General features: G+C 72.1%; 188 protein-coding genes, 1 tRNA gene and 2 pseudogenes (1 of these 191 running past the window's edge). 115 read left to right on the forward strand and 76 right to left on the reverse strand.

The features are described 5' to 3' along the window. The 3 genes from ABD223_RS04315 to ABD223_RS04325 all read left to right on the forward strand — a co-directional run. On the forward strand, positions 1-1,939 hold the 3' portion of the coding sequence (locus ABD223_RS04315; RefSeq protein ID WP_344034508.1) for a PhoX family protein. The gene continues 59 nt to the left of window position 1, outside the view; only the last 1,939 of its 1,998 coding nucleotides appear in the window; its start codon lies beyond the left edge, outside the window; it ends in the stop codon at positions 1,937-1,939. Positions 1,940-2,145: 206 nt separating this feature from the next. Continuing rightward, entirely contained in the window at positions 2,146-4,161 is a 2,016-nt protein-coding gene (locus ABD223_RS04320; protein WP_380647359.1) for a PhoX family protein, read from the forward strand. Positions 4,162-4,349: 188 nt separating this feature from the next. Beyond that, the gene (locus ABD223_RS04325) at positions 4,350-5,036 is read left to right on the forward strand and encodes an SDR family oxidoreductase (protein ID WP_344034510.1); all 687 of its coding nucleotides are present in this window, start codon (positions 4,350-4,352) and stop codon (positions 5,034-5,036) included. On the opposite strand, the gene ABD223_RS04330 is transcribed toward ABD223_RS04325, so the two are convergent. Both ABD223_RS04330 and ABD223_RS04335 read right to left on the reverse strand, forming a co-directional pair. After that, entirely contained in the window at positions 5,011-5,610 is a 600-nt protein-coding gene (locus tag ABD223_RS04330) for a hypothetical protein (RefSeq protein ID WP_344034511.1), read from the reverse strand. The two genes, ABD223_RS04325 and ABD223_RS04330, sit on opposite strands and share 26 nt — an antisense overlap. Before the next feature lie 62 nt (positions 5,611-5,672). Further along, positions 5,673-6,974, reverse strand: a complete 1,302-nt coding sequence (locus tag ABD223_RS04335) for an amidohydrolase family protein (protein ID WP_344034512.1) — start codon at positions 6,972-6,974, stop codon at positions 5,673-5,675. Positions 6,975-7,116: 142 nt separating this feature from the next. Here ABD223_RS04335 and ABD223_RS04340 point away from each other — a divergent pair, with 142 nt between their 5' ends. Next, positions 7,117-8,298 (forward strand): hypothetical protein, encoded by a 1,182-nt coding sequence (locus ABD223_RS04340; RefSeq protein ID WP_344034513.1) that lies wholly within the window; start codon positions 7,117-7,119, stop codon positions 8,296-8,298. Positions 8,299-8,308: 10 nt separating this feature from the next. On the opposite strand, the gene ABD223_RS04345 is transcribed toward ABD223_RS04340, so the two are convergent. The 4 genes and pseudogenes from ABD223_RS04345 to ABD223_RS04360 all read right to left on the reverse strand — a co-directional run bounded on the left by ABD223_RS04345 (position 8,309) and on the right by ABD223_RS04360 (position 11,568). Next, positions 8,309-9,472: a sensor histidine kinase gene (locus tag ABD223_RS04345; protein WP_344034514.1), complete on the reverse strand. Its 1,164-nt coding sequence runs from the start codon at positions 9,470-9,472 to the stop codon at positions 8,309-8,311. A gap of 567 nt (positions 9,473-10,039) precedes the next feature. Beyond that, positions 10,040-10,360, reverse strand: a pseudogene (locus tag ABD223_RS04350) (nitric oxide synthase oxygenase); the annotation flags it as partial. Then, positions 10,252-10,893, reverse strand: a complete 642-nt coding sequence (gene trmB / locus ABD223_RS04355; RefSeq protein WP_344034736.1) for a tRNA (guanosine(46)-N7)-methyltransferase TrmB — start codon at positions 10,891-10,893, stop codon at positions 10,252-10,254. The gene trmB and the pseudogene ABD223_RS04350, both read right to left, overlap by 109 nt. Positions 10,894-10,986: 93 nt before the next feature. Next, positions 10,987-11,568, reverse strand: coding sequence for a hypothetical protein (locus tag ABD223_RS04360; RefSeq protein WP_344034515.1), 582 nt, complete (start codon positions 11,566-11,568; stop codon positions 10,987-10,989). Positions 11,569-11,798: 230 nt separating this feature from the next. Between ABD223_RS04360 and ABD223_RS04365 the strand changes: the two genes are divergently transcribed. Then, positions 11,799-13,028, forward strand: a complete 1,230-nt coding sequence (locus ABD223_RS04365; protein WP_344034516.1) for a S8 family serine peptidase — start codon at positions 11,799-11,801, stop codon at positions 13,026-13,028. A 30-nt stretch (positions 13,029-13,058) separates the two neighbouring features. Here ABD223_RS04365 and ABD223_RS04370 read toward each other — a convergent pair whose 3' ends face one another. The 4 genes from ABD223_RS04370 to ABD223_RS04385 form a co-directional block, all read right to left on the reverse strand. Further along, the gene (locus tag ABD223_RS04370; protein ID WP_344034517.1) at positions 13,059-13,961 is read right to left on the reverse strand and encodes an ABC transporter ATP-binding protein; all 903 of its coding nucleotides are present in this window, start codon (positions 13,959-13,961) and stop codon (positions 13,059-13,061) included. A 136-nt stretch (positions 13,962-14,097) separates the two neighbouring features. Continuing rightward, positions 14,098-14,859: a hypothetical protein gene (locus ABD223_RS04375; protein WP_344034518.1), complete on the reverse strand. Its 762-nt coding sequence runs from the start codon at positions 14,857-14,859 to the stop codon at positions 14,098-14,100. Positions 14,860-14,866: 7 nt separating this feature from the next. Further along, positions 14,867-15,787, reverse strand: coding sequence for an ATP-binding cassette domain-containing protein (locus tag ABD223_RS04380; RefSeq protein WP_344034519.1), 921 nt, complete (start codon positions 15,785-15,787; stop codon positions 14,867-14,869). 310 nt (positions 15,788-16,097) lie between these two features. Continuing rightward, entirely contained in the window at positions 16,098-16,889 is a 792-nt protein-coding gene (locus ABD223_RS04385) for an HAD family hydrolase (RefSeq protein WP_344034520.1), read from the reverse strand. 50 nt (positions 16,890-16,939) lie between these two features. Here ABD223_RS04385 and ABD223_RS04390 point away from each other — a divergent pair, with 50 nt between their 5' ends. Continuing rightward, on the forward strand, positions 16,940-17,509 hold the full coding sequence (locus tag ABD223_RS04390; protein WP_344034521.1) for a TetR/AcrR family transcriptional regulator: 570 nt from the start codon (positions 16,940-16,942) through the stop codon (positions 17,507-17,509). Continuing rightward, on the forward strand, positions 17,509-18,420 hold the full coding sequence (locus tag ABD223_RS04395; RefSeq protein WP_344034737.1) for an SDR family oxidoreductase: 912 nt from the start codon (positions 17,509-17,511) through the stop codon (positions 18,418-18,420). Before ABD223_RS04390 ends, ABD223_RS04395 begins: the two co-directional genes overlap by 1 nt. A 52-nt stretch (positions 18,421-18,472) precedes the next feature. Here ABD223_RS04395 and ABD223_RS04400 read toward each other — a convergent pair whose 3' ends face one another. The 3 genes from ABD223_RS04400 to ABD223_RS04410 form a co-directional block, all read right to left on the reverse strand. Next, the gene (locus tag ABD223_RS04400) at positions 18,473-19,129 is read right to left on the reverse strand and encodes a response regulator (protein WP_344034522.1); all 657 of its coding nucleotides are present in this window, start codon (positions 19,127-19,129) and stop codon (positions 18,473-18,475) included. A 9-nt stretch (positions 19,130-19,138) separates the two neighbouring features. Further along, positions 19,139-20,302: a sensor histidine kinase gene (locus ABD223_RS04405; protein WP_344034738.1), complete on the reverse strand. Its 1,164-nt coding sequence runs from the start codon at positions 20,300-20,302 to the stop codon at positions 19,139-19,141. Between the two features lie 121 nt (positions 20,303-20,423). Further along, a complete protein-coding gene (locus ABD223_RS04410) occupies positions 20,424-20,969 on the reverse strand; it encodes a hypothetical protein (protein ID WP_344034523.1) in 546 nt (181 codons plus the stop codon). An 86-nt stretch (positions 20,970-21,055) separates the two neighbouring features. Here ABD223_RS04410 and ABD223_RS04415 point away from each other — a divergent pair, with 86 nt between their 5' ends. The 7 genes from ABD223_RS04415 to ABD223_RS04445 all read left to right on the forward strand — a co-directional run bounded on the left by ABD223_RS04415 (position 21,056) and on the right by ABD223_RS04445 (position 28,989). Continuing rightward, positions 21,056-22,588 (forward strand): dynamin family protein, encoded by a 1,533-nt coding sequence (locus ABD223_RS04415; protein ID WP_344034524.1) that lies wholly within the window; start codon positions 21,056-21,058, stop codon positions 22,586-22,588. A 5-nt stretch (positions 22,589-22,593) separates the two neighbouring features. Next, a complete protein-coding gene (gene grpE / locus ABD223_RS04420; RefSeq protein ID WP_380647431.1) occupies positions 22,594-22,968 on the forward strand; it encodes a nucleotide exchange factor GrpE in 375 nt (124 codons plus the stop codon). Then, on the forward strand, positions 22,965-24,782 hold the full coding sequence (locus tag ABD223_RS04425; RefSeq protein WP_344034526.1) for a dynamin family protein: 1,818 nt from the start codon (positions 22,965-22,967) through the stop codon (positions 24,780-24,782). Before grpE (ABD223_RS04420) ends, ABD223_RS04425 begins: the two co-directional genes overlap by 4 nt. A 139-nt stretch (positions 24,783-24,921) precedes the next feature. Then, positions 24,922-25,599, forward strand: a complete 678-nt coding sequence (locus ABD223_RS04430) for a hypothetical protein (RefSeq protein ID WP_344034527.1) — start codon at positions 24,922-24,924, stop codon at positions 25,597-25,599. Positions 25,600-25,685: 86 nt separating this feature from the next. Next, complete coding sequence (locus ABD223_RS04435) at positions 25,686-26,156, forward strand: GNAT family N-acetyltransferase (protein ID WP_344034528.1); 471 nt, start codon at positions 25,686-25,688, stop codon at positions 26,154-26,156. A gap of 445 nt (positions 26,157-26,601) precedes the next feature. Next, complete coding sequence (locus tag ABD223_RS04440; protein ID WP_344034529.1) at positions 26,602-28,413, forward strand: phosphoenolpyruvate carboxykinase (GTP); 1,812 nt, start codon at positions 26,602-26,604, stop codon at positions 28,411-28,413. A 123-nt stretch (positions 28,414-28,536) separates the two neighbouring features. Further along, positions 28,537-28,989 (forward strand): hypothetical protein, encoded by a 453-nt coding sequence (locus ABD223_RS04445; RefSeq protein WP_344034530.1) that lies wholly within the window; start codon positions 28,537-28,539, stop codon positions 28,987-28,989. 89 nt (positions 28,990-29,078) lie between these two features. On the opposite strand, the gene ABD223_RS04450 is transcribed toward ABD223_RS04445, so the two are convergent. From ABD223_RS04450 to ABD223_RS04460, 3 genes are all read right to left on the reverse strand, one after another. Next, entirely contained in the window at positions 29,079-29,909 is an 831-nt protein-coding gene (locus tag ABD223_RS04450) for a septum formation family protein (RefSeq protein WP_344034531.1), read from the reverse strand. Between the two features lie 4 nt (positions 29,910-29,913). Continuing rightward, positions 29,914-31,182, reverse strand: coding sequence for a hypothetical protein (locus tag ABD223_RS04455; RefSeq protein ID WP_344034532.1), 1,269 nt, complete (start codon positions 31,180-31,182; stop codon positions 29,914-29,916). A gap of 183 nt (positions 31,183-31,365) precedes the next feature. After that, positions 31,366-32,139 carry a LamB/YcsF family protein gene (locus ABD223_RS04460; RefSeq protein ID WP_344034533.1) on the reverse strand — a complete coding sequence of 258 codons (774 nt, stop codon included), beginning with the start codon at positions 32,137-32,139 and terminating at the stop codon, positions 31,366-31,368. Positions 32,140-32,233: 94 nt separating this feature from the next. On the opposite strand from ABD223_RS04460, the gene ABD223_RS04465 reads away from it, so the two are divergent. The 3 genes from ABD223_RS04465 to mctP all read left to right on the forward strand — a co-directional run bounded on the left by ABD223_RS04465 (position 32,234) and on the right by mctP (position 34,954). Beyond that, the gene (locus ABD223_RS04465) at positions 32,234-32,932 is read left to right on the forward strand and encodes a GntR family transcriptional regulator (RefSeq protein WP_344034534.1); all 699 of its coding nucleotides are present in this window, start codon (positions 32,234-32,236) and stop codon (positions 32,930-32,932) included. A 120-nt stretch (positions 32,933-33,052) separates the two neighbouring features. After that, positions 33,053-33,319 (forward strand): DUF3311 domain-containing protein, encoded by a 267-nt coding sequence (locus ABD223_RS04470; RefSeq protein WP_344034535.1) that lies wholly within the window; start codon positions 33,053-33,055, stop codon positions 33,317-33,319. Then, a complete protein-coding gene (mctP, locus tag ABD223_RS04475; RefSeq protein WP_344034536.1) occupies positions 33,320-34,954 on the forward strand; it encodes a monocarboxylate uptake permease MctP in 1,635 nt (544 codons plus the stop codon). 223 nt (positions 34,955-35,177) lie between these two features. On the opposite strand, the gene ABD223_RS04480 is transcribed toward mctP, so the two are convergent. The 7 genes from ABD223_RS04480 to ABD223_RS04510 all read right to left on the reverse strand — a co-directional run bounded on the left by ABD223_RS04480 (position 35,178) and on the right by ABD223_RS04510 (position 45,647). Further along, positions 35,178-36,083, reverse strand: coding sequence for an ROK family protein (locus tag ABD223_RS04480; RefSeq protein ID WP_344034537.1), 906 nt, complete (start codon positions 36,081-36,083; stop codon positions 35,178-35,180). Between the two features lie 445 nt (positions 36,084-36,528). Further along, positions 36,529-38,703 (reverse strand): hypothetical protein, encoded by a 2,175-nt coding sequence (locus ABD223_RS04485; RefSeq protein ID WP_344034538.1) that lies wholly within the window; start codon positions 38,701-38,703, stop codon positions 36,529-36,531. 39 nt (positions 38,704-38,742) lie between these two features. Further along, the gene (locus tag ABD223_RS04490; protein WP_344034539.1) at positions 38,743-39,510 is read right to left on the reverse strand and encodes an amino acid ABC transporter ATP-binding protein; all 768 of its coding nucleotides are present in this window, start codon (positions 39,508-39,510) and stop codon (positions 38,743-38,745) included. 2 nt (positions 39,511-39,512) lie between these two features. Further along, on the reverse strand, positions 39,513-40,325 hold the full coding sequence (locus ABD223_RS04495) for an amino acid ABC transporter permease (RefSeq protein ID WP_344034540.1): 813 nt from the start codon (positions 40,323-40,325) through the stop codon (positions 39,513-39,515). A gap of 74 nt (positions 40,326-40,399) precedes the next feature. Continuing rightward, a complete protein-coding gene (locus ABD223_RS04500; RefSeq protein ID WP_344034541.1) occupies positions 40,400-41,218 on the reverse strand; it encodes a transporter substrate-binding domain-containing protein in 819 nt (272 codons plus the stop codon). Between the two features lie 156 nt (positions 41,219-41,374). Next, on the reverse strand, positions 41,375-44,056 hold the full coding sequence (locus ABD223_RS04505; protein WP_344034542.1) for an MGH1-like glycoside hydrolase domain-containing protein: 2,682 nt from the start codon (positions 44,054-44,056) through the stop codon (positions 41,375-41,377). Positions 44,057-44,234: 178 nt separating this feature from the next. Beyond that, complete coding sequence (locus ABD223_RS04510) at positions 44,235-45,647, reverse strand: M20/M25/M40 family metallo-hydrolase (RefSeq protein ID WP_344034544.1); 1,413 nt, start codon at positions 45,645-45,647, stop codon at positions 44,235-44,237. Between the two features lie 432 nt (positions 45,648-46,079). Between ABD223_RS04510 and pdhA the strand changes: the two genes are divergently transcribed. From pdhA to ABD223_RS04525, 3 genes are read left to right on the forward strand one after another with little or no spacing between them, the layout of a single operon-like run. Continuing rightward, entirely contained in the window at positions 46,080-47,273 is a 1,194-nt protein-coding gene (gene pdhA / locus ABD223_RS04515; RefSeq protein WP_344034545.1) for a pyruvate dehydrogenase (acetyl-transferring) E1 component subunit alpha, read from the forward strand. Next, entirely contained in the window at positions 47,273-48,304 is a 1,032-nt protein-coding gene (locus ABD223_RS04520) for an alpha-ketoacid dehydrogenase subunit beta (protein WP_344034546.1), read from the forward strand. Before pdhA ends, ABD223_RS04520 begins: the two co-directional genes overlap by 1 nt. A gap of 11 nt (positions 48,305-48,315) precedes the next feature. Next, positions 48,316-49,698: a dihydrolipoamide acetyltransferase family protein gene (locus tag ABD223_RS04525; RefSeq protein ID WP_344034547.1), complete on the forward strand. Its 1,383-nt coding sequence runs from the start codon at positions 48,316-48,318 to the stop codon at positions 49,696-49,698. On the opposite strand, the gene ABD223_RS04530 is transcribed toward ABD223_RS04525, so the two are convergent. Then, positions 49,692-51,071: a pentapeptide repeat-containing protein gene (locus tag ABD223_RS04530; RefSeq protein ID WP_344034548.1), complete on the reverse strand. Its 1,380-nt coding sequence runs from the start codon at positions 51,069-51,071 to the stop codon at positions 49,692-49,694. The two genes, ABD223_RS04525 and ABD223_RS04530, sit on opposite strands and share 7 nt — an antisense overlap. Positions 51,072-51,144: 73 nt before the next feature. Between ABD223_RS04530 and ABD223_RS04535 the strand changes: the two genes are divergently transcribed. Then, positions 51,145-52,047, forward strand: a complete 903-nt coding sequence (locus ABD223_RS04535) for a helix-turn-helix domain-containing protein (protein ID WP_344034549.1) — start codon at positions 51,145-51,147, stop codon at positions 52,045-52,047. A gap of 1,381 nt (positions 52,048-53,428) precedes the next feature. Here ABD223_RS04535 and ABD223_RS04540 read toward each other — a convergent pair. Further along, positions 53,429-54,184 (reverse strand): HAD family hydrolase, encoded by a 756-nt coding sequence (locus ABD223_RS04540; protein ID WP_344034551.1) that lies wholly within the window; start codon positions 54,182-54,184, stop codon positions 53,429-53,431. Beyond that, positions 54,181-55,023 carry a GntR family transcriptional regulator gene (locus ABD223_RS04545; RefSeq protein WP_344034552.1) on the reverse strand — a complete coding sequence of 281 codons (843 nt, stop codon included), beginning with the start codon at positions 55,021-55,023 and terminating at the stop codon, positions 54,181-54,183. The genes ABD223_RS04540 and ABD223_RS04545 overlap by 4 nt, the downstream gene beginning before the upstream one ends. A 198-nt stretch (positions 55,024-55,221) precedes the next feature. Between ABD223_RS04545 and ABD223_RS04550 the strand changes: the two genes are divergently transcribed. The 7 genes and pseudogenes from ABD223_RS04550 (at position 55,222) to ABD223_RS04580 (ending at position 62,022) form a co-directional block, all read left to right on the forward strand. Beyond that, on the forward strand, positions 55,222-55,686 hold the full coding sequence (locus ABD223_RS04550; protein ID WP_344034553.1) for a hypothetical protein: 465 nt from the start codon (positions 55,222-55,224) through the stop codon (positions 55,684-55,686). A 275-nt stretch (positions 55,687-55,961) separates the two neighbouring features. Then, the gene (locus ABD223_RS04555) at positions 55,962-56,216 is read left to right on the forward strand and encodes a transcriptional regulator (protein WP_344034554.1); all 255 of its coding nucleotides are present in this window, start codon (positions 55,962-55,964) and stop codon (positions 56,214-56,216) included. Positions 56,217-56,308: 92 nt separating this feature from the next. Further along, complete coding sequence (locus ABD223_RS04560; protein WP_344034555.1) at positions 56,309-57,154, forward strand: helix-turn-helix domain-containing protein; 846 nt, start codon at positions 56,309-56,311, stop codon at positions 57,152-57,154. 312 nt (positions 57,155-57,466) lie between these two features. Then, a complete protein-coding gene (locus ABD223_RS04565) occupies positions 57,467-58,936 on the forward strand; it encodes an FtsK/SpoIIIE domain-containing protein (RefSeq protein ID WP_380647375.1) in 1,470 nt (489 codons plus the stop codon). Positions 58,937-59,034: 98 nt separating this feature from the next. Then, positions 59,035-60,544, forward strand: a pseudogene (locus ABD223_RS04570) (replication initiator). A 19-nt stretch (positions 60,545-60,563) separates the two neighbouring features. Then, positions 60,564-60,758 (forward strand): helix-turn-helix transcriptional regulator, encoded by a 195-nt coding sequence (locus tag ABD223_RS04575; protein ID WP_344034557.1) that lies wholly within the window; start codon positions 60,564-60,566, stop codon positions 60,756-60,758. Between the two features lie 37 nt (positions 60,759-60,795). Continuing rightward, complete coding sequence (locus ABD223_RS04580; protein ID WP_344034558.1) at positions 60,796-62,022, forward strand: tyrosine-type recombinase/integrase; 1,227 nt, start codon at positions 60,796-60,798, stop codon at positions 62,020-62,022. 20 nt (positions 62,023-62,042) lie between these two features. On the opposite strand, the gene ABD223_RS04585 is transcribed toward ABD223_RS04580, so the two are convergent. After that, on the reverse strand, positions 62,043-63,257 hold the full coding sequence (locus ABD223_RS04585; RefSeq protein ID WP_344034559.1) for an acyl-CoA dehydrogenase family protein: 1,215 nt from the start codon (positions 63,255-63,257) through the stop codon (positions 62,043-62,045). Positions 63,258-63,264: 7 nt separating this feature from the next. Beyond that, the gene (locus tag ABD223_RS04590; protein ID WP_344034560.1) at positions 63,265-63,906 is read right to left on the reverse strand and encodes an SCP2 sterol-binding domain-containing protein; all 642 of its coding nucleotides are present in this window, start codon (positions 63,904-63,906) and stop codon (positions 63,265-63,267) included. Between the two features lie 100 nt (positions 63,907-64,006). Here ABD223_RS04590 and ABD223_RS04595 point away from each other — a divergent pair, with 100 nt between their 5' ends. Further along, a complete protein-coding gene (locus ABD223_RS04595; protein WP_344034561.1) occupies positions 64,007-64,681 on the forward strand; it encodes a TetR/AcrR family transcriptional regulator in 675 nt (224 codons plus the stop codon). Here ABD223_RS04595 and ABD223_RS04600 read toward each other — a convergent pair. Further along, positions 64,678-65,604: an alpha/beta hydrolase gene (locus tag ABD223_RS04600; RefSeq protein ID WP_344034562.1), complete on the reverse strand. Its 927-nt coding sequence runs from the start codon at positions 65,602-65,604 to the stop codon at positions 64,678-64,680. The two genes, ABD223_RS04595 and ABD223_RS04600, sit on opposite strands and share 4 nt — an antisense overlap. A 137-nt stretch (positions 65,605-65,741) precedes the next feature. Here ABD223_RS04600 and ABD223_RS04605 point away from each other — a divergent pair, with 137 nt between their 5' ends. Next, complete coding sequence (locus tag ABD223_RS04605; protein WP_344034563.1) at positions 65,742-66,173, forward strand: MarR family winged helix-turn-helix transcriptional regulator; 432 nt, start codon at positions 65,742-65,744, stop codon at positions 66,171-66,173. Here the strand turns inward: ABD223_RS04605 and ABD223_RS04610 are convergent. Together ABD223_RS04610 and ABD223_RS04615 are read right to left on the reverse strand one after the other, a co-directional pair. Beyond that, positions 66,163-66,972 carry a MaoC/PaaZ C-terminal domain-containing protein gene (locus tag ABD223_RS04610; RefSeq protein WP_344034564.1) on the reverse strand — a complete coding sequence of 270 codons (810 nt, stop codon included), beginning with the start codon at positions 66,970-66,972 and terminating at the stop codon, positions 66,163-66,165. The two genes, ABD223_RS04605 and ABD223_RS04610, sit on opposite strands and share 11 nt — an antisense overlap. Then, positions 66,972-68,300, reverse strand: coding sequence for a 3-oxoacyl-ACP reductase (locus ABD223_RS04615; protein ID WP_344034565.1), 1,329 nt, complete (start codon positions 68,298-68,300; stop codon positions 66,972-66,974). Before ABD223_RS04615 ends, ABD223_RS04610 begins: the two co-directional genes overlap by 1 nt. 88 nt (positions 68,301-68,388) lie before the next feature. On the opposite strand from ABD223_RS04615, the gene ABD223_RS04620 reads away from it, so the two are divergent. Both ABD223_RS04620 and ABD223_RS04625 read left to right on the forward strand, forming a co-directional pair. Next, on the forward strand, positions 68,389-69,657 hold the full coding sequence (locus tag ABD223_RS04620) for an acetyl-CoA C-acetyltransferase (protein ID WP_344034566.1): 1,269 nt from the start codon (positions 68,389-68,391) through the stop codon (positions 69,655-69,657). A 64-nt stretch (positions 69,658-69,721) separates the two neighbouring features. After that, on the forward strand, positions 69,722-70,825 hold the full coding sequence (locus ABD223_RS04625; RefSeq protein WP_344034567.1) for an OmpA family protein: 1,104 nt from the start codon (positions 69,722-69,724) through the stop codon (positions 70,823-70,825). A 187-nt stretch (positions 70,826-71,012) separates the two neighbouring features. Here the strand turns inward: ABD223_RS04625 and ABD223_RS04630 are convergent, their stop codons facing one another. Further along, the gene (locus ABD223_RS04630) at positions 71,013-71,636 is read right to left on the reverse strand and encodes an SIMPL domain-containing protein (RefSeq protein WP_344034568.1); all 624 of its coding nucleotides are present in this window, start codon (positions 71,634-71,636) and stop codon (positions 71,013-71,015) included. Positions 71,637-71,929: 293 nt separating this feature from the next. Here ABD223_RS04630 and ABD223_RS04635 point away from each other — a divergent pair, with 293 nt between their 5' ends. Then, on the forward strand, positions 71,930-72,076 hold the full coding sequence (locus ABD223_RS04635; RefSeq protein ID WP_344034569.1) for a hypothetical protein: 147 nt from the start codon (positions 71,930-71,932) through the stop codon (positions 72,074-72,076). A 428-nt stretch (positions 72,077-72,504) separates the two neighbouring features. Beyond that, a complete protein-coding gene (locus ABD223_RS04640) occupies positions 72,505-72,876 on the forward strand; it encodes a PIN domain-containing protein (RefSeq protein WP_344034570.1) in 372 nt (123 codons plus the stop codon). A 202-nt stretch (positions 72,877-73,078) separates the two neighbouring features. On the opposite strand, the gene ABD223_RS04645 is transcribed toward ABD223_RS04640, so the two are convergent. Then, positions 73,079-74,284: a Shedu anti-phage system protein SduA domain-containing protein gene (locus tag ABD223_RS04645; protein ID WP_344034571.1), complete on the reverse strand. Its 1,206-nt coding sequence runs from the start codon at positions 74,282-74,284 to the stop codon at positions 73,079-73,081. A gap of 98 nt (positions 74,285-74,382) precedes the next feature. On the opposite strand from ABD223_RS04645, the gene ABD223_RS04650 reads away from it, so the two are divergent. From ABD223_RS04650 to ABD223_RS04665, 4 genes are all read left to right on the forward strand, one after another. Continuing rightward, the gene (locus ABD223_RS04650) at positions 74,383-76,248 is read left to right on the forward strand and encodes an NHL domain-containing thioredoxin family protein (protein ID WP_344034572.1); all 1,866 of its coding nucleotides are present in this window, start codon (positions 74,383-74,385) and stop codon (positions 76,246-76,248) included. A gap of 9 nt (positions 76,249-76,257) precedes the next feature. Beyond that, complete coding sequence (locus ABD223_RS04655; protein WP_344034573.1) at positions 76,258-76,581, forward strand: GroES family chaperonin; 324 nt, start codon at positions 76,258-76,260, stop codon at positions 76,579-76,581. Positions 76,582-77,370: 789 nt separating this feature from the next. Continuing rightward, entirely contained in the window at positions 77,371-79,092 is a 1,722-nt protein-coding gene (locus ABD223_RS04660; protein ID WP_380647433.1) for a VanW family protein, read from the forward strand. Positions 79,093-79,207: 115 nt separating this feature from the next. After that, positions 79,208-79,954, forward strand: coding sequence for a DUF1206 domain-containing protein (locus ABD223_RS04665; RefSeq protein ID WP_344034575.1), 747 nt, complete (start codon positions 79,208-79,210; stop codon positions 79,952-79,954). 127 nt (positions 79,955-80,081) lie between these two features. Here ABD223_RS04665 and ABD223_RS04670 read toward each other — a convergent pair whose 3' ends face one another. From ABD223_RS04670 to ABD223_RS04680, 3 genes are all read right to left on the reverse strand, one after another. Beyond that, the gene (locus ABD223_RS04670; protein WP_344034576.1) at positions 80,082-80,540 is read right to left on the reverse strand and encodes a hypothetical protein; all 459 of its coding nucleotides are present in this window, start codon (positions 80,538-80,540) and stop codon (positions 80,082-80,084) included. Between the two features lie 393 nt (positions 80,541-80,933). Next, on the reverse strand, positions 80,934-82,772 hold the full coding sequence (locus ABD223_RS04675; protein WP_344034577.1) for an acyl-CoA dehydrogenase: 1,839 nt from the start codon (positions 82,770-82,772) through the stop codon (positions 80,934-80,936). Between the two features lie 267 nt (positions 82,773-83,039). Next, the gene (locus tag ABD223_RS04680; RefSeq protein ID WP_344034578.1) at positions 83,040-83,681 is read right to left on the reverse strand and encodes a response regulator transcription factor; all 642 of its coding nucleotides are present in this window, start codon (positions 83,679-83,681) and stop codon (positions 83,040-83,042) included. Between the two features lie 300 nt (positions 83,682-83,981). Here ABD223_RS04680 and ABD223_RS04685 point away from each other — a divergent pair, with 300 nt between their 5' ends. The 4 genes from ABD223_RS04685 to ABD223_RS04700 all read left to right on the forward strand — a co-directional run bounded on the left by ABD223_RS04685 (position 83,982) and on the right by ABD223_RS04700 (position 87,387). Continuing rightward, positions 83,982-85,496 carry a sodium:solute symporter family protein gene (locus ABD223_RS04685; protein WP_344034579.1) on the forward strand — a complete coding sequence of 505 codons (1,515 nt, stop codon included), beginning with the start codon at positions 83,982-83,984 and terminating at the stop codon, positions 85,494-85,496. A 95-nt stretch (positions 85,497-85,591) separates the two neighbouring features. After that, positions 85,592-86,044, forward strand: coding sequence for a MarR family winged helix-turn-helix transcriptional regulator (locus ABD223_RS04690; RefSeq protein WP_344034580.1), 453 nt, complete (start codon positions 85,592-85,594; stop codon positions 86,042-86,044). Continuing rightward, complete coding sequence (locus ABD223_RS04695; protein ID WP_344034581.1) at positions 86,041-86,430, forward strand: DUF5313 family protein; 390 nt, start codon at positions 86,041-86,043, stop codon at positions 86,428-86,430. The genes ABD223_RS04690 and ABD223_RS04695 overlap by 4 nt, the downstream gene beginning before the upstream one ends. 21 nt (positions 86,431-86,451) lie before the next feature. Next, positions 86,452-87,387 (forward strand): phosphotransferase enzyme family protein, encoded by a 936-nt coding sequence (locus tag ABD223_RS04700; protein WP_344034582.1) that lies wholly within the window; start codon positions 86,452-86,454, stop codon positions 87,385-87,387. Here the strand turns inward: ABD223_RS04700 and ABD223_RS04705 are convergent. Continuing rightward, positions 87,384-87,794 (reverse strand): hypothetical protein, encoded by a 411-nt coding sequence (locus ABD223_RS04705; protein WP_344034583.1) that lies wholly within the window; start codon positions 87,792-87,794, stop codon positions 87,384-87,386. The genes ABD223_RS04700 and ABD223_RS04705 overlap by 4 nt on opposite strands. A gap of 495 nt (positions 87,795-88,289) precedes the next feature. Then, on the reverse strand, positions 88,290-88,865 hold the full coding sequence (locus ABD223_RS04710; RefSeq protein ID WP_344034584.1) for a Uma2 family endonuclease: 576 nt from the start codon (positions 88,863-88,865) through the stop codon (positions 88,290-88,292). Between the two features lie 627 nt (positions 88,866-89,492). On the opposite strand from ABD223_RS04710, the gene ABD223_RS04715 reads away from it, so the two are divergent. The 6 genes from ABD223_RS04715 to ABD223_RS04740 all read left to right on the forward strand — a co-directional run bounded on the left by ABD223_RS04715 (position 89,493) and on the right by ABD223_RS04740 (position 94,597). Beyond that, positions 89,493-90,182 carry a toll/interleukin-1 receptor domain-containing protein gene (locus tag ABD223_RS04715; RefSeq protein WP_344034585.1) on the forward strand — a complete coding sequence of 230 codons (690 nt, stop codon included), beginning with the start codon at positions 89,493-89,495 and terminating at the stop codon, positions 90,180-90,182. Positions 90,183-90,431: 249 nt separating this feature from the next. After that, the gene (locus ABD223_RS04720; protein ID WP_344034586.1) at positions 90,432-91,370 is read left to right on the forward strand and encodes a tetratricopeptide repeat protein; all 939 of its coding nucleotides are present in this window, start codon (positions 90,432-90,434) and stop codon (positions 91,368-91,370) included. A 638-nt stretch (positions 91,371-92,008) separates the two neighbouring features. After that, entirely contained in the window at positions 92,009-92,629 is a 621-nt protein-coding gene (locus tag ABD223_RS04725; protein ID WP_344034587.1) for a hypothetical protein, read from the forward strand. 521 nt (positions 92,630-93,150) lie between these two features. Continuing rightward, positions 93,151-93,798: an HAD family hydrolase gene (locus tag ABD223_RS04730; protein ID WP_344034588.1), complete on the forward strand. Its 648-nt coding sequence runs from the start codon at positions 93,151-93,153 to the stop codon at positions 93,796-93,798. A 143-nt stretch (positions 93,799-93,941) separates the two neighbouring features. Then, positions 93,942-94,241, forward strand: coding sequence for a hypothetical protein (locus ABD223_RS04735; protein WP_344034590.1), 300 nt, complete (start codon positions 93,942-93,944; stop codon positions 94,239-94,241). Continuing rightward, entirely contained in the window at positions 94,238-94,597 is a 360-nt protein-coding gene (locus ABD223_RS04740; protein WP_344034591.1) for a hypothetical protein, read from the forward strand. The genes ABD223_RS04735 and ABD223_RS04740 overlap by 4 nt, the downstream gene beginning before the upstream one ends. A 140-nt stretch (positions 94,598-94,737) precedes the next feature. On the opposite strand, the gene ABD223_RS04745 is transcribed toward ABD223_RS04740, so the two are convergent. The 4 genes from ABD223_RS04745 to ABD223_RS04760 all read right to left on the reverse strand — a co-directional run bounded on the left by ABD223_RS04745 (position 94,738) and on the right by ABD223_RS04760 (position 98,026). Then, complete coding sequence (locus tag ABD223_RS04745; RefSeq protein WP_344034592.1) at positions 94,738-96,273, reverse strand: helix-turn-helix domain-containing protein; 1,536 nt, start codon at positions 96,271-96,273, stop codon at positions 94,738-94,740. 486 nt (positions 96,274-96,759) lie between these two features. Then, positions 96,760-97,335 (reverse strand): VapC50 family PIN domain-containing toxin, encoded by a 576-nt coding sequence (locus tag ABD223_RS04750; RefSeq protein ID WP_344034593.1) that lies wholly within the window; start codon positions 97,333-97,335, stop codon positions 96,760-96,762. Then, positions 97,335-97,793 carry a helix-turn-helix domain-containing protein gene (locus ABD223_RS04755; protein WP_344034594.1) on the reverse strand — a complete coding sequence of 153 codons (459 nt, stop codon included), beginning with the start codon at positions 97,791-97,793 and terminating at the stop codon, positions 97,335-97,337. Before ABD223_RS04755 ends, ABD223_RS04750 begins: the two co-directional genes overlap by 1 nt. A 162-nt stretch (positions 97,794-97,955) precedes the next feature. Beyond that, positions 97,956-98,026, reverse strand: a tRNA-Gly gene (locus tag ABD223_RS04760). 107 nt (positions 98,027-98,133) lie between these two features. Here ABD223_RS04760 and dcd point away from each other — a divergent pair. After that, positions 98,134-98,715: a dCTP deaminase gene (gene dcd, locus ABD223_RS04765; RefSeq protein ID WP_344034595.1), complete on the forward strand. Its 582-nt coding sequence runs from the start codon at positions 98,134-98,136 to the stop codon at positions 98,713-98,715. Here the strand turns inward: dcd and ABD223_RS04770 are convergent. Then, positions 98,712-99,695, reverse strand: coding sequence for a cation diffusion facilitator family transporter (locus ABD223_RS04770; RefSeq protein ID WP_344034596.1), 984 nt, complete (start codon positions 99,693-99,695; stop codon positions 98,712-98,714). The two genes, dcd and ABD223_RS04770, sit on opposite strands and share 4 nt — an antisense overlap. A gap of 126 nt (positions 99,696-99,821) precedes the next feature. On the opposite strand from ABD223_RS04770, the gene ABD223_RS04775 reads away from it, so the two are divergent. After that, on the forward strand, positions 99,822-101,108 hold the full coding sequence (locus ABD223_RS04775) for an LPXTG cell wall anchor domain-containing protein (RefSeq protein WP_344034597.1): 1,287 nt from the start codon (positions 99,822-99,824) through the stop codon (positions 101,106-101,108). A 37-nt stretch (positions 101,109-101,145) separates the two neighbouring features. After that, positions 101,146-101,529, forward strand: coding sequence for a phage holin family protein (locus ABD223_RS04780; RefSeq protein WP_344034598.1), 384 nt, complete (start codon positions 101,146-101,148; stop codon positions 101,527-101,529). 79 nt (positions 101,530-101,608) lie between these two features. On the opposite strand, the gene ABD223_RS04785 is transcribed toward ABD223_RS04780, so the two are convergent. After that, positions 101,609-103,888: a (Fe-S)-binding protein gene (locus ABD223_RS04785; protein ID WP_344034599.1), complete on the reverse strand. Its 2,280-nt coding sequence runs from the start codon at positions 103,886-103,888 to the stop codon at positions 101,609-101,611. Between the two features lie 144 nt (positions 103,889-104,032). Here ABD223_RS04785 and ABD223_RS04790 point away from each other — a divergent pair, with 144 nt between their 5' ends. From ABD223_RS04790 to ABD223_RS04825, 8 genes are all read left to right on the forward strand, one after another. After that, positions 104,033-104,368, forward strand: a complete 336-nt coding sequence (locus ABD223_RS04790; protein ID WP_344034600.1) for a DMT family transporter — start codon at positions 104,033-104,035, stop codon at positions 104,366-104,368. A gap of 73 nt (positions 104,369-104,441) precedes the next feature. After that, positions 104,442-104,975: a TetR/AcrR family transcriptional regulator gene (locus ABD223_RS04795; RefSeq protein WP_344034739.1), complete on the forward strand. Its 534-nt coding sequence runs from the start codon at positions 104,442-104,444 to the stop codon at positions 104,973-104,975. A gap of 23 nt (positions 104,976-104,998) precedes the next feature. Next, positions 104,999-105,568 carry a hypothetical protein gene (locus ABD223_RS04800; protein WP_344034601.1) on the forward strand — a complete coding sequence of 190 codons (570 nt, stop codon included), beginning with the start codon at positions 104,999-105,001 and terminating at the stop codon, positions 105,566-105,568. Positions 105,569-105,906: 338 nt separating this feature from the next. Then, a complete protein-coding gene (locus ABD223_RS04805) occupies positions 105,907-106,695 on the forward strand; it encodes a DUF4097 family beta strand repeat-containing protein (protein WP_344034602.1) in 789 nt (262 codons plus the stop codon). A 326-nt stretch (positions 106,696-107,021) separates the two neighbouring features. Next, positions 107,022-108,881 carry a molecular chaperone DnaK gene (gene dnaK / locus ABD223_RS04810; protein ID WP_344034603.1) on the forward strand — a complete coding sequence of 620 codons (1,860 nt, stop codon included), beginning with the start codon at positions 107,022-107,024 and terminating at the stop codon, positions 108,879-108,881. After that, the gene (gene grpE, locus ABD223_RS04815) at positions 108,878-109,558 is read left to right on the forward strand and encodes a nucleotide exchange factor GrpE (protein ID WP_344034604.1); all 681 of its coding nucleotides are present in this window, start codon (positions 108,878-108,880) and stop codon (positions 109,556-109,558) included. The genes dnaK and grpE (ABD223_RS04815) overlap by 4 nt, the downstream gene beginning before the upstream one ends. Before the next feature lie 20 nt (positions 109,559-109,578). Beyond that, complete coding sequence (dnaJ, locus tag ABD223_RS04820) at positions 109,579-110,739, forward strand: molecular chaperone DnaJ (protein ID WP_344034605.1); 1,161 nt, start codon at positions 109,579-109,581, stop codon at positions 110,737-110,739. Positions 110,740-110,741: 2 nt separating this feature from the next. Beyond that, positions 110,742-111,170, forward strand: coding sequence for a heat shock protein transcriptional repressor HspR (locus ABD223_RS04825; RefSeq protein WP_344034606.1), 429 nt, complete (start codon positions 110,742-110,744; stop codon positions 111,168-111,170). A 341-nt stretch (positions 111,171-111,511) separates the two neighbouring features. Here the strand turns inward: ABD223_RS04825 and ABD223_RS04830 are convergent, their stop codons facing one another. Then, complete coding sequence (locus ABD223_RS04830; protein WP_344034607.1) at positions 111,512-112,615, reverse strand: FAD-binding oxidoreductase; 1,104 nt, start codon at positions 112,613-112,615, stop codon at positions 111,512-111,514. Between the two features lie 835 nt (positions 112,616-113,450). After that, positions 113,451-113,867 carry a VOC family protein gene (locus ABD223_RS04835; RefSeq protein ID WP_344034608.1) on the reverse strand — a complete coding sequence of 139 codons (417 nt, stop codon included), beginning with the start codon at positions 113,865-113,867 and terminating at the stop codon, positions 113,451-113,453. 182 nt (positions 113,868-114,049) lie between these two features. Between ABD223_RS04835 and clpB the strand changes: the two genes are divergently transcribed. The 6 genes from clpB (at position 114,050) to ABD223_RS04865 (ending at position 120,358) form a co-directional block, all read left to right on the forward strand. Further along, positions 114,050-116,632, forward strand: coding sequence for an ATP-dependent chaperone ClpB (gene clpB, locus ABD223_RS04840; RefSeq protein ID WP_344034610.1), 2,583 nt, complete (start codon positions 114,050-114,052; stop codon positions 116,630-116,632). Positions 116,633-117,155: 523 nt separating this feature from the next. Continuing rightward, positions 117,156-117,851 (forward strand): type III secretion system chaperone family protein, encoded by a 696-nt coding sequence (locus ABD223_RS04845; protein WP_344034611.1) that lies wholly within the window; start codon positions 117,156-117,158, stop codon positions 117,849-117,851. Next, the gene (locus ABD223_RS04850; protein ID WP_344034612.1) at positions 117,848-118,627 is read left to right on the forward strand and encodes an SDR family NAD(P)-dependent oxidoreductase; all 780 of its coding nucleotides are present in this window, start codon (positions 117,848-117,850) and stop codon (positions 118,625-118,627) included. The genes ABD223_RS04845 and ABD223_RS04850 overlap by 4 nt, the downstream gene beginning before the upstream one ends. Before the next feature lie 68 nt (positions 118,628-118,695). Then, the gene (locus ABD223_RS04855) at positions 118,696-119,049 is read left to right on the forward strand and encodes a hypothetical protein (protein ID WP_344034613.1); all 354 of its coding nucleotides are present in this window, start codon (positions 118,696-118,698) and stop codon (positions 119,047-119,049) included. Then, positions 119,046-119,936, forward strand: a complete 891-nt coding sequence (locus ABD223_RS04860) for a WXG100 family type VII secretion target (protein WP_344034614.1) — start codon at positions 119,046-119,048, stop codon at positions 119,934-119,936. Before ABD223_RS04855 ends, ABD223_RS04860 begins: the two co-directional genes overlap by 4 nt. Next, positions 119,933-120,358, forward strand: a complete 426-nt coding sequence (locus ABD223_RS04865) for a hypothetical protein (RefSeq protein ID WP_344034615.1) — start codon at positions 119,933-119,935, stop codon at positions 120,356-120,358. Before ABD223_RS04860 ends, ABD223_RS04865 begins: the two co-directional genes overlap by 4 nt. A 57-nt stretch (positions 120,359-120,415) precedes the next feature. Here ABD223_RS04865 and ABD223_RS04870 read toward each other — a convergent pair whose 3' ends face one another. Further along, positions 120,416-120,985 (reverse strand): hypothetical protein, encoded by a 570-nt coding sequence (locus ABD223_RS04870; protein WP_344034616.1) that lies wholly within the window; start codon positions 120,983-120,985, stop codon positions 120,416-120,418. 78 nt (positions 120,986-121,063) lie between these two features. On the opposite strand from ABD223_RS04870, the gene pyrE reads away from it, so the two are divergent. From pyrE to ABD223_RS04895, 5 genes are all read left to right on the forward strand, one after another. Beyond that, positions 121,064-121,618 carry an orotate phosphoribosyltransferase gene (gene pyrE, locus ABD223_RS04875; RefSeq protein WP_344034740.1) on the forward strand — a complete coding sequence of 185 codons (555 nt, stop codon included), beginning with the start codon at positions 121,064-121,066 and terminating at the stop codon, positions 121,616-121,618. A gap of 1 nt (position 121,619) precedes the next feature. Continuing rightward, positions 121,620-122,309 (forward strand): hypothetical protein, encoded by a 690-nt coding sequence (locus tag ABD223_RS04880; RefSeq protein WP_344034617.1) that lies wholly within the window; start codon positions 121,620-121,622, stop codon positions 122,307-122,309. A gap of 73 nt (positions 122,310-122,382) precedes the next feature. Further along, a complete protein-coding gene (locus ABD223_RS04885; RefSeq protein WP_344034618.1) occupies positions 122,383-122,769 on the forward strand; it encodes a DUF2784 domain-containing protein in 387 nt (128 codons plus the stop codon). 11 nt (positions 122,770-122,780) lie between these two features. After that, the gene (locus tag ABD223_RS04890) at positions 122,781-123,569 is read left to right on the forward strand and encodes a TrmH family RNA methyltransferase (protein WP_344034619.1); all 789 of its coding nucleotides are present in this window, start codon (positions 122,781-122,783) and stop codon (positions 123,567-123,569) included. A 58-nt stretch (positions 123,570-123,627) separates the two neighbouring features. Then, entirely contained in the window at positions 123,628-124,743 is a 1,116-nt protein-coding gene (locus ABD223_RS04895) for a glycoside hydrolase family 76 protein (protein WP_344034620.1), read from the forward strand. A 93-nt stretch (positions 124,744-124,836) separates the two neighbouring features. Here ABD223_RS04895 and ABD223_RS04900 read toward each other — a convergent pair whose 3' ends face one another. After that, complete coding sequence (locus ABD223_RS04900) at positions 124,837-125,796, reverse strand: LacI family DNA-binding transcriptional regulator (protein WP_344034621.1); 960 nt, start codon at positions 125,794-125,796, stop codon at positions 124,837-124,839. A 76-nt stretch (positions 125,797-125,872) separates the two neighbouring features. Here ABD223_RS04900 and ABD223_RS04905 point away from each other — a divergent pair, with 76 nt between their 5' ends. Both ABD223_RS04905 and ABD223_RS04910 read left to right on the forward strand, forming a co-directional pair. Next, positions 125,873-126,727, forward strand: a complete 855-nt coding sequence (locus ABD223_RS04905) for a PfkB family carbohydrate kinase (protein ID WP_344034741.1) — start codon at positions 125,873-125,875, stop codon at positions 126,725-126,727. Beyond that, a complete protein-coding gene (locus ABD223_RS04910; protein ID WP_344034622.1) occupies positions 126,709-127,344 on the forward strand; it encodes a nucleoside/nucleotide kinase family protein in 636 nt (211 codons plus the stop codon). Before ABD223_RS04905 ends, ABD223_RS04910 begins: the two co-directional genes overlap by 19 nt. A gap of 28 nt (positions 127,345-127,372) precedes the next feature. On the opposite strand, the gene ABD223_RS04915 is transcribed toward ABD223_RS04910, so the two are convergent. After that, on the reverse strand, positions 127,373-128,038 hold the full coding sequence (locus tag ABD223_RS04915; RefSeq protein WP_344034623.1) for a DedA family protein: 666 nt from the start codon (positions 128,036-128,038) through the stop codon (positions 127,373-127,375). A gap of 184 nt (positions 128,039-128,222) precedes the next feature. On the opposite strand from ABD223_RS04915, the gene ABD223_RS04920 reads away from it, so the two are divergent. After that, complete coding sequence (locus tag ABD223_RS04920) at positions 128,223-129,599, forward strand: FAD-binding oxidoreductase (RefSeq protein ID WP_344034624.1); 1,377 nt, start codon at positions 128,223-128,225, stop codon at positions 129,597-129,599. Between the two features lie 66 nt (positions 129,600-129,665). Here the strand turns inward: ABD223_RS04920 and ABD223_RS04925 are convergent, their stop codons facing one another. From ABD223_RS04925 to ABD223_RS04945, 5 genes are all read right to left on the reverse strand, one after another. Continuing rightward, the gene (locus tag ABD223_RS04925) at positions 129,666-130,424 is read right to left on the reverse strand and encodes a DedA family protein (RefSeq protein ID WP_344034625.1); all 759 of its coding nucleotides are present in this window, start codon (positions 130,422-130,424) and stop codon (positions 129,666-129,668) included. Between the two features lie 118 nt (positions 130,425-130,542). Beyond that, positions 130,543-130,788 (reverse strand): hypothetical protein, encoded by a 246-nt coding sequence (locus ABD223_RS04930; RefSeq protein WP_344034626.1) that lies wholly within the window; start codon positions 130,786-130,788, stop codon positions 130,543-130,545. Positions 130,789-130,792: 4 nt separating this feature from the next. Then, entirely contained in the window at positions 130,793-131,950 is a 1,158-nt protein-coding gene (gene nagA, locus ABD223_RS04935; RefSeq protein WP_344034627.1) for an N-acetylglucosamine-6-phosphate deacetylase, read from the reverse strand. After that, positions 131,947-132,882, reverse strand: coding sequence for an ROK family protein (locus ABD223_RS04940; protein ID WP_344034628.1), 936 nt, complete (start codon positions 132,880-132,882; stop codon positions 131,947-131,949). Before ABD223_RS04940 ends, nagA begins: the two co-directional genes overlap by 4 nt. 544 nt (positions 132,883-133,426) lie before the next feature. Then, positions 133,427-134,005, reverse strand: coding sequence for a SigE family RNA polymerase sigma factor (locus ABD223_RS04945; protein WP_344034629.1), 579 nt, complete (start codon positions 134,003-134,005; stop codon positions 133,427-133,429). A gap of 64 nt (positions 134,006-134,069) precedes the next feature. On the opposite strand from ABD223_RS04945, the gene ABD223_RS04950 reads away from it, so the two are divergent. Beyond that, positions 134,070-134,351, forward strand: coding sequence for a YciI family protein (locus ABD223_RS04950; protein ID WP_344034630.1), 282 nt, complete (start codon positions 134,070-134,072; stop codon positions 134,349-134,351). Here the strand turns inward: ABD223_RS04950 and ABD223_RS04955 are convergent. Together ABD223_RS04955 and ABD223_RS04960 are read right to left on the reverse strand one after the other, a co-directional pair. Beyond that, positions 134,348-135,208, reverse strand: a complete 861-nt coding sequence (locus tag ABD223_RS04955; RefSeq protein WP_344034631.1) for an SDR family oxidoreductase — start codon at positions 135,206-135,208, stop codon at positions 134,348-134,350. The genes ABD223_RS04950 and ABD223_RS04955 overlap by 4 nt on opposite strands. Before the next feature lie 65 nt (positions 135,209-135,273). Further along, positions 135,274-136,197, reverse strand: coding sequence for an aldo/keto reductase (locus ABD223_RS04960; RefSeq protein WP_344034632.1), 924 nt, complete (start codon positions 136,195-136,197; stop codon positions 135,274-135,276). A gap of 92 nt (positions 136,198-136,289) precedes the next feature. On the opposite strand from ABD223_RS04960, the gene ABD223_RS04965 reads away from it, so the two are divergent. After that, positions 136,290-137,111 (forward strand): LLM class F420-dependent oxidoreductase, encoded by an 822-nt coding sequence (locus ABD223_RS04965; RefSeq protein WP_344034633.1) that lies wholly within the window; start codon positions 136,290-136,292, stop codon positions 137,109-137,111. Here ABD223_RS04965 and ABD223_RS04970 read toward each other — a convergent pair. Next, the gene (locus ABD223_RS04970; protein ID WP_344034634.1) at positions 137,108-137,392 is read right to left on the reverse strand and encodes a DUF427 domain-containing protein; all 285 of its coding nucleotides are present in this window, start codon (positions 137,390-137,392) and stop codon (positions 137,108-137,110) included. The two genes, ABD223_RS04965 and ABD223_RS04970, sit on opposite strands and share 4 nt — an antisense overlap. A 93-nt stretch (positions 137,393-137,485) precedes the next feature. Between ABD223_RS04970 and fbaA the strand changes: the two genes are divergently transcribed. Continuing rightward, positions 137,486-138,520 (forward strand): class II fructose-bisphosphate aldolase, encoded by a 1,035-nt coding sequence (gene fbaA / locus ABD223_RS04975; protein WP_344034635.1) that lies wholly within the window; start codon positions 137,486-137,488, stop codon positions 138,518-138,520. Between the two features lie 54 nt (positions 138,521-138,574). Here fbaA and ABD223_RS04980 read toward each other — a convergent pair whose 3' ends face one another. Both ABD223_RS04980 and ABD223_RS04985 read right to left on the reverse strand, forming a co-directional pair. Next, a complete protein-coding gene (locus tag ABD223_RS04980) occupies positions 138,575-139,741 on the reverse strand; it encodes a serine hydrolase domain-containing protein (RefSeq protein ID WP_344034636.1) in 1,167 nt (388 codons plus the stop codon). Positions 139,742-139,809: 68 nt separating this feature from the next. Beyond that, the gene (locus ABD223_RS04985; RefSeq protein ID WP_344034637.1) at positions 139,810-140,928 is read right to left on the reverse strand and encodes a hypothetical protein; all 1,119 of its coding nucleotides are present in this window, start codon (positions 140,926-140,928) and stop codon (positions 139,810-139,812) included. Between the two features lie 293 nt (positions 140,929-141,221). Between ABD223_RS04985 and ABD223_RS04990 the strand changes: the two genes are divergently transcribed. Beyond that, positions 141,222-141,632 carry a DUF3151 domain-containing protein gene (locus ABD223_RS04990; protein ID WP_344034638.1) on the forward strand — a complete coding sequence of 137 codons (411 nt, stop codon included), beginning with the start codon at positions 141,222-141,224 and terminating at the stop codon, positions 141,630-141,632. 5 nt (positions 141,633-141,637) lie between these two features. Continuing rightward, positions 141,638-142,750: an FUSC family protein gene (locus tag ABD223_RS04995; RefSeq protein ID WP_344034639.1), complete on the forward strand. Its 1,113-nt coding sequence runs from the start codon at positions 141,638-141,640 to the stop codon at positions 142,748-142,750. Here the strand turns inward: ABD223_RS04995 and ABD223_RS05000 are convergent. From ABD223_RS05000 to ABD223_RS05010, 3 genes are all read right to left on the reverse strand, one after another. After that, positions 142,731-142,979: a hypothetical protein gene (locus ABD223_RS05000; protein ID WP_344034640.1), complete on the reverse strand. Its 249-nt coding sequence runs from the start codon at positions 142,977-142,979 to the stop codon at positions 142,731-142,733. The genes ABD223_RS04995 and ABD223_RS05000 overlap by 20 nt on opposite strands. A 6-nt stretch (positions 142,980-142,985) precedes the next feature. Then, complete coding sequence (locus tag ABD223_RS05005) at positions 142,986-143,627, reverse strand: HNH endonuclease family protein (protein WP_344034641.1); 642 nt, start codon at positions 143,625-143,627, stop codon at positions 142,986-142,988. 109 nt (positions 143,628-143,736) lie between these two features. Further along, positions 143,737-144,414 carry a diacylglycerol kinase catalytic domain-containing protein gene (locus ABD223_RS05010; RefSeq protein ID WP_380647405.1) on the reverse strand — a complete coding sequence of 226 codons (678 nt, stop codon included), beginning with the start codon at positions 144,412-144,414 and terminating at the stop codon, positions 143,737-143,739. A 69-nt stretch (positions 144,415-144,483) separates the two neighbouring features. Between ABD223_RS05010 and ABD223_RS05015 the strand changes: the two genes are divergently transcribed. The 5 genes from ABD223_RS05015 (at position 144,484) to ABD223_RS05035 (ending at position 149,565) form a co-directional block, all read left to right on the forward strand. Further along, entirely contained in the window at positions 144,484-145,776 is a 1,293-nt protein-coding gene (locus ABD223_RS05015) for an adenylosuccinate synthase (RefSeq protein WP_344034643.1), read from the forward strand. 154 nt (positions 145,777-145,930) lie between these two features. Beyond that, positions 145,931-146,755, forward strand: coding sequence for an ABC transporter permease (locus ABD223_RS05020; protein WP_344034644.1), 825 nt, complete (start codon positions 145,931-145,933; stop codon positions 146,753-146,755). Beyond that, positions 146,740-147,471, forward strand: coding sequence for an ABC transporter ATP-binding protein (locus ABD223_RS05025; RefSeq protein WP_344034645.1), 732 nt, complete (start codon positions 146,740-146,742; stop codon positions 147,469-147,471). Before ABD223_RS05020 ends, ABD223_RS05025 begins: the two co-directional genes overlap by 16 nt. Next, positions 147,455-148,411: an ABC transporter substrate-binding protein gene (locus ABD223_RS05030; protein WP_344034646.1), complete on the forward strand. Its 957-nt coding sequence runs from the start codon at positions 147,455-147,457 to the stop codon at positions 148,409-148,411. Before ABD223_RS05025 ends, ABD223_RS05030 begins: the two co-directional genes overlap by 17 nt. Next, on the forward strand, positions 148,408-149,565 hold the full coding sequence (locus ABD223_RS05035; protein ID WP_344034647.1) for an LLM class flavin-dependent oxidoreductase: 1,158 nt from the start codon (positions 148,408-148,410) through the stop codon (positions 149,563-149,565). Before ABD223_RS05030 ends, ABD223_RS05035 begins: the two co-directional genes overlap by 4 nt. A 90-nt stretch (positions 149,566-149,655) precedes the next feature. Here ABD223_RS05035 and ABD223_RS05040 read toward each other — a convergent pair whose 3' ends face one another. Both ABD223_RS05040 and ABD223_RS05045 read right to left on the reverse strand, forming a co-directional pair. Further along, entirely contained in the window at positions 149,656-150,762 is a 1,107-nt protein-coding gene (locus ABD223_RS05040) for a glycerophosphodiester phosphodiesterase (RefSeq protein ID WP_344034648.1), read from the reverse strand. Between the two features lie 105 nt (positions 150,763-150,867). After that, on the reverse strand, positions 150,868-152,421 hold the full coding sequence (locus tag ABD223_RS05045) for a Na+/H+ antiporter (protein WP_344034649.1): 1,554 nt from the start codon (positions 152,419-152,421) through the stop codon (positions 150,868-150,870). A 28-nt stretch (positions 152,422-152,449) separates the two neighbouring features. Between ABD223_RS05045 and ABD223_RS05050 the strand changes: the two genes are divergently transcribed. The 12 genes from ABD223_RS05050 to ABD223_RS05105 all read left to right on the forward strand — a co-directional run bounded on the left by ABD223_RS05050 (position 152,450) and on the right by ABD223_RS05105 (position 164,085). After that, complete coding sequence (locus tag ABD223_RS05050; protein WP_344034650.1) at positions 152,450-152,710, forward strand: UBP-type zinc finger domain-containing protein; 261 nt, start codon at positions 152,450-152,452, stop codon at positions 152,708-152,710. A 100-nt stretch (positions 152,711-152,810) separates the two neighbouring features. After that, complete coding sequence (locus ABD223_RS05055; RefSeq protein ID WP_344034651.1) at positions 152,811-154,805, forward strand: TRAP transporter permease; 1,995 nt, start codon at positions 152,811-152,813, stop codon at positions 154,803-154,805. After that, positions 154,798-155,790: a TAXI family TRAP transporter solute-binding subunit gene (locus ABD223_RS05060; RefSeq protein WP_344034652.1), complete on the forward strand. Its 993-nt coding sequence runs from the start codon at positions 154,798-154,800 to the stop codon at positions 155,788-155,790. Before ABD223_RS05055 ends, ABD223_RS05060 begins: the two co-directional genes overlap by 8 nt. A 28-nt stretch (positions 155,791-155,818) precedes the next feature. Beyond that, a complete protein-coding gene (gene purD / locus ABD223_RS05065) occupies positions 155,819-157,075 on the forward strand; it encodes a phosphoribosylamine--glycine ligase (RefSeq protein ID WP_344034653.1) in 1,257 nt (418 codons plus the stop codon). Positions 157,076-157,547: 472 nt separating this feature from the next. Next, positions 157,548-158,000 (forward strand): hypothetical protein, encoded by a 453-nt coding sequence (locus ABD223_RS05070; RefSeq protein ID WP_344034654.1) that lies wholly within the window; start codon positions 157,548-157,550, stop codon positions 157,998-158,000. A 13-nt stretch (positions 158,001-158,013) separates the two neighbouring features. Further along, positions 158,014-158,592, forward strand: a complete 579-nt coding sequence (locus tag ABD223_RS05075) for a DUF3558 domain-containing protein (protein ID WP_344034655.1) — start codon at positions 158,014-158,016, stop codon at positions 158,590-158,592. A gap of 9 nt (positions 158,593-158,601) precedes the next feature. Beyond that, the gene (locus tag ABD223_RS05080) at positions 158,602-159,912 is read left to right on the forward strand and encodes a PPE domain-containing protein (RefSeq protein ID WP_344034656.1); all 1,311 of its coding nucleotides are present in this window, start codon (positions 158,602-158,604) and stop codon (positions 159,910-159,912) included. Between the two features lies 1 nt (position 159,913). Beyond that, the gene (locus ABD223_RS05085) at positions 159,914-160,678 is read left to right on the forward strand and encodes an ESX secretion-associated protein EspG (protein WP_344034657.1); all 765 of its coding nucleotides are present in this window, start codon (positions 159,914-159,916) and stop codon (positions 160,676-160,678) included. A 298-nt stretch (positions 160,679-160,976) separates the two neighbouring features. Further along, complete coding sequence (locus tag ABD223_RS05090; protein ID WP_344034658.1) at positions 160,977-161,531, forward strand: ESX secretion-associated protein EspG; 555 nt, start codon at positions 160,977-160,979, stop codon at positions 161,529-161,531. Positions 161,532-161,893: 362 nt separating this feature from the next. Then, positions 161,894-163,051: a pyridoxal phosphate-dependent aminotransferase gene (locus ABD223_RS05095; protein WP_344034659.1), complete on the forward strand. Its 1,158-nt coding sequence runs from the start codon at positions 161,894-161,896 to the stop codon at positions 163,049-163,051. 78 nt (positions 163,052-163,129) lie between these two features. Beyond that, positions 163,130-163,309 (forward strand): hypothetical protein, encoded by a 180-nt coding sequence (locus ABD223_RS05100; protein ID WP_344034660.1) that lies wholly within the window; start codon positions 163,130-163,132, stop codon positions 163,307-163,309. Between the two features lie 32 nt (positions 163,310-163,341). Further along, on the forward strand, positions 163,342-164,085 hold the full coding sequence (locus tag ABD223_RS05105) for a potassium channel family protein (RefSeq protein WP_344034661.1): 744 nt from the start codon (positions 163,342-163,344) through the stop codon (positions 164,083-164,085). On the opposite strand, the gene ABD223_RS05110 is transcribed toward ABD223_RS05105, so the two are convergent. After that, on the reverse strand, positions 164,062-164,637 hold the full coding sequence (locus ABD223_RS05110) for an HAD family hydrolase (RefSeq protein WP_344034662.1): 576 nt from the start codon (positions 164,635-164,637) through the stop codon (positions 164,062-164,064). The two genes, ABD223_RS05105 and ABD223_RS05110, sit on opposite strands and share 24 nt — an antisense overlap. Then, complete coding sequence (locus ABD223_RS05115) at positions 164,637-165,656, reverse strand: threonine aldolase family protein (RefSeq protein ID WP_344034664.1); 1,020 nt, start codon at positions 165,654-165,656, stop codon at positions 164,637-164,639. Before ABD223_RS05115 ends, ABD223_RS05110 begins: the two co-directional genes overlap by 1 nt. Positions 165,657-165,808: 152 nt before the next feature. Here ABD223_RS05115 and ABD223_RS05120 point away from each other — a divergent pair, with 152 nt between their 5' ends. The 7 genes from ABD223_RS05120 (at position 165,809) to purB (ending at position 171,032) form a co-directional block, all read left to right on the forward strand. Beyond that, positions 165,809-166,327, forward strand: coding sequence for a SigE family RNA polymerase sigma factor (locus ABD223_RS05120; protein ID WP_344034665.1), 519 nt, complete (start codon positions 165,809-165,811; stop codon positions 166,325-166,327). 17 nt (positions 166,328-166,344) lie between these two features. Continuing rightward, the gene (locus ABD223_RS05125; protein WP_344034666.1) at positions 166,345-167,091 is read left to right on the forward strand and encodes a hypothetical protein; all 747 of its coding nucleotides are present in this window, start codon (positions 166,345-166,347) and stop codon (positions 167,089-167,091) included. A 68-nt stretch (positions 167,092-167,159) separates the two neighbouring features. After that, a complete protein-coding gene (locus ABD223_RS05130; protein WP_344034667.1) occupies positions 167,160-167,483 on the forward strand; it encodes a DMT family transporter in 324 nt (107 codons plus the stop codon). A gap of 13 nt (positions 167,484-167,496) precedes the next feature. After that, a complete protein-coding gene (locus ABD223_RS05135; RefSeq protein ID WP_344034668.1) occupies positions 167,497-168,081 on the forward strand; it encodes a TetR/AcrR family transcriptional regulator in 585 nt (194 codons plus the stop codon). Positions 168,082-168,127: 46 nt separating this feature from the next. After that, entirely contained in the window at positions 168,128-168,658 is a 531-nt protein-coding gene (locus ABD223_RS05140) for an RNA polymerase sigma factor (protein WP_344034669.1), read from the forward strand. Then, positions 168,655-169,452 (forward strand): hypothetical protein, encoded by a 798-nt coding sequence (locus ABD223_RS05145; protein WP_344034670.1) that lies wholly within the window; start codon positions 168,655-168,657, stop codon positions 169,450-169,452. Before ABD223_RS05140 ends, ABD223_RS05145 begins: the two co-directional genes overlap by 4 nt. Before the next feature lie 146 nt (positions 169,453-169,598). After that, positions 169,599-171,032, forward strand: coding sequence for an adenylosuccinate lyase (gene purB, locus ABD223_RS05150; protein WP_344034671.1), 1,434 nt, complete (start codon positions 169,599-169,601; stop codon positions 171,030-171,032). A gap of 70 nt (positions 171,033-171,102) precedes the next feature. Here the strand turns inward: purB and ABD223_RS05155 are convergent, their stop codons facing one another. The 4 genes from ABD223_RS05155 to ABD223_RS05170 all read right to left on the reverse strand — a co-directional run bounded on the left by ABD223_RS05155 (position 171,103) and on the right by ABD223_RS05170 (position 174,144). Continuing rightward, on the reverse strand, positions 171,103-171,549 hold the full coding sequence (locus tag ABD223_RS05155; RefSeq protein WP_344034672.1) for a hypothetical protein: 447 nt from the start codon (positions 171,547-171,549) through the stop codon (positions 171,103-171,105). Between the two features lie 80 nt (positions 171,550-171,629). After that, entirely contained in the window at positions 171,630-172,367 is a 738-nt protein-coding gene (locus ABD223_RS05160) for an amino acid ABC transporter ATP-binding protein (protein WP_344034673.1), read from the reverse strand. Between the two features lie 98 nt (positions 172,368-172,465). Beyond that, entirely contained in the window at positions 172,466-173,296 is an 831-nt protein-coding gene (locus tag ABD223_RS05165) for an amino acid ABC transporter permease (RefSeq protein ID WP_344034674.1), read from the reverse strand. Further along, positions 173,293-174,144: an ABC transporter substrate-binding protein gene (locus ABD223_RS05170; protein ID WP_344034675.1), complete on the reverse strand. Its 852-nt coding sequence runs from the start codon at positions 174,142-174,144 to the stop codon at positions 173,293-173,295. The genes ABD223_RS05165 and ABD223_RS05170 overlap by 4 nt, the downstream gene beginning before the upstream one ends. 62 nt (positions 174,145-174,206) lie before the next feature. Between ABD223_RS05170 and ABD223_RS05175 the strand changes: the two genes are divergently transcribed. Together ABD223_RS05175 and ABD223_RS05180 are read left to right on the forward strand one after the other, a co-directional pair. Further along, positions 174,207-175,097, forward strand: a complete 891-nt coding sequence (locus tag ABD223_RS05175) for a phosphoribosylaminoimidazolesuccinocarboxamide synthase (RefSeq protein WP_344034676.1) — start codon at positions 174,207-174,209, stop codon at positions 175,095-175,097. A gap of 107 nt (positions 175,098-175,204) precedes the next feature. After that, the gene (locus ABD223_RS05180; RefSeq protein ID WP_344034677.1) at positions 175,205-175,915 is read left to right on the forward strand and encodes a DUF2334 domain-containing protein; all 711 of its coding nucleotides are present in this window, start codon (positions 175,205-175,207) and stop codon (positions 175,913-175,915) included. Here the strand turns inward: ABD223_RS05180 and ABD223_RS05185 are convergent. Continuing rightward, positions 175,837-176,451 carry an MBL fold metallo-hydrolase gene (locus tag ABD223_RS05185; RefSeq protein WP_344034678.1) on the reverse strand — a complete coding sequence of 205 codons (615 nt, stop codon included), beginning with the start codon at positions 176,449-176,451 and terminating at the stop codon, positions 175,837-175,839. The two genes, ABD223_RS05180 and ABD223_RS05185, sit on opposite strands and share 79 nt — an antisense overlap. A 37-nt stretch (positions 176,452-176,488) precedes the next feature. Further along, complete coding sequence (locus tag ABD223_RS05190) at positions 176,489-177,460, reverse strand: NAD-dependent epimerase/dehydratase family protein (RefSeq protein WP_344034680.1); 972 nt, start codon at positions 177,458-177,460, stop codon at positions 176,489-176,491. Positions 177,461-177,560: 100 nt separating this feature from the next. Here ABD223_RS05190 and ABD223_RS05195 point away from each other — a divergent pair, with 100 nt between their 5' ends. From ABD223_RS05195 to purL, 4 genes are all read left to right on the forward strand, one after another. Beyond that, the gene (locus tag ABD223_RS05195; RefSeq protein ID WP_344034681.1) at positions 177,561-178,088 is read left to right on the forward strand and encodes a hypothetical protein; all 528 of its coding nucleotides are present in this window, start codon (positions 177,561-177,563) and stop codon (positions 178,086-178,088) included. Positions 178,089-178,316: 228 nt separating this feature from the next. Beyond that, the gene (gene purS, locus ABD223_RS05200) at positions 178,317-178,556 is read left to right on the forward strand and encodes a phosphoribosylformylglycinamidine synthase subunit PurS (RefSeq protein WP_306743917.1); all 240 of its coding nucleotides are present in this window, start codon (positions 178,317-178,319) and stop codon (positions 178,554-178,556) included. Next, positions 178,553-179,224, forward strand: coding sequence for a phosphoribosylformylglycinamidine synthase subunit PurQ (gene purQ / locus ABD223_RS05205; protein ID WP_344034682.1), 672 nt, complete (start codon positions 178,553-178,555; stop codon positions 179,222-179,224). The genes purS and purQ overlap by 4 nt, the downstream gene beginning before the upstream one ends. Then, the gene (purL, locus tag ABD223_RS05210; protein WP_344034683.1) at positions 179,224-181,503 is read left to right on the forward strand and encodes a phosphoribosylformylglycinamidine synthase subunit PurL; all 2,280 of its coding nucleotides are present in this window, start codon (positions 179,224-179,226) and stop codon (positions 181,501-181,503) included. Before purQ ends, purL begins: the two co-directional genes overlap by 1 nt. 56 nt (positions 181,504-181,559) lie before the next feature. Here the strand turns inward: purL and ABD223_RS05215 are convergent, their stop codons facing one another. Together ABD223_RS05215 and ABD223_RS05220 are read right to left on the reverse strand one after the other, a co-directional pair. Continuing rightward, on the reverse strand, positions 181,560-182,348 hold the full coding sequence (locus ABD223_RS05215) for a lysozyme (RefSeq protein ID WP_344034684.1): 789 nt from the start codon (positions 182,346-182,348) through the stop codon (positions 181,560-181,562). 205 nt (positions 182,349-182,553) lie between these two features. Beyond that, positions 182,554-183,399 carry an aldo/keto reductase gene (locus ABD223_RS05220; protein ID WP_344034685.1) on the reverse strand — a complete coding sequence of 282 codons (846 nt, stop codon included), beginning with the start codon at positions 183,397-183,399 and terminating at the stop codon, positions 182,554-182,556. 107 nt (positions 183,400-183,506) lie between these two features. On the opposite strand from ABD223_RS05220, the gene ABD223_RS05225 reads away from it, so the two are divergent. Beyond that, positions 183,507-184,388, forward strand: a complete 882-nt coding sequence (locus ABD223_RS05225) for a LysR family transcriptional regulator (RefSeq protein ID WP_344034686.1) — start codon at positions 183,507-183,509, stop codon at positions 184,386-184,388. Here the strand turns inward: ABD223_RS05225 and ABD223_RS05230 are convergent. Continuing rightward, positions 184,335-185,306, reverse strand: a complete 972-nt coding sequence (locus ABD223_RS05230; RefSeq protein WP_344034687.1) for a pentapeptide repeat-containing protein — start codon at positions 185,304-185,306, stop codon at positions 184,335-184,337. The two genes, ABD223_RS05225 and ABD223_RS05230, sit on opposite strands and share 54 nt — an antisense overlap. Continuing rightward, positions 185,306-186,430, reverse strand: a complete 1,125-nt coding sequence (locus tag ABD223_RS05235; RefSeq protein WP_344034688.1) for a pentapeptide repeat-containing protein — start codon at positions 186,428-186,430, stop codon at positions 185,306-185,308. The genes ABD223_RS05230 and ABD223_RS05235 overlap by 1 nt, the downstream gene beginning before the upstream one ends. Positions 186,431-186,575: 145 nt before the next feature. On the opposite strand from ABD223_RS05235, the gene ABD223_RS05240 reads away from it, so the two are divergent. The 6 genes from ABD223_RS05240 to ABD223_RS05265 all read left to right on the forward strand — a co-directional run. Further along, on the forward strand, positions 186,576-187,397 hold the full coding sequence (locus tag ABD223_RS05240) for an SAM-dependent methyltransferase (RefSeq protein ID WP_344034689.1): 822 nt from the start codon (positions 186,576-186,578) through the stop codon (positions 187,395-187,397). A 154-nt stretch (positions 187,398-187,551) separates the two neighbouring features. Then, complete coding sequence (locus ABD223_RS05245) at positions 187,552-189,714, forward strand: putative bifunctional diguanylate cyclase/phosphodiesterase (protein WP_425563919.1); 2,163 nt, start codon at positions 187,552-187,554, stop codon at positions 189,712-189,714. Positions 189,715-189,769: 55 nt separating this feature from the next. Continuing rightward, the gene (locus tag ABD223_RS05250) at positions 189,770-191,683 is read left to right on the forward strand and encodes a glycoside hydrolase family 15 protein (RefSeq protein WP_344034691.1); all 1,914 of its coding nucleotides are present in this window, start codon (positions 189,770-189,772) and stop codon (positions 191,681-191,683) included. A 57-nt stretch (positions 191,684-191,740) separates the two neighbouring features. Beyond that, positions 191,741-192,334 (forward strand): DUF3558 domain-containing protein, encoded by a 594-nt coding sequence (locus ABD223_RS05255; RefSeq protein ID WP_344034692.1) that lies wholly within the window; start codon positions 191,741-191,743, stop codon positions 192,332-192,334. A 106-nt stretch (positions 192,335-192,440) separates the two neighbouring features. Next, the gene (locus tag ABD223_RS05260; RefSeq protein WP_344034693.1) at positions 192,441-192,827 is read left to right on the forward strand and encodes a transcriptional regulator; all 387 of its coding nucleotides are present in this window, start codon (positions 192,441-192,443) and stop codon (positions 192,825-192,827) included. Between the two features lie 35 nt (positions 192,828-192,862). After that, positions 192,863-194,026: PPE domain-containing protein (locus ABD223_RS05265; RefSeq protein WP_344034694.1), on the forward strand; the 1,164-nt coding region annotated here is incomplete at its 3' end.

The raw sequence follows: 194,026 nt of genomic DNA on the forward strand, positions 1-194,026 counted from the left end.
CTACCGCTGCGGTGACGCGTGCTTCCACGAGATCCCCAACACCTCGGCCAACCCCTTCTTCGGGGACGTGGTCAGCCGCCGCGCCGCCCTCCGGGCCGGTGTCGTCGTCGCGGCGGCCGGTGTCGTCGGAGCCGGGGCGGCGGCTTGCGGCACCACCCCCGAGCAGCGACCGACCGGCCTGGACTTCGCCCCCGTCGCGCCCAACGAGCTGGACGAGGTCGTCGTCCCGGAGGGCTACCGGCAGGCCGTCGTCATCCGGTGGGGCGACCCCCTGTTCCCGGACGCCCCCGAGTTCGACTTCGACCGGCAGGCCGCCGCCGCGCAGGCCCGCCAGTTCGGCTTCAACTGCGACTTCGCCGCCCTGCTGCCGCTCGACGCGACCGGCCGCGAGCAGCTGCTGGTGACCAACCACGAGTACACCAGCGAGCAGTTCATGTTCCGCGGCTACGACGAGGAGGACCCCACGCGCGAGCAGGTCGAGGTCGCCTGGGCCGCGCACGGCCTGTCCGTGCTCCTGGTCGAGCAGGACGGCGACGGCCGCCTCACCCCGCGCTTCTCCGACCGCAACCGCCGGATCACCGCCACCACCCCGTTCCGGCTCACCGGCCCGGCCGCGGGCTCCGACCTGCTCAAGACCTCCGCCGACCCGACCGGCACGCTCGTCCTCGGCACCCTCAACAACTGCGCGGGCGGCGTCACCCCGTGGGGCACGATCCTGTCCGGCGAGGAGAACTTCCACCAGTACTTCGCCAACGCCGAGCGGCTGGGCGACCCCCGCCTGGCCCGCTACGGCCTCACCGGCGCCGCCACCGACCGCAAGTGGGAGCGGTTCGACCGGCGCTTCGACCTCGCCCGCGAGCCCAACGAGGCCAACCGGTTCGGCTACGTCGTGGAACTCGACCCCCACGACCCGGGCTCGACGCCGGTCAAGCACACCGCGCTGGGCCGCTTCAAGCACGAGTGCGCCAACGTCCGCGTGACCCGCGACGGCCGCGTGGTCGCCTACTCCGGCGACGACGAGCGCTTCGAGTACATCTACAAGTTCATCTCCGACCGGAAGCTCCGCAGGGGCGACAGCCGGTCCGCGCGCCGGCACAACACGACCCTGCTCGACGAGGGCACCCTGTACGTGGCCCGCTTCAGCGGCGACAGCCCGGCGGGCGAGGTCGGCGGCTCCGGCGCGACCCCGTCCGACGGCCGCTTCGACGGCTCCGGCGAGTGGGTGCCGCTGGCGTCCGGCGACCGGTCCTTCGTCCCCGGCATGACCGCCGAGGAGGTGTGCGTCTTCACCCGGCTCGCCGCGGACGCGGTCGGCGCGACCAAGATGGACCGCCCCGAGGACATCCAGACCCACCCGCACACCGGCGTCGTCTACTGCGCGCTGAGCAACAACGTCGACCGCGGCGAGGACGGCGAGGAGGGCGCCACCGAGCCCAACCCGCGCGTGGCGAACAAGCACGGCCAGGTCCTGGAGCTGACCGACCGCGGCGGCGACCCGCTGTCGCTCGCGTTCTCCTGGAACCTCATGCTCGTGTGCGGCGACCCGGCGTCCCCGGACACGTACTTCGCGGGCTACGACAAGTCGCGCGTGTCCCCGATCTCCAGCCCCGACAACGTGGCGTTCGACCGGCACGGCAACCTGTGGATCTCCAGCGACTCCGACGGGGCGCTCAACGGCTACAACGACGGCCTGTACGCGGTGCCGGTGTCCGGGGGCGAGCGCGGCCACCTCAAGGCGTTCCTCACCGTGCCGCGCGGCGCGGAGACGTGCGGGCCGGTGATCGGCGAGCGCGTGGTCACGGTGTGCGTGCAGCACCCCGGCGAGGTCGACGGCGCCTCGGCCGACGCCCCGGCGTCGCACTGGCCGGACGGCGGCGACTCCCCACCGCGCCCGTCGGTGGTCGCCGTGTGGCGGCCGGGGCATCGAATCGGGGAGTGACACGTGCTGTGACCAGCCGATTCCGATCGGTGGTACCGCCAGGTGTTCGTCCTGCGTTCACCTCGAAGTCCGCTGGATGAGGAGTTGCGCTCCTACGGTCGGCCAGTTCCCACTGAGCGATCTCGGAGGTCCGCGTGTCCTCATCCACCGATCGGGGTCGGCGCCTGCTGCCCCTGCTGCCCAACCACCCCTTGGGTAGGTCGGCGGTGACTTGCAAGTTCCGCTGCGGCGACGCGTGCGCCCACGAGGCGCCCAACACCTCCGACAACGCCTACTTCGGTGACGTCGTCGGCGAGGTCGTGCGCCGCCGCGGCCTGCTCAAGGCGGGCGCCGTGCTGGCCGTCGCGGGCGCGGGCGCGGGCCTGGTCGGCACGGGCACGGCCGCCGCCGCGCCGCACCGGGACGTCGACATCGACGTCGACCTGGGCGGCGGCCGCCGCAAGGACGGCCTGAACTTCACCGCCGTCACGCCCAACACCGAGGACCGCGTCGTCGTCCCCGAAGGCTACGAGCAGTCGGTCGTGATCCGCTGGGGCGACCCGGTGCTGCCCGGCGCGCCGAAGTTCGACTTCGACAACCAGACCGCCGCCGCGCAGGCCAGGCAGTTCGGCTACAACAACGACTTCTGCGGCCTGGTCCCCCTCGGCTGGGGCGACCGCTGGCTCATGGTCAGCAACCACGAGTACTCCACCGAGGAGTTCATGTTCAAGGGGTGGAAGGCGGACGCCACCACCCGTGAGCAGGTCGAGATCGCCTGGGCCGCGCACGGCATGTCGGTCGTGCTCGTCGAGCGCGACCGCCGCAGCGGCCGGCTCGTGGCCAAGGTGGACCGCCAGTACAACCGGCGCATCACGGTCAAGTCCGAGTTCAAGCTCACCGGCCCGGCCGCGGGCTCGGACCTGCTCAAGACCTCCGCCGACAGGACCGGCGCCAAGGTGTTCGGCACGCTGAACAACTGCGCGGGCGGCGTGACCCCGTGGGGCACGATCCTGTCCGGCGAGGAGAACTTCAACCAGTACTTCGCCAACGCGGGCGCCGTCACCGACCCGGTGGCCAAGCAGCGCCTGTCCCGCTACGGCCTGTCCGGCGGCGCCTCCCAGCGCCGCTGGGAGAAGTTCGACAAGCGCTTCGACGTGACCCAGGAGCCCAACGAGGTCAACCGCTTCGGCTGGGTCGTCGAGATCGACCCGCTCGACCCCGACTCGACGCCGGTCAAGCACACCGCGCTCGGCCGCTTCAAGCACGAGGGCGCGAACGTGATCATCGCCCGCGACGGCCGCGTGGTCGCGTACATGGGCGACGACGAGCGCTTCGACTACATGTACAAGTTCGTCTCCGACGAGCGGTACAAGCCGGGCAGCAGCAGGCACGCCCGCGAGCACAACAAGAAGCTGCTCGACAAGGGCACGCTCTACGTGGCGAAGTTCAAGGGCGACAGCCCGGCCGCCGAGTTCGACGGCTCCGGCAAGGTGCCGTCCGACGGCGAGTTCGACGGCACCGGCGAGTGGATCCCGCTGGCCTCGGGCAACCGCTCGTTCGTGCCCGGCTTCACCGCCGAGGAGGTCTACGTCTTCACGCGCCTCGCCGCGGACGCGGTCGGCCCGACCAAGATGGACCGCCCCGAGGACGTCGAGCCGAACCCGCGCAACCGCCGCGTCTACGCCGCGCTCACCAACAACACCGACCGCGGCAAGGCGGGCAAGGAGGGCGCCACCGAGCCCAACCCGCGCGTGGGCAACCGGCACGGCCACGTGCTGGAGCTGGAGGAGCGCCGCGGCGACAACACCGCGACCGAGTTCTCCTGGAAGCTGCTGCTGGTGTGCGGCGACCCGAACGCCGCCGACACCTACTTCGGCGGCTACGACAAGTCGCAGGTCTCGCCGATCTCGTGCCCGGACAACGTGGCGTTCGACTCGCGCGGCAACCTGTGGATCTCCACCGACGGCAACGCCCTCGGCTCCAACGACGGCCTGTTCGCCGTCCCGGTGGAGGGCCGCTACCGGGGCCGGGTCAAGCAGTTCCTGACCGTGCCCCGCGGCGCGGAGACCTGCGGCCCGGTCGTCGAGGACGACTTCGTCCTCGTCTCGGTGCAGCACCCGGGCGAGGTCGACGGCGCCTCGGCCGACACCCCGCTGTCCCACTGGCCGGACGGCGGCGCGTCCCAGCCGCGCCCGGCGGTCGTCGCCGCCTGGAAGAAGGACAAGGGCCGCATCTGCGGCTGACCCCGGGAGGGGGGCTCGCGCCACCGCGAGCCCGAGCCCCCCACCCACCCCGCGTGTCCTCCGGTGGGGCATCGCGTGTCGTCCACTCCGGCACCGCGTGTCGTCCGGTGGGGCATCGCGTGTCGTCCACTCCGGCACCGCGTGTCCTCCGGTGGGGCACCGCGAAACCGCCGGTTAAGGTCCGGGGCATGAGTCGACCCGTTGCCCTGGTCACCGGTGCGTCGCGCGGTATCGGCGCGGCGACCGCGCGTGCCCTCGCACCCACGCACGACCTCCTCCTCGGCGGCCGGGACGCCTCCGCGCTCGCCGAGCTGGCCGGGTCGCTGGGTTCGGCCGCCCCCTGGCCGGTCGAACTCACCGACACCGACGCGCTCGCCGCCGCCGTGTCCGCGCTGGACCGCCTCGACGTCCTGGTGCACAGCGCCGGCATCGCCGAGCTGGGCGCCCTCGCCGAGGCCGACGCCGGCACGTGGCGCCGCACCTTCGACGTCAACGTGGTCGCCGTCGCCGAGCTGACGCGTCTCGCGCTACCCCTCCTGCGCGCGAGCCGCGGCCACGTCGTGCTGATCAACTCCGGTGCGGGCCTGCGCGCCAACCCCGGCTGGGGCGTCTACGCCGCGAGCAAGTTCGCCCTCCGCGCCTTCGCCGACGCCCTGCGCGCCGAGGAGGAGGACCTCCGCGTCACCTCCGTCCACCCCGGGCGCGTCGACACCGACATGCAGCGCGGCGTCCGCGCCCAGGAGTCCGGCGACTACCAGCCGCACCTGTACCTGGACGCGGACTCCGTCGCCCGTGCCGTCGCGGGCGCCGTCAACGCGACCGACGACGCCCACGTCACCGAGATCGTGCTCAGGCCGAGGACCGGGCGAAGCTGAACGCGCCGTCGACGGCGAAGCGGGCCAGCACCCGGTCCGACAGCTGCTCGCCCCTGGTCGACACGTACACGACCTCGCCGTTCGGGCGGAAGCTGTACGCGGTCCGCATCGACCAGGCGGGCAGCTCGGTGAACACCACCAGGCCGCCGTCCCGCTGCCGCACCGCGCCCGTGCACTCCGACCAGGAGCACAGCTGCGCGGGCGACGAGGAGGAGTGGCCGGGCGCGTGCGCCTGGAGGAAGAACCCGGCCTCCCCGCGCGGCGTGGTGAACCGGACGTTGTTGTTCACGTACTGCTGCCCGTCGAACAGCCCCTGCGCCTCGTGCCCCCACTCGCCGGTCGCCACGTCCGAGCCGCGCACGACCCGCGTGACCAGCTCGACCTCGCGCGCCGCGAACCCGCTCGTCCGCACGGCCAGCTGCGCGGCCGTCTCCCACACCGGCGTGACGTCGGCGGGCGGCCAGGCGTAGTCCTGGACCACCTGCTCCCACGACGCCGGCGCGGCGACCGCCGTGCCCGTGAACCCGACCAGCGCGGCCAGTGCGAACACGGCGGTCATCATCCTGCGAACCATCTTCGAGCCCCCTCCGTGGTGGATCTCCACAGTGATGACGCGCCGAGGCCGCCTTTTGTTGCTCACCGCAGCCGGGCGGCCACTTCCCGCACCCCGGCCTGCGCCTCGCGCCGGTCGACCCGGGTCGTCTCGCCGTCGGCCACGACCCGCTCGCCCGCGACCCACACGTCCTTGACCCGCCGCGTCCCGGACGCCCACACGAGGTTCGCCAGCACCTGCTCGTCCGGCGCGTCCAGGCCGGTGGCGAACGCCGGGTCGTCCACGTCCACGTGCACCACGTCCGCCCACCGGCCGGGCTCCAGCGCGCCCAGGTCGTCCCGGCCCAGCGCCTCCGCGCCGCCCCGCGTGGCCAGCAGCAGCGCGTCCGCCGCCCGCATCGCGGTCGCGTCCAGGGCCGTCACCCGCGCCAGCAGCGCCGCCAGCCGGGCCTCCTCGAACAGGTCCAGGTCGTCGTTGGACGCGGGCCCGTCCGTGCCGAGCCCGACCTTCACCCCCGCGTCGACGTACGACCTGATCGGCGCGATCCCGGACGCCAGCTTCGTGTTCGACCCGGGGCAGTGCGCCACGCCGACGCCGTGCTCCGCGTAGATCGCCACGTCCTCGGGCGACAGGTGCACCGAGTGCGCGGACAGCACCCGACCGCCGAGCACGCCCGCCTGCTCCAGCAGCCGGGGCACGGAGCCGTGCGACTCGCGCTGCGCCAGGTCCTCCTCCGCCGACTCGGCGACGTGCACCTGCACCAGCGCCCCCCGGTCCCGCGCCAGGCCGGCCACCTCGCCCAGCGCCTCCGGCGACAGGATGTACGCCGAGTGCGGCCCGTAGCTCAGCTCGACCCGCTCGTGCGGGCCGAACCGCAGCCCGTCCGCGTCGATCCACCGGGTGATCTCCTCGGTCATCGGCCGCCACGGCATGCCCGGCAGGTCCATGATCGCCGCGCCGAACAGCACCCGGGACCCGGCCGCGAGCACCGCGTCGGCCAGCTGCTCGCCGTGGAAGTACATCTCCGCGCTGGTGGTGACGCCGTTGCGCAGCATCTCCACCGCGCCGAGCAGCATCCCGGCCCGGATGTCCGACGGCACCATCTTCGCCTCGGCCGGCCACATCGCCTCGCGCAGCCAGCGCAGCAGCGGCAGGTCGCCGCCGAGCCCGCGCAGCACCACCATCGGGCTGTGCGCGTGGGCGTTGACCAGGCCGGGCAGCAGGATCCCGCTCAACTCGCGGACCTCGCCGTCGAACGCGGGCGCGTCGGCGGCCGGGCCGACGTGCGCGACCCGGCCGTCGACGACGTCGACCACGGCGTCGCGCAGGACGGAGCAGGAGGGATCGCAGGGCAGGACCACCGGGGCGTGCAGGCGCAGCGACATGGACCCGATCTTGCCCCACCCGACCGGGTGTCACCCGGCCTGATAACCCGAAAAGCTGGTTTGGGCCGCTCAACGGGTGCGGGCCACCGGTCCGGTCGTAGCCTGCCGAACGGATGGCGGCGCTGGTCCGGGAGGAGCGACGGTGGCTGGTGGCAGTGGGAACCGACGAGGTCAGCGGGCGGTGGCGGTGCTGCGGTCCGAAGCCGATTTCACCGATCCGGGACTGTCCCGCGACCGCCGCCTCCTCGCGCTGCACCTGCTGGTGCACCTCGTGGACGAGCACGGGCGGATGAGCGACGCGTACCGGCGGGTGCTCAAGCGCGCGGCGGACGACCCGGGGCACTGGGCCCACGGCCGGTCCCCGGGCGCGGTGCGGGCCGAGGTGGCGCGCTGGATCGGCGTGGGCGCCCGGCAGGACTGCCGGCCGCCGTGGGACCGGGTCGCCGACCTGGTCGAGGCCGTGGTGGAGCCGGGGGACGTGCCGGAGGTGCTGGCGACCGCCCGCTACCTGCACCGCCGGGCCACGGGGGAGCGCGGGCCCGCGGGCGAGCCGCTGAAGTGCCCGGACTGGGTGACGGCCGACCACGTCACCACGACGCTGATCGGCGGCCCCGAGTGGGCCCGGCGGCACCGCCTGGTCGAGGTGTCGAAGCCCGAGGTGTCCGAGCCCGAGGTGTCCAAGCCCGAGGCGCCCGGGCCCGAGGCGTCCGAGGCGTCCGAGGCACCCGCGCCCGGTGCGGTGGAGTCGCGGGCGGTCGAGCCCGAGGCGCTCGCGACCCGGACCCAGGTCCTGTCCCGCCCGGCCCCGGCCCCTGACCTCCCGGAACCCGACGACCGGCAGCCCGCCACGAGCCTGCCCGAGCCCCGCGCCGCCGAAACCCCCACCCCGGAAACCCCCACCCCTGGAACCCCCACCCCGGGGACCCTCACCTCTGGAACCCTCACCCCGGAAACCCTCACCAAGGCCCTCACCGAAGCCCTCACCTCCGAGGAGCTCACCGAGGCCCTCACCCCCGACGCGGACCCGACGCGCCCCGACCAGGAGCAGCGGGCCTACGAGCTGCTGTGGTCGGTGGTCCGGGTCCACCGGGAGACGGAGGAACGCCACCTGGCGCGCATCGCCGCCCTGGAGGAGGAGGTGCTCGCCCTGCGCGCCGAGAACGCCCGCCTGACCGGCGACGTCACCTCGTGGCTGGGCTCCTACCGCCCGGACATCCCGTCCCAGCGCCGGCGCGACGTCGCGAGCCGCCACCTGGCGCTGGAGGACCCGGCGCAGGCGTTCACCTACCCGCTGCCCGCGGAACTGCCCGACCCGCGCGCCTGAGGGCGGCGGCTCACCCGCCGACCGGCAGGGAGGCCCGCACCTCCCAGCCGCCGCCCGCGCGCGGGCCCGCCTCGAACTCGCCGCCCAGCAGCTCGACCCGCTCCCGCATCCCGACCAGCCCGTAGCCGCCGGACCCGCCGACCGGCGCGGTCCTGCGCTCCCGCCCGTCGTCGGCCACGACCACGCGCACCTGCCCGTCCACCACCGCCACCGACACGTCCACCCGCGACACGCCCCCGGCGTGCTTGCGGGTGTTGGTCAGCGACTCCTGCACCAGCCGCAGCACCGAGCGGCCCAGCGACGGCGGCACGGCCACCGGCAGGTCGACGTGCAGCCGCACGGGCTGGCCGGACCCCTCCACCACGCCGCGCACGTCGTCGGCCAGGTCGCCGGCCACGGCCGGCGCGGGCGCCTCCACCTCGGCCCCGCGCAGCGTCCCGACCAGCCGGCGCATCGCGGTCAACGCCTCGTTGCCGCTGTGCACGATGATCGGCAGCACCTCGCCGGCGGCGGCGGGCACGGCCTGCGCCGCCTGCGCGTGCACCACGATCCCGGTCACGTAGTGCGCCACCACGTCGTGCAGCTCGCGGGCCAGCGCCATCCGCTCGGCGTGCTGCGCCGCGACCACCTCGGCCCGCACGGCGGTGGCCCGCTCGCGGTCGCGGGCCCGGAAGTACAGCCCGGTGCCGACGGACAGCACCAGCAGCACCCCGCCGCCGATGGCGTGCTGCCACACCGGGGGCTCGTACCCGGGCCACTGCTCCGCCCAGTAGTCCGGCCGCACCCACAGCGTCGCCGCGGACACCGCGACCAGCAACGCCACCGCGACCGCGGCCCGCACGGGGGACGCCTGCCGCACCACGATGGCGGTGGTCGCCATGGCCGCGGCGGTCTCGGAGATCACCAGCCCGCTGACCACGGGCACGGCCGGCGCGGCGTCGGCCACCAGCAGCACCACCGAGCTCGCCGCCAGCGCGGTCGCGGCGGCCAGCGCGGCGTCGAACGGCCGCCGGGGCGCGAGCACGGCCAGCGCGCACACCACGACCGACCCGGGCACCTGCCACCAGGTGCTCGGCTCGCCGAGCACCTCGCTCCCCAGGAAGAAGAGCAGGGCGCAGGCGAGGGGCCACTGGCGGCGGAGCAGCGCGCGCCACCCGAGGTCAGTGCTCTCCACGACGAGTCACCGTAGGACCTCCGGGCTGATGTCGCGTCCTACTCCGGTCGGGCGGACCATCGGTCGTGAGGCTGACCCGAACGCCCGCGGATGCACACCAGTGGCCGATGCCGGATGACGAAACCCGGGGCGACCCTGGAGTCAGTCGGGGAACGGAGGACGCGATGTTCGGAGTGGTGGCCACTTGGGCGGGCGCCGTGGCGGGCCTGCTGGTGCTGGTGTTGATGGCGTTGTCGGGCGTGTTGATCGACTCGCAGCGGTAGGCCGGGCCCCGTCACGCCCCCGCGCGGCGTCGCGGCAGCTCGGCGAGGCGCCCGGGGAACCGGGGCCGGGTCGTCTCGACGGGGTGGTCCGGGAAGCGCGCGGGGCCGACGGGGCGGTCGCGGCCACGACAGGCGGTGCAGCGCCTCGGCGTGGTGGTCGGTGACGGTGACCCGCGCGAGGTCGAACGAGTGCGGCACGGCGAACAGCCGCGCGCCCTCGTGCGCGGTCTCCACCGCCGGCGGCAGCACCCGGGGCGAAGACGGTGATCAGCGGGCGGATCTCGCCGCCGTTGGCGGCCAGGCGCAGGTGCTCGACGCACTCGGCGGCCACGGCGGCGGCGTTGCGGAGTCCGCGCAGGTCGCGGACCTTGAGCCGGCGCCACGGCACGCCGCTGGTGCACCAGCCGCTGTCGCGCAGGGCGATCCGCGCGCCGTAGGCCGGCTCCTCACCATCGAGTGACAAAACGACCCGGAGTCCACCCACCGTCAAGGGAAGGGCGGACCTTGATGCCACGGTCAGGTGAGTTCGACCCGTTCGAACATCAGGTCGTGACTGATCCGGTCCTCCTCGACGGCCCGCTGCTCGAACTTGGTGACCGGTCGCCACTCCGGCCGCGGCGCCCACCCGTCGAACCGGTTGCGCAGCAGCGGCTCGGCCGAGCACACCTCCAGCATCTGCTCGGCGTACTGCTCCCAGTCGGTGGCCAGGTGCAGCGTGCCGCCGGGTGCCAGGCGCGTGGCCACGAGGCGCACGAAGTCGGGCTGGACCAGCCGCCGCTTGTGGTGCTTCTTCTTGGGCCACGGGTCGGGGAAGAAGATCCGCACCCCGGCGAGCGAGCCGGGTTCGACGTGGTCGGTGAGCAGGTCGACGGCGTCGCCGCGCAGCACGCGCAGGTTCTCCACGCCGAGGGCCTCGGCGCGCAGCATCAGCTGCGCCAGGCCGGGCTTGTAGACCTCGACGGCCACGTAGTTGAGCTCAGGGGCGGCGGCGACCAGTCGGGAGGTCGTCTCGCCCATCCCGGAACCGATCTCCAGCAGCACCGGCGCCGCGCGGTCGAACCACTCGTCGAACCGCACGGGACCGGCCGGGAGCGCTTTGACCTCGCGGCCCCAACGCTCCCAGTGGCGGTCCCATGCGCGCTGCTGCCCCACCGTCATCCGCTCCCCGCGCTGCACGTAGCTCACGATGGTTCGGTGGTGGGGCGGTCGCTGGTGGCTGGACGTCACGGACGTACAGCCTATGGCGGTGCGTCAGGCGATGTTCTCCAGGTCCTCGATCTGCTCGCGCAGCTCGCCCGGGGTGAACTCGATGGGTTGGCGCTGACCGGGGCCCCGGTGCGCGGGCAGCAGGTCGACGAAACCGGGGTGCCGGTCGGTGAACTGCACGGTGGTCGGTTCGGCGGGGCCGTAGACGCCGCTCTCGGACGGCACGAACTCCCAGTAGCCGACCTCGCCCTCGGATGCCCAGGGCACGAACACCCAGCCCGGCCGGTCGGCCAGGAGCCGGGTCACCTCGTCCTCGACGGCGAACGCCGCCGCGCGCGAGGCGATCTTGCCGCGGTCGAGGGCCCGCAACCACCAGGGTGCCGGGGCTTGGGGTCCGACCGCGCGGAACAGCGTGAGCACCTGCTGCTCGTCGGCCCGGTGGATCCAGGCTCGACGGCTCTCCGCGGGTGAGTCGGCGATGCCGACGGCTCCCGCGGACTCGATGGCGTGCGACCATTCCAGCGCCATCATCGGTTCGACGCGAAGGGCGTGGTCGCGCTGCCGTGGCAACTTCTTCGACCCGGTGGCCGAGGAGTCGGCGTTCAGGTCCGGATCAAGCACCGTCACGGGTTCACCTCCGGGGGGTTCCTTGACGGGGGTCACGAATTCGCGTGCGGGCTGGACACCCACCTCACGATTCGTTGCTTTCCATCTGACCGGGTTCAGATGATTTTGTCATGGGGCTGTGCCGGAGTTCACGACGTTTTAACGAACGTCTTACTCCAGTTGCTCCAACCTGGAACTGTGAAACATGACCGACATGGAATATTTGTGACGTGAACCACAGGGGGAATTCCATGTTGGGGAGAGCGGTTCTGGGCGTGGCGGCGTCGGTCGCGCTCGTGCTGACCGCACCCGGGACCGGTGGCGCGACCGGACCCGGACCGGGGGCGCGGGCGCAGACGATCCGCGAGCAGCAGTGGCACCTGGAGGCCTTGCGGGTGCCGGCGGCGCACGCCACCACGCGCGGCGAGGGCGTGGTGGTCGCGGTCGTGGACTCCGGCGTGGACGCCACGCGGCCCGACCTCGCCGACGCGCTGCTGCCGGGCGCCGGGTTCGGCTCCGCGAGCGGCACCGACGGCACGCGGGACGGCGACGGGCACGGCACCGCGATGGCGGCGCTGATCGGCGGCCGGGGCGTCGACGGCGGCGTGCTCGGCGTCGCGCCGGCCGCGCGGATCCTGCCGATCTCGGTCGGCGCGGACGGCGAGAAGTTCACCACCACGTCCGTCGCCGAGGGCGTGACCTGGGCCGTCGACCAGGGCGCCGACGTGGTCAACCTGTCCCTGACCTCGGCCGCCACCCTCACGCCCGACCTGCTGCGCGCGGTGAACCACGCGTTCGACCACGACGTCGTGGTGGTCGCCGGCACGGGCAACGACGGCCAGGAGCACGTGGGCGCGCCCGCCAACATCAAGGGCGTCGTCGCGGTGTCCGGCACCGTCCGCGGCAACGGCCCGTGGCCGCAGTCGAACACCGGCCCGGAGACCGTGCTCGCCGCGCCCGCGGAGGACATCGTCACCGCCATCACGCTGAACGCCTCCGCGACCGGGTTCGCCCAGGTCGACGGCACCAGCGCGGCCACGGCCCTGGTCTCCGGGGTCGCGGCGCTGGTCCGCGCCCGGCACCCGGACCTGGACGCGGGCAACGTGGTCAACCGCCTGATCGCCACGGCCACGGACCTCCAGGCGCCGGGCCGCGACGGCGCGACGGGCTTCGGCCTGGTCGACCCGGTGGCCGCGCTGACCGCCGAGGTGCCCCGGGTGGACCGCAACCCCCTGGCGCCGCCACCGCCGCCGCCGGCGACCACCGCCTCGCAGCCGCCCGTCCAGGCGCTGCCGCCGGCCGTCCCGGACGACGGCGACCGCCTCGCGCTGATCGCCGGCGGGCTCGGCGCGGCCGCCGTCCTGGTGGCCGCGATCGCCCTCCTCCTGGCGCGCCGGAACAGAATCCGCCGCGCCCCGGTCCCGGCCGTCACCGAAATCCCGCCGCCGGACGACGACTTCTGGCGCGGCGACCGCTGGTGAGAAAAGGCCGCCGCTATTCCGCGGTTCAGCCTATTGGGTGGCGTGGTATTCCACGGATTCCTTCGTCAGCTGCATGAACGCCTGTTCGAGCGAGCCCAGCTGAGGGCTCAGCTCGTGCAGGGTCACGCCGTTCGCCGCGGCCAACTCGCCGATGGCCGACGATTCCACCCCGTGCACGACCAGCGCGCCGTCCTCCGCGGTGTCCACGCGCCCTTGGCCCTCCAGCAGGGCGCGGAGCCGTTCGGGCTGGGGCGAGCGGACGCGGACCGCGCCCTCGGTGGCCTCCTGGATGAACTGCTCGGTGCCGGTCTGCGCGATGAGCCTGCCGCGCCCGATCACCACCAGGTCCTGCGCCGTCTGGGCCATCTCGGACAGCAGGTGGCTGGACACGAACACGGTGCGGCCCTCGTCGGCGAGCCGGTGCATGAACTGCCGGATCCAGAGGATGCCCTCGGGGTCGAGGCCGTTGACCGGCTCGTCGAACAGCAGCACCTCCGGGTCGCCGAGCAGCGTGCCCGCGATGCCCAGCCGCTGGGACATGCCCAGCGAGAAGGTGCCCGCGCGGCGTTCGGCGACCTCGGTGAGGCCGACCAGGTCGAGCACCTCGTCGACGCGACCGGCCGGGAGGTCGTTCGACCTGGCCAGCCACCTCAGGTGGGAGCGCGCGGAGCGGTTCGGGTGCACCCACTTGGCGTCCAGCAGGGCGCCGACGGTCCGCAGCGGGTGGCGCAGCGCCCGGTAGTCCTGCCCGTTCACGGTGACGCGACCCCTGGTGGGTCGGTCCAGGCCGATGACCATGCGCATGGTGGTGGACTTGCCCGCGCCGTTCGGGCCGAGGAAGCCGGTGACCCGGCCCGGTGCGACGCTGAACGACAGGTCGTCCACCGCCACCGTCTTGCCGTAGCGCTTGGTGAGGCCGGTCGCTTCGATCATGACTTCTCCCGTCCGATCGTGGAACGCCGAGAACGAGCTCGGGCCACCTCCTCCCCGAAGGTGACCCGAGCTCCCCCTTCCCTAACCCCCGATCACCCGCGCGGCCGGCCCCCGCGGCGCGACCGCGCGGTCCCCCTCACGCGTCCCGCCGCTTCACCACCACGAGCGAGATCACGTACACCGCCACCGCGATGGCGGCGAAGTAGCCGAGCGACCCCCACGGGCTCAGGTCGCCGATGGTGGGCGGGCCCGCGCCCTCCGGCAGGGCGCTCAGGTCCGGGTCGCCCATGACGAACTTGTTGGCCACGGTGAACGGCATCCACTTCTGGATGTCGTCGCCGATGTTCGGGATGAACCCGACCACGCTCTCCAGCACCAGCGCGAACACCAGGATGATCGACACCGCGCCCGCGGTCTGCCGCACCAGCGCGCCCACGCCCAGCGCGAGCAGCGCGCCCGCCCCGTAGACCAGGCCGACGCCCGCGACGTGCCGCCAGTCGTTGGCCGTGTTCAGCGCGAGCTGGGAGGTGTCGTCGGCCAGCAGCCAGCTCAGGCCCCACGACCCGAACGCGGAGGCCTCGCCGACGAGGGCGGACAGCAGCACCACGACGGCGGCCTTGGCGACCATCGGCGAGGTGCGGTCGGGCACCGCCTGGAACGTCGACTTGATCGTGCCGAAGCGGTACTCGGTGGTGACCGCCAGCGCCGCCATCACCATGATCACGTACAGGCCGAACGAGTGCGTGAACACCGTGGCGATCACCGGGATGGGCGAGTCGCCCCAGTTCGCCGCGATGACCGCGGTGATGCCCGCGGTCAGGCCGAGGGCGAGGAGCATGCACCACCACGGCGAGCGGGTGGAGAAGAGCTTGATCCGTTCAACGGCGAGCAGAGTCATCGCGCGGTCACTTCCCGGTCTCGACGAGTTCGGCGTGGTACTCGACGGAATCGCCGGTGAGCTGCATGAAGGCCTGCTCCAGCGAACCGCGTTGCGGGCTCAGCTCGTGCAGCACCACGCCGCTCGCCGCCGCGATGTCCCCGATCTGGTCACTGCTGGCGCCCGACACGGTGAGCGCGCCGTCCTCGCCGTCGCGGACGGTGAAGCCCTTGTCCACGAGCATGGCGCCCAGCTTGTCGGAGTGCGGGCTGCGCACCCGCACGGTGTTCTCGGTGGCCTCCTGGATGAAGTGCTCGGTGCTGGTCTGCGAGATCAGCTTGCCGCGCCCGATGACCACCAGGTCCTGGGCGGTGAGCGCCATCTCCGACAGGAGGTGGCTCGACACCAGCACGGTCCGCCCCTCGGCGGCCAGGCCCTGCATGAACCGCCGGATCCAGAGGATGCCCTCGGGGTCGAGGCCGTTGACCGGCTCGTCGAACAGCAGCACCTTCGGGTCGCCCAGCAGGGCGCCCGCGATGCCCAGCCGCTGCGACATGCCCAGCGAGAAACCACCGGCCCGGCGCTTGGCGACCTTGGTCAGGCCGACCAGGTCGATCACCTCGTCCACGCGGCGGCTCGGCAGGCCGTTGGACTTGGCCAGCCACTCCAGGTGCGCCCTGGCGGAGCGGTTCGGGTGCACCCACTTGGCGTCCAGCAGCGCGCCGACGGTCCGCAGCGGGCGGTCGAGGCTCGTGTACGGCTTGCCGTCGATGAGCACCCTGCCCGCGCTCGGCCGGTCGAGGCCGAGGATCATGCGCATGGTGGTGGACTTGCCGGCGCCGTTCGGGCCGAGGAAGCCGGTGACCCTCCCGGGGGCGACGGTGAACGACAGGTCGTCCACCGCCACCGTCTTGCCGTAGCGCTTGGTGAGGCCGATCGCCTCGATCATGGTTTCTCCCCTGGACCGCAATCCCCCGGTGTTCGGTCACACCATCCCCCGCCGGTGGAGGTCGGCACATCGGTCTGTAGTTGACTCGTGGGTGCGACTTCAGTCTTATCGTCTTCCCTACCTCGGTCGCAGTAATCCGTGATCACCCTGAGTCGCCCCCGAGGGTCCCCGTCCCTCCCCTCAGGGTTACGAAACCGTCGCGAGTCGAACGTCCAGGCCCACCGTGTCGTACGTCCAGGACCCCCGAGTTCAACGCTCGCGACCCCGGGTCCGCCGCTCGCGACCCCGGGTCCGCCGCTCGCGACCCCGGTCAGGCCGCGAAGTACCGGTCCAGCACGGCCGCCGCACCGTCCTCCAGCACGGTCGTCGTCACCGCGTCCGCCGCCTCCCGCACGGTGACCGGCGCCTGCCCCATCGCCACGCCGTGGGCCGCCCACCGCAGCATCTCCACGTCGTTGTCCCCGTCGCCGATGGCCAGGGTGTCCGCGGACGGCACGCCCAGCGCGGCCCTCAGCTCCTCCAGCGCCGCGCCCTTGGTCACGCCGGGCGGCGTCAGGGTCAGCCACGGCTCCGTGTGGTCCACCGACCACGTCACCCCCGGCAGCTCCACGTCCAGCAGCCGCAGCCGCAGCTCCTCCGGCGTCCGCCCCACCCATCGCACGACCAGCCGCGACGTCGGCTCCGCCACCAGCTCCCCGAACGAGACCTCCCGCACCTCGCCCCACAGGTCGCCGTCGGGGAACCGCCCGAGCGACAGGTTCCCCACCCCGGTCAGCTCGGCCGCGAACACCGCGTCCGGCAGCAGCTCCCGCAACCGCGCCACGCTCGGCCCCGGGTCGAACGCCACCTTCCGCACCACCGCCCGCGCCGCCACGTCCCACCACACCGCGCCGTTGGAGCAGATCGCCGTCCCGCCCAGGCCCAGGTCCTCGGCGACGGGCCGGGCGCCGATGAGGCTGCGGCCGGTGGAGAGCACCACGTGGGCGCCGTGGTCGACGGCCCTCCGGATCGCCGCGCGGACCGCGGGGGCCACCTCCTCGCGACCCACGGGGGTGATCGTGCCGTCGATGTCCAGGGCGATGAGGCGCGGTGTCCAGGTCACGTCGGCACCCTAGCCGGCACGCCATTAATGAACCGTGGTTCAATAACTCCGTGCCCCGACCCAGGACGATCACGGACGAGCGCCTGCTCGCGGCGACCGCGCAGGTCATCGGCCGCCGCGGACCGGGCTTCACCCTCGCCGAGGTCGCCGCGGAGGCCGGGGTCTCGGTCGGCACGGTGGCGCAGCGCTTCGGCTCCAAGAACGGCCTGCTCCAGGCCCTGACCAGGCAGACCTCCGCGGAGCAGGTGGCGCGGATGCGCGCCGCGGCCGACGTGCCGGACCCGGTCGAGGGCCTGCGCGCCGCGCTGCTCACGTGGTTGGCGGGCATGACCGACCCGGACGAGGCGCACAACCACCTCGCCCAGCTCGGCGTGGACCTGATCGACCCGGAGCTGCGGGCGCTGCTCGCCGACCTGTACGAGGCGACCGGGCGGACCGTGCTGGAGCTGACCCGCCGGGCCGACCTGCCGCGCGCGCCGTCGCCGGAACGCGCGGCGCGGGTGCTCACCGCCCTGCTCTACGGGGTGTCGATGGACTGGTCGGTCCGGCCGCGCGGCGCGCTGGCCGACCGGCTGGTGGAGGACTTGGACGCAGTGCTGGACTCGTGGAAGGGGAGATGATGGTCGATCTGAGGGGGAAGGTCGCGGCGGTCACGGGCGCGACGCGCGGCGCGGGCCGGGCGATCGCGGTCGAGCTGGGCGCGGCGGGCGCGACGGTGTTCGTCGGCGGCCGGTCGACGCGCGAGCGGAAGTCGCCGATCGGTCGCGACGAGACGATCGAGGAGACGGCCGAGCTGGTCACGGCGGCCGGTGGGCGCGGCATCGCGGTGCGGTGCGACTTCACCGTCCCCGAGGACGTGGACGCGTTCCGCGCGCGCGTCGAGGCCGAGGGCGACGGCCGGCTGCACGTCCTGGTGGACGACGTGTGGGGCGGCGAGGCGGACACCGAGTTCGCCGTGTTCTGGGAGCAGGACCTGGACAAGCAGCTGCGGCTGTGGCGCAACAGCGTGCAGGCGCACCTGGTCACCCTGCACCGCCTGCTGCCGCTGCTGGTCCGCGAGCCGGGCGGCCTGCTGGTCGAGGTCACCGACGGCGACAACGACGAGTTCTACTCCGGTTCCCTGGCCTACGACTCGGTGAAGGTGGCGATCCGCCGCTTCGGCACCGTGCTGGGCAAGGAGCTGGAACCCCTCGGCGGCACGTCGGTCGCCGTCACGCCCGGGTTCCTGCGGTCGGAGCAGATGCTGGAGCACTTCGGCGTGACCGAGGAGAACTGGCGCGACGCGATCGCCGAGGAGCCGCACTACGCGATGGCGGAGTCGCCGCGCTACCTGGGCCGGGGCGTGGCCGCGCTCGCGGCCGACCCCGACCGGCACCGCCACAACGGCAAGGCGCTCGCCTCGTGGACCCTCATGCGCGAGTACGGCTTCACCGACCTGGACGGCTCGAAGCCGGACTGGGGCCGCTGGTACGAGGAGGTGTTCAAGGCGGGCGTCGACCCGACGACGGTGGACGCCTCGAAGTACCGCTGAGCGGCGCCGCTGATCAGGAGCGCCGCTGAGCAGGTGCGCCCGGCCCGGCGGCTCACACGTCGCCGGGCCGGACCAGCCCCGTCTCGTACGCCAGCACCACGGCCTGCACGCGGTCCCGCAGCTCCAGCTTCGCCAGGATGCGCCCCACGTGCGTCTTCACCGTCGCCTCGGACAGGAACAGCTTCCGCGCGATCTCGGTGTTCGACAGGCCCTTGGCGATCAGCACCAGCACCTCGCGCTCGCGCTCGGTCAGCACCTCCAGCACCGACGCGTCGCGCAGCTCGCCACCGCCGTCGCCGAGGAACCGGCTCAGCAGCCGCTTGGTCACCGACGGCGACACCACCGCGTCGCCGCTGGCCACCGCGCGCAGCGCCGACAGCAGGTCGCCCGGCGGCGTGTCCTTGAGCAGGAACCCGGACGCGCCGTTGCGCAGCGCCGACAGGGCGTACTCGTCCAGGTCGAACGTGGTCATCACGAGCACCTTCGCGGTGCCCGCCTCCGCGATCCGCTTGGTCGCCTCCACCCCGTCGAGCACGGGCATCCGGACGTCCATCAGCACCACGTCCGGCTGGAGCGAGGCCGCCAGGTGCACGGCGTCCAAGCCGTCGCCGGCCTCGCCGACCACCTCGATGTCGTCTTGGGCGCCGAGCACCATCCGGAAACCCATCCGCATGAGCTCCTGGTCGTCGACGAGCAGTACCCGGATCACCGAACCACCCTATGACGGCGTCAGGGGGAGCACGGCCCGGACCCGCCACCCGCCGCCGGGGTTGGGGCCCGACTCCAGCGTGCCGCCCAGCACGCCGGCTCGCTCGCGCATGCCGATCAGGCCGTTGCCGCCGGACACCGCGACCAGGTCGTGGGGCGTGCCGAACCCGTCGTCGGCCACCTCGACGGTCAGCCGCTCATCCGCCCGCGACACGCGGACGACCGCCGACGCGCCGGCCCCGGCGTGCTTGAGCGTGTTGGTCAGCGCCTCCTGCACGATCCGGTAGAGGCCCAGCCCGAGGCCCGCGGGCAGCGCGCCCAGGTCGTCCGCGACCTCCAGGCGCACCGGCAGCCCGGCCGCCCGGCAGTTCTCGACCAGCTCGCCCAGGTCGCCGGCGCCCGGCTGCGGCGACCACTGCGTGCCGGACCCGTCCTCCGACCGCAGCACGCCCAGCAGCCGCCGCAGCTCGGTCAGCGCCTGCCGCCCGGTGTCGGCGATGGTCCGCACCGCCGCCTCGGCCAGCTCGGGGTCGGCGCGGATCGCGTACCCCGCGCCGTCGGCCTGCACCACCATCACGCTCACCGCGTGCGCCACCACGTCGTGCAGCTCGCGCGCGATCCGCGACCGCTCCTCGCCGACCGCGATGCGGGCCTGCTGGTCGCGCTCGGTCTCCAGCAGCCGCAGCCGCTGCTCCAGCTCGGAGAGGTAGGCGCGCCGGGCGCCGACGAACTCGCCCAGGGCCCAGCTGAACCCGAACACGACCGCGATCACGAACAGCACGAAGACGGTCTCGACGCCCGCGTCGAGCCGCCAGAACGCCCAGACGAGCGTGCCGAGGGCCAGCCAGGCCGCGTACAGCAGCCCCTGCCGCCGCCCCGCGTACGCCACGACCGTGTAGAGCGCCACGGCCAGCGCGAAGTCCGAGGCCCGCACCGGCACGCCGGTGTCGAGGTCACCGTGGGTGAGCAGCTGGAGCACGCCGCCGGCCAGGATCACGTAGGCCGAGCCCAGCGGGTGCTTGCGGCGGAACACCACCGGCACGACCATCAGCAGGCCGACCAGGAGCATGGTGCCCGGCGACATGAAGTCCGAGGCGGCGATGATCGTGCCCAGGTCCATGACGAACAGCAACCCGGCGATCAGGGAGTCCCCGAACGCCGGGTGCGCTCGCATCCACAGGCTCAGCCGCCGCACGCGACCAGGTTAGGCAGCGGGGCGCCCGCCGCGCGTCGCGCCACGGGCTGACGCGGACTAGTCCTCCGGTCGGACGACCGGAGGACCAGGCGCGCGAGGACTAGCGGATCGTCTTGACCTGCGTCGGGTCCACCTGCTGCTCGGCGGTCGGCGCGGGCTGCTCCACCCGGGGCTGCGGGGCGGCCGGGGTCGCCGTCGGCGCGGTGGCCGCGGGCGACGTGGTGGTCGGGTGGGCCAGCGGCTCCGCCCGGTCCTGCACCGGCACGCGGTGCTGCTGCTCGAACTGGCGGTGGTCCTCGGCCATCTCGTCCGCCAGCTGCTGCTGGATCTGCCGGTCGCGGATGCGACCGAGGACGACCATGGTCACCGCGTGCACCAGCGCCAGCACCAGCAGCATGATCCCCAGCTTCGCCACCACGTCCTTGACCGGGTCGCCGGTGCTGATCGAGATCATCGACACGAGCGCCAGCAGGCCCAGGACCACCAGGTGGAAGAGCACGGTCGCGAGGCGGGTCATGGACCTGGCCGCCTCCGGGTCGCCGTACGCGCGGTTCATGTAGCCCTTGCCGCTGCGGTAGATGAGCTGGCCGTCGATGAGCACCAGCACCACGCCGAGCAGCAGGAACGCAGCGTAACCCTGTTCCATGACGTGACCTCCCTCGTCATCGCCGGAAATACCCCCGAACCGCCGTTCACAAACTGGACGTCACCCGCACGTGGCACGATTCGGGCGTGACGACCCAGGCCCAGCCGCTCGCCGGACCGCTCTCGGCGGCGGTGGCGAACCTGTGCGCCGGGTTGCGCCCGCAGGTGTCGCCGGCGACGGCCGCCGGTTTCGGCGAGGTGCTGCGCCGGTTGTCCGCCCCGCTCCAGGTCGCGGTGGCCGGCCGCATCAAGTCGGGCAAGTCGACGCTGGTCAACGCGCTCATCGGCCGCCGGGTCGCGCCGACCGACGTGGGCGAGTGCACGCGCCTGGTCACCCGCTTCCAGTACGGCACCGTGGACCGGGTCGAGGTGGTGTTCACCGACGGCCGCAAGCAGGTGCTGCCGTTCGGGTCGGACGGGTCGATCCCGCGCGACCTCGGCGTGGACGTCGAGCGCGTCTCCCACGTGGAGGCGTACCTGACCAACGCGGTGCTGCGGGACCTCACCGTGATCGACACCCCCGGCCTCGGCTCGCTGGACGCCGCGTCGGTGGCCCGCACCGAGGCGCTGCTCGGCGGGGGCGCCGACACCGGCGAGCTGGACGCGGTGTCGCGCAACGCGGTCGCGGGCGCGGAGGCCGTGCTGTACGTGGTCACGCAGGGCGTGCGGGCCGACGACCAGCAGGCGCTGGCCGCGTTCACCGCCGCCACCGCGGGCCGCGAGGCGGGGCCGGTGAACGCGATCGCCGTGCTCAACAAGGCCGACACGATCGCCGCGGAGACCGTGTCGGGCTCGGCCGGCGACACGTGGCGGGCGGCCGTGCTGCTCGCCGAGCGCCAGGCGCTCACCCTCAAGCCGCGGGTCGCGGACGTGCTGCCGGTGATCGGCCTGGTCGCCGAGTCCACCGAGACCGGCGGTTTCACCTCGGCCGACGCGGACGCGCTGCGCGGGCTGGCCGGGCTGGACGAGGCCACCCGCGAGACCATGCTGATCTCGGCTGACCTGTTCACCTCCTGGGAGTGCGGCGTCCCGGTCGGCGTGCGCGCCCGCCTGCTGGAGAAGCTGGACCTCTACGGCATCCGCAAGGCCCTGGAGGTCCTGGACGCGGAGCCGGGCATCACGGCGGGCGCGCTGCGGCGCGAGCTGCTCGACGCCTCCGGCCTGGACGGGGTGCGCGCCAAGCTCAACGCGGTGTTCCGGGCGCGCGCCGACGGCATCAAGGCCGCCGCCGCGCTGGCGTCGGTGACCGCGCTGGCCGCCGCGTCGGGCGACCCGAACGAGCGGCAGCGCGTGCACAACGCCATCGAGGTGCTGCTGGCCAAGCCCGAGGCGCACCAGCTGCGGCTGCTGGAGGCGTTGACGCTGGTCTCCTCCGGGGCCGTGGCGATGCCCGACGACCTGCTGGAGGAGGTGCTGAGGTTCGGCAGCTCGCGGGACGTGTCCGAGCAGCTGGGCCTGCCCGGCAGGCCGCCGCACGAGCTGATCGCCCACGCGCTGGAGCGGGCGGGCTGGTGGCGGTCCTTCGCGTCGTTCGGCGCCACGCCCGCGCAGAGCCGCGTGGCGCACGTGGTGCACCGGGCGTACTTCCTGATCTGGCAACAACTGCGGGGGCGGCGGTGACGGGATTGGAACCGGGTGGCGGAACGGAACCGGGCGCGGCGGCGTCCGATGCCGGTGTGAACAGCACCATCGCCGACGAGCTGCTGGACCAGGCGTTGGCCGAGCGGCGCGCGTTGGTGCGGCTCTGCCTGTACGCGCTGGACCGGGCCCGCAGCTCCGGCATCGTCGAGCGGATCGAGGAGGGCCTGGCCGGGATCGGCGTGACGGCGCTGCGCCCGGACGGCGAGCGCTTCGACCCGACCCGGCACGAGGCGGGCGGCACCGTGCCGACGGAGGACGCGTCGCTGGACGGCGTGGTCGCCGAGACCGAGGTGGTCGGCTTCGTCGACCGGGGCCGCACGCTGCGCGCGCCGGTCGTCACCGTCTACACGGCCCGATGACGGGCCTGCCGCAGACCGTCCGGCAGACCAGGGAGAAGCTGACCGCCCTGATCCGCTCGCTGGACCCCGCCGCCGCGTCGTTCGTGGAGACCCGACGCGGCGGGCCCGCGTCGGTGGTCGTCGTCGGCGAGACGAACCGCGGGAAGAGCTCCCTGGTCAACGCCCTGCTGGCGACGCCGGGCCTGTCGCCGGTGGACGCGGAGGTGGCGACCGCGGCGTACCTGGTGTTCCGGCACGGCGCGGAGTGGTCGGCCCGCGCCTGCTACGCGGGGTCGATGTCGCCGGTGCCGTTCGACCGGGAGGAGCTGCCGCGCTGGGTGTCCGCCGCGCACGACCTGCCCGAGGGGATGCTGCCGCCGCGGCACGTCGAGGTGGAGGCGCCGATCCCGCTGCTGGAGCGGCTGTCCGTGGTCGACACCCCCGGTGTCGGCGGCCTGGACGCCGCGCACGGCGAGCTGGCCGCCGAGGCCGCCGCGGACGCGACCGCGCTGCTGTTCGTGGTCGACGCCTCGGCCCCGTTCACGCGGGGCGAGCTGGACTTCCTGCGCGCGCTCGGGCAGCGGGTGGAGACCGTGGTGTTCGCGCTGGCCAAGGTCGACCAGTACCGGGGCTGGCAGCAGGTGCTGGAGGCGGACCGGGCGCTGCTGGCCGAGCACGCGCCGAGGTTCCGCGACGCGCGCTTCCACCCGGTGTCGTCGCGCCTGTTCGAGCTGGCCGCGGGCGCGCCGAACCCGGACGCGGCGGCCATGCTGCGGGAGCGCTCGGGCATCGGCGCGTTGCAGGAGGCCCTCCAGGAGCTGGTGGTCGGCCGGGCGGCGATGCTCGGCGAGGCCAACGGGTTGCGCGCGCTGGCCACCGTGCTGGACGAGCTGGTCGCCCGCACCGAGGCCGACAAGCGGGCCCTGTCGTCCGGCGAGGAGGAGGCCGAGGCGCTGCGGGCCCGGCGCGACGAGCTGAACTCGCAGCGCCGCTCGTCGACGCGCAGCTGGCAGGTGCGGTTGCGCGGCGAGGTGCAGCGGGCCCGCGTCGAGGGCGCGCACGAGGTGAGCCGGCAGGTCCGGGACGTGCAGACGTGGTTCCGCACGGCGATCGACTCGGCGTCGCGCGAGCAGCTCGCCGCGCTGCCGCAGCAGGTGGACGCGGCGCTCCAGGTGGTGTCCGGGCGGATCAGCGCGGGCCTGGGCGCGCGGCTGGCGCGGGTGGCGGACGCGGCGCTGGCGGACCTGTTCTCGCCCGACGAGCTGGCCGTGATCCGGGGTCAGTTCGCGCGGGGCGTGACGCCGCCGGTGGTGCTGCGCCCGCCGGAGAAGCGCGTGCCGACCGCCGAGGACAAGCTGCTGGTGTTCATGGGCGTGTCCGGCGGGCTGGGCGCGGGCAGGCTGGCGACGCTGCCGCTGGCCGGGCTGGGCGTGGCGGCGCTGAACCCGGTCGTGCTGCCGGTGACGATCGCGCTGGGCCTGGGCGCGGGCTGGTGGATGGCGCGCACGCGCAAGCACTCGGCCGACAAGCAGCACCTCAAGCAGTGGCTGTCCGACGCCATCGCCGACGCGCGGTCCACCCTGGACCAGCTGGTGGCCGAGCAGCTGATCGAGGCGGAGCAGCAGCTGTCGCTGGCGCTGGACGACGCGCTGGGCAGGCGGGTCGACGCGATCGAGGCCGAGCTGCGCGAGGTCGACAAGGCGCTGCGGATGAGCGCGGGCGAGCGGACGCGGGCGTTGCAGTCGGTGACGAAGCGGCTGGCGGAGCTGACGGCGGGGCGCGTGAAGGTCGACGAGCTGCTGGCGCGGATCAGGGCGGTGCGCGACCGCGCCTGACCGGGCCTGACCCGTGCCTGACCCGGGTCTGACCCGGGCCGCCCGGCGCGTCCGGCTCGCGCGGCGGAGCTTCCGGGCGGAACCGAACGGGCATAACGTGAGTCATATCCGGCACACGTACGCGGGAGGGTGGGGCACGGTGTACATCGACGAGACGGGCACGACCGACGGCGAGCTGAAGGTCACGGTCGGCGACGAGGAGTACACCGCCGAGGCGAATTACGACCTCGACCAGGACGGGGTCGAGGAGAGCGCCGTGGTCGAGACCGACGACGGCGGTCACCTGGCGTTCACCGACACCGACGGCGACGGCGAAGCGGACCTGATGACCAGCTTCGACGCCGAGGGCGAGGTCACCGCGCAGGCCGAGTTCGACGAGGACTCCGGCGACTGGGTGGCCGTGGACCCGGACGACGAGCGCGACCAGCGGACCAACACCAACGCCGGCCGGTCGATCGTGGTGGACGTCGAGGACGGCGCGGACCAGGACGTCGGCCCGGCCACCGAGGACACCGACGGCGACGGCCGCGCGGACACCGCCGTCGTCACCGACGAGGAGGGCGACACCTGGCTGTTCACCGACTCCGACGGTGACGGCCGGGCGGACCTGGCCACCGAGATCACCGGGGACGGCGAGGTCACGGTCTCGCGGCACACGGACGAGGACGAGTGGACCGAGGTCGAGCACGGCCGCATCGGCGAGGACGGCAAGTACTCGCCCGACAGCGACGGCGCGTGGGGCGGGGAGGGCAAGGTGACGGTGTCGGGCGTGGTGCGCATCGACTCCGTGACCGGGCAGTGGATCAGCCCGAACTGAACGGCCGCACCGGTTCCGCGCCGGGCTCACCGGTCGCGCCGGAAACCGGCGTGCGGGCCCGGCCGCCCGGCCGCGATGATGTCCCCATGGTCATCCGCCCGCTGACTGCCGACGACGTCGCCACCGTGGTCGAGTTCTCGCTCCGCGCCTGGGCGCCGGTGTTCGAGTCGTTCCGCGCCGCCCTGGGCGGGCCGGTCTACGCGGCCCTGTTCCCGGACTGGAGGACCACCCAGGCCAAGGCCGTCGAGGACGTCTGCCGGGACGGCGCGACGACCGTGTGGGTGGCCGACCGGGGGCACCGGGCCGTGGGTTTCGTCGCGGTCCGGCCGGAGGGCGGCGAGATCCACATGCTGGCGGTCGACCCGGAGCACCAGCGGCGGGGCATCGGCGGCGCCCTCACCGACCACGCCGTCGAGCGGCTCCGCGAGACCGGCGCCACCCTCGTGGTCGTCGGCACCGGCGGCGACCCCGGCCACGCGCCCGCCCGCCGCACCTACGAGAAGGCGGGTTTCACCGCGTTCCCGCAGGTCCAGTACTACAAGGTGCTGGACCGCTGATCCCGTTCAGGGGCCCCTCCGCGCCCCGGCCAGCCGCTCGTGAACCGTTCCACCCACATTTCTGGAACGGTCGAGAAATCCGGTCATTTCGTCAAGTCCACGTCGGGGAAAATTCTCGTATCTGAACTGGGAGCGGTTCCAGGGCGTAACGTGGTGGTGACGTCGCCGTGTGGTGATCAACGCATCGCCGCGCCCTTGCATTCTGCCAACTAAAGCCCAGGTCACACGAGGTTTTAAGGTGATCGGGTGCTGAATCGATTCCAGGATCGGTTTTGTGAGGCAGCCGACAGGTCAGATGCGCGTTACCGGTGATTAACCCGGCTAACCTCCGTCCATCCCCTTAAACGGCACGCCCTCCACCGGGCGGGCGGAGCCATTCCCGGAGACGTCCCACCGGACATCGACGTCCACCGTGGGCTGGCGCTCAGCTAGGAGACGAGACGAGATGACGGCAGTGATTATCCCCGGTCTCGACCAGGCACCCACCGACCACGCGCGCCTGCTGTCCTGGGTGCAGGAGGTCGCCGAGCTCACCTGTCCCGACCAGGTCGTCTGGGCGGACGGCTCCCAGGACGAGTGGGACCGCCTCACTGCCAAGCTCGTGGACGCGGGCACCTTCGTGCCACTGAGGAAGAAACCCAACTCGTTCTGGGCGGCCAGCGACCCCACCGACGTGGCCCGCGTCGAGGAGCGCACGTTCATCTGCTCGGTCGACCCGCGGGACGCGGGCCCCACGAACAACTGGATGGACCCCGCCGAGATGAAGGGGGTCATGACCGGGCTGTACCGCGGCTCGATGCGCGGTCGCACGATGTACGTGATCCCGTTCTGCATGGGCCCACTCGACGCGGAGAAGCCGATGCTGGGCGTGGAGATCACCGACTCCGAGTACGTCGTCGTCTCCATGCACATCATGACCCGCATGGGCACGAAGGCCCTGAACCGATTTGGCGGGGACGCCGACTTCGTGAAGGCGCTGCACTCGATCGGCGCGCCCCTGGAGCCGGGCCAGGACGACGTGCCGTGGCCGTGCAACGAGACCAAGTACATCACCCAGTTCCCCGAAGAGCGGATGATCTGGTCCTACGGCTCGGGTTACGGCGGCAACGCGCTGCTGGGCAAGAAGTGCTACTCGCTGCGCATCGCCTCGGTGATGGCGCGCGACGAGGGCTGGCTGGCCGAGCACATGCTGATCCTCAAGCTCACCTCGCCGGAGCGGAAGACCTACTACGTCGCGGCCGCGTTCCCCAGCGCCTGCGGCAAGACCAACCTCGCGATGCTGGAGCCGACCATCCCGGGCTGGAAGGTCGAGACCCTGGGCGACGACATCGCCTGGATGCGGTTCGGCGAGGACGGCCGGCTGTACGCGGTGAACCCGGAGAACGGCTTCTTCGGCGTCGCGCCCGGCACCGACTACCACACCAACCCCAACGCGATGCGCACCATCGAGAAGGGGAACTCGCTGTTCACCAACGTCGCGCTGACCGACGACGGCGACGTGTGGTGGGAGGGCATGGGCGAGCCGCCCGCGCACCTCACCTCGTGGAAGAAGCAGGACTGGACGCCCGGCGGCGACGAGCTGTCCTCGCACCCGAACTCGCGCTACTGCACCCCGATCGCCCAGTGCGACATCAAGGCGCCCGAGTGGGAGGACCCGAAGGGCGTGCCGATCTCGGCGATCTTCTTCGGCGGCCGGCGCGCCACCACGATCCCGCTGGTCACCGAGTCCCGCGACTGGCAGCACGGCGTGTTCATGGGCGCCACCCTGTCCAGCGAGACGACCGCGGCGGCCACCGGCGAGGTCGGCGTGGTGCGCCGCGACCCGATGGCGATGCTGCCGTTCATCGGCTACCACGCGGGCGACTACTTCCAGCACTGGATCGACACCGGCAAGTCGGCCGACGCGGACAAGCTGCCGAAGATCTTCTACGTCAACTGGTTCCGCCGGGGCGAGGACGGGCGGTTCCTGTGGCCGGGCTTCGGCGAGAACTCGCGCGTGCTGAAGTGGGCCGTCGAGCGGATCGAGGGCCGGGCCGCCGCCGTCGAGACCCCGATCGGCCACGTGCCGACCGCGGACGCGCTCGACCTGGGCGGCCTCGACGCGTCGCGCGAGGACGTCGAGGCGGCGCTGGAGGTCGACGCCGAGGAGTGGCGCGCCGAGCTCCCGATGATCGAGGAGTGGTTCGCCAAGATCGGCGAGAAGGTGCCGACCTCGCTGCGCGACGAGCTGGAGGCGCTGAAGCTCCGGCTCGGCTGATCCCCCGAACCACCGCGGTGAAGTGCTCCCGCGGCTGAGGGACCCGGTGGCCAACGACGCCCACCGGGTCTCTTTTTCGTTGCCACGGGTGAGTTCTGACCCGCTCGGGCGTACCAAGGAGGGGTGACGCAGCGGGACGACTTCCTCGGTGGGCTGCACTACGACGTGCCACGTGAGGCGCGCGTCGGACCCGATCCGGGCATCGTGCGCCATTACGCGGTTGAAACGGGAGAGAAGCGGGTAAGGGCGTGGTGGCACCTCTCCGGGGCGGTGCTCGGGGCGTTGGCGGCCGTCGCCGCGGCGTTCGCTTGGGGCTACGGGATCGACCAGTTCGACGAGGTGCGGGCGCGCGGTCTGGTGGCGCTGGGTCTCGCGGGACTGCTGGTGGGTCTGGTGTGCCTGGGGAAGCTGTCCCCAGCCGCTCCCCTGGCGGCGGGGATCACCGCGATCACCTGTTCGGTGGTGTACGAACTCGGGCTCGTCACCCTCTTGCCGGTGCTCAGGACCGTGTGCGACAGCGGGGCGCCGGTGTTCGCGGGCGTCCTGCTGATCGTGTGCGCGTGCCACCGGAGGTAGTTGTCCACAGGTTGTGGACAGAACTGTGCACAGCCTGTGGGTGGTGTGCACAACTCGCCGGGTGCGCGCCTCGGCCTGTGGACAACCGGTCAGGCCGGCAGCGGGTTGCGGCCCAGGCCCCACAGGCGGCCGGTGAACGGGCGGGTCGCCTCGGCGAAGCAGATCACCGACGTGTGGCCCTCCGACCAGGCGAGGCTGCCGAACGAGCGCCACGACGCGAACACGTCCTCGCGCGGCGCGCCCACGTAGGCGGTGACCGCTCGCGCACAGTGGTCGGCCGCCTTCTGCCTGACCTGGTCGAGTGACGGCGCGGGATCCTGGGGTTCGCCGATGTCGAGCACGCCGGGCACGGCCTCGGCGCGGTGCGGCCGGTCGCAGCCGGTGAGCCCGGCGTCCTCGTCCACGCCCGGCGAGCCGGTCGCGCACAGCTGGAGGGCGCCGAAGCCCGCGGCCGCCAGGACGCCCTTGAGCACGCCGGTGCGCCGCACCGGCGTGCCGTCCGGCGCGACCTCGACCACCGCGCACACCAGCCAGCGGTCGCCGCGGGCCCACCCGTCGCGGCTCGGCCAGAACGCCCGCGCCCGGAGCCGGGTGGCGTCGTGGTCGGCGCTGCCGACGTGCTCCGCCAGCGCGGTCCGGCACGGCGGCACGGCGGCGCGGCGCAGGTCGCGGTCCTCCGGGTAGGCCGCGCCGAGGTCCGGCAGCCCCCCGACCGCGGTCACCTCGGCCTCGTGCGGCGAGGCGCAGTCGAGCACCTCGACACCGGTGTCGGTGCACCGGCCCACCTGCGGCAGCTCCTGCGGCGAGGGCGTGAGCGAGGGCCGGACGACCTCGGCGTCCGGCGTGCCCGGGACGTGGGCGGTGCAGGAGGCGAGCGACAGCACGGCCACCACCGCGACCGCCGCCCGCCGTCCCCTCACCCGGTCAGGTTACTGACACCAGTGCGACCACCTGATCGGCGATGGCCCGGCGCTCCTGCTCGAACGCCGCGTCGGTGAGCGCGGCCGGGTCCACCGGCTGGCGCAGCTCGGGCGTGTGCAGGTGCCCGCCCGCGACACCGGTGGCGCCCAGCCCGACGCGTAACCGGTTCGCCCGGTACATCGACTCGTTGGACAGGTAGTCGCCGCCGCTGCCCGCCGCCGCGGCCGCGCCCGGGGTCGGCTCGTCCTCGCGGCAGTCGACCGGCCCCTCGCCGGGCGGGAAGCCGGGCTGCCACTCGCAGAAGGACCGGTTGAACAGCACCGGGAACGGCGCGGTGCCCGCGTTGAGCAGGCGGTCCACCGGCAGGGTCGTCTCGATGAACTCGTGCGCGGGCTGCGGCCACCCGGCGGCGTCCGGCACCGGGCCGAACGCGCCGACGTCGTTGTTGTCCCAGAACCCGCCGCGCCAGCGCCCGGCCCACCGCTCGACGTCGAACCGGGCGGGCCGGCCCTGGCTGACCGTCACGAACGCGTGCGGCGCCTGCTCCGCCGCGGTGCCGAAGAACCGCTCCACCACGCCCTGGTCGAACGCGCCCCACAGCACCGGCAGCACCGCGGCCTGGAACACGACCCGGCCCCGCGGCGTGTCGACGACCCGCCCGTCGAGCTGGAGCGCCGCCGCGCCGGCCGGGTTGCTGCGCCGCACGGACGTGCCGGACAGCTGGAACGGGTCGAACCCGGTCACCGCGACCCGCCTGACCCCGGCCCCGAACCGGGCGTCGGTGACGCCCCGCGACGCCCGGTCGAACCGGTCGACCAGCCCCGCGCGCTCGACGGGGGTGAGCGCGAAGGACGGCTGCCACTGCCGCAGCGCCTTGGTGGCCTGGAGGCGCGCCCAGTACAGGGGCCGGTCGTCGTAGGCGTCCCAGGCCTGCGCCGACCGGGCCCGCTGCACGGCCGCCCGCCACAGGCCCGTGCCGCCGCCGTTGGCGAGCTGCTGCGCGGCGGTGCGGCTGGTGGTCGCGCAGAGCTGCGCGGTGAAGCGGTCGACGTCGTCGTCGAACCCGCCGAGCCGGACCAGCTCGGGCCCGACCGCGGGGCCGGTGGGCGTGAGCCGGTCCTCCAGCCGCTGCTCCTCCACCGTGGTGGGCGCGTTCGGGTCGAAGCACGGCGCGGGCTGCGCGTGGGCGACGGGGGAGAGGACCGTGGACAGCACGAGGAGCACGGACAGGCCTGCGGCCGGCGGGATCACCGAGCGGAGTTTTCTGATCACCCCTCGATGCTCGCGACTCGCCGCGCGCCGAGGAACCTCCGATCGGCTCCGGAAATTCGGGCACCGGGGAATTCGGTGGGTCTCGGGCGACCACCAGGTATCAGGCGCCACCAGGTCTCAAGCGACCACCAGGTCAGGTGGCCGCCAGGTCAAGCGACCACCAGGTCAGGTGGCTGCCAGGTATCAGGCGGCCGCCGGCTCCAGCCCGCCCGCGAACGGCCGCAACGCCACCCCCGCGCCGGTCAGCGCCTCGCGCACGGCCCGCGCGACGCCCACCGCGCCCGGCGTGTCGCCGTGCACGCAGATCGAGTCGGCCCGGATCCGCAGCAGCCGGCCGTCCACCGCGCGCACCTGCCCGTCCACGGCGAGCGCGACGCACCGCGCCGCGACCTCGTGCGGGTCGTGCAGCACCGCGCCGGGCAGCCGCCGGTCCAGCAGCGTGCCGCGCGGCGAGTACGCGCGGTCGGCGAACGCCTCGTGGCGCACCGGCAGCCCCGCCACCTCGGCCCGCTTCAGCCACACCGCGCCGGGCATCCCGAGCACGGGCAGCGCCGGGTCGTACGCGCGCACCGCGTCCACCACCGCGTCGGCCTGCGCCTCGTGCTCGACCAGCGCGTTGTAGAGGGCGCCGTGCGGCTTGACATAGGCCACGCGCGTGCCGGCGGCGCGGGCGCACGCGTCCAGGCCTCCCAGTTGGTAGAGCACCTCGGCGGTGAGCGTGGCGGCGTCCACGTCGACGAACCGCCTGCCGAAGCCGTTCAGGTCGCGGTAGCCCACGTGCGCGCCGACGGCCACCCCGCGCGCCGCCGCCAGCTCGCAGGTCCGCCGCATGGTCTCCGGGTCGCCCGCGTGGAAGCCGCACGCCACGTTCGCGCTGGTCACGATGTCGATGAGGGCCCGGTCGTCACCCAGCGACCAGCGGCCGAAACCCTCTCCCAGGTCCGCGTTGAGGTCCACGGCAGGCTCCTCTCGTAGTATCGCCCAGTGTGCAGATTGTTGAACAATCCTGCAATGCTCCGGTGGAGTTGTTCAACCAGTAGGCTTGACAGCCATGACGAGCGTCGAGTCCGACGACTGGCTCAGCACCCTGGCCAGGGAGCGGGCCGACCTCGACCGGTCCACCACCGCCGACCGGGTCGCGGACAAGCTGCGCGACAGCGTCCTCGCCGGCGACATCAAACCCGGCAGGCAGCTCAACGAGAAAGCGCTCGGCGAAGCCCTCCGGGTCTCCCGCAACACGCTGCGCGAGGCGTTCCGCCTGCTCACCCACGAACGCCTGCTCGTGCACGAGTACAGCAAGGGCGTGTTCGTGCGCGTCCCCGAGGTGGCCGACATCCGCGACCTCTACGCCGCCCGCCGCATCATCGAGTGCGGCGCCGTCCGCTGCTGGGACCGCGCCCCCGAAGCCATCCGGCAGGCCGTCCGCGACGCCGTCGCCCTCGGCGTCGGGCAGCGCGAGCGCGACGACTGGCCCGGCGTCGGCACCGCGAACGTCAAGTTCCACCAGGCCGTCACCGCCCTGGCCGGCAGCTCCCGCCTCGACGAGGAGATGCGCCGCCTGCTCGCCGAGCTGCGCCTCGCGTTCGTGGTCATGGGCGACTCGCGCATGTTCTACGAGGACTACCTGACCCTCAACGAGGAGATGATCTCCCACCTCGACGCCGGCCGCGTCGAGGAGGCCGAGCAGGCGATGCTCCGGTACCTCGACCGCGCCGAGGAGCACCTGGCGACCGGACTGCGCGACCGGTGAAAGATGGTCACGATCCAGCTACGTCACCCGTAGATAACCCACACGACATGGTGACTGCGATCCCCCTCTCGGCCTAGCATCGCGCGACACCGTGTCACCAGGGCCGTTCGGAGGGCGAACATGCCGTCTGCTCGAAAATCCAGTCTCCGCTGGAGCAACTGGAACCTGCTCCTGCTCATCCCGCTGCTCATGCTCGTCACGCCGTGGTTCAACTCCGATGAGCCGAGGCTGTTCGGGCTGCCGTTCTTCTACTGGTACCAGTTCGCCTGGGTCCCGGTCGGTGTCCTCTGCGTGGGCCTGGTCTACGTGAAGACGAAGGACGAACCGGTGGTCAAGGGCAAGCCGGACCTGCTCGGCGTGGACGACCTGGACGAGGGGGCGAAGTAGATGCAGTGGACCGAGTTGGTGGTCTTCACCGCCTTGTTCCTGCTGGTCACCGTGCTCGGCTTCATGGCCGCGCGGTGGCAGGCGGGCGACACGCTGGACCACCTCGACGAGTGGGGCCTCGGCGGTCGCAAGTTCGGCTCCTGGATCACCTGGTTCCTGGTCGGCGGCGACCTGTACACCGCTTACACGTTCGTGGCCGTCCCCGCCCTGGTCTTCGGCTCCGGGGCCCTGGGCTTCTACGCCCTGCCTTACACGGTCGTGTTGTACCCGATCGTGTTCCTGCCGCTGGTGCGCATGTGGTCCGTGTCCCGCGTGCACGGCTACGTCACCCCGGCCGACTTCGTCCGGGGCCGCTACGGCTCGCACTGGCTGGCGCTGCTCATCGCCGTCACCGGCATCGTCGCGACCATGCCGTACATCGCGCTCCAGCTCGTCGGCCTGGAGGCCGTGCTGCGCACGATGGGCCTCAACGGCTCCGGCATCCTCGGCCACCTGCCGCTGTTCATCGCGTTCGTGATCCTCGCGCTCTACACCTACCAGTCGGGCCTCCGGGCCCCCGCGCTGATCGCGTTCGTCAAGGACACGCTCATCTACATCGTCATCCTGGTCGCGGTGATCTACCTGCCCACCCAGTTCGGCGGGTGGGGCGCCATCGCCGACGCCGCGCAGGCCAAGTTCGACGCGTCCGAGGCCGCGAGCGACGGCGTGCTGCTCAACGCCAACAACCAGCTCCAGTACGCGACCCTCGCGCTGGGGTCGGCGCTGGCGCTGTTCCTGTACCCGCACTCGCTGACCGGCATCCTCGCGTCGCGCGGGCGCAACGTGATCAAGCGGAACATGGTCGCGCTGCCCGCCTACTCGCTGCTCCTCGGCCTGCTCGCGCTGCTCGGCTTCGTCGCCATCAGCGCCGGCGTCAAGCCCATCACCAACCAGGCCACCGGACGCCCCGACACCAACACGATCGTGCCGGTGCTGTTCGACATGGAGTTCCCGGACTGGTTCGCCGGCATCGCGTTCGCGGCGATCGCCATCGGCGCCCTGGTGCCCGCCGCGATCATGTCCATCGCGGCGGCGAACCTGTGGACGCGCAACATCTACAAGGAGTACCTGAAGAAGGACGCGTCGCCCGCGCAGGAGGCCAAGCAGGCCAAGCTGGCGTCGCTGGTGGTGAAGTTCGGCGCGGTCGCGTTCATCGTGTTCGTCGACCCGCAGTTCTCCATCGACCTCCAGCTCATCGGCGGCGTGATGATCCTCCAGACGCTGCCCGCCGTGGCGATCGCGCTGTACACGCGGTGGTTCCACCTGTGGGGCCTCATCGCCGGCTGGATCGCCGGCATGGGCTACGGCATGTGGCTGCTCTACAACATCGGCAACCCCGCGATCGGCAAGGCGCACTTCGCCGGCTCGGCGCTGCCGCTGGGCAAGCTGTCGCTGTTCGGCTGGCACCCGTTCGGCGGGTCGACGGTGCAGATCTACGTCGGCGCGGTGGCCGTCGTGGCGAACCTGCTGGTCGCCGTGGTGGTCACGCTGATCGCCAGGAAGTTCCGCGCGTTCAACGGCACGGACGAGACCCAAGCCGACGACTACCACGTGGACGAGGACAGCGACCGCGTGAAGCCCGTGGCCGCGCACTGACCCACGGCCCGGTTCCCGGCCCCGGCGCGACCACCGCGCCGGGGCCGGCGCGCGTCCGGGTTCGGGGCGCGGGTCCGGGCTCGGACTCGGGCTCGGGCTCGGGCGTGGACGCGGGTCCGGGTTCGGGCTCGGGCGTGGACGCGGGTCCGGGTTCGGGCGTGGACGCGGGTCCGGGTTCGGGTCTTTCGGGCCGGCGCGCTCCGGGGCCCGCCGGCCGGCGCGCTCAGCCCCCGAGCACCAGCGCCGCCGCCCCCACCAACCCGGCCTGACCACCCAACTCGGCCCGCTCGACCCGCAACCCGTCCAGGTAGGACAGCCCGCAGTGCTCGGCAACGGCCCGGCGGACCGGCTCGAACAGCAGCTCCCCGGCCTGGGCCACCCCACCCCCGACCACCGCGAGGTCGAGGTCGACCACCGCCGCCGCAGCCGCGATCGCCATCCCCACAGCTCTCCCGGCCCGCTCGAACGCGGCCCGGGGGATCTCCTCACCGGCCCCAGCCGCCGCCGCGAGCAGCGCCGCATCCGCGTCGTCAGGCGCCAACCACCCCTGCCGCCGGGCCCACTCCACCATCCGAGGCCCACCCGCGACCGTCTCCGCGCACCCGCGCCCGCCACACGTGCACGCCTCACCGCCCGGCTCGACCACCACGTGCCCGATGTGCCCGGCGTTCCCCGTGCGCCCACCGAACGGCCGCCCACCCAGCACCAGCCCACCACCGACCCCGGTGCTCACCACCAGGCCGATCATGAACCGGCTGCCGCGACCCGCGCCGAGCCAGTGCTCGCCGAGCGCCATGCACGGCCCGTCACCCGCCAACTCCACCGGCACGCCCGGCACCAGGTCGGCCACGCGGTCGCGCAGCGGGAAGCCGCGCCACGCCGGGACGTTGATCGGGCTGACCGTCCCGGCCACCACGTCCACCGGTCCCGCGCAGGCGATACCCACACCCGCCACGCCCTCACCGCGCAGCACCTGCTCGGCCACATCCGCCACAGCGGCCCACGTCCGCTCGGCGCTCGCGCGCGGCGTGCCGACGCGCGCCGCGCGCAGCACCGCGCCGCTCCGGTCGACGAGCGCGCCGGCGACCTTGGTGCCGCCGACGTCCAGGGCCAGCACCAGGTCCGTCACGCGGAGCACCCTAGGCGACGGTGCGCGGCTCAGGCCTGTACGGGTTCGGGGTCACGCGTGACGGGCATCGGGGTGGGCCTGGCCGCCGAGGGGGGGCATCGGGGTGGGCCTGGCCGCCGAGGGGGCATCGGGGCCGGGTCGCCGAGGGGACATCAGGGGTGGGCCGCCGAGAGGGCTCCGAGGGGTGGGCCGTGTGGGTCGTGGAGGTCGTGCGGTCCGTGCAAGTCCGTGCAGTCCGTCCGGGGCGTGCAGTTCGTGTGGTTCGGGAGTGCGGGGGGTGGTCGGGGTTCCTTCATGTTCAACCGAGTCGCCAACCCCCTGTTTCCGTACATCTCTCACCCCATCGAGCGACCCCCGGCATCACCGGCACCCGAGACCACGAGGCCCCGACACCCGACACCCGACACCCGACACCCGACACCCACAGCAGACCACAGCACGCGCCTCACCGCTTCAACACCCGAGTGAACCCCGCCGCCACCGTGGTGGCCAGCACCCACCCCAGCGCGATCAACCCCGACGCGATCCACTGCGACGCCCCCGACGTCTGCCACCGGTTCTTGTTGCCGAAGTCCACGATGGGCACCACCAGGTCGATGGTGAACAGCCACGCGTTCCACGGCAGGTGGTCCTGCTCGTTGATCTCGTCCAACCGCGGCCCGGCCTCGAACCACGCGCTGCCCAGCAGCCACGCCACCACCAGCCACCCCACCGCCCGCGCCGGCCGGTACCCGTACCCCACCATCGCCCGCTGCAACCAGCTCCACACCAGCACCAGCGGCCGGAGCCAGCCGCGTCCCTCGGCCACCGCGCGGTACCTCAGCCGCTGCTTCTCCTCCAGCACCGCCGACGCGTGCTCGTCGTTCCCGCTCGCCCTCAGCATCTCCGCGAACTGGTCGTACGGCCCCGGCCGGTACGTGCGCCGCATCGCCTGGCGCAGCCACCGCAGCCGCCGGGCGACCTCCTCGTCGTCGCGCAGGTCGATGGGGTGCCGCAGCGAGTCGTACCGGAACTCCTCCAGGTCGATCCGCCCGGTCGCGCCCCAGAAGTTCTCGTTGTCCTCCAACGACGTGCAGCGCACCTGCCGCAGCGTCACGTCACCGCGCGGCGGGGTGATCGGCGTGACCACCAGCTCCTGCACCTGCATGCCGAGCACGTTCAGGGCGTGCGAGTCGAGCTTGTCGCCGAGCACCGCGCCCGCGAACGTCGCCATCCGCCCGACCTGCGCCCGCCGCGCCCGCACGCCGCCGTGCGCCACGAACTCCTTCTCGCCCCGCGCGCAGATCAGGTCGCGGCCGATCACCGCGCCGCCGACGTCCAGGGACGGCTTGCCGGCCGGTTGGTGCCGGTACCGGCCGGGGCGCGTGAGGCGGCTGCCGCGCAGGTCCAGGTTGGCGCCGATGGTGACGCCGCGCAGCTCCAGCCCGCCGGTGACCTCGACCTCGCGCGCGGTGAGGTTGCTGCCGATGCGCGACCGGTTGCCCAGCACCGCGTCGGCCCGGGGGTTGTCCAGCACCGACCCGTCCAGGATCAGGCTGCCCTTGGCCTGGAGGTCCACCATCCGCAGCTGGCCGCGCACCCTCGCCTGCCGGCCGATGACGTCCCCGCCGACCTGCGCGCCGTCCAGGTGCAGCGCGCGCCCGTACCCGGTGGGTTCGGCGACGTCGGTCCGCAGCGCCCGCCCGTAGCCGGTGGGGTCGGCGAGGTCCGGTCCGCCCGCGTCGAACCCGCCGCCGGACAGCGACAGCGTGCCGCCGAGCGCGGCGTTGACCATGCGCACCGTGCCCGTGCTGCTGAACCCCCGGTCCAGCTGCACGTCGCCGTCCACGGTGAGGCGGTCGAACACCAGGGTGGCGTTGGGGTCGGAGTGCGGGTCGAGGGCGTCGTCGTCGGCCCGCCCGTCGCTGACCACCGCGCCGCGCAGCGTCAGCGCCGAGGAGACCCGCGCGCCCGCGAGCAGCACCGTGCCGCGGCACCGGCACTCGGTCATGAGCAGGTTCCCGCCGACGTGCAGGCCGGTGCCGTTGAACGAGTGCCCGAGCGGGTTGTCCAGCGTCCCGCCGCCGAGGTTGCAGTAGCCGCCGACGCGCCCGCCCGCCATGCGCAGCTCGCCGGAGACCCGCACGCGCTGCGCCAGCAGCCCGCCCGCGAGCTTCAGCCGGTCGGCGTGGAACGCGATGCCTTCGGGGACGCGCAACGTGGCGTCCCGCAGCGACAGCGACCCGGCGACGTCCGCGTCCACCAGGTCGACCAGGCCCTCGACGGTGCTGCCGGCGAGCGAGAACTCGTTGGCGCAGGACAGGTTGCGCCCCATCAGGCCGGGGAGCCGACAGCCCGCGAACTCGATGCCCGCGAGCTTGCCCTGCCGCAGGTCGGGCGGCTCCTCGAACCGGCACCGCACGAACTCCAGCAGGTACGGGAACTCCACGGCCCGCAGGTCGAGCTGCCCGGTGAGGAACCGGTCGGCCACCCGCACCACGGGCGGCATGCCGGTCCGCCTGCGCGGCAGCCGCCACGCGCCCTCCTGCTCGCCGACCCCGCGCAGCACCTCGGCCGCCGCGAGGCGGGAGGAGCGCGGCGGGTCGGGGTCGTGCACGTCCAGCCGCGCCCCCTCGCCCATGTGATCGACAATGCGGGTTGGGGAGGCGCCCGCGCAAGGTCAGCCGGCGGCGGGCCCCTGGTGGGTCGGGTTGAGCACGCGCGCCAGGAACGACCGGGTCCGCTCGTGCTGCGGCGAACCGATGACCTGCTCGGCGGGGCCCTCCTCGACGACGTACCCGCCGTCCATGAACAGCACGCGGTCGGCGACCTCGCGGGCGAACTGCATCTCGTGCGTCACCACGAGCATGGTCATGCCCTCGTCCGCGAGCTGCCGCATCACGCCGAGCACGTCGCCGACCAGCTCGGGGTCGAGCGCCGAGGTCGGCTCGTCGAACAGCATCACGTCCGGGTCCATCGACAGCGCCCGCGCGATCGCCACGCGTTGCTGCTGGCCGCCGGACAGCTGCGCCGGCATGGCGTCGGCCTTCTCCGACAGCCCGACGCGCGCGAGGTTGCGCAGCGCGATCCCCTCGGCCTGCTTCGCGTCCCGCTTGAGCACCTTGCGCTGCGCCACGGTCAGGTTGTTCAGCACGTTGAGGTGCGAGAACAGGTTGAAGCCCTGGAACACCATGCCGATGCGGGTGCGCGCGGCGTCGATGTCCACGTCCGGGTCGGTCAGCTCGACGCCGTCGACCACGATCCTGCCCGCGCTGGGTTCCTCCAGCAGGTTCACGCAGCGCAGCAGCGTGGACTTGCCCGAGCCGGAGGGCCCGATGACGCACACCACCTCGCCGCGCCCGACCCGCGCGTCGATGCCCTTGAGCACCTCCAGCGAGCCGAAGGACTTCTTCAGCCCGGTGATCTCCACCGCGATCTCGGAGCCCATGCTCACACCTCCGTCGATTCCGGCGCCTTGACCTTCTTGCCGCCCGTGCGCCGCTCCAGGTGCCGCGACAGGTGGCCCAGCGGCAGGGTGATGATCAGGTAGCACAGGCCCGCGACGAGGATGGGCGTCAGCGTCGGGTTCTGGCTCAGCGTCTCGCGGCCGAACTTCGTCAGCTCGTACTCCGCCCTGGTCAGGCCGACGACGCTGATCAGCGACGAGTCCTTGGTGAGCAGGATCAGCTCGTTGGTCAGCGGCGGCAGGACGATGCGGAACGCCTGCGGGATCACCACGGTGACGGTGGTCCGGAACGGGGACATGCCGAGCGACCTGGCCGCCTCGACCTGGCCCTTGGGCACGGCCTGGATGCCGGCCCGGATCGTCTCGGCGATGTAGGCGCCGCCCGCGAGGCCCAGCGCCACGCCCGCCTTGGACGCGGTGTCGAAGGCGATGCCGAACGCCAGCGGCACCGCGGTGTCGATGGCGATGAACACCAGCAGCGCGGGCACGCCGCGGAAGAACTCGATGTAGATGGTCGCGAGCCAGCGGTAGGGCGCCACCGACGACAGCTTCATCAGCGCCAGCACCAGGCCGAGCGCGAGGGCGATGGCGAAGCCGAACGCCGTGTAGAGCAGCGTGTTCTTGAACGCCACCGTCAGGATGCTCGGGAACATCTCGCGGGCGGTGTCGACGTCGAAGAACGACCGGCGCAGCTCCGCCCAGTCGGCGATGAACGCCAGCACGAGCGCGACCACGATCAACAGCACGTACTGCGCGCGGCGGGAGAGGGTCGCCCTCCGCCGCTTGGACATGGCCATCGGGACCTAACCTCCGAGGAGTGGGACAAAGCGAGGGGCCGGTGCCTCTCAGCACCGGCCCCGGGGTCAGCCGGTCACTTCGATTCCGGCTTCTTGCCGAACCACTTCTCGTAGATCCGGTCGTACTCGCCGCTCTCCTTGGCCTTCTTCAGCACGTCGTTGACCTTGGCCTGGAGGGCGGTGTTGCCCTTCTTCATGCCGATCCCGTACTGCTCACCGGTGTCGAACTCGGTGGTGACCTCGGTGTCGGGGAACTCCTTGGCGTAGTCGTAGAGCACGCCGTTGTCGTTGATCGCGGCGTCGACCGCGCCGGTGCGCACGGCGGTCGTCAGCAGCGGCAGGTCCTCGTACTCGACGACCTCGTAGCCGTTGGCCTCGGCGTTCGCCCGGCCGTACTCCTCGCCGGTGGTGTCCTGCTGGATGCCGAGGCGCTTGCCCTTCAGCGTCGTCAGGTCCTTGATGCCCGAGTCCTTCTTGACCAGCAGCGCCTGGCTGGCGTCGAAGTACGGGTCGGAGAAGTCGATCGCCTCCTGCCGCGCCTCGTTGATCGTCATGCCGGCGGCGGCGAGGTCGCAGTCGTTGGTGCTGAACGCCGAGCCCGAGGTGATGTTGTCGAACGGGGTGTCGAAGATCTCCTGCGTGACGCCGAGGTCCTTGGCCACCAGGTTCACCAGGTCCACGTCGAAGCCGACGGTCTCGCCGCCCTCGGTGTACTGGAACGGCTTGTAGGACAGGTGGGTGCAGGTGGTCAGCTTGCCTTCCTTGACCAGGCTGATGGTCGAGCCGTCCCCCTGCGAGCCGGTGTCCACTCTGGTGGCGCACGCCGTCATCGTCGCCGCCAAGGCGAGCACGGGGAACAGGGCAAGCGCGGCGTGCCGGGTACGACGGGCCACGGCGTCACTCCTCGTAACTGTGTCGGTAGAGTGTTCGGCATACTGCCACTTGGGTGACACCAGCGACAGCACGCGCGTGTTACAGACCTTCGGTTTCAGGCTTTCCTGTGTCACAAGCCCCGTCGAGCAGCAAGTTCTTCGGCTGTTTGGGTTAGGTCACACAATTGGTGCACCCGCTGCGCCCGTGTGGCGACGATCCGTCAGCAGGCTCGCGACCAGCGCGGTCCACCCGGTCTGGTGCGTCGCGCCCAGTCCCTCGCCGGTGTCGCCGTCGAAGTACTCGCTGAAGGTGACGTGGTCCCGCCACAGCGGCGAGTCGGTCGACTCGACCCGCTTGCCGTCCGCGGGCCGCCGGCCGTCGTGGTCGGGCAGGAACAGCGACACCAGCCGCCTGACCAGCTCGTCCGCCGCCCGGCCCGCGGTGGTGAAGCGGGTCGAGCGGGTGGGAAGTTCCACGTGGAACCTTCCGCCGTGGAACTCCTCGATCGTGCGCAGGGCCTCGACGAGCAGCGCGTTCGTCGGGAACCACACCGGGCCGCGCCAGTTCGAGTTGCCGCCGAACATCGGCGTGCGCGACTCGCCCGGCTCGTAGCCGATGCGGTGCTCCTGGTCGGCGACCTGCACCTCCAGGCCCTCGCGGTGCGCGGCGGACAGGCTGCGGATGCCGTGCGGCGACAGGAACTCGTTCTCGTCGAACATCCGGGTCAGCACGCGCCGCAGCTTGCGCTCGTCCAGCAGGCTCAGCAGCGCCCGCCCGTCGTGGCGGGTCACGAACTGGCGCAGCTCGGGGCGGCGCGCCAGGCAGTGCTCCAGGCGGCGCACGAACCCCGGCAGCTCCTCGAACACCCACGGCTCCAGCACCGCGCACGCCAGCACCGGGATCAGGCCCACCATCGACCGCACCCGCACCGGCTTGGACTCCACGGTCCCGTCCGGCAGCCGCCGCGACACCACGTCGTAGCAGAAGCCGTCCGTCTCGTCCCAGATGCCGCGCCGGCCCGAGCCGAACTGGGTGGACGCCTCGGCGATGCTCATGAAGTGCTCCACGAACTTCGTGGCCACGTCCTCGTACGACTCGTCGTGCCGCGCCAGCTCCAGGGCCATCTCCATCAGGTGGAGGCTGTAGGCCGCCATCCACGAGGTGGCGTCGGACTGCTCCAGCCGCCACTGGCCGAGCATCGGCTCGGACCGGTTCACCGGGCCGATGTTGTCCATGCCGAGGAAGCCGCCCTCGAACAGGTAGCTGCCGTCGGCGTCCTTGCGGTTGACCCACCAGGAGAAGTTCAGCAGCAGCTTGTGGAACACCTTGGCCAGGAACCGCCGGTCCTTGACCTCCTCGGACCGGTACACCTGGAGCGCCGCCCACGCGTGCACCGGCGGGTTGACGTCGCCGAACTCCCACTCGTAGGCCGGGAGCTGCCCGTTCGGGTGCATCAGCCACTCGCGGCACAGCAGGAGCAGCTGCTCCTTGGCGAACGCCGGGTCGACCCGCGCCAGCGGCACGGTGTGGAACGCGAGGTCCCACGCCGCGAACCAGGGGTACTCCCACTCGTCCGGCATGGAGATCACGTCGGCCGCGTCGAAGTGCCGCCAGTGCGCGTTGCGGGCGTGCGGGTTGCGCCGCGACTGGGGCGCGGCGGGCTGCGCCGGGTCGCCGTCCAGCCACTCGGCGGCGCGGAAGCGGTAGTGCTGCTTGGTCCACATCAGGCCCGCCAGCGCGCGCCGCACCACCGCGGCCCGCTTGGGGTCGAGGTCGGTGCGATGGAACTCGTCGGCCTCCTGCTCGCGCTGGTCCAGCGTGTCCTGGAAGCTCGGGCCGAACGCGTCGAGGTGGCCGTCGTCCCGGACCAGCCGCAGCCGCACGGTCACCGACTCGCCGGGCTCGACCGGGTCGAACGAGTACCAGGCGGCGACCTTCGTGCCCGGCTCGCTCGCGTCGTCCGGGCCGATGACCTGGCACGCCCGGCTGTCGCGGCCCACCACGTACCGGTCGATGCCGTCCTTGGTGAACGGGGTGGGGTTGGCCGGCGTGCCGAACAGCTCCACCTCGTTGGTCTCGTTGTCCGTGACCAGCAGCGTCGGCGTGCCCTCGACGTGCAGCGTGTAGCGGCCCAGCGCGCCGTGCTCGGCGGTGATCCGGCGCCAGCCGTCGGTGGTGCGCGCCACCAGGGACGGCTTGCGGTCGTCCCGGCCCCACGACCACGTGTTGCGGAACCAGAACTGCGGCAGCAGGTGCAGCGGCGCCGGGTCCGGGCCGTGGTTGGTGGCGGTCAGCTCGACGCAGATGTCGGTCGGGCCCGCCTTCGCGTAGGTGACCGCGACGTCGAAGAACCGGTTCTCGTCGAGCACGCCGGTGTCGGACAGCTCGGGCTCGCGCTCGTTGCGGCTCGCCAGCCGGGCGCTCTCACGCAGCTCGGCGTAGGGGAACTCGACCTGCGGGTAGCGGTAGACGACCCGCATCCAGGAGTGCGTCGGCGTGCCGTCGGTCACCCACCAGTGCTCCTTGGCGTCCTCGCCGTGGTTGCCCTCGTTGTTGGTCAGGCCGAAGTACCGCTCCTTGAGGATGGGGTCCCGGCCGTTCCAGAGCGCGACGGCCAGGTTGAGGAACCCGTGCACGTCGCAGATGCCCGCGATGCCGTCCTCGCCCCAGCGGTAGGCGCGGGAGCGGGCGTGGTCGAACGGGAAGGACGTCCACGCGTCGCCGCCCGCCGAGTAGTCCTCGCGGACCGTGCCCCACTGGCGTCCCGCGAGGTAGGGGCCCCAGAAGCGCCACGGTGCGGTGGGCGAGTCGGACCCCGCCAGTCGCTCCCGTTCCGCCTGCCGGTTGTGCTCGTTCACAGGGCCAGTGTGCGGCATCGGTTCAGTAAAGCGGTTACCGGTGAGTTAGGTCATTGCCGTGAGAGGTGTCGCGAACACCGTTTTGGTCACGTTCCGTGTCGGCGGTGAGGCCGATCGGGCAAGTCGGTCCCCGCGGCGGGATCGCCGCGGGGACCGGCCGGGGCCCGGTGTCCGGGCGCTAGCGCCGGGCGTGCGCGTCCAGCACCACGGACACGGCCTCGGTGATCCGCGCCGCCTGCGCCAGGTGCAGCCACTCGTCCGGCACGTGGCAGTTCGAGTCCGGCCCGACCGCGCCCGTGACCAGGAACTGCGCCTCCGGGTACGCCTCGTGCAGCAGCCCCATGAACGGGATGGACCCGCCCAGCGACACGGTCCGCCAGGGCGCGTCGAACACCTCCTCGCCGACCAGGTCCAGCGCCTCCCGCAGCCACGGCGCGAGGTCGGGCGCGTTCCAGCCGTCCGCGTGCTCCACGCGCGACAGCTCGACGGTCGCCCCGTAGGGCACGTCGGTGGTCAGCGCCCGCTCGACCGCGCGCAGCGCCGCGCCCGAGTCGGCGGTCGGCGGCAGGCGGAAGCTCAGCACCAGGGTGGTGAACGGCCGCAGCACGTTGCCCGCGTCGTCCGGCGCGGGCAGGCCCGCCGCGCCGGTCACCGACAGCGTCGGCCGCCACCCGGCGTTCAGCGCCAGCTCGACCTCGTCGTCGGTCACCGGGCGCGTCCCGCCCGCCCACGGCACCGGCCCGACGAGCATCCCGGGCGCGCTGGCCACGGCCTCGCGCACCTCGGCCACCCGGTTGCCCGGGACGTCCACGTGCGTCTCGCGCACCAGCACCTCGCCGGTCGCGGAGTCCTCCAGCCGGTCCAGCAGCTGCCGGGCGATGCGGAACGACGACGGCACGATGCCGCTCGACATGCCCGAGTGCAGCCCGCTGTCCAGCACCCGCACGGTCATCGTGACCTGCGCCAACCCGCGCAGCGACGTGGTCAGCCACATGCGGTCGTAGTCGTTGCCGCCGGAGTCGAGGCACACCACCAGCGACACCTCGCCCAGCCGGGGCCGCAGGTGGTCCAGGTAGGCGGGCAGGTCCGGGCTGCCGGACTCCTCGCCGGTCTCCAGCAGCACCACGCACCGCGCGTGCGAGCCGCCCGAGCGCCGCACGCCCTCGATCGCGGCGATCGCGGCGTAGCCGGAGTAGCCGTCGTCGGCCGCGCCGCGCCCGTAGAGGCGGCCGTCGCGCACCACCGGCGTCCACGGCCCGAGGCCTTCGGACCAGCCGCCCACCGGGGGCTGCTTGTCCAGGTGCCCGTACATCAGCACGGTGTCGCCGCGGTCGGCGGTGCCGGGCACGTCCACCAGCAGCAGCGGGGTGCGCCCGTCGAGCCGGACGACCTCGACGCCGGCGCCGGGCAGGTCGCGGGCGTCGAGCCAGGCGCGCACGTGCTCGATCGCGGCGGCCAGGTGGCCGTGCGACTCCCACGCGGGGTCGAAGGCGGGTGAGATCGCGGGCACCGCGACCAGGTCGGACAGGCTGGGGAGGATGTCGTCCTCCCAGAGTTCGCGAACGGCACGGGTCAACGCTGAACGGTCCACGCCGCGATCCTGTCACGCCCGGCGGCCGTTTCGGTTGGTGGAAACACCCAGTGCCCCCGATGGTCGGTAGTCCACCCGTCCCCCGGACGGCGACATGGGTGTTCCGGCTGCCGAGCCGGCTCCGCCGTTGCGCCCGACGCGGGTTAACAAACGGTAACCAGGACAACGCCGTCCGTTGATCGGACGCGCTGGTCGGACGGCCGAAGATAGGCCTTCCTATCGTTACCGCACGTCAGGAGCTTGGGGATCCCGTAACGAAGTGGGATGGGGCTCACCAAGTCAGGTGAGGCCATGTCAGGATGTGGATGAGAACACCGTCAGCGCCGACGGTTGCCCAACCCCCACACCCAGGGGGCGACGGCGACTGGCGGTGCCGCCGCGCACGGTCGCCACAAGCGGCCGGGCGGCCTCGTAGACGAGGAGACAAGGCGCATGTCGTCCCCCGAAGAATGGACGCACCCCGGGCCGGACGTGCCGCCCGCCACCGGTGCGACACCGACCGCGGAACAGGTGATCGCCGGCTTGCGAGCGACAGACGAGGGCGGCGCCGACCTGGTGCAGCTGCTCACGCCGGAGGGCGAGCGGGTCGAGCACCCCGACTTCGACATCGACGTGACCGCCGAGGAGCTGCGCGGCCTGTACCGGGACATGGTGCTGGTCCGCCGCGTCGACCGCGAGGCGAACGCGCTCCAGCGCAAGGGCCAGCTCGGCATCTGGGTGCCGCTGCTCGGCCAGGAGGCCGCCCAGATCGGCTCGGGCCGCGCCCTGCGCCCCTCCGACATGGCGTTCCCCAGCTACCGCGAGCACGGCGTGGCGTGGTGCCGCGGCATCAAGCCGACCGACCTGCTCGGCATCTTCCGGGGCACCGACCACGGCACGTGGGACCCGGTGGAGCACCGGTTCCACCCCTACACCATCGTCATCGGCAACCAGGTCCTCAACGCCGCCGGCTACGCCATGGGCCAGAAGTTCGACGGCGCCGTCGGCGACTCCGACGGCGAGGCCACCATCTGCTACTTCGGCGACGGCGCCACCAGCCAGGGCGACGTGCACGAGGGCTTCGTGTGGGCCGCGGTCTACGACGCGCCGCTGGTGTTCTTCTGCCAGAACAACCAGTGGGCCATCTCCGAGCCGACCGAGCGCCAGTCCCGCCTCCCGCTCTACCAGCGGGCCCGCGGCTACGGCTTCCCCGGCATCCGCGTCGACGGCAACGACGTGCTGGCCACCCTCGCGGTCACCCGCTGGGCGCTGGAGGAGTGCCGGCAGGGCAACGGCCCCGTGCTGATCGAGGCGTTCACCTACCGGATGGACGCCCACACCACGTCCGACGACCCGTCGCGCTACCGGCTGTCCGACGAGCTGGAGCTGTGGAAGCTCAAGGACCCGATCGAGCGGGTCAAGGTGCACCTGGTCAAGCAGCAGTGGGCCGACCAGGCGTTCTTCGACTCGATCGAGCGCGAGGCCGACGAGGTCGCGGTCGAACTGCGCGACTACTGCGTCAGCCTGCCCGACCCACCTGCCGGGCGGATCTTCAGCCAGGTCTACGCCGAGGGCAACCCCGTCCTCGAAGCGCAGCGCGACGAGTTCCTGGCGTACCACGCCGGGTTCGCGGGAGGTGACCACTGATGGCCGCTCCGACCATGGACCGCCGTGCCGCCGACAACAACGGCGCGCCCGTGGCGGTGCAGACCCTGACCATCGCCAAGGCCCTGAACAACGGCCTGCGCGCGTCGATGGAGGCCGACCCCAAGGTCATCGTGATGGGCGAGGACGTCGGCAAGCTCGGCGGCGTCTTCCGCATCACCGACGGGCTCCAGAAGGACTTCGGCGAGCAGCGCGTGCTGGACACGCCGCTGGCCGAGTCGGGCATCATCGGCACCGCGGTCGGCCTGGCCATCCGCGGCTACCGGCCGGTGTGCGAGATCCAGTTCGACGGCTTCGTCTTCCCCGGCTTCGACCAGATCGTCAGCCAGGTCGCCAAGCTGCACTTCCGCACCCAGGGCCGCATCAAGCTGCCCATGGTCATCCGCATCCCGTTCGGCGGCGGCATCGGCGCGGTCGAGCACCACTCCGAGTCGCCCGAGTCGTACTTCGCGCACACCGCCGGCCTGAAGGTCGTGGCGTGCTCGAACCCGGCCGACGCGTACTGGATGATCCAGCAGGCCATCGACTGCGACGACCCGGTGCTGTTCTTCGAGCCCAAGCGCCGCTACTACGAGAAGGGCCAGGTCGACACGACCGCCTCGCCCGGTCCGCTGTTCGCCTCCCGCACCCTGCGCACCGGCTCCGACGTCACCCTGGTGACGTACGGCCCGATGGTGCGCACCTCCCTGGACGCCGCCGCGGCGGCCGAGGAGGAGGGCAAGTCGCTGGAGGTCATCGACCTGCGCACGCTGTCGCCGCTGGACCTGGCGCCGGTGTACGAGTCGGTGCGGCGCACCGGCCGGCTGGTCGTGGTGACCGAGGCGCCGTCCGAGTCGTCCATCTCGTCGGAGCTGGCGGCCAAGGTGCAGCAGGAGTGCTTCTACTCGCTCCAGGCCCCGGTGCTGCGCGTGACCGGGTTCGACACGCCCTACCCGCCGTCGAAGCTGGAGGAGGAGTTCCTCCCCGACCTCGACCGGGTGCTGCACACCGTCGACCGCTCTCTGGCCTGGTAAGGGGATCAGCTGTGCCGCAGTTCAAGCAGTTCCCCCTGCCCGACACGGCCGAGGGGCTGACCGAGGCCGAGATCCTCACCTGGCACGTCCGGCCGGGCGACGAGGTCAAGGTCAACCAGGTCATCTGCGAGATCGAGACCGCCAAGGCCGCCGTCGAGCTGCCGTGCCCGTGGGACGGCGTGGTGACCGAGCTGCTGGCCGAGGTGGGCCAGACGGTCGAGGTCGGCTCGCCGATCATCACCATCGACCTGGACCCGGCGGGCGCCGTCGCGCCCGCCGTGCCGGCCGAGTCGAACGGCAAGATCGGCGAGGAGACGGCGGACGGCCGGATCGCCACGCTGGTCGGCTACGGGCCCAAGTCGGGCGCCGCCCAGCGCCGCCGGCGCAAGGGCGCCACCGCGGTGGCGCCTCCCGCGGTGGCGCCTCCCGCGGTCCGGCAGCCGGTCGCCCCGGTCGCCCCCGTGCCACCTCCGGCGCCCGCACCGGCCCCGGTCGTCGCCCCTGCTCCAGCCGCCACTCCCACCCGCGGCGGCTACGTGCCGCTGGCCAAGCCGCCGGTGCGGAAGCTGGCCAAGGACCTGGGCGTCGACCTGCACGCGCTGTCCGGCTCGGGTCCGGGCGGCGTGATCACGCGGGAGGACGTCGAGCGGTTCGTCGAGCCGGCCCCGGCCGCCGCGCCCGCCCCGGCCGCCGGTCCGCGCGAGCGGCGCGTGCCGATCAAGGGCGTCCGCAGGGCCACGGCCCAGGCGATGGTGGACAGCGCGTTCACCGCGCCGCATGTCACGGAGTTCCTGACCGTCGACGTGACGCCGATGATGGAGCTGAGGGCGCGCCTGAAGAACGCGCCGGAGTTCCGGGACGTCAAGCTCACGCCGCTGGCGTTCGCCGCGAAGGCCGTGGTCCTGGCGGCCCGCCGCACCCCCGACGTCAACGCGACGTGGGACGAGGCGGCGCAGGAGATCGTCTACAAGGACTACGTCCACCTCGGCATCGCCGCCGCCACCCCGCGCGGCCTGGTGGTGCCGAAGGTGCGCGACGCCGACCGGCTGTCGTTGCGCGAGCTGGCGATCTCCCTGGAGGACCTCGCCACCACGGCGCGCGACGGCAAGACCGCGCCCGCCGACATGGTGGGCGGCACCATCACCATCACCAACGTCGGCGTCTTCGGCGTCGACACCGGCACGCCGATCATCAACCCGGGCGAGGTGGCGATCCTGGCCTTCGGCGCGATCCGCGACATGCCGTGGGTGGTGGACGGCCAGGTCGTGCCGCGCAAGGTGTGCCAGCTGGCGCTCAGCTTCGACCACCGCGTGGTCGACGGCCAGCAGGGCTCGCGGTTCCTCGCCGACGTCGGCGCGCTGCTCGCCGACCCCGGCGTGGCGATGACCTACTGAGCGGGCTCGGCGCCGGGGTCCTCGCGGTCCCCGGCGCCGAGCAGCGCCCGCAGCTCCGCCGCGAAGGCCGCGGGCCCGGCGCCCTCGTCGCGCAGGGCGACCACGCGCCCGCCGGTCGGCGAGCCCTCCAGGCGGCAGTCGGCGAACCGCGCCTCGCGCACGTCGACGACCGCGTTGACCAGCCGGCACGACTCCAGGTCGATCGCCGTGCGCTCCGCGTCGACCTCGCTCAACCGCAGCTCGCCCTCCCAGCCGCGCCGCCTGCCCAGGGTCGCGCGGGCGAAGGACAGGGCGCCGTCGCGCAGGTGGGCCTGCCGGAAGGACAGGGCGCCCGCCGACAGCTCGACCGACCCGAAGTCGAACGCGGTGCCGTCCACCGAGATCCGATCGAGGGCCACCACGGCCTCGGAGAGCCGGGCGAAGGTGAAGTCGACCGACCCGCCCGCGAACGTCGCCCCGGTGAAGTCCAGGGTGGCCCGCGCCACCGACGCGGAGCTGAACGTGGTCCGGTGCGCGGTGAACTCGGCGCCCCGGAAACTCGTCCGGCCGAAGAACTCGGCGCCCTCGAAGCTCGTCCGGGCGCCCCCGAAGCGGGCGTTGTCGAAGATGAACGCGCCCTTGAACACGCGGTTGGCCATGTCGAGGTCGACCAGCCGCGCGTTGCGCAGGTCCACCGTCACCGGCGCGCCGCCCGCCGGCCACTCGTGCTCCAGCAGGGTGGTGAGGACGACCTGGCGCACCTCGGCCTCGTTCGGGTCGTCCTCGGGCACGGGGGTGCGCAGGTAGGCGCACAGGACGTCCACGCACACCTGGCGCCGCGCCGGCCAGTCGTCCGCGAGGTTGACCATGGCGTGCACCCCGGCCAGGCGCACCGCGAACCGCTCGTGCCCCAGCTGCTCGGCGGCGGCGCCGTAGCGCTCGTTGTGGAACTTCGTCCGCTCCCTCTCCTCCTGCCGGGTCGCGATGACGTGCGCGGCCTCCGACACCTGCTGCTTGCGGTAGGCGACGGCCAGCGCCACGACCGCGCCCAGCCCGCCCACCACGGCCAGGCCGATCTTGAGCAGCTCCAGCAGCTCGGCGGTGGTGAAGCTGTCGCTCGACGGCAACCGGGGCGTGCCGAGCAGCACGAACAGCCCGAACCCGGTGGCGCCGGCCAGCACCACGGCGGCGACCAGCCACCGGGCCACCGACCACGCCATCCGGCCGCGCGCACCGGTCAGCGACCTGTCCTCGCGGGCCGGGCGCGGCGCCGGCGGACCGCCGCGGGTCCACCGCAGGTGCGCGGTGCGCAGCGAGCGGCGCACCACGAGCAACGCCAGCAGCGCGAGGAGCGCGGGCCAGTAGGGGCGGAGGACGTCGAGGGCTTCGCGCACGAACCGCGATCGTGCCGGATCATCCGGTTAATCGCTTGAAGTTCCAGCGACTGGAGAGTTCAGGGTGGTCCCCGTGACGCACTACTCGATCGGCGACCTGGCGCGGATGACCGGCCTGTCCACGCGGACGATCCGGTTCTACTCCGACTCCGGCCTCATCCCCGTGGCGGGGAGGACGGCCGGCGGCTTCCGCACCTACGACGTCGACGGGTTGGCGCGGCTCAAGCTCGTCCGCACGCTGCGCGACCTGGGCGTGGACCTGCCCACCGCGCAGCGGGTGCTGGCGAGCGAGGTGTCCGTGGCCGAGGTGGCCCGGACGCACGCGGAAGCCATCGACGCGCAGATGCGCACGCTCCGGCTGCGCCGGGCCGTGCTGCGGGTCGTGGCGCGGAACGGGGAGGTGGAGATGGTGCACGAGTTGGCGCGGCTGTCGGAGGAGGAGCGGCAGGCGATCCTGGACGACTTCTTCGAGGAGGTGTTCGGCGGCCTGGACCTGGAGCCGGGCTTCGAGCAGGGCATGAGGTCCGTCCGGATCGAGCTGCCCGACGACCCGACGCCCGAGCAGCTGGAGGCGTGGATCGAACTGGCGAACCTGGTGCGGGACCCGGACTTCCGCGCCTCGATCCGCCGCATGTCGGTCCGCCACCAGGAGCTGAGGGCGGAGGGCGCGGACATGTCCGCCCCGGCGCCGGAGCAGCGCGAGGCGTTCCAGTACGCGATCGACCAGGCGCGCGAGGCGCTGGCCGCGGGCGCCGCCCCGCGTTCCGCCGAGGGCGCCGAGGTCGTGCGCCGCGTGAACGAGCGGTGGTCCACCGTCCTGGACGTCCCGATCGGCCCGGAGCTCTCGCGGCGGCTGGAGGAGTTCGGCGACCCGAGGGCCGAGCGGTACTGGGCGCTGATCGCGAAGATCAACGGCTGGCCGGCCGTGCCGGACACGAGCGCCGAGCGGGACTGGCTGGTCGAGGCGATGAGGTAGGTCCGCCCGGTGCGGAAGCGGCGGCGGGGTCTCCCGCGTCCTTGAGAGACCCCGCCACTCAGGCTCCCGGACGGCCTGGCGGCGGCCCGGGAGGGATCGACTACTTGATCTGCACCCCGGAAATGGCCCATGCCACCACCAAACGCTGGATCTCCGACGTCCCCTCGAAGATGGTGAAGATCTTGCGGTGGGGTGGGGCTGACCTGGGCACATGGCGTGGAATGGCTAGCTGACCTGCGCATACGTGGTCGACGTTTGTCGTCGTTGACCATCGCTCTCCAACGTCTCACGGCCTGGAGACGGCCTGGAAGTTGATCAAGGTGCTGAGGGCACCACATCGGTACGCGGTCACCAACGGTGACAACACTCGTGCCGGTGTGGTGCCCTCCGCTGTATCGGGCCAGCCCTCGTTGGCCGCTGGCGCGGAGCGTCGGCGGGCGTCGATCGCCGTGCCCAGCAAGTCTGGGGCGACCCACCGCGCGATCGGCCCGAGCGATGGACGCTGGTAGCTCGTGGCATAACTCGCCGTCGTCGGTGGCGCGCTGCCTCGCACAGCTCAGGCCGCGCCGCCCGGCCGCCGGGCGTGAGCGAAGCGGGAGCCCGGCGAGCCGGGATGGATGCGGCCCCAATGCCAGCGCGACAGGCCCCGCGCGCGCCGCCGACGGCGGCGCGCCTTGATCCCATAGAGCAGCGTTCGGCAGCTCCGGTATGACTCCGTACCTTGTTCCGCCACTCGGTGGCTGACGAGACGCTCGTGTCAACCTGGGGTCGTCAGCAGGCTGCTGTCAATCTCAGGTTGACATGTGCCAACTAAGTTGACACCCTCAGTCAGGCAACGTCAGGCACTGCCAGGCAGATCGACTGGCTTGTCGCATGGAGAAGGCCGAGCCAGCTCGCGAAACTAGCTCGGCCTCCGCCTGTCACAGACCTCGGATCAACTGCCAAGTGACGTACGCGGTCTGTGCAGCAGCAGCGAAGAGCCTGGCTCCGATGAGAGCCGGGCTTTCGTTGTTGGTCCTCTTACGTGAGCGCTTCTTCTTCGCTGCCTTGGATCGGTAGCGCATCTAACCCCCTTGCAGTACGAGGCCCGTAGCCTCAGAACTGGTCCTTCCAGCCCCCGGGGGCCTGGAACGACGAGGTAGCCGCTGCCGATCTGAAGTGATTACACCCCTATCGGTGAGAGAGTGGCAACTAGGAGGCAATGACTGCAGCGCGTTGCCGTGTGGTGTCCACAGGCTGTCCCCAGGTGCTAGTTGACGGCCACGACCTGCATGTGCAGAGGTCGGCTTTGTTGAGTCTCTGCAGCGCTACGGTCAAAACGTCGACTTAAACCCCTGTCCTTGACATTGGTGGACAGAAGTGCTAGTAGCCTAATGGATCATCAACTTGAATCGGGGTTATCCCCGGCTCGGCGTGTCGCTGCTATGATATTAATCACCCCTTCGATGCACTGTTGCAGGCTCTGAATGATCATATCGGGCCTTACTTCACGAAGAGCTTCGATCTTGTGTGGCTTATTGGCGAAGCCGATCACCTTGGCCTCTGCGGCTCGTGCACCAACGACATCACTTGGTGAGTCGCCCAGAAGGGTGCAAGCGTCCACCCGAGCGTTGAGTTTGCTTGCTGCGGACCGGATGAGGTGAGGGCTGGGCTTCAGAAGACAGGGGTTGGGCTCTGTCCGGGCCGACACGTACTGCACATGACTTGCAAGGCCATGTCGCTGCAGGTACATCTGTACTGCAGATGCTGAGTTGTTGCTAACGATCGCGAGTGGACGGCCTGTGGCGTGCCATCTGCTCATGAGCTCGTGTGAGTGGCTCGTGGGATCTGCTGTAGTGACGGCTTCGACCTCGTATGCCCGTAGCGCTGCTTCGACACGACGTGCTGTGTCGAGCCCTAGCACTGATGAGTAGTGGAAGACGGCGAAGGGGTCCTCAGTTTTCTCGACTTCGACGGGCAGGTCGGTGTGTCCTCCATCCGCCAGAACTTCGCGAAGCTTCATCGCGATGAAGTGAGCTGGGGTGCCGGCGAAGACCGAGCACACAGGACCATCGAAGTCAAGTAGTAGGGCCTCGGTGTGGGTCAAGATCCGGCGCAGAACCTCGGGGTCGTCTGTGTGCACTTCGCTGGCGATCACCGCTTGCACTCCGACGCGATCGAGCTCCATAGGCTGTCGAACCATGTGCGAGCCTGCTCGACATACTGGCTGCCGGTGCTGGTGTCGTCGTCGGTTGTGCTGTGGTGGAAGAGGATGGCGTCTTTGCCCATGAGGTCGTAGATGGCTTGGGGTTGGCTGTCAAGGGTGAGGACGTGTTCGCGGACTGGGTAGAAGCCGAAGAAGGCTTCGTTGTTGTTGATCAGGTAGAGCTTGAAGAGTGGGGCGGCTCGGTGGACTCGGACTTCGGCGGTGGCTTCCTTGACCAGGCCGAGGGCTGCCAGCTCGGTGACGTTGTCGACGATGGCCAGGGTGTGGCGGCGCATGATGTCGGCGGCGCGTTCGCGGAAGGCCGGGCTGTCTGCCTGGTCCTCGACGGTGCAGGGGACCGGCCACGGGACGGTGGGGTCGGGGACGAGGATGCGGACGTGGATCGTCTCGGGGGTGAGGCGGCCGATGCGGATCTTGTCCAGAGGTTCCTGGATGACGCCGTGCAAGGTCTCGCCGGAGAAGCCCGAGAAGTCGATGGTGACGTGGTCGGCTTCGAAGGCTCGTTCGATGTGAGGACGTAGTCCTACCGGGCGTTCGGTGCGTTCTCGGACGAAGACGCCGCTACCCTGCCTGGAGATGATCAGGCCCTCGTCGCGCAGTTCTCGTAGGGCGTTCTGCACGGTCATCGGTGCCACGTCGTACTTCTTGGCCAGCTCGGCCCGTGAGGGGAGCTTGTCCCCAGCCTTGAAGACCTTGGTCAGGATGGCGGCTCGTAGTGCGTTTGCCACCTGCATGTACGGCGGTCGTGGGTCATCCGGGTCCAGTGCCATCGGTTGCTACTCCATCGCGCCGTAGGTGCCTCGTCGTAGGTCTACCGCGACATGTTAGGACCACCTGTCTAGCTCACCTAGGGAGCTAGCTCACCCAACTGGGTGACATCGGCTTGACCTGTCTAGCCAAGCTGGCTTACCTTCTCAACTTGTCTAGCTCGTATAGACGAGCTGGCTTGGTGATGGAGGTGGCTGGATATGGCGATTCCGTACGGGACGCGGTTCGAGGCGTCGTTTGACCAGGTCTTCCCCATGGGGGCGCTGATGGTCGGGGAGGTCGCGCCGGACATGGAGTACATGAGCGCTGACGACAAGGCGCGGGGTAGGCAGGCCAAGCAGAAGGTGGACGAGCGGACCGGTAAGCGTCAGTGGAAGGTCGTGGTGACCGACCCGTCCGCGGAGAAGGAGCGGGACGCGTCGGTGACGGTGACGGTCTTGGCGGACGTGCAGCCGGTGCCGCCGTCGGCTGTGGCGGTGATGCCCGGGGTCGAGGTGCGGCCGTTGGCGTTCGAGGGGCTGACGGTTGAGCCGCGGGTGATGGGGGATCGGTACAAGTACCTCGGGTTCACCATCCGGGCTGCCGGGATCGTGTCGCCGCAGGGTGGGGCGGCCTCCGGTCGGCGTGCGGGTGAGAGGCCCCAGGGCGAGCAGAAGGCGGCCTGAGTGGCGTGGCCGTCTCATGAGGCGGTCGCTCGGTGGAACCTCGCGTACGCGAAGCAGACCGAGGCCCTGTTCGCGGCGTCCACTGTGGATGATCCAGGAGCGGTGCTTCGGTTGGCTGACGGTTACCTGGCGGTGGCATGGGCCTGGCGGGTCTTGGCCGCTGATCTGGGCACACCGTTGTGGGCTCGTCATGCCTGCGCTGTCGCTGTTGAGGACTTCGATCGGCGGGCGCGGATCGAGTACGCGCGAGTCGGTTCTGCCGGGGACGGTGTCGGATGAACCAGGGGAGCGGTTACTCCGTTCGGCTTCGGTCCGAGGCGTTCGACAAGGCTGTGCGGCTTGCGGCTTTTCCGTCCGACTACGCGCTCGCGCGGGCGATGAAGGTCAACCGTTCCACGGTGACGCGCGTGAGGGCTGGTGACCTTCAACCGGGACCGGCGTTCATCGGTGGCGCGCTGAAGGCGTTGGAGCCCATGGCGTTCCACGACCTGTTCGAGGTTGTCCAGCCCTCTTGTGGCGAGGGCATCTAATTCGTTGGCGTTCGGGCCGTGGCGGAGCTGTGCCCGAAATGACTTGGAGAATTGCTATGGGCAATGGTGGTAATTCGCGGCCGGAACCGACTGTGCGAAGCAGGACGCTGGGTGCCGAACTGAGGAACCTGCGGCATTCCACGGGCTTGCAGTTCGGCGCTCTGGTGGAGGCGCTGGGCGTTTCGCCGGGGTGGTTGTCGAAATTGGAGACCGGGAGTCGGCGGACCAGTGCGCTCAACGTCGCCCGGTTGCTCGGGTTCTACCGGGTCGACACGGAAACGTTCAACTACGTCATGAATCTGTGTCATGACCTGGATGCCGGGAACCTGATCTGGAGTCACGGCTTGGGCGGGGTCGATGAGGTGCCCGTGCTGCTCAGGCACGAGAAGGCGGCTCGGGAGATCTTCTGTTACGACGTGGTGGGCATCCCGGCGCTCGCTCAGTCCGAGGACCACATGCGCGCGGTCTTCGGTCGGAGCGCCTACTTGGACGCTGACGGTGTTGAGCGGTGCGTGACAGCGCGGAAGGTGCGTCAGGAGGTGCTGACTTCCTCCAGGCCGTTGAAGTGCACGTTCATCGTTCGAGAGCTGACCCTGCGCCATCTCGGTAGTGACCGCGAGGCGGTGTGGGGCCAGTTGATGCACCTGTTCTGGCTCGGTCACACCGGGAAGGTGAACGTCCGGGTCATCGGACGCGATGTGCCGTCCGGTTACTGGGACCAGTTCTCGTTCACGCTGATGCGTTCGTTCGAATTTCGGCCGGTGGTGCACATCGACGTCACGCCGTGCAGCCTGTTCCTGGACGACCCGCAGGAAACCGACGTGTACGCGGAATCGGCCCGGTTGCTGATGGGGAACGCGATGGGCGCGGAGGAGTCTCAAGCGTTCATCGGACACCTGGCCGGCAAGGTGGGCGCATCGGCGGAGTTGCGCCACTGAAACAGTTCGTCGCCGGTTGGCGTGAGTCGCGGGAAACAGTCCGGAAGTCTTGGCGGGCCTCGTCTGTTTCTCCGCGACTCACGTGACCGGTTCTGCTCGTACTTCTGCCCAAGGAGTTCCGGTCATGTCGAGGGTATCTGTCGTCAGGGGAAGCGCGTCAAGCCACGCGGTTGCCCCATCGGTGTGGAAGCTCCCCAACGGTCGCCCCTGCGGTCAATGCCGCCGTTTCGGCGTCTACGCGCCCAACCAGCTCGTTTGCTGCACGTGCTTGGGCTGGCTGCCGTTGATTTTCGTCCCGGCGGGGCGTGCACGATGAACAGCGGTGGGAAGTGGGTAGACCCGGCTCCGTTCGAGGGCGCTCGGCCTCGGGTGCCGTGGTGGGTGTTGGTGCCGGGCAAGGCGAAGTGGCTAGCTGCTCTGGTGGCGCTGGTGTGGGCCGTCGTCATTGGTGGCGTGCGCCTGGTGCTCGTCGTCGTGCGGTACCCGGTCGCCACGCTCGTCCCGGCATCGGCGGCCTGGTGCTGGTGGCACTTCGGGCTCTCGCCGCTGGTGCTGGCGCTGTTGTCGCTGGTGGCGGCACTGCTGTTGTGGTTCGGGTACGACCGGGCGTCGTTTCTGCGGTGGTGCTGGTTCCGACTGGTCACCGAGTGGCGGCGGGCGACCGTGTACGTGCCCCGATGGCGGTCGGTGATGCGGCTGGCAGACCTGGCCAAGCGGGAACGGTGGCGCGAGTACCGGCCTCGGCTGCGGCGAGTGCGGTCGGAGGGGTGGCGGGACCGGGTTCGGGTGCGGATGATTCCGGCCCAGTCCCCGGACGCGTGGGAGCTGCGGCGGGACGGGCTGGCGCATTCGTTCGGCGCGCGTTCGTGCCGGGTGCGGGTGCTGCGGCCTCGGGTTCTCGAACTGGACTTCGTGCACGCTGACCCGCTGGTACGGCCGGTGCCGGTGCCCGCGTTGGGCTCGGCTGAGCTGGACCTCAAGCGGGTGGTCGTCGGGCGGACCGAGACGGGAAAGCCGTGGCGGCTGCGGCTGCTCGGGTCTCAGCTCCTGGTGGTCGGTGTGCCCGGTGCCGGTAAGGGCTCGGTGTTGTGGTCGCTGGTGTGGCAGCTCGCGCCAGCGGTCCGGGCGGGCCTGGTGCGGCTGATCGGGATCGACCCCAAGGGCGGGATGGAGCTGGGCCAGTGCCCCGACGCCTTTGACCGGCTGGTCTTCAGCAACGGCGCTGACGCGGTCGAGCTGCTGGAGGAGATCGCCGCTGAGGTGAAAGAGCGCGCCTCGCGCTACCGGGGCATTCGGCGGCTGTGGGCTCGGGACACCGGGGAGCCGTTGACCGTGCTCGTGGTGGACGAGCTGGCGGACGTGATCGCCTACCAGCCGGATCGGCAGCTCCGGGAACGGGCGGCGCGGGCGGTGCAGACGATCGCCTCACAGGGTCGTGCACCCGGGTACGTGCTCGTCGGCCTGGTCCAGGACCCGCGCAAGGAGGTCGTCGGCTTCCGGCACCTGTTCACCACGCGGGTGGCGCTGAGGCTGGACGAACCGCAACAGGTGGACATGGTCCTGGGGGACGGCGTCCGGCAGCGTGGCGCGGCGGCGCACGAGATCGCGGAGGACACGCCTGGGGTCGCCTGGGTGAAGCAGGACGGGCAGCGGGAGCCGGATCGGGCTCGGGCCTTCCACGTCACCGACAACGACCTTGCCGTGCTGCGGGACTACTTCCGGCCCGCTGAGGTGCGGCCGTTCCCGACCACGCCCGGCGGTGCTGAGGAGGTGGCGGCATGAGCGGCGGGACGCGGGCTGAGCGGATGCGGCAGCCGATGGCGCTGGACGTGGCCAAGGCTGCCGCCGAGCAACACGGCGTGTGCGTGCGGCCGTTCACGATGGAAGTCGAGGACCGGTCCAGCTTCGAAGTCCGGTACGTGGCGGTGCCGTGTGGGTCGACGGTGGAGAGCGTCTGTGGGCCGTGCGCTCGTAAGGCGAAGGCGTTGCGGATGGTCCAGTGCCGTGAGGGCTGGCACCTGGTCGAGGAACCCGACTTCACCCCCGATCCGCCCACGAAGGATCAGTAAGGAGTTGTTGACCTTCCGGGCCGATCTGGTCAAGGCGTACCGGGAGGCGGTCGCGGTCGGTGAGGCAGGTCATGCGGATGAGCTGAGGGAGGAGATCCACTCGGTTGATGCGGAGTTGCGGCAGCTCGGTGTCCGCGGCCGTTTCCCCTCCCCCGACGCACCCGGCAACAAGAGGCCGGTGAAGCGGTCGACCAAGCGCCGCCAGGATGCCCCGGAGTTGCCTCGGCGGCGGGTGGAGAAGCGCACGGTCGGGCGGGAGTACGCGGGCGGCTTTCGGCCCTCGATGTTCGTCACGCTGACCCTGGACAGCTACGGACGGGTGCGCGACGACGGCACCCCGGTCGATCCGGACACCTATGACTACCGGCGAGCTGCGCGGGATGCGGTGCACTTCGCCTCCCTGGTCGACAGGTGGTGGCAGAACCTCCGGCGGGTCGTGGGGTGGGAGGTGCAGTACTTCGCCACCGTCGAACCCCAGCGACGGGCAGCGCCGCACCTGCACGCCGCGATCCGCGGTTCGATCCCGCACGAGACCATCCGGCTCGTCACCGCGGCGACCTACCACCAGGTGTGGTGGCCCAACCACGACCAGCGCGTCTACGGGGACGGGCACCTGCCGGTCTGGGACGCGCGGGTCGAAGCGTTCGTCGACCCCGACACTCGACAGCCGTTGACGGCCTGGGCCGACGCGGTCGAGACCGTGGACGAGCCGGCGCACGTGGTGACCTTCGGCCGTCAGGTCCACTCCAAAGGCATCCTCGGCGGCTCACAGGAAGCCGGACGGCACATCGGCTACCTGACCAAGTACCTCACCAAAGCCATCGGTGAGGTAGTCGAGCAGCGCACCGAGCGGCAACGGCGGCACGCGGACCGCCTGGCGGACGAACTGGCCCTCACCCCCTGCTCGGACCGCTGCCCGGTCTGGCTGCTCTACGGTGTCCAACCACGCGGCGCGAACTCCCGCACCACCCCCGGCCACTGCAAAGGCCGCGCCCACCGCCGGACCACGCTCGGCCTGCCCGGCCGCCGCGTCCTGGTCTCCCGCAAGTGGTCGGGAAAGACCCTGGCCGACCACCGGGCGGACCGGAAGCGCTTCGTCCTGGAGGCGCTCAAAGCGGTCGGCATCGAGAAGCCCGAGCCGGACACCTCTCAACTCATCTGGCACAAGGTCCGCCCCGGCGACCCCAACGTGCCACCACGCGCACACCAACTCATGCACGCCATAGCCCAGCGCGTGACCTGGAAAGCCGAGTACGACCGCGCCCTCCTGGCGGCCACCGGCTCACCCCCGGATCTTTCGGCAGTTCCACAAGCGGCCTGAGACGGGGAGGGGGACGGCAATGAGCGGGAACGAGTTCGACCGGCTGTGGAGCGTTGACGACCTCTCCGCCTACCTCGGCGTACCGGTCCACACCATCCGTGGCTGGCGCACCAAGAACTACGGGCCACCGGCCCGCAAGATCGGCAAGCACCTCCGGTGGGACCCGGCCGAAGTCCGCGACTGGTTCAACAGCCTCGACCAGCACGCGGCCTGAAGAACCCCGGCAATTCAACACACAGGAGAGGACTGTCATGGGTCACGTCCAAGACCGCTGGTGGAAGGAGGTCAAGGACCCGGTGACGGAGCAGGTCACCAGGGTCAAGACCTCCCTGTACGGCCTCGGCCTCCGGTACAAGGTGCGCTACCTCGACCCCAACGGCGTCGAGCGGTCCAGGAGCTTCCCGGACCGGCAGAAGAAGAAGGCCGAGGACTTCCTCATCGAAATGGAGTCCGACAAGCGCGAGGGGAAGTACATCGACCCCAACGCGGGCAAGATCCTGTTCAAGGAGCAGGCCGAGAGTTGGCTCAAGGGCTACTCGGCGGACGCGGGCACCCGGCAGACGATCAGGAGCCGGCTCCGGAGCCAGGTCTACCCGTACTTCGGTCACCACCAGGTCGGCGCGATCACGCCCCAACTCATCCGCGACTGGTTGGGCGAGATGCACGAGAAGGGCCTCGGCCCGACCTACCAGGCGGTGCTGTTCGAGACGCTGTCGTCGATCATGAACTCGGCCGTCGACGACAAGCGCATCCACGCCAACCCCTGCAAGGTCAGGAGCATCAAGCGGCCCCAGCGGTCGCCGCGCAAGGTCGTCCCCTGGCCCGCGTCACGCCTGCACAAGCTCCGGATGGCGCTGGACGCGCGCTTCAAGATCGTGGCCCAGCTCGGCGCGGGGTGCGGTCTGCGGCAAGGGGAGATCCTGGCGTTCTCGCCGGACGACATCGACCGGGAAGCCCTGGTGATCAACGTCCAGCGCCAGGTCAGGCTGATCGACCGCACGTTGGTGTTCTCGCTGCCCAAGCGGAACAAGGAGCGCCAGGTGCCGCTGTCCGAGACCGTCCTGGCGACGATCGACGCCTACGTGGAGCTGTTCCCGCCCACACCCGTGACCCTGCCGTGGGACGACCCCAAGGGCGACCCCGTCACGGTGAACCTGCTCATGACCCGCGAGGACGGCAGGCCGCACAACGGCGACCTGTTCAACAAGCTCGTCTGGGTGCCCGCCTTCAAGCGGGCGGGCCTGACCTACGCCAAGCGCCAGGACGGGATGCACGCCATGCGGCACCTGTACGCCTCGGTCCTCCTGGCCCAGGGCGTCTCCATCAAGGAGCTGGCGGAGTACCTGGGCCACGCGGACCCGGGCTTCACGCTCCGTACTTACACGCACCTGCTGCCGTCCAGTCACCAGCGCGCCCGGAAAGCGGTGGACGGGGTCTTCCGCGTCCCGAAGACCCCGTCCCGCTCCCAGACGGCCTGACGACGGCCTGGGGTGATCAACTAGCGAATCGTCATGCCCGAGATGGCCCGTGACACGACCAAACGCTGGATTTCGCTGGTCCCCTCGAAGATGGTGAAGATCTTCGCGTCCCGGTGCATCCGCTCCACCGGGTGCTCCCGCGTGTACCCCGCCCCGCCCAGGATGTGGATCGCCCGCTCCGTCGCCCACACCGAGACCTCGCCGGCCTTCAGCTTGGACATCGACCCCTCGCCCGCCGTGAACGGCACGTTGTTGCGCCCCATCCACGCCGCCCGCCACACCAGCAGCCGCGCGGCGTCGATCTCCATCCTCATGTTCGCCAGGTCGAAGGCGATCGACTGGTTCTCGATGATCTTCCGCCCGAACGCCTCGCGGTCCTTCGCGTACTCCAGCGCGTACTCGTAGGCCGCCCGCGCCACGCCGACCGCCATCGCGCCGACCGTGGGCCGCGTGGTCTCGAACGTCGCCATCGCCGCCTGGCCGCCGGCCTTCTGGCCCTCGCGCGCCCGCGCCAGCCTCGCGTCCAGCCGCTCCTTGCCGCCCAGCAGGCAGCGGCCCGGGACGCGGACGTCGTCGAGGAACACGTCCGCCGTGTGGGAGGCGCGCATCCCGTGCTTCTTGATCTTGCCCGGCGAGGACAGGCCCGGCGTGCCGGGCGGGATGACGAAACCGGCCTGCCCGCGCGCGCCCAGCGACGGGTCCACCACGGCGGTGACCACGTGGACGTTGGCGATGCCGCCGTTGGTCGCCCACGCCTTCTGGCCGTTGATCACCCACTCGTCCGTCTTCTCGTCGTGCACCGCCCGCGTCCGGTAGCCCGCCACGTCGGAGCCCGCCTGCGGCTCGGACGCGCAGAACGCGGCCAGCTTCGGCTCGTCCTCCGTGCCGAAGCACTCGGGCACCCACTCGGCCAGCTGCTCGGGCTCGCCGGACGCGAAGATGCCCGCCGCCGCGAGGCCCGTGCCCATCAGCGCCAGGGCGATCCCGGCGTCACCCCAGAACAGCTCCTCGGTGGCGATCGGCAGCGACAGCCCGATCGGGTCGGCGAACCACGTGGCCAGCGACTCGAACCCGTACAGGCCGATCTTGGCGGCCTCCTGGATCACCGGCCACGGCGTCTCCTCGCGCTCGTCCCACTCGGAGGCCGCCGGTCGGATCACGTCCTTGGCGAAGCCGTGCACCCAGTCGCGCAGGTCGACCTGGTCCTCGTTCAGCTCAAGCGAAAAACCGCCCATGGTCCCCTCACGCCTTCGGGATGGTGAACAGGCTCATGAAGCCGGCCGCGAAGCCCAGGTCGCCCTTGACCTTCAGCTTGCCGGTCATGAACAGCACCGGCGCCGACGCGTTGCCGGTCGCGAGCTTCAGGAACTCCACCGGTCCCAACGTCACCGAGGCCCTGGGGTCACGGGTCGCGGACTTGTTGATCGCGCACGTGGCGTTCTCGATGATCACCTCGTACAGGTCCTCGGGGGAGGCGCCGGTGAGGTGGAAGTGCACCACGGCCCGCGTGGCGCCGGCCCGGTCGCCGCGGAAGTGGACCTCCATGCGCCGGAAGACCTCGTCGAGCACGCGCGTGCGCAGGCCGGGCCGGGACGTGACCGCCTCGACCTGCTCCTTGGACGCGCGGGCGATGATGCGGGCGAAGTTCTGGGCGTCCATCTTCGCCAGGTCCAGGTTCGCGCCGCCGTCGGCCAGCGCGCCGAGCGCGTCGAGCAGGTCGGCGAACTCGTCGCGTCCCAGCTTCCTGGGGTCGATGCCCCGCGCGATGACGTCGATGTCGACGTCGACGAGCGCCGGGTCGCCCGGGTCGACCTGCTTGAGCGTTGAGATCAGCTCCCGGGGGCTGAGCTTCGCGATCGCCTCGGTGGAGAGGTCGATGGTCATGAGTGGCTCCTCCGCTACCTACTAAGCGGTAAGCCTACTGGCGAGTAGGTAAGGGGGCAAGCACTTCGGAGTAACCTTGCCGCAGTCTTCAGGGGGTGTGATGCACGCTGAGCAACCGGTACGCACCGGCCGGGCGAAGAGGCTCCCGCGCGCGGTGCGCGAACGGCAGATCATGGATGCTGCCGTCGACGTCTTCTCGCGCCTGGGTTTCCACGCCGCGTCCATGGACGAGATCTCCGAGGTCGCGGGCATCTCCAAGCCCATGCTCTACGCGTACCTGGGCTCGAAGGAAGAGCTGTTCGCCACGTGCATCCGCCGCGAGGCCACCCGCATGATGGAGGCCATCGCCAACGGCGTCGAGGCCGAGGCGCCGCCGGACGTGCAGCTGTGGAGCGGGCTGCGCGCCTTCTTCGGCTTCGTCGCCGAGAACCGCGCGAGCTGGCAGGTCCTGCACCGGCAGGCGTCCTCGCAGGGCGGGCCGTTCGCCGAGGAGCTGGCCGACATGCGCGGGCGGGCGATCAGCCTGGTGGCCGCGCTGCTGGTGCACTCCGCCGACTTCGCGAACGTGCCGCGGGCGGGCGACAAGGAGGCCGAGTCGCTGGCCGCGGCGCTCGTGGGCGCGGGCGAGTCGCTGGCCGACTGGTGGCTCGACAACCCCGATGAGCCGGCCGGCGTCGTCGCCGCCCGGCTCATGAACCTGGTCTGGATGGGCTTCGGGGACCTGGTGGCGGGCGACGTGTGGCACCCGCCGTCGCGGAGGACGTCGGCCGGTTAGGCCAGGGCGTTCCTCAGCACGGCGATCGCCTGCGCGATGGCTGCTTCGGCGGCGTGGGTCTCGCGCAGGGCGTTGAGCATCACGAAGTCGTGGATCACGCCCTGGTAGCGGACCGCGGTCACCGGCACGCCGGCCTCGCGCAGCTTGTTCGCGTAGGCCTCGCCCTCGTCGCGCAGCACGTCGGCCTCGGCGGTGATCACCAGCGCCGGCGGCAGGTCGCGCAGCTCCTCGGTGGTGGCCCGCAGCGGCGAAGCGGTGATCCGCGCCCGCTCCTCCTCCGAGGTCGTGTACTGGTCCCAGAACCACTGCATCGCGTCGCGCCGCAGGAAGTAGCCCTCGGCGAACTCGTGGTACGACGGCGTGTCGAAGGCCGCGTCGGTCACCGGGTAGAACAGCACCTGCTGCGCGAAGCGCACGTCGCCGCGCTCCTTGGCCAGCAGGGTCAGCGCGATCGACATGTTCCCGCCGACCGAGTCGCCCGCCACCGCGAGCCGCGAGCCGTCGAGGCCCTTCGCGGCGCCCTCGGTGGTGACCCACCGGGCCACGGCGTAGCTCTCCTCGACCGCGGTCGGGTACTTGGCCTCCGGCGAGAGGCTGTAGTCGGGGAACACGACGGCCGCGCCCGTGCCGACGGCCAGCTCGCGGACCAGGCGGTCGTGCGTGTGGGAGTTGCCGAACACCCAACCCGCGCCGTGGACGTAGAGGACCACCGGCAGCGGGCCGGTCGCGCCGCGCGGGCGCACGATCCGGACGGGCACCTCGCCGACGGTCACCTGCTCCTCGTCGACCTCGGGCTTGGGCACCTCGCCCGACTGCACCTCGTCCACGGCCTTGCGGCCGTCGACCGGGCCCAGGTCGAACAGGTACGGCGGGTTCGCGGTCGCGGTGGCGAACGCGGCGGCCGCGGGCTCCAGGACGGTCATGTCCGGCTCCTTCTGCTTCGCTCCCGGCTTCGTCCCGGGCTGACGTCCAGAACCATAGTCCCCAATTAGATCGTGCACAATCTAAATGGGCACGGGTGTATCGTGGGCTCGCTCACAGGGGATTCGAGGAGGACGCCGTGCGGGACTTCAGCCTGGAGCTGGACGACCAGCTCTGCTTCGCGCTCTACGCCGCCTCGCGGGCCGTCACCGCGCGGTACCGGCCGCTGCTGGACGACCTGGGCCTGACCTACCCGCAGTACCTGGTGATGCTGGTGCTGTGGGAGCGCGGCTCGGTGCCGGTCAAGGACCTCGGCGCCGCGCTCCAGCTCGACTACGGCACGCTCTCGCCGCTGCTCAAGCGCCTGGAGGCCAACGGCCTGGTGCGGCGCGAACGCCGCGCCGACGACGAGCGGTCGGTGCGCGTCGTGCTCACCGGGCCGGGCGAGGAGCTGCGCGGGCGCGCGAAGGACGTGCCGCCCGCGATGGGCGCGACCATGGACCTCGACCCCGGGCAGACCGACCGGCTCCGCGACCTGCTGCGCACCCTGGTGGCCAACGTCAGCCGCTGATCACCCCCTCCAGGTGCGGCCGGTCCGACCACAGCGCGAACCGCCGGCCGTCACCGGTCGGCGTGGTCGAGAAGCCCACCCGGCCGGGCAGCTCGACCGGGGCCCTGAACCGCACGTCCACCTCGACCGCGTCCGGCAGCCGCCCCTCGAACGCCGCCACGCACCGGGCCTTCGACCACATCCCGTGCGCGATGGCCCGGCGGAAGCCGAACGCCCTGGCGGTGAGCGCGTGCAGGTGGATGGGGTTGCGGTCGCCCGACACGTCGGCGTAGCGCCGCCCGGCGTCGGCCGGCACCCGCCACACCGCCGTGGGCTCCGGCGCGGTGGCGCGGTCGCCGCCGGCGCGCTCGCCCGAGGGGGAGCCGCCGCCGCGCCGCAGGTAGGTCGACACGTCGACCCACACCTCCTCGCCGTCCACGGACGCCGTGGTCACCACGTCGAACTGCCGCCCGCGCTCGTGCGGCCGCAGGTCCGCCAGCTCCACGTGCAGCGACAGCGGCTCGCCCACCAGCAGCGGCCGCGTCCGCGTGATCCGGTTAGCGACGTGCACCAGGCCGGGCAGCGGGAACGGGAACCCGGGCCCGGTCATCAACCGGACCTGGAGCGGGAACGCGAGCACGTGCGGGTAGGTGACCGGCAGCTCGTCGCGCACGCCGAACCCGCACACCCGGTTGTAGCGGGCCAGGTGCCCCGGGTCGACGACCACCTCGGCGTCCAGCGAGGCGTCGGGCAGCTCGGAGCCGCGCCGGGCGAACCCGGTCAGCGCCGCCTTCGCGTACAGCAGGGTCAGGTTCGCCATCACGCCCCCAGCAGGCTCTGCCCGCACACCCGCACGACGTTGCCGTTCACGCCGGACGAAGCGGGGTGCGCGAACCAGGCGATCGCCTCGGCCACGTCGACCGGCAGGCCGCCCTGGGACAGGCTGTTCATGCGCCGCCCCGCCTCGCGGATGACCAGCGGCACCGCGGCGGTCATCTTCGTCTCGATGAACCCGGGCGCGACCGCGTTGACCGTGGCGCGGCCCGCGACCTCGGCGGAGAGGGCGTCGACCATGCCGATCACGCCCGCCTTGGTGGTGGCGTAGTTGGTCTGGCCGACGTTGCCCGCGATGCCGGCGATGGACGACACGCCGATGACCCGGCCGTCGGGCCGCAGGGCGTCCGCGGCGAGCAGCGCCTCGTTCACCCGCACCTGCGACGCGAGGTTGACCGCGACCACCGCGTCCCAGCGGGCGGCGTCCATCCGGCCGAGCGTCTTGTCCCGGGTGATGCCCGCGTTGTGCACGACGACGTCCACGCCGCCGTGCCGCAGGTCGAGGTGCTCGACGAGCCGGGCCGGCGCGTCGGCCGCGGTGACGTCGAGCTGGAGCGACGACCCGCCGACCCGGTTGGCGACCTTCGACAGCTCCTCGCCCTGCGCGGGCACGTCCAGGCACACCACGTGCGCCCCGTCGCGCCCCAGCACCTCGGCGATCGCCGCGCCGATGCCGCGCGCCGCGCCGGTGACCAGCGCGACCTTGCCCGCCAGCGGCCGCTCCCAGTCCTCCGGCGCGCCGACCCGCGCCGGTCCGACCCGGATCACCTGGCCGGACACGTACGCCGACCGCCCGGACAGCAGGAACCGCAGGGTCGACTCGACCGCGTCCTCGGCGCCGGGCGCCACCAGCACGAGCTGCGCGGTGCCGCCGCGCTTGAGCTCCTTGCCGACCGACCGGGTGAACCCCTCCAGGGCGCGCTGCGCGATCCGCGACCCGGTCGACCCGGTCGACGCGGGCGGCGCGCCCAGGACGACCACCCGACCGGACGGGCCGAGCGACCTGATCACCGGGTGGAAGAACTCGTGCAGCTCGCGCAGCCGCTCGACCGAGTCGATGCCGGAGGCGTCGAACACGAGCGCGGCGGGCCGGCCGGCGTCGGTGCCCACCTCGGCAGCCACCTCGGCGCCCATCGACCCCAGCGCGGCGCGGACGGGTTCGACGAGCCGCCCGCCGCCGCCGAGCAGCACGGGACCGTCGAGCGGGGGTTGGCCGGGGACGTGGCGGCGCAGCGGGTGCGGGCGGGGCAGGCCCAGCCTGCCCACGACGAACCGCCCGAACCCGGAGTTGGCGAACGACTGGTACCGATCCATGCGGACATCACACCCCCTACTCGCTGGTAAGTCTACTGGTCAGTAGGTAGGATTTGCCCGGCACCAGCCCACACACCCGGAGGACGACATGGCGCGCGTAGCGATCCTCGGCGGCAACCGCACCCCCTTCGCCCGCTCCAACGGCCCCTACGCCGCGGCGTCCAACCAGGACCTGCTGACCGCCGCCCTCGACGGGCTGGTCAGCCGCTTCGGCCTGCGGGGCGAGCGGCTCGGCGAGGTCGTCGCGGGCGCGGTGCTCAAGCACAGCCGCGACTTCAACCTGGTCCGCGAGGCCGTGCTGGGCAGCGGGCTGTCGGCCGACACGCCGGCCCACGACGTGCAGCAGGCGTGCGGCACCGGCCTCCAGGCGGTCGTCGCGGTCGCCAACAAGATCGCGCTCGGGCAGATCGAGGTCGGCGTCGCGGGCGGCGTGGACACCACCAGCGACGCGCCGATCGCGGTGAACGAGGACCTGCGCGCGACGCTGCTGGAGTTCAACCGGGCGCGCACCGCGGGCGCCCGCCTCAAGGCCGCCCTCAAGCTGCGCCCGAGGCACGTCGTGCCCGAGGTCCCCCGCAACGGCGAGCCCCGCACCGGCCTGTCCATGGGCGAGCACGCCGCCATCACCGCGCGCGAATGGGGCATCACCCGGGAGGAGCAGGACGAGCTGGCCGCGGCCAGCCACCGCAACCTCGCCGCCGCCTACGACCGCGGGTTCTTCGACGACCTGGTCACCCCGTTCCTGGGCCTGACCCGCGACCAGAACCTGCGGCCGGGCTCCAGCGCGGAGAAGCTGGCCGGGCTCAAGCCGGTGTTCGGCCGCGGCGAGGGCGCCACGATGACCGCGGGCAACTCCACGCCGCTCACCGACGGCGCGTCCGCGGTGCTGCTGGCCTCCGAGGAGTGGGCCGCGGCCCGCCGCCTGCCCGTCCTGGCCTACCTGACGTTCAGCGAGACCGCCGCCGTCGACTACGTGCACGGCGGGGAAGGCCTGCTCATGGCCCCCGCCTACGCCGTGCCGCGGATGCTCGACCGCGCCGGGCTCACCCTCCGGGACTTCGACTTCTACGAGGTCCACGAGGCGTTCGCGTCCCAGGTGCTGGCCACGCTCAAGGCGTGGGAGGACGCGGACTTCTGCAAGGGGAAGCTCGGCCTGGACGCGCCGCTGGGCGCGATCGACCGGTCGAAGCTCAACGTCAACGGCTCGTCGCTGGCCGCGGGTCACCCGTTCGCCGCGACCGGTGGGCGGATCGTGGCCACGCTGGCCAAGCTCCTGGCCGAGCGCGGCAGCGGCCGAGGCCTCGTCTCGATCTGCGCGGCGGGTGGTCAGGGCGTTACGGCGATCGTGGAGCGATAACCCTCGCGTTACGCCAAAAGAGTGGTCCAGGTAACAGACAGCGTTCCTCGTTCGCTGGAGAGGCATGGACCACTCACGGCTCTTCGCCGCAGTCGTGCTCGTGGCGGCAACCTGCGCTGCCTGCGGGGAGGGCTCCCGCGACTCCACGACCGTCCGCATCGGCGTGACCGCGTCGGCCAACGAGCCGCGGGTCGAGCTGACCAGGACCGTCGCCGAGAGGCTGACGACCGAGTTCGAGGACGGGCAGACCCGCCTCGTCGTCTACCGCGACGGCGAGGCGGCGGGCGCCGCGCACTCCGACGAGGTCGTCTCCGCCGACTCCGACGACGGGCTCGACGCGACCGGCCGCGTGGCGCGGCTCAACGGGCAACTGGCCCAGATCGGCGCGACGGGCTCCGACCTGGACCCGCTGGCCGTGCTGGCCGACATGGCCGCCGCGGAGGGCCCGGCCCTGCTCGTGCTGCACAGCAGCGGCCTCCAGACCACCGACCCGCTCGACCTGACCAGGCTCGGCCTCGACCTCGACGTGGACGCGCTGGTCCGGGCCGTGCCGGACGACGCGCTGCCCGACCTCGCGGGCAAGGAGGTCGTGTTCTCCGGCCTCGGCCAGGTCGACGGCGCGCAGCAGCCGCTGCCGCCGGGCGCGCAGGAGGCGCTGGTGAGGTTGTGGCTGGGCATCTGCGAGCGGTTCGGCGCGGCGAGCTGCACCCACGACCCCGCCCGGGTGCCCGCGGGCGGCCCGGTGGCGCGGACCGATGTGCCCGCCGTCGTCATCGGGGAGGTCCAGCACCAGGACGCGCTGGTGCACATGCCCACGTCGGTGCTGTTCGAGCCGGGCGGGACCGAGCTGGCGCCGGGTGCGCGCGACGTGCTGCGGGAGGTGGCCGAGAAGTTCGACGGCCGCACCACCGCGCGGGTCATCGTCCGCACCGCCAGCGCGGAGTCGGCCGAGGCCGCGCTCGACCTGACCAAGCGCCGCGGCGAGCGCGTGGCGGCCGAGCTGGTGGACCTCGGGGTGAGCCGGGCGGCGCTGACCGAGGTCGTCGGGGCGGGGTTCGGCGCGCCGCTGGCCGTCGACCTGGACTCCTCGGGCGACCTGATCCCCGAGGCGGCGGCGCGCAACCGGTCCGTGGTGGTGGAGCTGGCGCAGCCGGGCACCAGCGGCTAGTCCGGGCCCGGCGCTCGGTTCGGCGGCCGGCCCGGGACCTGGAGGTTGGTCCGGAGCCTGGAGGTTGGTCCGGAGCCTGGAGGTTGGTCCGGGACCGACGGCCGGTCCGGAGCCCGTGAGCCCTGGCCCCGGGTCCCGCGAGTCCCGGGTTCTTCGGGTTCGGGGTTCCGGGTCCGCGAGCCCCGGGTCAGTCGAGCAGCGACCAGGTGGCGGTGCAGCGGACCACGACGGTGATCTGCTGCGCCTCCAGGTTCAGCCGGCCCATCTCGGGCCCGACGCCGGGCGAGCCGCCGCCGTAGGCGGCCATCGTGCGCGACGAGTCGGCCGCCCACGTCTCGGCGTCGCCGTCGGCGAGCCGGTGCAGCGGTCCCAGCCTCGCGCCCAGGGCCCCGGCGTAGCCCTCGGCGCGGCGTCGCGCGTCCGCCACGGCCTCGCGCTGCGCCGCGCGGACGGCCTCGGAGTCGTCCGCGAGCTGCCAGTTCGGGCCGCCCAGCCAGCCCGGTTCGGCGGTCACCAGCGCGGCGAGCAGTTCGTCGAGCCGGGTGAGGTCGTCGACGCGCACCACGTAGTTCTGCGCGGCGCGGCTGCCGGAGCGGCGCTTGCCGTCCCAGTTGTCGTGCACGTGGAGCTGCCGCGAGCGGACCTCGACGCCCGGCCCGGCCAGCACCGCCTCCACGCCGGCGACCCGCGCGGTCAGCGCGTCGACCGCCTCGCCGCGGGTCGAGCCCGCCGTCTCGAAGCCCACCTGCACCTCTGCGCGGTCGGCGGTCCGCTCGACCTTGCCGACGCCCTTGGTCACCACTTCGGCCACGGGGCCACGCTACCGGTGATGCCGTTCGCCCACGCTGCGTCGCCTGACCACGGGGCCGACCGATGGGGCGGAGGTGGTGGGTCGACCACCCGAGCCGGCGGGGAGCGGGAGTTGGTGACACCGCATCCGGTCTAAGAGGTGTCCTTCGCGGGAATCTTCGGAGTCAACGCGGTGGACGCCGATGATTCATCGGCATGTGTGGCACCTCACCGGATAATCGGGTGCTTTGCGACCTCGCAGGGTGCATACTTGAGGCACACCACCAAGAGATGTCTGAGAGGGATGAACCCCCGATGAACTTCACTGCGAAGCTCCGCGCTCGTCGTGTCGACGCTCGCAACCGCAAGGCCGTCGCCCGGGCGATCGACATGGCGCCCACGCCGTCGATGCGCCACGAGCTGATGGCGATCGCCCAGGCCCAGGTTTCCGGCCTCCGCTGACGCGGGACCCGGCACTCCCGCCGGTCCGCGCGACGGCAGCCCGATCGACACCGGGCACACGCCCCGCCGCTCGCGCGCTGGCGAAGGGGAACGACGAAGCCCTGCCGCACCTCCCGCGCGGCAGGGCTTCGCCCACCTCAAAACGTGATCTGCGCCACACCCTTTGGTGGATGTAACGGTCCACGATCGTGTCTCGATGTTCCTGATGACCCCGCGGTGCTGTCGGACCCCCGACCTGGCAGCACCGCGGGGTTTCCCGTGTGCCGGCTACCGGACCGTGGCCGAGCCGTTCCAGGTGTCGTCCGTTCTGCGGGCGCGCCTCATCATCACTGCTTCCCCCTGTGCGTTCTGGCTTGTCCCCCATGGACAACTCCATCGTGCCACCGGGGTGCGACAGTTTCTTGAGTGTTTGCTGAGAGCATGAGCCGGTGAGGCTCCCGCTGCTGGTCGTGGACGCGGCCAACGTCGTCGGCTCCGTCCCGGACGGCTGGTGGCGCGACCGGGCCGCCGCCACCACCCGCCTGAGGGACGGCCTCCTGGGCGTCGCGGAGCCGGGACTCCCCGCCTTCCCCGGCCCGCTGGAGATCGTCCTCGTGGTCGAGGGCAAGGCCCGCGGCGTCGAACCGGTCCCGGGCGTCCGGGTGGTCGCCGCCGGCGGGTCGGGCGACGACGCGATCGTGGACGTGGTCCGCGCCGAGGGGGTGGACCGGCCCTGCGCCGTGGTCACCGCGGATCGCGCGCTGCGCGAGCGGGTGGCGGCGCTGGGGGCGGAGGTGCTGGGGCCGCGCTCGGTCCGGTGAGCGGCATCGACGACCCGCCGCGTCCCGGTCCAGCGCCCGGCCTGCTCGTCGGACTCGCGCTGCTCCCGCGCAAGCTCGTGCCGCTCGACTTCCGGACCTTCTGCTGCCAGTAGGCCGACTTTTCCACGTGCCGGACACTCCGCACTCCTCGGCCGAAGCGTGCCGACCACCCCGGTCACGTCGACCGCCGACTCCGCCCGCGTCACCGGTCCTGGTCATCACCTCCCGTACCCTCGCTCGGCTTGGTGACCGGGCTGATGTCCAGCGCACGCCTGGCTCTGTCGATCAGTTGCTTATAGGTGACGATCTCGATCCGCGAGCGGTCGGCGTTGTGGCTCCGCAGTACCTCGTCGACCTGCTGTTCGGTGAAGTCGACGTCGTACATTGGGTGTCCGATGACCACTGTGCCGCTCGCGCGCCTCGCCTCGATGCCGTGGCGTTCCAGAATCCCCGTCCGGTCCTCATCGAATGCCCGAAGGTAGTTCGCAACCTGTGCGGCGGCACGGTTCACGTCATCGGAAGTGATCGGAACGCCTCGGTGCAGTTTCACCGACCGGACGTTCGCCTTCTTCAGTTCAACGATGTGCAACACCCCATCCGGTCGCAGCAATGCCAAGTCGACCTCAGTTCTCGGCGTCAAGCGCCTGACGCTGGAGACACCGACGTACTCGCCGCCGAACAGCCAGGATGCGCGCTCCATCAGTCGCTGAAATCCGCTCTCCTTGGTGAACGGGTTTTCGACCGCAGCCTGCAACTCGTCCAGCTGTCCGTGCCTGATCTGGAGTTGGGCCGCTGCGATCAAGAGGTCGGCGCCGGGTGCCGCCAACAGCGCGTCGACCTGTGGGTTGACGCCCTCATCGATGTGGAACTCGACCCGGTCGACCATGACATCGATCAGCCAGGCGGCGATTTCCGACCTGACCCGGAATGCGCCGTAGTGTCCAGCCCGCCTGGCTCGTACGAACCGCAGGGCACGACCACCTTCACGTTCATAGTAGGCCCGGATGTCGGCTGCGGTAGCGTTCGGATCGTTGATAAGAAGTTGCTCGATCTCCTGTCCGATGAAAGCTCTCAAAGCGCTCAACGAAGTCTGCATACTGTGAACGTCAGACAACTGTCCGGAGCTGCTGTAGAGGTCGTGCTTGGCGCTCAGATCGGTTTCCAATAGTCGACCGGTCATGTAGGCGATGGCATCCTGTGCGCCCTCTTCGCTCGCCGAGTCCCCGGACTGATGTGCTTCGCGCGCGATGAACTCCAGTAGTTCGACCAGGCGCTTTCCGCCCTTGTAGGGACTCTGTGCGCCCATCAGATCGAGCGCATCCATGAAGTGCTGGGCGATCTCCGGGGAGGCCAGTTCGTGCAGGGATAAGAGCAGGGACTTGAGCGTGTAGTCCGACCTGAGCGCCATAGTCGGATGATCCTGGTGCGGTGGTCAAGCGCCTTCACAGGGGCCGAGAGGTTCGAATATCGACTGCCTCTCACATGTTGGGCGTCGGAACACCGGACATGAACATCGTGTTGACTCCGCACGTGACGACCGCTCCACGCCGCCGTGCCCGCGTCCGCGCCCCCGAACTCGTCGGACGCGAGTGGCTCAACACCGGTGACCGCGAACTCAAGCTCGCCGACCTGCGCGGCAAGCTCGTGCTGCTCGACTTCTGGACCTTCTGCTGCATCAACTGCCTGCACGTCCTGGACGAGCTGCGCCCGCTGGAGGCCGAGTTCGCCGACGTCCTGGTCACCATCGGCGTGCACTCGCCCAAGTTCGCCCACGAGGCCGAGCGCGCCGCCGTCGCCGCGGCCGTCGAGCGGTACGCCGTCGAGCACCCCGTGCTCAACGACCCCGAGCTCACCACGTGGCAGAACTACGCGGTCAAGGCGTGGCCCACCCTCGTCCTGGTCGACCCCGAGGGCTACGTCGTCCACGTCGCCGCCGGCGAGGGCCACCTCGACGCGCTGCGCCAGGTCGTCTCCGAGGTCGTCGCCGAGCACGAGGCCAAGGGCACCCTCCACCGCGGCGACGGCCCGTACGTCGCACCGCCGCCCGCGGCCACCGAGCTGCGCTTCCCGGCCAAGGCCGTGCTCACCCCGCGCGGCACCCTGCTGGTCAGCGACTCCGCCCACCACCGCCTGGTCGAGCTGGACAGCGACGGCGAGACCGTCCTGCGCCGCTTCGGCACGGGCGAGCGCGGCCGCCGGGACGGCCTCGAACCCACCTTCTCCGAGCCGGCCGGCATCGCGCTGCTGCCCGCCGGGGTCGCCGCCCGGGTCGGCTACCACGCCGTCGTCGCGGACACGGTCAACCACCTGCTGCGCGGCCTGGACCTCGACACCGGCGAGGTCACCACCGTCGCCGGCACCGGCGAGCAGTGGCGCGACGGGGAGACCGACGGCCCCGCCGACGGGATCGCGCTGACCAGCCCGTGGGACGTCGCCTGGTGGGAGCCCGCGGGCGGGGTCGCGATCGCGCTGGCGGGCAACCACACGCTCGGGCTGTTCAAGCCGCTGGAGAACCGCCTCGAACGCCTCGCCGGCACCACCGTCGAGGGCCTGCACGACGGCCCGGCCCCGGAAGCCTTCTTCGCCCAGACCTCGGGCCTGGCCGCGGACGGCGACCGGCTGTGGCTGGTCGACTCCGAGACCTCCGCCCTGCGGTGGCTGGACGCGGACCGCACCGTGCACACCGCGGTGGGCAGGGGCCTGTTCGCCTTCGGCCACCGCGACGGCCCCGCCGACCAGGCCCTGCTCCAGCACCCGCTGGGCGTGGCGGTCCTGCCCGGCGGCCAGGTCGTCGTCGCCGACACCTACAACGGGGCCCTCCGCCGCTACGACCCGACCACCGGCGAGGTGTCCACCCTGGCCTCGGACATCGCCGAGCCGTCCGACGCGGTCCTGGTCGACGGCGAGCTGGTCGTCGTGGCCTCCGCCGCCCACCGCCTGGAGCGCCCGGTGGCCCCCGGCGCCCGGCTGGTCAGCGTCAGCGGCGACGCGCACGAGGTCCGCCGCCCGCCGTCCGTGGTCGCGCCCGGCCGGCTGGAGCTGGCCGTCGTGTTCACCCCGCCCGCCGGCCAGAAGCTGGACGACCGGTACGGCCCGTCCACCCGCCTGGAGGTCACCAGCTCCCCTCCCGGGCTGCTGGAGGGCGGCGCGGGCGTCGGCACGGACCTGGTGCGCGAGCTGCGCGTCGCCGAGGGCTTCACCGAGGGCGTGCTGCACGTCGTCGCGCAGGCCGCGAGCTGCACGGACGACCCGGCGGTCGAGCACCCGGTGTGCAAGCTGGCCCGCCAGGACTGGGGCGTGCCGATCCGGGTCGAAAAGGACGGACCGGACCGCCTACCCCTCATGATGGGTGGCCTCGACGAGGCCATCTAGACTCTGCGGGTGGCCGATGTCAAGCTCGAGATCCAGATGCTGCACGACCGCGTGATGGTGCGGATCTCACCGGAGGACGGCGAGCGCCGCAGCAGCGGTGGCATCGTGATCCCCGCGACCGCCCAGATGGCCAAGCGCTTGGCCTGGGGCGATGTGATGGGCGTCGGCACCAACGTGCGGCACGTCAAGGTCGGCGACCGCGTGCTGTTCAACGCGGAGGACCAGTTCGAGGTCGAGGTGCAGGGCCAGACCTACCTCGTGATGAGGGAGCGGGACGTCCACGCCACGGCCGCCGAGCGGACGACGGACCAGGGGACGGGGCTTTACCTGTGATCCCCCCGACCGTGATCGTCGCGTGACGGCGGTCGGGTAAGCAGTCCCAGGACCTTGCGAGAGGCAAGAGGGGGAGCGGTGCCGGAGAACCAGCGACCGGAGTACGACGCTGAGCGGACCAAGGCGATGGAGCCGGTCCGCCCGTCGGGCACCGCTTCGGAGCGCACGACGCAGATCGCCGCGTCGTCCGTCCAGGAGGCCGCGTGGCCCCAGGCCGAGTGGCCGCAGGACGAGCCGGACGCGGAGGCGAGCGCGGCCGCGGCCGCCGGGTCCGACCCCGCCGCGACCGTCCGGAACGTCACGCCGCCCGGACCGCCGGCCAACGGCGCCGCCCAGGGCGGGCCGCAGGCCGGACCGCCGACCGGACCGCGGGCCACCAACGGCAAGACCGGTGGTCCCGGCGCCGAGGCCACGCAGGTGATGCAGCCGGCGGGCGACGTGACGCGCGCCCTGTCGGGTGAGCAGAACCGCCCCGCCGAGCAGACCCGCGTGACCGAGCAGAACCGCGTCGCCGACGCCACGCGCGTCGCCCCGGCCGACGCGACCCAGGCCATCCCCGCCGACGCCACGCGCGCCATCCCCGCCGACCAGGCCCGCGCCGACCAGGCCCGCACCGTGCCCGCCGCCGAGGCGACCCGCGCCATGGCGCCGCCCCCCGCCGAGCAGACCCGGGCCATCCACACCCCGCCCGGCGGCTTCGCCCGCGGCCCGTCGCCGTCCGAGGCCACCACGGTGTTCAGCACCCCGGTGTCCGTGCCGGAGCCCGAGGCCACCGTGCACGGCCCGGTCATGGTGGACGAGGACGCCGAGGCCGACGAGGTCGACGCCCGCCGCAGGAGCAGGCGCAAGGTCGGCCTGGTCGCCGCGGCCGCGCTCGGCGTGCTGGTCGTCCTCTACGGCCTGGACATCCTCGTCTCCGGCGGCAACGTGCCGCGCGGCGTGACCGTCGCGGGCGTGGACGTCGGCGGCCTGGGCCACGCCGAGGCCGAGGAGAAGCTGCGCGCCGAGCTGGGCCCGCGCCTGGCCGCGCCGGTCAAGGCCCGCGCCGGCGACGTGGACGCCGAGCTCGACCCGGTGGCCGCGGGCCTGGAGCTGGACTGGGCCGCCACGCTGGACCGCGCGGGCAGCCAGCCGCTGTCCCCGATCACGCGCGTCACCTCGTTCTTCACGTCCCACGAGGTCGGCTTCGCCACCCGCAGCGACGAGGCCAAGCTGACCGCCGCGGTCGAGGGCCTGCGCGGCACGACCGACCGCGAGCCCGCCGAGGGCGCCATCCGCTTCGAGGGCGCGACCCCGGTGGCCGTGGAGCCGAAGCAGGGCCAGGAGCTCGACGCGCCGGGCTCGGTGGACGCGCTGCTGGCCGGCTGGGCGGACGGCGGCACGGTCGAGCTGCCGGTGGCCACCACCCCGGTCAAGACCACCGCCGAGGGCGTCGAGCGGGCGCTCGCCGAGGTCGCGAAGCCCGCCACGTCCGCGCCGGTGATCATCAAGGGCGAGGGCAAGGACGCGACGCTCACGCCCGAGCAGCTGGCCACCGTGCTGGTGTTCGAGCCCGCCGACGACGGCGGGCTGACCGCGAAGGTCGACAACAACAAGGTCGTCGAGCACGCCGGTCCCCAGCTGAAGGAGACCGAGAAGGAGGGCAAGGACGCCGAGATCGTGTTCGAGGGCGGCCGGCCGACCGTGAAGGAGTCGGTGGACGGCCTCGGCGTCGACTGGGAGAAGTCCCTGCCCCCGATGCTCGACGTGCTCAAGCGCGAAGACGAGCGCGTGCTCAAGGCGGAGTACAAGCACACGCCCGCGAAGGTGACCACCGAGCAGGCCAACAAGATGGGCATCAAGGAGATCATCGGCGAGTTCCAGACCAGTGGCTTCGCGGCCGACTCGGGCACGAACATCCGCGTGGTGGCGCAGAAGGTCAACGGCGCGATCGTGAAGCCGGGCGAGACCTTCAGCCTCAACGGCTTCACCGGCCCGCGCGGCCGGGCCCAGGGCTACGTCGACGCGGGCATCATCGAGAACGGCATCCCCGGCCGCGCGGTCGGCGGCGGCATCTCGCAGTTCGCCACGACGCTCTACAACGCCGCGTACTACGCGGGCATGAAGGACGCGGGCCACAAGGAGCACAGCTACTGGATCTCGCGGTACCCGGCGGGTCGCGAGGCCACGGTGTTCATGGACGCCGCGGGCAACAGCCTGATCGACATCAAGTTCGCGAACCCGGACCAGACCGGGGTGGCGATCCAGACGATCTGGACGCCGTCGACGATCAAGATCGTGCTGTGGGGCACCAAGAACTACGACGTGACCGGGTCGACCAGCGAGCGGTTCAACTTCACCGAGCCGCAGGAGCGCAAGGTGACGACCAAGCCGTGCAGCCCGAGCACCGGCGCGCAGGGCTTCTCGGTGACCGACACCCGGACCATCACCGACCGCCGCACGGGCCAGAGCCGCAACGAGTCGCGCACCGTCCGGTACGACCCGTCCCACAAGATCATCTGCGAGGGTTGACGCCGCGCCGGATCCGTGATTCGCGGTAGCCACGACTGGGTATCACCCGATCGTGGCTACCAGCGCGAGTGAGGTGCGGAGACATCCCGCGGTGCAGGTCCTAGGACGTGCCGGGATGGTGTGCTATGGGGTCGTCCACGTCCTCTTGGCGGCGTTGACGGCGCAGGTCGTGCTCGGCGACAGCGGTGAGCGGACCGACCAGAAGGGCGCCGTCGCCGAGATCGCCAAGACCTCGTTCGGCCCGGTCCTGCTCTGGGTGCTCGCGATCGGCCTGCTCGCGTTCGCGCTGTGGCAGGCCACCATGGCGATCTCCGGCTACACCTGGGACACCGAGAAGCGGAAGCGGATCTACCACCGGTTCGGCTCGGCGGGCCGCGCCATCACCGCCGTGGCGATCGCGATCGCCGCGATCAACTACGCCACCGGCTCGTCCCAGAGCAGCTCCACCGAGCAGTCCCAGACCTGGACCGCGCGACTGCTGGCCGTGCCGTTCGGCCAGGTGCTGGTCGGCGTGGTGGCGCTGGCGATCATCGTGCTGGGCGCGCTGATCATCCGCAAGGGCGTGAAGAGGTCCTTCGAGAAGGACCTCGACATGTCGCAGCTGCCGCCGGGCAGCCGCCAGTGGGTCGAGCGCGTGGGCCGCATCGGCTGGATCGGCAAGGGCCTGGCGTACGCGCTGATCGGCGTCCTCGTCGGCCTGGCCGCGATCAACGCCGACCCGTCGCAGTCGGGCGGCATGGACAAGGCGCTGCACACGCTGGCCGCCCAGCCGTACGGCATCTTCGTGCTGGCCGTCATCGCCCTGGGCTTCCTCGGCTTCGGCGTCTACTGCTTCGCCGCCGCCAAGGCCCACAAGGGCTGACGTCCGCGCGTGGAGGGCGACCCCCGCCGGGGGTCGCCCTCCACGCGGTGGGCGCCGGCGAGCGGGTCAACCGTCACCGACGTCCCAGCGAGACCGGCCCGGCCGGCCGATCGCGCATCCCGCCCGGTCAGCCACCCCGGGCCGGGCGGAGGATCGGCTCGATCCCGGCAAGCGCGTCGATCAGCAGGCCCGCGCCACGGCGCACCTGCTCGTCGGAGCCCCGGGCCAGCTCCTCGCACACCCGCACGGCCGCGTCCCGCTCACCCGAGAACACCGTGAACACGTCGAGCACCGCCGTGTGGATCCAGTCGAGGTGGTCGGGGCGGTCAGGGCCGACGGCCGCCAGCGCCGAGGCGACCACCGCGAGCCCGGACGGGTCCTGACGCCGGAGCAGGGCTTCCGCCGTCACCCGGGTGACGAAGGTGTCGCCGCCGTCGAGCACGAGTCGCAGCAACGGCTCCCGGGCCTCGGGCATCTCGGCGAAGCCGGCCAGGCCCCGGCCCGCGTCCGCCCTGTCCCGGTGGTCAGGGCTTCGCGCGAGCTCGACCAGCGCCTCGACCACGGCGTGCCTCGCCTCGTTGCTCATGGAGCCAGTCTTCCGCGACCGGGGCCGAAGTGCCCAGGGGGTCTTCCCGGGGCCGCGACACGTCGGAACTCGCCGGGACTCCCCGTGCCACTGCGGGGCACGCGACGGGCGGAATCGGCTCCCGGCCCACGACAACACCGCTTCGGTTGATCGGGTGTGTTCGTGCTCGCGGGGCGTGCCGCAGGTGCCTGGTTCGAGTTCGCGCGGCTCAGAGGACTGCTGACACCCGCGCCGGCCCGCGGATCGGGTCCCGCGCGGCCGTGTCGCCGGGAGGCGCCAACCACCCGCTCGTCCGGCGGTCGCCAGGGACACCCCCGCCCACAGCAAAAGCAGGGGTCCCCGCCAAGGGAACCCCTGCTTTCATTCTGCCCCGGAGGTCTGACGATTCCAGGATCAGAAGGCGGCTTCGTCCACGTCCATCAGGGAGTTGTCGGTGGTCTCGGCGATCTTGCGGCGCGCGGTCAGCTCCGGCAGCACGTTCCTGGCGAAGAACGACGCCACCGCGACCTTGCCCTCGTAGAACGCCTTGTCCCGGGCCGACGGCGTGCCGGCCAGCTTGGTCAGCGCGACCTCGGCCTGCCGCAGCAGCAGCCAGCCGACCAGCACGTCACCCGCGGTCATGAGCAGGCGGACGGTGTTCTGGCCGACCTTGTAGAGGTTGCGCACGTCCTCCTGCGAGCTGGTCAGGAACCCGACCATCGCGCCCAGCAGGCCCTGGAGGTCCTCCAGCGCCTGCTTGAGCAGCGCGCGCTCCTCCTTGAGCCGGCCGTTGCCGCCCTCGTTGTCCAGGAACTTCTGGATCTCGCCGTTGAGGAAGCCCAGGGCCTGGCCCTTGTCGCGGATGATCTTGCGGAAGAAGAAGTCCAGCGACTGGATGGCCGTGGTGCCCTCGTACAGCGAGTCGATCTTGGAGTCCCGGATGTACTGCTCGATCGGGTACTCCTGGAGGAAGCCGGAGCCGCCGAGCGTCTGGAGCGACTGCGCCAGCTGCTCGTAGGCCCGCTCCGAGCCGACGCCCTTGACGATCGGCAGCAGCAGGTCGTTGACCTTCTCCGCCAGCTCCGCGTCGGGGCCGCCCAGGTCGACCTTGTCCTGCTGCGTCGCGGTGTAGAGGTAGACCGCGCGCAGGCCCTCGGCGTACGCCTTCTGGAGCATCAGGCTGCGGCGCACGTCCGGGTGGTTGGTGATGGTGACGCGCGGCGCGGTCTTGTCGGTCATCCGGGTCAGGTCGGCGCTCTGCACCCGCTCCTTGGCGTAGGCCAGGGCGTTGAGGTAGCCGGTCGACAGGGTGCCGATGGCCTTGGTGCCGACCATCATGCGGGCGTACTCGATGACCTGGAACATCTGCGCGATGCCGTTGTGCACCTCGCCCAGCAGCCAGCCCTTGGCCGGGACGCCGTGCTGGCCGAAGGTCAGCTCGCACGTGGTGGAGACCTTCAGGCCCATCTTGTGCTCGACGTTGGTGACGAAGGCGCCGTTGCGCTCACCGGTCGACTCGCCGGTCTCGGGGTCGAAGTGCCACTTCGGGACCAGGAACAGCGACAGGCCCTTGGTGCCGGGCTTGGCCTCGATGCCGGGGCCCTCAGGGCGGGCCAGCACCATGTGCACGATGTTCTCGGTCATGTCCTGGTCGGCCGAGGTGATGAACCGCTTCACGCCGTCGAGGTGCCAGGTGCCGTCCTCCTGCCGGACGGCCTTGGTGCGGCCGGCGCCCACGTCGGAACCGGCGTCCGGCTCGGTCAGCACCATGGTGGCGCCCCAGCCGCGCTCGATCATCAGCTCGGCCCAGCGCTGCTGCTGAGCGGTGCCGTTGCGGTGCACGATCGAGGCGAAGCTCGGGCCGGCGAGGTACATGAAGACCGCCGGGTTCGAGCCGAGGATCAGCTCGGCCGCCGCCCACCGCACCGACGGCGGGGTGCCGTAGCCGCCCAGCTCGTCCGGCAGGAACAGGCGGTACCACTCGCCGTCCCAGAGCGCCTTGTAGGACTTCTTGAAGGAGTCCGGCAGCGTGGCCGAGTGCGTCTTCGGGTCGAAGACGGGCGGGTTGCGGTCGGCGTCGGCGAAGGACTCCGCCAGCGGGCCGACCGCCAGGTTGTTGAGCTCGGCAAGCACGCCGCGCGCGGTGTCCTCGTCGGACTGCTCGAACGGCCCCGTGCCGAGGTGGTCCTGCACGTTGAAGACCTCGAACAGGTTGAATTCGAGGTCCCGGACGTTGCTCTTGTAGTGACCCATCTCGTCGCTCACTCCATGCTGGTCGGGGCGGTCCCCTACTGACCGGTAACAACAGGGTATTACCTGTCAGTAACCCCGGCAAGGCCGCTCGACGCGTTGTGGTGAACGGAACGGGTGGTCCACGGTCGCCGGATCCACCCGTCCGCGCACGTGACGGGTCCCGGAGGGCGGCACGCGGGCCGCGACGACCGGGGGCGGGCGGTTCGGCGTCGCCCCGCCCGGTGGGACGTCGCCCGGTGGGACGTCGCCGGTGGTCGAGGCGACCGGTCAGGTGCGCGCCTGCGAGCCGCCCGTCAGCAGTCCCGCCTGGTAGGCCAGCGACACCGCGTGCGTCCGGTCCCGCGCCCGCAGCTTGCGCAGGATGTTCTTCACGTGCGTCCGCACCGTCTCCACCGACACGTACAGCTCGCCGGCCACCGCCTGGTTCTCCAGCCCGTCCGCGATCAGCTGGAGCACCTCGTACTCCCGCCGCGACAGGGAACGCCGCGAGCCGGCCTCCGCGGTGGGCGTGAAACCGGCCGCCAGGGGCGCCAGGGTCGGGTCCAGGTACACCCGGTCGGTGTAGGAGCGCACGATCGCCTGCACCACCTCGCCGACCTCGCCGGCCCGCGGCACCAGGCCGCGCACGCCCGCGGCCAGGGCGACCCGCACGTACTTCGCCGTCCGGTGCGGCTCGCGCACCAGCGAGACCACCGCCAGCGCCGGGTCGTTGCCGGTCAGCAGGGTCGCCAGCTGCCCCTGCGGGTCCAGCACCGAGTCGATCAGCAGCACGTCCGGCCGCAGGCGCTCGTGCAGCCGCACGGCCGAGTTCGGCTGCCCGGTGGAGCCGAGCCAGTGCAGCCCCGGTGTCCGCCGCACCACCGCCGCCAGCCCTTCCCGGAGCAGGGGGACGGGGTCGACGAGCGCCACGCCGGGCACGGGGGCGCGACGTTCACCGCCGGCCGTCGGGGGGCGCGCGTTGACACCGGTTCTCATGCCCATGCGACAACGACGCCGACCAGCCATGACGTGGTTTCCTCGAAAAACTTTCCGTAGCTCTTGGTCACGTACGTGAACAAGGATCACAAGTGTGACTCAATGACCGCTGATGACCTTCCGCGTTGCGCAACAGCCTCGTAAGACCTACGTCACACACCCATGTGGGACGCCGCGCACCGCCGCCCGTAGTTCCGCGCAGCCACCCTTGGGCCGAGCACTAGTGGAGGCCGCATGGACACCCTCGACTGGGTAGTCGTCGGTGGGTACTTCTTCGTGATGGTGGCGATCGGCTACTGGTCACGGGGGCGGGTCAAGAACATCGCCGACTTCTTCACCGCGGGCGGACGGATGCCGTGGTGGCTGTCCGGCATCTCGCACCACATGTCCGGCTACAGCGCCGTCATGTTCGTCGCGTTCGCCGCCGAGGCGTACCGGCTGGGCCTGACCGTCTACATCTGGTGGGCGCTGACGATCGGCCTGGGCGTCGGCATCGGCGCGTTCCTCTGGGCGGGCGCCTGGAACCGGCTGCGGTCCAAGCACGGCGTGAAGTCGCCGCTGGAATACCTGGCCCGCCGCTACAACGTGCCGACGCAGCAGATCATGGCGTGGTCGGGCGCGGCGCTGAAGGTGGTGGACATCGCCGCCAAGTGGGTCGCGGTGGCGCTGCTGCTCCAGGGCTTCGCGGGCGTGCCGATCTGGATCGGCATCGCCCTCACCGGCGTCGTGACCATGGTCTACTCGGTCCTCGGCGGCCTGTGGGCCGACGCGCTGACCGACTTCGGCCAGTTCGTCATCCAGGGCCTGGCGGGCATCGTCATGTTCGTCGCGGTCGCCTCGCACTTCGGCGGCATCGACTTCATGTGGACGATGTGGGACCAGCTGCCCGAGTCGCACTCCGACCCGCTGTCCGGCCAGTACACGCTGATCTTCTTCATGGCGCTGTTCCTGATCAAGACGCTGGAGTACAACGGCGGCATGTGGAACCTGGCGCAGCGCTACATGGCCGCGCCGTCCGGCGCCGCCGCCAAGCGGTCCGCGCTGCTGTCCAGCCTGCTGTGGCTGGTCTGGCCGCTGGTGCTGTTCTTCCCGATGTGGGCCGCGCCGCTGATCGTGCCGGGCATGGAGGGCAACGCCGAGCAGGCCTACGTCGAGATGGGCAAGGCCATGCTGCCCGCGGGCATGGTGGGCCTGGTGCTGGCGGGCTTCTTCTCGCACACCATGGCGATGGTGTCGTCGGACGCCAACGTGATCTCCGCGGTGATCACCCGCGACATGCTGCCGAGGCTGTGGAAGGGCGTGACGCGGCTGGGCGAGGACGCGCAGCTGAAGCTGGCGCGGATCACCACGTTCGCGTTCATCGGGCTGAGCATGACGATCGCGCTGACCGCGGACACCAAGGGCTTCGTGCTCAAGGTGGTGATCGCCCTGGTGGCGGCCACGATGGGCCCGATCGCCATCCCGCTGATGCTCGGCCTGTTGCCGTGGTTCCGCAAGGTCGGCCCGACCGCGGCGATCTCCTCGACGGTGGGCGGCCTGGCCACCTGGGCGGTGCTGTACGTGCTCCAGCAGAACAAGGTCGAGTTCGTCACCCAGTCGGTGATCGTGTCCTGGCCGCTGCTGGTGTCGCTGGTGCTGTACCTGGTGATCGGCCTGCTGATCAAGCCGGAGCCGTCGGCCGAGCGCGACGCGCTGATCGACTCGCTGCGCTCCGACGACGAGGACGAGCGGGTGCCCGCGCGCACCTGACGACCTCGGGCCCCCTCCCGTCGCGCGACCGCGCGGCGGGAGGGGTGTCCCGGCTCACGCGGGGGACGAGGGCCGCCCGGGTAGTGTGTGTACTAATGGTTAGCGCACAAAGCTTCGACGACCCGCTGGACCTGGACCGCCAGGTCTGCTTCGCCCTGGCCGTGGCCTCCCGGAACGTGATCGCGCTCTACCGGCCGCTGCTGGAGCCGATGGGGCTCACCCACCCGCAGTACCTGGTGATGCTCGCGCTGTGGGGCGAGGAGCCGCTGTCGGTCAAGGAGCTGAGCCGGAAGCTCGCCCTGGAGCCCGCGACCCTGTCGCCGCTGCTCAAGCGCCTGGAGGCGGTCGGCTACGTGACCCGCTCGCGGGACGCCGCCGACGAGCGGCAGCTGGCCGTGGCGCTGACCGGCGCCGGGGCGGAGCTGCGCGAGCGGGCGTTGGAGATCCCTCCCGCGATCGTGGACCGGCTGGGCATGTCGCTGGAGGAGCTCCAGCACCTGCACGCCGTCCTGACGCGGGTCATCGCGGCCTCGGAGCGGAGTCGATGAAACCCTCGTTCGTGATGCGCTCCTGGTACCTGCTGGGCGGCCGACTGCCGCAGCGCCACCGCGAGTGGGTGTTCCACCAGGCGACCAGGCCGTCGTGGCTGGCGTGGTTCACCGCCCGCGTGTTCCTCCAGGTCCTGCCCCTGACCGCGGTCATCGCCCTGGCGCTCGTGCTCGGCCTGGGCGCGCCGTGGCCGCTGGCGATCGCGTGCGGCTCGCTGGGCCTCGTGGTCGGCGTGTACTTCGGCGTGTCCTACGCGATCGAGAGCACCGACCACCGGATGACGAAGTACGGCTACCCGCGCGGCGCGGCCGCCGCGGTGCGCAACGAGCGGAAGAAGCGGGACCAGGAGCGGTACGAGCGCGTGTGGCGCTCGCCCGGCGCCTGACTTTGACCTAGCTTCGACGCCGTGGATGCGGTGGCGGCGGCGTTCGGCCTGGGTGGCGCGACCTCGTGGGAGCCGGTGTCGGGCGGGCGCGCGCACCTGGTGTGGCGGTTGCGCACGGAGCGCGGCGAGTGGGCGGTGAAGCGGCTCAACCGGTCGCGCGAGGACTGGTGGCTGCGCGACTACCTGGTGGCGGCCGAGGTGCAGCTGGCGGCGTGGGAACGCGGCCTGCCCATGCCCCGGCCCGTGCACCCGCTGGAGCCCGCCGCACCGCTGCTCGCCGACGTCGACGGGCACAGCTACCTGGTGCACGAGTGGTGCGAGGGCCGGCCGCCGACCGGTGACGTCACCGAGTGGGTCGGCCGCACGATGGGCGCCCTGCACGACCTGCCCGCCGGCGGGACCGCCACGTGGGACCCGCACCCGGTGGCGGAGTGGCTGACGTGGCTGGACGAGGCGCCGGGCCCGTTCACCGACGAGGTCCGCGCCTACCTGCCGGACATCGCCGAGGCCATCGGGCTGGGCGGGGACGCGACCGGCCTGACGCCGGTGAGCAGCCACCGGGACTTCAAGCCGGACAACGTGCTGGAGACCGCCGGCGGACCGCTGCTGCTCGACTGGGACGGCGCGGGACCCGAGTGGGCGGAGTGGGAGCTGACCCGCGCGGCGGTGCGCTTCAGCGGCCGGGGCGAGGACCGCGCGGCGTTCCAACGGGTGATCTCCGCGTACGAGGCGGTCACGGGCAGGCGTCCGCCGGCGTCCCCGACGTCCTTCGCGGGCCTGCTGAAGGTGTACCTGGGCGGCGCGGCGTGGATGGTGTGGCGAGCCCTGGGACACCGCCCCGTGACGGCGGCCGAGCGCGCCGCCGCCGGCCCGCACGCGCTGGAGCTGCTGGCCGACCTGCGGGCGGCGCTGGGCCGCCTGGACGAGTGGGCGGGCTGGCTGGCCAGGTCGACCTAGGCGGTCACGTCGAGCCGACCGGCCCGGTCGTGCGGCACGACCACGACCTGGTGCTCGTCCTCATAGACGACCCGACCGGGATCGGTGGACCGCACGGCCCCACAGGCGACGCCGTGCGCGGCGAGGACCTCCAGGTAGCCGTCGACGCGCTCGACCAGGTGCGCGGCGGCGTCGGCCTTGAACCAGGCCACCGCGCCGGGGTTGACCGCCGGGTCGAAGACGGTCGGGTCGACGTGCGAGGGCGTGGTGTAGGCGGCGTCGTACCAGGCGTTGTTGACACGCCGGAACCGCTCCTGCTCCTCGGTGAGCACACCGTCCCGGGCGAGCCGGTTGATCAGCCAGAACACACCGGGGAAGAAACCGTCCTCATGGCGGTCGGCGCCCTGGAAGCGCACGTAGGTCGTCACCGCGCCGATCCTGCCGCACGGGCCGGCGACGACATTGGTCCTGGTGGCTGCCCCTCCGCTGGAGGTCCACGTGGAGGTGCGGCGGTGGACGCGAACTCCCCGCCGAACACGTGGTCCGCCTTTTCGCAACGGCGACCGACCGGGACTCCGCCTGCGCGGCGGATCAGGGGCCGGCCGAGCAGGTGGTGGCGGCACTGGACGGTTGAGCGGCGGGAGGTTCGGCCTGTTTCGACCAGGGGCACCCCGTTCGGCCGATCACCGGGACCGGTCAACAGTCCTCAGAGCCCGATCACGGCGAAGGCCCGGGTCGGGTGAGGGGAATCGAACCCGCCTCTACGGCTCGGGAACCCGATCGCTCAGTGCTGCTCCGGGCCACGACCTGCGGTGGCGTTCGGTCCTGGATGACCGGGGTCGCCCGTCATCGACCGGCGCTTGTCGCACGGCAGTTGCACGGAGCCGACCGCCCGAGGGCTCGTAGTGCCGGAACGAGCCTGATCACGACCGGGGGCGGCGGGAGCCGGCCAGGTCGGCGGGGTCGAACGTGACGGTGCCACCGCCGGGGACGTCAACGGTTCCGGCAGTGCCCGCTTGGAGCGTCACGGCCTTTACGTACACGCCCTGGTCCAACCGGTAGCAGTAGATGACCGGCCCGTCCTCGCGACCGACCTCCACCCGCCAGAAGGCAGGCACCCCGGCCGCGGCGAACGCGGCGGGCTTCTCCAACCGGTCGCGGCGAGCGGTGGACGGGCTGACCACCTCGACCGCGAGCGCGACCAGCTCGACCTCGACGGCGGTGGTCTCCACCAGTTCCGTGCACACCACCACGTCGGGGATGTAGCCCAGCCCGGGGGCCACGCGCACACCGACCGCCGTCACGGCTTCCATGCCGCCGTCGGCGACGGCGTCGTCCAGGAGCCGACAGAGCCGGTCCGCGACGCGTTGGTGCGCGACAGCCGGGGCGGCGCTCACCACGAACCGCCCGTCGACCAGTTCGACGCGGTGGCCCTCCGCAGGCTCAAGGCGCTCCCAATCTGCCAACGTGTAGCCGTCCAAGCGGCGTGCACTGGTCATGGTGTGGCCTCCGAGGCGCTGCTGCCGGTGAGCCCGTCCCGCGCACAGGAGGAAGATCCGTCGACCTGGGCAACGAGCCTACCGAGTGCCTTCCCGTGCACCCTGAGGTGCTCGCGTCCCGGGTCAGGTGCGGATCACCCCCGCTCGCGCGGGGTGGACCTCAGACAACGATACGGCAGAGGAGGAGGCTCCCCCACGTGTACGGGGAAGCGGGTGACACCTGATCACGGCGAAGGCCCGGGTCAGGTGACCCGGGCCTTCGCCGTTCCGAGCGGGTGACGGGAATCGAACCCGCCTCTACAGCTTGGGAACCCGATCTGCCTGTCCTGGCAGGTGCAGTGACCAGCGGCAGGAATCTGGCATAGGTGCCCGTCGCTGACCTGTGTCGACCATGGCTTATCGCACGCTAGTTGCACGGCGGCCCGTCCTGTGAAGATCCTTGCGCAGGATCTGCCAGTCGATCCGGCATGACTCTCTGACCTGCATGTTCGTAAGAGGTTCGCGCATTTCGCGTCAGCGCGTTCCGTGCATGTTCCGCCGTTCGAGTCTCTGGGCGTGGCTTGTCCGGTAACCGGGTGTTGGGCGGGCACGATGTATCCGGGTACTCGGTGCGAGGGGTGGTGTCCGGTGACGGACGGGTGGGACTTCTTCGTCTCTTACACGCAGGACGATCGGCCGTGGGCCGAGTGGGTCGCGTGGGAGTTGGAGGAGGCCGGCCACCGGGTGCTGATCCAGGCGTGGGACATCGTGCCGGGCAGCAACTGGGTCGCTTCGATGCAGGAGGGTGTACAGAAGGCGGAGCGCACGATCGCGGTGCTGTCGGCGGCTTACGCGTCGTCGGCCTACGGGGCGGCGGAGTGGCAGGCCGCGTGGCGCGATGCCCCGTTGGGTGAGAACCGCAAGCTGCTGGTGCTGCGGGTGGAGGACTGCGACCGGCCGGGTCTGCTGGGGTCGGTGGTGTCGGAAGACCTGTTCGGCCTGTCGCCGGATGATGCCCGTGATCGGCTGTTGCGGGTGGTGAAGGGCGCGGTGGAGGGTCGTTTGAAGCCAGCTTCGGCTCCGCGGTTCCCGGGGCGGCGGCGGGGGGTGGTGCGGGAGCCGCGGTTCCCGGGTTCCTTACCCGGGGTGTGGAACGTGCCTGCGCGCAATCCGAACTTCACCGGGCGTGCGGGGTCGTTGGAGCGGTTGCGGGAGGCGATGCGGTCGTCGGGGACGGTGGCGGTGCACTCGCTGCGGGGCTTGGGCGGGGTGGGCAAGTCGCAGTTGGCCATCAAGTACGTGCACCGGTTCGCCGGTGACTTCGACGTGGTGTGGTGAATTCCGGCCGAACAACCCTCCCCGATCCCCGACCACCTGGCAGATCTGGGTGCGGCGCTCGACCTGGACGGGGACGGCGATCCCGCGGCGAGGGTCCTGTCGGAGCTGCGGGGGCGTCGGCGGTGGTTGGTGGTCTTCGACAATGCCGAGGACGTCGATACCCTGCGGCCCTACCTGCCGTAGGGGGACGGGCGGGTGTTGGTGACGACCCGGCGCCACGGGTTCCGAGCGCTGGGCGAGGTGCTGGACGTGGACGTGCTCGACCGGGCGGAGAGCGTGGCGCTGCTGCGGCGTCGTGTGCCCTCGATGACCGACGACGAGGCCGACCGGCTGACCGAGCGGCTTGGGGACCTGCCTCTGGCGCTGGAACAGGCCTCGGCCTACCTGGAGGCCACCGAACTCCCCGCCACCACATACCTGGACCTGCTGCGCACCCGCACCGCCGAGATGATCGGCCGGGGCCGGGTCGCCGGCCGCAACGACACCCTGGCGACCCTGTGGGACCTCTCGCTGACCGCCCTGGCCAAGCAGAACCCCGCGGCGGTGCACCTGCTGGACCTGCTGGCCTGGATGGCCCCCGAACCCGTCCCCCTGGACCTGTTCACCACCCACCCTGACCTCCTGCCGGAACCATTGGCCCAGGCTGTGGCGGACCCGGTCGGCTTCGCCGAGACGGTCGGGGCACTGGCCGAATGGTTCCTGGCCCGGCGCACCGGCGACGAAATCACCATCGCCCACCGACTGATCCAACAGTCACTGCGCGCCCGCACCACGGCAGTATCGACACCGGACCACACGTCTCCGGCCTCGACGGTCCAGGAACTGCTCGCGGCAGACCTACCTGGCGACATCACGACCGCTCCGGGGAACTGGCCGCGGTGGCGGGCTCTGCTGCCCCATGTCCTGACCGTGTACGAGGACATCACCACAAACCCGTCCACCACCACGAATTACAGTGCGTGGCTGCTCGACAGCGCAGCCACCTACCTCCAAACCCACGGCCGCCCTGGCGACGCTCAACCCCTGTTCGAGCGGGCGCTGACTATCGACGAGGCCACCTATGGCCCCGACCACCCCACCGTCGCCACCCGCCTAGATAATCTTGCCACGGTGCCACAAGAACTCGGGCATGACGATCAGGCGGAACCACTCATCGAACGCGCGAATCGCATTCGACCTCCCGCATAGTCAGAACATCGACTGGCACGCTTACCTACACGTCGGCAAGCCTGTGGACTGATCGACGCCGCCAAGGCGGTGAGCTGCCCGCAGGCGTGTCAGCCGAACGTTAAAGCCGCCCGATCAAGCCAATTACTCGGCGATCGTCCCGGCCTGCTACCTCGGGATTAGAGCGAGAAACCTGTCATCGTTCGCCATAATTGGTCAACACTGGCATTCACCTGCACTGATGCGTAGCGCTGATTGAGCGTTGCTGGGTATGTATCACGATCATCTGCCGTCGTTTCACTGGGATAAGATATGGAGATGATCTCCGCGCCTGCCATTAGGTAAGCCGTGACCGGTCGATGTCACCAAGTGTCAAGCTGTCCACAGTCAGTGCAACCGAGCGTCCGACCGTCGCGCCAACAGAATACTCGCTCCTGCTCTTATGTAATCAGATCCACTCTACGAGATCCGATCAGGCAGCTCTCATGCGCTTGGCTAAGAAAGTGCGCTATTTCCTGACCGGGCCCGCTCTCACCGAGTTGGCCCTGTCTGTGCGAAGGGCTGAACAGTAGACTACTCCTCCGACTGACAGCAAAGCGTCACCTTGCACTAATAGAGTGCAATATCGAGAGCATAGAGCATCGAGGGAGGCCAGTTCGATGTCCGCCAGCGTAGCTTTTATAGGCTTTGCCGGAGTAGTCATTGGCGCATTTATCGGAGCTCTCGGTGCGGTCGCCGGTCCGCTGCTGATGCACCGACGAGAGACACAGCAGCAATACGAGGAAAAGTTTGACGAACGTACCACTCGTACGATAGCCATCCGTGCCACGACCAGGATTTGGCAACACATTCTAGAAGATGCCGTGCAAGACCTACGCGCAGGAAAGACGGTTTGCGAGGAAGAATTCACGGAGATATGCAGGCAGGCGCGCATGAATGTCAACCATGCGCTTGACGAGTGCATGCGCGATGGAATCTGGTACATGCATGCACACACGATGAGGCGGATGAGGCGAAGCGAATGGCCTCCGGGAGGCGGCGGCGGCGTCAATCTAACCGAATTGTTAACAAGTTTAATTGAGGCTACATTCTCAATTGAGCTAGCTGCGACTCAGTCCAAGCATCACCGATTGACCGAAGTGGATATTCGAGACATTGAAATCCAGGTGGAGCGGGTAGATGAAGCTCGCAGGGAGACTGCTCGTCAAATGATGAACGATATTATCCGTGAGATGAAAGGTGAAAAAAGAGGGCGAAAGTCACTAAAGCGTCGCGCTTAGATTTAGTGTTCCACTTGGTCAGATCGCGCATCATTGCAAATGAGGGCTTCGTGTCATCCCGCCGACCTGGCTCGTCCCAACCATGCGTGTCAAGGGGGCGCCTTCCACCAGGTCGCACTGATGGCTGGGACAGCCCCCTTGACGCGTATGGTTGCCTTCGGGGAGGTCGGCGGGATGACACGAAACCCGACCCACGCTGGTACCCGGACCGGCGGTGTCGTCCCGGTCATCCTGCTGGCCTGCCGCGCGGCGAGCGCTTCTTTAACCCTTTGCGGTCGCCTGCGGGGGTTGCTGGCCGTTCCTCGTCGACGTCGGGACCGGCGCCCTTCCTCGCGTGGCACGCCCGCGGGCCGCCAGGCCCGCTTGGGCGTGCCAGACCAGCAGGGGTGTCGGTCCTTCGGCATCGGCCTGGCACCAACGGCCAGCGGCCCCCGGAGGGGCCGCCTTGAATGAAGAAAAGAAACTCTGAACACCGAGGTCAGGCCGTGTGTGCTGCGGGGCCGATGCGGTAGGTATGAGTCATGGTGGCCGCGGTGGTGTTCGACGCCGGTGAGACGCTGCTGGACGACTCCCGCGAGTGGGGTGCATGGGCCGACTGGATCGGAGTGCCCCGGCACACCTTCTCCCCGGTGTTGGGTGCGGTCACGGCGGCAGAGCAGGACAACGCCGAGACGTTCCAGTACTTCCGGCCTGGCTTCGACGTTGCCCGTGAGCGGCGGTTGCGGGAGGAGGCCGGGGTGGGTGAGCGCATTGACGAGGGCGACTTATACCCGGATGTGCGGACCGGGCTGGCGCGGCTTCGTGAGTTGGGGCTGTGGGTCGGTGTCGCGGGCAACCAGACTGTTCGCGCCGCCGAGCTGCTGCGTGGGTTGAAGCTCCCGGTGGACGGGTTGGCGACGTCGGGTGAGTGGGAGGTGGCCAAGCCTGAGCCGGGCTTCTTCGAACGGGTCGTGGCCATGACCCCTGCGACGAACGCCGCTGACGTGCTTTACGTCGGTGACCATCGGGACAATGACGTCGTGGCGGCGAAGGCTGCCGGGCTGCGCACAGTGTTGATCCGGCGTGGGCCGTGGGGCTACCTGTGGACTGACGATCCGTTGGTGCGGCGTGATGCCGATGGGGTGATCGACTCCCTGCACGACCTGCCTGGGTTGCTGAACGTGCGCTGATACCTGGAGTGCGAGGCTGTGGTCATCGCGTTGACGTACGTTTAGTGGTGGTGTCGATACCTCATCGGTCATTGGCGTGAAACCGATTCTCTGCGCGGGTGAGCCTGGTCAGGCAAGCCTAGATGTACACGGAGGTGAGGCCGATGGGGTTGTACATGCTTCTCCAGCCGGAGGAGGACGCGGAGGCGGTGGTGGTCGAGCACGCGCAGGGGCATCCGTCCTTGGTGGTCTCGTCCGGTGACGCACGGTTGACGGTGCAGATCGCCGGTCATGAGGACGGCGCGCGGCTGGCGATCGACTTCGCGCGGCAGCTGGCCACGGAGGCGACGGCGTTCGCGGATCGGTGTGAGGCGTTGACCAGGCTCGCGCCGGTGGACTTCGAGGCGTTGACGGGGATCGTCGGCACCACGCCGGACGAGGTGGCCGAGGCGGTGAACCGATGAACGATGTCGACTTCGAGGGCTTGCCGCCGGTGTGTGATGAGGCGCTGTTCCGGGCGGTGGGTGACTTCCTGGCCGAGCAGGGTGCTCCTCGGTTGTTCGCGGTGGTGCAGGAACACGGCGAGCGCGTCAACGGCCGGGTCGTCGCCTACGGCATGGCGTTCGAGGACCGGGTGATGATGTCGGCCAACGGCGAGAAGTTCCTGTTCACCCTGGCCAGCATCGAAAACGCGGTGCGCTTCTACCACCACGAAGACCACGGCCTCCGCGCCCGCGTGGTCTGGCTGAACATGCTCGACCATGCCCAGGAGGAGAGCGAGCGAACCCACACGCTCGAAGCGGTGCAAATCGCGGCATAACGGACCGGGTGAGCCGAACGGTCAGAATCCCGACGTGAGGCTTGGCAGCAGGCGAAATGACTTTCGTCTGCTGCCGAGTTACCATTGGAGGCTCATCAAGGCGCTTGAAGGCGAACCCATCCGGTGCCCTCCTGCCCTTGCTAGCCCTGTTCGGCAAATCCGGACATCGCCGGGAGCAGGGCGCCGGAGAGGTCGAGGAACTCGCGCACCACCGGTGAGTTGTGGTGGTCACGCAGACGGGTCCGCAGGTCTGTGACCGCCTCGGTCGACCGCGTCGACTTGACGCCGGCGGCGAGCTTGGCCGCGACCACACCCGCGGCTGCTGCGGCTTCGAGGTCGTGGTTGTCCAGTGCAGAGCGGGACAGGGCGGCTTGGGCCAGGGATCCGCGGCGAGCCCGGTTCTGGCGTTCGGATTCCGCGATCGAGAGCCGGGCGAAGTGGGCTGCCTCGTCGGGGCGGTGGAGGTCGCGGAAGGTGTGGGCGTACTCGCCGTTGAGGTAGGCGGCGTCGATGAAGCGGGCCCACTCCGGTTCGGTGTCCCGGTCGACGTCCGCGAAGGCGGTTTCGGAGAGGTGGACGCTGCGGGTCGCTGCCGCACCGTCGCCCATGGCGGCCTCGGCGCGGGCCTGGAGGGCGTAGAGGTCGGCCAGGCAGGCGTCGGAGTGACCTCGGGTCGGTCCGGCCCGACCTGCCTTGGCGAGTTGCGCGGCGTGGTCGGGGTGGCCGGTGAGGGTGGCCTGGTCGGAGAGGCCCGCCAGGACGTGGGCGCCGAGGTCGGGGCTGCCGGCGGCTTCGGCCAGGCGCAGGGCCTGGATCAGGTAGCGCTGGGCCACGGTGTGTTCGCCGTTGTCGAAGGCCATCCAGCCGAGCAGGTAGAGCTGTTCGGCGGCGGCCTCGTACAGGGCACGGCCGGTCTCGCTCGTCGGGTCGTTGGACTTCAGCAGCGGCACGACGTGGGAGGTCAGGTAGGCCGAGAGCTGTTGACGTGCGTGTCCGCCGCCGCGCATGACGTCCAGTTCCTGGAACGCGCCGAAGGTCCGGCGGATCGCCTCGACCTGCTCACCGCCGACCTTGCCCTTGGCGGCACCGGCTTCGTCGAGGGTGGCCAGCAGCCAGTCGCGGCTCGGTGCGACGGATGCTGCGACGCTGAACAGTGCGCCCGCGAGGAGGGTTCTGCGCTGCATGTCGTGCCTCCCGAGTTCGGCAACCGCCTCCACCGTAGCCATGAGGGACGCCGAGCAGGCAAGGCCGAGGGAGGGTGGTTCTTCTTGTGCCCCTTGGGGTTCCTGGTTGTGGAGATCGAGACCGCTCGCGGTGAACCAGCGCAGGTGGCGGGGCACGTGCAGGGCGTCGCACCACCGTTCGAGGCGTTCCAGGTCCGTCACCGGCCGACGGGAGCGCTCGATCTCGCTGACATGCCCTTGGGAGAGGTGCAACCACGTCGCGAGGGTTTCCTGGGTGACGGCAGGAGCCATTGCCCGGCGGTACGCGCGCAACACCTGACCGATGTTGCGTGAATGCAACGCATCACGCAGGACCGGCTGTTCCCAGAAATCTGACGACAACACCGGTGCGCGGAGCTTCAGGGCTCTCGAACATCGGGAACACCGCACGTCACGGTTGTCGCCGGCCAGTCTGGTGTCGCACGTGCGGCAGTGTCGATCAGTGTTGTTCATGCGCAACAACTCCCTGCATAAAATTCTGCCCGCAGGGGAGTGTAAAACGTTTTTTGATGCTCTGGCCGAGATTGTCTGCTGTGCCGGTATGAATCGACCCGTTGGTGCGGTGCTTGCACCGTGCAAGGTTGCTCGACCCGGGCAGGGGACGAGGAGCCCAGGGCACGCACCCTGCCGGCCCCTTGCACGCCGTTCGCACGATGAGCCCGAAGCCCGAACACGACGAAGGCCCAGGCTGGCCAGCGAACCGGCTCTCACCTGGGCCTTCGTCGTAGAAGAGCGGGTGACGGGAATCGAACCCGCCTCTACAGCTTGGGAACCCGATCTTGTTGTCCTGGTGGAGACGGCGACCTGCCTGGGAGCCGGATCATCGGCAGCCGTAGTTGCCCCTTGTCGACCACTGCCTGTCGCACGTGGATCGCACGGAGCATCGTGTCCACACGTGGGCGGCAGGACCCGTTCACCGGCTGGCTCGATGGGCCCGGGTCAGAGGCGCTGTCGCCACCGGGCCTGCAGCACGGGAGTGTGCACTTCCTCGGCGAAGTCGGGAACGACCTTGGCCAAGCGGTCCAGGAACTCCTCAGGCGTGACTTCCGGCTTGTTGTACGCGCTGATCTGGTCGTTGATGCACTCAACCGTGCGATCGGGGTATAGGTCGAACTGATCGAGCAGGAAGTCGTCCGGGTGCACGGCGTTCAGGCCGTACGGTGCCAACGCCCCGACGGGGAAGTCGTCGGTGTTGGCGGTCACGATCACAGCTGCGCCACCGTACGCTGCGGCGGCGAGCACGTGCCGATCCTTCGGATCGTTGGTCATCACCTGCGTCAGTGACTCATAACCGGTCACCAGCGCATCGGGGAACACCCGGCGGATGGTGTCGACGAACCTCTGGGCGCTCTCCGGGGTGCGGTGCCCCACGCGAGGGAGGTTGCGCTCGACTTCGTCGAGCACCTCGTCGGACCAGAGTGGACGGTATGTGTTCGCCTCCGCCAGCCTCAGCAACAGGTCTGCCAAGCGGTACGGGATGAGCACGCAGGCATCGAGGAATGCGGGGAAGGGCACTAGCGGGTCCGGGGGAACTGATCCACGGCGTCGTAAGAGCCGTCTTTGACGGCTTCACGCGCTAGCTCGTCCAGGGCGGTGCGGCGGCGGACGCGAGCGCGTTCCTGATAGTCCAGCAGATCGGTCAACCGAACCCGCCGGTGACGCCCGCGCATCTCGAACGGGATTTCGCCACCTTCCAGGAGCCGCACCAGCGTGGGACGCGAGATGTTGAGCATGTCCGCAGCCTGCTGTGTGGTCAGCTGCGTCGTCTGCGGCGCGATCGTGATCGCGAGCCCGTTCGACAGGGCCTCGACCACGTCACGCAGCGCGGCGAACACCTCGCCTGGCAGTTTGATCTCCGTGCCGTCCGGGCTGACGAGCTTGGTGTGGCCGTGCAGGGCCTCCGCCGCGTGCGCCAAGTCGTCATGGCTGTCAACAGGGGGGAACAGGGTGTGCCGCTGCAGTGCTGCAGTCATCGTCGTTCCTTCCGGTTCTTCGACTGGCCACAGTCTATCCGAAAAAAACGAAAGCGTCTCGGGGTGTGCCGCCGAGCGATGGGTATGCGGGCGGCTGGCGCGGGACTCGCGCCCGAACACGACGAAGGCCCAGGTCAGGTGACCCGGGCCTTCGCCGTACCGAGCGGGTGACGGGAATCGAACCCGCCTCTACAGCTTGGGAAGCTGTCGTTCTACCAATGAACTACACCCGCGTGCCGTGCAGCCCGATCATACACAGACCCCTCCACCGCCCGGCAACGCGCCACCGCCGACCACCCGCCTGCCACCCCGCCGCCGGTCCCCACCTAGGCTGGGGCCCGTGTTGTTGAGCGACCGCGATCTGCGCAAGGAAGTCGACTCCGGCCGCTTGGTCATGGAGCCCTTCGACGACGTCATGGTGCAGCCCTCCAGCATCGACGTGCGCCTGGACCGCTTCTTCCGCGTGTTCAACAACACCCGCTACACCCACATCGACCCCGCGATCCAGCAGGACGACCTGACCACGCTCGTCGAGACCGTCGACGACGAGCCGTTCGTGCTGCACCCCGGCGAGTTCGTGCTCGGCTCCACGTTCGAGCTGGTCACCCTGCCCGACGACCTGGCGGGACGGTTGGAGGGCAAGTCCTCGCTGGGGCGCCTCGGCCTGCTCACCCACTCCACGGCCGGCTTCATCGACCCCGGCTTCTCCGGCCACATCACGCTGGAGCTGTCGAACGTCGCCAACCTGCCGATCACCCTGCACCCGGGCATGAAGATCGGCCAGCTGTGCCTGTTCCGGCTCAGCAGTTCGGCCGAGTTCCCCTACGGCTCGCAGCAGGCGGGTTCCCGCTACCAGGGCCAGCGCGGTCCCACCCCGTCACGCGCGTACCTCAACTTCCACCGCACGGACACCAAGCGCTAGAGCCGCACGTCGCCGTACCGGGCCAGCACGCGCGCCCGCAGCTCCTGGTCGGTTCGCGGCACCGGCTCCAGGAACACCTCGTCCAGCTCGGCGTGCGCCGCCCGCAGCGCGGTGTCGATCCGCACGCACGCCCGCTCCAGCTCGGCCGCGCTCAGGGAGTCGTCGAAGTCCAGTCGCGCGCACAGCAGCACGCGATCCGTGCCCACCGCCATGGTGAGCAGGTCGACCACCTGCTCCACCTCGGGCTCGTCGCGCAGCTCCGCCCACACCGCCCGCACCAGGTGGGGGTCCGCCTGCCGCCCGATCAGCAGCCCCCGGTTGGTCGACGCCAGCGTGAACGCGACGACCGCGAGCAGCACGCCGATCAGCAGCGACGCCAGCCCGTCCCACAGCGACGACCCGGTCAGGTGGTGCAGCCCGAGCCCGCCGAACGCCACCAGCAGCCCGACCAGCGCCGCCGAGTCCTCCAGCAGCACCGTCTTCACGGTCGGGTCGTCCGACACGCGCAGGAACTCCAGGAACGACCGCTCCTCGGCCCGCGCCCCCCGCCGCACCTGCCGCACGGCCTGCGCCCACGACACCGACTCCAGCGCGAACGCGATCGCCAGCACGACGTAGCCCACCACCGGGCTGCCCTGCTCCTCCGGCGCGCCGAACACGGTCCGGAACCCCTCGTAGAACGCGAACACCGCGCCCGACACGAAGATCGACACGGCGGCGAGCAGCGACCAGAAGTACCGCTCCTTGCCGTACCCGAACGGGTGCCTGCGGTCGGCGGGGCGGCCCGACCGGCGCAGCGCGGTCAGCAGCAGGGCCTCGGTGAAGGTGTCGGCGACCGAGTGCGCGGCCTCCGACATCATCGCGGCCGACCCGGTGATCACCCCCGCGATCGCCTTCATGATCGCGATGGCCAGGTTCACCGCGAGGGCGAGCAGCACGGTGAGCGTGCTCTCCCCGCCGCCGCTCTTCTCGGAAGGCATGGTGACGACGTTAAGCCGGGCGGCGGGGATCCGCGCGGTGTGACGCAGGTCTCGAAACGATCATGCCTCACCTCGCGACGACGAGGTGTCGAATTCGATCTTCTGGGGGATGTCCGGGTGCGGAACGTGAGCAGGGTGGCCGCGGCGTGCGCGGCCTTCGCGGCGGTGGCGGCCGGCACGGCGCCGGCGGCGGCGCAGGACGACGACACCGGCGACACCGTCGTCATCGAGGGCCGGGTGTGGTTCGACCGGAACGCCAACGGGAAGCGGGACGAGGGTGAGCCGCCGCTGGCCAACGGCCGCGCGATCCGCGTCTCCGACGTCGCCACCAGGCTGGACATCGGCGTGTTCGGCACGGACGCCGAGGGCCGCTACCGGGCCGTGGTGCCCGACGTGCCGGTCATGGTCTACAACCACAACGCCGACGTCTTCGAGCCGACCACGAGGTACCCGTCGCAGCCGGTCGTCGGCGGCGGCACGTTCGACTTCGGCCTGCGCGGCGCGGACGTGCCGGTGCTGTGCTGGGTCGAGGACGACGACCCCACGGACTCGGCCGGGACCACGCCGCCCGGCGGCTGCCCGGTGCGCATCGCCGGCGGCCCCTTCGAGGTGGACCTGGCGGTCGGGCGGCAGCCCGTGAACGGCACCTACTTCTTCCACGACCTGCCGGCGGGCAGGTACACGATCACCGCGGGCACCCTGTTCGAGCACGGCTTGGCGCTGGTGCGGCCGACCCACGAGAACGACGTCGACTGGGCGACCTACACCCGGGAGATCGAGATCGACCACTCCCTGTCCGGCCCGTGGGTGGAGGTCGCCTACGACGAGGCCCGCGGCGACATGTCCTACGCGCTGCGCCTGGAGCCGGGCCGGGACCGCTACGAGGTCGGCGACGAGTTCGAGGCCGTCGTCTCGGTGACCAACGAGGGCACCGTGCCGGAGCGGGCGACGTTCGTGATCGGCGAGCCCCACGACAAGGTGGAAACGCTGTCGGTCAGCGCCAACGCCACCACCGACGCGCCCGGCGGCAACGCGTACGTGCTGAAGGACCGCCTGCTGCCCGGCGCGACCGCCGAGGTGCGGGTCAAGGCGCGGATCACCGCGCCGTTCAGCAGGGTCGACGTCAGCGGCCGCGCCGTGAACGAGTTGCGGGACGCGGACTTCGGCAACAACGTCGTGGGCGTCCAGGTGCTGGTCGGCGGCGGCACGTCCACCACGTCCACCACCCCGACCACGTCGACCACCACGACCGCGCCCACCACCACCGGTTCGCCCGCGGTTCCCGTGGCGGGTGACGGCGGGGACCTGGCGGACACGGGCGCGGCCCCGTTCCCGCTGTTCGCGCTCGGCGGCCTGCTGCTCGGCGGCGGCGCGTTGGCCCTGGTGGCGGCACGCAGGCGTCGTCGCGCCTGACCCGTTCGGCGGATCGCCACCGCTAGCCTGCTGCGGCATGGGCATTCTCGTGCACGTGCTGCTGACGGCGGTGGCGGTCTGGGTCGCCACGCTCATCCCCGGCATCGACCTGGACCAGGGCGCCTCGGCGCCCGCGAAGATCGGCACGCTGATCGGTGTCGCGCTGCTGTTCGGCCTGGTCAACGCGGTGGTCAAGCCGCTGGTGAAGTTCTTCGGCTGCCTGTTCTACCTGGTCACGCTCGGCCTGATCGGCCTGGTGGTGAACGCCCTGCTGTTCTGGCTCACCGGCCGGCTGGCGGGCGAGCTGGGCCTGCCGTTCGAGGTGAGCGGCTTCTGGTCCGCGTTCTTCGGGGCGATCATCGTGGCGCTGGCGAGCTGGGTGCTGAACCTGGCCTACGACCGCGCCACCGACCGCGACTGAACCGACCGCGACCGGCACGGGCACGACCGACGCGACGAAGCCCCCTCGGCAGACCCGAGGGGGCTTCGTCGCGCACGCGTCAGTTCGACGAGGAGGCCGTCTTGTCCTCGTCGGGCAGCGGGGTGCCGGTGGGCGTCGCGTCCGTCGGCACGTCCTGCGCCTCCCGCTCCTGCCCGCGGCGCACCGCGGTCAGCAGCAGCTGGGACACGTCCACGACCTCGACGTGGCCGCCCGCCACGCCCTCGTTCTGCCGGGCCGTGACGCCGTCGGTGAGCATCACGCGGCAGAACGGGCAGCCGGTGGCGATCTTCGACGGCGCGGTGCCCAGCGCCTCGTCCACGCGGTCGACGTTGATGCGCTTGCCGATCCGCTCCTCCATCCACATGCGGGCGCCGCCCGCGCCGCAGCACATGGACCGGTCGCCGTGGCGGGGCATCTCGCGCAGCGTCGCGCCCGACGCGCCGACCAGCTCGCGCGGCGCCTCGTAGACCTTGTTGTGCCGGCCCAGGTAGCACGGGTCGTGGTAGGTGACGTCCTCGGCGACCTCGGCCACCGGCACCAGCCGCCGCTCGCGCACCAGGCGGTTGAGCAGCTGCGTGTGGTGCACGACCTCGTACTGGCCGCCGACCTGCGGGTACTCGTTGGCGAGGGTGTTGAAGCAGTGCGCGCACGTCACGACGATCTTGCGCTGCCCCGCCTCGCGCCCGTCGAACACGGTGTTGAGCACCTCGACGTTCTGCTGCGCCAGCATCTGGAACAGGAACTCGTTGCCCGCGCGCCGCGCCGGGTCGCCGGTGCAGGTCTCCTCCGGCCCGAGCACCGAGTACTTGACGCCCGCGGTGTGCAGCAGCTCGGCCACGGCCCGCGTGGTCTTCTTCGCCCGGTCCTCGAACGCGCCCGCGCAGCCGACCCAGAACAGGTACTCGGTGTCGCCCAGCTCGCCGTCGAACACCGGCACCTCGAAGTCGAGGCCCTCGGTCCAGGCCAGGCGGTCCCGGGAGTTCTGGCCCCACGGGTTGCCCTTGTTCTCCAGGTTCTTGAACATGCCGCCCAGCTCGGACGGGAAGTTCGACTCGATCAGCACCTGGTAGCGGCGCATGTCGACGATGTGGTCGACGTGCTCGATGTCCACCGGGCACTGCTCGACGCACGCGCCGCAGGTGGTGCAGGACCACAGCACCTCGGGGTCGATGACGCCCAGCTCGTCCGGTCCGCCGACCAGGGGCCGCTCGGACTCGGCCATGGCCAGCACGTCGATGGTCTCCAGGCGCTTCTTGTAGTCCTCGTACTTGTCCTCGACCAGGCCGACCTCGTCGCCCGCCATGTCGCGGCTGCCGCCGGCCAGCAGGTACGGGGCCTTGGCGAACGCGTGGTCGCGCAGCTGGGTGATCACCAGCTTGGGCGACAGCGGCTTGCCGGTGTTCCACGCGGGGCACTGGGACTGGCAGCGGCCGCACTCGGTGCAGGTGCTGAAGTCCAGCCAGCCCTTCCAGGTGAAGTCCTCGACCTTGCCGACGCCGAAGGTGTCCTCGTCGGGGTCGGCCTCCTCCAGGTCGAGGACCTCGCCGCCGCTCATCATGGGCCTGAGCGCGCCGAGCGCGACGCCGCCGTCGTCCTCGCGCTTGAAGTAGATGTTGAAGAACGCGCTGAACCGGTGCCAGGCGATGCCCATGGTGAGGTTCTTGCCGACCACGATCAGCCACACCATCGCCGACAGCAGCTTGATCGCCGCCATGATCGACACCCAGTTCGGGCTGCTCGGCAGGATCGCCGACAGCGGACCGGTGACGAAGGACGACCACAGCGGCGGGTCCTCCAGGCCCGAGGCCTGCTTGAACGCCTTCACGCCCAGGATGCCCAGGCCCTCGACGATGACCACGGCCTCGACGAAGTAGGCGGACTTGAAGCTGGAGCCGGCGAAGCGGGACAGCCGGTCGGCTCGGCGCGGGTGGTTGAGCTGGCGGATGACCGCGAGCGCGACGCCGCCCGCGACGGTGCCGAGGCCGAGCAGCTCGATCAGCAGCGACCACGCGGGCCAGGTGCCGATGACCGGCCAGTGGAAGCCGGGGCTGAAGACCTCGCCGTAGGCCTCGAACAGCACCGCGGAGCCGATGAGGAAGCCCCACATCACCATCCAGTGCCAGGGGCCGACCTTCCGGAACTTCATCATCCGGGTGTGCGCGACGAACTCGACGAGCAGGGTTTTGAGGCGCGGCCAGAACGGCCCGGTGCGCGTCGGGTCCGGCTGGCCGAGCCGGATGATCCTGGTCAACCGCAGGACACCGGCGACGAACAGACCCCAGGCGTACACGCTGACGGCGACGCCGATGGCGCCGAGGGTGAGCTGGAGGGCTCCCATTGTGGTGGCGGCCTTTCTCGTCCGTCTCTCTTGGCTCGGCAGCCTACGCCCGCTTACTGATCAGTAACCACCTGAGCGTGGTGGATCGCATACCCCCGGGTAGATTGGTGGAACAGGTGTTCAACCTCTCGGGGGTGCGTGCTCGTGGCCGTCTACCTGGTCCTGGCCGTGGCGATCGTCGCCGAGGTGGTCGCCACGGTGTCGTTGAAGCTGTCCGAGGGGTTCAGCAAGCTGATTCCCTCGATCGTGGTGGTCATCGGGTACCTGGTGGCGTTCGGCGCCCTGAGCAGGGTGCTCCAGCTGGGGATGCCCATCGGCGTGGCCTACGCGATCTGGTGCGCGTTCGGCGTGGCGATGGTGGCGGGCGTGGGCGTGGTGGTGTTCAAGGAGCCCCTGAACGCGACGATGGTCGTGGGCCTGCTGCTGGTGATCGCCGGCGTGGTCGCCATCGAGCTGGGCAGCAGCGCCGGTGACGCCTGACCCGACCTCAACCGCTTCTCCCGCGTCTCGTGCCTCTCCTGCTTCTCGTGCCTCTCGTCCGGACGGCCGTCGCCTGCGCGGCGAGCAGCGGCGGCGGGCGATCCTGGAGGCCACCCTGCGGGTCGTGGCGCGGGACGGCGTGGCCGGGGTGAGCCACCGGTCGGTGGCGCGCGAGGCGGGCGTGCCGCCGTCGTCGGCCACCTACTACTACGCGACGCTGGACGACCTGCTGGTCGCCACGCTCACCTGGTCGGCCGACGAGATGGCGGCGAACTTCCGCGACGTGGGCCTCCGGCCCGCGGCGGTGGCGGGGTTCGTCGCGGACGCGGTGGGCGCGCACCGGGAGCGGACGCTGGCGGAGTACGAGCTGTACCTGCTCGCCGCGCGCCGGCCCGAGCTGAGGCCGGCGGCGCGCCGGTGGTCCGAGGTGCTGTCCGAGGTGCTGTCCGAGTCGCCGGGGGAACCGGTCGGGCCGCGGGACCCGGTGGCGCTGCGGGCGGTGCTCGCGGGCCTCGACGGGCTGCTGATCCAGGGGTTGATCGCGGATTTCCCCCCAATGGCGGATGATCTCGAACCTGTCGTGTCCCTTCTGATGCACGGCCGATGACCTTCGCGCGGGACACTGGTGGCATGGGGTTCGCCAGTCGGGAGTCGTGGCAGGTGTCGCACGGGACGAGCCAGGCGGTCAACACCGCCCTGTTCCTCCGCGACACCCTCGCCCTCTCGGTCGACACCGTCCCGGAGCTGCCCGGCCTCGACCCCTCGGTGCCGGTGGTGGTGCCCCCGGGCGTCGACCGCGCCGCGGCGGCCGAGGAGTGGCTGGGCTGGTGGGCCGACGTGCTCGACCACGCCCGCGCCGAGCTGCCGTCGACCACGCCGGACGACCCGTCGGGCCCGTCGCTGCGGGTCCGCCCGGCGCTGCGCGGCGCGGTCCTGGCCCTGGGGAAGGCGGCGGACGACTACGACCACCGCAACGCGCCCTCCCGCAACGCCCTGCCGATCGGCGAGGTGGTGCGGGGCGTCGAGCACCGCCTGGGCCGCTACGTGCGCCCGTTCCGTCTGGTGATCACCGAGGTGCCGGTGCAGGGCCTGGTCTGGGAGCGCATGACCGACACGCACGTGATCGCCTCGCAGCGCTTCCTCAGCGACCCCACCCTGTCGGCCCCGGCCCTGCGCTCCACCATAGAAACCCTGGCCTGACCCCGGCGTGTCCTCCACTCAGGCATCGCGTGTCCTCCACCCGGACATCGCGAGTCGAACACTCGGGACCCCCGAGTTCCACGTTCGCGTCCGGTCCGGGCGTGTCGCGCGCCGCCACTCGGCTGACCCGAGTGTGGAACTCACCTGTCCTGAGCGTTCGACACGGTGGTCCTGAACGTTCGACTCGCGATGCCGGAGTGGAGGACTCGCGATGCCGGAGTGGAGGACACGCGGGGGTAGGGACAACCCCCATGTCGGGTCGGGGGTCTTCCTGATGGGAGCCGGTCGGTCCAGCGCCTAGCTTGGGGACAACGACGTGAACGCCTGAGGGGGCGAGTGTGGTGGGCAAGCGATTCGGGTTGGCCGCCGTGGCGGTGGTGACCGCGGCGGTGGCGCTCACGTCCTGCGTGCGGCTGGTGCACCACGGCTTCGAGGACCAGCACACCGTGACCCAGTCGATCACCGAGGTCCGGCTCCGGAACGGTTCCGGCGAGGTCGTGGTCCGCAGCGGCACGGGCGCGACCTCGACCGACGTCCGCCGCCGCCTCCAGTACCCGAAGAACGCCGAGAGGCCCTCGGGCGCCTCCCACCGCGTGGAGGGCACGACCCTGGTCCTCGACGGCTGCGGCGACCGGTGCACGGTCGACTACGAGGTCGTCGTCCCCTCCGCGGACGTCCGGGTGGTCGGTGAGAACGATTCCGGCGACGTCCGCTTCGAGGGCGTGGCCTCGGTCGAGGTCGAGGTCGGCTCGGGCAACGCGGAGATCAGGGACGTCTCCGGCCTGATCCGCATCAGGAACGACTCGGGCGACGTTTCCGTCGTCGACGTGGGCGGGGAGTTCACCGGCTGGGTCGGCTCGGGCAACGCGAACCTGTCGGACATGCGCGGCGAGGTGACCGTGGACAGCAACTCCGGCGACGTGGACGTCAGCATGACCGCGGCCACGTCCGTCCACGCCGTGTCGGGCAGCGGCAACGTCACCGTGCGGGTCCCGCGCACCCCCTACCGGGTCGACGTGGACACCGGCAGCGGCGAGCAGGTGGTGCGCGTCCCCAACGACCCGGACGCGCCCGTCCAGCTGTTCCTGCGCGCGAGCAGCGGGGACGTGGAAGTCCTCGCCGTGTGACGCCCGCGCGTCCTGCTCGTAGGCCTCCTCCGGCAGCGCGTCCGCTTCCCTGTTGAACTCGTCGGCCCCGGTCAGCGGCACGTGGTGCGCCGCTTGCCCGGGGCCGTTCGCATGGTCGCGAACCGCCGCCCGCGCCTCGGCCCGCACGTCCTCCCTCGAAGCCGGGTGTCCCGGATCACGTCGACTCGGGAACACCGAGGCCGCGCCCGCCGTTGGACGGAGCAGAAAGATTGAGTCAGTTGGACTCAAGTCCCGGGTAGCCGGCAAACTTGAGCCAGTACCGCTCAACGCGGGGCTCTCACAAACGCACTACCAGGAGGAATCCAATGGCGCGAGCGGTCGGCATCGACCTTGGGACGACCAACTCCGTCGTCGCGGTCCTCGAGGGTGGCGAGCCGACGGTGATCGCCAACTCCGAGGGTTCGCGCACGACCCCCTCCATCGTGGCCTTCGCCAAGAACGGCGAGGTGCTCACCGGGCAGCCCGCCAAGAACCAGGCGGTCACCAACGTCGACCGGACGATCCGGTCGGTCAAGCGGCACATCGGCACCAACTGGGCCACCGAGATCGACGGCAAGAACTACACCCCGCAGGAGATCAGCGCGCGCGTGCTGATGAAGCTCAAGCGCGACGCCGAGGCGTACCTGGGCGAGGAGATCACCGACGCCGTGATCACCGTCCCCGCCTACTTCGAGGACGCGCAGCGCCAGGCCACCAAGGAGGCCGGCCAGATCGCGGGCCTCAACGTGCTCCGCATCGTCAACGAGCCCACCTCCGCCGCCCTGGCCTACGGCCTCGACAAGGGCGAGAAGGAGCAGACCATCCTGGTCTTCGACCTCGGTGGCGGCACGTTCGACGTCTCGCTGCTGGAGCTCGGCGACGGCGTGGTCGAGGTCCGCGCCACCTCCGGCGACAACCACCTCGGCGGCGACGACTGGGACCAGCGCATCGTCGACTGGCTGGTCGAGCGCTTCAAGCAGAGCAACGGCATCGACCTCACCAAGGACAAGATGGCGCTCCAGCGCATCCGCGAGGCCGCCGAGAAGGCCAAGATCGAGCTGTCCAGCTCGTCCCAGGCCACCATCAACCTGCCCTACATCACCGTCGACGCGGACAAGAACCCGCTGTTCCTCGACGAGACCCTGTCCCGGGCCGAGTTCCAGCGCATCACCAACGACCTGCTGGAGCGCACCCGCGCCCCGTTCAACAACGTGATCAAGGACGCCGGCATCAGCGTCGGCGACATCCACCACGTCGTGCTCGTCGGCGGCTCCACCCGCATGCCCGCCGTGGCCGAGCTGGTCAAGGAGCTCACCGGCGGCCGCGAGCCCAACAAGGGCGTGAACCCGGACGAGGTCGTCGCGGTCGGCGCCGCCCTCCAGGCCGGCGTGCTGAAGGGCGAGGTCAAGGACGTCCTGCTGCTCGACGTCACCCCGCTGTCCCTGGGCATCGAGACCAAGGGCGGCGTGATGACCAAGCTCATCGAGCGCAACACCACCATCCCCACCAAGCGCTCCGAGATCTTCACCACGGCCGACGACAACCAGCCGTCCGTGCAGATCCAGGTCTTCCAGGGCGAGCGCGACTTCGCCGCGGACAACAAGAAGCTCGGCATGTTCGAGCTGACCGGCCTCCCGCCGGCCCCGCGCGGCGTCCCCCAGATCGAGGTCACCTTCGACATCGACGCCAACGGCATCGTGCACGTGTCCGCCAAGGACATGGGCACCGGCAAGGAACAGCGGATGACCATCACCGGTGGCTCCGCCCTGCCGAAGGACGACATCGACCGCATGATCAGGGACGCCGAGGCGCACGCCGAGGAGGACAAGCGCCGCCGCGACGAGGCCGAGGTCCGCAACCAGGCCGAGACCCTCGTCTACCAGACCGAGAAGGTCGTCAAGGAGAACGAGGAGAAGCTCCCGGCCGACGTCAAGGACAAGGTCAAGGCCGCCATCGAGGAGACCACCGAGGCCCTCAAGGGCACCGACATCGCCAAGATCCGCGCCGCCGTGGAGAAGCTCGCCACCGAGTCGCAGGCCATCGGCCAGTCCCTGTACGCCAACGCCGCGCCGACCGCCGACGCGGGCGCGGGCGCGGGTGCCGCCGGCGGGGCCGCCGCGGGCGACGCCCCCAAGGCCGACGACGTGGTCGACGCCGAGATCGTGGACGAGGACGACAAGAAGTGACCCAGCCCGAAGAGCAGCCCCAGGTGGTCGTCACCGACCGCAGGCGCATCGACCCCGAGACGGGGGAGGCGCGCCCCGCCTCCCCCGACAACGGCGACACGCGGGCCGAGGCCCCCGCCGCACCGGAGCAGGCCCCCGAGCAGGCCCCGGAGGGCGGCAAGCACGCCGCGCCCGACCAGCCCGACGAGGCCGCCGCCGCCGTCACCGACGACCCGGCCGTCGAGCTGAAGGCCCAGCTCGACGAGCGGACCGCCGACCTCCAGCGGCTCACCGCCGAGTACGCCAACTACCGCAAGCGCGTCGAGCGCGACCGGGAACTGGTGATCACCACGGCCAAGGCCCAGGTGGCGGGCGAACTCCTCGGCGTCCTCGACGACGTCGAACGAGCCGAAGCCCACGGCGACCTCACCGGCGCGTTCAAGGCCGTGGCCGACAAGCTGGTCACCGCCCTCCGCGGCCTCGGCCTCGAACCGTTCGGGCACGAGGGCGAGGAGTTCGACCCGTCCGTCCACGAAGCCGTGCAGCACAGCACCTCACCCGAGGTCGGCGGCCCCACGGTCACCGCCGTGCTGCGCCGCGGCTACCGCTACGGCGAACGGGTCCTGCGACCCGCCCTGGTCGGCGTCACCGACCACGAGCCGGGGCCGGCCGACGCGGAACCGGCCGAGGACAACTGACGAAAGGGGGGTGATGTCCGGTGAGTGCTAGGGACTGGATCGAGAAGGACTTCTACCGCGAGCTGGGCGTCTCCTCCGACGCCTCCGCCGACGAGATCAAGAAGGCGTACCGGAAGCTGGCCCGGGAACTGCACCCCGACGCCAACCCCGGCGACGCCAAGGCCGAAGCCAGGTTCAAGGCCGTCTCCGAGGCCTACGGCGTCCTGTCCGACCCCGCCAAGCGCAAGCAGTACGACGAAGCCCGCCGCCTCTTCGCCGGAGGCGGCGGCTTCCCCGGCGGCTTCGGCACCGGAACCGGCGGCTTCGACGTCGGCGACCTGTTCGGCCGCACCCAGCAACCCGGCGGCATGGGCGGCCTCGGCGACCTCCTCGGCGGCCTGTTCAACCGCCGAGGGGGCGCCTCGGCCTCCGCCACCCGCCCCCGCCGTGGCGACGACGTCGAAACCGACGTGCGGATCGACTTCACCGAAGCCGTCCGCGGCGCGACCGTCCCCCTGCGGCTGTCCAGCCCCTCCGCCTGCGGCACGTGCTCCGGCTCCGGCGCACGACCCGGCACGACCCCCCGCACCTGTCCCACCTGCGGCGGAGCCGGGCTCGTCACCCGCAGCCAGGGCGCGTTCGCGTTCTCCGAACCGTGCACCGACTGCCGCGGCACCGGCCGCATCGTCGACGACCCGTGCCCGGAGTGCGGCGGCGACGGCGTCAGCACCAAGACGCGCACCCTCACCATCCGCATCCCCGCCGGCGTCGACGACGGCCAGCGCATCAGGCTTGCCGGCCAAGGCGAACCCGGCCGCAACAACGGACCCGCCGGCGACCTGTACGTGCGGGTGCACGTCAACCCGCACCCCGTGTTCGGCCGCTCCGGCAACGACCTGACCCTCACCGCACCGGTCACCTTCCCCGAACTGGCCCTGGGCACCACGTTGACCGTGCCCACCCTGGACGGCAAGGTGACGTTGAGGGTCCCCGCGGGCACGGCCGGCGGCCGGGTGCTGCGGGCCAAGGGCAAGGGCATCGCCAAGCGCGACGGCCAGGTCGGCGACCTGCTCATCACGCTCCTGGTGGCCGTGCCGAACAACATGGACGCCGCAGCACGTGAGGCGTTGGAGAAGTACGCGGCGGCAACCGCCCACCACGACCCGCGCGCCGAACTCAACGCCCTGGTGGAGAAGAGGTAGGTGTGAGCTTCCCGTTCCCGCCCGGCACCGACGAGGACACCCCGTTCTTCGTGATCTCCGTGGCGGCCCAGCTGTCGGGTCTGCACGCGCAGACCCTGCGGTCGTACGACCGGATGGGGCTGGTGTCGCCGGGACGCACGTCCGGGGGCGGGCGCCGGTACTCGATGCGCGACATCGTGCTGCTGCGCGAGGTGCAGCGGTTGTCGCAGGAGGAAGGCGTCAACCTCGCGGGGGTCAAGCGGATCATCGAGCTGGAGAACGAGGTGGGCGCCCTGCGCGCCCGGGTGCAGCAGCTGACCGAGGAACTGGCCTCCGCCATGGCGGCGGCCGAGCAGGCGGCGGCGTCGGTGCACGCCTCCTACCGGCGCGACCTGGTGCCGGTGCGGCACGAGACCGCGTTGGTGGTGTGGCGGCCGGGCCCCAAGCGCTGACCTGCCCCTGGTCACACGATGGGGTGATCGATGTACGGAAACACTGTTACCGAGCATCGGTTGACCATGAGGAACCCCGCGACCACCCCCTGGCACCACCCGAACCTTCCGACGGCCCGGCTGCCACCACCAGCCGGGCCGTCGACTTGCTCCCGGCACTTCGCACGACCCAGCTCGCACGACTCGCGCTGCACGACTCGCTCCGCACGACGAGATCAAGGCCAGACTGGACCTCGTGGACCCCGTCTTCGTGCTCCACGGGCTGCGACCTGGCAGGGAGTAGCGGCTCGTGCGGGGAGCACTGCCCGCTACGTCCGGTGTGAGGGTGTGCGTGGTGCGGTTCAGTCCAGGGTGAAGGGGTCGTACTTGATCCGGTCCAGCGGGGTGCCCGCGACCAGCATCCGGGACACCGTGGCCCGGATCATGGACGGCGAGCCGCAGACCAACACGTCGCGGTCCTGCCACGCCCCGTAGCGGGTGACGACGTCGGCCAGGGTGCCCTGCTCGACGCCGCGTGCGCCCGGGTCCGACTCCAGCACCGGCACGACGGTCAGCCAGGGGTTCGTCATCGCGAACCGCTGGAGGTTGTCCAGGTCGTACAGGTCCTCGCGGGTCCGGCCGCCCATGAACAGGTGAACTCGGGGGTTCTCGCCCCACCGCGCCATCTCGTCGACGATCGCGTGCATCGGCGCCACGCCGGTGCCGCCGGCGACCATGACCACGTCGCGGCCGGCCCTGCGGTCCACGCTGAGCCGGCCCATCGGGGGGCCGATCCGCCACACGTCGCCCGCCTGGGTGTGGCCGACGATCGACCGGCTCACCCAGCCGCCCTCGACCGAGCGGATGTGGAACTCGATGATGCCGTCCTCGCGGGGCGCGTTGGCGGGCGAGTAGTACCGCCACAGGCGCGCCCGCTGGGGCGTCTCGACGCTCACGTACTGGCCCGCGCGGTACCCGACCGGGTGATCCGGCTGCAACCGGATGACCGCCAGGTCCCAACTCACCCGTTGGTGTTCCAGCACGGTCGCGTGCCAGTACGCCGGGCCGTCGTCGGCCGCGGCGGCCTCCTGCATGGAGCGGGCCATGATCGTGTACGCCTCGGCCCACGCCAGCTCGACCTGCGGCGTCCACGCGGGGCCCGCGTACTTCTTGATCGCCGCCAGCAGCGCGGTGCCGACCGACTCGTAGTGCACGTTGACCACGCCGAACTTGCGGTGGTCGCGCCCGAGCTGCCGCAGGAACGGGATCAGGTCGTCCGGGCGGTCCACCATCTGCACGACGTGCACGAGGGCGCGCAGCAACCGGCTGCGCTGCACCTCCATGTTCGCCGGGAACATCTCGCGCGTGGCCGGCGCCAGGCTGAACAACATGCCGTAGAAGAACTTCGCGACTTCGTCGGAGCGCGGCTCCACCACCGCGAAGCTCTCCCGGATCATCCGCACCATAGCGGTGACGCCAGGAGGAGGTTCTCGGTGTGGAGGGCTCGGGAGGGGGCTCAACACAGCGTTCGCAGTCATGGTCCGGGCGCAGTCTCCACGTTTCTGGCGGCGCCAGCAAGGCGCTACGTCCTCGTCAAGCTTCCATCCCCGACGAAGGGACATTAACCCGTCAACTGGCTGGTTGACTCCTTGATGCCACCTTCGAGTGCTGTGTGGTTACAGACGGTCGCGAGTCGCTGCGGCCAACGGGTGGATACTCCTCTATACATATACCGAAATCGAGGCTTGTGGCCCACCCCCATGCGTACCAGTGCTCGGCCCGCACGTCCGGTGTCGCCTCGCCCCGGTGGGGCGAGGCGGGGGCGGGGGATCTGGGGGGCGGGGAGCGGGAGGCGCGTCCACAGGTGGGGTCGAGGCGCTGCCGGGCGGAGCAGGGCGCTGCCGGGCAGGGCGGGGCGCTGAGGGAAGTGCGGTGGAGGCGTGGCGCGGTCGTGGTGGGGGCGCGGCGCGGTGGTGGCGAGGGTCGCGTGGGACAGTGTCGGGGGTGTCGATTTGCCGGTGTCCCGGTGCGGGCGCACGCTGGTCCGGCGAGCGGTGGTCGAGGAGCCCGCGCCGTGATGGCGGCTGGAACCGCATTGGTGCGGACTGCCGCATCGGCCTGTGGATGCGCACCAGCGGATTGTGGACAACTTCTCGCCTGCTGTGGACAACTTGCTACGGCATGTGGGTGACCAGCGTCGAAGTGCCGGTCAGGGCCGTGACGCGGCACGCCGGGCGTGGAGCCGCGTGCGTCCCGGAGGCGCGACGGCGGAGGGTGGTGCCCGGCTGCCGGTGGACCGCGTCAGGACTGCGCCGCCTGCTGCGCCACCTGCTGTGCCGTTCGCTGAGCCGCCCGCTCCGCCGAGCTGCGCTCCACGCAGAACTCGTTCCCCTCCGGATCGGCCAGCACGACCCACCCGGTCCCGTCCGGTCGCCGCTGGTCGTCGACCAGCTTCGCGCCCACGCCCACCAGCCGCTCGACCTCGGCGTCGCGGGTCGTGTCGGGGCGGAGGTCCAGGTGCACCCGGTTCTTGACCGCCTTCTCGTCGGGCACCTGCACGAACAGCAGTCCCGGCCCGGACGGCATCGCGATGTACGCCTCGGGGTCGCCCGGGTGGTCGTCGTCGGCGAGCGGGCGGCCGGTGACCAGGCCCCAGAACTTGGCCAGTTCGTAGGCGTCCCGGCAGTCGAACGTGATGTGGTTGAGGAGAGAGGTCATCCGCCGATCCTCGCGGTTCTCCGTTCGAAGGGCACCGGATTTTCACCCGTCCCGGTACCGCGTGGCCCACGCCACGTCTCTCGCGTAGGTTGAGTGGAACAGGCTCAACTTTTCTGACGTTGACCAGGGTGACGGCCGGTGCCGCGCACCGGTCCACGCACGTTCGCCGACCGAGGTGAGGAATGGACGCTTTCAACCCGACCACGAAGACGCAGCAGGCCGTGTCGGCCGCCGTGCAGGCGGCGACCATCGCGGGCAACCCGGACGTCACCTCCGTGCACCTCCTCGGCGCCCTCCTGGCCCAGGGCGACGGCCTGGCCTCGCCCCTCCTGAGCGCCGTCGGCGCGGACCCGAAGCAGGTCCACAAGGAGCTGGACCAGCTGTCCCGCTCGCTGCCCGCGGCGACCGGCTCGTCCGTGTCCGCGCCCCAGTTCTCCCGCGACGCCGTCCGCGTGCTCGGCCGCGCCCAGGAACTCGCCACCGAGATGGGCGACGAGTACGTGTCCACCGAGCACCTGCTCGTCGGCCTCGCCCAGCACGGCGGCCAGGTGGCCGACCTGCTCAAGCGGCACGGCGCCACCTCGGAGGCCCTCAAGGACGCGTTCGGCAAGGTCCGCGGCTCGGCGCGGGTCACCAGCCCGGACCCCGAGGGCACCTACCAGGCCCTGGAGAAGTACGGCGTCGACCTGACCGAACGCGCCCGCAAGGGCGAGCTGGACCCGGTCATCGGCCGCGACACCGAGATCCGGCGCGTCGTCCAGGTGCTGTCCCGCCGCACCAAGAACAACCCCGTGCTGATCGGCGAGCCCGGCGTCGGCAAGACCGCGATCGTCGAGGGCCTGGCCCAGCGCGTCATCGCCGGCGACGTGCCCGAGTCCCTCAAGGGCAAGCGCGTGGTCGCGCTCGACCTGGGCGCCATGGTCGCCGGCGCCAAGTACCGCGGCGAGTTCGAGGAGCGCCTGAAGGCCGTCCTCAAGGAGATCACCGACTCCGCCGGCCAGGTCATCACGTTCATTGACGAACTTCACACGATCGTGGGAGCCGGCGCGGGTGGCGACTCCGCCATGGACGCCGGGAACATGATCAAGCCGATGCTGGCGCGCGGCGAGCTGCGCATGGTCGGCGCGACCACCCTCGACGAGTACCGCGAGCGCATCGAGAAGGACCCCGCCCTGGAGCGCCGCTTCCAGCAGGTCCTGGTGGGCGAGCCGTCCGTCGGGGACACCATCGGCATACTGCGCGGCCTCAAGGACCGCTACGAGGTGCACCACGGCGTGCGCATCACCGACGCCGCCCTGGTCGCCGCCGCCACCCTGTCCGACCGCTACATCACCGCCCGCTTCCTGCCGGACAAGGCGATCGACCTGGTCGACGAGTCCGCGTCCCGGCTGCGCATGGAGATCGACTCGCGCCCCGTCGAGATCGACGTGGTCGAGCGCGCCGTGCGGCGGCTGGAGATCGAGGAGATGGCGCTGGCCAAGGAGTCGGACCCGGCCTCGCTGGAACGGCTGGCCGCGCTGCGCGCCGAGCTGGCCGAGAAGCGCGAGGAGCTGGCCGCGCTGACCGCCCGCTGGCAGAACGAGAAGAACGCCATCGAGAACGTCCGCGACCTCAAGGAGCAGCTGGAACAGCTGCGCGGCGAGTCGGAGCGGGCCGAGCGCGACGGCGACCTGGGCCGTGCCGCCGAACTCCGCTACGGCCGCATCCCGGCGCTGGAGAAGGAGCTGGAGGAGGCCACCCGCACCACGCAGGACGCCGCGGTGATGCTGAAGGAGGAGGTCGGCCCGGACGACGTGGCCGACGTCGTCTCCGCCTGGACCGGCATCCCGGCGGGCCGCCTGCTGGAGGGCGAGACGGCGAAGCTGCTGCGCATGGAGGACGAGCTGGCCAAGCGCGTGGTCGGCCAGTCGGAGGCCGTGCGCGTGGTGTCGGACGCGGTCCGGCGCACCCGCGCGGGCGTCGCCGACCCGGACCGGCCCACCGGCTCGTTCCTGTTCCTCGGCCCGACCGGCGTCGGCAAGACCGAGCTGGCCAAGGCGCTGGCGGAGTTCCTGTTCGACGACGAGCGGGCGATGATCCGCATCGACATGAGCGAGTACTCCGAGAAGCACTCGGTGGCCCGCCTGGTCGGCGCGCCCCCCGGCTACGTCGGCTACGACCAGGGCGGCCAGCTCACCGAGTCCGTCCGCCGCCGCCCGTACAGCGTGGTGCTGCTGGACGAGGTCGAGAAGGCCCACCCGGACGTGTTCGACGTGCTGCTCCAGGTCCTCGACGACGGCAGGCTCACCGACGGCCAGGGCCGCACGGTGGACTTCCGCAACACCATCCTGGTGCTGACCTCGAACCTCGGCTCGCAGGTCATCGCGGACGCCTCGCTGGACGACCGGCAGCGCCAGGACGCGATCCTGACCGTGGTCCGCGGCCACTTCAAGCCGGAGTTCCTCAACCGGCTCGACGACGTGGTGGTGTTCCAGTCCCTGGCCACCGAGGAGCTGACCTCCATCGTCGACATCCAGGTCGACCGCCTCGGGCAGCGCCTGGCCCAGCGGCGGCTCGGCCTGGAGGTCACGCCGGCCGCCCGCGACTGGCTCGCGCTCAACGGCTTCGACCCGGTGTACGGCGCCCGGCCGCTGCGCAGGCTGGTGCAGTCGGCGATCGGCGACCAGCTGGCGAAGGAGCTGCTGGCGGGCGAGGTGCGCGACGGCGACACCGTGGGGGTGGACGTGCTCGACGACCAGTCCGGGCTGATCGTCGGCCGGGTCTGAGGTGACCGGGCCGGGTTCGGGGGTGCCGGGTCGGGGGTCGCCGGGTCGGGCCTGTCCGGGGGCGCCGGGTCGGGCCTGAGGTCATCGGTCGGTGGGCCGGCGCCGGTCGTGGATCGGCGCCGGCCCGTTGGCGAGAGCCTGTGGGCCGGCGTTCGTGAGTCGGGAGTTCGCGGGCCTGCCGCTCATGGGCCGGGCGCACGCGGGCCTGCCGCTCATGGGCCGGGCGTTCGCTGCGCAGGGGTCCCCGCCAAGGGGACCCCTGCTTTTATCTTGCCGGCGGGGTACGACAAAAAGCGCCGGTCGAGCCCGGGAGCCGGAGCCATCCGGCGCCATGCGGTCCACCACCCGTCACCCGTGCGGTCCGGCGGTCAGCCGGACGGCCCTGCCCAGGCGGGACCCGGGTTACCGATCGTGTCGATCTCGACCCCGCGACCTGGTACTTCGGGTAACGGCTTGATCCGAACGCGGGAACCGCGCCACCGGTGATCTTCGATTGTTCCCCGGCGCCCGCTACTCTCGCACCGTGGGTATCCCGGCGTGGGTCTGGTTCACCGTCGCCGCCGTCGCGGGCGTCGCGGGGTTCGCCCTGCTCGCCACCGATCGTGCGCAGCGAACCGCGCGTAACCGCGAACGCCGCCGCTGGGCGGCGTTGCGCGGGTGGCAGTTCGAGGAGACCGACCACGTGCTGCCCACCCGCTGGGAGAGCGGCGCGATCGCCTACTACGGCGCGGGCGTGGCCAAGGACGTGGTGGCGGGCTCGACGTTCACCGCGGACGGCCGCCGGCAGGTCTACGTGCTCGACCACGAGACCGGCGGCAAGGTGAACTCGGTGCTGGTGGGCGTGCGCTGCCGGCGCGCGCTGCCGGTGGTCGTGGAGCTGTGGCTGCCCAGCGTGCCGTTCCAGCGCGACCAGATGCCCGACCTGCTCGGCCCGGTCGGCTCGCGGTACGCGTTCGTCAGCGAGCTGCCCGCCGCGCGCAAGCTCATCACCCCCGACCTGGTGGACGCCGCCGAGGAGATCGGAGCGGACGTCACCGTGGTCTGGCTGGAGGACGACTGGGTGCTGGCCGCCGCGCCGCCCGGCTCCACCCCCGCCCGCCTGGAGCGGCTGCTGCGCGACCTGGGCGAGCTGGCGGACGTCGTCGACCCGTTCGACGCGGACGACGACTCCGACACCGGTGGCGAGGTCCACCGGCCGCAGTTCGGGCGCAAGCAGTGACGCCGCCGATCGCCCTCGTCACCGGCGCGTCGTCGGGCATCGGGGCCGCGTTCGCCCGCCGGCTCGCCGCCGAGGGCCACGACCTGGTGCTGGTCGCCCGCTCGGTGGACCGGCTGGAGGAGACGGCGGCCAAGCTGCGCAACGCGCACGGCATCACCGCCGAGGTGCTGCCCGCCGACCTGTCCGCGGAGCAGGGTCGGGCGGCCGTCGCGGACTTCCTCGGCCGGCGCGAGGTGGACCTGCTGGTCAACAACGCGGGTTTCGCGCTGTCGGGCGAGTTCGTCACCGCCGACCCGGCGGCGCTGGAGTCCCAGTTGGACGTGAACGTGACCAGCGTGCTGCGGCTGACCCGCGCGGCGCTGCCCGGCATGATCGCGCGGGGTCGCGGCGCGGTGGTGAACGTGGCCAGCGTCGCGGGCTTCCTGCCCGGCCGGGGCACCACCTACAGCGCCGACAAGGCGTGGGTGATCTCGTTCTCCGAGGGCATGTCCATGGCCACCGCGGGCACGGGCGTGCGGGTGATGGCGCTGTGCCCGGGTTTCGTGCGCACCGAGTTCCACCAGCGCGCCGGCATCGACATGTCGAAGACGCCCGACGTGCTGTACCTGGACGCGGACCACGTGGTGCACGACGCCCTGGCCGACCTGCGGGCGGGCAAGCAGCTGTCCATCCCGGGCGCCCAGTACAAGACCATCACGCTGCTCGCGCGGTTCGCGCCGCGGGCCCTGGTCCGCCGGATCGCCTCGCGCGTCGCGGGCGGCCGGGGGCGCACCTAGGTCCGCGGGAACCCGACGCCCGTCCCGCCCGTCCGAGTCCACCAGTTGGCTCGAAGAGGGGACCGTCGATGGGCGAAGAGTTCAGGGTGGAGCCGGCGCAGCTCCGCGGCTACGCCGAGTTGCTGACCCGCAACGCGCGGCACTTCCAGGTGATCAAGGAGCACGCGGTCGCCAAGGGCGGCGACACCTCCGGGTTCACCGGGCTGCTGTCGCTGCTCCAGCCGGTCGTCACCGGTGTCGCGAACCTGTACGGCGAGACCCTGGACTTCGCCGACCGGACGATGACCAGGGAAGCCGAGGGCCTGACCAAGGCGGCCGACACCTACCAGCGGGGCGAGGAGCTCGTGATGAGCCGCCTCGACCAGGTGCTCGCGCAGCTGGCCGCCGTCGCCGAGGCGCCCACCGTCGGTGGTGGGCGATGACCGCGTACGCCGACGTCGAGGACCCGCAGGTCGCGCTGAGCGCCGCCGCCGAGGACCGGCCCGGACGGCAGAGCACCCGGGAGCTGGTCGAGAAGGCCGGCTGGAAGATCCAGGGCGTCAACTGGATCTACGAGAAGGTCACCGGCGAGAACCTCGTCGAGGCGCTGATCAACCCGCTGCTCGGCGACTTCGAGAAGATCGACGAGAACGCCAACGCGTGGGACCGCGTCGCCAAGGCGCTGGACTCCGTGCGGCACAACGTGGACGCGGGCGTCGAGCAGCTCTCGCCGCACTGGGACGGTGACGCGGCGCAGGCGTTCGAGCTGCGCATGAGCACCATGTGGGCCGTCGCGATCGAAGCGGACTCGCAGGTCGCGCGGATCATCGGCAACCAGTTCCGGTCCACCGCCTCCACCTGCCGCACCGCGTGCGGGCTCGCGCTGACGCTGCTGGACGTGCTCGTCGGCAAGCTCATGGAAGCCGCCATGACCGCGTGGATCCCGGTCGTCGGCTGGGGGCGCGCGGTGTGGATGGTCTACGACGCCGTCCAGGTCGCCGACGCCATCCGGAAGATCATCATCTCCATCCAGACGCTCATCGAGGGCGTCCAGGGCATGGTCGACGGCATCGTCGCCATGGGCACCGCGCTGACCAAGCTGAAGGACGTGCGCGACGTCAACGACCTCCTCGACGTGCTGGACGCCTACCAGGACGGCAAGGAGAAGTACGACAACGGCGCGGCGGCCGCGAAGTCCGGCGGCATCGGCATCGCGATGGGCGGCTACGGGCTCGGCAAAGCCGGCTACGCGGCGCACGGCCGCTACCAGGCGCCACCGCCGACCGCGCCGGCCCCGGCGCCGGCCGGCTCCGGCGGGGGTGAGCAGTGACCTTCCCGTACGACAGGGCGCGGCTGGACGCGCTGGTCGCCGACGTGGAGGCGCGGCTGGCGAACGTCGAGCGGACCGCGCGGGCGGCGAGCCAGGTGCGGATGCGGTCCCGCGGCCTCAGCGACGCCGACCTGGCGGAGATCTCGCGGCACGCGAACTCGCCGGGCGCGCCGCGCGAGCTGAAGGAACTGGCGCGGCGCGTGGACGCGGGCGAACTGTCCTGGCGGGACGTCGCTTCCGGACGGGCCGCGGACGACGAGGGCGTGCAGCGGGCGTTGCGGACGGGCGTGCCGGACCTCCAGCGCGCCTACACGGCCATCCTGGAGGGCGACGACCCGGAGGACGTGGTCACGTCGGGGCGGCCGCGCGCGGTCCGCGACGACGAGGACGGGCCGGGCGAGTTCACCGAGGACGCCTGGTAGGCGGGAGCCGGCCGGCCGGTCGTGGCTGCGGTGGATCGTGGCCGGCCGGTCGTCCCGTCAGACCGGCGTGGGGAAGTCGAAGCCGCCGCTGCCCGTGTGGTTGGTGCCCGCGCCCCGGACCACGTCGTAGGCGACGGCGGTGGCGATGGCCAGTGAGCGCAGCGGCTCGGGGGTGCCCGGGCGCAGGCGGAGCACGTCCTGGCGCACCCGCTTCCCGTCGCGCCTGGTGATCGCGCCCGCGCTGAAGCTCGCGACCTCGTGGAACAGCGCCAACCGCTGACCGGCGGGGTCGAGCAGCGCGTACGCGCCGCGGCCCTCCAGGCGCACCGCGCCGACCGGTGAGCCGTCGGGGCGGGTGACCCTGGTCGGCGGCCGCCAGCGGCCCTTGTCGAGCAGCAGCACCGGTTGGCCCCGGTGGGTCAGGGCCAGGGCGAACCTCGTGCGGCCGGAGAAGCCGGTGAGGCGCAGCAGCCTCCGGAGGGGGCCCAGCAGGCCCCGGTCGGTCACCGCGGCCTGCGGTTCGCCGCTCTCGGAGCGCACCCGGACCTCGTACCGGGAGCCGAACAGGTGGCGGGCGGGGCCCCAGGGCTGCTCGATGACCAGGGTGTGGATGCCGGGGAGGATCACGGTGCGCAGCCTACGGCGGGGTCGTGGTGTGTCGGGGCGCAACGGTGTATGACAGTCTTGGCACCCGTGCGAACCGATGTGGTGCTGGACCCCGACGCCAAGGCCGAGTTGGCGCGGTTGGTGAGCGAGTTGGCCGTGGTGCACGGCAAGGTCACGCTGTCCTCGGGCGCCGAGGCCGACTACTACGTCGACCTGCGCCGGGCGACGCTCCACCACGCGGCCGCGCCGCTGATCGGCAGGCTGCTGCGGCAGCTCACCGCGGACTGGGACTTCGCGGCGGCCGGCGGGCTCACGCTCGGCGCCGACCCCGTCGCCTGCGCGATGATGCACGCCGCCGCGGCCGAGGGCGAGGTGCTGGACGCCTTCGTGGTGCGCAAGGCCGGCAAGCAGCACGGCATGCAGCGCCAGGTCGAGGGCTTCGACGTGGCCGGGCAGCGCGTGCTCGCGGTCGAGGACACCTCCACCACCGGCGGCAGCGTGCTGACCGCCGTGGAGGTGTTGCGCGCGCACGACGCCACCGTGGTCGGGGTGGCGACCGTCGTGGACCGCGGCACGGGCGCGCGCGAGGCCGTCGAGGCCGCGGGCCTGCCCTACCGCCACCTGCTCGACCTCGCGGACCTGGGCCTGGCCTGACATGGTCTCGCTGGTCCTGCTCCTGGTGATCTTGGCGATCCTCGGTGTCGGGGTCGCCGCGGGGTTGTCGCGCCGGAAGCGGAACCCGTTCACGGACCAGCGGTTCGTGAACGAGTGGGAACAGCGGATGCGGGCGCTGGAGGCGTCCCTGGGGTGGCGGTTCGTCGCCGAGGACCAGGGGTTCCAGGAACGAGTGCCGCAGATCGGCCGGATGCTGGAGGCCGACCGCAGCCGGGTGAAGTTCCAGCTGGTCGGGCACTGGCGCGGGGCGCCCGTGCTGGCGGTCGAGGTGGTGCTGCGCACCGACAACGCGGTGACCGCGGGGTACCGGTCCTACTCGGTCGTGGTCGTGCCGCGGCCGATGCCCGGGCCCTGGGTGCTGATCAGCCCGCGCAACGACAGCGCGTGGGGCCTGTTCGAGCAGTTCACGGTCACCGGGGACCCGGTGTTCGACGCCCGCTACGAGGTGCGCCGCAAGAACCCCGCGTTCGCCACCGCCCTGCTCGGCTCCGGCCTGGCGCACGCGCTGCTGCACGACCCGCGGGCCAACGGCGTGGCCATCGCCTTCGACGAGCACACCCTGGCCGCCGCCGTGCCCGGACCGCTGGTGGGCGCACCGCTGCCGGTGCTGGCCGACCTGCTGCTGGACGTGGCGGGCAACGTGCCCTGGCAGTCGCTGCCCAGGGGCTGACGGGCGTCCGGTAACCGGGAATTCCCCAACGCGTGATCGTCCCCGGGCCTACCCTGGGGGCAGGGAGGTCCCTATGGTGGCGCGCGGATTAGCCGAACTGGTCATGGTGGTGCACTTCGGGGTCCTGGGATTCCTGGTGGTGGGCGGCTTCCTGGCCTGGCGTTGGCCGAAGGTCGTCTACTTCCACGCGGCGATGGCCACGTGGGGGCTGCTGGTCGTGCTGTTCCCGATCGCCTGCCCGCTGACCTGGCTGGAGAACACCTTCCGCGAGGCCGCCGGGCAGGAGCCGCTGGCCGTCGGGTTCATCGACACCTACATCGACGGCGTCCTCTACCCCGACTCCGCGGCACGCCCCGTGCAGGTGCTGGTCGCGCTCGTCGTGCTCGGCTCCTGGGTCGGCCTCTACCTCAGGCGGCGCGCCGGGCAGCGCGCGTCGCGGGGCGCCGAGGCCTACCGCTGAACCGGCCTACCATGGCCCGGTCGTTCGAGACCGGGGGTGTTGTGGGCGGGCAGGTCGTCCTGGAGGGTTTCCACGCGGTCAAGCACGCGCTGCGGTTCGGCGCGCGGGTGCGGTCCGTGGTGGTGCTGGACCTGGAGCGGGCGCTGGGGCTCGCGCGGTCGCACGCGCCTGATGTGGTGGGCGAGTTCGAGCGGCGCGCCGAGGTCGTCGACGCGGGCGAGTTCGCCCGGAGGATCGGGCGGTCCCACCCCACGGGGGTCGCGGGGATCGCCGAACGACCCGCTGAGCAGGCGGGGCACGCGGGGCCGGCAGGGCAGCCTGAGCAGGCGGGGCACGCGGGACGGGCGGGTGCGGCGGAGCGGGTGGCGGGCGCGCCGCTGGTGCTGCTCGACAACCCGCGCAACCTGGGCAACTTCGGCGCGGTGATCAGGGTCGCCGCCGGGCTCGGCGCCGGGGGCGTGGTGTCCCTGGGCGACGTCGACCCGTGGCACCCCACCGTGCTGCGCGGCAGCGCCGGCCTGCACTTCGCGCTGCCGGTGCGGCGGCTGGGCGGCGTGGACGAGGTCGAGGGGCGGGTCGTCGCCTTCGACGCCGGCGGGGCGGACCTGCGGGACCAGCGGATCCCGGACGACGCCGTGCTGGCCTTCGGGTCCGAGCGCCACGGCCTGTCGGACGCGGTGCGGGCGCGGGCCGACCTGGTCGTGTCCCTGCCGATGCGGCCGCTGGTGTCCAGCTACAACCTCACCACGAGCGTCGCCATGGCCCTCTACCACTGGGAGCTGTTCCGGCGGCCGCGCTGACCGGTGGGGGTCCCGGACCGGCGAGCTTCTTGACCGATTCAGTTGGCACTCTGGGCACGTGACCACACCGAACCTCCTCGCCGCGCGCGCCGCGGTCGCGGAACGTGCCGTCGAGTCCAGGCACCTGCGCCGCGTCTGGGGGCTGCCGGGCACCGCGCTCGGCGCGGTCTCGTGGCCCGCCGGCCCGCGCGACCGCCTGCACGTCCGGTTCAACTACTGGTGGCAGGCGCACCTGCTCGACTGCGTGCTCGACGCCCAGCTCCGCTCGCCCGGCGGCGCCCGCGCGGCGCTGGTGCGGCGGCTCGTGCGCGGCATCCGCCTGCGCAACCTCGTCGGGTGGACCAACGACTACTACGACGACGTCGCGTGGCTGGGCCTGGCGCTGCTGCGCGCCGAGCGGGAGGTCGGGGTCGCCCGGCCCCGCGCCGTCGCGGCGATCGCGCGACGCCTCCGCGACGGCTGGACCGACCACGGCGGCGGCGGCATCTGGTGGAAGCGCGACGACGACTTCAAGAACGTGCCCGCCAACGGCCCGGCGGCCATCTTCTTCGCCCGCCTCGGCACGCCGGCCGACCTCGGGCGGGCCCGGTCCATCCTGGACTGGGTCGAGGGGCGCCTGCGCGACCGGGACACCGGGCTGCTGTGGGACGGGCTGCACGTCCACCCCGACGGCTCGGTGCGGGAGGTCGAGAAGAACTTCTACACCTACTGCCAGGGCGTGGTGCTCGGCGCGTGCGTGGAGGTGGGCGACGCGTACGACGACGAGGCCGCGCGGATCATCCGCGCCGTGGACGAGCACCTCGCGGTCGACGGCGTGCTGCGCGGGCACGGCGGCGGTGACGGCGGGCTGTTCGGCGGGATCCTCACCCGGTACCTCGCGCAGGCGGCGCTGCGGCTGGACCGGCCGGAGGCGGCCCGCGCGGCGGACCTGGTGTTCTCCTCCGCCGAGGCGGTGTGGGCGAACCGGGCCGCGGTGGTCGGCGGGCCGCTGTTCGGTCCGGAGTGGAGCGAGCGCGCGTGCCCGCCCGAGGGCGACCGGCCGCCCGGCCACGGGTGGGAGCGGGGACGCGGGTGGACGCGGCCCGAGCGGGACCTGTCCGTGCAGTTGGGGGGGTGGATGGCGGTGGAGGCCGCGGCGTTGTTGGAGCGCAACGGGATGGCGCCGGGGCGGTAGCGGGCCGGGAGGGCTGGAGCGCTGGAGGGGCGAGTCGAGGTCGGGTCGAGGGCGGGGTGGGCCTGGGGGCGGGGGCGGGGTCGGCGGGAAGCCCTACTCGTGGCAGCCGCACGACCGGCGGTGCCGCAGCGTCGGCGGCAGCCGGATCGTCTCGGGCGCCCGGTCCGGCTCCTCGATGCGCGCCAGCAGCAACCGCACGGCGGTCCGGCCGATCTCCTCCACCGGCTGCGCCATCGTGGTCAGCGGCGGCTCGACCAGTTCGGCCCACTCCACCTCGTCGTAGGTCACCAGGGCCAGGTCCGAGCCGATCCGCAGGCCGTGCGCGCGGGCCGTGCGCAGCACGTCGACCAGCACGTGGTGGTCGTTCACCACCACCCCGCTCACCTGCCCGAGCAGCGGCTCCAGGGACGGCCGCACCAGCGCCTCGTCCCACGCCAGCCCGGCCCGGCCGAGGCCCAGCCGGTAGCCGAGCACCCGCTCGTCGGTGGTGGCGAGGCCGGGCGTGCCGGACACCAGGCCGATCCGCCGGTGCCCCAGGTCCGCCAGGTGCCGGACCAGGGTCGACGTGGCCTGCACGTTCTCCGGGCCGACCTGGTCGGTGTCCTGCGCCACCGTGAGCCGGTCCACCAGCACCGTCGGCACGTCGAGCCGGCGCAGCTCGGGCAGCGCCGCCGAACCGGACGTGGGCGTCAGCAGCACCCCGTCCACCCGGCGCGACCGCAGCATCCGCACGGCGGCCTGCTCGCTCTCGGCGTCGCCCCGGGTGTTGATCAGCACCAGGGTGTAGCCGGCGCGGGTCGCCTCGCTCTCGATCGCCGCGATCAGCTCGGCGAAGTACGGGTGCGACACCAGCGACACCGCGAGCCCCAGCGACTTCGTGCCGCCGGTGACCAGCGAGCGCGCGATGGCGTCGCCGGTGTAGCCGGTCTCCTCGATCGCCTTCAGCACCCGGTCCCTGGTGTCCGGCGCGACCGGCCTGGTCTCGTTGATCACGTGTGAGACCGTGGTGATGGAGACGCCGGCGAGACCGGCGACCTCCCGCATGGTGACCATGGAGCCGTCCCCGTCTGAGCTGCGCAAGCGATTGCGTGCCGCACTTTACCTGGTAGGAGGTCGGAACGTGGTTTCCGTGCTGTGTGTCGGGCTGACCACGGTGGACGTCAGCCAGCTGGTGGCCGAGTTCCCCCTGCCGGGGCAGAAGGTGCAGTCGCTGGGCGTCGACCTGGCGCCGGGCGGTCCGGCGGCGAACGCGGCGCGCGCGGTGGCCGCGCTGGGGCACCGGGCGGTGCTGCTGACCTCGTTGGGCGGTGAGCTCGGCGGGTTCGCCCGGGAACGGCTGCGGCCGGTGGAGGTGCGGTCGGTCGGGGCGGGCGGGCCGGCGCTGAGCATGGTGGTGGTGCGGGAGCGCGACGGCGAGCGGACCGTGGTCTCGCGCAACGCGGCGGGGTTCGACGGGGCGGCCGGCGACGGATCGGTGGACGCGGAGGTGCACGCGGAAGTGGGCGCCGCGGTGGGTGAGGCGGACGTGGTGCTGGTGGACGGTCACCTGGGTCCGCTGGCGCTGGCGGCGGCGCGCCTGGCGAGGCGGAGGGGCGTGCCCGTGGTGCTCGACGCGGGGAGCTGGAAACCTGTGCTCGACGACCTGCTGCCGCTGGTGGACGTCGCGGCGTGCGCGGAGGGCTTCGAGCTGTCGGAGCGCGAGGTGCACGACCGGGGCGTGCCGCTGGTGATCCGGACGCACGGCCCGCGCCCCGTCACCTGGTCGCGCGGTGGTGCCACCGGCTCGCAACCGGTACCTGTTGTCGAGGTGCGCGACACCAACGGCGCGGGCGACGTGTGGCACGGCGCGCTGGCGGTGGCGGTCGCCCGGGGCGACGAGACGGCCGACGCCGTCCGCTGGGCCAACGAGGTCGCGGCGGTGCGCGTGCGCAACACCGCGTGGGATTGGGTGGAGGAGCTGGGACGGTGGCGGGACAGGCGGTGAGGTTCGACGAGCTGGTCGACCGGGCGCGGGTGCTCGTGGACACCGGCGAGCGCAAGCTGCTCGGCATCGGCGGCGCGCCGGGCTCCGGCAAGTCGACGCTGGCGCGGCGACTGGTCGCCGCGCTCGGGCAGGACGCCGTGCTGGTCGAGATGGACGGGTTCCACCTCGCGCAGCGCGAGCTGGAGCGACTGGGCGTCGCCGACCGCAAGGGCGCGCCGGACACGTTCGACATCCCCGGCTACGTCGACCTGCTGGCCAGGCTCAAGGCGTGCGGGCCGGACGTGGTGTACGCGCCGGAGTTCCGCCGCGAGATCGAGGAGCCGGTCGCGTGCGCGGTGCGGGTCGACCCGGGCGTGCCGCTGGTCGTCACCGAGGGCAACTACCTGCTGATGCAGTACGACAAGTGGAAGCGCGTGCGGGTCGTGCTCGACGAGGCGTGGTTCCTGATGATCGACGAGGACCTGCGCGTGTCGCGGCTGATCGACCGGCACGTCCGGTACGGGCGGTCGGTCGAGGACGCGCGGGAGCGCGTGCTGCACGGCACCGACCACGTCAACGCGCTCATGGTGAACGCGTCGAAGTCGGCCGCGGACCTGCTGATCACCGACGTGACCTAGCGCCGGGGTGACCTGGCGCCGGGGTGACCTAGCGGGCGGCGGTCTCCTCCTCCTCGACCGGCTTCTTCATCTCCTGCCGGTAGCGGTGCAGGCCGAAGGCCGTGCCGACGACGAAGAACGCGACGCTCGCCACGACCGCGACGGTCTCCAGCCACGGCACCGCGGCCAGCAGGCCCGCGCCGTAGTAGCCGGCGAGCACCAGGGTCGGCACCCACGCGATCGCGCCGATCGTCGTGGCCAGCATGAACCGCTTCGGGTCCATGCGCGCCGCGCCCGCGATCATCGGGGCCAGCGTGCGCACCCACGGTATCCAGCGGGCCAGCACGATGGCCCAGAAGCCGCGCCGGTCGAGGAAGTCGCGGGCCTTGGCCAGGTTCTCCTTGTTGAGCACCTTGCCACCGCGGCGGGCCAGCAGGCGGGTGCCGGTGTGCCGGCCGATGTAGTAGCCGATCTGGTTGCCGACGACGGCGACGACCAGCGCGGCCACCGACAGCAGCCAGGCCGACACCTCGCTGTCGTGCGAGGCGAGCACGACGCCGGCGGCGAACAGCAACGAGTCGCCGGGCAGGAACAGGCCGAACACGAACGCGCACTCGATGAAGATGAAGCTCAGCGTGATGAGCCACACGGCCGTGGGACCTGCGGAATCAAGCGAGCCGAGCGCGATCGCTCCGGACGATGCGGACAACACCACGTGTGCAGGGTACGTGGGCGCGCGGCGTTCCCCGGACGACTCCGGGACAACGGCTCGTCGAAAGGTTCGCGTCGGGGAGGGGACGAGCGCGGGCGCGGTGGTGTCGGCGGCGGGTTCGCGGGACGCGGAGTGGTCGGCCGGGCACGCACTGGAGTCGGTGCGGAAAGCGGGTTAGCGTGGGCGGATGGGGTCGTTGCTGGCCGAGCTCCGCGCCGCCGTCGGCGCCGACGGCGTGCTGACCGATGTCGACGTCACCGCGGGCTACCAGCGGGACATGATGCCGCTGGCCCCGTTCGGGAGACCGCTGGCCGTCGTGCTGCCGACCTCGACCGAGCAGGTCCAGGCCGTGGTCCGGGCGTGCGGGCGGGCCGGCACGCCGATCGTGCCGCGCGGGGCCGGGAGCGGGCTGTCGGGGGCGGCGAACGCGGTCGAGGGCTGCGTGGTGCTGGCCACGACGAAGATGAACGCGATCCTGGAGGTCGACCCGGGCAACCGGCTGGCCGTGGTCGAACCCGGCGTGGTCAACCTCGACCTGCGCGGCGCGGTGGAGGCGCACGGGCTGTTCTACCCGCCCGACCCGTCCAGCTACGACTGGTGCACGATCGGCGGCAACCTGTCCACCAACGCGGGCGGGCTGTGCTGCGTGAAGTACGGGGTCACCACGGACTCCGTGCTCGGGCTGGAGGTGGTCCTCGCCGACGGCGAGCTGCTGCGGACCGGCCGCCGGACCGTCAAGGGCGTCGCCGGGTACGACCTGACCAGGCTGTTCGTCGGCAGCGAGGGCACGCTGGGCGTCATCACCCGGGCGACCCTGGCGCTGCGTCCGCTGCCGCAGGCGCCGGCGACGCTGGTGGCCGCGTTCGGCGGCACGGCGGCGGCTGGCGCCGCGGTCAGCCGGGTGGTCGCCGAGGGCGTCGTGCCGTCGCTGATGGAGATCATGGACCGCACCTCCATCCGGGCCGTCGAGCAGTACCTCAAGACGGACCTGGGCGCGGACGGGGCGCTGCTGCTGTGCCAGTCGGACTCGGGCGGCGAGGCCGCCCGGCGGGAGCTGGCGGCGATCGAGCGGGCGTGCGTCGAGGCCGGCGCGGACCTGGTCTACGCGACCGAGGACCTGGCGGAGGGACGTGACCTGCTGGCCGCGCGACGGGTCGTGCTGACCGCCCTGGAGGTCTACGGCGCGTGGCTGACCGACGACGTGTGCGTGCCGCGGACCAGGATCGCCGACCTCATCGCCGGGTGCGAGCGGATCGCCGCCGAGGTGGGGCTGAAGGTCGCCGTGGTCGGCCACGCCGGCGACGGCAACATGCACCCGACGATCGTCTACGACCCGTCGTCCGAGGACGAGTTCGCACGGGCGCGGCGGGCGTTCGACGAGATCCTGGGCCTGGGGCTCGCGCTCGGCGGGACGGTGACCGGCGAGCACGGGATCGGGAAGATCAAGCGGGAGTGGCTGGCGCGCGAGATCGGGCCGGTGGGGCTGCGGGTGCACCGGGGGATCAAGGAAGCGCTGGACCCGGGGCGCCTGTTCAACCCCGGGTCCATGTTCGAGCTGTGCTGATCGGCGTCGCAGTCGTGCTGATCGCGTCCCGGCTGTGCTGATCGCGTCGCAGTCGTGCCGAGGGCTTCAGTCCAGGCGCTTCATCTGCTGCGTGACGGCCGAGTCGTCGATCAGGTCGTCCACGCGGTCGATGACCTCGGTGATGTCCTGCGCCTCCTGGGCGAGCAGGGACTTCTTCTCCCGCTTCGCCTTGATGACCTCGATGATGATCGGGACGACCGAGAGCAGCACGATCAGGATCAGCATCATCTCGATGTTCTCCCGCACGAACGGGATCTTCCCGAGGAAGTAGCCGAGGACGGTGAGGCCCGCGGCCCACGCGATGCCGCCGATGAAGGAGTACGTGAAGTACTTGCGCTGGTCCATGCGGCCGACGCCCGCCATGGCGGTGATGAACGTGCGCACGATGGGCACGAACCGGGCCATGACGATCGCGCGCGCCCCGTACTTCTCGAAGAACTCCTCCGTCTTGTCGACGTACTCCTTCTTGAAGATCTTCGAGTCGGGCTTGCTGAACAGGGCGGGTCCGGCCCGGTAGCCGATCCAGTAGCCGACCACGTTGCCGAGCATCGCGCACGCCGTGAGCAGCACGCACACCAGCCACAGCGGGTAGTCCAGCAGACCGGTGGCCACGAACATGCCCGCGGTGAACAGCAGGGAGTCGCCGGGCAGGAAGAAGCCGACCAGCAGGCCGCACTCGGCGAAGACGATGAAGCACAGGCCGACCAGCATGTAGGGCCCGAGTCCTGAGAGCAGGACCTCCGGGTTGAGCCAGTCCGGGCCGAGGGCAATCGTGGAGGTGGGCGCGACTGTCACGGCGGACACGGTACAGGGCTCACCTGAGAGGAGTCTTCGCCCGCAACCTGAGCGGTGCTCGTTCGGGGGTGGGGGCCTGGGGCCGGGTGTCCGGGGTGGGGTGCCTGAGGTGGGGGCCCTGGGCAGGTCACCTGAGGGTCATCACGGCCACGACCGTGCCGGAGGCCAGGCCCAGCAGGGTGGCGAGGAGCAGGAGCCAGGCCGTGCCGGTGGGGCGGGTGCCGGGCGTGCGGTCGGTGTCCGGGTCCCCCGGGGTCGATTCCCCGGTGGGCGCCACCCCGGTGGCCGGCACCGGGAGGAGGTTGTGCGCGCCGGAGCTGGTGGCCTGGGCGCGCAGGGCCTCGGCCACCAGCTTCTCGGGGTCGTCCGACACGCGGTCAGTCTTTCACCCACGCCCCTCGGCTCATCACCTCGCGTGGCCTGAGGTCGGCGTCCAGGACGACGACGTCGGCGCTGAGGCCCGCTTCGAGGCGGCCGGTGCGGTGCTCCAGGCCGAGCAGGCGCGCCGGCCGGGTGGCGGTGGCGTGCACCGCCTCGACGACGGTCAGGCCGCACGACGTGACGGCGTTGCGGAAGGCCGCGTCCATGGTGAGCGTGCTGCCCGCGAGGGAGGCGCCGCCGGCCAGCGTGGGGACGCCGTCCACCACGCGGACCTCCAGGCCGCCCACGTCGTAGACGCCGTCGCCCACGCCGGCGGCGGCGATGGCGTCGGTGACCAGGACGGTGCGGTTCGGGCCGGCGTGCCGCGCGGCCAGGCGGACGGCCGTGGGGTGCAGGTGCACCAGGTCGCAGATCAGCTCGACGGTGACGCGCTCGTCGTCGAGGAGCGCGCCGATCGGGCCCGGCTCGCGGTGGTGCAGCGGCCTCATGCCGTTGAACAGGTGCGTGGCGACGCTCGCGCCCGCCTCGACCGCCGGGCGGATCTGCGCCTCGGTGGCGTCCGTGTGCCCGATCGCGGCCAGGACATCGTTGTCGACGAGGTGGCGGACCGCGTCGACGCCGTGGTCGAGCTCCGGCGCGACGGTGATCATCTTGACCGTGCCGCCGCCGGCGTCGAGCAGCCGGTCGATCGACCGGCGGTCGGGCGGGCAGAGGATGGCGGGGTCGTGCGCGCCGCAGCGGGCGGCGGACAGGAAGGGCCCCTCCAGGTGGATGCCCGCGAGGACGCCGTCGCGGACGAGTTCCGACAGCGCCGAGACCTGGCCGGCCAGCTCCGGGATCGGGCGGGACACCAGGCTCGCGAGGAGCGTGGTCGTGCCGTGCTTGCGGTGCGCGTTGGCCGCCTTGCTCACCCGGTCGGGATCGGCGCTGGTGAACGCCTCACCGCCGCCGCCGTGGCAGTGGATGTCCACGAAACCCGGGACCACCCAGCCCCCGCCCAGGTCGGTCGTCGGCCCGTCCGGGTGCGCGCCCTCGCCGACGGCCGCGATCAGGCCGTCGCGCACCGCGACCCAGCCCTGGTCGAGCACCCCGTCGGGCGTGACGACCCGACCACCGGTCAGGGTCACGTCCACCGGTCCACCCCACGTGCTCATGTCTCCTCCAGCATGTCGATGGCCAGCAGCGCCGCGCCGAGGCAACCGGCCTCGTCGCCCAACGCGGCAGGCCGCAGTTCCGGGCGCCGCTGGAACGTGACCAGCTCGTCCAGGCGTTGGCCGAGCGGATCGGTCAGCAGCGGGCCCGCCAGTGCCAGGCCTCCGCCCAGCACCACCGCTTCCGGGCCGAGCAGGGCCGCCACCAGCAGGATGCCCCTTGCCAGGGCGTCAACCGCCTCGTCCCAGACGACCTTCGCGTCCGGGTCGCCCGCTCGGAGGCGCTCGGCGACCTCGGCGGCCCCGTTGACCGGCACTTTCGCGCGCTGGGCGTAGCGGCGGGCGATGGCGGCGCTGCTCGCGCGGGCCTCGACGCAACCGGTTTGGCCGCAACCGCACGGGTCGGGGTGGCCCACGTCGACGTGGCCGACCTCGCCCGGGGCGTCGGTGACGCGGCCGTCGATGACGAGGGCGGCGGCGATGCCGGTGCCGATCGGCATGATCACCGCGTTGCGGAGGTCCCTGGCGCTGCCCAGGCGGAGTTCGGCCAGGCCGCCCGCGCGGACGTCGTGGCCGAAGGCGACGCGGGTGTTGGTGGCGGCTTCGAGGCTCTTGGTGAACGGGTAGTCGCGCCAGCCCAGGTTCGCGGAGTAGACGCCGGTGCCGGTCGGTTCGTCGACGATGCCCGGGACGACCAGGCCGATCGCGTCCACGGGGTGCGGTGTGGCGGTGCGCAGGTCTTCCACCAGGGCGGACACGTCCTCGATCACGGCGTCGCCGGTGGGGCGGGTGGGGCGGCGCTGCTGCTTGAGGACGACGGGTGCGGTGGGGGTGCCGGTGGTGCTGCCGGTGGTGGTGCCGGTGGGTGTGCTGCTGCTGGTAGGTGCGGTGTTGGGTGCGGTGGGAGGTGTGCCGGTGGGGGTGCTGGTGATCAAGGCCGCCTTGGTTTCGGTCCCGCCTACGTCCACCGCGATTACGTGTCTGGTGCGCGCCACGAGGTCCGATACTGCGGCATGTGACCACCATTGGTCTATACCAAGTGCCGGATTGGGTTGGTTTGGGTGTCCTGGCGAGACGGTTTGGTCTCAGTGGTCGGCCGGGGTTGGCGGGGGTTGGCGGGGTTCACGGGCGGTCGCTCGCCGCTGGGCAGGCCTCCGGGGGAGGGGCGGGACGCTCGTCCTCTCCCGTATGGCCTGCCGGAGGCAACCACCCTTGTCAAGGGGTCCGCGAAGGGCGTGCGGACCCCTTGACAAGCGCGGTAGGGCTGCGCCCAGGCCATACGGGAGAGGACGAGCGCGGCACCGCTCTGACGCTGCGCGTCAGCCCGAGAGTCCGCGTGTCCTCCAGTCGGACATCGCGTGTCGTCCAGTCAGGCATCGCGAGTCGTCCGGTGGGACATCGCGAGTCGTACGTTCAGGTCCACCGTGTCCCACGTTCAGGACGGGTGAGTTCTGCGTTCGGGATGCCTGGTTCGGTGGCTCAGCGGTTGGCCATGATCTTTTGGAGGGCGTCCAGGGCGCGGCTGGCGGTGCTCTTCACGGTGCCCTTGGAGATGCCCGTGGCCTCGGCGATCTCGGCTTCGGAGAGGTCGCCGTAGTAGCGGAGGACCAGGACTTCGCGTTGGCGCGGGGGGAGTTGGGACAGGGCCGCCACCACGGCTTGGTGCTCGGCGGTGAGCATGGCCAGGCTTTCCGCCGAACGGGCGTTGGCCACGTGGGGCGGGGTGTAGTCGCGGGCTGTTTTGCGGCGGCGGAGGACGCTGCGGGAGCCGTTGACGACGGCGGTTCGCAGGTAGCCGACGGCGGCTTGGGCGTCGCGCAGGTTGGACCAGTGGCGGTGGAGGCCGGTGAAGGCTTCCTGGACCACGTCCTCGGCCGTGGCCGGTTCGTCGACCAGGAGGAGGGCCAGGCGCACCAGGCGCATGCGGTGCTGGCGGTAGAGGTCTTCCAGGGTCAGCGGGCCTGTGGGGGCCGGGGCCTTGCTGTCCTGGATGCGCAGGTTCGTCAGGGTGTCCTGCACGCGTGCGACGCCGCCGCTGTTCTGATCCGGACCGACCACGGGGATGACGTTACCTGGTTGGGGGGTAGCTTCGGCGCGACGTTGGACATACGGAGGTGGGCTGGTGGCTCGGTTCGCGGTCGAGTGGGTGTTCGGCGAGGACCAGGAGGGGCGGTTGGCGGTTCGGCCGGCGCACCGGGAGTACCTGGCGGGGCTCGTCGAGCGCGGGGTGCTGCTCGTGTCGGGGCCCTGGGCGGACCAGTCGGGTGCGCTGCTGGTCTACGAGGTGGCGGACGAGGCCGCGTTGCGGGAGGTGCTGGACGCCGACCCGTACACGCGCGCCGGGGTGATCGCCGGGACGCGCGTGCACGAGTGGCAGACGGTGATGGGCGCCTGGGTTCCTTAAGGGTTTTGCTTCTTCGCGGCGGTGCCGCCCGGGCCCACCAGGCCTGACAGGTCGTTGGTCGCCATCTCGCGGTCGGCGGTGGGCACCAGTTTGCGCGCCTGCCGCTCGACGACCTTCGGGGTGAGCGCGCGGACCAGCTTGAGGCCGCCGACCCAGGAGGGGACGTGGATCGACCTCGCGCGGCGGTCGATGCCCTTGACCACGGCTTTCCCCACGTCGGAGACCGGGTACTTCTTGCTCGCCAGGCCGGGCATGCCGTTGCGCAGGGGGCCGAACACCGGGTGCTCGTCGGCGCTGTTGACCATGTCGGTGGCGATCCAGGAGAAGTAGGCGGTGCCGACGTCGACGCCCAGGTGGCGCACCTCGGCGCGCAGGCTGTTGGCGAACGCCTCGCAGCCCGCCTTCGCGGCCGAGTAGGCGGCGTTGCCGGGGATGTGCACGATCGCGGCCAGTGACGAGACGACCAGGCAGTAGCCGCGGCTGGCGACCAGGTGCGGCAGGCAGGCGCGGACCGTGCGCCAGACGCCCAGCAGGTTGACCTCGATGACCCGTTCGAACGCGTCCGGGTCCATGGAGCGGATGAAACCGGTGGCGGCGATGCCCGCGTTCGCCACCACGACGTCGATGCCGCCGTAGTGGTCCACGACGCCGGCGATGGTCCGCTCCAGGGCTTCCCGGTCGGTGACGTCCGCCTCCCACGCCCGGCCGCCGCACTCGGCGGCCACCTGGTGCAGCTGGTCGGCTTCCAGGCCGACCAGGGCCAGTTTGGCGCCCCGGCCCGCCAGGCGTCTCGCCACTTCGGCGCCGATGCCCCTGGCCGCGCCGGTGACCACGACAACCTTGCCCGCAACGTCCACGGTGACCTCCTCAGGGCTGGGGAGGCCACCGTAACCCAACTTACCGGCAGTAAGCTACTGGTGGGTTAAATGGAGTTCAGGGTGGCGACGTCCTCCTGGGTGAGGCGGAGGGTCAACGCCGGGATCAGGTCGTTGAGCTGCTCTTTCGTCCGGGCGCTCGCGATGGGGGCGGCCACCGTGGGCTGCGCCGCGAGCCAGGCGAGGGCCACCGCCGACTGGGTGGTGCCGTGGGCCTCGGAGATCTCGTCGAGGGCCTTGAGGATGCGCAGGCCGCGGTCGTCCAGGTACCGGGAGGCGGCCTTGGCGCGGACGCTGTCGACCTCGACGCCCTCGCGGTACTTGCCGGTCAGGAAGCCCTTGGCCAGGCCCCAGTAGGGCGCGGTGGCGAGGCCGTGCGACTCGACGGCCGCGCGGAGCTCGCCCTCGTAGGAGCGGTCGACGAGGTTGTAGGCCTGCTGGAGGGCGACGAACGGGGTGAGGTTCTCGCGTTCGGCGGTCTCCATGGCCGAGGTGAGGCGTTCGGCGGTGTAGTTGGACGCGGCGACGTGCCGGACCTTGCCCTTGCGGACCAGCGCGTCGAACGCGGCCAGGGTCTCCGCCTGGTCGGTGCCCGGGTCGTCCTGGTGCGCGTAGTACAGGTCGATGTGGTCGACGCCCAGGCGGCGCAGCGAGTCCTCGGCGGCGCGCTCGATCGTGCCCGCCCGCAGGTCGTCCAGGCCGCGGAGCATGCCGACCTTGGTGGCGACGACCACCTGGTCGCGGTTGCCGCGCCGGGCGAGCCACCGGCCGATGACCGTCTCGGACTCGCCGCCGGTGTGGCCCTCGGCCCACGCCGAGTAGGCGTCGGCCGTGTCGATGAAGTCGCCGCCCGCCTCGGTGTAGCCGTCGAGCACCGCGAACGAGGTCTCCTCGTCCGCGGTCCAGCCGAAGACGTTGCCGCCCAGGCAGAGGGGCGCCACGTCCAGGTCGCTGGTTCCCAGTTTCGTCATGCGGCGAACGTAGCTCCGGGCGCCGGTGGGCGCCGATCGGAGCAGGCAGGACTAAAACGTGTGGCCGCGTCGTTGCTTCGACGGGAGGCGAAATGGCTGTGGAGTTGGGGCGGTACGGCGTGTGGGGCCCGGCGGACCAGTGGGTCGGCCGGGGCGAGGACGCCGCTGAGCTGGAAGAACTCGGTTACGGGGCGCTGTGGCTCGGTGGTTCGCCGGACGGGTCCGTGATCGGGACCGTCGGCGACCTGCTGGACGCGACCGAGAAGATCGCGGTGGCGACCGGGATCCTGAACGTGTGGACCACGCCCGCCGGCGAGGTCAACGACGGCTACCGGGCCCTGGCCTGGACGGACCGGTTCCTGGTCGGCATCGGGGCCGGGCACCGGGAGACCGTGGGTGAGGTTTACCACAGCCCGTACCGGAAGCTGCTGCACTACCTGGACGAGCTGGACGTGCCGCGGGACCGGCTGGCGCTGGCGGCCCTGGGGCCGCGCGTGCTGCGGCTGGCGGCGGCGCGGACCAGCGTCGCCCACCCCTACCTGGTGACGCCCGAGTACACGGCCGAGGCGCGCGAGGTCGTGGGGCGCGGCGTGGTGCTGGCGCCCGAGCAGCACGTGGTGCTGGAGGAGGACCCGGCGCGGGCCCGCGAGCTGGGCCGGCAGGCGCTGGCGTTCTACCTGCGGCTGCCCAACTACACCCGGAACTGGCTGCGGCACGGGTTCACCGAGGACGACCTGGCGGGCGGCGGCAGCGACCGGCTGGTCGACGCCCTGGTGGCCTGGGGTTCGCTCGAACGGGTCACGCGGCGGCTGCGCGAGCACCACGAGGCGGGCGCCGACCACGTGGCGGTGCAGGTGGTCGGCGCCGGTGACGTGCGGGCCGCGCACCGGGAGCTGGCGGCGGCCCTGGCCTAGTCGGAGACCTCGACGCCGCGCCAGAAGGCGATGTGGCCCTTGATCTCGGCCGCGGCCTCCTTGGGCTCCGCGTAGTACCACGCGGCGTCGGGGTTCTCCGCCCCGTCCACGTGGAGGGTGTAGTAGTTCGCCGTGCCCTTCCACGGGCAGACCGTCGTCGTCTCCGACGGCCTCAAGTACTGCGCGTGAACGGATTGCGCGGGGAAGTAGTGGTTCCCCTCCACGATCCGGGTTTCGTCGCTCTCGGCGATGACCTCGCCGTTCCACCGTGCGGTCGCCATGGACCCCACTATGCCGGTGATCAACTTCTGCCGCAGGGGGTAGCCGTAGGATGCTGCCGACACCGCGTTCCGGGCACCCGAGGAGGACCACCGATGCCCATCGCAACCCCCGAGGTCTACGCCGAGATGCTTGACCGCGCCAAGGTGAACGAGTTCGCCTACCCCGCGATCAACGTCACCTCGTCCGAGACCCTCAACGCGGCGCTGCGCGGCTTCGCGGAGGCAGAGAGCGACGGGATCATCCAGGTCTCGACCGGCGGTGCGGAGTTCGCCTCCGGCACCAAGGTCAAGGACATGGTGACCGGCGCGGTCGCGCTCGCCGAGTTCGCGCACGTGGTCGCCGAGAAGTACCCGGTGAACATCGCGCTGCACACCGACCACTGCCCCAAGGACAAGCTGGACGGCTACGTCCGCCCGCTGGTCGCGATCAGCCAGGAGCGGGTGGACCAGGGTCGCAACCCGCTGTTCCAGTCGCACATGTGGGACGGCTCGGCCGTGCCGCTGGACGAGAACCTGAAGATCGCCTCGGAGCTGCTCGACCTCACCGCCAAGGCGAAGATCATCCTGGAGATCGAGGTCGGCGTCGTCGGCGGCGAGGAGGACGGCGTCGCGCACGAGATCAACGAGAAGCTCTACACCTCGCCCGAGGACTACCTGAAGACGGTGGACGCGCTGGGCGCCGGCGAGAAGGGCCGCTACCTGGTGGCGGCGACCTTCGGCAACGTGCACGGCGTCTACAAGCCGGGCAACGTGAAGCTGCGCCCCGAGATCCTCAAGCAGGGCCAGGACGTGGTGGCCGAGAAGCTGGGCCTGCCCGCCGGCTCGAAGCCGTTCGACCTGGTCTTCCACGGCGGCTCCGGCTCGCTGCTGGAGGAGATCCACGAGGCGCTGACCTACGGCGTCATCAAGATGAACATCGACACGGACACGCAGTACGCGTTCACCCGTCCGATCGTGGGTCACTTCTTCCAGAACTACGACGGCGTGCTGAAGGTGGACGGCGAGGTCGGCAACAAGAAGGCCTACGACCCGCGGTCCTACCTCAAGGCCGCCGAGCAGGGCATGGCCGCCCGCATCGCCCAGGCGTGCGAGCACCTGAAGTCGTCCGGCCGCATGATCGCCGGCTGACACCGCGGCACGTCGAAGGCCCTCTCCGGGTGTTCCCCGGAGGGGGCCTTCGCGCTACCGGCCGTACATGCGGCAGAGGGCCGCGTCCACCAGGGCCCGCTGGGCCGCGGCGGCCTCGGGGCGCGCCAGGTCGTAGGTGGTGGTCAGCAGCACGGTGACCGCGCGGGCGCCGGTCGGGTCGGTGTAGTGGTGGCTGCGGTAGCCGGGGAAGCCGCCGGAGTGGCCCCAGGCGACCCCGCACGGCGAGTGGACCTCCATGACGCCCAGGCCGTAGCCGTCGCCGTTGCCCCGGGGCACGGAGTCGCGCAGCTCGGCGAGGTGGCCGGCCGGGAGCAGGCGGCCGGACATCAGCGCGCCCAGGAAGCGCTGCCAGTCGCGCGCGGTGGACACCAGGCCGCCCGCCGCCCACGCCGGGTGCAGGTCGATGCCCGTGACGTCCACGTGGTCGTGGCGGCGCGGCCCGGCGAAGCCCTCGCCGATGGGCGCGCCCGGCGGGAACAGCGGCGCCAGGTGCTCGGGGTCCGGCTCGTAGCCGTGGGCGTGCCGGCCCGCGAAGCGCGCGTCGCGGGGCAGGTAGGTGTCGCGCAGGCCCAGCGGCCGGGTGATCCGGTCCACGACGAGGCTCTCGTAGGACCGGCCGGTCGCGCTCTCCAGGACCAGGCCGGCGAGGGTGTAGTTGGTGTTGCTGTAGTCCCAGCGCTCGCCCGGCGCGAACAGCGGCGGGTGGTCGAACGCCACGGCCAGCAGGTCGGCCGGCGCCCACGGGTCGGTGGTCCGGCCGGTCAGCAGGGGCAGCGCGCGGACGTCGTCCAGGTAGTCGAACAGGCCGCTGGTCTGGTTGAGCAGCATCCGCGTGGTGATGGCGCCGCCGTTCGGCACGCCGCCGGGCAGCCACCGCTCGACCGGGGCGTCGAGGTCGAGCACGCCCTCGGCGTCGAGCTGGAGGGCGAGCGTCGCGGTGACCGTCTTGGTGTTGGAGGCCATCCGGAACTCGTCGCCGGCGCGCAGGTGGTGGTCGGCACGGGTCCAGCCGGCCTGCCGGACCAGCTCGGTCACCCGGCGGCCGTCGTCCACGCGGACGACGACGCCCGGGATGCCCGCGGCCAGCGCCCGCCCGACCTCGTCGTGGAGGCCGGCGGGCGCGGCTCGCGCGGCGGTGGCCGTGGTGGTCGCCAGCGCGGCGGCCACCAGCGCGGCGGTCAGGGACGCGGCTCGGCGCATCGGGTGCTCCTCCCCCTGGGGGCTTCGGTGTCACCGCCGATCCTCGGGGGGAGCGCCGAGCGGGGGAATCAGGCGGTCACCCGTGGTTCCCGGGGGGTTCTCCTCACCGCCAGGCGGTCGGCGGCCACCCACAGCGCGGCCAGGACCAGGAACGCCGCGACGGCCGACGGGTAGGAGATCGGCGGCGCCGCGTCGAGGGACTGCTGCGCCCAGATCCCGCCGTAGCCGAGGCCGGTGACGGCGGCCGCGCCGAGCACGGCGGCGAGCGGCGCGGGCACCCGGCCCAGGTGGGCGACGTCCACGGCCAGGCCGATGAGCAGCAGGAACAGCGGCACGGTCGACACCGGGAAGTCCGCGCCCGCGAGCAGCGGCCAGATCAGGCAGCGGTAGGCGACGTAGCCGCCCGCCACGGCGGTCGCGGCCCAGCGCCGGTCGAGGGTGCGGCGGGCCAGGACGAGCACCAGGGCGGCCGCCACGAGGCCCCACACCGGGTACACCCAGTCCGCGATGGGCAGCGAGAACTGCACCACGGCCTGGCGGTCGACCGGGCGGCCGATCTGGTCCGCGGCGAACTGGAGCAGGATCGGCTCGGCGTACGGCTCGCCGCGGTCCCACGAGGCGATCTCCAGCACCCCGTACTCCTGGTGCTGGTTGGGGAACCAGGCGTTCTCCAGGAAGAAGAACCACAGTGCGGCCAGGCCCGGGACCTTCCAGCGGCCCGCCGGGTAGTGCTGCCGCCACCCCCTGATCGCGCCCGCGAGCATGATCGCCGTGCCCAGGTAGAGCAGGGCGTGCGAGCCGCTCCACGACGTGATGTCCAGGCCGTTGATCCGGTGGTTGATCAGGTCGATCGGCAGCGCCACCAGGAACACGCCGGTGCCCCACTGCATCAGGCGCAGGGCCTTCTTGTCCGCGCCGTAGCCGGTGTAGGTGTGGAAGAGCGTCAGCCCGACCACGAGCGCCGTGCCCAACGTGTTGATCATGTGCGGTGGGGCCAGCTCGTCCCGCAGCCACTTGAAGTGCCAGGCCACGTCCCAGGACGAGCCGAGCAGCTTGAGCAGCAGGCCGAGCAGCCACAGCCGGTACAGCGCCGCGGACAGGTCGGCGGGCGTGCCCCGACCCGGTTCGCCGCGTTCCCAGTAGAGGTCGCGGTAGCGCGCGACCCGGTCGACAACCCCCGTCTTCACCTGCCCATGATGGGGTGCGGTCCGGGCCACCGGAAGGGTGTTGTCCCCCGGTTTTTCACCACTACCCCTTAGGGGCACGAGCAGTGACCAGGAGATATCTCACTGTTGCCGCCCCAAGGGGGTGACGGGCGTTGCTCCGAGTGCCCGCAGGCGGCAGGGTGCGTGACCTGGAAGTCCGCCGAGAGCACCGGGAGCGAAGCAGATGGGCAAGAAGGTCGTGGCAGGCGTCGTCGTGTCGGCGATGGTGCTGGCGCTGGTCGCTGCCGCCGCGTCGGTCTTCCTATCCTGACCGCATGGAGAACCTGTTCGGCGGTCCCGAACCCACGTTGCTGCCCGACCGGCCCGAGGCGCAAGCCGCGGCCGAGGCGGGCACCGACCCCGCCAAGATCGTTCGCGCCTACCCCGACTTCAGCGAGGCGTGGGCGCTGCTCGCCGAGCGCGCGTTGCAGGCGGGCGACCCGGTCGCGGGGTACGCCTACGCGCGCGCCGGCTACCACCGCGGGCTGGACCAGCTGCGCCGCTCGGGCTGGCGCGGGCACGGCCCGGTGCCGTGGTCGCACCGCCCCAACCAGGGCTTCCTGCGCGCGCTGGCCGCGCTGGCCCGCGCCGCCGACGAGATCGGCGAGACCGAGGAGCACGAGCGCTGCCGGCAGTTCCTCGCCGACAGCGACCCCTCCGCGCCCGCCGCGCTCGGCCTGAGCTGACGCTCGTGGTCGAGGTGCGCGCCGAGGTGGCGCGCAGGCTCCAGCGGTGGCGGAGCACGGCCCTGCCGATCGCGCAGGCCGGGCTCGCCGCCGGGCTGTCGTGGCTGGTCGCCACCGAGGTGGTCGGGCACGCGCACCCGTTCTTCGCCCCCATCGCCGCGGTCGTCTGCCTGGGCGTGTCGCTCGGGCAGCGGCTGCGGCGCGTGGTCGAGCTGGTCGTCGGCGTCGCGGTCGGCATCGGCGTCGGCGACGTGCTGATCTCCCTCATCGGCTCGGGGCCGTGGCAGATCGCGCTGGTGGTGGCGCTGGCGATGTCCTCGGCGGTGCTGCTCGACGGCGGCGCGGTGATCGCCCTCCAGGCCGGGTCGTCGGCCGTGCTGGTGGCGACCCTGCTGCCGCCCAGCGCGGGCGGCGGGCTGGACCGCATGGTCGACGCGCTGGTCGGCGGCCTGGTCGGGCTCGCGGTGACGGCGCTGCTGCCCGCGAACCCGCTGACCGTGGCGCACCGGCAGGCGAGGGTGGTGTTCGGCGAGCTGGCCGCCGCGCTGCGCGGCGTGGCCACGGCCGTCGCCGAGCGGGACGCCTCGCAGGCGGCCGGCGTGCTGGCGCGGCTGCGGGACAGCCAGGAGGCGGTGGACGAGTTCAGGTCGGCGCTCAAGACCGGCGGCGAGATCGCCGCCATCGCGCCGATCCGCTGGCGCAGCAGGCACGACCTGGGCCGCTACGAGACGGCCGCCGTGCCGCTGGACTACGCGCTGCGCAACACGCGCGTGCTGGCCCGGCGGGCGCTGGCGGCCCTGCGCGACGGCGAGCGGGCGCCGGAGGTGCTGCCCGGCGTGCTGCGGGAGTACGCGGCGGCGGTGGACCTGCTGCGCACCGAGCTGGGGCGCGGCGAGGAGCCGAAGCGGGCGCGGACCGCGGTGTGCGAGGCGGCGCGGGCGACCACGCGGCAGCTGGGCGGCGAGGGCTTCTCGACCCGGGTGGTGCTGGCGCAGGTGCGGTCGGTGGCCGTGGACCTGCTCCAGGCCACCGGCCTGTCGCGGGCCGAGGCGGCGGAGTCGTTGCCGCCCCTGACGCGCGGGGGCGGCGACGACGAGGTCAGCCCTCCGGCCGGTTGAGCACGCCGAGCAGCACCTCGTGCACGGCGTCGTGGTCGCGCGGGTCGGCCAGCCGGCACGAGGCGCCGGTGACGGCGTACCACTCCTCCGCGCCCTCGTAGCGCACCAGCGCGCGCAGCACCCCGTCGTCCAGGGTGGTGCGCAGCTCAAGGTCGCCGGTCACCACGCCGACCTCGTCGGTCATCACGCCGCCTGGTCCGGCCACGAAGGGGGAGGAGCGGTCAGCCATCGGTCATCAGCACCTTCCGAGCATGCTCTGGAGAGCGGACTTCTCCGCGGAGTTCACCGTCAAACCCCAGCGGTGCTTGGTGCGCGTCCACATCTTGGCGTAGGTGCACCAGTAGGAGGTCGTCGGAGGCTTCCACAGGGCGGGGTCCTGGTCGCCCTTGGCCTGGTTGACGTTGTCGGTGACCGCGATCAGCTGCGGCCCGGCCAGGTCGTTGGCGAACTGCTCGCGGCGCGACGTGGTCCAGCCCGACGCGCCCGAGCGCCACGCCTCGGCCAGCGGCACGACGTGGTCGATGTCCACGTCGGACGCGGCGCTCCAGGTCGCGCCGTCGTACGGGCTGAACCAGCGGCCGGACGTGGCGGCGCAGGACGAGTCGGTGACCACGTTCGTGCCGTCGCGCTTGAGCACCTGCTCCCGGGTGTTGCAGGCGCCCGAGACGGTGCTCCAGTGCGGGAACTTGTCCCGGGAGTAACCGGAGGAGGACCCCTCGGCGGCCACGGTGAGCGCGTTCAGCTCCGCCTGGGCGGTGCTGGTGCCCGGGATGCCCGGCGGGGTCGCCAGGGCGGGGGTGGCCAGGCTCAGGGTCAGCGCACCAGCCAGGAGCAGGGAGGCAGTCGAGAATCGCGCGGTCTTGTTAACCGTTGACATAATTCCGACCTTCCTAGTTGGAAGCTGTCGGAACCTACCCTGGTGCGATTCTCCTTCCGCCACAACGCTTCCGGGTGACACTCCTGTGTCGGAAGGGGAAACTCCTCCGTCACTGCACCCCGCGGACCAGGCGCAGGTCCTCCGTGTGGCGGTACCAGGTCCACTTGCCCATCGGGCGCGGGTGCGGCACGCCGTCCGAGGTCACCTCCACCGGCAGGCAGCCCAGCTGGAACGCGCGCGCCGGCGTCGTGGTCACGCGGCGCCCGAGCAGCCGCTTGGTGATCACGTGCACGAGCAGGCCGGGCCCGCCGCCCGGGTCCGGCGTCACCTCGATCCGGCTCGCCTGGCCGCGCAGCACCACCGTGTCGTCGCCGTAGCCGACGCCGCGCACCGGCCCCAGCGAGCCCCGGCCGACGAGCACGCCGCCCACGTCGTTGCGCACCAGCGACACCCGGTCGGCGTCGCCCGACAGGGCGAGGTCGAGCGCGCGGCCCGGATCGGTCGGCAGGCCCCACAACTCGGCCACCGCCGAGCCCCGGTCCACCGGCACGTAGCCGACGGGCACCTCGGCGAGCCGCTCGGCGCGCATCAGCCGCAGCGCCACGGCGTTCAGGTCGGCGTCCGTGCCGTGCACGACGAGACGGCGGTCACCCAGTTCGGCGACCACCGGGTCGACCTCGTCCTTGCCGGGCCTCGACCCGACCGGGCGAACCTCGAACCGGTCACCGTCGGTGACCACCGGCGACTGCGTGTTTCCGCAGGCCAACACGATTCCGCGCACCTTCATCTCCTCGGCTACGCTCGACCACCGGCATTCGCTCTTGCCAACACCGTCCGTTCGACCTTGGAGTTTCACATGCCGGCCGTAGTGCTGATCGGCGCCCAGTGGGGCGATGAGGGCAAGGGCAAGGCGACCGACCTGCTCGGCGACCGAGTCCAGTGGGTCGTCCGCTACCAGGGCGGCAACAACGCCGGTCACACCGTGGTGCTGCCCGACGGGCAGAAGTTCGCCCTGCACCTCATCCCGTCCGGCATCCTCACGCCGGGCGTCACCAGCGTCATCGGCAACGGCGTCGTGGTCGACCCCGGCGTGCTGCTCGAAGAGGTGGCGGGGCTGGACGAGCAGGGCGTGGACACCAGCCGGCTGATCATCTCCGCCGACGCGCACCTGATCATGCCCTACCACGTGGCCATCGATAAGGTCACCGAGCGCTACCTGGGCAAGGCGAAGATCGGCACCACCGGCCGCGGCATCGGGCCCTGCTACCAGGACAAGATCGCCCGCGTCGGCGTGCGCGCCCAGGACCTGCTCGACGAGAAGATCCTGCGGCAGAAGGTCGAGGCCGCGCTGGACTTCAAGAACCAGGTGCTGGTCAAGGTCTACAACCGCAAGGCGCTCGACCCCGGCCAGGTCGTGGACAGCGTGCTGGAGCACGGCTCGAAGTTCTCCGACCGGATCGCCGACACCCGGCTGCTGCTCAACCAGGCGCTGGACCGCGGCGAGACCGTGCTGCTGGAGGGCTCGCAGGGCACGCTGCTCGACGTGGACCACGGCACCTACCCGTTCGTCACCTCGTCCAACCCGACCTCGGGCGGCGCGTCGGCGGGCTCGGGCATCGGGCCGACGAAGATCACCACGGTCATCGGCATCCTCAAGGCCTACACCACGCGCGTGGGCTCCGGGCCGTTCCCGACCGAGCTGAACGACGACATGGGCGAGCTCCTGCGCAAGACCGGCGGCGAGTTCGGCGTCACCACGGGCCGCTCGCGGCGCACCGGCTGGTTCGACGCGGTGATCGCCCGCTACGCGGCCCGCGTCAACGGCATCACCGACTACTTCCTCACCAAGCTGGACGTGCTGTCCGGCCTGGAGAAGGTGCCGGTCTGCGTGGGCTACACCATCGACGGCACGCGGGTCGACGAGATGCCGATGACGCAGACCGACGTGCACCACGCCGTGCCGGTGTACGAGGAGCTGCCGGGCTGGTTCGAGGACATCAGCCACTGCCGCGCGTTCGAGGAGCTGCCCGCCAACGCCCGCGCCTACGTCGAGCACCTGGAGGGGATCTCCGGCGCCCGGATGTCCGCGATCGGCGTCGGCCCGGGGCGCGACCAGACGATCGTGCGGCACGACATGCTCGCCGGCTGAACAATTTCCCGCCAGTGCCTCCGACTCCGAAGCAATCGGGGTCGGAGGCACTTTCACAATTCGGGACGCGTTGACTTCTCCCTCCCACCGACGAAAACTCGGACCCGCTGATCAGCGCCGATAGTCCGTGTTTCCGGTCCGCTGGGAGAAATCCGTGTCGGTTTCCACTGCGGGTGTAGTCGCGCGCCCAGGAATATCCCCACCCGCGCGAGCGCCCGTCACCAAGAAGAAAAGGCTGCCCGACCTCCGCCGCTGGCTGAGCCCGATCGGGCTGGTCGTGCTGTGGCAGGTCGCGAGCAGCGCCGGCGTGCTGCCGGAGGACAAGCTCGCCTCCCCGCTGACCGTCTTCGGCACCGCTTGGGAACTGGTCCTCGACGGCCAACTGGTGGACGCGTTCCTCGTCTCGCTCGGCCGGGTCGCGATCGGGTTCGCCATCGGCGCGGTCATCGGTTCCGCGCTGGGCCTGGTGTCCGGCCTGTCCCGGTGGGGCGAGCGGCTGCTCGACCCACCGGTGCAGATGCTGCGCACGCTGCCGCACCTGGGCCTGATCCCGCTGTTCATCCTGTGGTTCGGCATCGGCGAGGAACCCAAGCTGGCGCTGGTCGCGGCGGGCGTGGCGTTCCCGCTGTACCTGAACCTGCACGCGGGCATCCGGCAGACCGACCCGGCGCTGCTCGACGCCGCCCGCGTGCTCGGCTACACCCGGTTCGAGCGGGTCGCGCACGTCGTGCTGCCGTCCGCCGTGCCGCAGACGCTGGTGGGCCTGCGGATCGCGCTGGGCACGGCGTGGCTGTCGCTGATCGTCGGCGAGCAGGTCAACGCGGACGCGGGCATCGGCTACCTGATCAACAACGCGCGGGAGTTCCTGCGCACCGACATCGTCGTGGTGGGCCTGCTGGTCTACGCGCTGCTCGGGCTGACCACGGACGCGCTGGTGCGCGCGCTGGAGAAGAAGGTGCTGCGATGGCGGGCGCGGTGAAGTCGACGGCGGTGAAGTCGAAGGCGGTGAGCATCCGGGGGTTGGTGAAGGAGTTCGGGCCCCGGCGCGTGCTGGACGGCCTGGACCTGGAGGTCGCGCCCGGAGAGTTCGTGGCGCTGCTCGGGCGCAGCGGCTGCGGGAAGTCCACGCTGCTGCGGGTCCTGGCGGGGCTCGACCCGGCCGTCGGCGGCGAGTTCTCGGTGCCCGCCAAGGTGTCCGTCGCGTTCCAGCAGCCGCGGCTGCTGCCGTGGCGGAAGGTGTGGCGCAACATCTCGCTGGGGCTGCGTGACGTCAACGGCCGGGAGGTCGCGGAGAAGGCGCTGGCCGAGGTGCGGCTGGCCGACCACGCCGACGCGTGGCCGCTGACCCTGTCCGGCGGCGAGGCGCAGCGCGTGTCGCTGGCGCGGGCGCTGGTGCGCGAACCCGAGCTGCTGCTGCTCGACGAGCCGTTCGGCGCGCTGGACGCGCTGACCCGCTCCGCGATGCACCGGCTGGTGGAGCAGCTGTGGCGCGAGCACCGGCCCGCCGTGCTGTTCGTGACGCACGACGTGGACGAGGCCCTGCTGCTGGCCGACCGCGTCGTCGTGCTCGACCGGGGCCGGATCGTGGCCGAGCACCGCGTCGACCTGCCGCGACCGCGGCGCCGCGCCTCCTTCGTGGACCAGCGCCTGGAAATCCTCTCCGACCTGGGGGTGAACGATGCGGAAGCTGCTTAGCGCCCTGACCGCCGCGGCACTGGTGCTGACCGGGTGCGGTGGTGACGCCGGCACGTCGTCGGACGGGGAGGTCGTGCTCAGGGTGGGCGACCAGAAGGGCGGCGCGAAGGCGCTGCTCACCGCCGCCGGGCTGCTCGACGACTTCCCCCACGAGATCGAGTGGTCGACCTTCACGTCCGGCCCGCCGCTGCTGGAGGCCGCGTCCGCGGGCGCGATCGACCTCGGCGCGGTCGGCAACACCCCGCCGATCTTCGCCGCCGCCGCCAACGCCAAGATCGCGGCCGTCTACTCGGCGCGGGGCAGCGTGGAGGGCGACGCGCTCCTGGTGCCCGCCGACTCGCCCCTGAAGTCCGTGCCGGACCTCAGGGGCAAGAGCATCGCCGTGGCCAAGGGCAGCTCCGCGCACGGCCAGGTCCTGCTGACCCTCGCGAGCGAGGGGCTGACCACGAAGGACGTGACGCTGAACTTCCTCCAGCCCTCCGACGCCTACTCGGCGTTCACGCAGAAGCGCGTCGACGCGTGGGCCGTGTGGGACCCCTACACCGCCCAGGCGCAGCTGGAGGCGGACGCGCGCGTGCTCACCGACGGGCGCGGCAAGTCCAACGGCTACACCTTCCAGGTGGCCGGGCGCGCGGCGCTGGCCGACCCCGGCAAGGAAGCCGCGATCAAGGAGTACGTGAAGCGGTACGCGCAGGCCCAGCGGTGGGCCGACGAGCACCGCGACGAGTGGGCGAGGACGTGGGCCGCCGAGACCGGGCTGAAGGTCGAGGTGGCGCGCGAGGCCGTCGAGCGCGGCGGCGACCTGCCGGTGCCGCTCGACGGCGCCGTGGTCGCCTCCGAGCAGGAGCTCGCCGACGCGTTCACCGCGGACGGCGCGCTGCCCGGCAAGGTGGAGTTCGAGGACTTCGTGGACACCCGCTTCCAGGGAGAGCTGTCATGAGCGCCGTGCTGCACTGGTTCCTGCCCACCTCGGGCGACGGCCGGACGGTGGTGGAGCGCTTCCACGCCAACCGCTCGCTCGGCGCGTCCGCCGCCCGCGACCCCGACATCGACTACCTGGCGCAGGTCGCGCAGGCCGCCGAGCGCAACGGCTTCGAGGGCGTGCTCACGCCGACCGGCACGTGGTGCGAGGACGCGTGGCTGACCACGGCGGCGCTGATCGCCCGGACCACGACGCTGAAGTTCCTCGTCGCGTTCCGGCCTGGCGTGATCTCGCCGACCCTCGCCGCCCAGATGGCGGCCACCTACCAGCGGATCTCCCGGGGCAGGCTGCTGCTCAACGTGGTCACCGGCGGCGACGAGGTCGAGCAGCGCCGGTTCGGCGACTGGCTCGACCACGACCAGCGGTACGCGCGGACCGACGAGTTCCTGCACGTCGTGCGGGCCGTGTGGTCCGGGAGGCCGGTCGACTTCGCCGGTGACCACTACCGGGTGGAGGGCGCCACCCTGATGGGCGCGCCGGACCCGGTGCCGCCGATCTACTTCGGCGGCTCGTCGGACGCGGCGCTGCCGGTCGCGGCCAGGCGCGCGGACGTCTACCTGACGTGGGGCGAACCCCCGGCGCAGGTGGCCGAGAAGATCGGCCGGGTGCGGGAGCTGGCGGGCGACCGCCCGATCCGCTTCGGCATCCGGCTGCACACCATCAGCCGCGACACCTCGGCCGAGGCGTGGCGGGAGGCGGAGAAGCTGCTGGGCGCCCTCGACCCGGCCCAGGTGGCGCGGGCGCAGGAGCAGCTGCGGGCGTCGCAGTCGGTGGGGCAGCAGCGCATGGTCGCCCTGCACGGCGGCGACCTGTCGAAGGGCGTGCGGGGGCTGGAGGTGCACCCCGGCCTGTGGGCCGGCATCGGCCTGGTGCGCGGCGGCGCGGGCACGGCGCTGGTCGGCAGCCACGAGGAGGTGGCGGACCTGGTCGAGGAGTACCACGCGCTGGGCGTGGAGGAGTTCGTCCTGTCCGGCTACCCGCACCTGGAGGAGGCGTTCTGGTTCGGCGAGGGCGTGCGGCCGATCCTGGCGCGCCGGGGGCTGCTGCGGGCGCCGGGCGCGGAGGTCGAGGTGCCGGTGGCGCGCGGGGCGGTGGCGGTCGAGGGTTCCTGAGCGGGTCCGGGGGCCCGGCTTCGCCCCGGGCCCCCGGACCGTCTGAGGGGGTCCGGCCAGGACTGGCCGGACCCCCTCCCGGGAGGACCGTCAGCCCCGGCGGGCTTCCACGGCGGTGTCCGGGTTGTCGGAGAACACGCCGTCCAGGCCGGTGGCGTAGAACTTCGCGTACTCGTCGAGCGCCCGGCCGTAGGCGGCCGGGTCGGTGGAGGTGCGGAGGTCGGCCGGCAGGAACGCGTTCTCGTTGCGGAACGTCCACGAGTGCACGGTCAGGCCGCGCACGTGGGCGTCGCGGACCAGCGTGGTGGGCTGCTGGAGGTTGCCCGCCGCGTCGCGGGGGATGATCAGCGGCTTCTCCACGCCGACGCCCGACGCGTAGGTGCGGATCTCGCGCAGGCCGTCCGGCGTGACCAGGTCGCGGTAGGTGCGCCGGTCACCGGCCTTGACGAAGTCGTACGGCGCGCCCGAGGCGCTGACCAGCTGCACCAGCGGCACGCGCAGCCGCGACTTGAGCCACTTCAGGTTCGCCACCTCGAACGACTGCACGTACACCCGGGCGCCGTGCCGGTTGAGGCCCTTGCGGTTGAGCGCGTCGACCAGCCGCGGCTCCAGGGGCAGGCCGATCTCCTGGAAGTACGTGGGGTGCTTGGTCTCCGGGTAGATCCCGATCTCGCGCCCCAGCTCGCGGGACAGCCGCCGCGAGAGGTCGACGACCTCCTCGAACGTCGGCACCTCGAACCGGCCGTTGTAGAGGGTGTTGCGGGCCCGGACGTCCGGGATGCGCTCGACCGCGCGCAGCGTCTTCAGCTCGGCCAGCGTGAAGTCCTCGGTGAACCAGCCGGTCAGCGGCGCGCCGTCGATGACCTTCGTGGTCCTGCGGGCGGCGAACTCCGGCCGCGACGCCACGTCGGTGGTGCCGCCGATCTCGTTCTCGTGCCGCGCGACCAGCTTGCCGTCCTTAGTGACGACCAGGTCGGGCTCGACGTAGTCCGCGCCCATGCGCGCGGCCAGCTCGTACGCGGCCAGCGTGTGCTCGGGCCGGTACCCCGACGCGCCGCGGTGGCCGATCACCAGCGGTCCCTTGCGGGCGTGCGCCACGCGGTCGTCGCCGCTCGCCGCGCCCCACGGGAGCGCCACCGCCAACCCGGCCACCGCCACGGCGGCGAGCGCCGCCCCGACGATCCTCGTCCGCACCATCGCCGACCTCCTGTCAAGGTTCCAGACGCGCGGCAGCCTCGTCGCGCACCGCGACATCCGAATCACCGTAGGGTGAAGTGCGGGCCACGTCGTGGTGAACTAACGTCACTCCCTCGCCAGGGCGGCTTCCTCCAGGTCCAGTTCGCGCAGCACCCGCGCCAGCACCTCGTCGTCGATGCGGCCCGCGTCCCGCGCCTCCACGAACACCTCCCGCTCGGCGTCGAGCATGGTGCGCCGCAACCGCCGGAACGCGCCGGCCGGCGACTCGTCCTCCTGCCGCCCCAGCCGCTCCCACGCCGCGTTGCCGCGGTGCTCGGCCAGCAGCCGCAGCCGGTGCACGACGTGCTCGGGCGCGTCGCCGCCGGAGCCCACCTCCTGGTCGAGCCGCCGCACGGCGGCCTCCGCGGCGGCGTGCTGCACCTGGGCCTCGGCCAGCGCGTCGGTCCGCTCCTCGTCGCCGCGGTGCCCCAGCTTGCGGATCACCAGCGGCAACGTCATGCCCTGGATCAGCAGCGTGCCCACGGTGACCACGAACGCGCAGAACACGATCACGTCCCGGCCGGGCAGGTCCAGCGGCAGCGCCGCCGCGGCGGCCAGCGACACCACGCCCCGCATCCCCGCCCACGAGATGACCGTGACGCCGCGCCAGCCCGGCGCCTCCTCCCGCTCGCGGATCCGCCGGAACAGCCACCGGGGCAGGTAGGCCGCCGGGTACATCCACGCGAACCGCACCAGGATCGTCGCCAGCAGCACCGCGCCCGACGCCCACGCCAGCCCCGGCGTGAGGTCCACGGCGTCCACGACCGTCTTGAGCTGCAACCCGATCAGGGCGAACACGAACGACTCCAGGATCACGTCCACCGACCGCCACACCGCCGTGTCCTGGAGGCGCGTGTAGTACGAGGTGCTGGGCGCGTGGTGCCCGATGTAGAGCCCGGCCACCACCACCGCCAGCACGCCGGACGAGTGCAGCTCCTCGGCGAACAGGTACGTGCCGAACGGCACGAGCATCCCCAGCGAGCTCTCCAGCACGCCGTCGGCCAGCCGGGTCCGCGCCCACCGCACGCCCACGCCGGCCGCCAGGCCGACCACCACGCCGCCGCCCGCGCTGACCGCGAACGTGCCCGCGCCGCCCGCCCAGCTGGCCGTGGCGCCCGCCGCGGCGGCCACGGCGACCTTGTACGCGGTCAGCGCGGTCGCGTCGTTGATCAGGCTCTCGCCGGTGAGCAGGGTCATCGTGCGGCGCGGCAGGTTCAGCCGCCGCCCGACCGCCGCCGCCGCCACCGCGTCCGGCGGCGCGATCACCGCGCCCAGCACCATCGCCGACCAGAGCGGCAGCTCCGGCAGCACGAGGTGCGCCACCCAGCCGGTCGCGACCGTGGTCGCCAGCACCAGGCCCACCGCGAGCAGCCCGATCGGCCGCAGGTTGGCCCGGATGTTGTGGTACGAGCTGTCCAGGGCCGCCGAGTACAGCAGCGGCGGCAGCACCAGGACCAGGATCAGCTCCGGTTCCAGGGCGAACGCCGGCAGGCCGGGGAGGAACGACACCGCCAGGCCGGCGCCGACCAGCACCAGCGGGGCCGACCAGCCGAGCCGCCTGGCGACCGCGGTCACCAGCAGCGAGCCGACGAGCAACAGCAGCAGTTCCGGTCCGTGCATGCCGCAATCTTGCGTGATGATGGGCGGCATGACCTGCTCCCACGTCGAACAGCTGCCCGCTTCGGTCGAACCCGACAGCCCCGACGGGTGCGCCGACTGCCTCGCCGCGGGCGAGCACAACTGGGCGCACCTGCGCGTCTGCCTGTCGTGCGGCCACGTGGCGTGCTGCGACTCCAGCCCGCGCCGCCACGCCAGCGCGCACTTCCACGTCGGCGGCCACCCGGTCATGCGCTCGTTCGAACCGGGCGAGGACTGGCGCTGGTGCTACGTCGACAACCGGATCGTGTGAGGCGTCTTTACAGTTCCTTTAGACGGTCGGTCTATGGCTGTGACCGGCGACACAAGTAGCTTCGTGAGCGCCTGATCAAGCGCGACACGAAGGGGTGCGCGTGTCGACCAAGACGCGAACCGGAGAGACCACCGACGTCGACGGGGTGCTGGCCGAGCACGACGAGGAACGCCCGTCGCGCTCGCTGTCCCGGCGGTGGGAGCTGGGCGTGTGGGCCGCGGGGCTCGCCGTCTCGCTGCTGGTGCTCAAGCAGGTGTTCTGGCCGTTCGCCCAGGGCGGCCAGTTCTACCTGGTGGTGTTCCTGGCGGTGACGCTGCCGCTGGTGTTCCTCTGCTACCGGCCGCGCGGGCGGTGGGGCGGGACCGACGACCCCGGCCGGCTCGACCGGGTGCTGGCCGCCGCCGCGTTCGCCGTGGGCGCCTACCCGCTGTTCGGCGGGTTCGACGCGTTCCTGGACCGGCAGGGGCAGCTGACCACCGTGGACGTCGTCGCGGGGTCCGTGCTGCTGGTGCTGGTGCTGGAGGCGTGCCGGCGGACCACCGGCTGGGTGCTGCCGGTGGTGTGCGCGGCGTTCATCGCGTTCGCCTACTACGGCGGCTACCTGCCCCCGTCCTGGTCGATCTCGCACGCCGGCGTCGACTTCAGCCAGGTCATCAACGGCTTCTACAACGACGCCACCGGGTTCTACGGGACGCCGCTGGACGTGGCCGCCACCTACATCGTGCTGTTCACCATCTACGGCGCGGTGCTCAACGCCTCCGGCGCGGGCGCGTTCTTCGTGGACATCAGCTTCGCCGCGTTCCGCGGGTCCCGCACCGCGCCCGGCCGCACGACCGCCACCGCCGGGTTCCTGCTCGGCACCGTGTCCGGCTCCGGCACCGCCACCGCGGTGTCGCTGGGCGCGGTGACGTGGCCGATGCTGAAGAAGGCCGGCTACCCCCGGGAGAGCGCGGGCGGGCTGCTCGCCGCGTCGGGCATCGGGGCGATCCTGTCGCCGCCGACCATGGGCGCGGCGGCGTTCATCATCGCCGAGTACCTGGAGACCTCCTACCTCCAGGTGCTGGTCTGGGCGATCCTGCCGACCCTGCTGTACTACCTGGGCATCGCGCTGGCCGTGGAGGTCGACGCCCGCCGGTTCGGCGCGAAGCCCGTCGACGTCGACGTGCCCGGCGCGTGGGCGGTGCTCAAGCGCGGCGGCTACCACTTCCTGTCGCTCGCGGTGATCGTGGTGTTCCTCGCGCTGGACATCCCGGTCTACTCGGCCGTCGTCTACGCCACCGGCGTCGCCGCGCTGTTCGCCCTGGTCGCGCGGCGGGGCGACGTGCGCGGGTGGGCGCGGGACGTGCTCGACTCGCTGTCCGCCGGCGCCCGCTCGGCGCTGCCGGTGGTCGCGGTGTGCGCGGCGGCGGGCGTGATCACCTCGACCATCACCAAGACGGGCCTCGGCCAGGTGCTGGCGTCGGAGCTGGTGGACGTGGCGCGGGCGATCTCGTCGGACCCGACCGCGGTCCTGGTCGTCACGGCGGTGCTGGCGGCGGTCGCGGTGGGCGTGCTCGGGCTCGCGGTGCCGGTCACCGCCTCGTTCATCATCGCCTGGGTCGTGATCGGGCCCGCGCTGGTCCAGCTGGGCGTGGCGCCCGAGGAGGCGGCCATGTTCATCTTCTACTACGCGGTGCTGTCGGAGGTGACGCCGCCGACCGCGCTGGCCGCCGTCGCCGCGGCCGCGATCACCGGCGGCGACGTGATGAGGACGATGTGGCGGACGTGGAAGTACACGCTGCCCGCGTTCCTCGTGCCGCTGGCGTTCGTGCTGACCGACAACGGCGCCGGCCTGCTGCTGCGCACGTCGCTCGTCGACGCCCTGTGGGTGTTCGCGGTGTCGGCGCTCGGCGTGGCCGCGCTGGCCGTGCTCACCGGCGGGTGGCTCCTCGGCCCGGCCCGGTGGCCCGAGCGGGTGCTGTGCGCGCCCGCCGCCGCGGCCCTGCTCTACCTGCAACCGGTGACCATCGCCGTCGGCCTCGGGTTCCTGGTGGCCGCGGTGGTGGTGCACGTCGTCCTGCGCAAGACATCGAAGAGGGAGCAGCAGCATGCATAGCTGGGCGCTGAAGGTCGCCGCGGGCGGGCTCGCGGTCGGGCTGGTCGCCGCCGGGTGCGGCGGGAAGCGGACCCCCGACGCCTCGTCGCCGTCGGGCGGCGCCGCCGCCTGCGAGGCGTCGGACGGCCGGATCACCATCGCCACCGGCAACTCCGGCGGCGTGTACTACGTCGTCGGCGGCGGCCTGGCGAAGCTGATCAGCGACAACACGAAGCTGAAGGCCACCGCCGCGGAGACCGGCGCGTCCGTGCAGAACGTCCAGCAGCTCGTCGCGAACGACTACGACGTGGCGTTCTCGCTGGCGGACACGGCGGCCGACGCGGTCGCGGGCAAGGGCGCGTTCGACGGGAAGCCGCAGGACGTCAAGGCGCTGACCAGGCTGTACTCGAACTACACGCAGGTGCTGGTGCGCGCCGACTCCGGCATCGACTCGATCGGGGACATGCGCGGCAAGCGGATCTCCACCGGGTCGCCCAAGTCCGGCACCGAGGTCATCGCCAACCGCCTGCTCACCGCCGCCGGGCTGGACCCCGGGGCCGACGTGCAGGCGCAGCGGCTCGACCTGGCCAAGACCGCGGACGGCATGAAGGACGGCAGCCTCGACGGCCTGGTGTGGAGCGGCGGCCTGCCGACCGCGCAGATCACCGACATCACCACGTCCCTGGGCGACCAGGTGAGGTTCATCGACATCACCCCGCAGCTCGACGCGCTGAAGCAGGTCAACGAGGTCTACGAGCGGGGCGTCATCCCGGCCGCCACCTACGGGCAGCCGGCCGACGTGCCGACGGTCGTGGTGCCGAACGTGCTGCTGGTGCGGTCGGACTTCCCCGAGGGCGACGCGTGCGCCGTCACCAAGCTCATCTTCGACAAGAAGTCCGACCTGGAGGCGGTGCACCCGGCGGCCAAGGGCATCACCCGGGACGAGGCCGCGGAGACCGCCCCGGTGCCGCTGCACCCCGGCTCGCAGGACGCCCTGGGCGGGTGAGCGGATCGGTCATCTAGGCTGGCCCACCGTGCGTGTCCTGGTCATCGGGTCTGGCGCCCGTGAACATGCCCTAGTCCTCGCGCTGTCGCGGGACCCCTCGGTGATCGCGCTGGCGTGCGCTCCCGGCAACGCCGGCATCGCCGGGGTGGCGGAGACCTACGGGGTCGACGTCACCGACGGCGCGGCCGTCGCGGCGTTGGCGCAGGAGTGGGACGCCGACCTGGTCGTGGTCGGGCCGGAGCAGCCCCTCGTGGCGGGCGCGGCGGACGCCGTGCGCGCCGCCGGGATCCCCTGCTTCGGCCCGTCGGCCGCGGCGGCCCGGATCGAGGGCTCCAAGGCGTTCGCCAAGGACGTCATGGCTGCGGCGGGCGTGCCGACGGCCACGTCCGAGGTGGTCGACAACCCGGCGCGGCTCGACGCCGCCCTGACCCGCTTCGGCCCCACCTGGGTGGTGAAGGACGACGGGCTGGCGGCGGGCAAGGGCGTGGTCGTGACGACCGACCGGGCGGTGGCCCGGGCCCACGCCATGACGCTGCTGGACCACGGCCACCCGGTGCTGCTGGAGACGTTCCTCGACGGGCCCGAGGTGTCGCTGTTCTGCCTGGTCGACGGCTCCTCCGTGGTGCCGCTGCTGCCCGCGCAGGACTTCAAGCGCGTCGGTGACGGCGACTCGGGCCCCAACACCGGCGGCATGGGCGCGTACTCGCCGCTGCCCTGGGCCCCCGAGGGCCTGGTGGACACGATCGTCTCCACCTGCGTGCAGCCGGTCGTGGACGAGCTGGCGCGGCGCGGCACCCCGTTCACCGGCCTGCTGTACGCGGGCCTGGCCCTGACCTCCACCGGGCCGCAGGTGATCGAGTTCAACTGCCGCTTCGGCGACCCGGAGACGCAGGCCGTGCTGGCCCTGCTGCGCACCCCCCTGGCGAGCCTGTTCCACGCCGCCGCGACCGGCGCCCTCGGCTCCGCGCCGGCCCTGGAGTGGGCCGACGGCTACGCGGTGACGGTCGTCATCGCCGCCGAGGGCTACCCCGGCCGTCCCCGCACGGGTGACGTCGTCGGCGGCGGCGAGTCGGACGGCGTGCTGCACGCGGGCACCCGCCGGCGCGAGGACGGCGCGGTCGTCTCGGTCGGCGGGCGGGTCCTGTCGGTCGTCGGCACGGGCGACACCCTGGCCGAAGCGCGTGAAGACACCTACCGGCGGGTGGCGGGCGTCCACCTCACCGGCTCGCACCACCGCACCGACATCGCGTTGCGCGCGGCGAACGGCGAGGTCGAAGTCCCCTAAGCCCCCAGGATCGCCGGTCGCGACGGTCCACCTGTTCTATACACCGCGCGCGGGCGACGGGATCCCCCGGCCGCCCGCGCGCGACCTGTTCCACAGGGGTGGTTCGCGTGGCTCGTCCGGGCATCGCGCCTCTTGCGACGGGAACGCCCTGGCCCGGGACGAACCGCCCGGGACCCCGTGGCCCGGAATCACGAACCCCTCCGGCTTGGAACCTCCCGGCCTCGGCATCACGGGCTTCGGCCCCCGGCTCGGACCTGCGGACGCGGAACGCGCGGGCCCGGCCCCTCCAAGCCCCGGCCGTCTCGGCGCGCGCTCCCACCGGCAGGCGCGACCGGGCGCGTCCACGGCGACGCCCAAGCGAGTGGGAACCGGCCACGACGCGCATCCGTCCAACTTCAGATCCGGCACACGTGGCCGTTGGTAGCCTCGAACCGGGACCGATTCGTCACCGACCGTACGGGGGTTGGACGTCGTGGCAGAGGAGAGCGGCCTGCTGGGAGCCGTCGCCGGTATAGGCGGTGTCATCGGCAAGGCGGTCGGCGACGCGTTCGCGGCGGAGAAGCGGCTGAACGAGACGATGGCCTCGGGGCCGGGCTCCGGTCAGAAGTTCGAGGTGACCGAGGAGACGGTCCTCCAGGCCGGCAAGCTGATTCGCGAGCAGGCGCAGAACCTCCAGCTCGCGCTGGAAGACGCCCTCATGAACTTGAGCGTCAGGCTGAACAACCCGGATGAGCTCAACGAGGACATCGCCGGGGCGTGGAACTCGCGGTTGGTGGACGGCCAGATGTCCTACGCCGGGCAGGTGGAGCAGTACATCGTCAGCCTCAACGGCCTTGTCGAACAGCTGCGCGGCACCGCACGGCAGTACCAGTTCACCGAGGACGAGGTAACCGCTGCGCTGGGGGCCGTCGGTGCGCCTGATTAGCATCGTCGTCCCGGTGGCGGTCGCGCTCGCGGTCGTCGCCGGCTGCACGTCCGGAGAGGGCGGCGACCCGAAGCCGGAGACGCCCACCGCGACCGGCGGCCCGACGAGCGGGTCTCCCGACCCCACGTCCTCGCGGGCCTCCCGGCCCCGGGAGGTCGCGCTGGACGGGATCGACCCGTGTGCCACCCTCACCGAGGCGCAGCGGGGCGAGTTGGAGATCGACGAGGCGCGTTCCGCGCCGCTCGACGTGCTGAACACGGGCAACCCGCCGCCCACCTGCCGTTACCGGTCGAACGGCCAGGCCCTGTACAGCTACAACGTCGCGCTCGTCACCGACGAGGGTGTCGAGTACTGGGAAGGCGGCAACAACCTCGACGTGGATCCCAAGACCGTCGGCGGTTTCCCGGCCTACCAGTTGAAATTGACCGGCACCTCGGAGGGTTACTGCTCGTACACCGTCGACGTCGCGGACGGCCAACAGGCTTACGTCCAGTTCTTCCCGATCGGCGACGGTTTCACGCAGGACCAAATGTGCCAGAACGCCGCCGAAGGCGCTGAACTGGTGCTCGCGACTTTGCAAACGCTGAAGTGAGGGGGAGTTGTGACCGGCTTCAGGCAGATCAGGGACTTCCGGTTCCAGGGGTACGACAACTTGGCGCTCTCCGCGCTGGTCCAGCAGTTCTCCCAGGGTGATGCGGCGCAGCAGTTCAGCAACGCCTCGCACGCGCTGCGGAAGCTCGCGTCCACCCTTGAGGAAACCGACCAGACGCTGCGGGACGAGCTGCGCAAGCTCGGCATCGAGTGGCAGGGCGCGGCCGGCGACAACGCCGGGCAGGCGGTGACGGTGTCGGCCGACGTCGCCACGTCGGGGACCGAGGCCGCGCAGCACAACTCCAAGGCGACGGCGGTGCAGGGCGCCACCTACAGCCACACCCGCAACGGGATGCCCGACCCCCAGGCGTTGCGCGGGGCCACCGAGACGAACTTCGTGGACGACGTCGGCGGGTTCTTCGGGTACGAGACCGACCACGCCAAGGAAGTGAAGGAGACCCAGGCCGCGCGGGAGCAGACCATCCGGGGGTTGGAGCAGTACACCGACGCCAGTCGGGACGCGCTCAACCAGTACCAGGGGATGAACCGGCCGCCGCAGTTCGACGTGACTGCCTCGTCCAGCGCGAGCACGCCCGTCGCGGCTGTCGGGCAGCCCGGTGGTGCGGTGCCCGGGGTGCCCGGGTCGGTGCCCGGCGCCCTGCCCGGCGGGTCGTTGGGGCAGGCGCTGCCCGGTGGGTCGGCCGGGTTGCCCGGACAGCTGCCGGGGCAGCTGCCCGGCCAGGTGCCCGGTCAGCTCCCGGGGCAGTTGCCCGGTGGCGGGACGACCACGATCGGGCCGCCCGTGCCCGGCATCGGCGGGACGAACACGCAGACCGCCGCGATCGGCAAGCCCGGCGGGTCGAACCTGGGGCTCGGGATCGGGTTGGGGCTCGCGGGCGGTGCGGCGCTGGGCGCCATCGCGGCCGGCGCCCGTTCCGCCCGGGTCGAGCGCAACCAGCCCGGTGCGGTGCCGCCCGGCGGCAAGGCGCCCGAGGGAGCCGGTGGCAAGGGCGCCGGCGCCGGTGGGGCGGGCAAGGGCGTGGCGCCCGGCGTGCTGACCGGCAAGCCCGGCGTGTCGGCGACCATCGGGGCGATCGACCCCGACGAGCGGGTGGCCGGGCGCGGCGGTGCGACGGCCGGTGCCGCCGGCAGGGCCGGTGGCGGCGCGTCGATGATGCAGCCCGCCGCGACCGCGAAGGGCGGTCCGGAGGAAGAGGACGCCGAGCACGTCCGCAAGTACGGCGTGGACTCCGACGACGTGTTCGGTGACGAGCGGATGGTCGTGCAGTCGGTCATCGGCGACGAACCCGAGCGGAAGTGACGTGGGAACGGTCGTCCTGACGACGCTGGAGTTCGACGTCGCGTGGGAAGGAGAGCGGCTCGCCAGGCGGAACGTCGCGCTCGACGTGCCCAGCCCCGGTGTCACGCACACCGAGCGCGCTGTGCTCGTCAAGCAGGCCTGGGGGTCGCTGTCCGAACGCGGCCTGGCGGTGAACGGACGGCTGGCGCCCGAGTTGGCCGACGCGTTCGCGCTGCTGGCCAACCCGCAGGTGTCGATCGACATCTGGATCTGGGTCGACGGCCGCAAGATCAAAGGACTTGCGGCCGGCGCCGGTGACGAGGCGGTGCTCGCCGTCGTCGACGGTGACGAGGTGTGGCTGATCGACGCTCGGGCCAGTGCGCTGGCCGAGGCGGCGGTGTCGGTGGCCGGTGAGATGCCCGCCGGGTACGGGCGGTCCATCAGCCTGCCCAACGACGTGCTGCGCAAGGCGTCCGAGGAAGCCGGGAAGGACGCGGAGAAGCTGGTGCTGGCGCTGGAGCGGCACGGCTTGCCGCTGCACGAGGCGCAGGAACTGGCCGGCATGTGCGACGGCATGAGCACCCGGGGCCAGTTCGGCGTCGAACGCGCCCAGCACAGCGGACCGCCCGTGCGGGCCGGGCGGGTGGTGGCGTGGCACGACACCCCGTCCGGCCGCTACCTGCACCTGGTGCGGCCCAGTTCGGACGGGCGCAGCTGGAGCACGATCACCCCGATCGACAACGCCCGGTTGGCGGGCTGCATCTGGGAGCTGGTGCAGGAGAGCTGACCACCCGCTGCTGCCGACGCGACCGAGGGACGGCCGACGCCACCGAGGGACGGTCGGCTGAGTTGACAGTCGACCGAGCCGAGGTGGGACGGCCGCCGCGTTGGGTGGGTGGGCGGTGGCTGGTCCTGTTGAGGGCTGGGGCCGGACCTGGGGCTCGGGGCCGGAGCTGGGGCTCGGGGGTTGGTGCCGGCCAGAGGTCTGACCATTCGGTTGGAACCCGGGCGGCGTTCGTCACGTCAGTTCGGTGCGGGCCTGGGGGGCCGGAGCAATGCCCGCCGTCATTCGGGAGTGACGCTTCGTGTCCAACGCGACGCTCAGCGCAACCGCTTTCCGCACCGCCTGGGAGCACCTCGACCTCGGCGCGATGCCGATCGTCCTGCACGTCCAGGACGAACCCGCACCGTGGAGCGCTCTGACCGCACTCGGACTTGCCCGTGGTGGTGAGCTGGACCCGTGGCTCGGCGCGGCGTTCAAGCTGCTCGCCTACCCGCCTCGCTCGGCCGACCTGCGGCTCGGGATCGGACGTGCGGCGGTGCGGGCGCTGGCCGCCTCGGCCGGCGCCGGTTCGCTGTTGGCCGTGCTGACCGGGGACCTGGTCACCGTCCGCGAGCTGGACACCGACCTCGCCACCGCCCTGGTCGACCTGCTGCCCGCGATGCCGGACGGCAGGGTCGGCGCACCGGACCTGCGCGGCCAGTTCGGCGCCGCCGCGATCGACTGGACCGGCCGGCGGCAGCGCGCGGCGGACGTGGTCGAGTTCCACGGGTTCACCGACGCCGACGTGCTGCGCGCACGGATCAACGCGCTGCTCGCCCGCTTCTCCGAGCCCTCGGGGCAAGGTCAGGAGACCTGAGAGAGGTCGGCCCGACCCTGGTGAGGACAGCCTGGTGCTGGTGTAGGCGGCAAGTCGTGCGGTGGTGAGGGTGGGACGGTGGGCTGGCCGGTCGGCCGGTCGGCCGGTCGGCCGGTCGGCCGGTGGCTGGCGGTGGGCGGTGGGCCGGTCGGCTGGCCGCTGGGCCGGTGACCGGCGGTGGGCTGACCGGTGGCTGGTGGGTTGGCTCACCGGTGGCCGGTGGCCGGTGGCCGGTGGCCGCTGGCCGGTCGGCCGGTGGGCTGGCTGGCCGGTGGCCGCTAGCCGGCGGCTGGCGGCCGGCGGTGGGCTGACCGGTGGGCCGGCCGGTCGGTGTTCGAGGTTGTGCGGGTTAGCCTGACCCCATGGTGGGTGTTGCCGCTCGTGCTGATGTGCCTCCTTTCCACGTCATGGAGGTGTTGTCGGCCGCGGCTCGGCGGCAGCGGGTTCTGGGGGACGTCGTGTCGTTGGCCGCCGGGCAGCCTTCGAGTGCCGCGCCGACGCCCGTGCTGGAGGCCGCGCAGCGGGCACTGCGGGACCAGCCCCTCGGGTACACCGAGCAGCTCGGCATCGTCGAGCTGCGCGAAGCCCTGGCCGGGCACTACGGCAGGCAGTACGGCCTGGACGTCTCGGCCGACGACGTGGTGGTGACCACCGGGTCGTCCGGTGCGTTCCTCCTCGCGTTCCTCGCCTCCTTCGAGGCCGGTGACCGGGTCGCGCTGGCCAGGCCCGGCTACCCGGCCTACCGCAACATCCTGCGCGCGCTGGGCTGCGAGGTCGTCGAGTTGCCGTGCGGGCCCGAGACCCGCTTCCAGCCCACGGTGGACATGCTGGAGGCGGCGGGACCGCTCAGCGGGCTGGTGGTGGCCAGTCCCGCCAACCCCACCGGCACGGTGCTCGCGCCCGCCGAGCTGGCCGGGCTCGCCGAGTGGTGCGGCACGCGCGGGGTGCGGTTGGTCAGCGACGAGATCTACCACGGCATCAGCTACGGCACCCCCCTCGCCTGCGCGTGGGAGACCTCACGGGACACCATCGTCGTCAACTCCTTCTCCAAGGCGTTCGCCATGACCGGGTGGCGGCTGGGTTGGATGCTGCTGCCGCCGGACCTGCGCCGGGCCGTGGACCGGTTGACCGGCAACTTCACGCTCTGCCCGCCCGCCCTGGCCCAGCACGCGGCCGTCGCCGCGTTCGAGCCCGAGTCGTACGCGCAGACCGAACGCCTGGTCGAGGGGTACCGCCTCAACCGCGACGTCCTGCTCAAGGGCCTGGCCGACCTGGGCATCGACCGGGTGGCCCCCGCCGACGGCGCCTTCTACGCCTACGCCGACGTCTCGCACCTCACCGACGACTCGATGGGCTTCTGCCGCCGACTGCTCGACGACACCGGCGTCGCGATCGTGCCCGGCATCGACTTCGACCCCGTGCGCGGCCACGAGTTCATCCGGCTGTCGTTCGCGGGGGCCGCCCACGACATCGAGGAGGCGCTGCGGCGGATCGGGGGTTGGCTCTTGTCGTCTTCATGATGACTTTTTACGCCGGTGGATCGGGGTGTGGCCAGGAAATCCGGGCGGGAGCACCCGATCAGGTGTCATCGTGGTGACATGGTTCGGATAATCCTGTTCCTGCTGGCCGCCTGGGTGCTCCTGGCCGTCGTGGGGTCGATCGTCAAGGGCATCCTCTGGCTGGTCCTCGCCGGAGGTGCGTTGTTCCTGGGTGTCGCCGCGTACGGCGCGATCAAGACCCACAAGCGCCCGAAGGGCATCAAGGGCCCCGGGCACTAGGAAAAACGGGGTCCGGCGCTCACCATGGGGCGGTGTTCGAGATCGATGAACGCCGCCTCGACCGGTGGGAACGGCGCGCCGAGTGGCCGCTGACGGGCCTCGCCGCGGTGTTCCTGGCCGCCTACGCCTGGCAGGTGCTCGACGACCGCTCCACGCCCGGCCTGCACGGCGCGCTGGAGGTCGCCCTCTGGCTGGTGTGGCTCGTGTTCGCGGTGGACTACGCGGTCCGCCTCACGCTGGCCGTCGACAAGCGCCGGTTCTTCACCGCGCACCTGTTCGACCTGTTCGCGGTCCTGCTGCCGGCCGTCCGCCAGCTCCGGGTGCTGCGCCTGCTCACCGTCCTCAAGGTGCTCAACCGCCGGTTCGCGGGCCGGGTCCGGCAGCGCGTCGGCGTGTACGTCGCGGCCGTCACGGTCATGGTCGGCGCGTGCGCCTCGCTGGCCGTGCTGGACGCCGAGCGCCACCACCCCGACGCCACCATCACCACCTTCGGTGACGCCGCGTGGTGGACGCTGACCACGATCACCACCGTGGGTTACGGCGATCGCTACCCCGTCACCTGGGAGGGACGCCTGGTCGCCGCGCTGCTCATGGTCGGCGGCATCGCGCTGCTCGGCGTCATCACCGGCACCATCGCGTCCTGGCTGGTGGAGCGGCTGAGCGGGGTCGAGGGCTCGGTCGCCGAGGCCGAGCGGGCGACGCTGGCCGAGCTCCGCCTGGTCAAGGCGGAGCTGGCCGCGTTGCGCGCCGAGCTAGAGCACCGTCCGGGCGTGTGAGCTGCCGCGCCACAGCACGCCCCGCAGCCCCGCCGCGTTCGCGCCGTCCACGTTGACCTGCCGGTCGTCGAAGAACACGCAGTCCGCCGGGTCCGCGCCGAGCCGCTCCGCCAGCGCCGCGAAGATCCGCGGGTCCGGTTTGACCACGCCCAGGTCGCCGGAGAACACCAGGTGCTGGAAGTGCCGGGTCCACGGCTCGCGCTCGGCGACCCGCGCGAACGGCACCGGCGCGTTGGACAGCAGCGCCAGCGGCACCCCGGCCGCCGCCAGCTCCTCGACCAGCTCCACCGAGCCGGGGTCCGGCAGCAGCCACCCGCGCACGTCGACGTCGGTCAGCCGGCGCGCCAGCTCCTCGTCCACCTCGACGCCCACCGCCGCGCCGACGGCCCGCCAGTACTCCAGCTCGGGCTGCCCGCGGTCGTAGTCGTCGCGCGTCGCCCAGTACCCGCGCTCGAAGTCCGCCAACGGCGCCCCGAGCAGGTCGGCCAGCTCCGGCAGCGCCCCGGTCGGCCGCGAGAGCACCTCGCCGTAGTCGAACACCACCCAGCGCATCAGCTCACCGACCCGATCCGGCGAAGTGCTTCTGCCACGTCGTCGCCTCCCACGTCGCGGTGCGTCACGAAGCGCACCTTGCCTCCCATCGGTCCGGCGAACACGCCCAGGTGACGCAGGCCGTTCAAGGTGACCTCCAGGTCGGGCACGCCGGCCAGCACGATGTTGGTCTCGGGCTCGTCCACCTGCCAGCCCAGCTCGGCGAGGCCCGCGGCCAGCGCCCTCGCGTTGGCGTGGTCCTGGGCCAGGTCGTCGACCCGCCCGAGCGCGACCAGGCCCGCCGCGGCCAGCACACCGCCCTGCCGGACGCCGCCGCCGAGCATCTTGCGCACCCGCCGCGCCTCCACCACGAACGACGCCGACCCGGCCACCACGGACCCGACCGGCGCGCCCAGGCCCTTCGACAGGCACACCTGCACCGTGTCCACGCCGACCGCCAGCGCCGCGGGCGGCAGCCCGAGCGCCACGGCCGCGTTCCACAGCCGCGCGCCGTCCAGGTGCACCCGCAGGCCGGTCTCCTTCGCCGCCGACACCAGCAGCGCGTGCTGGTCCGGCTGGGTCACCGAGCCACCCGCCGAGTTGTGCGTGTTCTCCAGGCACAGCAGCGCCGTGCGCAGCGTGTAGTACGGCCCGGACACGCCCGCCGCCGTGCGCACCGCGTCCGCCGACACCCGACCGGGACCCGCATCGCACTCGATCGGGTGAGGCATGCCGCCCGCGAGCCACGCGGCCGTGCCCAGCTCGCTGTCCAGCACGTGCGCGCCGCGCGGCGCCAGGAACCGGTCGCCCGGCCGCAGGTGCGTGATCAGCGCGATCAGGTTGCCCATCGACCCGGAGGGCACCCACAGCGCCGCCTCCACGCCCAGCAGCTCGGCGACGCGGTCCTCCAGCAACCGCATCGTGGGGTCGTGGTCGAGCACGTCGTCGGCGACCTCCGCGCCCGCCATCGCGAGTCTCATCGCCTCGTCCGGCTGGGTGACGGTGTCGGAGCGGAAGTCCAGGGGCGCGTACTCGGTCACGAATGGATCACATCACACCGGGCAAGCCCCGTCCCAGCCGCGTCGGCGGTACCACGATGGGGGTGACGCAGGTCTCGTCGGACCGGCGTGCAACCGTTGTCGGCGTCGGTTCCGTCCGGTAGGTGCAAGCACGACGAGCGGAGAGAGTCCGCGTGGATCAGCGCGACGAGCAGGAGTTCGCGGAGTACTTCGCAGCTCGCCGGGAGGCCGTGCGCCGAACGGCGTTCCTGCTGTGCGGCGACTGGCACCGGGCGGACGACTTCGCGCAGACCGCGTTCGTCGCGCTGCACCGCAGGTGGCGCAAGGTCCGGGACAAGGGAGCCCTGGACGCCTACGTCCGCCGGAGCCTGGTGCGCGCGGTGATCGACGAGTCGCGCCGGCCGTGGCGGCGGGAGCGCTTCGTGGACCAGGTCCCGGAGAGGCCCTCGGGCGACGGCGAGGTGGCGGACTCGGTGGCCACGCGCGAGGCGCTGGTCGCGGGCTTGAAGCGGGTGCCGCCGCGGCAGCGCGCGGTGCTCGTGCTCAGGTTCCTGGAGGGCCTGGACGTCGCCGCGGCCGCGGGGGCGCTCGGGTGCTCCGAGGGCACGGTGAAGAGCCAGACCTCACGGGGTCTGGAGGCCTTGCGCGCGGCGCTCGGCGACACGATCGACGACTTGCGGCCCGCGTCGTGAGCAGGGGGTGGAGGTAGGTGGACGAGCAGAGGCTGGCGGAGCTGTTCCGCGACGCCGCGCGCGACGCGCCGCCCGCGTCCTTCGACGTCACGGGCGTGCGGTCGGCGTCGGCGCGGGCGACCGCGCGGCGGCGGTCGCAGGTGGCGCTCGGCTCCGCCTTCGCCGTGGTGCTGGTGCTCGGGGGCATCGTCGCGACCTCGGTGTCGCCGAGGTCGACGAGCGACACGACCGCGGCGGGTTCCGCTGAGGGCGCGTCGTCCCCTAACGTCAGCACCTTCGGGGTGCCGGAGTTGGCGCCGAACGAGGCGTCACCGGACCGCAACGGCGGTCTGCCGCCCAAGAGCATCCCCGAGGACACGCCTACGCAGGGGGGCGAGCTCTCGGGGAGCGCCGACCGCTCGACGGTCGGCGGCGCGCCCGAGGGGTGCGCCGAGGTGGACCGGGAGCTCGCCGTCGCCCTCGCCGACGAGCTCCCGGTCGCCCGCGGCCTCATCCCGGCGCCCGCCGCGGCGAGCTGCCCGCCGGGTTCCCGCGGCGCGAGCTACCTGCTGCGCGACGGCGGCGTGACCGGCACGGTGTCCGTGGTGCTGACCCCGCCGGGCGAGTTGCCGCCGTCCTTCGACGAGGGCACGCGGTCCGAGACCGCGAGCGCGTCCGGCGGTCGGGAGCTGCACGTGCTCAGCCGGCCGGAGCACGGCTCGGCGGTCGTGCCCCTCGCCGAGGAGCTGCCCGCGCTCGCGGGCCGCCTTGCCGGGCGCTTCTGAGCACCGGGCGCTTCTGAGCGCCACCCGCCATTTTGGTACGCTAGTACCAGAAATGGGAGGTGGTCCCCGTGGCGTGGGTCGTGCTCGTCGTGTCCGGCCTCTTCGAGGCCGGGTGGGCCGTGTCGCTGAAGATGTCCAACGGGTTCACCCGGTTGTGGTGGACGGTCTCGTTCGCGGTCACCGCGCTGATCAGCTTCGCCGGCCTGGCCTGGGCGATGAAGCAGCTGCCCGCCGGACCCGCGTACGCGGTGTGGACCGGCATCGGCGCGGCGCTCACCGCCGTCATCGGCATGATCTGGCTCGGCGACGGCGTCTCCACGCTGAAGCTGGTCTCCCTCGGCCTCATCGTCAGCGGCGTCATCGGCCTGAACCTGGCCGGCGGCGGGCACTAGTACCTTTCCAGCAATGACAGCCGCAACACCGAAGGGTGAACGCCGACGCCAGGCGCTGGTCGAAGCCGCCGCCGCCCTGCTGGTGTCGGGCGGGTTCGACGCGGTCCGGCACCGCGCCGTGGCCGAGCGCGCGGGCCTCCCGCTGGCGTCCACCACCTACTACTTCGACTCGCTGGACGAGCTGGTCACCGCCGCGCTGGAGTTCCACGGCACCGCCGAACTCGCCTACGGCAAGGCCCGCCTGGCCGAGCTGGAGCCCGCCGAGTGCGGCGGCGACGCGTTCGTCGACCTGGTGCTCGACCTGCTGCTCGGCCCCGTCGGCGAGGTCGACGCGGAGGCGGTGCTGCTGCGCTACGAGCGCCTGGTCGCCACCGGTCGGCGGCCCTACCTGCGGCCGCTGATGCGCGAGCTGTCCGGTCAGCTGCACGACCTGCTGCACGACATCTTCGCCAAGGCCGGCCAACCGGTCGGCCGGGAACGCGTCGAGGAGCTGATCGCCCTCGTCGACGGCGCCGTGGTGAACGCCCTGATCGAGATCAGCCCCGACCCGCGCGCGGCCGCCCGCCGGATGCTCGCGAAAGCGATGCAACCCCGCTGACCCCCCACCGCGTTCTAAAGGTCGGGAGGGCGCGGAAGGGGATCGCATGCGCAAGGCCGACGAGCAGGGCTTCCGCGAGTTCGCGGTGCAGCACGCCGCTTCGCTGCGGCGCACCGCGTACCTGTTCTGCGGCGACTGGCACATGGCCGAGGACCTGATGCAGGCCAGCCTGCTCAAGCTGTACCAGGCGTGGCACCGGATCGAGTGGCGGGACCACGCCTCGGCGTACGCCCGCAAGGTGCTGCTGCGCACGTGGCTGGACGAGAAGCGCAGGCCGTGGCGGCGGGCGGAGCAGCGCGACGGCGAGGTGCCCGACGTGGCGGACGCGGCGGCCGACCCGGAGCGGGCGGGCGAGCAGCTGTGGGCCCGCGACCTCGTGCACGCGGCCCTGCTGCGGGTGCCGCCGCGGCAGCGGGCCGTGCTCGTGCTGCGGTACTTCGAGGACCTGCCGGTCAACGAGGTGGCGGTGCTGATGGGCTGCACCGAGGGCACCGTCAAGAGCCAGACGGCGCGCGGGCTCGTGGCGCTGCGCAACGCCGTCGAGGAGCTGGGGCGGGGGGCGGTGGTCGCGTCGTGAGCGAAGGGGAGCTGCGGGAAGGCCTGCGCGCCGCGGTCGGGGACGAGCCGCCGCTGCGCTTCGACCCCGACGAGCTGATCCGCCGCGGCCGCCACGAGCGCAAGCGGCGGCGCGCGCTGGTCGCGGTGGGCGTGGCCACGCTCGCCCTCACCGGGACGGTGCTGTCCCTGCCCGGCCTGCTCGGCCTCCGGTCGGGTGACGGCCCGCCGGGGTTCGACGCGGCGGCGCCGCCCGTGCTGACGACCACGGTGGCGCCACCGGTGCTGACGACCACGGCGGCGCCGCCGGTCGACACGACGCCCGAGCCCACCTCGTCGCCCCGGGGGATCGCGGACGCGAAGCTCCTGGGGGCCTACGCCTCCCAGCGGCTCCTCACCATCGCGCCGGAGGTGAAGGTCCTGCGGGCCGAGTTCACCGAGCCGGGCGCCCGGGACCGGTCCGGGCACGTCACCGGGTTCGTGCAGTTCGTCGACCGGGAGGGGGTGACCAGGGTGACCGCGCAGCTCAGCGCGCCGTCGATGCGGGTGACCCGGGAGCGGTTCTGCGCCGGCGCCACGTGCTCGGAGCCGCACCGGCTGAACGACGGCAGCCACCTGGAGTCCGCCGCGGTCGTCGACCCGAAGGGCAAGTTGATCACCCACTCGGTCGCGCACTTCCGCCTCGACGGCTCGGTGGTGCAGGTCAGCGCCTACAACTTCGACCCCGTGGACGGCGGCGGCGTGCGCCGGACCGTGTCGCTGGACAACGACCAGCTCGCGAAGCTCGCCACCGACCCCGGGCTCGTCGCGTGGTGACGCGGGCCGACCGGCCGTGACGCGGGCCGACCGGCCGTGACGCGGGCCGACCGGCCGTGACGCGGGCCGACCGGCCGTGACGCGGGCCGACCGGCCGTGACGTCCCCGCCGACCGGCCGCGCCCGGTCGCGAAATATGCTGGTCACGTGACTGCCAAGCCCCGCATCGCCAATGTCCTCGCCGGCCGCTACGCCTCCGCCGAGCTGGCCACGCTGTGGTCCGCCGAGCACAAGGTCGTGCTGGAGCGGCAGCTGTGGCTCGCGGTGCTGCGGGCGCAGGCCCAGCTGGGCGTCGACGTGCCCGCGCGGGCCGTGGCGGACTACGAACGGGTGATCGACCAGGTCGACCTGGCGTCCATCGCCGAGCGCGAGCGCGTCACCCGGCACGACGTGAAGGCCCGCATCGAGGAGTTCAACGCCCTCGCCGGCCACGAGCACGTCCACAAGGGCATGACCTCGCGCGACCTCACCGAGAACGTCGAGCAGCTCCAGGTGCTGCGGTCCCTGGAGCACGTGCGCGGCAAGACCGCCGCCGTCCTCGCCCGGCTCGCGCGCCGCGCCGCCGAGCACGCCGACCTGGTCGTGGCGGGCCGCTCGCACAACGTCGCCGCCCAGGCCACCACCCTCGGCAAGCGCTTCGCCACCGCCGCCGACGAGGTGCTGGTCGCGTTCCGGCGGCTGGACGAGCTGATCGCCCGCTACCCGCTGCGCGGCGTCAAGGGCCCGGTCGGCACCGCGCAGGACATGCTCGACCTGCTCGGCGGCGACCGGGACAAGCTCGTCGAGCTGGAACGCGCCGTCGCCGGTCACCTCGGGTTCGAGCGGGTGCTGACCAGCGTCGGCCAGGTCTACCCGCGCTCGCTGGACTTCGACGTGGTGTCGAGCCTGGTGCAGCTGGCCGCGGGCCCGTCGTCGCTGGCCAAGACCATCCGGCTGATGGCGGGCCACGAGCTGGTCACCGAGGGCTTCAAGCCCGGCCAGGTGGGCTCCAGCGCGATGCCGCACAAGATGAACACCCGTTCGTGTGAGCGGGTCAACGGCTTCGCGGTCATCCTGCGCGGCCACCTGTCGATGGTCGGCGAGCTGGCCGGCGACCAGTGGAACGAGGGCGACGTGTCGTGCTCGGTGGTGCGCCGGGTCGCGCTGCCCGACGCGTTCTTCGCGCTGGACGGGCTGCTGGAGACTTTCCTCACCGTGCTCGACGAGTTCGGCGCGTACCCGGCGGTGGTGGCCCGCGAACTGGACCGCTACCTGCCGTTCCTGGCCACGACGAAGGTGCTGATGGCGGCGGTGCGGGCGGGGGTCGGCCGGGAGGCCGCGCACGAGGCGATCAAGGAGCACGCGGTGGCCGTGGCGCTGGCCATGCGCGAGGAGGGGAAGGCCGGGAACGACCTGCTGGACCGCCTGGCCGCCGACCCGCGCCTGCCGCTGGACCGGGCGGCGCTGGACGGCCTGCTGGCCGATCGGCTGTCGTTCACGGGGGTGGCGGAGCAGCAGGTCGCCGAGGTGGTGCGGCAGGTGGAGGACGTGCTGGTCGCGTACCCGACCGCGGCGGGCTACGCGCCCGAGCCGATCCTCTGAGCTGCGCCGGAGCTGAGCCGGGTCGGACCTGGGTCGGGCGTGCGCCGGACCTGGTCCGCGCCTTCCGCGGTCACCTGGCCCGCTCCCACCGGAGCCACCCGCGACGCCCCTGGTCGCACACCAGCGCACGCCCGGTCGGGTCCACCGCGGTCGCGCCCCGCTCCTCGCACGGGAAGCCCTCGAACGCCACCTCGTCGAGGCCCGGCGGCTCCGTGGTCGGCGCGGTCGTCGGCTCGGGGCGCGGTTCCGGTTGGACCGGCGCGGCCGGTGGTGGTGGCGGTGGCGGGGGTGGCGGCTCGGTGGTGGCCGCCACCGTGGTCGTCGGCGTGGTGGTCGTCGGCGGCACGGAGATGTCCGCCACCGCCGGCACGGAGGTCACGGGCGCGGAGCTGCTGGTCGTCGTCGGCACGACGACCGGCTCCGGGGCGGCCGTCGGCTTGCCGCACGCGCCCGTGAGCAGCAGGGCGAGCGCGCCGGTCGCCGCGGCTGGGGCGGTCAACGCTCTCCGGTGAACCACGTCGAGCAGGGTAGGCGTCTCCCGGCCGTAGCCCAAGTGGAGTCCCGCGATCCGCCTGGCGACGCACACCGTGAGTGGTCCTAGAGCCTGCCCGCGTCGATGATCCGCTTCAGGAACTGCCGCGTGCGCGGCTGCTCCGGCTCGCCCAGCACCTGCTCGGGCGGCCCGGACTCGACGAGCCTGCCGTCGTCCAGGAAGACCACCCGGTCGGCGACCTGCCGCGCGAAGCCCATCTCGTGGGTGGCCATCAGGATGGTCCGCCCCTGCGCCGCCAGCTCCCTGACCAGCTGCAACACCTCCCCCACCAGCTCCGGGTCCAACGCGCTGGTGACCTCGTCCAGCAGCAGCAGCCGGGGCGCGTACGCCAGCGCCCGCGCGATCGCCACCCGCTGCTGCTGCCCGCCGGACAGCTGCTCGGGGTAGCTGCCCGCCCGGTCGGCCAGCCCGACCCGCGCCAGCAGCTCCCGGCCGCGCAGCTCGGCGTCGGCCCGCGGCACGCCGTGCACCACGCGCGGCGCGAGGGTGATGTTGTCCAGCACGCTCATGTGCGGGAACAGGTTGAACGACTGGAACACGATGCCCATGCCGCGCCGGGCCACGTCGGCGTCCACCCGCGGGTCGGACACGTCCACGCCGTCGAGCAGCACCTGGCCGTCGTCCAGCTCCTCCAGCAGGTTCACGCACCGCAGCAGGGTCGACTTGCCCGAGCCCGACGACCCGATCAGCGCCACCACCTCGTGCTCGTGGACGTCGAGGCCGATGCCGTCGAGCACCGTGCGGTCCCCGTAGCGCTTGACCAGCCCGCGGACGGACAGCACCGGCCCGGACCCCGCCGGCCCGGACCCCGCCGGCCCGGACCCCGCCGGCCCGGACCCCACCGGCCCGGACCCCGCCGGCCCGGTCGCCGGTGTCCCGGTCACAGACCACCCCGACGTCGGTCGACCCGCCTGCCCAGGGCGTCGGCGAACCGCGCCGTGGGCACCGCGAGCAGCACGAACAGCAGCCCCGCCACCACGTACGGGGTGAAGTTGAACGCCCGCGACTGCTCGATCTGCGCCGCCCGCACCGCGTCCACCGCGCCCAGCACGGAGATCAGCCCGCAGTCCTTCTGCAACGCCACGAAGTCGTTCAGCAGGGCGGGCATGACCCGCCGCACCGCCTGCGGCAGCACCACCAGCCGCAGGGTCTTGCGCGGTCCCAGGCCCAGCGACCGGGCCGCCGCCACCTGCGACGGGTGGACCGACTCGATGCCGGCGCGGAACACCTCGGCCACGTACGCGGTGTAGGCGAGCACCAGCGCCACCCCGCCGAGCACCACGTGGTCGTTGGGCACGCCGGTCAGCCGCAGCGCGGGCAGCCCGAACCCGACCAGGTACAGCAGGATGATCAGCGGCAGGCCGCGGAACAGGTCCACGTACACCGTGGCGAGCACCCGCAGCGGGAACCACACGGGGCCGCGCAGGGTGCGCAGCGCCGCCACGACCAGGGCCAGCACCAGGATCAGCGCGCCGCACACGACCAGCACCCGGAGGTTCAGCCACAACCCCTCCAGGATCGCGGGCAGCGACCGCCACGCGACCTCGGGGTCGAGGAACGACCGCTGCACGCGGGGCCAGCCGGGCGCGGTGGTCACGGTCACCCACGCGACCACCGCGAACACCGCGGTCGACAGCAGCGCGATCAGGGTGGACCGCCGCGCGCGGGAACGCCGGTAGGCGAGGCGTTCCCGGTGCAGCTCGCTGATCACTTCAGCTCGGGGGCCGTGCTCGCGGACGCCAACCACTCCTGCTCGACCTTCGCCAACGTGCCGTTCGCCCGCAGGTTCTCCACCGCCGTGGACACGCACGCGGTCAGCGCGCTGCCCTTGTCGAGCACGATGCCGAACTGCTCGGGCTTGCCGTCGCCGGCCGGGATCTGGCCGATGACGACGCCGTCCTCCAGCTCCGCGGAGGTGATGTAGAACGCGGTCGGCAGGTCCACCACCAGCGCGTCGATCTGCCCGGCGCGCAGCGCGGCCTTGGCGTCGTCGTTGGTGTTGTAGACCGCCACGTCCTGCTCGGGCTGGAGCCGCTGCGCCGCGTCGAAGCTGGTGGTGCCGACCTGCGCGCCGATCTTCACCGACTTCAGCTCGGCCAGCGTCTTCACGGACGCGGCCTCGGACGACTCCAGCGTGATCGCGACCTGGTCCACGTCGTAGTACGGCGCGGAGAAGTCGACGGCCTGCTTGCGCTCCTCGGTGATGGAGAACTCGTTGATGTCCGCGTCGTAGGTCTTGCGGCCCGGCTGGATGGCCGCGTTGAACGGCACCCGCGTCCACACCACGTCCTCGCGGGTGTAGCCGAGCTCCTCGGCCAGGGCGTAGGCGACGGCCGACTCGAAGCCCTTGCCGTTCGTGGGGTCGTCGTCCACGAACCACGGCTCGTACACCGGCTGGTCCGTGCCGAACGTGATCTTGCCGGGGGTCAGCGTCGCCAGGTTCTCCTTCTTGCAGTCGACGCCGTCGACCTGGTTGGAGGGCCGCGTCCCCTGGTCCGCGGGGGCGCAGGCGACGGCGACGGCGGCGGTCACGCTGAGTATCAGTCGGGGTGCGCGCATGGGCTGAATCTTGCCGCAGGCGGGAAGGGCCGCCCACGGGTCGGGACAAGTAGGCTTCGGCCGTGCCCAAGCTCGACGACTACCGGCAGGTCGCCACCGGCAAGGTCCGTCAGGTCCACGAGGTGGACGACGACCTGCTGCTGTTCGTGGCGTCCGACCGGATCTCCGCCTACGACCACGTGCTCACCACCGCGATCCCCGACAAGGGGCGGGTGCTGACCGCGATGAGCGTGTTCTGGTTCGAGCGGTTCGCGGACCTGGCGCCGAACCACCTGGTGGCGTGGGACGACCCGCGCATCCCGGGCGAGGTGCGCGGTCGGGCGCTGCTGGTGCGCAAGCTCGACATGGTGCCGGTGGAGTGCGTGGCGCGCGGCTACCTGACCGGGTCCGGCATGGCCGAGTACCGGCGGGGCGGCTCGGTGTGCGGCGTCGAGCTGCCCGGCGGGCTGGTCGAGGCGTCCGAGCTGGTGCCGCCGATCTTCACCCCGGCGACCAAGGCCGAGGTCGGCGCGCACGACGAGAACGTGTCGTTCGCCGAGGTCGAGGCGCTGGTCGGGGCGGACCTGGCCGGGCGGCTGCGGGACGCGACGCTGGCCGTGTACGGCGCGGCGCGGGAGTTCGCGCGGACGCGCGGGGTGGTCCTGGCGGACACGAAGTTCGAGTTCGGCCTGGACGCCTCGGGCGCGCTGGTGCTCGGCGACGAGGTGCTGACCCCCGACTCGTCGCGCTACTGGCCCGCGGACTCCTACGAGCCGGGGCACGTGCAGCCCTCGTTCGACAAGCAGTACGTCCGCGACTGGCTGACCTCGCCGGACTCCGGCTGGGACCGCGCCTCCGACACCCCGCCGCCCCCGCTGCCGGACGACGTGGTGGCCGCCACGCGCGCCCGTTACGTCGAGGCGTACGAGCGGATCACCGGCCTGTCGTTCGCCGACTGGCCGTCGCCGGAGTAGCGCCAAGCCTCTCGCCGGGGTGGCGCCGGGCACAGTTCGCCGGATCCGCACCGCGGCGTCACCTCGCGGTCAGGCGGGCGACACGCCGGTGCGGCGCACTGGGTGTCGTGCCCGCCCACCTCGTGGTTTCGCTGTCCGGCATCGGGCCGAGCACGCTCGCCCGGTGCGCCGACCTGGCCGACCGGCTCGACCGGCGGCACGTGCCGCTGTCGCTGCTGCTGGCGCCGCGCAGGGCGCCGGGACCGGCCCTGACCTGGGTCCGCGACCGCGTCGCCGCCGGTGACGCGCTCCTGCTGCACGGCTTCGACCACGCGCCCGACCCGGCGCGCCGGAACCGGGTGGGGCGCAAGCGCGCCGAGTTCGCCGCGTTGCCCGCCCACGAGGCGGGCCTGCGGCTGGTGGCCGCCCGGACCGCGCTGGCCCGCCTCGGCCTGCGCACGGACCTGTTCGCGCCGCCGAGCTGGCTCGCCTCGCCCGGCACGCTGGTCGCGCTGCGCGCGCACCGGTTCGCGGTGTGCGCCGACATGGCGGGCGTGCGCGACCTGCGCACCGGCGACGTGCGGCCGGGCCGGGTGCGGATGGTGGGCGAGCACTGGGGCCACCTGCTCGGCGCCGGGCGGGCGGCCCGCCGCGGCGGGCTGGTGCGGCTGGGCGTGGACGCGGCGTCGCTCGACCGGCTGGCGCCCGCGCTGCTGGAGGCCGTCGACCTGGTCCTGCACCACGGCGCCGTGCCCGCCACCTACAGCTCGATCCCCTCGCCGCGGGGCAGGACGACCACCTCGACGCCCTCCGGCGCGGTGCCGGACAGGACCCGGTAGTACACGTCGGTCACGGCCAGGAGCGCTTCGTGGACCGGCACGGCCTTGCGCGGCGACACCGCGGCCAGGAAGTCCGCCGCGTCGGACACCTTCATCCACGGCGCGGCGGTCGGCAGCGCCAGCACGTCCACGCGCTGCTCCGGCACGACCAGCGAGTCGCCCGGGTGGTAGAACGCGCCGTGGTCGACCAGGTAGCCGACGTTCGCGGGCGCCGGCGGCAGGTCGCGGTGGATCACCTCGTGCGGCGCGTCGAGCACGTGGACGGTCGCGGCGGCGATCTCCAGCACGTCGCCGGGCGCGGTCCTGGTGGCGCCGTCGAGGTCGAACGGCGCGAACAGCCGGGCGCCCGGGTTGGCCTCGCGCAGGGCGGGCAGCCGGTCGACGTCCAGGTGGTCGACGTGCTCGTGCGTGACCAGGACCGCGTCCAGCCCGGCGACCCGCTCGAAACCGGTGGAGAACGCGCCCGGGTCGAACAGCAGGCGCGCGCCGCCCGTGTCGACCAGCAGGCACGAATGCCCGAAGTGGACGATTTTCACGGTGGGTGCTCCTCTCGCCCCACCGTTCTACACCGGCTCAGCCCACCGCGCGCAGCAGCTCCTCCTCGACGCGCGGCGGCAGGCCGGCCCGCCGGTCGCGGTCGAGGCCCAGCGCGCGTTCGTGGTCGAGGGTGTCGCGCGCGGTCTCCGCGGTGGGCCGGGGCCGCAGCCCGGCGGCCATCGCCGGACCCGCGTCGCGGAACATCAGCGACCGGTGGGTGGCGGGCAGCCACAGCGGCAGCGAGCGCGGCCCCGCCCACGGCGCGACCTCGTGCCGCCGCAGGACCTCCTCGGGCACGCGCACCAGCTCGGTGCCCTGCGGCGCGACCGCGCCCGCGATCTCGCCCAGGACCAGCGCCAGCGGGTTCGCCGGGCCGACCGCGTCGTAGGTGCCGGTGACGCGCTGCTCCGCGGCGTCCACCACCCAGGCGGCCAGGTCGCGGACGTCGACGTGCTGCGCCGGCTGGTCCGGCGCGTCCGGGACCACCGCGCGGCCGCCCCGGGACAGGCGGTTGGGCCAGTAGCCGAAGCGGTCGCTCTTGTCGCCGGGACCGGTGATCAGGCCCGCGCGGACGATGAACGCCCGGTCGCCGCGCGCGTCGCGGACCGCGTTCTCGCTGGCCACCTTGATCGCGCCGTAGCGGTCGGGCGACCTGGGCGCGTCCCGCTCGTCCTCCAGCGGGTCGAGCGTGCGGGTGCCGCCGGGCGTGCCGTGGTCGGCGTAGACGGAGCAGCTGGAGATGAACGTCCAGTGGTCCGCGCCCACGGACCGCAGCGCGTCCCGCACCCAGGTGACGGACATGGTGGCCACGTCGACCGCGGCGTCGAAGCGCTCGCCGGCGAGGGGGCCGAGGCCCGCGTCGCGGTCGACCGGCACGTGGGTCGCGCCGTCGGGCGCCGAGCCTGACTCGCCGCGCGCCGCGCACACCACCTCGTGGCCGCGCCGCACCGCCTCGGCGGCCGTCGCGTGGCCGAGGAAGACCGTGCCGCCCAGCACCAGGATCCGCATGATCCCCAGATTAGGGCCGGGAGCGGCAGGGACCGGCGGGTACGCCGACGGCGAACAGGGCGAACACACGTTCGGGTGGACTCGGTGCACGGCCGTGGCTGTGCGCGCTTTTGTCGACGTGTCCCGTCGCAACGACACGTACTACCTGGGCGCCGCTCTGGTGGACCCCCGGCACCTGGCCGTCCTGCGGAAGCGGTTGCGGGAGCTGCTCCTGCCGGGGCAGCGGGAGTTGCACTTCCAGCGCGAAAAGCCCCAGCGGCGCAAGGTGGTCCTGTCGGGCCTGGTGAAGCTCGGGGTGCGGGTCGACATCTACCGCGCCGACTGCCGGCGGGGCGAGGAGCGCGCCCGTCAGGTGTGCCCGACCGGGCTGGTCGACGACCTGCTCGACGGGGAGGCCCACCGGCGCGTGCTCGACAGCCGGGCCGGCCGCGACGAACTCGACGCGCACACCGTCCGCGTGGCCATGGGCAAGCACGCCCGGGACACGGGCCTGACCTACGAGCACTTCGACAGCACCGGCGACCCCTGCTGTGGCTGGCCGACATCGCCGTGTGGAGCTACGGCGCGGGCGGTGACTGGGCGCGCCGCGCCGATGATCGGCTCGGTCATCAGGCTCGACCAGCTCTAGAAAGCGCGAAGCGCGGCCGCCGACCGTCCGGACGGGTGCCGCGCTCACTTCCTCGGCTTACGGGCCGAAGCTGTGACCAGATCAGCAGACGGCCTCCCCGGATTACCCCTCCACGACCGGGTGAACCTGGGTGAACGTGTGCCCCCCACCACGCGGGAACTGGATGAACACCCAGGTCAGGTAGGCTTCCCGGGTACCGCCAGCCCTCCTACCTTGGAGCAGCCTGTCGTGGCCCGAGTCGTCGTCGACGTCATGCCGAAGCCCGAAATCCTCGACCCCCAGGGACAGGCGGTGGCCAACGCGCTGCCCCGCCTCGGGTTCGACGGAATCACCACTGTCCGCCAGGGCAAGCACTTCGAGCTGGAGGTCGCCGACGACGTCGACGACGCCACGCTCGCCAAGATCGCCGAGACGTTCCTCGCCAACCCCGTGATCGAGGACTGGGTCGTGAGGCGGGTCGAGGCATGAGGGTCGGGGTCATCACCTTCCCCGGCACGCTGGACGACGTCGACGCGGCCCGCGCGGTCCGGTACGCGGGCGGGGAGGCGGTCAGCCTCTGGCACGCCGACCACGACCTCAAGGGCGTCGACGCGGTCATCGTGCCCGGTGGCTTCTCCTACGGCGACTACCTGCGCTGCGGCGCCATCGCCCGGTTCGCGCCGGTGATGCAGGAGGTCGTGGAGGCGGCGAACAAGGGCATGCCGGTGCTCGGCATCTGCAACGGCTTCCAGATCCTCTGCGAGGCCCACCTGCTGCCCGGCGCGCTGGTCCGCAACTCCAAGCTGCACTTCGTGTGCCGCGACCAGTGGCTCAGGGTCGAGAACAACGAGACCGCCTGGACCACCCGGTACGACCGGGGCGCCGAGATCCTCGTGCCGCTCAAGTCCGGCGAGGGCGGCTACCAGGCCGACCAGCGGACCCTCGACGAGCTGGAGGGCGAGGGCCGCGTCGTCTACCGCTACGTCGGCGAGGACCCGAACGGCTCGCGCAACGGCATCGCGGGCATCACCAGCGCCAACGGCCGGGTCGTCGGCCTCATGCCGCACCCGGAGCACGCGATCGACGCGCTCACCGGGCCGACCGACGACGGCCTCGGCATGTTCCTGTCCCTCGTCGACTCGGTGGTGAAGGCCTGATGACCGTCAACACCGGCAACACCGTGGACACCGTCGAGAACGCCGAGAAGACGCCCGACCAGGAGCAGCCCTACAAGGAGCTGGGCCTGAAGGACGACGAGTACGCCCGCATCAAGGAGATCCTGGGCCGCCGGCCCACGGACGCCGAGCTGGCGGTGTACTCGGTGATGTGGAGCGAGCACTGCTCCTACAAGTCGTCCAAGGTGCACCTGAAGTACTTCTCCGACACCACCACCGACGAGATGCGCGCCAAGATGCTCGCGGGCATCGGCGAGAACGCGGGCGTGGTGGACATCGGCGACGGCTGGGCGGTCACGTTCAAGGCCGAGAGCCACAACCACCCGTCCTACGTCGAGCCGTACCAGGGCGCGGCCACGGGTGTCGGCGGCATCGTCCGCGACATCCTCGCCATGGGCGCCCGTCCGCTGGCCGTGATGGACCCGCTGCGGTTCGGCCCGGCCGACGCGCCGGACACGCGCCGCGTGCTGCCCGGGATCGTCGCCGGCGTCGGCGGCTACGGCAACTGCCTGGGCCTGCCGAACATCGGCGGCGAGGTCGTGTTCGACGCGACCTACGCGGGCAACCCGCTGGTCAACGCCCTGTGCGTGGGTGCGATGCGGGTCGAGGACCTGCACCTGGCGCACGCCTCGGGCACCGGCAACAAGATCATCCTGTTCGGTGCGCGCACCGGTCTCGACGGCATCGGCGGCGTGTCCGTGCTGGCGTCCGAGACCTTCGACGACACCGCGGGCAAGCGGAAGAAGCTGCCCAGCGTCCAGGTGGGCGACCCGTTCACCGAGAAGGTGCTCATCGAGTGCTGCCTGGAGCTGTTCGCCGAGCGCATCGTGGTCGGCATCCAGGACCTGGGCGGCGCGGGCCTGGCGTGCGCGACGTCGGAGCTGGCCAGCGCCGGTGACGGCGGCATGCGCGTCCACCTGGAGCGGGTGCCGCTGCGCGCCACCGGCATGACCCCGGCGGAGATCCTGTCCAGCGAGTCGCAGGAGCGCATGTGCGCGGTCGTGCGGCCCGAGGACCTGGACGCGTTCATGGCGGTCTGCGCGAAGTGGGACGTCATCGCCACCGAGATCGGCGAGGTCACCGAGGGCGACCGGCTCGTCATCACCTGGCACGACGAGGTCGTGCTGGACGTCCCGCCGCGCACGGTCGCGCACGAGGGCCCGGTGTACCACCGGCCGATCGAGCGCCCGGCCGACCAGGACGCCCTCCAGGCCGACGCGCCGGACCGGCTGGCGCGGCCCTCCGGGGACGAGCTGCTGGAGCTGGTCAAGACCATGGCGGCGTCGCCGAACCTGGCGTCGAAGCGGTGGGTGACCCAGCAGTACGACCGGTACGTGCGCGGCGGCACGGTGCTCGCCCAGCCGTCCGACTCGGGCATGATCCGCATCGACGAGTCGACGCGCCGGGGCGTGGCGCTGTCCACCGACTGCAACGGCCGCTACACCAGGCTCGACCCGTACGCGGGCGCGCAGCTCGCGCTGGCCGAGGCGTACCGGAACGTCGCCACCTCGGGCGCCACGCCGGTCGCGGTGACCAACTGCCTGAACTTCGGCTCGCCGGAGGACCCGGCGGTGATGTGGCAGTTCGAGCAGGCCGTGAAGGGCCTCGCGGACGGCTGCGCCGAGCTGGGCATCCCGGTGACCGGCGGCAACGTCAGCTTCTACAACCAGACCGGCGCCACGGCGATCCTGCCGACGCCGGTGGTGGGCGTGCTGGGCGTGATCGACGACGTCCGCCGCCGCATCCCGACCGGGATCGGCGCGGAGGCGGGCGAGACGCTGCTGCTGCTCGGCGAGACGCGCGACGAGTTCGGCGGCTCGGAGTGGGCGCACGTGGTGCACGGCCACCTGGGCGGCCTGCCGCCGAAGGTGGACCTGGCCCGCGAGAAGCTGCTGGGCGAGGTGCTGGTGGCGGGTTCGCGCGACGGGATGGTGTCCGCCGCGCACGACCTGTCCGACGGCGGCCTGGCGCAGGCGCTGGTGGAGACGTGCCTGATCGGCGAGGTGGGCGCCCGGGTGTTCCTGGAGGGCGACCTGTTCACCGAGCTGTTCAGCGAGTCCACCGCCCGCGTGCTGGTGGCCGTGCCGCGCACGGAGGAGCTGCGGTTCACCGACATGTGCGCCGCGCGCGGCCTGCCGTGGCGCAAGGTCGGCGTGGTGGACCCGGAGTCCGGCGCCCTGGAGGTCCAGGGTCTCGGCAGCCTGCCGCTGGCGGAGCTGCGCGAGGCGTGGGAGGGCACCCTCCCGGCGCTGTTCGACTGACGGCCCGCGGGGTCGGCCGGGTGCGGGGACGCGCCCGGCCGACCCACCGCGGCGCGTCAGCCGTCGGCCAGCGCCTGCAACCGGTCGTAGGCGCCGTTGAACTGGTTCTGGTCGATGGGCGAGGACGAGTACTGCCAGAACGTGTGGTACGGCCACGCGTAGGGCAGGGCGCCGATCGTCGACGAGTAGCGCGCCACCCACAGCGGGTTGGTGGAGCTGAAGTCGCCGCCCGCGCACTGGTTCCACCAGCTGGTGGACGTGTAGATGACCGGCCAGCGGCCGGTGCGCGCGTGGTAGCGGTCGCTGAACGACTTGACCCAGGCGGTCATGCCCGCCTTGGACAGCCCGTAGCAGGTCGCGCCGTACGGGTTGTACTCCATGTCCAGCGCGCCGGGCAGGGTCCGGCCGTCCGGGGACCAGCCGCCGCCGTTGTTGACGAAGTAGTCCGCCTGGGCGGCGCCGCCGGAGCGGTCGGGCAGCGCGAAGTGGTACGCGCCGCGGATCATGCCCACGTCGTGGGAGCCGTTGTACTGCTGGGCGAAGTACGGGTTGCGGTAGCCGGTGCTCTCGGTGGCCTTGACGTAGGCGAACCGCTTGCCGAGGCCCCACCAGTGGTTCCAGTCGACGTTGCCCTGGTGGCCGCTCACGTCGATGCCGTACACGACGGCTTGGGTGCTGGGGTCGTCGGGCACCACGGCGCGTGGCGAGCCTCCCTCGTGCTTGCGGATCTGCGAGCCCATGGCGTGGTCCTCGGCGGGAGCGGCCGACGCGGGAGCGGCTAAGCCGGCCAGGGCCAGCACGGCGCAGGTCAACAGTGCTGTGGCGGAGCGTGCGAAGGTGTTCATCGGGACTCCTGGAGCCAGTGCAGGGAGTTGACTCGTTGGGCAGTGTGCGACAGGACCAACCGGTTCACCAGAGTCTTCGTTAATCGGTCACGAAAACGGAGCAGTCCGGGCCGGCCGCGAGGTGCGGCCGTCAACCCGGACGGCTCAGGTGTTTCGCGGGTTGGTCAGATCGTCGTCCCGATCGCCCCGTTCCGCCATTCGGCGGTCACCCGTCGAGTCGGCGCAGCTCCTCCCCGGTCAGCTCCAGGTGCACGGCGGCGGCCGAGTCGGTGATGCTCGCGGGCCGCGACGCGCCCGGGATCGGCACCACCTGCGGCGCCTTGGCGAGCATCCACGCCAGGCACACCTGCTGCGGGCTCACCCCGTGCGCCGCGCCGACCTCGGCGAACGCGCCGAACCGCTCGCCCAGCCGCCCGGCCGCGCTGATGCCGCCCAGCGGGCTCCACGGCAGGAACGCGACGCCCAGCTCCGCGCACAGCTCCAGCTCCGGCTCGCTGGAGCGGAACGCGGGCGAGAACTGGTTCTGCACGCTCGCCAGCCGGCCGCCCAGCACCTCGTGGGCCTCGCGGATCTGCGCGGGGTCGAAGTTGGACACGCCCGCGAGCTTGACCTTGCCCTCGTCCAGCAGCTCGGCCAGCGCGCCGACGGACTCGGCGGTCGGCACGTCCGGGTCGGGCCGGTGGAACTGGTAGAGGTCGAGGGCGTCCACGCCCAGCCGCCGCAGCGACGCCTCGCAGGCGGCCTTCAGGTACTCGGGCCTGCCGTTGAGGGCCCAGCCGCCGTCGGCGGTGCGGGTGTGGCCGCCCTTGGTGGCGACCAGGACGCCGTCCACGCCCTTGAGCGCCTCGGCGATCAGCTCCTCGTTGTGCCCGAAGTCGCTGTCGTCGGCGGAGTAGGCGTCGGCCGTGTCGATCAGGGTCACGCCCGCCTCGACGGCGGCGCGGATGGTCCCGACGGCCTGGGCGCGGTCGGGTCGGCCCTCCAGCGACATGGGCATCCCGCCCAGGCCGATGGCACTGACCTCGACTCCACCGATGCGGCGAGTCAGCATCTTGACGTACCTCCGTGTCGGTCCTTGTGCGGTTCCAGCTTGGGCCGACCGCATTAAGCTGTCCAACAGAAGGACCTGATGCCATTCAGCAGTACGGGTGATGAATCGTGGAGCTCCGGCAGCTGGAGTACTTCGTGGCCGTGGCCGAGGAGTGCCACTTCACGCGTGCCGCGCGGCGGATGCACGTCGCCCAGTCGGGTCTGTCGGCGTCCATCCGGGCGCTGGAGGTCGAGCTGGGCGCGCCGCTGTTCGTGCGCAGCACCCGGCAGGTGGAGCTGACCCAGGCCGGGCGGGCGCTGCTGGCGGAGGCGCGCCGCGCGCTGGGCGCGGTCGACGCGGCGCGGGACGCGGTGGCGGCCGTCCAGGGGCTGCTGCGCGGCGAGCTGTCCGTCGGCAGCGTCCAGTGCCTGCACGGCGTGCACCTGCCGGCCGTGCTGGCGCGGTTCCACGAGCTGCACCCCGGGGTGGAGCTGCGGTTGCGGCAGGCGGGGTCGGGCGAGCTGGTCGAGCTGGTGCGCGCGGGTCGGCTCGACCTCGCGTTCGTCACGGCCGGTCACGTCACGGATGACCTGAAGGTGTCGGCCCTGTCCACCGAACCGCTGGTGTTGGCGTGCGCGCCCGAACTGCCGTTGGCGGCGCGGGAGTCGGTGCGGCTCGCCGAGCTGGCGGGTCAGCCGTTCGTGGATTTCACCCCGGACCGGGGGACGCGCGACGCGGTGGACCGCGCCCTGGCCGCGGCCGGGGTGGACCGCCGGGTCGCCGTCGAGGTCGACGACGTGCACTCGCTGCTCGACTTCGTCGGCTTCGGCCTCGGCGTCGCGCTGGTGCCCCGGTCGTTCGCGGCGAAGAGGACCCGGGCCCGGTTCGTGGAGGTGGTGGACGCGCCGGTGGCCGAGACCGCGGTGGTCACCTCGCCGGCGGGCGGCGCGGCCGCGTCAGTCCTGCTGGACATGGTCCTCGACGGCCGCGGACTTCCCGTCGCCGGTTAGCGGCCACCCGGCGGGGTCGTTGCGGAACACGGTGCCCCCCTGCACGTCGAGGCTGCCGGTCAGCCCCTCCGGCGGTCGCGGCGGGAAGTGCAGGAACGTGCCCGCGGTCGCGCCGGCGTGCTGGAGGCCCCGCTTGAAGGTGGCGTCCTGGAACGAGATGCCGCCGTGGAACCTCCCGTCCTCGAAGTCCACCCGTCCGTGGAACGTGCCGCCGGAGAACAGGGCCGGCTGGGCGAGCGTGATCTCCCGGAACGCGGTGATGCCGTAGAACTGGGCGCGCCGGGCCACGAGCCGGCCGAACCGGCGGCCCTCCAGCCGGAAGTGCACGAGCTTCGCCCCGCTCAGGTCGACCTGGTACCTGGTCGCGTCCGGGTTCGAGCCCCACGGGAGCAGGTCGGTGATCAGCCGCTGCGCGGTCCGCCGGACCGTCATCTCCTGGTCCTGCTCGGGCGTGGCCCCCGGCTCGTCCTCGGGTTTGCCGAAGTAGGCCTGGTCGGGGTCCTCGGGCTTCTCCTTCAGCGCCGGGTGCTCGAAGGGGCGGCGCAGGTACGCGCACAGCACGTCCAGGACGGTCTGCTTGTACCGCTGGTTGGCCTTCGCCAGGTTGGCCAGCACGTGCATCGCGCCGACCCGGACCTGGTCGGCCTCGTTGCCCAGCAGCTCGACGGCCTTGGCGAACCGCTCGTCGGAGGCCTTGTCGCTCTCCAGCTCGTGCCGGGCCTCCTCGACGCGCCGCCGCCGGTCGTTGAGCCACAGCGCGTACAGCGCGACGACCGCGCCGCCCGCCAGCGCACCGGTCTTGATCGCCTCGGCCTTCGGCTGCCTCGGGTCGACCAGCAGCAGCGCCGCCGTGGTGGCGATCGTGACCAGCACCGCGGCGAGCACGCTCACCGCCAGCAACCACCGCCCGCGCCCCATCAGCTCCTCACCAGTCCCGTGCTCTCCTCGACCACCCAGCCGTCGGGCAGGTGGTTCTCGTGCCCGGTGGACACGTGCATGCCGATCGTGCGGGCGACCTGCGGCTCGGCCGGGCGCAGGTCGAGCGCGCGGGCGAACCTGGCCTGCCGGAAGTCGACGGGTTGGGCGAAGCGGGCGCCCTCGAACGTGACCGGCCCCCCGAACACCGCCTCGGCGAACTTGTTCGGCCCGCGGAACGCCGTGCGGGAGAAGTCGGTCCGCTGGTCGGCGCCGACCCGGAAGTGGCTGAACCAGGCCTTGCCGTGGAAGGTCATGTCGTGCAGGTAGAGCCGGCCCAGGCTCTCGGCGTCGGTGAACCACGCGCCGCCGTGCACGGTCGTGTGGTGGAACGAGTTGGACCGGTGCAGGTGCGCGGCGCGCAGCATGAGGTTGTTCACCTGCCGGTGCGAGATGTCGAAGTACTCCAGGTAGGCCCTGGTCAGGTCGAGGTCGTAGCGCGGCGCGTCGGGCACGTCGTCGCGGGGCAGCAGCTCGGCGATCAGCCGCTGGGCGGTGAGCCGGACCTCGAACTCGCGCCCGTGCTCGGGTTCCTGCCGGAGGTTCCGCCCCTCCCCGTCCGGGTCGACGAGGAACGGCCGCCGCAGGTAGGCGCACAGCACGTCGAGCACGGTCTGCCCGTACTCCGGGCGGGACCGCGCCAGGCCGGCCAGGGCGTGCATGGCGCCCACCCGCACCTGTTCGGCCTCGTGGCCGAGCAGTTCCACCGATCGGGCGAACCGCTCATCGGCGACCCGCGACCGGTCGTGTTCGGCGCGCTGGTTCTCCAGCTGCTGCCGCTCGCTGTCCAACAGGTGCCGGGCCTCGTCCGTCCGCCGCCGCCGGTCGTTGAGCCACAGGGCGTACAGGGCGATCACCGCGCCGCCCGCCAGCCCGCCGGTCTTGATCGCCTCGTGCTTCGGCGCGGTCGCGTCCACCGCGAACATCCAGCCCGCGACCAGCGCGAACGCGCCGATCGAACCGATCAGCGTCGGCGGCAGGAAGCTCTTCTTCCGCCGGTACTGCACCACGAGCAGCACGGCCGCCGCCGCCAGCACGCCCGCGCCCGCGATCCACAGGTAACCCACAAGGACGTCATTCTTCCCGGTGATGGACCTCGTTGGACCGCGATCCGGGATCAACGCAAGAGGACGGTGTGATAACTCACCGGATTGGCCCATGATGTGGGTTGTCACCGCAACGGTGGGGAATCGCGATCGTCGAGGAGAGCGTGTGGACAGCGTGGAGCGGCCGACCTGGGCGCCGGGCGACATCGACCTGAGCAGGCCCAGCATCGCGCGCGTCTACGACTACTGGCTCGGCGGCGCGCACAACTTCGCGGTCGACCGGGCCGTGGCCGACAACACCCTGGCCGACGCGCCGGTGATCAAGGACGTGGTGCTCAACCACCGCGCCTTCCTGCGGCGGGCCGTGCGCCACCTGCTCGACCAGGGCGTCCGCCAGTTCCTCGACCTCGGCTCGGGCATCCCCACCGTGGGCAACGTGCACGAGATCGCGCAGGCCACCGACCCGTCCGCGCGCGTGGTGTACGTGGACGTCGACCCGGTGGCGGTCGCGCACAGCCGGGCCATCCTGACCGGGAACGACCTGGTCCGCGTGCTCCAGCGGGACGTGCGGGACGCCGAGTCGGTGCTCGGCTCGCCCGAGGTGCGGGGGCTGCTCGACTTCGACCGGCCGATCGGCGTGCTGATGGTGGCGCTGCTGCACTTCGTGCCCGACGCCGAGGACCCGCAGGGCATCGTGGCGGCCTACCGGGACGCCGTGCCGCCCGGCAGCTACCTGGCGATCTCGCACACCGGGTACGAGGAGGGCGACTGGGACCCGGCGTGGGACCGGGCCACCGGCACCTACAACCGGGGCGTCACCGAGCTGGTCTGGCGCCGCCGGCACGAGGTGGAGGCCCTGTTCAAGGGGCTCGACCTGGTGGAGCCCGGGGTGGCGCGGCTGCCGTTGTGGCACCCGGAGTCGCCGGACGACGTCGGCGAGGACGCCGCCCGGTTCATCAGCTTCGGCGCGGTCGGGCGGAAGCCCTGATGGTGGGCGCGGACGTGGCCCGCGCGGCGGCGGACGCGGTCCGCGCGCCGGCGGCGGGCGTGGTCCGCGCCGCGGTGGTGACGCGTCGGCCGACCTGTCGACCGCGCACCGCGAGCGGCCGTATCCTCTGCGTTGTGGCGGCAGGCCGGCGAACATGACGGAACGGGTTGACCATCGGGTGGCAGCACCAGGCCGATCGAACCTCGACCCCGCCGTCCAGGCCGGGGCGGAGTCGTTCGCCCGGACCTGGGCCACCGCGGTCATCGGCAGCAGCTACGTGCCGATGACGCGGGCCGAGGTCGCCGAGCACCTCCAGGCGCTGACCGAGGTCCTGGTGCACGCGCTGCACGCCAGCCCGTTCCGCACCGCGCCGGGCTACGAGATCGGCGCGCGCCTCGTCGAGGCCCACTTCACCGGCACCGACACGCTGGGCCGCACCGTGCAGCTGCTCGGCGACGACCTGCTCGCCGAGCTGGGCGTGCCGCGGGACGAGCTGATGCGCTCCCGCCTGGCGGCCCTCCAGGGCGCGCTGTCCGCCGGGTACGCCCGCGCGCTGCGCGAGCGGACGCTGGCCGAGCAGGAGGCGATCCGCGCGGCCGTGCTGGACGCCCGCGACCAGGCCGAGGCCGCGCTGCGGGCGTCCGAGGCCCGGTTTCGCGCGATGTTCACCGAGGCCGCGATCGGCATCGGCATCGCCGACATCGAGGGCCGCATCCTGGACGTGAACCAGGCGTTGCAGGACATGCTCGGGTTCAGCGTCGAGGAGATGCGGCAGTACAACATCCGCGACCTGATGCACCCGGAGGACGGCAGCAACGTCTGGCGGCTGTACGACCAGCTCACCGCGGGCGAGTGCGACCACTACCGGGCCGAGAAGCGGTTCCGGCGGGCCGACGGCGAGCAGGTGTGGACGCACCTGACGCTGTCGCTGGTCCGCGACGACCACGGCGAGCCGCAGTACCAGGTGGCGATGATCGAGGACGTCACCGACCGCCACCTGCTCCAGAACCGGCTGCGCTACCAGGCGCTGCACGACCCGCTGACCGGCCTGCCGAACCGGGCGCTGTTCCTGGAGCGGCTCGGCCGGGTGTTCAACAACCGCCACAGCAGGCGGGCCGGCCTGTGCTACCTGGACCTGGACGGGTTCAAGGTGATCAACGACAGCCTGGGCCACGACATCGGCGACCGGCTGCTGGTCGAGGTGGGCCGCCGGCTGGACCTGTCGGTGTCCGGCGAGGGCAAGCTCGTGGCGCGCATGGGCGGCGACGAGTTCGTCATCCTGGTCGAGGGCTCGCGGGACACCGGGGACATCATCGCGGTGGCCGACCGCGTGCTGCGGGAGCTGGAGTCCCCGATCCGCATCGGCGGGCACGAGCTGACCGTGTCGGCGTCGATCGGCATCGTCGAGCGCGCCCTGTCCGGCACCACCGCGGCCGACCTGATGCGGGACGCGGACATCACGCTGTACTGGGCGAAGGCCGACGGCAAGTCCCGGTGGGCCCTGTACGACCCGGAGCGCAACGCCAAGGAGGTCGCCCGCTTCACGCTGTCCGCGACCATGCCCGCGGCGCTGGAGCGCGACGAGTTCTACGTGGACTACCAGCCGCTGGTGCGGCTGGAGGACAGCACGGTCGTGGGCGTGGAGGCCCTGGTCCGCTGGCAGCACCCGGAGTTCGGGCGGCTCGCGCCGGACCGGTTCATCGAGCTGGCCGAGGAGACCGGCCTGATCGTGCCGCTGGGCCGGTGGGTGCTGCGCAAGGCGTGCGAGCAGGCGCGCCGCTGGTTCGAGGCGTTCGGCGACAGCGCGCCGTTCGTGAGCGTCAACCTGGCGGTGCGGCAGTCGCGGGACCCCGAGCTGGTGCGGGACGTGAAGCGGATCCTGGACGAGTGCGCGCTGCCGCCGAACCACCTCCAGCTGGAGCTGACCGAGAGCGCCATCATGGGCACCGCGGACGAGCCGCTGGAGGCGCTGCGGGCGCTGTCGGACATGGGCGTGCGGATCGCGATCGACGACTTCGGCACCGGCTACTCGAACCTGGCGTACCTCAAGCACCTGCCCGTGCACGAGCTGAAGATCGCGGGCTCGTTCATGGAGGGGCTGCGGGCGGCCGACGAGGAGGACGCGGTGGACGCCCAGATCGTCTCCACCCTCGTCCAGCTGGCCCACGCGCTCCAGCTCGGCGTCACCGCGGAGGGCGTGGAGACCCCGGCGCAGGCCAAGCGGCTGCACCGGATCGGCTGCGACACGGGCCAGGGCTGGTTCTTCGCCAAGCCGATGAAGCCCGAGGACATCGACGAGCTGCTGAACCGCAGTTGATCGTCCTTTGTAGACAGTTGTTTGACGTGCCGCGCGGCGGTGCACCCAGGGGGGCATGACGCCACCCTTGGTCGCGGTGCTGCTGGCGAGCGCGTTGACCGTCCCCGGCCCACCGGCGACCTACATGCCCGCCGACAAGCAGGGGTTCGGCACGGCCCGCCAGGCGGGCAGCCCGGTCTGGTTCACCCTCGGCCGCGGCGGGCTGAACGAGGTCTTCTACCCCGACCTGAGCACCCCGGCCACCCGCGAGCTCAAGCTCGTGGTCAACGGCCGCACCGCGACCAACGCCCGCACCGAGCAGGTCGGCAGGCTGCGCTACCGGCAGGTGTTCGGCGGCCCCGGCTGGCAGGCGCGCGTCACCTACACCACCGACCCGTCCCGCGCGACCGTCCTGGCCGACGTCGAGGTCGAGGGCGAGCGGGTCGACGTGCGGGTGGTCTTCGACCCGAACCTGTCCCGCGACGGCGACGACGACATCGCCGTGGACCAGCCGGACGCCCTGGTGGCCCGCGACCGGCTGGCCGCGAGCGCCCTGGTCGCCGACCACGGCGTCACGCCCGTCTCCGCCACCACCGGCAACGTCGTCCAGACCGGCGAGCTGCGCCTGCGGCACGGCCGCACCACGCTGGCCATGGGGTTCGGCGCGAACCCCGAGGAGGCCCTGACCACCGCGCGCGCCTCGTTGATCGAGGGCTTCCCCCGCCACGCCCGCCGCTACGACCAGGGCTGGGACGACTACCTCAAGGACTTCGAGCGCCCGCGCGCCGCCGACCGCGACCTCTACGAGACGTCGCTGATGGTGCTGGCCGCCGCCGAGGACAAGCGCAACCCCGGCGCGTTCATCGCCTCGCCGAGCTTCCCGTGGGCGTTCGGCTTCGACCGCGAGGTCGCGCCCGAGTTCGGCTCCTACGCCCTGGTGTGGCCTCGTGACCAGTACCAGATCGCCGGCGCCCTGCTCGCCGCCGGCGACACCCGGGCCGCGCACCGCGCCCTCGACTTCATGCTGGACGTGCAGCAGCGGCCGGACGGCCACCTGCCGCAGAACACGCGCGTCACCGGCGAGCCGCACTGGACGAACGTGCAGCTGGACGAGCAGGCCGCGCCGGCGCTGCTGGCGTGGCTGCTCGGCCGCGCCGACCGCGACACCCTGGACGGGCTCGTGCGCGCCGCCGAGTTCATGGTCTCCCAGCCGAACGCGCCGTTCACCGAGCAGGAGCGCTGGGAGAACCAGGGCGGGTACTCGCCCGGCACGATCGCCTCCGCGATCGCCGGCCTGGTGTGCCTGGCCGACCTGCTCCAGCGGGCGGGCGACCCGCGGGCCGCGCGGTTCCTCGCGATCGCCGACGACTGGGAGGCCCGCGTCGAGGGCTGGACGGTCACCCGCACCGGCCCGTTCTCCGACCGGCCCTACTACCTGCGGCTCACCAAGGACGGGCAGCCCGACCGCGGCACTACCTACAACCCCGGCGACAACCACCCGACCGAGATCGACCAGCGCGCCGCCGTGGACCCGAGCTTCCTCGAACTCGTGCGCCTCGGCGTCCGGCCGCACGACGACCCCGTGGTGCGCAACACCGTGCGCGTCGTCGACGAGCAGCTCAAGCGCGGCCGGTTCTGGCACCGCTACAACGGCGACGGCTTCGGCGAGCGCGCCGACGGCGGCCCGTGGAACATCGGGCACGGCCGCACCTACGGCCGCACGTGGCCGATCTTCGCCGGCGAGCGCGGCGAGTACGAGCTGCTGGCCGGCGACCCGGGCGCGGCGCGCGGCCGGCTGGCCGACGTGGCGTCCGCCGCCAACGCGGGCCGGATGCTGCCCGAGCAGGTGTGGCGGGGCCGGGGCACCACCTCGGCGACGCCGCTGTCCTGGACCCACGCCCAGTACGTGCGGCTGGCGTGGTCGATCGAGGCGGGCGAGCCGGTCGAGCGGCCCGCCGTCGTGGCCTGCCGCTACGCGGAGCGCTGCTGACCCGGCCGTCACCCCGTTCGGGTGAGGGCCGGGGCGGGGGTCGGATACGTTGGGGCCATGCGTCGTGCCGTGCCGCTCCTCGCTGCCCTGGTCCTGCTCGCGGGCTGCTCCCGGATCACGGGCGGGTCCGCCACCGCCGGCGACCGGGAGCCCGAGCCCACCCGGACGACCGGCGCCGGGTCGAGCGAGCCGACGTCGCCTTCGAAGGCGCCCGTCGACCGACCGAAGAAGATCGACGTGGCGGCCGTCGACCCGTGCGCCACGCTGACCGAGGCGCAGCGCGCCCTGTTCGGCGCCACCGGGGAGCCGCGTCCCGGCACCGCCACCACCTACCAGTCGCCGACCTGCAACTTCTCCCGCGAAGACCACAGGTGGGGCTTCCGCGTGACGACCGTGACCACCACCGGCATCTCCTGGTACACCGACGGCAGCTTCGCCGTGGAGCCGGAGCACCTGGAGGTCGGCGGCTTCCCCGCGGTGCTCGGCCGGGCGCCCGGCGACGACGAGGTCTGCTTCCTGGGCGTCGACGTCGCCGACGGGCAGATGGTCGACGTGCAGGTGTCGAGCTTCGAGGACGTGCCCGCGGACGAGCTGTGCCGGCTCGCGCCGCAGATCGCCGGGGCCGTGGTCGAGACCATCGCGAACAAGTAGCGGTAGTCGGCTCGCAGGCGGAACCACTCACCCGTGTGACGCATCAGAGCTAAAGTCATCCCGGAAGCGCACGGTGGGGTGTGCGCGGCGTTGAGGAGGGTGTGTCTTGTTCATCGACGGCGGCGGTGGTGGTTCCTCGCGGACCACGCCGGAGTACAGCGGGACGCAGCAGAAGCTGAGCATCGAGCCGTCGGCGATCCCCGACGCCCGCAAGGTGTTCGGCGACGCCCTCCACCGCCTGGAGGACCAGCTGGCCGACGCGAAGGCCGCCCTGCGCGCCCGGCGGTGGGCGGGCGACCCGGTGAGCCAGGAGACCGCCGAGAAGTTCAACCAGGACACCTTCGAGGCCGGCGACTCGGCCGCGCTGTCCGCGATCGAGGCCTACCGCGACCAGCTCAAGGGCGTCGTGGACCAGCTGACCGCGATCGAGGCCGACTACCGCCGCGTCGAGGGCGACAACACCGCGTCCTGGGGACGCGTCCACAACGACTGACATGACGACCAACGCACCCGAGGGGGGCGAGCACCATGGGTGACCACCGCTGGCGCGGTTACGCACACCCCGATCTGTACCGCATGATCAACGAGGGTCCCGGCGTGGCGGCCTCCCGCCCCATCGAGGACAAGTGGAAGTCGCTGTCCGAGACCCTGGCCGAGATCGACACCTCCATCCACCGGGGACTGGAGAAGCTCGGCGCGGTGTGGGAGGGCTCCAGCGCGAACGAGGCGCGGGCGGCGCTCTCGCCGCTGGGCGAGTGGGCGTCGGACGCGCAGCGCGCCTCGGACGTGATGAAGTCCTCCGCGCAGCTCCAGGGCGAGTACATCGTGGACGCGCGCAAGGAGATGCCCGAACCGATCCCGGTGACCACCGAGGCGCCGTCCACCGGCGACAAGGTCCTCGGCGCGCTGACCGGCCCGGTCGGCATGATGCACGTCATCCAGCAGCAGCAGGACCACGAGCGGCAGGAAGCGGCGCAGGACAACGCCGAGGCCAAGGCCGTCGAGGTGATGAACAACTACCAGTCCAACAGCGAGTGGAACAGCAACACGCTGGGTGAGTTCGTCCCGCCGCCGAAGGTCGTCGTCGACACGCCGCCGCCCGCCGGCGCGGGCGAGTACAACAGCTACACCGTGGCCCAGAGCTCCACGCAGCCGTCCTGGAGCGCGCCCGGCGGCGGTGGCGGCACCACCACCCCGTCGTGGGCGCCGCCTCCCGGCCCGGCCACCGGGGTGCCCAACCCGCTGCCCGGCGGTGGCACGACCACCCCGTCGTGGGCGCCGCCGAGCACGCCGACGCCGACGCCGACCCCGCAGCCGGTGCCGCCGCCGCCGGTCACCGTGAAGCCGCCCGTCGGTCCCCCGCTGCCGCCCCCGGTGTGGACGCCGCCGAAGCCCCCGGGCAACGGCCCCGTCCTGCCGCCGAGGGGCCCCGTCGGCCCGAGCGGTCCCGGCGCGCGGCCGAACCTGCCGCCCGGCGTGCGCGCTCCCGGCGTGCCCGGCGGCCCGGGGATGCCCGGTGGTCCCGGCGGCCCCAACGGTCCCGGTGCGCGCGGCGGCGTGCCCGGGATGCCGGGCGTGCCCGGTGGCCCCGGCACGCCCGGTGGTCCCGGTGGCGTCCCCGGCGGCTCCAACCCGGCCGGCATGGGCCCGCGCGGCCCCCTGGCCGGCGGTCCCGGCGGTGTCGGCGGCGGT

Origin of the sequence: Saccharothrix xinjiangensis, from assembly GCF_039527585.1 — a bacterium.
Taxonomy (GTDB): domain Bacteria; phylum Actinomycetota; class Actinomycetes; order Mycobacteriales; family Pseudonocardiaceae; genus Actinosynnema; species Actinosynnema xinjiangensis.

Coding starts and splice junctions, on each gene's coding strand:
- ABD223_RS04670 (WP_344034576.1), bottom strand. CDS start 80,540: ATGAGCAACGAGGCGAGGCACGCCGTGGTCGAGGCGCTGGTCGAGCTC.
- ABD223_RS04435 (WP_344034528.1), top strand. CDS start 25,686: ATGGTCATCCGCCCGCTGACTGCCGACGACGTCGCCACCGTGGTCGAG.
- ABD223_RS04745 (WP_344034592.1), bottom strand. CDS start 96,273: ATGAACAACACTGATCGACACTGCCGCACGTGCGACACCAGACTGGCC.
- ABD223_RS04860 (WP_344034614.1), top strand. CDS start 119,046: ATGACCGCGTACGCCGACGTCGAGGACCCGCAGGTCGCGCTGAGCGCC.
- ABD223_RS04620 (WP_344034566.1), top strand. CDS start 68,389: ATGGCGCGCGTAGCGATCCTCGGCGGCAACCGCACCCCCTTCGCCCGC.
- ABD223_RS04410 (WP_344034523.1), bottom strand. CDS start 20,969: ATGGAACAGGGTTACGCTGCGTTCCTGCTGCTCGGCGTGGTGCTGGTG.
- ABD223_RS04770 (WP_344034596.1), bottom strand. CDS start 99,695: ATGCCTTCCGAGAAGAGCGGCGGCGGGGAGAGCACGCTCACCGTGCTG.
- ABD223_RS04645 (WP_344034571.1), bottom strand. CDS start 74,284: ATGGCGCTCAGGTCGGACTACACGCTCAAGTCCCTGCTCTTATCCCTG.
- ABD223_RS04635 (WP_344034569.1), top strand. CDS start 71,930: ATGAACTTCACTGCGAAGCTCCGCGCTCGTCGTGTCGACGCTCGCAAC.
- ABD223_RS04695 (WP_344034581.1), top strand. CDS start 86,041: ATGAAACCCTCGTTCGTGATGCGCTCCTGGTACCTGCTGGGCGGCCGA.
- ABD223_RS05025 (WP_344034645.1), top strand. CDS start 146,740: ATGGCGGGCGCGGTGAAGTCGACGGCGGTGAAGTCGAAGGCGGTGAGC.
- ABD223_RS04900 (WP_344034621.1), bottom strand. CDS start 125,796: ATGGTCACCATGCGGGAGGTCGCCGGTCTCGCCGGCGTCTCCATCACC.
- ABD223_RS04425 (WP_344034526.1), top strand. CDS start 22,965: ATGACGGGCCTGCCGCAGACCGTCCGGCAGACCAGGGAGAAGCTGACC.
- ABD223_RS05045 (WP_344034649.1), bottom strand. CDS start 152,421: ATGCACGGACCGGAACTGCTGCTGTTGCTCGTCGGCTCGCTGCTGGTG.
- ABD223_RS05190 (WP_344034680.1), bottom strand. CDS start 177,460: ATGCGGATCCTGGTGCTGGGCGGCACGGTCTTCCTCGGCCACGCGACG.
- ABD223_RS04615 (WP_344034565.1), bottom strand. CDS start 68,300: ATGGATCGGTACCAGTCGTTCGCCAACTCCGGGTTCGGGCGGTTCGTC.
- fbaA (WP_344034635.1), top strand. CDS start 137,486: ATGCCCATCGCAACCCCCGAGGTCTACGCCGAGATGCTTGACCGCGCC.
- ABD223_RS04545 (WP_344034552.1), bottom strand. CDS start 55,023: ATGGCACTGGACCCGGATGACCCACGACCGCCGTACATGCAGGTGGCA.
- ABD223_RS05220 (WP_344034685.1), bottom strand. CDS start 183,399: ATGCTGACTCGCCGCATCGGTGGAGTCGAGGTCAGTGCCATCGGCCTG.
- ABD223_RS05095 (WP_344034659.1), top strand. CDS start 161,894: ATGGTGGGTGTTGCCGCTCGTGCTGATGTGCCTCCTTTCCACGTCATG.
- ABD223_RS05040 (WP_344034648.1), bottom strand. CDS start 150,762: ATGGTGCGGACGAGGATCGTCGGGGCGGCGCTCGCCGCCGTGGCGGTG.
- purL (WP_344034683.1), top strand. CDS start 179,224: ATGACCGTCAACACCGGCAACACCGTGGACACCGTCGAGAACGCCGAG.
- ABD223_RS04370 (WP_344034517.1), bottom strand. CDS start 13,961: ATGATCGAAGCGACCGGCCTCACCAAGCGCTACGGCAAGACGGTGGCG.
- ABD223_RS04785 (WP_344034599.1), bottom strand. CDS start 103,888: ATGGGAGCCCTCCAGCTCACCCTCGGCGCCATCGGCGTCGCCGTCAGC.
- ABD223_RS04575 (WP_344034557.1), top strand. CDS start 60,564: ATGAGCGGGAACGAGTTCGACCGGCTGTGGAGCGTTGACGACCTCTCC.
- ABD223_RS04730 (WP_344034588.1), top strand. CDS start 93,151: ATGGTGGCCGCGGTGGTGTTCGACGCCGGTGAGACGCTGCTGGACGAC.
- ABD223_RS04585 (WP_344034559.1), bottom strand. CDS start 63,257: ATGGGCGGTTTTTCGCTTGAGCTGAACGAGGACCAGGTCGACCTGCGC.
- ABD223_RS05245 (WP_425563919.1), top strand. CDS start 187,552: ATGACGGAACGGGTTGACCATCGGGTGGCAGCACCAGGCCGATCGAAC.
- ABD223_RS04885 (WP_344034618.1), top strand. CDS start 122,383: ATGGTGGCGCGCGGATTAGCCGAACTGGTCATGGTGGTGCACTTCGGG.
- ABD223_RS04625 (WP_344034567.1), top strand. CDS start 69,722: ATGGACCACTCACGGCTCTTCGCCGCAGTCGTGCTCGTGGCGGCAACC.
- ABD223_RS05140 (WP_344034669.1), top strand. CDS start 168,128: ATGCGCAAGGCCGACGAGCAGGGCTTCCGCGAGTTCGCGGTGCAGCAC.
- ABD223_RS04890 (WP_344034619.1), top strand. CDS start 122,781: ATGGCCCGGTCGTTCGAGACCGGGGGTGTTGTGGGCGGGCAGGTCGTC.
- ABD223_RS04335 (WP_344034512.1), bottom strand. CDS start 6,974: ATGTCGCTGCGCCTGCACGCCCCGGTGGTCCTGCCCTGCGATCCCTCC.
- ABD223_RS04580 (WP_344034558.1), top strand. CDS start 60,796: ATGGGTCACGTCCAAGACCGCTGGTGGAAGGAGGTCAAGGACCCGGTG.
- ABD223_RS04520 (WP_344034546.1), top strand. CDS start 47,273: ATGGCCGCTCCGACCATGGACCGCCGTGCCGCCGACAACAACGGCGCG.
- ABD223_RS05135 (WP_344034668.1), top strand. CDS start 167,497: ATGACAGCCGCAACACCGAAGGGTGAACGCCGACGCCAGGCGCTGGTC.
- ABD223_RS05250 (WP_344034691.1), top strand. CDS start 189,770: ATGACGCCACCCTTGGTCGCGGTGCTGCTGGCGAGCGCGTTGACCGTC.
- ABD223_RS05100 (WP_344034660.1), top strand. CDS start 163,130: ATGGTTCGGATAATCCTGTTCCTGCTGGCCGCCTGGGTGCTCCTGGCC.
- purQ (WP_344034682.1), top strand. CDS start 178,553: ATGAGGGTCGGGGTCATCACCTTCCCCGGCACGCTGGACGACGTCGAC.
- ABD223_RS04980 (WP_344034636.1), bottom strand. CDS start 139,741: ATGCGCCGAGCCGCGTCCCTGACCGCCGCGCTGGTGGCCGCCGCGCTG.
- ABD223_RS04685 (WP_344034579.1), top strand. CDS start 83,982: ATGGACACCCTCGACTGGGTAGTCGTCGGTGGGTACTTCTTCGTGATG.
- ABD223_RS05030 (WP_344034646.1), top strand. CDS start 147,455: ATGCGGAAGCTGCTTAGCGCCCTGACCGCCGCGGCACTGGTGCTGACC.
- ABD223_RS04485 (WP_344034538.1), bottom strand. CDS start 38,703: ATGGGCGAGGGGGCGCGGCTGGACGTGCACGACCCCGACCCGCCGCGC.
- clpB (WP_344034610.1), top strand. CDS start 114,050: ATGGACGCTTTCAACCCGACCACGAAGACGCAGCAGGCCGTGTCGGCC.
- ABD223_RS04565 (WP_380647375.1), top strand. CDS start 57,467: ATGAACAGCGGTGGGAAGTGGGTAGACCCGGCTCCGTTCGAGGGCGCT.
- ABD223_RS04365 (WP_344034516.1), top strand. CDS start 11,799: ATGTTGGGGAGAGCGGTTCTGGGCGTGGCGGCGTCGGTCGCGCTCGTG.
- ABD223_RS04330 (WP_344034511.1), bottom strand. CDS start 5,610: ATGGTTCGCAGGATGATGACCGCCGTGTTCGCACTGGCCGCGCTGGTC.
- ABD223_RS04495 (WP_344034540.1), bottom strand. CDS start 40,325: ATGGCCATGTCCAAGCGGCGGAGGGCGACCCTCTCCCGCCGCGCGCAG.
- ABD223_RS05050 (WP_344034650.1), top strand. CDS start 152,450: ATGACCTGCTCCCACGTCGAACAGCTGCCCGCTTCGGTCGAACCCGAC.
- mctP (WP_344034536.1), top strand. CDS start 33,320: ATGCAGTGGACCGAGTTGGTGGTCTTCACCGCCTTGTTCCTGCTGGTC.
- ABD223_RS04405 (WP_344034738.1), bottom strand. CDS start 20,302: ATGCGAGCGCACCCGGCGTTCGGGGACTCCCTGATCGCCGGGTTGCTG.
- ABD223_RS04610 (WP_344034564.1), bottom strand. CDS start 66,972: ATGGCGAACCTGACCCTGCTGTACGCGAAGGCGGCGCTGACCGGGTTC.
- dnaK (WP_344034603.1), top strand. CDS start 107,022: ATGGCGCGAGCGGTCGGCATCGACCTTGGGACGACCAACTCCGTCGTC.
- ABD223_RS04780 (WP_344034598.1), top strand. CDS start 101,146: ATGGGCATTCTCGTGCACGTGCTGCTGACGGCGGTGGCGGTCTGGGTC.
- ABD223_RS04470 (WP_344034535.1), top strand. CDS start 33,053: ATGCCGTCTGCTCGAAAATCCAGTCTCCGCTGGAGCAACTGGAACCTG.
- ABD223_RS05110 (WP_344034662.1), bottom strand. CDS start 164,637: ATGCGCTGGGTGGTGTTCGACTACGGCGAGGTGCTCTCGCGGCCGACC.
- ABD223_RS04740 (WP_344034591.1), top strand. CDS start 94,238: ATGAACGATGTCGACTTCGAGGGCTTGCCGCCGGTGTGTGATGAGGCG.
- ABD223_RS04375 (WP_344034518.1), bottom strand. CDS start 14,859: ATGACTCTGCTCGCCGTTGAACGGATCAAGCTCTTCTCCACCCGCTCG.
- ABD223_RS04550 (WP_344034553.1), top strand. CDS start 55,222: ATGGCGATTCCGTACGGGACGCGGTTCGAGGCGTCGTTTGACCAGGTC.
- ABD223_RS04710 (WP_344034584.1), bottom strand. CDS start 88,865: ATGACCAGTGCACGCCGCTTGGACGGCTACACGTTGGCAGATTGGGAG.
- ABD223_RS05230 (WP_344034687.1), bottom strand. CDS start 185,306: ATGGGGCGCGGGCGGTGGTTGCTGGCGGTGAGCGTGCTCGCCGCGGTG.
- ABD223_RS04395 (WP_344034737.1), top strand. CDS start 17,509: ATGGTCGATCTGAGGGGGAAGGTCGCGGCGGTCACGGGCGCGACGCGC.
- ABD223_RS05170 (WP_344034675.1), bottom strand. CDS start 174,144: ATGCGCGCACCCCGACTGATACTCAGCGTGACCGCCGCCGTCGCCGTC.
- ABD223_RS04650 (WP_344034572.1), top strand. CDS start 74,383: ATGAACATCGTGTTGACTCCGCACGTGACGACCGCTCCACGCCGCCGT.
- nagA (WP_344034627.1), bottom strand. CDS start 131,950: ATGAGCACGTGGGGTGGACCGGTGGACGTGACCCTGACCGGTGGTCGG.
- ABD223_RS04665 (WP_344034575.1), top strand. CDS start 79,208: ATGGTGTGCTATGGGGTCGTCCACGTCCTCTTGGCGGCGTTGACGGCG.
- ABD223_RS04960 (WP_344034632.1), bottom strand. CDS start 136,197: ATGACGAAACTGGGAACCAGCGACCTGGACGTGGCGCCCCTCTGCCTG.
- ABD223_RS04660 (WP_380647433.1), top strand. CDS start 77,371: ATGGTGGACGAGGACGCCGAGGCCGACGAGGTCGACGCCCGCCGCAGG.
- ABD223_RS05010 (WP_380647405.1), bottom strand. CDS start 144,414: ATGAAGGTGCGCGGAATCGTGTTGGCCTGCGGAAACACGCAGTCGCCG.
- ABD223_RS04725 (WP_344034587.1), top strand. CDS start 92,009: ATGTCCGCCAGCGTAGCTTTTATAGGCTTTGCCGGAGTAGTCATTGGC.
- ABD223_RS04965 (WP_344034633.1), top strand. CDS start 136,290: ATGGCTGTGGAGTTGGGGCGGTACGGCGTGTGGGGCCCGGCGGACCAG.
- pdhA (WP_344034545.1), top strand. CDS start 46,080: ATGTCGTCCCCCGAAGAATGGACGCACCCCGGGCCGGACGTGCCGCCC.
- trmB (WP_344034736.1), bottom strand. CDS start 10,893: ATGACGGTGGGGCAGCAGCGCGCATGGGACCGCCACTGGGAGCGTTGG.
- ABD223_RS04490 (WP_344034539.1), bottom strand. CDS start 39,510: ATGGGCTCCGAGATCGCGGTGGAGATCACCGGGCTGAAGAAGTCCTTC.
- ABD223_RS05255 (WP_344034692.1), top strand. CDS start 191,741: ATGCGTCGTGCCGTGCCGCTCCTCGCTGCCCTGGTCCTGCTCGCGGGC.
- ABD223_RS04970 (WP_344034634.1), bottom strand. CDS start 137,392: ATGGCGACCGCACGGTGGAACGGCGAGGTCATCGCCGAGAGCGACGAA.
- ABD223_RS04595 (WP_344034561.1), top strand. CDS start 64,007: ATGCACGCTGAGCAACCGGTACGCACCGGCCGGGCGAAGAGGCTCCCG.
- ABD223_RS04325 (WP_344034510.1), top strand. CDS start 4,350: ATGAGTCGACCCGTTGCCCTGGTCACCGGTGCGTCGCGCGGTATCGGC.
- ABD223_RS04830 (WP_344034607.1), bottom strand. CDS start 112,615: ATGGTGCGGATGATCCGGGAGAGCTTCGCGGTGGTGGAGCCGCGCTCC.
- ABD223_RS04800 (WP_344034601.1), top strand. CDS start 104,999: ATGGGGTTCGCCAGTCGGGAGTCGTGGCAGGTGTCGCACGGGACGAGC.
- ABD223_RS05035 (WP_344034647.1), top strand. CDS start 148,408: ATGAGCGCCGTGCTGCACTGGTTCCTGCCCACCTCGGGCGACGGCCGG.
- ABD223_RS05000 (WP_344034640.1), bottom strand. CDS start 142,979: ATGGCTGACCGCTCCTCCCCCTTCGTGGCCGGACCAGGCGGCGTGATG.
- ABD223_RS04855 (WP_344034613.1), top strand. CDS start 118,696: ATGGGCGAAGAGTTCAGGGTGGAGCCGGCGCAGCTCCGCGGCTACGCC.
- ABD223_RS05215 (WP_344034684.1), bottom strand. CDS start 182,348: ATGAACACCTTCGCACGCTCCGCCACAGCACTGTTGACCTGCGCCGTG.
- ABD223_RS04465 (WP_344034534.1), top strand. CDS start 32,234: ATGACGAGCGTCGAGTCCGACGACTGGCTCAGCACCCTGGCCAGGGAG.
- ABD223_RS05005 (WP_344034641.1), bottom strand. CDS start 143,627: ATGTCAACGGTTAACAAGACCGCGCGATTCTCGACTGCCTCCCTGCTC.
- ABD223_RS04590 (WP_344034560.1), bottom strand. CDS start 63,906: ATGACCATCGACCTCTCCACCGAGGCGATCGCGAAGCTCAGCCCCCGG.
- ABD223_RS04555 (WP_344034554.1), top strand. CDS start 55,962: ATGAACCAGGGGAGCGGTTACTCCGTTCGGCTTCGGTCCGAGGCGTTC.
- ABD223_RS04835 (WP_344034608.1), bottom strand. CDS start 113,867: ATGACCTCTCTCCTCAACCACATCACGTTCGACTGCCGGGACGCCTAC.
- ABD223_RS05060 (WP_344034652.1), top strand. CDS start 154,798: ATGCATAGCTGGGCGCTGAAGGTCGCCGCGGGCGGGCTCGCGGTCGGG.
- ABD223_RS04920 (WP_344034624.1), top strand. CDS start 128,223: ATGGGGTCGTTGCTGGCCGAGCTCCGCGCCGCCGTCGGCGCCGACGGC.
- ABD223_RS04690 (WP_344034580.1), top strand. CDS start 85,592: ATGGTTAGCGCACAAAGCTTCGACGACCCGCTGGACCTGGACCGCCAG.
- ABD223_RS04380 (WP_344034519.1), bottom strand. CDS start 15,787: ATGATCGAGGCGATCGGCCTCACCAAGCGCTACGGCAAGACGGTGGCG.
- ABD223_RS04755 (WP_344034594.1), bottom strand. CDS start 97,793: ATGACTGCAGCACTGCAGCGGCACACCCTGTTCCCCCCTGTTGACAGC.
- ABD223_RS04735 (WP_344034590.1), top strand. CDS start 93,942: ATGGGGTTGTACATGCTTCTCCAGCCGGAGGAGGACGCGGAGGCGGTG.
- ABD223_RS04600 (WP_344034562.1), bottom strand. CDS start 65,604: ATGACCGTCCTGGAGCCCGCGGCCGCCGCGTTCGCCACCGCGACCGCG.
- ABD223_RS04440 (WP_344034529.1), top strand. CDS start 26,602: ATGACGGCAGTGATTATCCCCGGTCTCGACCAGGCACCCACCGACCAC.
- ABD223_RS04880 (WP_344034617.1), top strand. CDS start 121,620: ATGGTCTCGCTGGTCCTGCTCCTGGTGATCTTGGCGATCCTCGGTGTC.
- ABD223_RS04675 (WP_344034577.1), bottom strand. CDS start 82,772: ATGGGTCACTACAAGAGCAACGTCCGGGACCTCGAATTCAACCTGTTC.
- ABD223_RS05015 (WP_344034643.1), top strand. CDS start 144,484: ATGCCGGCCGTAGTGCTGATCGGCGCCCAGTGGGGCGATGAGGGCAAG.
- ABD223_RS04990 (WP_344034638.1), top strand. CDS start 141,222: ATGGAGAACCTGTTCGGCGGTCCCGAACCCACGTTGCTGCCCGACCGG.